At 42.0% G+C, this 230686-nt stretch carries 182 protein-coding genes, 2 tRNA genes, 3 rRNA genes, 1 other RNA gene and 2 pseudogenes (1 of these 190 running past the window's edge); 93 read left to right on the forward strand and 97 right to left on the reverse strand.

Annotation, left to right across the window (positions count from 1 at the left end):
• From lysS to FD724_RS16945, 4 genes are all read left to right on the forward strand, one after another.
• Positions 1-1108, forward strand: partial view of a lysine--tRNA ligase gene (gene lysS, locus FD724_RS16930; RefSeq protein WP_179073427.1) — the 3' portion only. 578 nt of this gene lie to the left of the window's left edge; the window shows 1108 of its 1686 coding nt (coding positions 579-1686); its start codon lies off the left edge, out of view; its stop codon occupies positions 1106-1108.
• Between the two features lie 269 nt (positions 1109-1377).
• The gene (locus FD724_RS16935) at positions 1378-1785 is read left to right on the forward strand and encodes a type II toxin-antitoxin system RelE/ParE family toxin (protein ID WP_179073428.1); all 408 of its coding nucleotides are present in this window, start codon (positions 1378-1380) and stop codon (positions 1783-1785) included.
• Positions 1782-2504: a helix-turn-helix domain-containing protein gene (locus tag FD724_RS16940; protein WP_179073429.1), complete on the forward strand. Its 723-nt coding sequence runs from the start codon at positions 1782-1784 to the stop codon at positions 2502-2504. The genes FD724_RS16935 and FD724_RS16940 overlap by 4 nt, the downstream gene beginning before the upstream one ends.
• Before the next feature lie 126 nt (positions 2505-2630).
• Entirely contained in the window at positions 2631-5729 is a 3099-nt protein-coding gene (locus FD724_RS16945) for a CHAT domain-containing protein (RefSeq protein ID WP_256874294.1), read from the forward strand.
• Between the two features lie 19 nt (positions 5730-5748).
• Here the strand turns inward: FD724_RS16945 and FD724_RS16950 are convergent, their stop codons facing one another.
• Both FD724_RS16950 and FD724_RS16955 read right to left on the reverse strand, forming a co-directional pair.
• Positions 5749-6213, reverse strand: a complete 465-nt coding sequence (locus FD724_RS16950; protein WP_179075539.1) for a DUF29 domain-containing protein — start codon at positions 6211-6213, stop codon at positions 5749-5751.
• 204 nt (positions 6214-6417) lie between these two features.
• Entirely contained in the window at positions 6418-7014 is a 597-nt protein-coding gene (locus FD724_RS16955) for a glyoxalase-like domain protein (RefSeq protein ID WP_114081453.1), read from the reverse strand.
• 197 nt (positions 7015-7211) lie between these two features.
• On the opposite strand from FD724_RS16955, the gene FD724_RS16960 reads away from it, so the two are divergent.
• Both FD724_RS16960 and FD724_RS16965 read left to right on the forward strand, forming a co-directional pair.
• A complete protein-coding gene (locus FD724_RS16960) occupies positions 7212-7841 on the forward strand; it encodes a sigma-70 family RNA polymerase sigma factor (protein ID WP_179073430.1) in 630 nt (209 codons plus the stop codon).
• Between the two features lie 97 nt (positions 7842-7938).
• A complete protein-coding gene (locus FD724_RS16965; protein ID WP_179073431.1) occupies positions 7939-9012 on the forward strand; it encodes a tetratricopeptide repeat protein in 1074 nt (357 codons plus the stop codon).
• 36 nt (positions 9013-9048) lie between these two features.
• Here FD724_RS16965 and FD724_RS16970 read toward each other — a convergent pair whose 3' ends face one another.
• Together FD724_RS16970 and FD724_RS16975 are read right to left on the reverse strand one after the other, a co-directional pair.
• Positions 9049-9783: a hypothetical protein gene (locus FD724_RS16970; protein WP_179073432.1), complete on the reverse strand. Its 735-nt coding sequence runs from the start codon at positions 9781-9783 to the stop codon at positions 9049-9051.
• Between the two features lie 274 nt (positions 9784-10057).
• The gene (locus FD724_RS16975; protein WP_179073433.1) at positions 10058-11530 is read right to left on the reverse strand and encodes a cell wall metabolism sensor histidine kinase WalK; all 1473 of its coding nucleotides are present in this window, start codon (positions 11528-11530) and stop codon (positions 10058-10060) included.
• Positions 11531-12243: 713 nt separating this feature from the next.
• On the opposite strand from FD724_RS16975, the gene FD724_RS16980 reads away from it, so the two are divergent.
• The 7 genes from FD724_RS16980 (at position 12244) to FD724_RS17010 (ending at position 23830) form a co-directional block, all read left to right on the forward strand.
• On the forward strand, positions 12244-14970 hold the full coding sequence (locus FD724_RS16980) for a pre-peptidase C-terminal domain-containing protein (protein WP_179073434.1): 2727 nt from the start codon (positions 12244-12246) through the stop codon (positions 14968-14970).
• A 154-nt stretch (positions 14971-15124) separates the two neighbouring features.
• Positions 15125-15727: a hypothetical protein gene (locus tag FD724_RS16985; RefSeq protein ID WP_179073435.1), complete on the forward strand. Its 603-nt coding sequence runs from the start codon at positions 15125-15127 to the stop codon at positions 15725-15727.
• A gap of 230 nt (positions 15728-15957) precedes the next feature.
• The gene (locus tag FD724_RS16990) at positions 15958-16521 is read left to right on the forward strand and encodes a hypothetical protein (protein ID WP_179073436.1); all 564 of its coding nucleotides are present in this window, start codon (positions 15958-15960) and stop codon (positions 16519-16521) included.
• Between the two features lie 66 nt (positions 16522-16587).
• Positions 16588-17526 (forward strand): molecular chaperone, encoded by a 939-nt coding sequence (locus FD724_RS16995; protein WP_179075540.1) that lies wholly within the window; start codon positions 16588-16590, stop codon positions 17524-17526.
• A gap of 210 nt (positions 17527-17736) precedes the next feature.
• Positions 17737-20781 (forward strand): carboxypeptidase regulatory-like domain-containing protein, encoded by a 3045-nt coding sequence (locus tag FD724_RS17000; RefSeq protein WP_179073437.1) that lies wholly within the window; start codon positions 17737-17739, stop codon positions 20779-20781.
• Positions 20782-20905: 124 nt separating this feature from the next.
• Positions 20906-23086 (forward strand): polyphosphate kinase 1, encoded by a 2181-nt coding sequence (gene ppk1, locus FD724_RS17005; protein ID WP_179073438.1) that lies wholly within the window; start codon positions 20906-20908, stop codon positions 23084-23086.
• A 327-nt stretch (positions 23087-23413) separates the two neighbouring features.
• A complete protein-coding gene (locus FD724_RS17010) occupies positions 23414-23830 on the forward strand; it encodes a response regulator transcription factor (RefSeq protein ID WP_114081461.1) in 417 nt (138 codons plus the stop codon).
• A 128-nt stretch (positions 23831-23958) separates the two neighbouring features.
• Here FD724_RS17010 and FD724_RS17015 read toward each other — a convergent pair whose 3' ends face one another.
• On the reverse strand, positions 23959-24132 hold the full coding sequence (locus FD724_RS17015) for a hypothetical protein (RefSeq protein WP_012412001.1): 174 nt from the start codon (positions 24130-24132) through the stop codon (positions 23959-23961).
• Between the two features lie 347 nt (positions 24133-24479).
• On the opposite strand from FD724_RS17015, the gene FD724_RS17020 reads away from it, so the two are divergent.
• The gene (locus tag FD724_RS17020) at positions 24480-25049 is read left to right on the forward strand and encodes a DUF2854 domain-containing protein (RefSeq protein ID WP_179073439.1); all 570 of its coding nucleotides are present in this window, start codon (positions 24480-24482) and stop codon (positions 25047-25049) included.
• Between the two features lie 253 nt (positions 25050-25302).
• Here the strand turns inward: FD724_RS17020 and FD724_RS17025 are convergent, their stop codons facing one another.
• Positions 25303-25563, reverse strand: coding sequence for a chlororespiratory reduction protein 7 (locus FD724_RS17025; protein ID WP_179073440.1), 261 nt, complete (start codon positions 25561-25563; stop codon positions 25303-25305).
• Positions 25564-26269: 706 nt separating this feature from the next.
• Between FD724_RS17025 and FD724_RS17030 the strand changes: the two genes are divergently transcribed.
• Complete coding sequence (locus FD724_RS17030; RefSeq protein ID WP_041565700.1) at positions 26270-26470, forward strand: hypothetical protein; 201 nt, start codon at positions 26270-26272, stop codon at positions 26468-26470.
• Positions 26458-27483, forward strand: a complete 1026-nt coding sequence (locus tag FD724_RS17035) for a PleD family two-component system response regulator (RefSeq protein ID WP_114081464.1) — start codon at positions 26458-26460, stop codon at positions 27481-27483. Before FD724_RS17030 ends, FD724_RS17035 begins: the two co-directional genes overlap by 13 nt.
• Positions 27484-27528: 45 nt before the next feature.
• Here the strand turns inward: FD724_RS17035 and FD724_RS17040 are convergent, their stop codons facing one another.
• Entirely contained in the window at positions 27529-28734 is a 1206-nt protein-coding gene (locus FD724_RS17040) for a histidine kinase (RefSeq protein ID WP_179073441.1), read from the reverse strand.
• A gap of 1632 nt (positions 28735-30366) precedes the next feature.
• Here FD724_RS17040 and FD724_RS17045 point away from each other — a divergent pair.
• From FD724_RS17045 to FD724_RS17055, 3 genes are all read left to right on the forward strand, one after another.
• Complete coding sequence (locus FD724_RS17045; protein WP_179073442.1) at positions 30367-31761, forward strand: S-layer homology domain-containing protein; 1395 nt, start codon at positions 30367-30369, stop codon at positions 31759-31761.
• Positions 31762-32075: 314 nt separating this feature from the next.
• On the forward strand, positions 32076-33146 hold the full coding sequence (locus FD724_RS17050) for an SGNH/GDSL hydrolase family protein (RefSeq protein WP_179073443.1): 1071 nt from the start codon (positions 32076-32078) through the stop codon (positions 33144-33146).
• Positions 33147-33159: 13 nt separating this feature from the next.
• A complete protein-coding gene (locus tag FD724_RS17055; RefSeq protein WP_179075541.1) occupies positions 33160-34203 on the forward strand; it encodes a M42 family metallopeptidase in 1044 nt (347 codons plus the stop codon).
• A gap of 128 nt (positions 34204-34331) precedes the next feature.
• On the opposite strand, the gene FD724_RS17060 is transcribed toward FD724_RS17055, so the two are convergent.
• A tRNA-Thr gene (locus FD724_RS17060) sits at positions 34332-34403 on the reverse strand.
• Between the two features lie 33 nt (positions 34404-34436).
• Between FD724_RS17060 and FD724_RS17065 the strand changes: the two genes are divergently transcribed.
• Positions 34437-34730, forward strand: coding sequence for a DUF3493 domain-containing protein (locus FD724_RS17065; RefSeq protein ID WP_114081469.1), 294 nt, complete (start codon positions 34437-34439; stop codon positions 34728-34730).
• A gap of 346 nt (positions 34731-35076) precedes the next feature.
• Here FD724_RS17065 and FD724_RS17070 read toward each other — a convergent pair whose 3' ends face one another.
• Positions 35077-36771, reverse strand: coding sequence for a DUF1565 domain-containing protein (locus FD724_RS17070; RefSeq protein ID WP_179073444.1), 1695 nt, complete (start codon positions 36769-36771; stop codon positions 35077-35079).
• 516 nt (positions 36772-37287) lie between these two features.
• Between FD724_RS17070 and FD724_RS17075 the strand changes: the two genes are divergently transcribed.
• Positions 37288-37824: an alpha/beta hydrolase gene (locus FD724_RS17075; RefSeq protein WP_179073445.1), complete on the forward strand. Its 537-nt coding sequence runs from the start codon at positions 37288-37290 to the stop codon at positions 37822-37824.
• On the opposite strand, the gene FD724_RS17080 is transcribed toward FD724_RS17075, so the two are convergent.
• From FD724_RS17080 to FD724_RS17110, 7 genes are all read right to left on the reverse strand, one after another.
• Entirely contained in the window at positions 37821-38018 is a 198-nt protein-coding gene (locus FD724_RS17080; RefSeq protein WP_012412012.1) for a hypothetical protein, read from the reverse strand. The genes FD724_RS17075 and FD724_RS17080 overlap by 4 nt on opposite strands.
• Positions 38019-38158: 140 nt before the next feature.
• Positions 38159-38788: a low-complexity tail membrane protein gene (locus tag FD724_RS17085; RefSeq protein ID WP_114081472.1), complete on the reverse strand. Its 630-nt coding sequence runs from the start codon at positions 38786-38788 to the stop codon at positions 38159-38161.
• A gap of 103 nt (positions 38789-38891) precedes the next feature.
• Entirely contained in the window at positions 38892-42065 is a 3174-nt protein-coding gene (infB, locus tag FD724_RS17090; RefSeq protein ID WP_179073446.1) for a translation initiation factor IF-2, read from the reverse strand.
• 480 nt (positions 42066-42545) lie between these two features.
• Complete coding sequence (locus tag FD724_RS17095) at positions 42546-42815, reverse strand: YlxR family protein (RefSeq protein ID WP_114081474.1); 270 nt, start codon at positions 42813-42815, stop codon at positions 42546-42548.
• Positions 42816-42963: 148 nt separating this feature from the next.
• Positions 42964-44241, reverse strand: coding sequence for a transcription termination factor NusA (nusA, locus tag FD724_RS17100; RefSeq protein WP_179073447.1), 1278 nt, complete (start codon positions 44239-44241; stop codon positions 42964-42966).
• A gap of 186 nt (positions 44242-44427) precedes the next feature.
• The gene (gene rimP / locus FD724_RS17105; RefSeq protein ID WP_114081475.1) at positions 44428-44889 is read right to left on the reverse strand and encodes a ribosome maturation factor RimP; all 462 of its coding nucleotides are present in this window, start codon (positions 44887-44889) and stop codon (positions 44428-44430) included.
• 356 nt (positions 44890-45245) lie between these two features.
• Positions 45246-46715 (reverse strand): hypothetical protein, encoded by a 1470-nt coding sequence (locus FD724_RS17110; RefSeq protein WP_179073448.1) that lies wholly within the window; start codon positions 46713-46715, stop codon positions 45246-45248.
• A 434-nt stretch (positions 46716-47149) separates the two neighbouring features.
• Here FD724_RS17110 and FD724_RS17115 point away from each other — a divergent pair, with 434 nt between their 5' ends.
• The gene (locus FD724_RS17115; RefSeq protein WP_179073449.1) at positions 47150-47815 is read left to right on the forward strand and encodes a peptidoglycan-binding protein; all 666 of its coding nucleotides are present in this window, start codon (positions 47150-47152) and stop codon (positions 47813-47815) included.
• 29 nt (positions 47816-47844) lie between these two features.
• Here FD724_RS17115 and FD724_RS17120 read toward each other — a convergent pair whose 3' ends face one another.
• Together FD724_RS17120 and FD724_RS17125 are read right to left on the reverse strand one after the other, a co-directional pair.
• Complete coding sequence (locus FD724_RS17120; protein ID WP_114081478.1) at positions 47845-48738, reverse strand: hypothetical protein; 894 nt, start codon at positions 48736-48738, stop codon at positions 47845-47847.
• A gap of 133 nt (positions 48739-48871) precedes the next feature.
• Positions 48872-50767: a serine/threonine-protein kinase gene (locus FD724_RS17125; RefSeq protein WP_179073450.1), complete on the reverse strand. Its 1896-nt coding sequence runs from the start codon at positions 50765-50767 to the stop codon at positions 48872-48874.
• A gap of 294 nt (positions 50768-51061) precedes the next feature.
• On the opposite strand from FD724_RS17125, the gene FD724_RS17130 reads away from it, so the two are divergent.
• Positions 51062-51970, forward strand: coding sequence for a DUF3365 domain-containing protein (locus FD724_RS17130; RefSeq protein WP_114081480.1), 909 nt, complete (start codon positions 51062-51064; stop codon positions 51968-51970).
• A 278-nt stretch (positions 51971-52248) separates the two neighbouring features.
• Here FD724_RS17130 and FD724_RS17135 read toward each other — a convergent pair whose 3' ends face one another.
• From FD724_RS17135 to radA, 5 genes and pseudogenes are all read right to left on the reverse strand, one after another.
• Complete coding sequence (locus tag FD724_RS17135; protein ID WP_114081481.1) at positions 52249-53499, reverse strand: serine/threonine-protein kinase; 1251 nt, start codon at positions 53497-53499, stop codon at positions 52249-52251.
• 584 nt (positions 53500-54083) lie between these two features.
• Positions 54084-54459: pseudogene (locus FD724_RS17140) on the reverse strand (Uma2 family endonuclease); the annotation flags it as partial.
• 76 nt (positions 54460-54535) lie between these two features.
• Positions 54536-56527: a protein kinase gene (locus tag FD724_RS17145; protein ID WP_179073451.1), complete on the reverse strand. Its 1992-nt coding sequence runs from the start codon at positions 56525-56527 to the stop codon at positions 54536-54538.
• A gap of 267 nt (positions 56528-56794) precedes the next feature.
• Positions 56795-57544: a Uma2 family endonuclease gene (locus tag FD724_RS17150; RefSeq protein WP_179073452.1), complete on the reverse strand. Its 750-nt coding sequence runs from the start codon at positions 57542-57544 to the stop codon at positions 56795-56797.
• Positions 57545-57659: 115 nt separating this feature from the next.
• Positions 57660-59186: a DNA repair protein RadA gene (gene radA, locus FD724_RS17155; RefSeq protein WP_179073453.1), complete on the reverse strand. Its 1527-nt coding sequence runs from the start codon at positions 59184-59186 to the stop codon at positions 57660-57662.
• A gap of 170 nt (positions 59187-59356) precedes the next feature.
• Between radA and rpaB the strand changes: the two genes are divergently transcribed.
• Together rpaB and FD724_RS17165 are read left to right on the forward strand one after the other, a co-directional pair.
• Positions 59357-60085: a response regulator transcription factor RpaB gene (rpaB, locus tag FD724_RS17160; RefSeq protein ID WP_012412029.1), complete on the forward strand. Its 729-nt coding sequence runs from the start codon at positions 59357-59359 to the stop codon at positions 60083-60085.
• 98 nt (positions 60086-60183) lie between these two features.
• Positions 60184-60822 (forward strand): cofactor assembly of complex C subunit B, encoded by a 639-nt coding sequence (locus FD724_RS17165; protein WP_179073454.1) that lies wholly within the window; start codon positions 60184-60186, stop codon positions 60820-60822.
• A 300-nt stretch (positions 60823-61122) separates the two neighbouring features.
• Here FD724_RS17165 and FD724_RS17170 read toward each other — a convergent pair whose 3' ends face one another.
• Positions 61123-62037 carry a M48 family metallopeptidase gene (locus tag FD724_RS17170; protein ID WP_179073455.1) on the reverse strand — a complete coding sequence of 305 codons (915 nt, stop codon included), beginning with the start codon at positions 62035-62037 and terminating at the stop codon, positions 61123-61125.
• Positions 62038-62063: 26 nt separating this feature from the next.
• Between FD724_RS17170 and FD724_RS40950 the strand changes: the two genes are divergently transcribed.
• The 3 genes from FD724_RS40950 (at position 62064) to FD724_RS17180 (ending at position 64196) form a co-directional block, all read left to right on the forward strand.
• A complete protein-coding gene (locus FD724_RS40950; protein WP_256874295.1) occupies positions 62064-62192 on the forward strand; it encodes a hypothetical protein in 129 nt (42 codons plus the stop codon).
• Between the two features lie 102 nt (positions 62193-62294).
• Positions 62295-62813 (forward strand): DUF456 domain-containing protein, encoded by a 519-nt coding sequence (locus FD724_RS17175; RefSeq protein WP_012412032.1) that lies wholly within the window; start codon positions 62295-62297, stop codon positions 62811-62813.
• Positions 62814-63452: 639 nt separating this feature from the next.
• Positions 63453-64196: a PEP-CTERM sorting domain-containing protein gene (locus FD724_RS17180; RefSeq protein WP_179073456.1), complete on the forward strand. Its 744-nt coding sequence runs from the start codon at positions 63453-63455 to the stop codon at positions 64194-64196.
• Positions 64197-64287: 91 nt separating this feature from the next.
• On the opposite strand, the gene nblB is transcribed toward FD724_RS17180, so the two are convergent.
• The 7 genes from nblB to FD724_RS17215 all read right to left on the reverse strand — a co-directional run bounded on the left by nblB (position 64288) and on the right by FD724_RS17215 (position 72927).
• The gene (gene nblB, locus FD724_RS17185) at positions 64288-64953 is read right to left on the reverse strand and encodes a phycobilisome degradation protein NblB (RefSeq protein WP_179073457.1); all 666 of its coding nucleotides are present in this window, start codon (positions 64951-64953) and stop codon (positions 64288-64290) included.
• 76 nt (positions 64954-65029) lie between these two features.
• A complete protein-coding gene (locus tag FD724_RS17190; RefSeq protein ID WP_012412035.1) occupies positions 65030-65494 on the reverse strand; it encodes a CBS domain-containing protein in 465 nt (154 codons plus the stop codon).
• A 239-nt stretch (positions 65495-65733) separates the two neighbouring features.
• Complete coding sequence (gene mutT, locus FD724_RS17195; RefSeq protein WP_012412036.1) at positions 65734-66144, reverse strand: 8-oxo-dGTP diphosphatase MutT; 411 nt, start codon at positions 66142-66144, stop codon at positions 65734-65736.
• Positions 66145-66394: 250 nt separating this feature from the next.
• On the reverse strand, positions 66395-66739 hold the full coding sequence (locus FD724_RS17200) for a DUF760 domain-containing protein (RefSeq protein ID WP_114081491.1): 345 nt from the start codon (positions 66737-66739) through the stop codon (positions 66395-66397).
• A 260-nt stretch (positions 66740-66999) separates the two neighbouring features.
• Entirely contained in the window at positions 67000-67956 is a 957-nt protein-coding gene (locus FD724_RS17205; protein WP_114081492.1) for an RNA polymerase sigma factor, RpoD/SigA family, read from the reverse strand.
• A 596-nt stretch (positions 67957-68552) separates the two neighbouring features.
• The gene (gene carB, locus FD724_RS17210) at positions 68553-71816 is read right to left on the reverse strand and encodes a carbamoyl-phosphate synthase large subunit (RefSeq protein WP_179073458.1); all 3264 of its coding nucleotides are present in this window, start codon (positions 71814-71816) and stop codon (positions 68553-68555) included.
• A 556-nt stretch (positions 71817-72372) separates the two neighbouring features.
• The gene (locus FD724_RS17215) at positions 72373-72927 is read right to left on the reverse strand and encodes a Dps family protein (RefSeq protein ID WP_179073459.1); all 555 of its coding nucleotides are present in this window, start codon (positions 72925-72927) and stop codon (positions 72373-72375) included.
• A gap of 474 nt (positions 72928-73401) precedes the next feature.
• Between FD724_RS17215 and FD724_RS17220 the strand changes: the two genes are divergently transcribed.
• The 4 genes from FD724_RS17220 to FD724_RS17235 all read left to right on the forward strand — a co-directional run bounded on the left by FD724_RS17220 (position 73402) and on the right by FD724_RS17235 (position 75612).
• Positions 73402-73665: an Asr1405/Asl0597 family protein gene (locus FD724_RS17220; protein WP_114081510.1), complete on the forward strand. Its 264-nt coding sequence runs from the start codon at positions 73402-73404 to the stop codon at positions 73663-73665.
• A 58-nt stretch (positions 73666-73723) separates the two neighbouring features.
• Positions 73724-74380, forward strand: a complete 657-nt coding sequence (locus tag FD724_RS17225; RefSeq protein ID WP_179073460.1) for a (2Fe-2S) ferredoxin domain-containing protein — start codon at positions 73724-73726, stop codon at positions 74378-74380.
• A 461-nt stretch (positions 74381-74841) separates the two neighbouring features.
• The gene (locus tag FD724_RS17230) at positions 74842-75264 is read left to right on the forward strand and encodes a hypothetical protein (protein WP_179073461.1); all 423 of its coding nucleotides are present in this window, start codon (positions 74842-74844) and stop codon (positions 75262-75264) included.
• A 102-nt stretch (positions 75265-75366) separates the two neighbouring features.
• Positions 75367-75612, forward strand: coding sequence for a toxin-antitoxin system HicB family antitoxin (locus tag FD724_RS17235; RefSeq protein WP_179073462.1), 246 nt, complete (start codon positions 75367-75369; stop codon positions 75610-75612).
• A gap of 106 nt (positions 75613-75718) precedes the next feature.
• On the opposite strand, the gene FD724_RS17240 is transcribed toward FD724_RS17235, so the two are convergent.
• The 7 genes from FD724_RS17240 to FD724_RS17270 all read right to left on the reverse strand — a co-directional run bounded on the left by FD724_RS17240 (position 75719) and on the right by FD724_RS17270 (position 84441).
• Positions 75719-78298, reverse strand: coding sequence for a tetratricopeptide repeat protein (locus FD724_RS17240; RefSeq protein WP_179073463.1), 2580 nt, complete (start codon positions 78296-78298; stop codon positions 75719-75721).
• A 433-nt stretch (positions 78299-78731) separates the two neighbouring features.
• Positions 78732-79205: a hypothetical protein gene (locus FD724_RS17245; protein ID WP_179073464.1), complete on the reverse strand. Its 474-nt coding sequence runs from the start codon at positions 79203-79205 to the stop codon at positions 78732-78734.
• Between the two features lie 84 nt (positions 79206-79289).
• The gene (gene phnE, locus FD724_RS17250) at positions 79290-80084 is read right to left on the reverse strand and encodes a phosphonate ABC transporter, permease protein PhnE (RefSeq protein ID WP_179073465.1); all 795 of its coding nucleotides are present in this window, start codon (positions 80082-80084) and stop codon (positions 79290-79292) included.
• Positions 80085-80234: 150 nt separating this feature from the next.
• Positions 80235-80969 carry a phosphonate ABC transporter ATP-binding protein gene (locus tag FD724_RS17255; RefSeq protein ID WP_179073466.1) on the reverse strand — a complete coding sequence of 245 codons (735 nt, stop codon included), beginning with the start codon at positions 80967-80969 and terminating at the stop codon, positions 80235-80237.
• A gap of 497 nt (positions 80970-81466) precedes the next feature.
• Positions 81467-82441 carry a phosphate/phosphite/phosphonate ABC transporter substrate-binding protein gene (locus FD724_RS17260; RefSeq protein ID WP_114084468.1) on the reverse strand — a complete coding sequence of 325 codons (975 nt, stop codon included), beginning with the start codon at positions 82439-82441 and terminating at the stop codon, positions 81467-81469.
• A gap of 152 nt (positions 82442-82593) precedes the next feature.
• On the reverse strand, positions 82594-83901 hold the full coding sequence (locus FD724_RS41705; protein ID WP_179073467.1) for a Rid family detoxifying hydrolase: 1308 nt from the start codon (positions 83899-83901) through the stop codon (positions 82594-82596).
• A 108-nt stretch (positions 83902-84009) separates the two neighbouring features.
• Complete coding sequence (locus tag FD724_RS17270) at positions 84010-84441, reverse strand: NUDIX hydrolase (protein ID WP_179073468.1); 432 nt, start codon at positions 84439-84441, stop codon at positions 84010-84012.
• A 200-nt stretch (positions 84442-84641) separates the two neighbouring features.
• Here FD724_RS17270 and malQ point away from each other — a divergent pair, with 200 nt between their 5' ends.
• Complete coding sequence (malQ, locus tag FD724_RS17275; protein ID WP_179073469.1) at positions 84642-86150, forward strand: 4-alpha-glucanotransferase; 1509 nt, start codon at positions 84642-84644, stop codon at positions 86148-86150.
• Positions 86151-86308: 158 nt separating this feature from the next.
• Here malQ and FD724_RS17280 read toward each other — a convergent pair whose 3' ends face one another.
• Positions 86309-87127, reverse strand: a complete 819-nt coding sequence (locus tag FD724_RS17280; protein WP_179073470.1) for a RodZ family helix-turn-helix domain-containing protein — start codon at positions 87125-87127, stop codon at positions 86309-86311.
• Complete coding sequence (locus tag FD724_RS17285) at positions 87102-87914, reverse strand: pseudouridine synthase (protein ID WP_179073471.1); 813 nt, start codon at positions 87912-87914, stop codon at positions 87102-87104. The genes FD724_RS17280 and FD724_RS17285 overlap by 26 nt, the downstream gene beginning before the upstream one ends.
• 133 nt (positions 87915-88047) lie before the next feature.
• Here FD724_RS17285 and FD724_RS17290 point away from each other — a divergent pair, with 133 nt between their 5' ends.
• On the forward strand, positions 88048-88764 hold the full coding sequence (locus FD724_RS17290; RefSeq protein ID WP_179073472.1) for a DUF2993 domain-containing protein: 717 nt from the start codon (positions 88048-88050) through the stop codon (positions 88762-88764).
• Positions 88765-88987: 223 nt separating this feature from the next.
• Here the strand turns inward: FD724_RS17290 and FD724_RS17295 are convergent, their stop codons facing one another.
• The gene (locus tag FD724_RS17295) at positions 88988-89869 is read right to left on the reverse strand and encodes a phosphatidate cytidylyltransferase (protein ID WP_114084476.1); all 882 of its coding nucleotides are present in this window, start codon (positions 89867-89869) and stop codon (positions 88988-88990) included.
• 193 nt (positions 89870-90062) lie between these two features.
• Positions 90063-90665, reverse strand: coding sequence for a precorrin-6Y C5,15-methyltransferase subunit CbiT (gene cbiT, locus FD724_RS17300; protein WP_114084477.1), 603 nt, complete (start codon positions 90663-90665; stop codon positions 90063-90065).
• A gap of 95 nt (positions 90666-90760) precedes the next feature.
• Between cbiT and FD724_RS17305 the strand changes: the two genes are divergently transcribed.
• The gene (locus FD724_RS17305; RefSeq protein WP_179073473.1) at positions 90761-92185 is read left to right on the forward strand and encodes a serine/threonine-protein kinase; all 1425 of its coding nucleotides are present in this window, start codon (positions 90761-90763) and stop codon (positions 92183-92185) included.
• A 177-nt stretch (positions 92186-92362) separates the two neighbouring features.
• On the forward strand, positions 92363-92536 hold the full coding sequence (gene tatA, locus FD724_RS17310) for a twin-arginine translocase TatA/TatE family subunit (RefSeq protein WP_012412063.1): 174 nt from the start codon (positions 92363-92365) through the stop codon (positions 92534-92536).
• Positions 92537-92600: 64 nt separating this feature from the next.
• Here the strand turns inward: tatA and cphA are convergent, their stop codons facing one another.
• Entirely contained in the window at positions 92601-95306 is a 2706-nt protein-coding gene (cphA, locus tag FD724_RS17315) for a cyanophycin synthetase (RefSeq protein ID WP_114084480.1), read from the reverse strand.
• 423 nt (positions 95307-95729) lie between these two features.
• Entirely contained in the window at positions 95730-96593 is an 864-nt protein-coding gene (locus tag FD724_RS17320) for a cyanophycinase (RefSeq protein WP_012412065.1), read from the reverse strand.
• Between the two features lie 538 nt (positions 96594-97131).
• Here FD724_RS17320 and trmD point away from each other — a divergent pair.
• The 7 genes from trmD to argH all read left to right on the forward strand — a co-directional run bounded on the left by trmD (position 97132) and on the right by argH (position 104715).
• The gene (gene trmD / locus FD724_RS17325; protein WP_179073474.1) at positions 97132-97866 is read left to right on the forward strand and encodes a tRNA (guanosine(37)-N1)-methyltransferase TrmD; all 735 of its coding nucleotides are present in this window, start codon (positions 97132-97134) and stop codon (positions 97864-97866) included.
• Positions 97867-97904: 38 nt separating this feature from the next.
• Positions 97905-98387 carry a 2-C-methyl-D-erythritol 2,4-cyclodiphosphate synthase gene (gene ispF / locus FD724_RS17330; RefSeq protein WP_179073475.1) on the forward strand — a complete coding sequence of 161 codons (483 nt, stop codon included), beginning with the start codon at positions 97905-97907 and terminating at the stop codon, positions 98385-98387.
• A 5-nt stretch (positions 98388-98392) separates the two neighbouring features.
• Entirely contained in the window at positions 98393-100192 is a 1800-nt protein-coding gene (locus FD724_RS17335) for an ABC transporter substrate-binding protein (RefSeq protein ID WP_179073476.1), read from the forward strand.
• 100 nt (positions 100193-100292) lie between these two features.
• The gene (locus FD724_RS17340; protein WP_179073477.1) at positions 100293-102077 is read left to right on the forward strand and encodes an ABC transporter substrate-binding protein; all 1785 of its coding nucleotides are present in this window, start codon (positions 100293-100295) and stop codon (positions 102075-102077) included.
• 44 nt (positions 102078-102121) lie between these two features.
• Positions 102122-102910 carry a nickel pincer cofactor biosynthesis protein LarB gene (gene larB / locus FD724_RS17345; protein WP_179073478.1) on the forward strand — a complete coding sequence of 263 codons (789 nt, stop codon included), beginning with the start codon at positions 102122-102124 and terminating at the stop codon, positions 102908-102910.
• A 106-nt stretch (positions 102911-103016) separates the two neighbouring features.
• Complete coding sequence (locus FD724_RS17350; protein WP_179073479.1) at positions 103017-103226, forward strand: hypothetical protein; 210 nt, start codon at positions 103017-103019, stop codon at positions 103224-103226.
• A 103-nt stretch (positions 103227-103329) separates the two neighbouring features.
• The gene (gene argH, locus FD724_RS17355) at positions 103330-104715 is read left to right on the forward strand and encodes an argininosuccinate lyase (protein WP_179073480.1); all 1386 of its coding nucleotides are present in this window, start codon (positions 103330-103332) and stop codon (positions 104713-104715) included.
• A 241-nt stretch (positions 104716-104956) separates the two neighbouring features.
• Here argH and FD724_RS17360 read toward each other — a convergent pair whose 3' ends face one another.
• Positions 104957-105124 carry a hypothetical protein gene (locus FD724_RS17360; protein WP_012412073.1) on the reverse strand — a complete coding sequence of 56 codons (168 nt, stop codon included), beginning with the start codon at positions 105122-105124 and terminating at the stop codon, positions 104957-104959.
• 537 nt (positions 105125-105661) lie between these two features.
• On the reverse strand, positions 105662-106267 hold the full coding sequence (locus FD724_RS17365) for a PEP-CTERM sorting domain-containing protein (protein WP_114084486.1): 606 nt from the start codon (positions 106265-106267) through the stop codon (positions 105662-105664).
• A gap of 446 nt (positions 106268-106713) precedes the next feature.
• Here FD724_RS17365 and FD724_RS17370 point away from each other — a divergent pair, with 446 nt between their 5' ends.
• On the forward strand, positions 106714-107208 hold the full coding sequence (locus FD724_RS17370; RefSeq protein ID WP_114084487.1) for an NUDIX hydrolase: 495 nt from the start codon (positions 106714-106716) through the stop codon (positions 107206-107208).
• 221 nt (positions 107209-107429) lie between these two features.
• Positions 107430-108242: an alpha/beta fold hydrolase gene (locus tag FD724_RS17375; RefSeq protein ID WP_179073481.1), complete on the forward strand. Its 813-nt coding sequence runs from the start codon at positions 107430-107432 to the stop codon at positions 108240-108242.
• A 138-nt stretch (positions 108243-108380) separates the two neighbouring features.
• Here the strand turns inward: FD724_RS17375 and FD724_RS17380 are convergent, their stop codons facing one another.
• Positions 108381-109190 carry a pantothenate kinase gene (locus tag FD724_RS17380; RefSeq protein WP_179073482.1) on the reverse strand — a complete coding sequence of 270 codons (810 nt, stop codon included), beginning with the start codon at positions 109188-109190 and terminating at the stop codon, positions 108381-108383.
• Positions 109191-109299: 109 nt separating this feature from the next.
• Between FD724_RS17380 and FD724_RS17385 the strand changes: the two genes are divergently transcribed.
• The 3 genes from FD724_RS17385 to FD724_RS17395 all read left to right on the forward strand — a co-directional run bounded on the left by FD724_RS17385 (position 109300) and on the right by FD724_RS17395 (position 113552).
• Positions 109300-111024, forward strand: a complete 1725-nt coding sequence (locus FD724_RS17385) for a diflavin flavoprotein (protein WP_179073483.1) — start codon at positions 109300-109302, stop codon at positions 111022-111024.
• A 221-nt stretch (positions 111025-111245) separates the two neighbouring features.
• Positions 111246-112958, forward strand: coding sequence for a diflavin flavoprotein (locus tag FD724_RS17390; protein ID WP_114084491.1), 1713 nt, complete (start codon positions 111246-111248; stop codon positions 112956-112958).
• 351 nt (positions 112959-113309) lie between these two features.
• Positions 113310-113552 (forward strand): hypothetical protein, encoded by a 243-nt coding sequence (locus FD724_RS17395; RefSeq protein ID WP_114084493.1) that lies wholly within the window; start codon positions 113310-113312, stop codon positions 113550-113552.
• A 301-nt stretch (positions 113553-113853) separates the two neighbouring features.
• On the opposite strand, the gene FD724_RS17400 is transcribed toward FD724_RS17395, so the two are convergent.
• Both FD724_RS17400 and FD724_RS17405 read right to left on the reverse strand, forming a co-directional pair.
• On the reverse strand, positions 113854-114183 hold the full coding sequence (locus tag FD724_RS17400; protein WP_012412081.1) for an RNA-binding protein: 330 nt from the start codon (positions 114181-114183) through the stop codon (positions 113854-113856).
• A gap of 260 nt (positions 114184-114443) precedes the next feature.
• Positions 114444-114986, reverse strand: a complete 543-nt coding sequence (locus FD724_RS17405; RefSeq protein ID WP_179073484.1) for a phycobiliprotein lyase — start codon at positions 114984-114986, stop codon at positions 114444-114446.
• A 713-nt stretch (positions 114987-115699) separates the two neighbouring features.
• On the opposite strand from FD724_RS17405, the gene FD724_RS17410 reads away from it, so the two are divergent.
• The 3 genes from FD724_RS17410 to FD724_RS17420 all read left to right on the forward strand — a co-directional run bounded on the left by FD724_RS17410 (position 115700) and on the right by FD724_RS17420 (position 121584).
• Positions 115700-117244: an efflux RND transporter periplasmic adaptor subunit gene (locus FD724_RS17410; protein WP_179073485.1), complete on the forward strand. Its 1545-nt coding sequence runs from the start codon at positions 115700-115702 to the stop codon at positions 117242-117244.
• Between the two features lie 62 nt (positions 117245-117306).
• A complete protein-coding gene (locus tag FD724_RS17415) occupies positions 117307-120564 on the forward strand; it encodes an efflux RND transporter permease subunit (protein ID WP_179073486.1) in 3258 nt (1085 codons plus the stop codon).
• A 360-nt stretch (positions 120565-120924) separates the two neighbouring features.
• A complete protein-coding gene (locus tag FD724_RS17420; RefSeq protein WP_114084496.1) occupies positions 120925-121584 on the forward strand; it encodes a hypothetical protein in 660 nt (219 codons plus the stop codon).
• Positions 121585-121685: 101 nt separating this feature from the next.
• On the opposite strand, the gene FD724_RS17425 is transcribed toward FD724_RS17420, so the two are convergent.
• Complete coding sequence (locus FD724_RS17425; protein ID WP_179073487.1) at positions 121686-122744, reverse strand: glycosyltransferase family 4 protein; 1059 nt, start codon at positions 122742-122744, stop codon at positions 121686-121688.
• Between the two features lie 767 nt (positions 122745-123511).
• Between FD724_RS17425 and FD724_RS17430 the strand changes: the two genes are divergently transcribed.
• Together FD724_RS17430 and FD724_RS17435 are read left to right on the forward strand one after the other, a co-directional pair.
• The gene (locus FD724_RS17430; protein ID WP_179073488.1) at positions 123512-128119 is read left to right on the forward strand and encodes a DUF4347 domain-containing protein; all 4608 of its coding nucleotides are present in this window, start codon (positions 123512-123514) and stop codon (positions 128117-128119) included.
• Positions 128120-128710: 591 nt separating this feature from the next.
• Entirely contained in the window at positions 128711-129991 is a 1281-nt protein-coding gene (locus FD724_RS17435; protein WP_179073489.1) for an aspartate aminotransferase family protein, read from the forward strand.
• A gap of 58 nt (positions 129992-130049) precedes the next feature.
• Here the strand turns inward: FD724_RS17435 and FD724_RS17440 are convergent, their stop codons facing one another.
• From FD724_RS17440 to FD724_RS17470, 7 genes are all read right to left on the reverse strand, one after another.
• Positions 130050-130658 carry a DUF4129 domain-containing protein gene (locus FD724_RS17440; RefSeq protein ID WP_179073490.1) on the reverse strand — a complete coding sequence of 203 codons (609 nt, stop codon included), beginning with the start codon at positions 130656-130658 and terminating at the stop codon, positions 130050-130052.
• Between the two features lie 124 nt (positions 130659-130782).
• The gene (locus tag FD724_RS17445; protein ID WP_114084505.1) at positions 130783-131271 is read right to left on the reverse strand and encodes a DUF2243 domain-containing protein; all 489 of its coding nucleotides are present in this window, start codon (positions 131269-131271) and stop codon (positions 130783-130785) included.
• A gap of 137 nt (positions 131272-131408) precedes the next feature.
• Positions 131409-131801: a pentapeptide repeat-containing protein gene (locus tag FD724_RS17450; RefSeq protein ID WP_114084502.1), complete on the reverse strand. Its 393-nt coding sequence runs from the start codon at positions 131799-131801 to the stop codon at positions 131409-131411.
• Between the two features lie 446 nt (positions 131802-132247).
• On the reverse strand, positions 132248-132685 hold the full coding sequence (locus FD724_RS17455) for an Rrf2 family transcriptional regulator (RefSeq protein WP_012411254.1): 438 nt from the start codon (positions 132683-132685) through the stop codon (positions 132248-132250).
• Positions 132686-133038: 353 nt separating this feature from the next.
• On the reverse strand, positions 133039-134388 hold the full coding sequence (locus FD724_RS17460; protein ID WP_114084660.1) for a PAS domain-containing sensor histidine kinase: 1350 nt from the start codon (positions 134386-134388) through the stop codon (positions 133039-133041).
• A 129-nt stretch (positions 134389-134517) separates the two neighbouring features.
• The gene (gene pgmB / locus FD724_RS17465) at positions 134518-137556 is read right to left on the reverse strand and encodes a beta-phosphoglucomutase (RefSeq protein ID WP_179073491.1); all 3039 of its coding nucleotides are present in this window, start codon (positions 137554-137556) and stop codon (positions 134518-134520) included.
• Positions 137557-137994: 438 nt separating this feature from the next.
• Positions 137995-140412, reverse strand: a complete 2418-nt coding sequence (locus FD724_RS17470) for a sucrose synthase (protein WP_179073492.1) — start codon at positions 140410-140412, stop codon at positions 137995-137997.
• Positions 140413-141115: 703 nt separating this feature from the next.
• Here FD724_RS17470 and FD724_RS17475 point away from each other — a divergent pair.
• Positions 141116-141436, forward strand: coding sequence for a HetP family heterocyst commitment protein (locus FD724_RS17475; protein WP_179073493.1), 321 nt, complete (start codon positions 141116-141118; stop codon positions 141434-141436).
• Between the two features lie 293 nt (positions 141437-141729).
• On the opposite strand, the gene FD724_RS17480 is transcribed toward FD724_RS17475, so the two are convergent.
• The 3 genes from FD724_RS17480 to FD724_RS17490 form a co-directional block, all read right to left on the reverse strand.
• On the reverse strand, positions 141730-142113 hold the full coding sequence (locus FD724_RS17480) for a beta-lactamase hydrolase domain-containing protein (protein ID WP_179073494.1): 384 nt from the start codon (positions 142111-142113) through the stop codon (positions 141730-141732).
• Positions 142114-142346: 233 nt separating this feature from the next.
• Positions 142347-146234 carry a PAS domain S-box protein gene (locus FD724_RS17485; RefSeq protein ID WP_179073495.1) on the reverse strand — a complete coding sequence of 1296 codons (3888 nt, stop codon included), beginning with the start codon at positions 146232-146234 and terminating at the stop codon, positions 142347-142349.
• Between the two features lie 1735 nt (positions 146235-147969).
• The gene (locus FD724_RS17490) at positions 147970-148203 is read right to left on the reverse strand and encodes a DUF4327 family protein (RefSeq protein WP_114084653.1); all 234 of its coding nucleotides are present in this window, start codon (positions 148201-148203) and stop codon (positions 147970-147972) included.
• A gap of 300 nt (positions 148204-148503) precedes the next feature.
• Here FD724_RS17490 and FD724_RS17495 point away from each other — a divergent pair, with 300 nt between their 5' ends.
• Positions 148504-149736 (forward strand): cysteine desulfurase-like protein, encoded by a 1233-nt coding sequence (locus FD724_RS17495; RefSeq protein ID WP_179073496.1) that lies wholly within the window; start codon positions 148504-148506, stop codon positions 149734-149736.
• A gap of 143 nt (positions 149737-149879) precedes the next feature.
• Here FD724_RS17495 and glp read toward each other — a convergent pair whose 3' ends face one another.
• Both glp and FD724_RS17505 read right to left on the reverse strand, forming a co-directional pair.
• On the reverse strand, positions 149880-151145 hold the full coding sequence (glp, locus tag FD724_RS17500; RefSeq protein WP_179073497.1) for a gephyrin-like molybdotransferase Glp: 1266 nt from the start codon (positions 151143-151145) through the stop codon (positions 149880-149882).
• A gap of 49 nt (positions 151146-151194) precedes the next feature.
• Entirely contained in the window at positions 151195-151821 is a 627-nt protein-coding gene (locus FD724_RS17505) for a PEP-CTERM sorting domain-containing protein (protein WP_179073498.1), read from the reverse strand.
• Between the two features lie 207 nt (positions 151822-152028).
• On the opposite strand from FD724_RS17505, the gene FD724_RS17510 reads away from it, so the two are divergent.
• The 11 genes from FD724_RS17510 (at position 152029) to bchB (ending at position 163046) form a co-directional block, all read left to right on the forward strand.
• On the forward strand, positions 152029-152586 hold the full coding sequence (locus tag FD724_RS17510; RefSeq protein WP_179073499.1) for an RDD family protein: 558 nt from the start codon (positions 152029-152031) through the stop codon (positions 152584-152586).
• Positions 152587-152629: 43 nt separating this feature from the next.
• Complete coding sequence (gene rpmG, locus FD724_RS17515; RefSeq protein WP_094333178.1) at positions 152630-152824, forward strand: 50S ribosomal protein L33; 195 nt, start codon at positions 152630-152632, stop codon at positions 152822-152824.
• Positions 152825-152826: 2 nt separating this feature from the next.
• Positions 152827-153042, forward strand: a complete 216-nt coding sequence (gene rpsR, locus FD724_RS17520; protein WP_012411240.1) for a 30S ribosomal protein S18 — start codon at positions 152827-152829, stop codon at positions 153040-153042.
• A gap of 304 nt (positions 153043-153346) precedes the next feature.
• Positions 153347-155407, forward strand: coding sequence for a ribonuclease catalytic domain-containing protein (locus tag FD724_RS17525; RefSeq protein ID WP_179073500.1), 2061 nt, complete (start codon positions 153347-153349; stop codon positions 155405-155407).
• A gap of 328 nt (positions 155408-155735) precedes the next feature.
• Positions 155736-155933 carry a 50S ribosomal protein L35 gene (gene rpmI / locus FD724_RS17530; protein ID WP_114084646.1) on the forward strand — a complete coding sequence of 66 codons (198 nt, stop codon included), beginning with the start codon at positions 155736-155738 and terminating at the stop codon, positions 155931-155933.
• Positions 155934-155952: 19 nt separating this feature from the next.
• Positions 155953-156309 (forward strand): 50S ribosomal protein L20, encoded by a 357-nt coding sequence (gene rplT / locus FD724_RS17535; RefSeq protein ID WP_114084645.1) that lies wholly within the window; start codon positions 155953-155955, stop codon positions 156307-156309.
• A gap of 12 nt (positions 156310-156321) precedes the next feature.
• The gene (locus FD724_RS17540) at positions 156322-157137 is read left to right on the forward strand and encodes a transporter substrate-binding domain-containing protein (RefSeq protein ID WP_179073501.1); all 816 of its coding nucleotides are present in this window, start codon (positions 156322-156324) and stop codon (positions 157135-157137) included.
• Positions 157138-157241: 104 nt separating this feature from the next.
• Positions 157242-157766 carry a tetratricopeptide repeat protein gene (locus tag FD724_RS17545; RefSeq protein ID WP_114084643.1) on the forward strand — a complete coding sequence of 175 codons (525 nt, stop codon included), beginning with the start codon at positions 157242-157244 and terminating at the stop codon, positions 157764-157766.
• 469 nt (positions 157767-158235) lie between these two features.
• On the forward strand, positions 158236-160224 hold the full coding sequence (locus FD724_RS17550; RefSeq protein ID WP_179073502.1) for a primary-amine oxidase: 1989 nt from the start codon (positions 158236-158238) through the stop codon (positions 160222-160224).
• Between the two features lie 118 nt (positions 160225-160342).
• Positions 160343-160912, forward strand: a complete 570-nt coding sequence (locus tag FD724_RS17555; protein WP_179073503.1) for a peptidylprolyl isomerase — start codon at positions 160343-160345, stop codon at positions 160910-160912.
• A 607-nt stretch (positions 160913-161519) separates the two neighbouring features.
• Positions 161520-163046 carry a ferredoxin:protochlorophyllide reductase (ATP-dependent) subunit B gene (gene bchB / locus FD724_RS17560; RefSeq protein WP_179073504.1) on the forward strand — a complete coding sequence of 509 codons (1527 nt, stop codon included), beginning with the start codon at positions 161520-161522 and terminating at the stop codon, positions 163044-163046.
• Between the two features lie 156 nt (positions 163047-163202).
• On the opposite strand, the gene FD724_RS17565 is transcribed toward bchB, so the two are convergent.
• Positions 163203-163460, reverse strand: a complete 258-nt coding sequence (locus FD724_RS17565) for a hypothetical protein (protein WP_179073505.1) — start codon at positions 163458-163460, stop codon at positions 163203-163205.
• Positions 163461-163785: 325 nt separating this feature from the next.
• On the opposite strand from FD724_RS17565, the gene FD724_RS17570 reads away from it, so the two are divergent.
• The 3 genes from FD724_RS17570 (at position 163786) to FD724_RS17580 (ending at position 167857) form a co-directional block, all read left to right on the forward strand.
• Positions 163786-164082 carry a type II toxin-antitoxin system Phd/YefM family antitoxin gene (locus FD724_RS17570; RefSeq protein ID WP_179073506.1) on the forward strand — a complete coding sequence of 99 codons (297 nt, stop codon included), beginning with the start codon at positions 163786-163788 and terminating at the stop codon, positions 164080-164082.
• Positions 164079-164360, forward strand: coding sequence for a Txe/YoeB family addiction module toxin (locus tag FD724_RS17575; protein WP_179073507.1), 282 nt, complete (start codon positions 164079-164081; stop codon positions 164358-164360). The genes FD724_RS17570 and FD724_RS17575 overlap by 4 nt, the downstream gene beginning before the upstream one ends.
• Positions 164361-164701: 341 nt before the next feature.
• Positions 164702-167857, forward strand: coding sequence for a plasmid replication protein, CyRepA1 family (locus FD724_RS17580; RefSeq protein ID WP_179073508.1), 3156 nt, complete (start codon positions 164702-164704; stop codon positions 167855-167857).
• A gap of 46 nt (positions 167858-167903) precedes the next feature.
• On the opposite strand, the gene FD724_RS17585 is transcribed toward FD724_RS17580, so the two are convergent.
• Complete coding sequence (locus tag FD724_RS17585) at positions 167904-168188, reverse strand: DUF2470 domain-containing protein (protein ID WP_179073509.1); 285 nt, start codon at positions 168186-168188, stop codon at positions 167904-167906.
• A gap of 254 nt (positions 168189-168442) precedes the next feature.
• On the opposite strand from FD724_RS17585, the gene FD724_RS17590 reads away from it, so the two are divergent.
• Entirely contained in the window at positions 168443-169198 is a 756-nt protein-coding gene (locus FD724_RS17590) for a metallophosphoesterase family protein (protein WP_179073510.1), read from the forward strand.
• A gap of 90 nt (positions 169199-169288) precedes the next feature.
• Here the strand turns inward: FD724_RS17590 and FD724_RS17595 are convergent, their stop codons facing one another.
• Positions 169289-170149: a M48 family metallopeptidase gene (locus FD724_RS17595; protein ID WP_179073511.1), complete on the reverse strand. Its 861-nt coding sequence runs from the start codon at positions 170147-170149 to the stop codon at positions 169289-169291.
• 394 nt (positions 170150-170543) lie between these two features.
• On the opposite strand from FD724_RS17595, the gene FD724_RS17600 reads away from it, so the two are divergent.
• Positions 170544-171077 (forward strand): DUF4330 domain-containing protein, encoded by a 534-nt coding sequence (locus FD724_RS17600; RefSeq protein ID WP_114084633.1) that lies wholly within the window; start codon positions 170544-170546, stop codon positions 171075-171077.
• Between the two features lie 95 nt (positions 171078-171172).
• Here the strand turns inward: FD724_RS17600 and FD724_RS17605 are convergent, their stop codons facing one another.
• Positions 171173-172168 (reverse strand): metal ABC transporter solute-binding protein, Zn/Mn family, encoded by a 996-nt coding sequence (locus FD724_RS17605; protein WP_179073512.1) that lies wholly within the window; start codon positions 172166-172168, stop codon positions 171173-171175.
• Between the two features lie 641 nt (positions 172169-172809).
• On the opposite strand from FD724_RS17605, the gene FD724_RS17610 reads away from it, so the two are divergent.
• From FD724_RS17610 to FD724_RS17630, 5 genes are all read left to right on the forward strand, one after another.
• Positions 172810-173145: a hypothetical protein gene (locus tag FD724_RS17610; protein ID WP_114084630.1), complete on the forward strand. Its 336-nt coding sequence runs from the start codon at positions 172810-172812 to the stop codon at positions 173143-173145.
• Positions 173146-173382: 237 nt separating this feature from the next.
• Entirely contained in the window at positions 173383-173733 is a 351-nt protein-coding gene (locus FD724_RS17615; protein WP_114084629.1) for a YtxH domain-containing protein, read from the forward strand.
• An 11-nt stretch (positions 173734-173744) separates the two neighbouring features.
• The gene (locus FD724_RS17620; protein ID WP_179073513.1) at positions 173745-174284 is read left to right on the forward strand and encodes a DUF948 domain-containing protein; all 540 of its coding nucleotides are present in this window, start codon (positions 173745-173747) and stop codon (positions 174282-174284) included.
• A gap of 260 nt (positions 174285-174544) precedes the next feature.
• Positions 174545-175354, forward strand: a complete 810-nt coding sequence (locus FD724_RS17625) for a TPM domain-containing protein (protein ID WP_179073514.1) — start codon at positions 174545-174547, stop codon at positions 175352-175354.
• A 104-nt stretch (positions 175355-175458) separates the two neighbouring features.
• Positions 175459-176088 carry a precorrin-8X methylmutase gene (locus tag FD724_RS17630; RefSeq protein ID WP_114084626.1) on the forward strand — a complete coding sequence of 210 codons (630 nt, stop codon included), beginning with the start codon at positions 175459-175461 and terminating at the stop codon, positions 176086-176088.
• A gap of 532 nt (positions 176089-176620) precedes the next feature.
• Here the strand turns inward: FD724_RS17630 and FD724_RS17635 are convergent.
• The 3 genes from FD724_RS17635 to FD724_RS17645 form a co-directional block, all read right to left on the reverse strand.
• Positions 176621-177307, reverse strand: a complete 687-nt coding sequence (locus FD724_RS17635) for a phosphate ABC transporter permease (protein ID WP_179073515.1) — start codon at positions 177305-177307, stop codon at positions 176621-176623.
• A 39-nt stretch (positions 177308-177346) separates the two neighbouring features.
• Positions 177347-178183: a 4-hydroxy-tetrahydrodipicolinate reductase gene (gene dapB, locus FD724_RS17640; RefSeq protein ID WP_012411217.1), complete on the reverse strand. Its 837-nt coding sequence runs from the start codon at positions 178181-178183 to the stop codon at positions 177347-177349.
• A gap of 626 nt (positions 178184-178809) precedes the next feature.
• The gene (locus tag FD724_RS17645; protein WP_179073516.1) at positions 178810-180144 is read right to left on the reverse strand and encodes a hypothetical protein; all 1335 of its coding nucleotides are present in this window, start codon (positions 180142-180144) and stop codon (positions 178810-178812) included.
• 546 nt (positions 180145-180690) lie between these two features.
• On the opposite strand from FD724_RS17645, the gene FD724_RS17650 reads away from it, so the two are divergent.
• Both FD724_RS17650 and FD724_RS17655 read left to right on the forward strand, forming a co-directional pair.
• The gene (locus FD724_RS17650) at positions 180691-181998 is read left to right on the forward strand and encodes an NF041680 family putative transposase (RefSeq protein WP_179073517.1); all 1308 of its coding nucleotides are present in this window, start codon (positions 180691-180693) and stop codon (positions 181996-181998) included.
• 410 nt (positions 181999-182408) lie between these two features.
• A complete protein-coding gene (locus FD724_RS17655; RefSeq protein WP_179073518.1) occupies positions 182409-183200 on the forward strand; it encodes a peptidylprolyl isomerase in 792 nt (263 codons plus the stop codon).
• 287 nt (positions 183201-183487) lie between these two features.
• Here the strand turns inward: FD724_RS17655 and FD724_RS17660 are convergent, their stop codons facing one another.
• Positions 183488-183985 carry an ISAs1 family transposase gene (locus FD724_RS17660; RefSeq protein WP_256874296.1) on the reverse strand — a complete coding sequence of 166 codons (498 nt, stop codon included), beginning with the start codon at positions 183983-183985 and terminating at the stop codon, positions 183488-183490.
• A gap of 227 nt (positions 183986-184212) precedes the next feature.
• On the opposite strand from FD724_RS17660, the gene FD724_RS17665 reads away from it, so the two are divergent.
• Positions 184213-184410 carry a transposase gene (locus FD724_RS17665; RefSeq protein ID WP_179073519.1) on the forward strand — a complete coding sequence of 66 codons (198 nt, stop codon included), beginning with the start codon at positions 184213-184215 and terminating at the stop codon, positions 184408-184410.
• 172 nt (positions 184411-184582) lie between these two features.
• Here the strand turns inward: FD724_RS17665 and rrf are convergent.
• From rrf to FD724_RS17685, 4 genes and pseudogenes are all read right to left on the reverse strand, one after another.
• A 5S ribosomal RNA gene (gene rrf, locus FD724_RS17670) occupies positions 184583-184700 on the reverse strand.
• Positions 184701-184761: 61 nt separating this feature from the next.
• Positions 184762-187659: ribosomal RNA gene (locus FD724_RS17675) — 23S ribosomal RNA — on the reverse strand.
• Between the two features lie 367 nt (positions 187660-188026).
• A 16S ribosomal RNA gene (locus FD724_RS17680) occupies positions 188027-189518 on the reverse strand.
• Together the 16S, 23S and 5S rRNA genes form the textbook arrangement of a ribosomal RNA operon.
• Positions 189519-189992: 474 nt before the next feature.
• Positions 189993-191332: pseudogene (locus FD724_RS17685) on the reverse strand (transposase).
• 278 nt (positions 191333-191610) lie between these two features.
• Here FD724_RS17685 and rsmA point away from each other — a divergent pair.
• From rsmA to FD724_RS17700, 3 genes are all read left to right on the forward strand, one after another.
• Entirely contained in the window at positions 191611-192468 is an 858-nt protein-coding gene (rsmA, locus tag FD724_RS17690; RefSeq protein ID WP_179073520.1) for a 16S rRNA (adenine(1518)-N(6)/adenine(1519)-N(6))-dimethyltransferase RsmA, read from the forward strand.
• A 74-nt stretch (positions 192469-192542) separates the two neighbouring features.
• A complete protein-coding gene (gene ispE / locus FD724_RS17695; protein ID WP_179073521.1) occupies positions 192543-193496 on the forward strand; it encodes a 4-(cytidine 5'-diphospho)-2-C-methyl-D-erythritol kinase in 954 nt (317 codons plus the stop codon).
• Positions 193497-193557: 61 nt separating this feature from the next.
• Entirely contained in the window at positions 193558-193887 is a 330-nt protein-coding gene (locus tag FD724_RS17700) for a DUF3082 domain-containing protein (RefSeq protein ID WP_114086266.1), read from the forward strand.
• A 14-nt stretch (positions 193888-193901) separates the two neighbouring features.
• Here FD724_RS17700 and FD724_RS17705 read toward each other — a convergent pair whose 3' ends face one another.
• Positions 193902-194771, reverse strand: coding sequence for a response regulator (locus FD724_RS17705; RefSeq protein ID WP_179073522.1), 870 nt, complete (start codon positions 194769-194771; stop codon positions 193902-193904).
• 1738 nt (positions 194772-196509) lie between these two features.
• Between FD724_RS17705 and FD724_RS17710 the strand changes: the two genes are divergently transcribed.
• From FD724_RS17710 to FD724_RS17735, 6 genes are all read left to right on the forward strand, one after another.
• Positions 196510-196788: a HetP family heterocyst commitment protein gene (locus tag FD724_RS17710; protein ID WP_179073523.1), complete on the forward strand. Its 279-nt coding sequence runs from the start codon at positions 196510-196512 to the stop codon at positions 196786-196788.
• 244 nt (positions 196789-197032) lie between these two features.
• Complete coding sequence (trpC, locus tag FD724_RS17715; protein WP_179073524.1) at positions 197033-197884, forward strand: indole-3-glycerol phosphate synthase TrpC; 852 nt, start codon at positions 197033-197035, stop codon at positions 197882-197884.
• 254 nt (positions 197885-198138) lie between these two features.
• Entirely contained in the window at positions 198139-198756 is a 618-nt protein-coding gene (locus FD724_RS17720; RefSeq protein WP_179073525.1) for a GerMN domain-containing protein, read from the forward strand.
• Positions 198757-198926: 170 nt separating this feature from the next.
• A tRNA-Gly gene (locus tag FD724_RS17725) sits at positions 198927-198998 on the forward strand.
• Positions 198999-199151: 153 nt separating this feature from the next.
• Positions 199152-200333: a low temperature requirement protein A gene (locus FD724_RS17730; protein ID WP_179073526.1), complete on the forward strand. Its 1182-nt coding sequence runs from the start codon at positions 199152-199154 to the stop codon at positions 200331-200333.
• 290 nt (positions 200334-200623) lie between these two features.
• Complete coding sequence (locus FD724_RS17735) at positions 200624-200842, forward strand: hypothetical protein (protein WP_012411184.1); 219 nt, start codon at positions 200624-200626, stop codon at positions 200840-200842.
• Between the two features lie 390 nt (positions 200843-201232).
• Here FD724_RS17735 and ftsH3 read toward each other — a convergent pair whose 3' ends face one another.
• The 3 genes from ftsH3 to FD724_RS17750 all read right to left on the reverse strand — a co-directional run bounded on the left by ftsH3 (position 201233) and on the right by FD724_RS17750 (position 204802).
• The gene (gene ftsH3 / locus FD724_RS17740; protein WP_012411183.1) at positions 201233-203074 is read right to left on the reverse strand and encodes an ATP-dependent zinc metalloprotease FtsH3; all 1842 of its coding nucleotides are present in this window, start codon (positions 203072-203074) and stop codon (positions 201233-201235) included.
• Between the two features lie 113 nt (positions 203075-203187).
• The gene (locus FD724_RS17745; protein WP_179073527.1) at positions 203188-203982 is read right to left on the reverse strand and encodes an aminotransferase class IV; all 795 of its coding nucleotides are present in this window, start codon (positions 203980-203982) and stop codon (positions 203188-203190) included.
• 34 nt (positions 203983-204016) lie between these two features.
• Positions 204017-204802 carry a hypothetical protein gene (locus FD724_RS17750; protein WP_179073528.1) on the reverse strand — a complete coding sequence of 262 codons (786 nt, stop codon included), beginning with the start codon at positions 204800-204802 and terminating at the stop codon, positions 204017-204019.
• 427 nt (positions 204803-205229) lie between these two features.
• On the opposite strand from FD724_RS17750, the gene FD724_RS17755 reads away from it, so the two are divergent.
• From FD724_RS17755 to FD724_RS17765, 3 genes are all read left to right on the forward strand, one after another.
• The gene (locus FD724_RS17755; RefSeq protein ID WP_179073529.1) at positions 205230-205688 is read left to right on the forward strand and encodes a hypothetical protein; all 459 of its coding nucleotides are present in this window, start codon (positions 205230-205232) and stop codon (positions 205686-205688) included.
• Positions 205689-205814: 126 nt separating this feature from the next.
• Positions 205815-206666: a hypothetical protein gene (locus FD724_RS17760; RefSeq protein WP_179073530.1), complete on the forward strand. Its 852-nt coding sequence runs from the start codon at positions 205815-205817 to the stop codon at positions 206664-206666.
• A complete protein-coding gene (locus tag FD724_RS17765; RefSeq protein WP_179073531.1) occupies positions 206666-207637 on the forward strand; it encodes a hypothetical protein in 972 nt (323 codons plus the stop codon). The genes FD724_RS17760 and FD724_RS17765 overlap by 1 nt, the downstream gene beginning before the upstream one ends.
• 9 nt (positions 207638-207646) lie before the next feature.
• Here FD724_RS17765 and FD724_RS17770 read toward each other — a convergent pair whose 3' ends face one another.
• From FD724_RS17770 to FD724_RS17785, 4 genes are all read right to left on the reverse strand, one after another.
• Positions 207647-208885, reverse strand: coding sequence for an acetate kinase (locus tag FD724_RS17770; RefSeq protein ID WP_179073532.1), 1239 nt, complete (start codon positions 208883-208885; stop codon positions 207647-207649).
• Between the two features lie 135 nt (positions 208886-209020).
• Entirely contained in the window at positions 209021-209248 is a 228-nt protein-coding gene (locus tag FD724_RS17775; RefSeq protein WP_179073533.1) for a type II toxin-antitoxin system HicA family toxin, read from the reverse strand.
• Positions 209241-209450: a type II toxin-antitoxin system HicB family antitoxin gene (locus tag FD724_RS17780; protein WP_179073534.1), complete on the reverse strand. Its 210-nt coding sequence runs from the start codon at positions 209448-209450 to the stop codon at positions 209241-209243. The genes FD724_RS17775 and FD724_RS17780 overlap by 8 nt, the downstream gene beginning before the upstream one ends.
• A 138-nt stretch (positions 209451-209588) precedes the next feature.
• Positions 209589-212219: a DNA polymerase III subunit alpha gene (locus FD724_RS17785; protein WP_179073535.1), complete on the reverse strand. Its 2631-nt coding sequence runs from the start codon at positions 212217-212219 to the stop codon at positions 209589-209591.
• A 193-nt stretch (positions 212220-212412) separates the two neighbouring features.
• On the opposite strand from FD724_RS17785, the gene FD724_RS17790 reads away from it, so the two are divergent.
• Entirely contained in the window at positions 212413-213705 is a 1293-nt protein-coding gene (locus FD724_RS17790) for a dicarboxylate/amino acid:cation symporter (protein ID WP_114086152.1), read from the forward strand.
• Between the two features lie 19 nt (positions 213706-213724).
• Here FD724_RS17790 and FD724_RS40970 read toward each other — a convergent pair whose 3' ends face one another.
• The 5 genes from FD724_RS40970 to FD724_RS17810 all read right to left on the reverse strand — a co-directional run bounded on the left by FD724_RS40970 (position 213725) and on the right by FD724_RS17810 (position 219913).
• A complete protein-coding gene (locus FD724_RS40970; RefSeq protein WP_114086151.1) occupies positions 213725-213904 on the reverse strand; it encodes a hypothetical protein in 180 nt (59 codons plus the stop codon).
• 349 nt (positions 213905-214253) lie between these two features.
• The gene (locus tag FD724_RS17795; protein WP_179073536.1) at positions 214254-214460 is read right to left on the reverse strand and encodes a hypothetical protein; all 207 of its coding nucleotides are present in this window, start codon (positions 214458-214460) and stop codon (positions 214254-214256) included.
• Between the two features lie 223 nt (positions 214461-214683).
• Positions 214684-215745 carry a hypothetical protein gene (locus tag FD724_RS17800; protein WP_179073537.1) on the reverse strand — a complete coding sequence of 354 codons (1062 nt, stop codon included), beginning with the start codon at positions 215743-215745 and terminating at the stop codon, positions 214684-214686.
• Positions 215746-216274: 529 nt separating this feature from the next.
• Positions 216275-217987 (reverse strand): diflavin flavoprotein, encoded by a 1713-nt coding sequence (locus FD724_RS17805; protein ID WP_179073538.1) that lies wholly within the window; start codon positions 217985-217987, stop codon positions 216275-216277.
• 186 nt (positions 217988-218173) lie between these two features.
• Positions 218174-219913 (reverse strand): diflavin flavoprotein, encoded by a 1740-nt coding sequence (locus FD724_RS17810; protein ID WP_114086148.1) that lies wholly within the window; start codon positions 219911-219913, stop codon positions 218174-218176.
• Positions 219914-220869: 956 nt separating this feature from the next.
• Between FD724_RS17810 and FD724_RS17815 the strand changes: the two genes are divergently transcribed.
• Complete coding sequence (locus FD724_RS17815; protein WP_179073539.1) at positions 220870-221325, forward strand: helix-turn-helix domain-containing protein; 456 nt, start codon at positions 220870-220872, stop codon at positions 221323-221325.
• A gap of 521 nt (positions 221326-221846) precedes the next feature.
• On the opposite strand, the gene ssrA is transcribed toward FD724_RS17815, so the two are convergent.
• From ssrA to FD724_RS17865, 10 genes are all read right to left on the reverse strand, one after another.
• Positions 221847-222236: a transfer-messenger RNA gene (gene ssrA, locus FD724_RS17820) on the reverse strand.
• A 172-nt stretch (positions 222237-222408) separates the two neighbouring features.
• Positions 222409-223356 (reverse strand): F0F1 ATP synthase subunit gamma, encoded by a 948-nt coding sequence (locus FD724_RS17825; protein ID WP_114086146.1) that lies wholly within the window; start codon positions 223354-223356, stop codon positions 222409-222411.
• 147 nt (positions 223357-223503) lie between these two features.
• Positions 223504-225024, reverse strand: a complete 1521-nt coding sequence (gene atpA, locus FD724_RS17830; RefSeq protein ID WP_179073540.1) for a F0F1 ATP synthase subunit alpha — start codon at positions 225022-225024, stop codon at positions 223504-223506.
• A gap of 190 nt (positions 225025-225214) precedes the next feature.
• Positions 225215-225769, reverse strand: coding sequence for an ATP synthase F1 subunit delta (atpH, locus tag FD724_RS17835; RefSeq protein WP_012411165.1), 555 nt, complete (start codon positions 225767-225769; stop codon positions 225215-225217).
• Entirely contained in the window at positions 225766-226338 is a 573-nt protein-coding gene (locus FD724_RS17840) for a F0F1 ATP synthase subunit B (RefSeq protein ID WP_114086143.1), read from the reverse strand. The genes atpH and FD724_RS17840 overlap by 4 nt, the downstream gene beginning before the upstream one ends.
• Positions 226339-226532: 194 nt before the next feature.
• A complete protein-coding gene (locus tag FD724_RS17845; RefSeq protein ID WP_179073541.1) occupies positions 226533-226964 on the reverse strand; it encodes a F0F1 ATP synthase subunit B' in 432 nt (143 codons plus the stop codon).
• 182 nt (positions 226965-227146) lie between these two features.
• Positions 227147-227392 (reverse strand): ATP synthase F0 subunit C, encoded by a 246-nt coding sequence (gene atpE / locus FD724_RS17850; protein WP_013192016.1) that lies wholly within the window; start codon positions 227390-227392, stop codon positions 227147-227149.
• Positions 227393-227540: 148 nt separating this feature from the next.
• The gene (gene atpB, locus FD724_RS17855; RefSeq protein ID WP_012411161.1) at positions 227541-228302 is read right to left on the reverse strand and encodes a F0F1 ATP synthase subunit A; all 762 of its coding nucleotides are present in this window, start codon (positions 228300-228302) and stop codon (positions 227541-227543) included.
• Positions 228303-228362: 60 nt separating this feature from the next.
• A complete protein-coding gene (locus tag FD724_RS17860; protein WP_179073542.1) occupies positions 228363-228845 on the reverse strand; it encodes an ATP synthase subunit I in 483 nt (160 codons plus the stop codon).
• A gap of 507 nt (positions 228846-229352) precedes the next feature.
• A complete protein-coding gene (locus FD724_RS17865; RefSeq protein ID WP_179073543.1) occupies positions 229353-230534 on the reverse strand; it encodes a class I SAM-dependent methyltransferase in 1182 nt (393 codons plus the stop codon).
• Between the last annotated feature and the right edge of the window lie 152 nt (positions 230535-230686).

Here is a 230686-nt window from a genome sequence, read left to right on the forward strand (position 1 = left end):
AGAACGGGATTTTCTGGAAATTGAAACGCCAGTTTTGCAAAGTGAGACTGGGGGTGCAGATGCGCGTCCATTTATCACTTACCACAACACATTAGAAATGGAGTTGTATCTGCGAATTGCCACAGAACTTCATCTCAAACGGTTGATTGTAGGTGGTTTTGAAAAGGTGTTTGAATTGGGGCGGGTTTTCCGCAATGAGGGAATTTCTACTCGACATAATCCCGAATTTACGACAATTGAACTTTACCAAGCCTACGCCGATTACAACGATATGATGGCGCTGACTGAGGGGATTATTACCACTGTCGCCCAAGATGTACTCGGCACATTGCAAATCACCTACCAAGGGGAACCTATAGATTTGACACCACCTTGGCGGCGAGTGACAATGCACGATTTAGTTAAAGAATTTGCAGGCTTAGATTTCAATTCTTTCCAAACATTGGAAGAAGCAAAAACAGCGAGTAAAAATGCTGGTATTCCTGGTATAGATGAAGCGAAATCAATTGGTAAGTTACTAAATTTAGCTTTTGAAGAAAAGGTAGAAGCTAATTTAATTCAACCTACTTTTGTCATTGATTACCCTGTAGAAATTTCGCCCTTAGCAAAACCTCACCGTTCTCAACCTGGTTTGGTGGAAAGATTTGAGTTATTTATCGTCGGGCGAGAAACTGGAAACAGCTTCTCAGAACTTACCGATCCCATCGATCAAAGAGAACGCCTAGAAGCCCAAGCTGAAAGAAAAGCTGCTGGCGACTTAGAAGCCCAAGGTGTGGATGAAGATTTTCTAACAGCCCTTGAATACGGTATGCCGCCTACAGGTGGTTTAGGGATTGGGATCGATCGGTTGGTAATGTTATTAACTGATTGTGCCAGTATTCGGGATGCGATCGCCTTCCCGCTACTCAAGCCTGAAGGCAGCGTTATTAAGCAATTTACCTATGAGCCAAAAACTCAAACACTGACTATTGAATTTGATAGTGGAAGTGTTTACGAGTATTTCAAAGTACCTCCCAGTGTCAAGGATGACTTAGATAATGCACCGTCTAAAGGTCAACACTTTAACAAGTTTATTAAAGGGAAATTCAAGTTTGAACAGTTGAGTTGACCTACTTAGGGACTTCCAAATAGAAAAATATCCAAAACTGACGCAATAATCTTCTCCATTTCTCCTCTCTCTGTGTTCTCTGCGTCTCTGCGGTTCGTTTATTTCTTGGAAATACTCTTACAGCATATAAACTAGTTGGGTGCGTTATGGTTTTGCCTAACGCACCATTTTTATTACCTAAGTTGCACTCGCTGATTCTATATGATATTCCTTTAAAGGAATAAAACCTTGACATTCCTTATAAGGAATACTATACTGTGAGGTAGAAAGTGACCTGGACTTGGGAACTTTATCTAGATGTCAATGGGGAAATCCCCAAAGATTTGCTGGCTTTTTTCATCAGGATGATTCCCGAAGAAGAGCAACCAGAAAATCCACCAAAGCCATTACTGAGTGCTTCCGAAACCAAGCGTCTACAAGTTAATCTTAGCTACCTGTGCGACAAAGGACTCGCATCACTTACCAGTGGCATCTTTGAGAAACTGGAAGATGATTTGTATGAGTTACGGATGACTAAGAGCGAACATAATCCACGGTTTATCTTAACGGCTGCTACTCCTCAGAGATTTGTGGTGCTGCACGCCTTTATGAAGAAATACGACGGCGCTATCAAAGATAGAGACAAAGAACCTGCAAGAGTAAGATTGCGTGAATTGCAGCAAAGGGAAAAGTCATGAAAAAGCCTAATTTTCAAGCTTGGTTGCAGCAAGAGGTAAGCGACGAACCAGAGGTGATTTTGGCGGGGAAGTTAGAGTATTTGCGCCTTTATCTTACCGATGCTATGCGGGAAATACGTAATAAATCAGGGTTGACTCAGGCACAACTAGCTCAAAAACTGGGAGTAAAGCAAGCTGCGGTGTCCAAGTTAGAGTCGGCTTTAAAGGAACATGAATTAGAATCAGTGTTGCACTATTTACACGCTTTGGGTGCAGATTTGCTGATAGCCGTCAAACAAGGAGATGACTTATATCAAGCTAGCGATAACGAAGGTGTATTGCTGGTAGATGTACCAGATGTAGTTGCACAAAAGGCATTGGCGGCAAATATGAGCGTGCGGGAATATGTGCATGTAGCCGTTGAGAAGTTTTCCCGCGAGAATGATGGACTGAGAACAGCTTTGGTAAAACTGCTGGAAAGTGAAGATTCAGTAGCGGTGAAAGTGAGAGAGCGTTTGGGTTCAAGGACAACCCAAGAAGTTGCTGTAGAGTTGGAAAAATGTTCGAGTCTATCGGAGGAAGAAGACAGGATTTTTGCTGTCAAAAATGTTTTGGCTGCTAATGTGGCAGTTGGAGAAAGTAATCGCGGAACTAGTGAAGAAATTGATGAAATTGAGTTGTTGGATTTAGCTGAAGAATTGCTAGATAAATTATCAGAAATATTTGACCAAAATATCTAAATAAATATGCACAAGGGATTTAGGAATTCTAAAATAAAAGAAGTTAGACAAAACCGCAGCACTGAATTTTATTTTTTCCTAAAAGAGGTATCTCAAGCAAGCTTTCATAATGCTCATAGACCTGATTTGGTATACCCACTTTTAGAAGCAAATTTAGATAAATTAAATTATGAATTTATTAAATGGCTTCAAGAATGGATGCCACATAATTTGTTTAAATTAAATTTAAAAAATGCAACAAATATAGCATTAACAGCTTGCTTTTTTAGCGGAATTGTTTATAAGTTTCCACTTGGTAATAAAGCAGTAAATTTAGAAATAGCTGTTATTATTTACGAAATTAGTGCTGACTTTATAATTAATCAGAAAGTGCCTTTAGCAAAAAATATATGGGCAGAAATACAATGCAATCTTGCTGTAGTCTATAGTAGCCGGATACACGGATATAAACACGAGAATATAGAAAAAGCGATATCATCTTGCCATGAAGCTTTAAAACTAATCAAGCGTGAAGATATGCCCGAAATGTGGGCAACAATCAAAAATAATTTAGCGCGGGCTTACTGTGAACGTATTTATGGAGATAAAGCTGATAATTTAGAAGAGGCAATTAGCATTTTCAAAGCTGCTTTATCAATTCATACGCGCGAACTATTTCCTAAAGAGTGGGCAAAGCTACAACACAATTTGGGAGAAGCCTATTTTCAAAGAGTTAAGGGTGATAAAGCAAAAAATTTAGACATGGCTTTAGAGTATCTTAGTTCAGCTTTGCAAGTTCACACAAAAAAAGCTTTTCCTCAATCATGGGCTAATAGTCTAAACACTCTAGGTTCTGTGTTTATTGAAAGAATTCATGGCGATCGCATAGAAAATTTACAAATGGCGATCGCTTGCTTTCAAGCGGCTTTGCAAGTCCGCACCCGTGAGGCTTTACCTGATGATTGGGCGCAGACAACAATGAATCTGGCAAATGCCTACCGTGAAAAAATCCAAATAAATCAAATTATAAATTTGGAAATAACTATTAAAACTTACACAGATGCTTTGCAAGTTTATACAAAAGAGGCATTTCCTAGAGAATGGGCTATGGCTAAAAACAATCTGGGGATAGCATATTTAAAGCCGCCATACATCTACTATGGGGAAAATCAAGAAAGAGCGATCGCAGCATTTGAAGCAGCTTTGCAAATCTATAGTCAAGAGACATTTCCTATGGATTGGGCAATGGCTCAAAAAAATTTGGGTCTTGTCTATAGTGAAAGGATAATAGGTAACAAAGCAGAAAATTTGGATAGAGCAATTCAATATTATGAAGCAGCCTTCCAAGTTTTTACCCGTAATAGTTTTCCCGAATATTGGGCTAAAAACCAAAATAATCTGGCTATTGCCTACACACATTTAGGGAAGATAGATAAAGCGATTGCTTGTTGTCGGTTTTCCCTAGAAGTCTTCACGGCTACAGCTTTTCCTTCACAGTGCTTAACAGCTTCTAACCAACTAGGTGAGATTGCTACAAACGCAAAGCGTTGGTTAGAAGCTATCGAAGGATATAGCCTAGCCATCGAAGCAGTCGAAATAAGTCGTTCTTGGGCGAAATCCGAATCACGTCGTCAAGAAATTTTAGAAGAAGCTATTGATGTTTATGAAAAAATAGTGCAAGCCTGCATCAATGCTGGACAAATAGAAAAAGCCTTTGAATACTCAGAGCGATCGCGTTCCAAACGCTTGGTAGACTTAATGGCAAGCTACAACCTCTCTCAAGGCGAAGAAATCCCCCCAAAAGTCCAAGAATTATTGAAGCAGTATGAAGAACTGCAACAGCAAATTGACCAAGAACGCCAAAGCCATAAATCTGAAAATAATCGCAGTGGTACACGCGCAGCTTGGGAAGCTTACAATGAAGCGATCGCATCTTTAGAAATCCAAAAACAACAAGTTTGGGAAAATCTCAGACGCGAAGATCCCGTATTAGCTGGCGAAATTCAAGTTAACCCCCTCAGCTTGTCAGAAATTCAAAAGCTAATTGATCAACCTAATACAGCTATCCTTAGTTTCTACACTACCAACAGCGACACCCATATTTTTATCGTCCAGCAAAACAAAATTACTCTCTACACCTGCACAGGACAAGGGTTAGATACATTGCAAGGCTGGATTAAGCAGAATTGGTTATTGCCTTATATGAATGATTACAAAAAATGGGAAACTCAAATTAATAGCATTCTCCGCGAATTAGCTGAACGCTTGCAAATATCTGAACTCATATCCCAACATCTTCAAGGAATAGAAGAATTAATTTTAGTACCTCACCTGTTACTCCATCAGATTCCATTCGCTGCTTTGCCTACAGGAGAATATCAGGAATATTTAGGAGATAAATTTCTTATTCGTTATACCCCAAGTTGCCAAATTTTAGAATTTTGTCAACAACGCGACAATGTAGGGAAATTTACTGAAATATCTCTACAATATGGAACTGTGGAAGATGCCGAAGACAACCTTCCCTGCGCCAGATTTGAAGGCGAAAAACTTGCCCAAATGTATAATATTCCACCAGAAAACAGATTAATTGGTAGCAGTCAAGCCACCTCTAATAACTATCGACAGCTAGCACAACAAGTTCAAGTACTTCATTCCTGCCACCATGCCCAATCTCGCCTCGATAATCCTTTAGAATCACAGTTAAAATTAGCGCACGGTAACAGCATCACCTTGGGGCAATTGATGACACCTGGTTGGCGTTTACCTCAACTTGTAGAAGTGTTTCTGTCTTGCTGCGAAACTAATTTGGGTATTTCTTCTCTAACTGATGATATTCTTACTCTCTCCACAGGCTTTCTGTGTGCTGGTGCTAGAAGTGTAGTTAGTACTCTCTGGTCAGTCAATGATTTAGCCACAGCATTATTTTCCATTTTTTACTACCAGCAGCGACAAGAAGGTAGAAACCGTCCTAAAGCTTTACAGCAAGCCCAAATTAAGCTACAAAAATTTACAAAAGCCGACCTAAATAAAATCTTCCAGGAAGTAGAAGCAAAGGAGAAAGAACTGATAGGAAATAGAAAAAAATATCCTTCAGGTTCTATCGAACATGAACAATGGAAGCGTGAATATAATATGTATGCTAAATTTAACAGACGAATTCAAGAAATAGAAAATTCTACTCAGCAACTTCCCTTTTCAGATTCTCGTTACTGGGCTGCTTTTATTTGCCACGGTTTACGGTGAGAAAAGATTATTTGGGTAATTACTCGCCCTGCTCTTCAACCTGATTTAGATTTGGTAAGAATTCAGGATTTAGAGTTTCGCTTAAAGTATAAGGACAGATTTCTGGAAAAACTTGCTCACCTAACTCAGTTTCTCGAATTGCTAAAGCCAACCCTAATTCATAAACGCTGAGGAAAACTTCATCTAGATAGGGTTTCAAACTAGGGCTATCTTGCAGAAGCAGCTTAATTTGGACACGTTGCTCTCGAATTGTACTCAACCAGCTATTACTACGTTTTTCAGCTTGAAATTGCCATTTCAGCAGGTGTCCTAACAATACTCCTAGCCGATTTCTCAATTCTTGTCGTTCTCTTCTACCCAAAGTTTCAATTTCTTCAATCAGGTTAACCGTATCTAATTGATCCCACTGTTGAGTTTTGAGCAAGCTAACCTGCTCTTGAGTCCAAGTATAGAAATCTGTTTCATAAAGGTGAGATGCGTACATCTTTTCAAGGGTCATAAGTTTCTACCTAGCAAAACCCTATAAGTGACCGATTCATCTTTCATAGCAAGGTTTATCTGGACTAAAGTCCTTACTACAAACTTTAATTTATTTACGCCTAGCCACTTAAAAAAAGATTGTGTGGTGCCGATGCCTACGATCGCAAGCTACGCACCACACAATCTAAAATAATCTAAAATCTAATGACTAATTCGCTACCTCAGCCACCTCAATCACTCGCCCTTCATAGTCTTTGACCAAAAAGTTCAGGGGCTTCTGGTTACGAATCTTGAATTTCAAACCGCGCGTTTCGACTCGCATTAAAATCATTTCCAAGCAGTCGTGGTCAAAGCAAACGTGGCGTTGCTGATTTTTGCTACCTAAACTCGCACCAGTAATAACGTGTAGCTGGGTGTTTTTCTTCAATTGATACCACAGCCCTTCTGTAGCATTATTCATCATTTTGCTTGACAAACTCGGCCCTGTAGACATGTATAGCGGATCAATCCCAGTTGCGCCTATAGTTTGTTCGTAGTTGTAGTAATAGTGCAAGGGCACCTCAGCTGCGGGCAAATCTAGCAGCCCTTCATACAACTGTCGGGCAATCTCCAAATCTGACACCATGACAGTGTGTACTTTTGGGGCGCTGGTGAGGAACATCCACATCGCGCCAGCGTAAGCTGCTAGAAGCATTACCATAATGCCTTGGGTAGAAAACAGGCTATCCAAGGGCAAGGAAGGGAGAAAGGAGCCTAAAGTAAGGGGACTGAGGAGAAACGACATCGCACTAACTGCTATAACCATGAACAAATAAGGATTCTATAGGGGAGTCGATTTTATAATTGTCGATTAAGACTAAAATTAAGTCCTTGTTTCTAGTTTATCAATAACTCAAGTTGTCTGAGTCTCGGCTACAAACTGGGCAACACCAAGATATTATGCGATTAACTACGGGAGTGCAATTCCCAAAATTATTTTAACAACTATCAACTCAAAGACTTGTGCAAATTCCTCATTTTCCTGAAGCTAATCATCCTCTGGTAAAGTCGCTATTTCATCACAGTGACCATGAACTACTGACTTTGTTTCAGCGCCATCCAGATGCTGGAAAGTATTTTACGGTGATTTTTTGCCGTTATAGCCCCATAGTCTATACCTTAATTCGGCATTCGGCGCGATCGCCTGTGCAAGCAGATTATCTGTTTGCTCTCACCTGGCGACATATCTATTACGAACTCGGTGGACTAAATTTAACCAGCCCTGAATCAGGTGAGCCAGCCTTAACCATGCAAAATTGGTTAATTAATATGACAGCTTTCTGTATTAACGAAATTAAGCTACCACCGACAGAAGCAATTCATTATTCTCTGCAAGCGACTTCACCACCGCTATGGTGCTATGTACAACAGGCATTAGACCAATTACCCCCTGTTTTACGATTAATCGTGTTAATGGCTCAAACTTTCCACTGGAGTGAAACGAGAATCGCCGCTTATCTGCAAGCCGAAGGAGAAGCGATCGCTCCCAACGAAGTAGCCAATTTTCTTCAGGAAGGCTATCGTATGCTAGAGGACAAATTACCCACAGATATCCGCACCATATACTTTGGGGAGGATTTAGCTCAATCCTAACTTAAGTGTAAACGCGTATATTCTTTGTCTTCAATTTATAAACTTAAAACTCTTCTTAGACCTTCTACTTAAACCCGCAACTTTACGGGTAATTTTTATGAAACAACGGCTTGTATTTCCAAGGCAATTAGTTTGTGTAGGTGTGATTTATCGTCCCCAGGTGCTTTTACACAGCTTTTTACTGTTTACTTTTTTGCTGAGTCCTATAGCTGCTGGTGCGGCTGATATTACGCAACAACTCCATCGTCCTTTAAATAGTTCTGTTGGGCGACAATCAAGAGATGAAGCAGATAGCTTACTACGTATCGGTCAACAACAATACGCTTCAGGATATGCCGATAAAACAATTGCATCTTGCTTGCAGGCACTAGAACTATATCACTCAATTGGCGACCTAAAAGCACAAGGTCTGACTTACAATTTGCTTGCAAAGGCTTATATCCAGATTGATAGTGCCAAAGAGGCGGAAGATGCTTTACGACGAGGATTAGCGATCGCTCGTGATACGAAAGACTTCCAAGCTCAGATTTTTGTGCTAAATAATATCGGTACATTTTTCCTGCAACAAGGAGAAGTTTCTGCTGCTGGTAAAACAGTTGAAGATGCACTCGCAATTGCTCACGGTGTCAAAAACATTGAAGGGGAAGGACTGTCTTTGAGCAATTTGGGTTTGGTAACTGCTAGGTTGGGAGATTACAACAAGGCGATTAAATTGTATGAAAATGCCTTAATTTTCCGCCGTCAGACTGGCGATGCCATTGGTGAAGCAAATACCCTGAATAATTTAGGTGATGCCTACCGAGCATCGGGAAATTATCAAGATACCATTGCTACCTATGGTGAAGCGATGCGGACAGCGAAAACTAACCGCGATCGCACCAATGAATTACGGGCAATTGACGGTTTAGTGAAAGCTCACACTGCTATTGGACGCTACGAGAGAGCCTTTGATTTACTAGAGCAACGTTTAGCACTCGCTAAAGAATTGCAAAATTTGCGAGAAGAATTAAAATCTTTTGAGTCTTACGCTCAGTTATACAAACAACAAGGTAATTATCTAACTGCTCGTAATTTTTACGAAAGGGCGATTATACTGGCGCGGACATTGGAAGACAGTAAGCAAGAAGTGCAATTGCTAGATCAGCTAACTAAAATGCTTCAGCGAAAGTAGGGGCATAAATTGCCCCTACTTTCGTACTTAATTTGATTAATTCAAGAATACTGAACCATTTCGTTCAATTCTCATAGCACTTCTGCCCTGTGCTGCATTGGTGGCTTCGTTAAATCTAACTTCTAAGTTTCCTGGCTCTGAAGAAGCTTGTGGAGTCACTCTCAACTGTCCACCATCTTCTCGTTCAAATGTCACCGTTACTGGTGCCCTTAAACCTTGCAATATTACATTTGATTTACCTTGTAGCGATCGCGGTGCCGTATCGCCAATCACTTGGAAAGTTACATTAGCCGCAGTGTCATTTACCAATCTGATATTAACTGTACCATTTGCCAGTGCGATCGTCGCGCTGGGAGTTTGTCGTGGTTGTAGTTGTTGCGGTCGATCGGTCGAAACCGCACCTGGTGAGGGCTGTTGAGTTTGATCTCCAGGGGCTGGGCGTGGTGGTGTGACACCTGTTTCTGGAGATTCACCGCCGACACCCAATCTTGTTTGCTCTTGCGATGGAGTAGCAGAGGTGGGAAGAAGCCCTTGAGCAGCTAGTCTTTGAGTTAGTGCATTCGGAGGACATCCTTGCGGTACCACAACCCGACTATTATGTGGTTCTTCGTAGAAAATTCTCGGACAGGGGTTAATCTTCGGAGTAGATTCTTGTCCTACTGATTGTTGTGCTATTGCTTGAGGAATTACTGGCAGACTAATCATTAATCCACCACAAATAGCACCAAATAACTCAGCAGACTTACGAAACTTTTGACGCTTCATATTCATGATTGGCTCCTGATCTAAATTTTTCTTTCTTTAAAAATTTTTCAACCAGCAAATTTAATTAGTTGGCTAATCTGTTATCTAAACACGTAGATTTTAACAATATAGTCAAGCTTTGTTCTCTAGCTAGAGGTTTAGAAATAATAGATTAGCAGACATAAATATCTCATTCTAAAGTTTCAAATTAATGGCTAAATATGCAATTGATGGTATATAAATTAGTAAATAAATTCACTTATCTACATCTGTCACAGGAAACAATTGTTGAATTTGCGATTTAAGACTCAAGAGTTATCGGTAAAGTCACAGTAAACGTTGTGCCAATGCCTTGAGTGCTTTCAACTTGAATATGACCCTGATGATGTTCGACAATAGCTTGAGCGATCGCTAATCCCAATCCTGAACCAGTAGCGCTAGCTGTAGCTGTATTCCCAGTTGTATGAGTCCGTGCCGGATCTACCCGATAAAAGCGGTCAAACAAGCGCGGTAGTGCCTCTGCTGGAATTCCAACTCCGGTATCACTCACCTTAACTTGCAACTGGGCACTGGTATAACGTAGTCCCGAAACTCGATTTATTCCTTCTATCCGCGCTAATTCAACTTTCACCCGTCCGCCAGATGGAGTGTAATGCAAGGCATTAGCAATTAAATTTGTGAATAGCCGTACCAATTGATCCCAATTACCCACAAGGGTAAACCAATTTTCCAGTAATTCAGGGTTAGTTTCAGAGGCAGGAGGATCAACTAAGTCTAGAGAAAGGGCGATTTTTTTTTCAGGGACTAACAATTGTTGTTCTTCAACCACTTCCATCAGCAAGGCATCTAGCGGACAAGGTGAAAAAATATCTTTGCTAATCCCACTATCCTGTCGTGCTAAGAACAGTAAGTCATTGACTAATTTACCCAAACGCTGGGTTAAGCGTTCTACCACCTTTAACTGTTGCCGATACTGCAAAGAATTAGTCGTTTCTGTCTCTGCTAAATCCAAGTCAGCAAGGGCAACTTGCACATTTGTTTGAATTAAAGTAATCGGACTTCTAAGTTCGTGGGAAGCATCAGCAGTGAATTGTTTGAGGCGTTGATAAGATTCACCTACAGGTTCCATCGCTTTACCCGAAAGAAACCAGCCACTTGCCCCTACAGAAACCACCATTAAACCAATACCTAGCGCCAAATCAAAAATTAACTCACGGCTGGGTTTCGTGACTTCAAACCAGGGATGGCTAACACGCAGATATCCTAATACTTGCCGCCCTACTTCAACTCGTTGTGTCACTTGTCGCAATAACAGTGGTGAGGATAGAGACGCAATTAATTGCGTCTTAAACTTTGAATTTTCACTCTCCCCCTTAACTACACGAACAGTTTCACCAGTGCGGTTAGCACGAAGGGGAATATTTAGGGGTTCGGATAGCGTTGACCAAAGTAATTCACCAGTTGGACTAAACCATTCAAGGTCGATGTGGTCATCTTCTACGGTGTCGGCATTCTCAGGAAAACTGGCTTCTAGATTATTAATGCGAAATTTATCTGCATCAGCATCAATTGGCTCAAATATGAGCTTAGATGCACAGGGGCTTGTTGTGAGACAACGCTCCACTATTTCCACTACATGGTTAAGGGTATCGTCAATGCGCTCAATCAGTGTACTGCGGACGTATAAATAAACGCTACTGGCAAACAGTAGTAGTAATACAGCAGTGACGGAAGTATACCAAAGGGCAAGACGGCGACGAGTAGCTTGAAACATATTGTAATGCTGTGAAAAATGCTTTGGATAAGAGAGTTAGCAAAGAAAAAACAGATATGTATTATCGATTATTCTCCTTTAAAATACTCTCTATCAGGATCTAACCGGAAAAATTTTATACTAAAAATCTCTCGAAAATAATTTAGTTTTTTAACAATTAGTATCAATAAATTAAGTATTTCTACGCAGGCAGTATCTTTTACCTAAGAGTTAAATTTTATTTGCAGTGAAGTTTGAAGGAGAAATACAAAAGAACATTAAAAATTTCATAGCAACAGCTAATACATAACTCTTTTGTGGATGAATTTATAAAGTTGTAACAAAATTACAATTGGCTACAAAAAGTTTGAGCAACTTCGTAATGGCAATAACTTTCCTCATCTAGTACTTATTTTTCGCTGAAATGAAGCAAATTGACTGCTAACGAAAGACTATGAAGATTCAGCAGTGTGTTTAAAACTTGAAACCTAGGTACAACAAATATCAGAATTTGAAATATTTAACATCAACTAATTCACATACAACCACTTAAATTCCGAAAGGAAAAACCATACTTCTGAATGGGTGCATAATCACGACACAGTTTAATAATTTGCCAGAAGTAACAAAAAATTTGTGGTTGATTAATAGCAATAAACTTGCATTAGTTGCAAAGCTATGGGTAATTTCAGCCAATACAAGTATTTGATTTTATACAAAATAATAAATAACTTATGCCAAGCCCCTATTCAGGATTTACCGATCCAGGAAACACAACAGCTACAGCTTTAGATACTACATCTGGATCTTATATTGGTGGCTCTCTCACTAGCACATCCAATATATTTCAAGATTCTCTCAGCAGTCTTGATACGAGAGATTATTACAGATTTACTCTTAGCAGTTCTAGTATAGTTACCTTAAGTCTTGATGGATTAGCGGCAAATAGTGATGCAAATTTATACTTGACAAACAGTAATGGTCAAACTATTGCTGTTTCTAGCTTGTCTGGTAACGCATCAGAAAAGATACGTTTTACCCTCAATAACCAACCTGCCAACACTTCTTACTATGCCCGGATTGATTTAGTCACTTCGGCAGTTAGCACATCTTATAATCTCGGTCTCTCAGCCGAAGCCATTCAAGATAGTGGCATCTCCGATAACACAACTGCACTGGCAAACACTAACAGAGATATTAGTGCAGCGGTCAATACTGCCGGCTACAGTGGAACTGATTTTGTCGCAAGTACAAGTAGCGGCTTGGTTACAGATGCTAGTGACTACTATAAATTTACCTTAAATAACAACGGTACTATTGGTATTAACCTCAATCCTTCAAGTGGTAATGCTGACATACAGTTGTTGAATAGCTCTGGACAGTCTCTTCAACCTGCTGCCAGTAGTGCTCAAACAGGTACAAGCCAAGATTCTATTAATCGTTCTCTCACCGCAGGTAGTTACTATATTCAAGTCTATACAAACGCAGGGTCAACTAATTATAATTTGCAGGTTAATTTTACCGCAGATGCCCCAGACCAAGGAGGAAACACTGTACTAAATGCCACTAGTATCAGTCTTCCTGCCACTGTCTCAGATTTAGTCAGCGCTAGCGATACTCAAGACTATTACAAGTTTACTCTCGCCTCAACTGCTTTAGTTGACATCAGATTCACATCACTCTCAGCAGACGCTAATTTAGCACTCCAAGACCAAAATGGTAGTGGTATTGTTTCAAGCAATCAATCAGGAACAATCCTAGATGCAATTCGCCGCAGCTTAAACCCTGGTACTTACAACATCTTGGTAAATCGTGGTGGTGCTACTACAGCAGCTAACTATACTCTGAGTGTAGTTGCCCAAACTATAAACCCAGACCAAGCTGGTAGTGATTCAGGTTCAGCCCAGAATTTAGGTACTTTAAACGGTTCTATTTCCCGCAGTGATTTTGTGGGCAACATAGATATTAATGATTACTATAAATTCAGTCTGAATACCACTAGTTCTTTTAATCTTACCCTTTCTGGCTTGAGCGACAACGCAGATGTTCGACTATTCAACAGCGTTAATACACAAATAGCGATATCTAATCAAACCGGAAATAGCAATGAAACTATCAGCAATCTCACCCTGAGTGCAGGTACGTACTCCATTCGTATTTACCCCTCTGGTTCAGCCGAAACTTTCTACAATTTGGACATAACGGCGCAGCCACAAGTCCGACAACTGGAAATAAATCCTGGGTCTGGTAGTGCTGACCCTGATAACTTGACCACTTGGAATAACACTTTGTACTTCACTGCTAATGATGCTACTACCGGTATTCAACTATGGAAGAGTGATGGAACTACAAACACCCGCATTACTAATGCTAATGGTTTCAATCCTGACGATCTGATTGTTTTCAATAACAAGTTATACTTCACTGCTACTAACAGCACGTTTGGTACAGAACTTTGGCAGTACGACGGCACTTCTGTAACTAGGATTAGTGATATTAATCTGAATTCTGGCAGTTCTAACCCCAGTAATCTCACCGTTGTTGGTAACAAACTTTTCTTTGTAGCAGTTGATAGCAGCAATATCAAAAAACTGTGGGTTTATAACAGTACAAGCGTCAGTTTAGTAGATATTAACCCTACTTTCAGTAGTTCTCAATCACCCACTTTCGTTGCTTTTAACAGCAAGCTCTTTTTCACAGCCAGAAATAACACTGAGCTTTGGTCAACGGATGGTACTATTGGCGGTACGCAGGTTATTAGTGTCGAAGGAATGACTCAATCATATCCTGCAAACTTTAGAGTGGTTGGTAGTACACTCTACTTCACTGCCAGCAATGGTACAAGCGGCTTTGAGGTATGCAAGTATCAAAGTGGTACAACCGCTAGCTTGCTGAAAGATATTACACCTGGTAACAACGGGTTCGCGCCAGCAAATCTAACAGCCGTTAGCAACACCTTGTACTTTGTCACAGATAGCAATAATGACTTTAATTTAGAACTGTGGAAAAGTGACGGCACAGTTAGCGGAACTGTAATCATCAGAACTAACGGACAAGCACCTAACGTTGGTTTAGGGTCTTTTAATCTAACTGCTGTTGGTAATATTCTTTACTTTGTTGGCAATGACCCAGTAACTGGTCTAGAATTGTGGCGAACTGATGGCACAGATGCCAACACAGTATTAGTAAAAGATATTTGGGCTGGCACAGACGGAAATAACCAGCCCAATAACAGTATTCCCACTAGTCTCGTTAATTTCAATGGTACCCTGACTTTTGCGGCTTCTAATGGCAGCAACAGGGAGGTGTGGTTCAGTGACGGCACAACTGCCAATACTCTCAAGGTTAGCAACATTAACGCTACAGGAAATGCTAACCCCGGCAGGCTGACTGTCGTTGGTACACAGCTGTTCTTCACCGCCAACAACGGGACTAACGGTACAGAATTGTACGTGCTTTAAACAGGAGGTGATTGTTCAAAACAAAGTCCATATAAGAATAAGCCAAATTTAATTGGTTGCAGTTTCACTAAAATTTCAGCCATTTGTAGACAAACTATCGAGTTCACGAGATTTGCTAACAGTCAACACAAAAAATAGGAAAATGTTTTCCAATATGAAGAACAAATTTTTAGCTCTTGCTGCTTTTGGTACTGCTATTGTAGGTGGTGCAATTCTTTCTGCCCCTGCTAACGCTCAAATTGCTCAAGGTTCAGGCCCGAGCAGCACAATTAACGTTAATGTCAATGTCCCTGAGATTCTTTTCTTAAGAACTGTCCAAAATGCTTCTGTGGATCTTCTTGCATCTGATTTAGTTACAGGAGCAGGAGGATTAACTCCAATTGCTAGTACTACTCCCCCTGCTTACATAGGTGGTGACCAAACTACTGGCCCTGCTGGTACTCCTCTTAATACTGCATCTCCCTTCGCATTGACCGGAACAAGTGTAACCAAATCCCTTGTCAATTCTTATATTGTTTGGTCTAACAGTCCTACTGGAAATTACACAGTCGCAATTACACCATCGACGACATTTACAGAAGTAACAAGTGGTAACACTCTTGCAGTCACCGTTAACCCTAGTTCAGTAGGCATAAAACCTGCTCTAGGCTTAACTCACGGTACTGCAAGTAACATTGATTTGGATGTCCCAATAAGTGCTACTGCAGCAGCAGGAAGCTACGCAGGTACTTTGCTAGTTGAAGCTTACAGACCATAGTCTGCTGAATCTTCTTTTGGGTAGTAAGAGAAAAATCTGTCTTAAACCTTGCCAGTAAAAAACAGATTGTTCTCCCACTGCTGGATGTTTCAGTAAACTAGTCAACTTCTTGAATATCTCCCCAATTCCTCAGAACCTGGGGGGATATTTCCCATATTAAATCCATTCGCAACGAAGCTTAGTAAAGATTTGACTTGTATACATGATTTGAATGTGAACAATTTAGCAATATGTCATGGCATCCAACTAAGAGTTGCAAACGTTACCTACTCAATTCCATAGCTGTCAGTATAGCTATGTTAGCGTGTCCACCAACACCGACTGTGGCCCAATTCATTCCTACAGTTGAACCCACAGAGATTTACCAGTTAGCGACTCCCCAAAAGCTAAGAATTCCTCCTATCTCACAGTCAGAAATTTCTCTGACTGCCAAAAGTGAGTCAGTAAATAATCCAGGAGATTTATTAGCACCTCCCCAATTTAATACTTTGATTGTTCGGGAATTTCCTAATATTTGGCAGATGCGTGTTCCTGTAGACCAAGTGAACTTACTTTATGCCACTTATGAGATGAAAGCTGAAAATGGCAGGAGTAATGCAATTAGCAGTGAACAGCGTTCTAATTCTGCGGTTCAAGTTGTTGTAGAGCCATTGCCGATCATTGAAATTTCTCGCGATTCCAATACTAATACAGCTTTGGTACAAGGCGGATTCAGATTAAAAATGGACGTTTCTGGTACCCAAGTTGCAGGTCAATATGCTGGGGAATTAGCGGTAGTAGTAGATCGCCGTTAATTTCTGTACTTGAATTTAGAAAATAATTGCTTTATGGTGTGCTTGAAAGTGAAGAATTTAATCCCGATCTTGCCAAAATCAATAAATATTGCTTTGGGTGTAATTGGAGCCTTAGCTCTAAGCATACCTCCTGCAATGGCAATTAATATTGGTGTGAGTCCACCCAGATTTCACATAGATATGAACAGCAATAAAACACGCTCTCAAGCTGTTCGGATTTTAAACCTTGATTCTCAACCAGTTGAACTTAAGGTTTATGTGCAATCGTGGATGCTGAATGAGGAAAATAAATTGCAAGTGATTCCTCCTAAGGAACAATCATTAGAGCAGTGGATTATTTTTACCCCTTCTAGATTTACAATTCCACCTGGTGGCTCACAAACTGTTCGTTTCGCCATCCATCCTAGAGTTAAGCCCCAATCAGGTGAACATCGAGCAGTACTTTTTGTTGAAGAAATACCCAGAACTACTACACGCACCAAAGGTGTAACTTTAATTGGCAAGGTAGGAGTTGCGATATATGCCTATGTAGGAGATATCAAGAAAATTGGTGTATTAAATTCTGTGAGTGTAAATACCAAACCAAATGCTCTCAATGCCGTATTTGATATTTCTAGCCAAGGTAACGCATCTGTGCAGATGGAAGGTCAATATGCTATTTGGCCGGCTGCTAAATATCCAGGTACTGAGGGGACAAAACCCATAGCTAATTTAGAAAAACCAGAGGACAAAAAGACTGGGCCTTTAGTGGATGTAGGATTTTTACCTACAACACCAATTTTACCTGATAGCCGTCGTCGAGTTTTGCTACCAATTACTAAAAACTTACCCCCTGGTAATTATGTCTTGGATATAAATGGGAAACTCAATGGTGTAGCGATTAAAAAAGGCATACCTTTTACAGTGCCCTTTAATGCTCCACTAGCTAACAATATCAATACTCAAACTCAGCCTGCTTCTCAAAAATTAAGGAATTCTCTCAAAAACCCTCAGCATCGCAGATAAACTATTCCACATTTAAATTGCGTTAATTGGTCTGTGTAAGATGCTCATTCCACGAGTTGGATGGAATTTAAATGTGCAAAATAAATGTGTTTTAGCTTTTGGGTTTACCAAAGCTTAAATTTCGCTAACCAAGTTTATTTATCTTCCCAGCAATGATTTGTAGCCGGGAAGTTTATTAGGCTACCCATACAAATTTGTGTACTTCAGCTTATGCTCTACCAACCTTCACCATCTCCCCCACCAATTACAATTATACAGTCAGAAAATGGTTCTTTTAAAGCGCAGTTAGATACTAGCGTTAGTCAAGAACATAAAGCATTTGCTGGAGCAATTGCAACTCCTTCACCACCAGAAACATTACCACCTGAGTTTTCCACGGATAAATCACAGGATTCTTACAAGGTAGATAATGAAAACATTAAAGCTAGTAACATAACTACTGAAGATGCTTTAGATTCTGACACCAAGCAACTTAGTCAACAGGTTGTAGCTCAAAGTATCACACCCTCAGCAGCGTCTCAGCATTCAGCTATTCGTGACATCAAAAGTACTCTAAGAGATATCAGAAATACTGCTCATAATCATGATGCAAAAAATCCGATGTCTCCTGATAAGGAACAAAAAATTAACAATAATATAGTTATTCCAAACTCTCCTAGCAGTGAGGTTTTAAAAAGCTCAACAGGTAAGAATAATCCTCCGGCAAATCCTCCTATTAATAATATCTTGGCGGAAGCTAAAAGTTTATTGTTGGGAGTATTCATTAATGGACAGGAAGTTGGAAGTTTAGAAGTTATTCCAGAGGAAGGAAAATTATTAATTCCACTGTCTGATTTTGCCCAAATTGCTGGATTTACGGTTGAAAATATTGATATCGGTAAAACCCAACTTAAAACACCTTTAGGTGTGGTAACTGTTACAGAGTCAGATTTAAAAAAAATTAATGGTATCACCTATATTCGTGATACCTTTTTAAAAGAAAAATTACTTACCGAGATAGAGCTAAAAACTTCAGATTTAGCTTTGAATGTTGATTTGCCTTGGCGCAGAGGCAGTGGAGAATCTGGAAATCAGGCAATTGACCTCAAGCCTGAAGTTAGACCTCCTAGTAGTGGTTTATCTAATTTCCGGCAAGAGTTAAATTATTACAGTAATTCTGGTAATACAAACTGGCGTAGTTCTTCTCTTTTGGGTGGGCGTTTAGGAGGTGGTGCGTGGCGGTTACGTTTAGAGAATGATTTTGTTAACTCGCCCCAACTAAGTGAATATTTTTACTTTAAACGTTCAGGGCGAATGCTTTATCAAATAGGTCGCCAACAAATTGGGTTAAATCCTTTAGCTACTAATCTCAATTTGACAGGAGCGCAGATTGGTTATACTAATCTACCTGCCGACAGGTTTAATCCAAGTTATAGCGCTAATGAGCTTCTACCAAGACGTTCACAACCGATACAAACATTTCGCGGTGTAGTTCCCCCAGCCAGTTTTGTTCAGTTAAGAGTTAGTGGCGTTGTGATTGCTCAACGGCAGGTAGGACTAAGTGGAGAATACGAATTTGCAGATGTCAATTTGCCTACTGGTCAAAGTAATGATATTGAACTGTTTGTATTTGACCGCAATAATTTCAGTGTACCTACAGAAATTCGTTCTTTAAGACTCAATGCTTCAGATTTATTGTTACCATCTGGCGGTAATGTGCAGCTAGCCGGAATAGGATTAACTGGGAACTATATCCAAAATAATTTATTGGATGATTTTCCTTCGACTCAATCAGGTCAGCTCGCTGGATTTTATCAGATACGCCAGGGTATATCTGATAATTTAACGTTGGAAAGCTCTGTACAATTATTACCTAATACTACACAAGCACAGGCAGGTTTTGCTTGGCGTTTGGCAAGTCCTGTAATTTTATCAGCGAATGTCGGTAGTTCTAGCGGTGAATTAGGTTATACGGCTAATTTGGATATTCAGTTGGAGCGTTTGCAAATTTTAGGAGTTTCTGAATTATATCCAACAGGCTATTTTAGCAGCAGTAACGATCGCTTACGCGATCGCAAGAACAACGCTCTAGATGTCAGATATAAATTCAGTAATAATTTGAGTTTAGGCTTTATTGCCCGTAGTTACCAAAACCAAAGTGATTCAAGTAATTACATTCTGCCAACTTTTTCATTCCGTCCATTGTCTAACTTGTCTTTGAGAGGTACACCAGATTATTTTGGCAACTATTCATTAAATGCCTTTTACCAACCAACAAGAAATAGCAGATTATCTTTTAACTCTTTTGGTGATATCTATTCAACAGATTTTGGCTATAACCTAAGCCGTGATTATTTAGTATCCTTCGGGACTGAATCGGGTGGTGATTTAGCGACTCGTTACACTTTGGGACTGAATTATAGCTCTCCTAGCCTTTATGGTCTGAGTTGGCGCTTAGGACTAGGATATAGAGATGGAGAAGTTGGGCCAGTTGTAGGTGCTAGTATGCGTATAGTGCCAGGATTATTCGCTTCAATTGATTATCAAGGCATCCCCTCTAGAAATAGAAACATTCTTGGTGGCATTGGGGACGATCGCCTGACCATATCCTTAGTATCAGATTTATCATTTGCTGGCGGTAGAGTGTCACCGGCTGAATATAGCACAGTTAGCAAAGACAGAGGAGCGATCGCTGGACGAATGGTTGTTCAAGGTGACAGAAATGGTGCAGACCTTGGTGGCGGTATTATAAATGTTTACGATAACCGTGGTCGCAGTGTCGGTACAGCTAAAATAGATGCTCAAGGTAATTTCTTTGTTGGTAACTTGCGAGAAGGTGTCTATGTAATTGCACTAGACCCAGACGAATTACCAATTGAAGTTGCTGTGCGGAAAACTTCTATAGTTGCAGAAGTAGCAGGTGCAGCTGTGACTCAATTAGATTTCCCCGTTAGATTAGAATATGGTATGGCAGGCAAAATTACTGATGTGGCAGGTCAGCCAATACCAAATGTGGAAGTAGAACTAGTTGATGCTCAAGGCAAACGAGTAGTATCATCTGTGACTGATCAATTTGGTCTTTACCGTTTAGATGCTGTTCCCGTTGGTAACTATACATTGCGTGTTCCTGTTCAAGATGGCATCGCCAGCAGCAACACTTTACCAAAATTAGAAATAGCAATTAATAAAGAGTTTATATACGACCAAAATCTGCAATTACCGATTGCCGCAGCCGCTAAGGAAACTCAGGAGAAAAAAGAAACTCAAGAAAAATAAGTTTTTAGGATTTTTCTAAAAGCGACAATTAGGGACAAACCGCTTCACTTGGATGCCCGATTTAATTTACTATGTGTATTGTTCTCCATCTGTATGGGCTACATCTGGCTACCCTAAGATCGTTATGGCAAAATCGAAAAAAAGCGCCAATCCCATCAATTTAAACGATCCACAATATTATCTTAACCGAGAGTTAAGCTGGCTACAATTTAATGCCAGGGTATTACATGAAGCTTGTGACGATCGCACGCCTCTTCTCGAACGCCTAAAGTTTTTAGCAATCTTCAACTCTAATTTGGATGAGTTTTTCATGGTGCGTGTTGCTGGTTTAAAGCAACAAGTAGAGGCAAAAGTCAGCCTGTTAACTCCCGATGGTCGGACACCACAACAACAGTTAGACGATATTAGGTCTACCCTGATTCCTCATGTAAAAAAAGAGCATCAACATTTTGAACAAGTACTTCGTCCTCTATTAGCAAATCATGGCATCCATATTCTGGATTACATAGATTTGAATCAAAAACAGCGAACTCATCTCAACCATTATTTTGAGGAACAAGTATTTCCAGTTTTGACTCCTCTGGCTGTTGATCCTAGTCATCCTTTTCCATTTATTTCTAATCTCAGTCTGAATCTGGCTGTTGTGGTCAAAAATCCAGACACCGAAGAAGAATTCTTTGCCAGAGTTAAAGTTCCCAGTGTTCTCCCACGATTTTTACCGATACCGCCGGAGTTGGGAGACCAAAATAACGACAAACCTGCCCACTGGACTGGAGTACCTTTAGAACAAGCGATCGCTCATAACTTGGAATCTCTATTTCCAGGGATGAATATTCAAGAATATCATCCGTTCCGCATTACCCGTGATGCGGATTTGGTCTTAGAAGAAGATGAAGCAGATGATTTATTGTTAGCGATTGAACAGGAATTGCGAAAACGGCGGCTAGGCGGAAGTCCAGTGCGGCTAGAAATTCAATCCCAGACTCCTGAAATAGTGCGATCGCGATTATTGCATGATTTGGAATTAACAGAAAGCGATCTCTACGAAGTAGACGGTCTTTTGGGACTGCGGGATTTGATGTATTTTATGTCCTTGCCATTGCCAGAACTCAAAGATCCACCACGCCAATCTGTTGTACCATTACGCTTGCAAAGGCTGAGGGAACCGAGTTTAGATCCAGATACGCTGGAGACGGACGAAGGAAAAGACTTTTTTGCTGTGATTCGGGAAAAGGATTTGCTAGTACACCATCCCTATCAATCCTTTTCGGCTACAGTGGTGCGCTTTATTACCCATGCTGCCTACGATCCGAATGTTTTAGCCATCAAGATGACCCTTTACCGGACTTCTGGTGACTCGCCCATAGTTAACGCCCTAATCGCCGCCGCCGAAAATGATAAGCAGGTATCTGTACTCGTGGAATTAAAGGCGCGATTTGATGAGGAAAATAATATTTACTGGGCAAAACGACTAGAAAGAGTTGGAGTTCATGTAGTCTATGGTTTAGTGGGGCTGAAAACCCACAGTAAAACCGTCATGGTGGTACGGCGGGAAAAAGATCGAATACGCCGCTACGTGCATATTGGCACTGGTAACTATAATCCCAAAACAGCACGCTTGTATACAGATTTGGGATTGTTTAGTTGCCGTGAAGAATTAGGTGCTGATATCACAGATTTATTTAATTTCTTGACAGGATACTCCCTGCAAAAGTCTTATCGAGAATTGCTGGTTGCACCTGTGAATATGCGCGATCGCTTTTTGGCACTAATTCACCGCGAAATTGAAAATGTTCAAAATGGATTTTCTGGACGCATTGTTGCCAAAATGAATTCCCTAGTCGATCCAGAAATTATCGCCACATTATATGAAGCTTCCCGCGCCGGAGTGCAAATCGACTTAATTATCAGGGGCGTTTGCTGTTTGCGTCCAGGACTCAAAGATATTAGTGAAAATATTCGCATTATCAGCATCGTCGGTCGCTTTTTAGAACACTCTCGCATTTATTATTTTCATAACAATACACAGGAGGAAATCTTTATTGGCAGTGCCGACTGGATGCGCCGCAACCTAGATCGTCGAGTCGAAGTAATTACCCCAATAAAAGACCCAGATATTGCAAAAGATTTGCAAGAAATTATGGGAATTATGCTCGCAGATAATCGCCAAGCTTGGGAATTACAAGCCGATGGCACTTACATTCAACGCCGTCCTTATGATGATTCTCCAGAAGCCAATTCACAAAAAATTCTTATGAATATGGCATTACGCTCAACTGGTGTAACCTCAAACTTGATTGATTAAAAAATAAGTACTTTAACTTTGACAACTAGCTAAACTTAGATAATTTTTAAAAGTTATCTAAGTTATTTGTCATAGGTTCACACAAAATTCATGAATCAGGATTCCAAATTCAGAATGAATTCCGATCAAAAAGCAGATAGCATAGGGATAGCGAGTCTGCTTACCCCTGCGGCGATCTTCCTAGCAAAAGCGTCTCGTAAAGAGCATCAAGATTACTGATTTCTAAATTCTGAATTCTTCTTCAATCACCCATTGGATAGAGTTAGTGCTTGCACATGTTCCCATAGACTAGAGAGGTTATTCTGAATAAATTTGTCTTTCCCCTCAATGTTAATGTTATCCTGTGAGCTTTCTACCTTGCGTGTTCTAGTAGTTGATGACCATGAACTGACTCGTCTAACCTTACAATTGGTTTTTTCTTGTCAGGAGAATATTCAAGTAGTAGGTTTAGCTAGTAATGGTGAAGAAGCTATAGAAATGGTTAAACGTTGTCATCCTGACGTAATTGTTCTAGATTTACAAATGCCAGTCATGGATGGCTGGAGCGCGTCTAGCCAAATTAAAGCTATATCTCCGAACACCCAAATCCTTGCTTACTCCTCAGTAGAAGACATAAGTTTTCAAGGAACTAAGGCAATGTCTAGCTTTGATGACGTTTGCAAGAAAGATGTAGCGACAAGCGAACTGATTGCTTTAGTTAGGCGGTTAGGTCAGCGTGCAAAAGATGATTCAGTTGCAGGATAAATGATACAACTATGCTGCTTCGCAAGCTCAGGCTTAGTTAAATTCTGGGGATTTGAGAATATCATAATACTACGGAGCGTCGGTATTAGCTGAAGTTTACAGTTAAACCGACGCATTTATGCTATTTTCTACTCTACCGGAATGGTGCGTTTAAATTCATCAATTAATTCATCTAGTTCTTCCAAAGCCTGATTTACGTCAACTCTCAATGTTCCCAGATTTGGTTGCTCTAGCAGTCCTAATAGGTACTCGCGTTTACTTTGAACTGCAACAATTCGTTCTTTTATAGTCTGTAAATCCATTATTTTTTTCCATTTTTAACTAGCTTTAAATTTTAAGTTAACTCAAAATCCAACATTTTGGGGCACTATACTCTTAGTAGTCCACTACACTAACTGTCTTCTCTAGAAACTCCTCATGTCTCCCATACCCCTACTCAAAAGCAGGCTACGTATAGCGTATCTAACATGAGAGAAGTTTTAAACTCAGTAAGCCAGAAGCTCTTGACTTCTCTTTGTGTGAGCCTTAACCTGGCAATTTTGAGTTGGTTGAATTACTAATCTCTGGGGATGATGTTCTTCCCTAATTTGTTACTCATAGCCGATGATAATAAAACTGAGGTATTAAGAATTTATACTAATTTAAGCTCATGCTACGCCAAATCTCTTTGGGAACACTCGGTTTAACTATCGGTGGCATATTAACCATTATGGGCTTCGTCGCCTATGCTGGTAATAATGCCACACTCAATCTTGTTGGATTTTTTTACGGTATTCCTCTATTGTTGGGAGGACTGGCACTAAAAGCTAATGAACTTAAGCCAGTACCCTTTACCCAAAATACATCACCGTCAGCATTGAAACTGCGGGAACAGCAAGCAACTGAGACTCAAAATAAAATTCGCAAAGATATCACCCGATATTGTTACGGTCAAGATGCTCATTTAGATACAACACTTTCTTTTCTGGGTTTGAGTCCCACAGACCAGGAACGGCCAACAGTCACAGGGTTACGAGAAGTAGAAGTTAATGGTAACTATGCTCTAATTTTAGAATTTGATTCACCGCTAATACCAATTGATGTATGGCAAAAAAAGCAGGAAAAAATGACTAATTATTTTGGGCCGGGATTGGAGGTTCAAATAACACAGCCATCTGAAAATACAATTGAGTTAGCGCTGATTAATACTCCAAAAGAGTCACTTGTCAGTAGTCAATAGTCAGGGACAAAAGTTATTGTTACCAAAACTTTATGGCTTGTCGTTACCCAAATTTTACTTAAGTTATCGACAAAGAAACCCTCTCTGTACTTAATTTAACTGAAGTTTTCACTTTCATCGGGGATAGCATCAACCTAAGTAGAGACGCAAAGTTTCGCGTCTCTACACGCCTAAAAATTGCCACGGATGATCATTAAGTCAATTGTATTGCTATATACAGCATTGACTCGTTTTTTTACTACTAACCAAAAAGTTATTTTTCTAAACGAACTGCATACCATTGTAAATATTGCCCAGGGCCAATATCTAATTCACAGCCGGTGTCGAGTAAATATTGTGCTTGAGCTTCCACAGTATCAAAGTTTTGCAAGTCAGGTGGTAAATCTTGAATTATAAGTTGCTGGAGAGTCGTTTTAAGCTTTTCTAATAACTCTGATTGTGTCAAAAATTGCTCTGGCTTATTTGTTTCTAAAAGAACAAAGTGATCTTGCTGATACATTAATGAATCTGGCATTTTAAAGATTTTGTAAATACAAATGGATTTGTTTTTTGTAATAACGTCGGGTTATTTTTGTAGTCAAAGAAGGGGTATTCTATCTATTTTAACTGCTTTCTGTGCAGTACTAATAGGATTTAGCTCTTTAAGATATCCAGCTTAGTTTAGTATATCTAATATATAAACTTAACTACTAAATTACTGTTTTTTAGAATAAAAAATCGATTTTTAACTTAACTAAATATAGTTAATCGAATGAAATAAGAATTTTTACTTAATTTATTAACTCAAAGTGATTAGACAATAAAATTTTGAACTAAGTTAAATCTTCATTTTATGTAATTATACTGAGTTTTTATCCCCACTTTCCAATAGACTAAAGACATTTAAGTCAAGTGATATTAGTATTTAATATTAGCTATAGCAATCAAAATTTAAACGTAAGAAAATACGTAGATTAAAAATGCGTATTTTAAAGCCTTTCAGGGATTTTATCTCTCACGAATGATTTAGGGCTGCTATATTTTCTGAACGTACTTTGACAACTGCTTTTCTCTATTTCGCTAAGTTTATAAACTAATTAATTAAGGTGCGTATTTGCAATTTTCAAAAGAATTGCAATTTAACTTTAACAATGGGGAAATATAAAAGCAACACTTCCTCCCATAACCATAGCCGAACAAAAAGGTAAAAATTGCCTTCGCGTTCCAATTATAGATTGTCTATGCAACTTAGTTATCTACCGCTTGCTTGGCTCAAGAACATTGAGCAGTCTATTGTCAAAAAACAGTTGATTGTGAAGCCAGACACACCTTTGCCGCAAATTCTGGCATTGATGAAAAGAGCGATCGCTCCCATGCGATTGAGTTGCACAGCCTTTTTCAGAATAATCCTGCAAGTGGAAGGCAACTCATGTCAGGCATAAGCTCATTTTCTGTTTCTAAACAACCACCACTGATTCTAGTGGCTGATGATGACAAGACTATCCGAGTATTGTTGCGTAAAGCTATGGAACAAGAAGGTTATCGAGTGGTTGAGGTCAATGATGGTAAGCAATGTTTAGATGCTTACGAGACTATCAAACCGGATATAGTTTTGCTAGATGCTGTAATGCCTGTGATGGATGGCTTTACCTGCTGTAAGCAATTGCTCCAAATTGCCAGGAATAATTTAATCTCAGCCCTTGCAACCTTTGATACTGATTCGGCTCTTAACAATACTGTTATCTCCAAAATATGGGAGCGCACTCCCATATTGATGATCACATGCTTGGACGATGAGGAATCTGTAAACCGTGCTTTTGATGCAGGAGCCACTGATTATGTTACTAAGCCAATTCACTGGCCTGTATTGCGTCAACGATTGCGCCGACTGCTACAGCAAGCACAAGTATACAAACAATTAGAGGCAGCAAACCAAGCTTTGCAGCACCTTGCCAATGTAGATGGCTTAACTGATTTGGCTAATCGTCGTCGCTTTGACGATTATCTCAATACTCAGTGGATTAATCTTGCCCAAGAGGAATCTCCTTTGTCAATGATTTTGTGTGATATCGACTATTTTAAATTTTATAACGATAAATATGGCCATCCTGCTGGAGATGTCTGTTTACAAAAGGTGGGTGCGGTCTTAAATCTGAAGGCGCAAAAACATCAAGATTTAGTAGCGCGTTATGGTGGCGAAGAATTTGCTGTGATTATGCCATACACCCATGCATCTGGTGCAATTCACGTGGCCGCAACCATACAAGCGGGAATCAAAGATTTGCAAATTGCTCACGCCGGATCTGCGGTGAGTCAGTATGTCACGCTAAGTATGGGCGTAGCAACTCTTGTCCCTACTTGGGAATCCTCACCTTCAGATTTGATTGTGCGAGCAGATAAAGCACTCTACGAAGCAAAGGCAGGGGGGCGCGATCGCTTTATCTCAAGTTTTTAATTGTCATTTGTCATTTGTCATTTGTCATTTGTGAATATCCATTGCCTAAGAAGGATAAACTGGCAGCGTGAAGTGGAACCATGCTCCGTTATTGGGGGCAGAGTCTACCCAAATTTGGCCATAGTGTGCCAGGATAATACGTTGGCATAAACAAAGACCAATGCCGTAACCTTCTTTACCTTCATCCCGTTGTAGGCGGAAGTGGTTTTCAAAGATGCGATCGCGATTCTCTACAGGAATACCAGGCCCAGTATCGCCAATACTAAACTGAACTTTTTGGGTAGTGCGGTGCAATCCCGAAACGCTAATCTTGCCACCTTCTGGGGTATATTTAATGGCATTATCTAACAGATTCACTAGCACTTGGCGGATGCGTTCTGGGTCAGCATATACATAAGGTAAGTCACTAGGAATATCTGTTTCAACCTCTTGGGATTTGGCGGTGTAGCGATCGCACAATTCTTCGAGTACATCTAAAAAGACTTTACCTAGTTGTACCTTTTGTGGTAGTAGAGGAAACTCTGTATCTTTTCCACGACCTACTTGCAAAAGGTCAGTAATCATTCGGTCAATGACCTTAGTTTGATTGCGGGCTTGTTTTAATAAATGTGCTGTCATTGATGGCTTGAGGCGCTGGAATTCCCCTGTCTCTAGATTGTAGTTAGATTGGAGAGTTTCCATTGCGATCGCGGCAGCAGTTAGAGGATTACGGAGATCGTGCGCCAGCATCGCAATCACCCGATCTTTAAACTGTAGCTGCTCTTGGAGGTTATCTTTTTCCTGTTTCAAGCGAAAAATTTCGTCTGAGAGTCGGATTAGTTCAGCAGAAACAGCAACTGAATGGATAGTGGATTTGGGTAATGTGCCCCGACCATTGTCGTCCATGTGTTCTTGCAAGTCTTCCTGTAATTTTAAGTAAGCGTCTACAGCGACTTGCCAGCGAGGCCACCAGTTTTTCAATTGCGCTATGATATTACTCCCAGCCAAAACCTGTCGTGGTTCAGGATGGATTTTGATTAAAGCTGGCGTTGCTACCAACTTAAAGTGTTCTGCTAAGTAAGGTTGTTGTCCAACATCGATAGTTTGAACTTCAAAAGTATACTCAGCCTGCAATTCTTTTAAGTAAGCACGTATTCGCTGCACTTGTTGGCGGGACTTAGGTCGTCCATCGACAAAAAGTAACAGTTGGAGTGGAGCTTCAGAATAAATAGGCTGATCCTGGGAAACTTGCATGTAATCGTGTTTCAGCACTGGTAACAACCCGGTGACGCTTTACAGAAAGTAAAATGGACTAACGGTTGTCGATGGTCGTTGTTTTGGTCTTCAATTTAATATCTATTTTAGATTTTCATACTGCTCTTAGTTCTGCATTTTTGACACTAAATATATCTTTTTCAGCCTTTTGCCCATTTTTGACTAACTTCATCTCCAAGAAACACCCAAGCCCCTTGAATATAAGCCTTAGTTTGCCCTGAATGAAAAATTGTCGCTAGAGTTAGCAGGTGAAAGGTTTAATACTATGTCAAATCGGCTAGTAAAGCAGTATGTCAAATTGACTACTCGCTTTCAACAAGCGATGCCTACGGCGGGCAAAGCTTACGCCCAACTAAACGCAGATGCTAATTGTATCTAATCTATCAGTAAGCTGTTAACTGTTTAGACCAAGTTTGTGGAGAGAGGGTTTTTTCAACGCCAGTGCATCCAATGAAGTGTCTTGTTTGCCTCAACCCAATCATTATTAGGATTAGGAAAACAGCTATAGCTAACAACTATGTACTGCCTTATAACTTACGAAGCGTACTCTGTGTCCAGCCTTCCTAAAAGAAGACCTGCCTATCTCAGGAGAATAGGGGATGGGTTGCCCTAAGACAACCTTTTGGATAACATCAGGGCGATAAACTACGCACTTTTAGAGTCAGTACTTACTGCTTTCGAGGCTGCCAAGAAACTCTTGGCTACAGCACAAGTAACATTTTCCCCAGAAAATCTATTTATAGAAATTAGGGAAACTGCTGCGACACTTGACTGTTTTGTTTATGACCCCAGTTGCCAAGAATAACGAACTTACGCTAAGTCCCTGGAATTGCTGAACACTGGCATTTTCCGGCTATTGCCTTATTCAGCTTACCATCGTCAGATGAATAATTTCCAGAATCGATTGTAAGCCAGTGTTAGCGAACTTTAATTGATTTCCCTCTTTGGGTGAGGCTAAGGGGGCTTTATTCCTAGTTTATCATCTTTAGGTGTTTAGCGTAGGCTTTGCCCGCCGTAGGCATCGCATTAAGTTCGTGCATCTGGAAACAGATTAAAGCTTTTGGTAGCTAAAATGTTCTTTAGCGAGTTCCCAATCAGTTATCTGCTCTGGTAATTGAATATTTCGATAAATATCTAAAAAATGGATTCTCAATCTAGTAGTCTTGCCATATTAATTTTGAGCAGCACTAAACTGCTGGCTACAAGCTCCCTTAACCTGTTCTAATCCCTGTGAGCTTAGAGTCTCAAAATTATAAAACTCTTGTATAGCAAGTATTTCAGATTTATTTCTGTTTTTTTCCAAAAAATGTTAGTTTGTCAGAATTTTTGGGAACTCTATAAATAAGCATGGGAATTATAAAAACCTAATGGCTGTAAAACGAAGACAATACGGTAGCTTTTGCTACCGTTTACTCATTTTTAGAGATATTAATAAAGACATTTACTAAGACAACGTGCTGAGTCGGTAGTGTCATTTGGTGATACTGAGAGGCAGGGAGCAGAAGAAGCCGGGGAGCAGGGGGCAAGGGATAGGAGCAGGATAACTTTCCCCTCTGCCTCTTTTGCCCAATGCCCAATTAATGAACAGTCTGCGCTAGGGTAGGAATTGAAACTCATTTGTGATTTCCTGTGCTTCCCTGTAAACGTCCAGCTGTATTTCTAATTTGGGCTGTTCTACTGACTTCCTTAACAGCCTGTGCTAACAGTCCAGTCGCCAAAAACCTTGAAGAATCTTTGGCGGCAGATCCGAAGCTGCAAAGCAATCCAGTTGTCTTTGGAGAATCTCAGAGTAAGCAACCACAAGCACAGCCAAACGATTCAACAGTTCAGTTACCAGCTGATTTTCCCAAAGATATCCCCCTATATGCCAATGCCAAACTAGAGGAAGTTATACCTGCTAGTGGTTCAGAAAATAAAACCTCAACTCGTTGGTTGAGTTCTGACCCTAGCAACTTTATCGCTAGTTTTTATGGCAACCAGTTTAAAACAAATAACTGGCAGATTTTGCAACAACCAACAGATGATGCGGGAGGTACTTTTGAGGTACGTCGTAACGATTTACTGTTGAAGATTTCCATTCAGCCTAAATCAGTTACTAACGCTACACCCAATCAACCCCAAACCGCCACTGAATTACTGATTGATTACGTACCGAATAGTATTGCTACGGCACAAGCTACCCCAAATAAAAATTCTAACGAAACTACTAACGTCGCTCCTCAACCAGGAAATCCACAGTTCATTGGCCCAGTACCACCTGCAAACTTGGCAGCACAGCCACAAAGTACGGCTAATAACCAAACAACTCCTACAGCCACAACTGAATCTCAAGAATTCAGCGATCTGAATAAAGTACCACAAGAATGGCGGCAACACATCCAAGACTTAGCCGCATTAGGTGTTTTATCCCTAGAACCAAAGGCAACTAAGAGTAATTCTACTACCACAAATAACCAGTTTGAACCCGGTAAAATTGTTACACATCGGGAATATGCTCGTTGGCTAATTGCTGCTAACAATGCTATGTATGCCAGCAATCCAGCTAAACAAATTCGCTTGGCATCAGAAAGCACTCAACCAGTTTTTAGTGATGTTACCGCAAAAGACCCTGATTTTCCAGCAATTCAGGGATTAGCCGAAGCTGGGCTAATTCCTAGTCCTTTGTCTGGAGATTCCACAGCCGTTTTGTTTCGTCCTGATGCACCTCTAACGCGGGAACAATTACTCTTGTGGAAATTACCCCTAGATACTCGTCAAGCTTTACCCTCTGCTAACTTAGATGCGGTAAAACAAACCTGGGGTTTCCAAGACGGAGCGCGAATTGACCCCAAGGCTTTAAGAGCAGTGCTGGCTGATTACCAAAATGGCGAGCAATCGAATATTCGGCGGGTGTTTGGCTATACGACTCTGTTTCAGCCCAAAAAACCAGTAACTCGTGCTGAAGCTGCTATGACTTTGTGGTATTTCGGCAGTCAGAGTGAAGGTGTGTCGGCAACTGAAGCTTTGAAGTTAAAACGAAGTTAAAGCGATGTCTATGAAGGGTTACGCCATTCTGTTGCGGTTATATCCGTAGCAGAAAAGTGGACAATGCCCAAGCTTTAGCATGGAAAATTTGCGATTTCTTTGTAATACACTGATTTTTTATCAAGAAAATGTAAATCTAAGTGTTTTCAGCGTTTTTACCTGTATTTGATGAATTTTTGAGGCATAGTTAGGTAAAACAACCTAAATTAACTCAATATACGTACTTAGTTTGAATTAACTCAAAAAACAAATTGCCAGCGATCGCCTTTTCATTACTTTAAAACAAACTAAAAAATACCACAGGTAAAACAAATATGAAAAAACAAGCTGTAGCCGCAGGATTTGTTCTCCTATCTTTCATGTTACCGCTCAAGGCGAGTGCAGCGAGTTTTAGCAAATTTTACGTATTTGGCGACAGCCTTTCTGATACTGGCAATGTCTTCGGTGCTACTGGTGGTTTAGTCGCTCCGACAACAGCTATTCCCCAAGATCCACCATACTTTCAAGGACGTTTTTCTAATGATCAGGTGTGGGTAGACTACCTTGGAGATCAGCTAGGATTAACACCCTCTCCATACATTACTTTAAATCCTAGTATTCCTAACCAAGGGATTAACTTTGCTGTGGGCGGTGCTAGTTCTGGTCAAGGTAATGCTGTTGTTCCTAATGCACCGTTACCAGGAGTACTGGAGCAAGTCGGCTTGTTGACGCAACAAGCCAATCAGAAGCTTGATCCAAATGCCCTCTATGCTGTGTGGGGAGGCGCAAATGATTATGTGTTTGGTCAAGCGACTAATACGACTCAAACAGTTCAGAATTTATCAAATGCAGTAGGGTTACTTACCTCATCTGGCGCAAAAAATATTTTAGTCTTTAACTTGCCTGATTTGGGTAAGATTCCATTGGCGTTTGCGACAGGTTCATCTAGCAACTTGACTGCTTTGACAAATGAGCATAACCAGGAATTAGCAGAGGAACTAGGCAAATTTAGCAATAACTCTGATCTGAATCTAATCTCTGTCGATGTGTTTTCCCTATTTAATCAAATACAAGCAAATCCAGTGAAATTTGGGTTTCAAGATGTGACTACCCCTTGCGTAGTTGGGAATTTCCAGACGATCATCAGTGTATGCTCCCAACCAAACGATTATTTATTCTTTGACTCCGTGCATCCAACAACAGGGGTTCATAAGTTAGTTGCAGATACAGCACTGGCGGCGATTGAGGCTAAGTCTGTTCCTGAACCTGCGATAAATTTGGGAATTTTAGCCCTTGGTGCTTTTGGTGCAGTAGGAGTGCTGAAGCGTCAACAAAAAAGATTAGCGCTTGGATCAACAGGTCGGGTTGTTGATGCACAATTGTCTCATACAACAGTTGAAAACTAAACTAACTGTATTGATGTGGGATTACGATCGCTTATTTGAAATTATTGAAGAATTAGTTATGCACCACTCTCCTAGTGGTGCAGAAGCTGAGATTAACCAATTGTTGATGCAACGATTTTCAGCGCTGGGTGTAGAAGTGTGGTGCGATCGCGCCGATAATATTATTGCCAAGATTTCGGGGAAAAATCCAGACCGAGCGATCGCAATCACCGCACATAAAGACGAAATTGGCGCAATTGTCAAGAGTCTCGGTGATGAAGGTCGTGTGGAAGTCCGTAAACTCGGTGGTTCTTTCCCGTGGGTTTACGGCGAAGGGGTTGTTGATTTATTGGGAGATCAGGAAACCATTAGCGGTATTCTCAGCTTTGGTTCCCGCCACGTTTCCCATGAATCTCCCCAAAAAGTCCAGCAGGAAGATACTACTGTTAAGTGGGAAAATGCCTGGATTGAAACGAAATGCACTGCGGTTGAATTAGAAGCAGCTGGCATTCGACCTGGAACTAAAATGGTAATCGGCAAGCATCGCAAGCATCCAATTAGGTTAAAGGATCATATTGCCAGTTACACCTTGGATAACAAAGCCTCTGTTGCGATTTTGCTAGCTTTAGCTGAAAACCTGAAACAGCCAGTTGTTGATGTTTATTTGGTAGCTTCAGCCAAAGAAGAAGTAGGAGCAATTGGAGCGCTATTTTTCACCCAAAATCAGCGTTTGGATGCGTTAATTGCTTTAGAAATTTGTCCATTATCTGAGGAATATCCTGTTAAAGATGGGGAAAGTCCTGTACTTTTATCTCAAGATGCTTATGGGATATATGACGAAGGGCTAAATGGACAACTACGCCAATGTGCCAAACAGTTGGATATGCCTGTGCAATTTACAATTCTGAGCGGGTTTGGTAGTGATGCTTCCATTGCCATGAAATTTGGTCATGTTGGGCGTGCTGCGTGTTTAGCATTTCCTACCCAAAACACACATGGCTATGAAATTGCTCATTTAGGAGCGATCGCTAACTGTATCGATTTGTTAAAATCTTTTTGTGAAACCGAGTTCGAGTAAAGGTTTAAAACTAATTTACTCGGTAAAATTAGAGTGCGTAGTTTGCCGCCGTAAGCATAGTTTTTACACCCCTTTGGCTAGAAGCTTAATTTATGTCAAACTTTAATATTGAGGAACATTTTACCCAAAGCCGATGATGGGATTTGAACCCACGGCCTGCTGATTACGAATCAGCTGCTCTACCACTGAGCCACATCGGCGTACACAATCTAAGAGTATAACACGATTTAATCATGGTAGATCAAAATCTCAAAAATCGCCTGAACCCTGAACAGTATGCCAGCCTCAAAGCAGAAATAGCCGCTCCTTATCGCGGCTTACGACAATTTATCTACATCGCTTTTGGTGCTTCTGGCTCCATTGGCGCATTCGTGTTTTTTTTCCAAGTGCTTGCCGGACGGGATGTTGAGAGTGCTTTGCCTAGTTTAGCTCTCCAAGTAGGAATAGTTGCCCTAATGATCTTCCTTTGGCGTTGGGAACAGCGTCGGCAACAACGTCCCCAATCAGGCAAAAGTCCTAATTCTTGAAGAGAAAAATTTTAGCTGATGACTTTTTTACTGCTTTATTTATATATATCTTTATATTGATTAATGCTTTTATAAAGATTAAAATATAAACAGAGAAAAAATAAAAAAATTATTAGGAAATCCCAAAAAGTAAAAATTTCTGAGAAACTAGAAATCGTTGAAACGGGGTCAGCCATATATAAAGACCCTGACCATAAAACAAATCACATTCAAATGGGGTCAGTTATATTTAAAGACCCCAAGTTTTATGTTTAAAAAACCCCAAAATTAATAAAAACTCGCAATATTGGAAGCGCCAGACTAATAATTTGTTAGTCTTGGCGCTTTCAATTTGCTAACTAGGCATTTACTGGGCTGTTACCAAATAGGATGAAGGAATTGGTTGGGCACGTCCAGCACTGACAAGTGCCTGGTAAACAAAGGCAGCAACCTCGGCTCTAGTCGCTTGACGATTAGGATTGAGTTGCTTCGCTGTGGGATAGTTGATTACTAGCTGCTGTGCAGTTGCAGCCGCAACAGGAGCGATCGCATAATTAGGAATCTGGGCAGCATCAGTATAAAAAGAAAGGACGTTCTGATTATTCGTAGTTAAGCCCAAACCATTAGCTAAAGAGACTAGCGCCTGCACTCTGGGAATTTGCTGCTGTGGTTTAAAAGTGCCATCAGGATAACCAGAAACAAATTGACTCTGGTAAGCAGATTGAATTGCAGCGTATGCCCAGAAATTTGTTGCTACATCTTTAAACTTAATACCTGCGCGTTTGGCTGGTGGTGTTAAAGCTTTAGTGACAATAGTGGCAAATTGAGCGCGGGTTACAGGTTCATTGGGTTTAAAGCTGCCATCAGGAAAGCCAGCAATAATATTTTGAGAAGCTAAAGCTTCGATGTAGGTTTTTGCCCAGTAATTTGCTGGCACATCCTTAAAGGCAACAGGCCCACCAGGCGGTACATCAACAGCTGCGGCAACAAAATCTACTGAGCCAAAAATCTTTTTCTGATCGATATCGTTGCCAACAGCGACAATTTTACTGGTTTTAGTGGCGTTGTTCACATCATAACGAGTGTTATTGCGGATAAGATTACCACCAGGATTTTCGTTCGTGCCAAGGTCAGGTAAAGCACTAACAGTTGCGACTACACCATCCCGCTTATTGTTCTGAATGACATTCTTACGCAATACGGGCTTGGCTGACTCGGAGATAAAAAGACCATCTTGGTTTTCGACGATTTGGTTTTCCACAATTAGGGGTGTGGAAGTACCACCGATCGCTAGACCAAAACCAGTATCCTGAAATAAGTTACCCCGAATTTCTCCTTGAGCAGCTTTAGCAATTGAAATCCCATTGCCTTTGTTTTGGACAAAGATGTTACTTTCAATTTTAGGATTGCCTGTACCCGTGACAAAAACACCCTCTCTAACACTGTTAGTAAAAGTACTGTTTTTGATAGTGGGATTAGTTGATTCCACCCACACAGCCGTACCCCGGCTATTTGGGTTGGTAACGCTGACACCAGTAATAGTGGTATCTTGTTCGGCAAGGATGGTAATGTCTTGTCTAGCAAAGGTACGACTAGTGTAGAAACCTCCACCTGTAATTAATATTGCCTGACCTTTACTAGCTTCATCACCCCGCAGTGTCACTCCTGGTTTAAGCAACAATGGGAAGGTTTCGCCACTTTCCTGGTTATAGTTCCCAGGTGCTAATTGAATAACTGCACCTGCTTGGGCTTGACTGAGAGCGAAACTGATGCTTTTGTAAGGTGCAGCTGAGGTTGTACCAGCACTAGCACTGTCTACACCAGTTGCGGGATTAACATAAATTGCTGCGGCGGTTGTCGGAACTTGTGCAGTGAGAGTTGGGGCGATCGCTTTTGGGTGAGTCGCACCAGCATTAACCGCACCGGGTAGTAATATTGAACCGCAGTAAACAGCAAGCATTGCCGTTAGTCCGGCTCCCCCGCGTAAAGTATATCTGAGATGACTGCTAGAAAGAAGGCGAAAATTTTTCGCTATGGAAATGTGAAAACCCCGATATTTCATTTTTTCCGTCTGTGATGTGCTGAATTACGGTATGTCGAACAAGGTTGAAACTAGCAGTCTTATAGCTGCTGTCAAACCCATGCAAAACTATACTGGATGATTAGCACTGATTCAGCTAATTTCCTTAGATACATCACAGAACTTATACATTAGTTATATTATTTTATCGAAACAGAATTCAGAAGTCAGGAGCCAGAATTCAGAATGAATTTTGAACGAAAGAGTGGATGAATCCAGGGGTTTAAGACCCCCACTAAATTTGCATATTTAGTGGTCTTTAATCAGTGGCGAGTCTGAATCCCCCACTGATAGCGCAGCGTTCGCGTACTCCTACGGAGAAGCGAGCTACGCGCAGCGTCTCGTAGAGAGGAACGAGCGTCGCGTCTTCATTCTGAATTCTGGCTCCTGACTTCTGAATTCTTCTTCAATTTTTGGTATTTCCTAAAGCCAGATGCCGCAACTAATTCTGCTGGAATATCATCACAGGAAAAGCAAATCTATTGGAAATTGGGAGAAATGCGTTTTAAATTTTTGGGGTTGCGTCGCACCTTGGTTTTACTAGGTAGTACCTGTCTTGTACTTTTGTCTACTCCTGCCTTTGCTGCGGAACGAGTAGTGTTGAACTATGGTATTTTCCGTGAATCACTTTCAGTAGGCGAACTATCCACCTTTGCCCAAACAGGTGAACTTTCACGTTCATTACGAGTTGATTTTGCTTTAGCACGACAAGATCCTAAAGCCATTCGTCAATATTTAACGGAGCCTGTGAAAGTAAACCTGGTATTTTTAGATAGAGTTCTGAACAGCCAGATTGGTAATATTATTTTGGATCAAATTAGTCAAGTTATTTATACACCGTCTCGCAGAGCAGATCGGCAGGCTTTGCGATCTGCTTTGGTACTTTCTGCAAGTCAAGATGGGCAGGTGTCGCTAATCGAAATTATTCAAAATTATCCCACTAATGAAGTGGAAGTTGATGGCAAACGCTTGGAGGGTGCATACCGTCAACTTCGTCGCTTGCAAACAAGCCTACAAGATTTACTCAATTTTTAGTAAGCTAAAGTTTCTAAAGTTTCCCTTAAATACCTTTGTACCTGCTGTTCCAAGCGAATTCCGTGTAATTGAGCATCACGTTCTAGTTGCCAGCGTTGAAAACCGGAACTAGTGGAGATCGCACATTTGAGGCTATACCAAATTTCAGTATCAGCAGAAAATTGGCGATCGCTAGAAGCTGGAATTTGAGCCATAGTTCCTCATTCCTTTATTTTTACTTGCAAGGTAATTGGGCATTGGGTATGGGGCATTGGGCATCGGTATCCCGATTCTTCTCTGCCCCTCTGCTTCCCTACTGCTTATTTTTAGCCTTTTAAAGTAAATAATATTACTTTCAGGGCTGTGATGAATCTGTATTAATCCTAAACAAGGATTGCAATAATCGGGGCACGATTTGATTAACCCGAACCCCTAAAATTGTGAAATCTTGCTTAATCTTTTCTAAAGATAATGGTTCTATGCCAGCGAATTCTGTCTCATTAATCACCAAAACTCGCATTACACTCACAGGTATTTGTAAAAATAGATTGCTGCCTAAAAAGGCTAATCCCGCAAGCACGAGTGCAAGGCTGCGCCATTGTGGAAGGAATTTGGCTGAATCTGCTACTAATGGGGCAAATTGGTAAAGATGCCACAGCACCCAAATCGACAATACTGCTGCCACTAATGCCAGGATACGATTTAACTTTGTATTAATTAAACAGAGAATTTTTCGCTGCCGCTCAGTCAGATTTTCTGGCTTTAGGGCTATTCCTAAAAGAGCGAATATATAAAAAGGGCGACGTAACTGCATCCATAGCAGGGGGAGAATACCAATGGCGGCAACTAAAAATAGCTCCATCCAGACTGGCAAAAACGGCTCGCCTACAGACAAAAATATTAAGCAGAGTACTAAAAAAACAGGCAACGTCGCCAATCCAGCGACGTGAATCCACAAAATAGGTTCAGAGCGAAATGAATGCATAGTAAAAAGTTATGAGTTAAGAGTTAGGAGCTTGGAATTAGCAGTCTTTAACTTCTAACTCCTAATTTATTACTCCTAACTTCTAACCATTTTACCCTTAACACTATCTCGTTAAGGTGAGAGTGCGGCGCTTCGTAACCATCTGATAGGATTCGATGATGTCACCTTCAACCCAATCATTGAATTTATCCATACCGACACCGCATTCATAACCGGCGTTGACTTCACGGGCATCTTCTTTCATCCGTTTTAGGGAATCAAGGACACCTTCGTAAATCACCTTACCGCCGCGTCGTACCCTGACTTTGCAGTTACGAACTAGCTTGCCAGATTGAACGTAGCAACCGGCAACAGCACCGCGACCGACTGGGAAGACGGCACGAACTTCGGTTTGACCCAAGGGTTCTTCCACCAACTCTGGTTCCAAAAGACCTTCCAAGGCATCTTGGATATCTTCTAGGAGTTTGTAGATGACGTTGTATTCCCGGACATCTACACCCGCTTCATCGGCGGCTTGTCTAGCGCCACTAGCGAAGGTAGTATTGAAACCAATGATTACAGCGTTACTGGCAGCTGCTAAGTCGATGTCTGTCTCGGTGATTTCCCCAGCAGTAGCCAAGAGCATCCGAATTTGGACTTCGTTTTGCGGGATTTGCTTGAGCGCTCCCACAATGGCTTCTACGGAACCTTGTACGTCTCCTTTCAAGATCAAGTTGAGTTCTTTCAACTCGCCTTCTTGTGCTTGAGCCGATAAGGTTGTGAGGGTAACACGTCCCTGTAACAGGCGGGATAGGCGTTGTCTGTCGGCGCGATCGCTAGCGAGGGCTCTGGCTTCTTTCTCGTTCTGGAAGACCTCGAACTCGTCGCCTGCTGCTGGCACATCACTTAAACCCAACACCTCGACAGCAAAGGAAGGAGAAGCAATATCCACTCTCTTGCCTCTGTCATCCACCATCGCCCGGACTTTACCGAAGGCCGAGCCAGCTACTAAGATATCTCCCACATGCAGGGTACCATTCTGAATTAGCAGGGTAGCAACTGCTCCCTTGGCTTTATCCAGATGTGCTTCAATGACAGTTCCTTTGGCAGTACGATCTGGGTTGGCAGATAGTTCTCCAACTTCTGCTACCAAGAGAATCATTTCTAAGAGCGTATCCAGATTTTCACCTCTGATGGCGCTCACGGGAACCATGATTGTCTCACCACCCCAATCTTCTGCCGTCAGACCATACTGGGTTAGTTCTTGTTTCACCCGCTCTGGCTGTGCCCCTTCTTTATCAATTTTGTTGATTGCAACAACAATTGGCACTCCCGCAGCTTGAGCGTGACTAATGGCTTCAATGGTTTGGGGACGGACACCATCATCAGCAGCCACTACTAATACGGCAATGTCTGTTACCCTAGCTCCTCTAGCCCGCATAGCTGTAAAGGCTTCGTGACCAGGGGTATCCAGGAAGACTATCTGCTGTGGTTTGCCCTCATGTACCACATCCACATGGTACGCACCAATGTGCTGAGTGATACCGCCAGCTTCGCCAGCAGCTACTTTGGTTTTGCGGATTGAGTCGAGCAGGGTTGTTTTACCGTGGTCTACGTGACCCATAATTGTCACGACAGGCGGACGGCGATGAAGATATTCTTGGTCTTCTGCGCCGACCATTTCCGTAATTTTCCGAGCTTCTGCTTCTCGCTCGACGGTTTCGACTTCTATTTCTAGTTCTTTTCCTACCAGGGTAATTGTGGGAATATCCAGATTTTGGGTGATACTCACCGCCATGCCTTTGAGGAAGAGGATTTTAACAATCTCTGTATCGGGAACGGCTAAAACGTCGGACAGTTCTTGTACAGTTAACGGCCCTGTGATCGTTACCTTTTCGGGACGATCGCGCTTGGTATCAGCTTCTTGTTGGTGGCGACGGTTATTGTGATGGTCACGGCTAGAACCAGACTTAGAACCAGGTTTTCTACTTCCTCTAGCAGTTGGAGCGCTAGCAAGGCTTGCACCCGGCATCTGTACAGGTCGAGTCGCTTTTGGTTTGGGAGGACGAGCGATGGAAAGGCTGACTTGGACGATTGCTGGTGAGTCGATATCGTCATCATCCAACAAATCTTCTTCAAATTCATCATCCAATATCGGCTTGATCCGCTTGCCTTTAACGCCAGCTTTAGCCTTCTCTTTAACTTCGTCGATTATTTCCTCTTCTACCCACTTTTTGCCGCCTTTGGTCGGGCGAGGCGGACTTGGGCGTTTCAAATCGAGGAGATCGGGTGTAACTGGCTCATCACCCAGTCCTTGAGATTTACCCGCTATTCCTGACATTTGTCTGGGTGGAGTAGCGATCGGCATTGCGGCTGCTACTGATTCACCAGGACGCGCTGGTCTGGGTCTTTGCCCCTCTCCTAGTTGTGATGGTGCAGATGGTCGATTGCCTCTCTGCTCTGGTCTGGTGGGTGCAGGGGTAGGCCTGGCCTGTCTTTGTGGCGCAGATTGTGGAAACTGGTCAGTTGGCAGTTTAGCAACTCTGGGTTTAATTTGCTCGCGATCGCCTTCAACGGGACGTAGCCGTTGGTCACGTTTGAGAATCGGTTTATCTGCTTGAGATACCGGCTCATCTGACACTTGGGCTACTTCTGCTTGGGCTACTTCTGCCGCCGGTCTTGCTGGAGGGGCAACTAATTGCGGTTTGATCGGTTTTTCCGATTTCGGTCTTGGTGGAACTACTTTTTCCGGTTTTTGGGATGCTACTTTTTCCGGTGCCTGACTTGGATTAGGTGTTTGTTCCAAGTCGGTGACAGGAGGTTGCTCTTGAGTCTCAGATTGAGTCCGGGGCACAGGTCGAGTTGGTGCTGCCGGCTTCATGGGTGAGGCTGGTGTAGCAAAAGGCCGTGGAGGTGAGGGAGGATTAGCTTCAGACAAGGCAGCTTGGGTATTGTTGGCAACTGACGCCTCTGGGGCGTTGGAGGTAGTATTTCTCAATATTTTGGGTTTGCGTATTTCCAAAATTTGCTGTTTGTGGGGTGCAGCAGGTCGGTTACGTCCGCCGTTTGGTGGTGAATTTGGCTTATGGCTGGTTGTACCTAGTTCCTTTTTGGCTGAAACATTGGTAGCTGCGAGCTTTTCCGCAGCCGTGCGGATGTTTTCTGCCTCGGATTCTGAAATCGTGCTGCTATGACTTTTGACCGCGATACTGAGCTGGTCGCAAATTGCTAGTAGCTCTTTGTTATCCAAATTCAATTCCTTTGATAATTCATAGATTCTAACTTTGCCGTTGGTCATCCACTCTTCCCCTTTAATTTACAGTTTTAGCGGATGGTTGCCTGGTTTTCGACATCTCCATCCTTGGATTACTGTTTTTAGACCGCCGTTTAGTTTTTGCCGGTGCCTCCAATCAGGAAAGAGAGATGTTTCGGTTTAATAATGGCATCCCCACCAGGAATGATGGTTGAGGGATACCCATAAAAATTTTTTAAAAAGATTTTTATAGGAATCCTTGACGCCGAACTGCGCCTGAGCGCTACCAGGTTGCCATTTTGTAGTTTCTTGTTTTGTTGATTCTGAATCTTCCACAACACAATCGATTACATCTTGTTCTGGGAATGTTTCCTCGCCTCTCTTAAATTATTTGGAGAGTCGAATGCTTTTTACACCCATTTACTATTTTGGCACTAACCTTAACGATCAACAGAGGGTGTGATGAAAGCACGACTTCGGCTTTGGCACAATTTCTCTGGTGATGATGTCACAAAGTTGTTCCAATTAAATTTGGTTTTGGGTATTGCTGCTGGCTAGACGTTGCGACAAGCTTTGATACAGTGTTTCTGGCACTGATGCATGTAGCGATCGCCCTAGTCGATTTTTTTTTTGAGCCGCTTGTAAGCAACTCGTTTGCGGACAAATATAGGCAGAACGCCCCATGCCCTGATCTAATTGTACCTTTCCCGATGGAAAGACGCGGACAATCCGCCAAAACTCATCTTTTGAGCCTACTTTCCGGCAACTAATACAGCGCCGATAATTTGGTTTCATCAGTTTTCTGCGATCTCAGTCCAGCATTCTGGGTGTAAAAATGAGTTTTTTATTACTATTTTTTACTTATACCAAGGTGTCTTTCAGGAAATAATCCTTACGACTCGGACTACAATCAACATTATCAAAACTTTACAAGATTAATCAATTATTCGTCATCGTTATTGTCAAAACTATCCTCCTCTTCTAATTCGTCCTGATTTTCATCTTCTAATTCTTCGTCGAATTCAAGGTCATCTTCCTCTGTCTGATATTTTGCTCTGACAGCGGTAAATTTCTCATCTTCTCCGGCATAGTCGTATTTAGCTTTGTCTTTGATGTCTATTTTCCAACCAGTCAGGCGGGCTGCCAAACGGACGTTTTGTCCTTCTTTCCCAATAGCTAAACTTAGTTGGTCTTCAGCCACAAGTACGTGAGTTTGCCGGGATTCTGGGTCCATGAGGCGTACTTCATCCACCCGTGCTGGACTTAAAGCATTAGCGATGTATGTTGCTGGGTCTGGCGACCAGCGAATTACATCTATTTTTTCACCGCGTAATTCGTTGACTACCACTTGAATTCGCGATCCCCTGGCTCCGATACAAGCACCAACTGGGTCTACATCGCGATCTAGGGTATCTACTGCTATTTTAGTCCGGGGACCGACATAACGGGAGGGGGGGTTTGCCTCCCTTGCTACGGCAACAATCCGTACCACTTCATCTTCGATTTCTGGGACTTCGTTGGCAAACAGATAAACCACTAAACCGGCATCAGCACGAGACACCAGCAACTGTGGCCCTCGTTGCTGACCTTGAGAGACTTTTTTCAGATATACCTTGAAGGTGGCATTTGCCCGATAATTATCGTTAGGCAACTGTTCCCGCTTCGGTAACTCGGCTTCTACTTCTGGCTGACCAAATCCACTGCTGACTGCCAAAACCACAGATTGCCGCTCAAACCGTAGGACTCTTGCTTGCAAAACAGTTCCTTCTAAATCTTGGAACTCTTCTTGCACCATCTGGCGCTGTTGATCCCGTAATTTTTGCGCCAATACTTGCTTGGTTTGCATTGCCGCCATCCGACCAAATTCTCCTTGGTCGGGAGTCACATCTAGTACAACAGAGTCCCCTAACTGTGCTTCGGGAGCTACTTGTTGAACTTCGTCTAAAGAAATCTGATGGTCTGTGTTATTTACTTCTTCAACGATGGTTTTGGTGGAAAGAACGCGAAATCCTTCTCCGTCAATATCGAGTTCTACTTCAAAATTTTCAAAATAATCTTCGTCAAACTGTTTTCGCTCTAAATTTTGGGCGCGACGATAACGTTCGTAGCCTTTGAGTAGTGCTTCTCTAATAGCTGATTGAACTGCAAGACGGGGTAAATTCCGCTCACGACTTATACTTTCAATTAATTCTTTTAATCCAGGTAAAGTAACCATTGACATAAGCAATCTCCTTTAAAAAGCAGGGAGTGGGGGCTGAAAACTACGCATTAAATAGAACCAGGGATTAGAGAATAGCTTTACACTAGCCCCTAATCTCTAGCCCTTAGTCCCGAAACTCTAGGCCCGAAACTCTAGCCTTGAGCGAATGGCACTCTAGCCTGTAATTCCTAAGCCCTAGCCCTTTGTTTATCGGCGCTCGTCTAGCTGCACCTTAGTAATTAGGGAGCGGGGAATTTCGACTACACGACCCTTTTGGTTTAAGTAAAGTGTTGTCTCATCCCGGCGAATCAACTGACCAATCCACTCTTGTTGTCCGTCGTAGGGAAGCGTTGTGGAAATAATGACAGGAAATCCTTTAAAGGAAATAAACTCCCTGTCTGTTACCAGTTGCCGCGAAATACCAGGACTAGACACTTCCAAGACGTATGTATCTGGAACGATTTCCGCAGCATCTAAGGAGGCTTCTAAAGCACGGCTCATCCTCTCACAATCATTCAATCCGGTGTCTTGCTGAGGATTGCGAATGTCTACCCGCAACACTGGTGGACTTTGGTGAGTGTGAAAGACCACGCCAACCACTTCCAATCCCAGTTCTTCTGCTACTGGTGTCGCCAAATCAATAATTTGTGGAACTAAAGGATGAGCCATGAGAGAATTCAATAAAAAAAGTGGGCACTGACCCACTTCCTGCGATAGGTATATCTTCCAAGAAGTCTTGTGACGAATCAATGATGATTCGCCCTCATTCGAGTTTAGCGCATTTAATGGATAGTCGAGTATTGGGGATGGGGCATTGGGAATAGGGAATTAGGAATTGGTTTTTTCTCCTTGCCCCCCTGCCCCCTAGCCCGGATTTCTCACGCATAGTGTAGGCAGAGGGAGAAGAGGAGTGTGGGGAGTGTGGGGAGTGTGGGGGGGTAAGACTTCTTCCCCATCCTCCCACACCTCCCACACCTCCCACACCCCTTGGATTTCTCACAAGTGAGAAATCCAGGCTAGCTTCTCTACCCTTCGCGTATTTTTGGGAGAGTGGTGCTTTTCTCGACGACTGTAGGAACTGATGCTTGTGTGCGTAGCTGCCTGGTTTGCTCGATAATTTGGTCTATGTCTTCTTGGGATAAACGCTGGACGTAGTTGATTTTGATTTCCTCTAAGAAGTCAAAAAGTAAACTCTGAATTTCGGAAAGTACGTGTTTTTCCTTCATTTCAGATCCCAAAGCTTCGCTAAACCTTTCTACGAGTTGACTGGTGAGTTTTGCGCCAACAGGGTCTTCAACAGCGCTAACCAAAGTTTTGTAAAGATTAGTTGTGATTTGCGTTGCCAATTGTTCGCTTAACTGGGTTTGAGCTTTTCCCACGCCAGGGAGATTCTGGAGGTTGCGGTAGACGGGGACTTGATGGAAGACGGTTTCGATATTGTGGCGCAAAATGGCAACGATCGCAGGTTGAATATCAGGTAACACTTGGTAAACAATTGTTTTTACCAAAAGACCTGCGATCGCTTCCACTTCATTCACATTATTAATATCTATGTAGGGACGTAAATTTTCTTGTTGTGAGAGCCAATGCGTTAACTCACCCCGTTGAATTGAACCCTGAACCTGGTTAATTACCCTTACTACTACTACTTCTGTGAGTTCTTCAGCAAAATTGGCGACAACCCCCTGATGAATTTGCTTTCGCACTGGCTGGAGATCCAATAAATGCGCTTGATCGAGGCGGACTAATACAGGTAAGATTCGCAGCCAACGCCAAAATGGTAGGAGTAAAAATACGTCGTACCAACGCCACAATAGTGCTTCAAACCAGCTTAAACCAAGATGTCGGCGTTTGATTGAGAAGGTACGCCCCAGCAATTCTACGCCAAATAAAATCACGAAGGGTAAGTCAATAATCCAAAAATTATCCACAAATTCACCACTTTCACCGATTTGGCGGTAGTAGTTAGTGGCAATTAAAGGGCGGATGCTCTCGTTAAAAAAATTAATTTCTTTAATCCAGCCATTTTGCGAGAGGTAAGGCTGACTCCAAAAAGTGGCAAAGGACTGTTTTGCAGATTCGTTACCGATGTGCGATCGCATCCGCTTTTTGATTTTTTCCAAAGTCCCACTTTTATTAACTCCAGCAAAGGGGTTACTGTCAATCATCTCGTTGCTAAGACGCTTTATTTGCTCTAGTCTGCTTTTTACCTCAGAAGACTCTAATCCTGTTTGGCTGACTTGTTCTTCTAATGCGTCTACTGTTTCTAGATAAATTTTTGTGTCTCGGTGGGATTCAATACCTTTTATTGGGTCATAAATCTGAATAACTTGGGGAAGTTTCCGTAAGTAAAAATCTCGCCAAGGTACGTAACTTAAATTAAACAAAACTAAACCTAAATTTACAGTGGCAGTAATTGCCATAAATCTTTCAAACCAAAGATTCGTCTGTTTAGAAGATTTTATATCTTTCTTTTTGTGTTGCATATTATACATTTTTGGGATATTTGAAATATCATCTCTTTCATTTATTAATTTTCGTTTCTTTCCAACCAAATACAGCAATTTGCAGTTGAGTAGACCTCAGTATAAATGTATATATATGTATTTATGCCAACTTAAGGTTAAAAAATGCTTAGAGACAAAGGGCTTAAGTTGACACCAATCCACATAAATGAATCAATATCGCAATTGAGTGTTCAAAGCGTGTATTCGCTTCAAATGATAACCTCTGCATCTCTGCCAATACAAGATACGTCTTTTGATGGATGACATGAATTACTTTTTATACACCTCGTTAACTTTGGCAAAAATTATTCATAAATTATTCAAAAATCATTAAAAAATCGCGAAAAAAGTTATTAAACAAACTTAAAATGCAGCTGTTAACATTTATAATCCTGCTGATTTAATCCAAAGGAGTTTTAAATATGTGGTGTGGTTTTGGAAAATCAAGCGCGACTTTTGCTGTTACTTGCCTGATAAGCGCTAGTGTGGTAATTGCAGACACAGGTTTCGCAGCACCTCAACGTAGCTATACGCCCCAGCAATTCCGTTCTGTGTTGCGAGGTCTAGGCTATAACGTCAAGGTAACAAATGGTCCTTTGACAGATGAGGAAACCAAAAAGGCAATTCGTGAATTTCAGACAGGTTATAAGCTAAAACCAGTTGATGGGATAGCAGGGCCAAAAACCCAAGATTTTGCTGCTAACATTGTTCAAATTCTGCACACAAATTTGAATGCAGTAGTCAAGCCTAATCCTCCCCTACCGCGCGATCATTTTTACGGTTCCCGCACGGAAGAAGTGGTGAAGGAGTATCAAAAGAAACATCAGTTGCAAGAAACTGGAATTGCTAATTTAGCACTCCGCCAAAAGCTGAATGAAGAAGCAAAGACAGTCTTGAGTCAGCCAACAGCTAAACCAACAACGAAACCAACGGCTAAACCAACAGCTACGCCAACGGCTAAACCAACAGCTACGCCAACGGCTACACCCACAGCTACGCCAACAGCTACACCAACGGCTACACCAACAGCTACGCCAACGGCTACACCAACAGCTACACCAACAGCTACGCCAACATCTACACCCTAGTCTCCACAAAAACCCCTACCCAAAGACCCTCAAGTCATCTGATTTGGTTCTTCTAAGGGTCTACCCTTGGGTATAGGTAGAATTGGACGGCCGTCATTGTAAGGCATAGGAATGTACTGCACGCTGGGTCGCCCTCCTTGCGCCTGTGGGTACAAGTCCATAAGATCATAAATAGAATGGGGCAGTCCGACAGTTACGGGCAGCCCCATTTCTGTTGCTTCTTCAATAGTTATGGGATAATCGTGGGTGACGCGCCCGGTTGTCAAGGCTTCGATAATCGATTCGATATTTTCTGGTAGAACTTTTTGTTTGGGTATACTGTCTTTAAGCAAAGTTCTTACAAACCTCTGTACCTGCCCAATTGCTTTGCGTGAGAGGTCGGCCATAATTAAAGTTTGATCGTCAATCTCACTGATGGGTTTATCTTCAATTACTTTTAGGATACTTGCTGCGGGGTAATTACCCAATTGGGGATCAACTGGTCCCAAGACAGCGTTAGCATCCATAATAATTTCATCAGAGGCCAGGGCAAGCATTGTACCGCCACTCATCGCGTAGTGCGGGACAAAGACTGTGACTTTTGCCTGGTGGCGAATTAATGCTCTGGCGATTTGTTCTGTTGCCAAAACCAAACCGCCAGGAGTGTGCAAAATTAAGTCAATTGGCACATCTGGGGGTGTGAGGCGAATAGCTCGTAAGATTTGTTCTGAGTCTTCGATAGTAATGTAGCGAGATATAGGAATTCCCAGAAAGCTAATAGACTCTTGGCGGTGAATCAACAAAATCACCCGACTTTTGCGTTCTTGTTGAAATTCTTGTAAAGCACGCAAGCGGCGATATTCTATTTGACGTTTTTGCCAAAGGGGTTGTAAGGAAGTTAGAAGCAGGAAAATCCAAAATAAATCACCAATACCAAAGCCCATAAATATTAATTCTTGTTCAAAAATAACGGTTGTCGTCATTATTGTGACAATTTTTGGGCGATCGCAGTTCTATCGTAAGACTAGAAGATGTAGAGGGAAATAAGGTAGATTTTGCTCTCCGTTCCCTACTTCTTCATCTCCCCCGTCGCCAAATCTTGATAGTATCGTCATCACTACCGCTCACTAGGGTTTGTCCATCAGGACTGAAAGCGACACATCGAACATAGCTGGAATGTCCTGTAAGTGTGCTAATTTCTCTACCACTGTGTAAATGCCACAGTTTGATAGTATTGTCCCAACTGCCACTAGCGAGAAATTGCCTATCCTGGCTAAAGGCAACTGACCAAACTGAATCAGAATGACCACTGAGAGTGCGAATTTCTCTGCCTGTGTTGACATGCCACAATTTAATTGTGTTGTCACCACTGCCACTAGCAATCATTTCTGCATCGTGGCTGAAGGCGATACAGTTGATGAAGAAGGAATGACCTGTAAGTGTGTAGATGTTTCTGCCTGTGTATAGTTGCCACAGTTTGACCGTGTAGTCATTGCTGCCACTAGCCACAAGCTGTCTATCCTGGCTATTCGTCGTTGTCGCTGTTCTCGGAGAATAAGCAATTGACGAAACTGAGTCGGAATGACCTGTGAGAGTTTGAATTTCTATACCAGTGTTTACTTGCCATAGTTTAATTGTGCAGTCAGCACTGCCACTAACAAGAAACTTGCCATCTGGACTAAAGGCAACAGAATTCACCCAGTTAGTATGACCAGTGAGAGTGCGAATTTCTTTTCCGGTGTTTACATCCCACAATTTGATTGTATTATCCCAACTACCGCTAGCCAAGATTCCCCGGTTCAGGTCTGTAACTCCCCCAGATTTGCCAGAATCTCCTTGATAAGAAAAGTTTGAAGAGATTGGGCTAAAGGCGACGGAATTAACCATACTAGAATGACCAGAAGACCAACGACCCATTTGACGCACTAGCTTGCCAGTACTCAGTTGCCAAAGTTTAATAGTATGGTCATTACTGCCACTAGCAATCAATTGCCCATCTGGACTAATAGCGATCGCATGAACCATACTAGAATGACCTCTGAGGGTCTGTACGCATTGCCAGTTTTGCTGGTCTAATACAACAGGTGGAGGTAATTTTACTCTGGGCGTTATCACTAAGGTGGATGTTTCTGGTGCTATCTTTTTCTCGTTTTCAGGGCTCAATAAATCCAACCACTCCTGCACAGATTGGGGACGATAGGTTGACTCCAAATCCATGCCGCACATAATAGCTTGATTTACCCTATCGCTGATGTTGGGATTAAAATATTGTGGTGGTTCTAAATTAATATTGTGCCGTCTATCATCTGCACTTGTCGGTATCACTCCGGTAAGCAAATTATACAGAGTAGCAGCTAAAGCATAGATATCAATGTATTCTCCTCGTGGCGCTTCTGATTCATACTGCTCAGGTGGGGCAAAACCAGGAGTGCGATACACTGTATGTCTTTGAATTACATTAGGAATAAATTCTCTAGCGATGCCAAAGTCTATCAGCACTGCTTCAGATTTATCAATGCGGATCATAATGTTGCGTGGTTTGAGATCCCGATGCAGCAATCCTTTAGAATGGATTAGTGTCAAAGCGTCGCCAATTTGTCTGATGTAGAGCAGCGCTTCTGCTTCTGATAGCACTCCAACCCGTTTTAAATACTGTCCTAAGTCTTCGCCTTCGATGTATTCCATCACCATGCAGGGCAAATTCCCATCATCGAAGATGGTTTCTATTTCTACTATATGGGGATGGTGACACACAGCCAGCCTAACTGCTTCATCACGGAAGTCTTGCCGTAACTTGTTCCGGTGGAGTATCCAGGCGGGGTGGTTCAGGATTTCTTCTTTAAGGGTTTTAATCACTCGCAGTTGATTCCGCTGATTTCTGGCAAGATAAGTAATGCCAATTCCGCCTTCACCTAGTTGGCTTTCGATAATGTAGCGTCCCCCGAATAAAGACTTTCCTGCATTCCACACCATTAGTAATATTTGACAATTGCTGGTATTTATTTTGGCACAGTATCAAAACAGCCAACCCGAATTTTTGGGAATTCCATTTGAATCGCTGTTGTAGATTTTTGGAAGTTAGTTACTTAGAGAACATTTTCATTAACCTCGATAATTACTAATAGTATAAAGTTGTGTATACCCTAATAGCTTTAGCGAAACTTTGCCTTTAGATCAAAGTATGAGAGTTGATTGCTCATGTTAGAGTAAACGATGACTTTCGCTATATTTGTTCATAATAATTTGACTTGTAGGTAATCTGTAATTATGCTAAAGAATCTGAATCTGAAACAAAAATTTACAATTCTGCTACTGGTAATTCTGACATTTGGTTTGAGCTTGAGTGGATTTGCTCTTTCTTCTTTGCTTAGGGAGAATGCTAAACAAGATATTAGCTCTACTGGTCTCATCCTCATTCAAACAATGAGTTCTGTTCGTAAATACACCAGTACTCAAGTGAATCCAGAGCTAGTTGATAAATTGGCTACTGAGTTTTTGCCGCAAACCGTACCTGGATACTCAGCACGGGAGGTATTTGAGATTTTACGGAAAACAACAGAATATCGTGATTTCTTTTATAAAGAAGCAACTCTCAATCCCACAAATCTGCGGGATAAGGCTGACGGTTTTGAGACGGAAATTGTAGAAAGGTTCAGAAATAAATCAGACCTTAAAGAAGTGAGTGGATTTCGCTCAATTCCTAGTGGGGATATCTTTTATATTGCTCGTCCCTTAAAAGTTTCTGAAGAAAGTTGTCTGAAGTGTCATAGCGTACCAGAGGCTGCCCCTCAAAGTATGATTACTCTTTATGGCACAGCTAATGGATTTGGGTGGAAGCTGAATGAGATTGTCGGCGCTCAAATTATATCAGTACCGGCAAAGAATGTAATCAGCAAAGCAAATCAGTCTTCTTTACTAATTATCTTAATTGTATCAACTATATTTATAGCGACTATCCTGTTAGTTAACTTGTTCTTGAATCGACAGGTTGTTGTTCCTCTCAAACGCATGACTCGCATAGCGGAAGAAGTTAGTACAGGACACATGGAAGTTGAATTTGAGCAGATGTCTAATGATGAAATCGGTAATTTAGCTAGAGCCTTTAAACGGATGCAGTTAAGTTTAGAAATGGCAATGAAAAGAATCAAACGCACTCAGGGGGGAACAGGGGATTAAAATAATTAGTAATGAAATGGACGTTTTCTACAAGATGCTGCGCGTACCTTGCTTCTCTGTAAGAGTACGCGCTACGCTAATGCAATTAATTTTTATATAAATAATTGAACTATTTTAACTTATTTCTAAAGTGATATAGGACTCTTATTTGATTTTTTAAAAAATCTAGTATAGCTCAGAGAGGCTTTTTGACTATTGCCTTGCTACCCAAATAATTATGGCTATGCCATGCTGCACGAACAGAAATCAAATTGGATTGCCAGATTAGTCTAAAATATCTATGAAAATAAGCTTTTTTTGAATTCAAAAGCTGCTTGAAAGTTAGGAATTTGGTTGGCTATAAGTTCAACAAATTGATCAGGTGAAATGTAAGGATTCTCATCTAATATTTCTTCTATAATCAGATTTGCCATTGGCCCGATGTGGTAGGCTAATTCTTGTTGACAATGTTTAATAAATCCTGGTTGGAGTGAAGGTTGTTGTTGTTCAATTTGCCCACTTTGTACATTAGCAGGTAAACTAGGTGGACTAAAAATTGTTTCTCCAGGTGGGTTGTATGACTGCGATATTGCCGACATAGCCTGAAATTCAGGATTAAATACCGTAGCAGGCAAATCATCAAGCATGACTGGAGGAGACATTGCTAGTTCTCGTTCTCCAATCCGCTCTAAATCTTTGATAACTTCCCTGGCTGTTTGGTATCGCTTGTTGGGTCTATCTGCCAACATACAATCAAGTACTTGAGCGAACTCATCACTAACGTAAGTATAATAACGCCAGTTCCATTCAAGTGAATACTGATCCATTAGTAAAGATGGATCTCTACCTGTGAGTAGTACAATAGCTGTTACACCCAAGGCATATAGATCACTAGAAGCCGAGCATAAACCTAAACTAATCTGTTCGCGGGGTGCATACCCCACTTTGCCTACAAGGGACATTTTGCCAACAAATGTTACTTGGTGGTTAGAACTTCTCCCCTCGTTCACGTCAGCAATTTGCTTCCCAACACCGAAATCAATCAGCACTGGCAGATCCTTGCCATCAGGTAACATGATGTTATCAGGAGAAATATCTCGATGGATGATATTGTGCTGATGGACATATTCCAAAACAGGCAATAGATTTTTTAGCCACTGGATAACTTCATCTTCAGAAAAATTTCTTCCTTGACGTTGAAGTTCTCCCAACAGCCTAGAATATGTTTTGCCGTCAACATATTCTTGTACTAGGAATAACCGACCATCTCCTTCAAAACAAGCTAAAAACTTGGGGATTTGAGGATGTTGCAATTGATGAAGGATTTTTGCTTCTCTTTTAAATAGGTTGCGATATTGTTCCAGCCCACTTTCCCCTGTGCCAATGGGTGCAAACTCCTTGAGGACACAAGCTTCATTAAACCGCCGAGTGTCAAATGCCAAGTAAGTTCGCCCCAATCCTCCCTGTCCCAGAAGTTTTTGGATAATATAGCGGTTATCAATTAGAGTTCCAGCAGCTATTTCTGGTCTTGTCATAGGCGACTGTGACATCTCATCGCACTCCTCGCGATTTTATTGTTGATAAATTATCTAGTTTGCTGAAAGTCAGAAACTCTAGCAGATAAGGGCTGATAACATCCTTAAAATTGAGGTTAGCACCACTATCAACACAAGGAAATACACTTTTCTACAATCTTTGAACGGTCTTGTGTAACCAAATAGACAATTTTTACAGGGTTAGCTAGATGATACTACTTATACTTACGTATTTTAGCAGATGGGATATAACCAGTGTCTGCGGTAATATCTGCGAATATTCAGGTTATCATCTTTTGGAGTTGTAGCTGAACCACATCTCATTCCTAGCAACTCAATTAGGATTGAGTTTTGGAACAGTAAGGATATAGCGTGACATCATGGTTTTTGAGAAAAAACTAAAGTTGCTATAGACTTCTCCAAATAAAATATTATATGTATTTCAAGTGCTGAATATGCGATCGCTCTCAAAAATTAATCTTTATGGGAGCCAGTATTGTTATTTGATAGCTACTTCGGCATCGACTATCAAAGTTTCCAGTATAGGTGATTCCTCAAAAGCAGAAAATTATCCTCCGTATCAAAAAAGACTCTTGAAGCTACAATAATTTATCTAGTTCATCAGCATTCAGGCCTAGTTGACGCAAACGTTCTGCTAATTGTTCCACTTTTCGTTTACTTTGAGCAGCTTCTTGTTTAACTTCTATAGCTTGTGTTCTGCAATGATAGCTCGTTGAGTTGCAGCAGCTTCCTCTGCGGGCAGGAGAATTAAGTCTCCTGCCAAGGTGAACCACCTTAACCACAACCTTTCAATATCTCGAAATGAACCGAACCTTGCCATAAGCCTAAGCTTAAATTTATCTCTGGCATTAGTAAGCGCCATTTGGTCAAATTCATCGGTTCATAATGACCGCCTACTAACTGAAATGTCTGAAGTTGATTTGTGTAGCGACTAAAAACAATATAGTAGGGAATTTCTGGAAATTCGTATGCTTTCATGTTTTTAATATTTGTCAGTCTTATTTACTATTTTGACGCTGTGATTGCCAAACTAGATGCGTCGCCAAATTTTGATATTTCCGCTAAAGTCTCCCGCAGTTAGCCAATTTCCATCGGGGGTAAAGGCGACGGATTTAACTCCGTCAAAATGAGTCAGGCTGTCAATTTCTTTACCTGTTGCGACTTCCCATAGTTTGATAGTCTTGTCATAACTACCACTAGCTAACATTTGCCCATCACTACTGATGGCGATGGAATCAACCAATTGGGAATGACCAGTTAGGGTGCGAATTTCTCTGCCTGTTGCGACTTCCCATAGTTTGATAGTCTTGTCACTGCTACCACTAGCTAACATTTGCCCATCAGTAGTGATGACGATGGAACAAACCGATTCGGAATGACCAGTTAGGGTGCGAATTTCTCTGCCTGTTGCGACTTCCCATAGTTTGATAGTCTTGTCACTGCTACCACTAGCTAACATTTGCCCATCAGTAGTGATGACGATGGAACAAACCGATTCGGAATGACCCGTTAGGGTGCGAATTTCTCTGCCTGTTGCCAGATTCCACAGTTTGATAGTGTTGTCATAACTACTACTAGCCAACATTTGCCCATCACTACTGATGGCGACGGAATTAACAAAGTTGGAATGACCAGTTAGGGTGCGAATTTCTCTGCCTGTTGCGACTTCCCACATTTTGATAGTGTTGTCCCAACTACCACTAGCCATCATTTGCCCATCACTACTGATGGCGACGGAGTTAACCCAACTGGAATGACCTCTGAGGGTGCGAATTTCTCTGCCTGTTGCGACTTCCCACAGTTTGATAGTGTTGTCCCAACTACCACTAGCCATCATTTGCCCATCACTACTGATGGCGACGGAATTAACCCAACTGGAATGACCTCTGAGGGTGCGAATTTCTCTGCCTGTTGCGACTTCCCACAGTTTGATAGTGTTGTCCCAACTACCACTAGCCAACATTTGCCCATCACTACTGATGGCGACGGAATTAACCGATTGGGAATGACCACTTAGGGTGCGGAGAAGTTGACCTGTAGTTGATGAAAATAAGTGAATAACTTTAACAGCTACACTTGCTAAGATATCTCCCTTGAGGCTAAGAGCTATGTATGGAGAAATACCGGGGATGATGTGGACGCATTCCCAAGATGGGGGCGTGTAGGGAGGAGATGTTACAGGTTGTGTTGGTGCTACTATCCCCGCACCCAACAAATCCAACCAATCCTGCACTGACTGGGGGCGAAATTTGTGATTTAGCGCCATCCCCTTCATAATTGCCTCATTCACCCGATCGCTAACACTGAAATTCAAATCTTTTGGCGATCGCATGGTAAAATTTTGCAGTCTCACGGTTACTGGCATTGGCAACTGTCCAGTCAGCAAAGAATACAGCGTGGCGGCTAAGGCGTAAACATCAATATATTCCCCTCGTTCAGCATCGGGGACATACTGCTCTGGTGGCGCATAACCGGGAGTAAGATTCTCTGTATGCTGTTGAACTGCACCGGGGATAAATTGTCTGGCAATACCAAAGTCAATTAGCACTGCTTCTTGTTTACCTGCACGCATCATAATATTACTCGGCTTTAAATCCCGATGCAGTAAGCCGCGTTCATGAACTACAGTTAATGCGTCACCAATTTGTCTAATGTATAGCAGTGCTTCGGCTTCTAGCAAAACTCCTTTTTCGGTGATTTGCTTACCCAAATCTTCACCTTCAATGTACTCCATCGCCATGCATCGCAAGTTATCTTCATCAAAGACATTTTCTACCTGCACAATATGAGAATGGCGACACAAAGCCAGTCGCAAAGCTTCATCCCGGAAGTCTTGGCGTAATTTATCTTGCTTGCTTATCCAGGCGGGGTGATTCAGGATTTGTTCTCTGAGGGTTTTGATGACTCGCAACTCGCTGCGTCGATTTTTAGCGAGATAGGTAATACCAACTCCACCTTCGCCTAATTTTCTCTCGATGATGTAGCGATCGCCAAATAACTCCTGCCCTGGATTCCACGCCATTGGTCAAAACCGTAGTTTTACTGATATTTTATTTTTGCACATCATAAATCTCAGTTTTTGGCAAAGGATATTTGAGGCAATTTTGATACAGCCTACAATAAGCAGGGTATTCAATCGTAATCAACCTATGGCGATCGCAGTTATTAAACCCTCATCTTTTCTAACAACTGATATTCAGCCTTACTTAATGAGTTGTGAGAAATAAGATCCCCGACTTGTTTGACAAGCCGGGGATCAGTGGCTTTCAATTTTTCCTAAAACTTTTCATCACACTTCTGGCTCAATGCCCGCCGCTCGCAATTGTGCTGCTAGTCGTTCAGCGCGTTGCCGTTCCTGTTCGGCGCGTTGGCGTTCTTGTTCAGCGCGTTGGCGTTCCTGTTGGGCTAATTCGGAACCCCAAGGTAAAAGGTTTCCTTGTTCATCCCACCAGCGTAACCACTTTCCTGTGCGGTTTTCACGAGTACCTTGCCATACCCCAAGGAAAAGATTCATTTCTGCTATCCAGTAGCGTTGATTTCCATCAGGCTCTTGCAAAATGTACTGTTCTGTGTTTTGTAAGCGATACATTTCGATACTGCCGCTATCTGGCTCAAAGATGATGTAGTTTGGCACTTTTAAGATGCGCTCGTAGAAAAACCATTTTCCTGGGGGATATGTCGCTTTGATAGAATATTCTGTTTCCTGTGTATCGGAAATAAATTCCATCACAATTACGGGAATGTCACCCTGTAATTCAGGTGTGTAACTGCGTGTTACTTCTTCTCTACTAACATTAATTTTGGCAATGAAAGCCCAATCAGGCGCTTTAATGACTATTTTGTTGTTTAGAGTGGCACAAATGCCGTAATTAGTTGTTGTTAGGGTGTTAGCTGAAATTTTTCCGTCTAATTGTAGGCTTTCCGTGAGTGCAGCAGCTAATGCTGGTTGATTGATGTTGTCCACTGGATCATCCGGGAGTTTGTAATCATCGGGTAGTTTTTCCCAAGTGATTTGGTAGTCTTGGGTGAGGGTTGTCATGATGGGTTTTCCTTTGGTGTGTAAAAGGGATTGGGTACTGGATTTTCACTTGTAAAAATATGGAATTTACTTTGACCCTTCCCAAATTTTGGAACAATTTCCCAGTACCCAGTAGTTACTCATCTTCATCGGGTTCTAAATCGTCGGCTGTCAATTCTTGATGCGGAATGGCGGCGATAATCGCATCTATGACTTTGGATACTGGTAATATCTCAATATTTAAATCGGGGAATTTTGTCCCTTTTGGCACGATCGCTCTTTTAAATCCCAACTTAGCAGCTTCTTTTAACCGCAGTTCCATTTGGGAAACCGATCGCACTTGTCCACCTAGGCCAACTTCACCGATTAATACTGTACCGGGATCGACGATGCGATCGCGGAAACTAGCTACAATTGCGATCGCTATTCCTAAATCTACTGCCGGTTCTTCCACATTCAACCCACCCGCAGAAGCAACGTAAGAATCTAACTTGGACATGGGAATTCCCACTCGTTTTTCTAAGACGGCGAGAATTTGTACTAGGCGGTTGTAGTCTACGCCAGTTCCAGCCCGCCGAGGTGAAGGGTAGCTGGTGGGACTCACCAAAGCTTGCAATTCTACAACTATCGGGCGAGTGCCTTCGCAAGCAACCACAATGGCAGTACCTGGCGCTGGATCGTCACGGTTGCCTAAAAATAGCTCTGAGGGATTGGAGACTTCCCGTAGTCCCTCCGCCACCATTTCAAATATGCCGATTTCGTGAGTTGCACCGAAGCGGTTTTTCACCGTGCGTAATAACCGATGGGAAGCAAAGCGATCGCCTTCAAAATACAACACTGTATCAACTAAATGTTCTAAAACTTTTGGCCCTGCGATCGCTCCTTCTTTGGTAACGTGTCCCACAATCAGCATGGTGACATCTTCGTGCTTCGCTACCTTCATCAGTGCGGCTGTACATTCCCGTACCTGAGCCACCGAACCTGGTGCAGAAGTCAACGCTGGAAAAAACACAGTTTGGATACTATCAATCACCGCCACGTTTGGCTTGAGAGAATCTATTTCCCGTAAAATTTCTTCTAAATCTGTTTCTGGCAGTACATATAAATCTGCACCTATACTGTCAGGGTCTATGGGTAGTGTCGGATCTACCACTACTTCAACCTTCTCCTCATTAACCACACTTAGAGGTTTTGATACTCCCAAACGAGAAGCTCGTAATTTTACTTGCTGTCCCGATTCTTCACCGGTTACGTAAAGGATGCGGTATTTCTGTGCTAATTGATTAGATACTTGCAACAATAAAGTCGATTTACCAATACCTGGATCGCCACCAATCAGCACCATAGAGCCAGGTACAACCCCACCTCCAAGCACTCGATCTAATTCTCCATAACCAGACTCCCAGCGAGCGATTTGGCGATCAGTAATTTGATCAAATGTTAAGGAAGCTCGCGCTTTAGCTGGTTTATTGTGAGATTTGCCATTGCCTTGAGCGGATTGCCAACTACTTACCCCCCCTCGACTGGGTACATCTACTGAGGATTGAATAGAAATTTGTTCTTCTAGAGAGTTGTAAGTACCGCAAGCTGGACACTTACCAAACCACTGGGGGGATTCTGCTCCACATTCGTTACAAGTGAAAAATGTTTTTGGCTTTGCCATTCTTAAATCTTATTAAATAATCTTAATATTTACTTAATTCTTGAAAAAAACTAAAAACTAATAATAGTGGTATTTAGAGCTTTTTCCAAATCAATTCATGGAATGATATCTTAATATTATGGTATTAAAAATTAATCATGTAAATTTTTAGTCAAGGAGCCTAGAGAAACTTGGAAAGTCATAAAGAAAAAATCTTGGTGGTAGACGACGAAGCCAGCATTCGCCGGATTTTGGAAACGCGCCTTTCCATGATTGGCTACGATGTAGTGACGGCTGGTGACGGGGAAGAAGCTTTGGAAACTTTTCGCAAAACTGAGCCTGACTTGGTAGTTTTAGATGTAATGATGCCAAAGCTAGACGGCTATGGTGTATGTCAAGAATTACGAAAAGAATCAGATGTCCCCATTATTATGCTAACAGCCTTGGGTGATGTAGCCGATCGCATCACCGGGTTAGAATTGGGTGCTGATGACTATGTAGTTAAACCATTTTCCCCCAAGGAGCTAGAAGCCCGGATTCGCTCGGTGCTGCGGCGAGTAGATAAAAACGGTGCTTCTGGAATTCCCAGTTCTGGGGTAATCCATGTCGCTAATATTAAAATCGATACGAATAAGCGACAAGTCTACAAAGGCGATGAGCGCATTCGATTGACGGGTATGGAGTTCAGCTTGTTAGAGTTGTTAGTCAGTCGCTCTGGAGAAGCTTTTTCTCGTTCGGAAATTTTGCAGGAAGTTTGGGGTTATACACCAGAACGTCATGTGGATACCCGCGTAGTAGATGTGCATATATCACGTTTGCGGGCAAAGTTAGAAGATGATCCTAGTAACCCAGAATTGATACTCACAGCCAGAGGTACTGGTTATCTTTTCCAACGGATTATTGAACCAGGGGAGGAGTGAGGAGATGATGCAGGGGAGCAGGGGGAAGGGGAGCAGGGGGAGAAGAACTATTAATTATTGTCCAATGCCCAATGCCCAATTCCCAATTCTCAATTCCAATGAATAAACCTGATCCTAATCGAGTTTTGCGGCGTCTACCCATTGTCGTGGGTGGGCTAGGCGCTGTACTTTTGCTGATTAACCGTTTGTTGACAGAGGAATTAACCCAGTCTCAATCGCGTGGTGATGTGGTGGGCGTGATTTTGAGTGCGGTGTTAATTTTGACGGGTTTAATTTGGCAGCAAGTTCAGCCGCGATCGCCTGATATTGTAGAACTAATTGGAGAAGAAGGCTTTGTACTGGCAGCAGATTTACCCGAAGCCGTGAAAACAGAGCTAGCCTGGGCATCTCATTTATTGTTGACCAATACAGTAACGCGATCGCTAGTGGTTTATTATCAAGGCAAAGTTTTGTTGCGTCGTGGTATTTTGGGTACTAAATCTGAAGTTGTACCAGGAGTAATCTTAAAACAGGTACTCGAAAAACAAAAGCCGATTTATCTAGTTGCTCTAAAAATATATCCAGGTAAGCTTGAATTTGATTATTTACCAGAGAATACTCAAGGTGTAATTTGTCAACCTATTGGCAACCAAGGTGCGTTAATTTTGGGAGCGAATGCTCCTCGCAGTTATACCAAACAAGATGAAAATTGGATTGCCGGAATTGCTGATAAATTAGCCGTTACTCTTAGTACTTAGATTATTCCCTAGTTTAGAAGTCAGTTAATTTTGGATTTTAGATTTTAGATTCATATCAAATCTGTTAATCACTTATCATTAAAATCTCCCCGTGTCTCCACGTCCTCGCGTCAGCCTAAATGATAAATGCTTTAAGCATGTATGATATGAACCCACACTATTGAGCGCCACAAGTACATTTTCGATAGAAAAATTTCATTTAAAAGAGGCTCTCTACGAGACGCTGCGCGTAGCTTACTTTCCCGTAAGGGTACATTGGCTAACGCTACGCTATCAGGCAATCTAAAATCTAAAATTCGTTCACCAAGAAGTCAAAAAATTCCACCCTTCCTTTTCTTCTGGTGTCTTTTCTTCTTTTGCTTCTGATTCTTCCGGTGTATTTAAATTTGTCTGTTGAATTAAATTATCATAAGCTCCAGAATCAACCCATCTTAATAATTCGCCAGCCCGCATAACTACCCAAGAAAGACTAGACTCTGTATAGCTTAATAGTTTAGTGACTTTATCCACACTATCAAAGTTATTGGATGCAAACTCACGGGCTTGGACAAGAAAATCTTCCATTACAGCAGTAGTCAAGTACTCATCTGGCAAACCTGCGAGTTTCATCAGTGTAGTAGTTGCTACATCAATATCCTGACAAGCAAGCAAAGCTGCCCGATCAGCAGTGAACCTAGCCATCATCCGCCAATTATACAAACCCAATTCCATACCACCAGCTATCAAACCACCCACACCCAGCGTTGTACTGCTTAACAAATTTTTCAAAGTTGGCATCACAATTGCCATTTGGTGATAAACCATGTGCTGACTCTTGATGCGAGCAATTTCGTGTCCGAAAACGTAAAGTAACTCATCTGGGCCAAGCCACTCCATTGCATCTAAATTGATACCAACAAGGGGTTTTTCCACCCCAACAATATAGGTTTCAATGTGTCCTGTGCCTTGAAACAGATATAGTTCAGGAAGGGGAGCAACATCAAGAATTTCACAGGTTTCTACAAATGCTTGATGTAATTGGGGAAAATTACGGGGCGAAATTCTGATTTCACTACCTAGGCTTTGCAGTCTGAGTAAGCGATCGATGCCGTATTCGTTAACTTTCTTGAGTAGCAAGGAAACACCAGGCATATTTTGCAAAGAAGCCAAGGCTTTGCGATCAAAAGGATGTTCGTAGGCTTCTGAACTCAGTCCAGTTAATATTTTTCTCGTCATAAATTTTGAGCTTTATTTTGGAGTGTTTGGGAAGTTCAGTTAGTCAGTACGAATGGCTTGTGCTTTCAGTGCGCCTGTGGCTAGGGGTATATTCCTACAACCCACAATTATTAAGACAAGCCAAGAGCGATCGCAGAGAGATTTTAGCAGATTGAACTAGAAAATCATATTTGCTGTCGGTGAAATCTCAGCATTTATCAGCATTTTGCCCAGATACAATATAAAGTAGGGGCGCTCGGAAATTTAGAAATTTATCTATGCAAATTATTTATTGGCTATTAATTGCCGTAATGGTTGTGGGTATCATCGGTGCTGTAGTTCCAGCCATACCCGGTAGCAGCTTAATTTTAATTGCAATTATCGTCTGGGGAATCGTTAGTAGTTCCTTCGCGGCTATCAAGATTCCTTTGATTGTGACAATTATAGTTTTACTGCTCAGTGTCGGAGTAGATTTTTTAGCTAGCTATGTGGGAGCAAGACAAGCTGGAGCTAGCAAATGGGGGCAAATCGGCGCAATTGTCGGTTTAGTTGTCGGATTTTTGGGATTATTGCCAACATTGCCTTTTGGGGGGCCACTGTTAGGAATTTTACTAGGCCCGCTTTTGGGAGCAATTATTGGTGAGTACATTTACCGACGTGAATTTGGGTTGGCGGTTAAAGCAGGTATAGGAATTGTAGTCGGCTCTTTGGTGGGAAATTTGATTCAAGGGTTGTTAGCGATCGCAGCAGTTGTAGTTTTCGTTGTGACAACTTGGCCACAGGTATTTGGTTCTTAGCATTTCAAGATTTGAGAGTAGCAGTAATAGCTAGTAGTCAGGCTATTTATTACAGACATTCAACTAGCTGACTAAAATTTTCTACCTTACACCAAGAGAGCGGTTTCTCCCATTTCATCTATGGACAGGAGAAACCGCTACTTAGTGTATTGCGCCTTGGATAAATCTTCTTTGTTTCAACACTTCTCGGATAAATATTCTCAATCCCTCTTGTAGTCTGGGTAAAAGGTAAATTGACACCCTTAAAAAAATTTGGGAAATATCCAATGGCTGAATAAAAATATATTGCTTACTCTATTTATCTAAAAAATAGTTGAGTAAATTGCAAGAATAAAAAGCACTAACTATATTCAGTATACGGAAGTTAAATAGATCGGCTTCAACCCTATTAAATGACAAATATACGAAGGATAGATATACCAGAAATAAAAATTTTATGAAGACTACTCAGCAATTGAAGATGTAATGAAGACCACTAAGTAAATCTTGCATACCCAGAATCTATGTGATTTTATGGAAATAAGAAATACGTCACACAAGTGCCGCTTTCACTGACAGTATTTTAAATAAATTACTGATAGTACAAGTAAAACAATCAATTTTTCTCGTCAAAGTTATTATTAGGATTCTCAAACGATCATGATTAGTTTAAAATCTAAATTACTAAACGCTACTCTGGCTGCTACTGCTGCACTTCCTTTAGCTATTGCTGGGTTATTTACCTCTGCTGGTTCTGCTCAAGCTGCTGCACTTACAGGTGAGTTCAGTTTTAACGGTGGTCTAACTCAGAATCCATTTGCTAGCAGTTTAGTAACATTGAAAAAAGATTCACTAACCTTTACTCCAGATAGCATTATCGCAGATTCCAATGGCGTAAAGAGTACCCCAGTTGCTATTGCCGCTCAGACAGGAAGTTTCTTAGGTTTCAATTCAGCAAGTATACGTGATATCATCTCATTCGCAAGCGATACTGTGCAAAACCCATTTCTAGACCTTGGTAATCTTACCCTTCCTGGTATAGTTCTGAATGGGGAAAATACAACTTCTCTAGCGGATGGCAGTAATATCTTTACGTTGACATCTTCTGATTACAAAATAACTCAGACTGGTGCAAATATTACTATAGCAGTTGATTTGTTTGGATACTTTACCAGCGCTACTGGTGAGATAACTAAAGGAGCAGGAAGCTTATCTTTCCAAAGAAATGATACTACTGTTGCTCAGGCAAATGCAATTCTCGATACTACTGGCGGTTCATTGGCTAATTTGACTTTTTCTGGTTCTACATTCACCACTTCCGTTCCCGAACCTGCTGTATTACTTGGTTTGGGTGCAGTAGGTACTGTAATGGTGATGTCTCGCCGCCGCAAAAGTGTTGTTTAGTATGAACAAGTGATTTTTAGTCTTATTTATTATCTATTCGATCTGGCTGGAATGAAAAATTTTACCAACCAGATCGAATTTTTTTCTGCTATCAGACTAATTGCAAAGAATTTTTGGCTTCAGTTGCGATCGCTTCGACTTCATCATTAGCCAGTGTTTCTAATATAGATTTGGCTTCTGCACCACCCAAAAGAGCCAGCGCTTGTACAACTCTGTAACGCATTTGCCAGTCTGGATTGGTAGCATAAGGAGCTAACAGGGGAACTGCTTCTAGATTTCCCAATTCACCGAAAGAACTAATAGCAGCAGTTTGCACTAATTCGGTTTCTGATGAGAGTGCCTCTTTTAGTAATTCAAAGGCTCGTGGATCGCCCAATGCTCCTAATGTAGCAATAATACTAAATTGTATTAGCCATTCCTCAGTCTTGTAGTAAACCTCCTTTAAGTCTTCAAAAGCGTCATGTAGTTGGAGTGCGCCTATACAGTCTGCTGCTGCTGCTTGGACATCTACTTCAGAGTCATGAAGCAAGCGATCGCGCAAGATATCCAAAGATAATTGTAAATCTTGTGTTCCGAGTGTATCCATTTGACTCACTGCTGAGTAACGAACACGGGAATTGCGATCGCTAATGGCTGTTTGAATCAATTCAAAGCCAACCGTAGGTTCCAGTTGGCGGATTTGATTTACTGCACGTAAGCGATCGCCTAAATCCTCAGAACTTAGCAATTGCTTAACAGACTCCGAAGTAATACTCATTTAGTTATCCTTGATTTTCAAAAGTGTAAAAAATACTTAACAGTTATCAGTTATCAGGCTGTTAACTGTTAATTGATTATTCTTGACTTGCTGCCATTGCCCGAATAATATCACCACGAGTGAGGATACCAATTACTTGATCTGTACCATCAAGTACTGGCAAGCGGTGAACGCTGCGATCGTGCATGATTGTAGCGGCTTCTTTTAAAGTTTTATCAGGGGAAATTGCGATCGGGTTTTTACTCATCACCTCCCCAACGGTTTGCCCTAGTGCTTTATGTAAGTCACGTTCATAAGTAGCAGGATTTTTTAAATAGATAACGCTATCAAGAAACATAATGTACGCAGGTGGAGTAACACCAGTTTCTTGCCACATCAAATCGGTTTCTGAGATAATGCCCACCAATTTCCCGACATCATCCACAACAGGTAGTCCACTGATGTGGCGTTCTGCGAGAATTTGGATAGCTTCCTTCAGTGGAGTTTCCGCACGAACGACAATAGGATCGCGGCTCATCACATCGGCAACAGTTTTAGGCATTTATTTGTTGATACCTTTTATCAAAGTCTCTGCGCCTATTGTAGAAAATTGCGGGACTCAACCTGATGCAATTAATAGATTGTTACGGTATTGGGAATTGGGAATTGGGAATTGTACTGAGCGTTCACCTAGCGTCTCGGAGAGAAATCTTTGGCGCAGCCTCTTTTAGAGAAGCATTGGGCATTAAGTATTAAAAAACTCTTCCCCATTCTCAATTCCCCATTCTCCATTCCCAATTCTCAATTCCCTTTTAAAGCAGCAATAATTTGAGTATTTGCTTTCGGAAAAGTAAACTGATCCAATTCTTCCAAAGTTACCCAGCGAATTTCATCGGATTCCAAAGGTTGGGGAACACCTGTAACATGGCAGCAGTGATGCACTGTGAGGCTAACGCGCAAATTTGTATAGGTGTGGTCAATAGTAATCAGATGCTCTCCCACTTCAATTACTATTCCTAGTTCTTCGGAAATTTCCCGTTGAATACACTCTTGAATAGTTTCACCAGGCTCGATTTTACCACCAGGAAATTCCCACAAACCGCCCATTGCTCCTTCTGGACGACGGCGATCGATTAAAATTTGCTTTTGATCATTCCAAATTACTGCAACACCAATGATTTTATGGGGCGGGAAAGAACTGGTTTCACTCATAATTGATGGACAAAAGGGGGAGATGATTAACAACAAAACTCGGCAGACTAATTTTAACTCTGCCGAGTTTTGATTTTTTAAATTTCAACCTTAATGCGTCACTGTTTTGGATATTTTAAAAAAATCTAGCTGATAATTATTGGGAATTAGGGCCAAAGATTTCGCAGAGCCTTATTTTTAATTCCTATAGCCGTGACTGTGGCTAGCAATCAGCCCAACAACAATATAGAATTTGCTAACTTTTCTATTTCTATTCAACTTCGGTGTTGTTGGTTTCAGTCCCTTGTAGGGCAAGTTCAAAATTCATTCTCTGTTCAGCATTACGCAAGAAATAACCACTAATCATAGCAGAAGCCAAAAGCCGACCTAGACTTTCCCGACTGGTGCTTACGGTGATGCCAAAATGTTCTGAAGGTAGATTACCCAATAGTCCTGTAATATTCCGTTCCATCACCTGAAAAACTTCGGCAGATGTAGGTTTAGATAGCTGGGTAACTGTCTCTGGACTCAAGGATTTAACATACTGCCATAGTAAATCGTTGGTTTCTGATTCGCTATTGAAAAATTCTGAGACACGATTGGATGGGTTACTCATTTTTTAGCTCCTTAACTACCACTACTGGCTACGGTGCTTGTGATTTTAATACTAAGTGTTTGTTTTGGATTTGACTTAGCTAGCTGTTTTGTCTTCCTGTCAACTAATGTAACAGCCTCGCTTTCTGGTGGAAGTAGGTGTAACCGTACTAAAGTCAGCGTATTTTCGTCACCCTAACAAATAAAGCAAAGAGTGAGAAGTTCATTAAAAACTCCTCACTCCCAATTCCTGTACAGACGCGATTAATCGCGCCTCTGCTTTTAACTTGCCAAATATTCACCCATGTTGGCTTTAGACTTGCGAAGTTTGGTTAAAGCTTCCCGCTCAATTTGCCGGACTCGTTCGCGGCTAATATTAAGTATTTCACCGATTTTAGCCAGAGTCAGCGCTTGCCCATCAGTTAAACCAAAGCGCAGTGTGATTACTTCCCTCTGTTGTGGCGTAAGATCGCCCATGAGACGATCTAAGTCATAAGATAGGGAAGATTGCATGACAAACTCTTCTGGAGATGCTCCTGGATCTTCCAGCATTTCTCCTAGTTCGGTGTCGTAGTTATCGCCCAACCGCAAATCTAAGGAAAGGGGCAAACGCGCCTTTTCTAGATACTCTCGTACTTGTTTGGGGGTTAATTCTAATTCTTGAGCTAGTTCACCAGCTGTAGGAGCGCGTCCCAACTTTTGAGACAATTGGCGCTGTGCCTTTTTAATCTTATTTAATTTTTCAGTAATATGGATAGGCAGCCGAATGGTACGAGCTTTTTCGGCTATAGCACGAGTGATAGCTTGCCGAATCCACCAATAGGCATAAGTAGAAAATCTATACCCTTTGGTAGGGTCAAATTTTTCTACCCCACGTTGCATACCAATACTACCTTCTTGGATCAAGTCCAGTAAATCGACGTTGCGCTTGATGTACTTTTTAGCAACGGAGACTACCAGGCGCAAATTGGCTTCTACCATTTTACGCTTGGCAATTTCACCATCAGCGATCGCTTCGTTCAATTCTGCTGGTTCTAACTTTGTCGCTTTGGCCCACTCTTCTAAGGTCGGTTGGCGACCTAACTGGGTGGCAAGAGATTCTCTTGATTCGTGCAACGTACAAGAACGTTGCACCTGTTTACCATAAAAAATCTCTTCCTCGTGTGTTAAGAGTGGCACACGGCCAATCTCACGCAGGTAAGTCCGCACGAGGTCTGTGGCTGTCTGAGCGGTCTTCATGGCGCTACTCTTTGGTAATGATGGGTTTGGCGGTAGGGTCATTAAGGGATAGATGCTTTGTTAGGGTGCTACCCAGTCAGACTGGGAACCCATGTATGGTTTGCAACTTACGCGCCCGATAAATTCGGCTGCTCATAATAAACAAATTTAGGCTTCTTAACTGCTAAAAGTTACAGTTATTTCCTACTTTTCACAAGTATCTACAGTTAGATAAAAGGTAGCTTCTTAAACATTTTTTTATTGGAGCCTTATTAATAATTGTAACATTTATGAGAAGTTTTGGCTATATAGCGACATTAAATTTCCTGGTTTTTCCAGTTCATGCAATATCGCCCTCTCTCTAAAGGCTGACTATAAGTCAATTTCAGAAATTATTTGGTGAATATAAGCTTCCTCATATTTGCTAAGATATCTCTAATGAGAACTATAGTCATTCTCTTATAACAATTACTTAATTTTCTTGGGAATTGGGAATTGGGAATTGGGCATTGGGCATTGGGCATTGGGCATTAGACACTAATTAATAGTTCTTCTTCCCCTGCTCCCCCTGCCTCCCCTGCCCTCTTTCCCTCTGCCCCCTACTCCCCTACTCCGTACTACTTCGCAATCGGGCAGTACTCTTGAATGGTTTTTACGTCCAAAGTTGTATTTTGTAAAGAACGGATGGCGGCGACGGTAGCTTTTGCGCCAGCGATGGTAGTAATGATGGGAATTTTGTAAGCTAAGGCTGTGCGACGGATTAACCTAGCATCAGTGTGGGCTTCTTCCCCGGAAGGTGTGTTGATAATAAGTTGGATTTTTTGATTTTTGATTGCATCCAAAACGTGGGGACGGCCTTCATGGAGTTTTAACACTAATTCAATATTTAACCCCTGTTCAAGAAGAACTCGCCGTGTACCAAGGGTAGCCATCACTGTAAAGCCCAAATCGATAAACTCCTTCACCACAGCACCAGCGGCAGCTTTATCGCGATCGCTCATTGATACAAATACAGTTCCAGTCAGTGGTAAACGCTCCCCAGCACCCAATTCGGCTTTGGCAAAGGCCCGGCCAAAGTCGCTGTCAATCCCCATCACCTCACCAGTAGATCTCATTTCTGGGCCCAATATTGTATCAGTTCCTGGGAATTTATTAAAGGGTAATACTGCTTCTTTTACAGCAATATGTGTGGGAATGACTTCCTCGGTGAAGCCTAGCTCCTCTAAGGTTTTACCCGACATAATTAAGGATGCTAATTTCGCTAACTGTACGCCTGTTGCTTTAGATACAAATGGTACTGTACGCGAGGCGCGGGGGTTGGCTTCCAAAATGTAAACTTGGGGAGAATAGCTGCTTGCACCGACAACAGCAAATTGGATATTCATCAACCCCACGACTGATAGCGATTGTGCTAGCTGCACCGTCCAAGTGCGAATTTGATTGAGAACTGCTGGTGATAGGGAAATAGAAGGTAAAGAACAAGCGGAATCTCCTGAGTGAATCCCAGCCTGCTCAATGTGTTCCATGATACCACCAATCACCACCCGTCCAGTGTGATCGGCGATCGCATCGACATCGACTTCAATTGCGTTTTCCAGAAATTTATCAATCAAAATTGGATGTTCTGGTTCTATGAGTACTGCAAAGCTCATGTAGCGTTCCAACTCAGCATCGGAATAAACGATTTCCATTGCTCGTCCGCCTAACACATAGCTAGGACGCACCACTACCGGATAGCCAATGCGTTTGGCAACAATCAGCGCATCTTCGTAACTCCGCGCAATCCCATTCGGCGGTTGGGAAATATTTAACTCTTGGAGAATCTTTTCAAACCGCTCCCGGTTTTCTGCCATGTCGATGGAATCTGGGGATGTACCCCAAATTTTAGTCAGCAGTCCTGATGTGTCATTGTTAAGAAACTCTTGTAAAGGAATAGCCAACTTTAGCGGGGTTTGTCCGCCAAACTGGATTATTACCCCAACCGGATTTTCAGTTTCGATGATGTTAAGAACATCTTCTTTCGTTAAAGGCTCAAAGTAAAGGCGATCGCTGGTATCGTAGTCTGTCGAAACTGTCTCTGGGTTGGAGTTGACCATAATTGTTTCATACCCCGCATCCTTCAAGGCGTAGGCGGCGTGACAACAACAATAGTCAAACTCAATTCCCTGCCCAATACGGTTAGGGCCACCACCCAAAATTAAGACTTTGGGCTTGGTTGCGGGCATTACCTCTGTTTCTTCTTCGTAGGTAGAATAGTAGTAAGGGGTAAGGGCTTCAAACTCAGCCGCGCAGGTATCTACGGTTTTGTAAACTGGGATGATTCCTAGTGACTTGCGGTAAGCGCGAACTTCATCTTCGGTGGTTTTGGTGGCATAAGCAATTTGGCGATCGCTATATCCATCCCTCTTCACTTCATAAAGTTGCTCTTTTGTCAATTGCTGCAAAGGTGTCCGCTTCAGGAATTTTTCGACATCTAGGAGTTGCTGCAATTTATCTAAGAACCATCGGTCAATACCAGTCAGTTCATAGATTTCTTCAATAGTCATCCCTTGCTGCAAGGCATGACGCACAGCGAAAATGCGATCGGGGTTAGGTGTCCGCAGTTGGGCACGGATTTGTTCACCACTGGGTAATTTTTCGGCTTTGTCGCAACCCCAACCAGCGCGTCCGGTTTCGAGCGATCGCAGCGCTTTTTGGAAGGATTCGTTGAAAGTCCGTCCAATTGCCATTGCTTCCCCGACTGATTTCATTTGGGTTGTCAGCACTGGGTCAGAACCAGGGAATTTTTCAAAGGCGAAGCGGGGGATTTTTGTCACCACATAGTCAATTGTCGGCTCAAAGGATGCGGGAGTTTTCTTGGTGATGTCATTTTGAATTTCATCCAAGGTATAGCCGACAGCCAATTTTGCGGCAATTTTGGCGATGGGAAAACCCGTAGCTTTGGAAGACAAAGCCGAACTGCGGGAAACGCGGGGGTTCATCTCAATTACAACCACATCCCCATTAAGCGGATTAACGGCAAATTGAATATTAGAACCGCCAGTTTCCACACCTATCTCGCGGATGATTTTAATTGCCATATCCCGCAGCCTTTGATATTCTTTATCAGTCAGGGTTTGCGCGGGAGCGACGGTAATTGAGTCCCCGGTGTGAATGCCCATAGGGTCAAGGTTTTCGATGGAACAGATAATCACCACGTTATCTGCCAAATCACGCATCACTTCGAGTTCATATTCTTTCCAGCCCAGTAAAGACTGGTCAATGAGAATTTGCGAAACGGGACTGGCATCTATACCTACCTGTGCCATTTCTTCAAATTCTTCTTGGTTGTAGGCAATGCCGCCACCACTTCCGCCCATTGTGAAAGCTGGACGAATAATTAGAGGATAACTACCAATTTGACGGGCAACAGCTTTGGCTTCTTCCAAAGTTTCGGCTGTGTCGCTAGGACACACAGCTACCCCAATTCTTGCCATTGCTTCACCGAACAGTTTTCGATCTTCGGCTTTTTCAATGGCTGGGAGTTTAGCGCCGATTAACTCAACACCATACTTTTCCAACACGCCATTTTTGGCTAAAGCAACGGCGAGGTTGAGGGCGGTTTGTCCTCCCATCGTTGGTAATAAAGCATCGGGGCGTTCTTTCTCAATGACTTTTTCGACCAATTCTGGAGTTAACGGCTCAATGTAAGTGCGATCGGCCGTTTCCGGGTCGGTCATAATCGTTGCAGGGTTTGAGTTGACCAAAACTACTTCATAGCCTTCTTCTCGCAGCGCTTTGCAGGCTTGAGTGCCAGAGTAGTCAAACTCACAGGCTTGTCCAATCACAATTGGGCCAGAGCCTAACAGTAGAATCTTCCGGAGGTCGTCACGGCGGGGCATAGTCGTTGCCTTGGAGTATGAGAATACAAATCCTGATTATTTTAAGGGTCTTTACACCCTGTCGTGCTTTTTATTATTAAGTTTTCTAGGTTTGATGACATGAAAGGAGTGGGAGTTAGGGAATAGGGTACAGGTTAGAGGGTACAGGTTATTCTCTGTTACCTGTTACCTGTCTACCTCTCTCCTAACCCAAATACCCAATGCCCAATGATTATTTTGTATTTCTAATACTATTTAATTGTGACGAGTAAATTTTTAAAGCTTTTGCAAATTTCTGTTATTTAGTTTGATAAAACTTTGCGACGAATTGGTAATTTATTATGGCATATATTTGTCCGCTTATTCAGCCCAAATAAATTTATTAGATAAAAATATTTATTACCTATCTAATTGCCACATATTTTCAACATTAAATCTTATGATGATATGTTTACTTAAATTAAAAATGGCAGAGGAATAAAAGTATCATTCTCTGCCATTCTTTATAATATTTTAAGAGTTCGTGCTGCCAACTTTTTCTTTCAGTCTAGGTAAATAAATCTAGATTATGAGAGTTTTAGCTTTGAGCCGCTTGGACAAACCCTAAAGTTAAGCTATCTTTAGCGAGGAAGTGAGACAAATGATAAGCACGTTCCTCGGTTTTCAACAAAATCTTTTCGTACAGATAGCGTGTACCTCTATCGCCTAAACTCTCTGCCTGAGCAGCTTGGCGGCGAATCACGCCAAGAATAGCTTGTTCTGCGGCTAAGTCATTTTCTACCATTTGGCGAGAGGAATATACGCCTTCAGGCTCTTGCTCAAAACAGGTTAATTCTGCTAATTTGGTAAAGGTCGCTACTGGAACACCACCTAGTCCATCCAAGCGTTCTCCAATTTCATGGATGTGGTCTTGTACTTGGTTGTAGCTTTCGTTAAAAAACTCATGCAGAGAGTAAAATTCTGAGCCTTCAACTACAAAATGATGCTTTTGGTACTGCAAATACAGTGCCTGGAAACTAGCTAATACGACGTTGAATCCTTCTGTAACTGGAGCAGTGACGCTGTGATCCAGCAACACGGGATTGTCATATACATTACCAAAATTTCGTAACAAAGTTTGCGTTTCAGACATTGTGTTCCTCTCTTTTTAACAGTTATAGATTTTAACTGCTTATTCTCAACATATTAACATTTTAATAATAAGTGCAAGCCAATTTGCCAGCACAAGATTTTGTATTTTTGCTTACTAATAATCTCAATTTTATTGTTTGCTGGATGATGGCACACCTATCAATGTGCATAAATCTCTCATTAATATTGACATCACGACTTAAATGTGCATATTTCCCAATAGAGGCAGGGGGCAGGGCACAAGCGAGAGAATAAAAATTAAAATTATCTCTCTCCTCTGTCCCCTGCTCCCTACCTCTTCCCCCTCTCAATATGGAATGGCTGTAAAAGTTTGACTTTTTTTTCAAAATTAATGAGAATTGTTTGCACTTAAGGTATGCTGGTTTTAAGAGGTTACACTCCTAAAACTTTCACTAAGCAGAGAGTTAAATCGCGGTAATTACTGCAAGTTTGTTGCACTTTGAGGGCAATTCTCTTGAAATCGTTTAGTTCAGAAATAGAAAGCAACCACCTTGTAGAGGTGAATTGGGCAGATCGCTGGCAAGTCTATCAACGCCTAAAGGAGTTAGATATTCCCTGTACTTGTATAGCTAACCAGCCATTGAAAGTTGAAATTAGCTCTCCTGTGATAGCTGTTCAACTTTGGAGTGTGATACAGCGATTAACAGCCTCTCGTCAAGAGCAAATTTTGGCTCTTGAGTACTGTTGGAAAATTGCTAACAACAGTTCTAATTTTTAGCTACTGCTGAGAATATCTTGCTTGATTGCTTGTACTTAGTTAAAAGGAGATCAAAAAAATGGGTGCATCTCACACTATGGAAGTATCAGAATTTTGTCTTGAGGGCAGATTTATAAATTTTGTTATTAAAGATGGCTATAAGCTTAAAGGCTTAATGCTGGGGACTCATGAAGGTGAGTCTTACATTAAACTAGCTAAACATTTACGGGCTGCTTTTGACTTGCGCTTACCATCAGGGACTTGGCTGCAAGTTGTTGGTTATAAAAAGCATGATTTGAAGGATGGTACTATCACTCTGAAAGCTGAACGGGTAATGGCGGCGCGTTCTGATATGGGGAGAGTTGAAACGATCACACCAGTACAAGAACCCCCATCTATTGATAATGTCAAAGTAAAGCCAGCTAAGGCTAAAGCCACAATTTTGGTGTGTCAAAAGTCTGATTGTATGAAACGCGGTGGTAAAGCAGTTTGTCAGGCATTGGAGGCAGCTTTAAGCGATCGCGGTTTAGAAGACCAAGTTACAATCAAGGGCACTGGTTGTATGAAAAATTGTAAAGCTGGGCCAAACTTGGTTATGCCAGATAAAACACGCCATAGCCGAATTCAGGCTGCACAAGTCCCCAGGTTGATGGATAAGCATTTTGGTGACAAGAGTTTAGAAGCACAGCCTGAGAATTTAAGGGAAGTGGCGATATCTAATGGCAAGTTTTGCTGACGTAAGCAGGTAAGCATGAATAAACCTAACTATGCAACAAAATGTAATATAGCTGAAATCTTTGTGATTGCTTCTCATAAGAGATGCTGCAAGTAGCTTGCTTCTTTGTAGGAGTACGTTTCACTCGCAATTACGTAGTTGTGGATTTTCCCACCCACCTATTTAGTGAAATCTTGACATTTGAATGAGAAAGTTTAATAATATCTTCTCAAGTGTGTTCCGTTAATACTCGGCCGTAAAGTCCGATCGAAGTTTGCAATAAAATCAAAAAACTGGCCTTAATTTAAAGCCAGTTTTTTGAATGAATGGGATTTTTATTAAGCAATTTTTTACCGGGATGCTCCCATAGTTTGGAAAAATTCAAGGGTATGTAGTTGATTGATAAATGCGTAGGCGCAAAGAGACTTGTTGTTAGACATCGCTTACAGTTGAAGCGTCAATCATCAATGATTTAAAAACAAATGCCACATACCCCTCAGTGGATATACACCGTTTGTTTAACATTTTCCATGATAGTCATGATTTTTCTATTCCGTCATGACTGGAATCGCCTCGCTAAACTCTACTGCACGAAAGAAGCGCCGCCACAAAACTTCTCCCGAATGCAAAGCGGTTCTGTGGGTTTGGTTCACTACAAAGGAACTTTAAATGTTGGGATAACTCCTCAAGGGATTTATCTGAGTATTTTCCCCTTATTTACCTTGGGGCTTCCGCCGTTGTTGATTCCCTGGAGTGCCATTAGGAAAATTGAACCTGCTAACCAACTATTTATTGAGCGTTTTCGTTTGTATCTTAGTTCTCCAAAAGTCAAACTGATTTTAAGCAAAGATATTTTGGAACCAGGTAAAGAATTTTTAGCCACACAGGGATTTGAGTGGATTTAGACAAATGCCGTTTTTACCTGGCTGATCATCTAAAATATAAAATTTCTCGTAATCATTTTTATTGACACCTGCGGATTTTTTGCAATCTATTGGAGCATTGTCATGAGCAACCTCAGCGTCCAGCTTCCTGACTCTTTGTACAAAAGTTTGCAGGAACTTGCCAAACAAGACGGCATTTCTATCGATCAGTTTGTGGTGACAGCAGTTGCGGAAAAAATCGCTGCACTCACAACTGAAATTTATCTAGGGGAGCTAGCAAAGCGAGGCAGTCGAGAAAAATACGAGGCAGTTTTAGCGAAAGTACCAGATATTGAACCGGAATTTTATGATCAATTACCTACAGCTTAACAACAAGGCGATCGTGTACGCTTTGTCATGATAAAGGCAAAGTAGTAGTTGTGACCGCTTTATAAGTTTTTGGGGCTTGCAGGATTACTGTCGGCTAGTTTTACAATTACACAACCTCAGTTAGAGAAGACTGTAATAACTGTCGCATAGATGTAGCCTGCACATGGTTAGGAAACACATTTAAAAAGTCATTTAAGTCGTGAATTGCTATACAGATACGCTCTGTAGAAGCACCTTGAGATAAGGTATACCGATATAACTGCTCTGCTGGTTGATAATATTGAGCAGCCAAATAGTAAAGAGCTAAGTTAAAGGCATTACGATAGTTTTGAGCATCTTTTTTGTAATGCTCTTTAGCAAGCTTGATGGCAACTGCTAGGTCAGTTCGTGCTTTGTCTGATTGGTTAAAGATTAAGTAAGTTAAAGCGCGATTATAGAAATACCAATCTCGGTTAGATTTTAAGTTGATAGCATGGCTAAAATCTGCAAGAGCTTCATTGTAACGCTTCAGCCTAAGATAAATCTCACCGCGATTTGCGATCGCCCAAGCAAATTTGGGGTTAAGTTCAATCGCGCGCTCAAAATCTTGTAGAGCTTCCTCATAACGGTTCATTAATTGGTAAGTTTCACCACGATTTGCGATCACCCAGTGGAGTTGAGGATTAAGTTCAGTAGCGCGGTCAAAATCTTGTAAGGCTTCTGCGTAACGTCCCATTAAGGAATAAATTAGACCCCGACATGCCATCGCCCAGTCGAGTTTGGGGTTAAGTTCAATGGTGCGGTCAAAATCTTGTAGGGCTTCCGCGTAACGCTTCATTAAACGGTAAGTTTCACCACGATGTGCGATCGCCCAGTCGAGTTTGGGATTAAGTTCAATGGCGCAGTCAAAATCTTCTAGCGCTTCTGGGTAACGCTCCATTGATTGATAAGTTTTACCGCGACTTGCGATCGCCCAGTCATATTTGGGGTCAAGTTCAATAGCACGGTCAAAATCTTGTAGGGCTTCTGGGTAACGCTCCATTAAGCGGTAAGTTTCACCGCGCCAAACTAAAGCAATTGGTTGCCATTTAACCTCAATTTTAGAATTCTGTAAAACTGCGGTAAACATTTCCAATGTAACTTGATAAAGGCTTTCTTCAAAAGCTTTTAAGCCATTCGCTAATTGTTCACTCCAACCCTGAACTTCAATAGAATCCACATCTTTACCAGCCTGAAGCATGGTTTCTGCATATTGTTGGGCAAAAATACTTTGATTTTTGAGTGCAGCAAGAAATCCATTGAGAGCTACAGATAAATTTCTTTGCGGTGACTGACATAAATTGTGGTACAACACATTTAATGTGTAACTTTGCCAGCTAGGATCTGGCTGTTTGTTCTCTTCCTCCAATTGCAGATCGTTCCGCAGGCTGTCATAATATTCTGCCAACTTCCCATGTATCTCAGCCCAGCCTTGCGGCGATGAAAGGCGCTTGTAGCGTAACATTTGAGTTTTCACAACATCATGATAAGCCCACCCGTCAGTACGTTCGTTGACAAAGGATGTTTCTTTGAGCCAAGTAAACAGTTCATCTGCTTCTTGTTCTCCTCTTAACTTAGCTATAACATCCCGATTCAAACACCGAGGAATGGCAGCATCGAGAGCAACTTGTCGCCGCTTGGGATCGTCAATCCATTTTAAAAAACGTTCTACAGCACTGCTGCTAGGCTCAATTACCTGGTTGGGGTCATTGGGATGAGCGTCTGCTAGCATTCCTACTAGTAGAGGTAAGTTTCCAGATAGGTGCAAAATCACTTCAATAATGCGATTGTCCGTAATGCCTTTGCGAGTTAGATATTGTTGGGCTTCTTCTTCTGTAAACGGTTCCAGAGGGAAACGAACTATTAGCCCCTCGTAAGGAGCCCAATGATTTTTATCTAATTCCTGCCGACCGGCGATGGTTATCAATATATTGAGAGATACTTCACCGTAGCGACCCTCCAAAATTTCCCGTAGCCAGTTATCTAGAAATTCTCCCGTGCGTTCATAAGTATCAATAAACAGAACAACAGCAGTTTTCTCAGCAATTTTAAAAATATCTTGCAAAAATAGCGGGGTCAGAACTTCTTCAGGTTCTTGAACTAAACGCACCTCGTCTTTATTTGTTATTTTCTTGGCAACATAAGATGCCCATTCTCCAGCTTGGGTAGCCAAAGCATTCTCATCTACAAAGTCAAATACAGCACCGCCAACGGGAACTCGACGCGCTAGACGCACACCAGTTTTTACCATAGTTTTTCCTACAAAAGCGGAAAAACCTTGAGGAGCTTCTGGATCAGTTTCTAATTCTTGGCGCTTTTGACGGTAAACTTTGTAGCGTTCTGTAAAGTGCGTTAGTTTATGACCTTGCCGTTCTAACTCCTCAGCTAAACGACCCATGACTTCTGGTATGGTTTTTTCAGCTTCATCGATGTAAGCCGAAATGATTTTTGCTTCGTCAGCAATTTTACGAAACTGTCGCAGTAGGGTACTTTTACCAACTCCGCCTTGACCCCAAACGTTATACAGAAAACGACGGCGATCGTCTTCTGGGGGTAATGCTAGATTTTGACGAAATTGGTTTACTTGGTCTTCACGACCCACAAAACCTGATTGCTGGCGCTGCTTAAGAATATCTTGTAGACTCTTGGGCTTGTTTTGTGGGTTCATTACAAGATTCAATTTTGAGGTGCTAGTGTTTACAGAAGAACTACTAAATATAGATGCTGTATTTCGGAATTTACTAAACTTTTTTTGGGTAATTTTTATGCGTTGACCTTCTGAGGCTCAATGTTGACCTTCTGAGGCTCGACGTTGACCTTCTGAGGCTCAATGTTGACCTTCTGAGGCTCGACGTTGACCTTCTGAGGCTCGACGTTGACCTTCTGAGGCTCGACGTTGACCTTCTGAGGCTCGACGTTGACCTTCTGAGGCTCGACGTTGACCTTTTGAGGCTTGATGTTGACCTTTTGAGGCTCGATGTTGACCTTCTGAGGCTCAAAAATTCCCTGGCGACTAGAAGTCGCGGCTACTAAAGTTATGCCCCTACAAATGATGTATATTTTAGCAAATTTGCAACTAGTATAATTGCTTATTGCAAACTTTAGCTAACTGGGACTTCGGATTGCTTTTTCTTAGAACGGCGGTTAAACCTGCGTCCCATCTCATCAATTACTGCATCTAAACCTGCGACATCACCGCTAGCTTTGGCATAGCTATAAACTGCTAATGCTGCTGCATACGCTTCACTAGCAGCAGTTATACAGGTATCATCCACCAATTCTTGCAGTTGCGTTAGAGACAACAGCACCGGATACAAGTCCTCATATATTTCCAAGTCCCGCCGCATTTCTTCTAAATCAAAGTAACGAGGCAAAAAGTTAGGATTTTGTGTTGCCACTTCTAAGGCTTTGCTGACAAAAGCCCGACTTTTATCTCCCATCTTCAGCATCGTTCGCCGATCTTCAGGGGTCAAATCTACCAAAAATGGTAACTTTTCTTTAATAGTAGCGATCGCCTGCATGACTGCTTCTTTATCTGCTGGGGCTAGGCTGGCACTGATGCGATTTTCTGCCATTTTTAATACTCCTTTAGGGTACTTGATTTCAGTATTCCCAAAGTTATATAGCTTTGCCTCAAATTTAAAATTAACAATTAAATACTACATAGAATCGAGCCGATGACGTAATTGGCTACTAAAAGCATCAATTACAGTGACGACTACCAAAAGCACTAGCATCATGGTTGTTGCTTTGGTGTACTCGAACCCGTCGATGTAACTTTTTAACTGAAAGCCAATACCACCTGCACCAACTACACCCAAGACAGAAGCAGCACGGATGTTGTACTCAAACATCCAAAAGGTGTAACCCAATCCCAGAGGTAGCACTTGCGGGAGAATGCCGTATTGAGCAATCTGTAACTTGGAGGCTCCGATAACTTCCAACGATTCAAGAGAACGCGGATCAACTGCTTCAATTGCCTGTTGATAAAATTTGGCAAGGTAGCCGATGGTGTAGATTCCCAAAGCTAAAGTTCCTGCTGGTGCGCCTAAGCCAGTGGCGGCAACAAAAATTAGCCCCAGAATAATTGAGGGGACAGAACGCACAGTATTTTGCAGTAAATTAGCTAGCGATCGCAACCACCCAGGCGCAACGTTGCTGGCGCTAGCTATAGCAATCGGTACAGAAAGAATTGCCCCAATGGTAGTTCCCCATAAAGACATCTGTACAGTTTCAATTAGTGCCTTAACTGCAATATCTAAAACTTTCCAATCGGGAGGAAATAACCGGGTAATAAAATCGGTGATGTATGGCCAGCTAGAACTTAGCAGTTCAAAATCGAGTTTGAGTCCTCGCAAAGCCCAACCATAAACTACGACAACAATTAATAAGATGAGTAGAGAACTCAGCCAAGGGTAGAAGCGTAAGCGTTTTGACTTAAAAAAGTAACTCATATTGTATTGAAGAAGAATTCAGTAGTCAGAATCCAGGAGTCAGAATGCAATACTGTTCGGTTAAGACGCGATAAATAGCCGTCTCTACAAAAGATTGATTATTGTAGAGACGGCGATTCATCGCGTCTTTTTTGGGAAATCAAATCCTACTCAAGCGGAAACTCTAGCAAATTGAGCTTGTAAGTTGTCACAAAGTCCTTGGTAAACGACGCGTCCAGCATCTAAGACGATCGCTTGCCCTGCATATTTTTCTGCGATTCCCAAATCGTGCAAAACTGCAACAATAGTCATACCTTGCTGAGTGTGCAATTCAGATAGAGTTTCCATGACTTGTTGCGATGCGACAACATCTAAGCCAGTGATGGGTTCATCAACTAAGAGAATTTGCGGTGATTGAATTAAAGTCCGAGCGATCGCTACTCGTTGTTGCTGTCCCCCACTTAATTGACTGGTTTTTTGAAAAGCTAACTCTCCCAGTCCTAACTGTTCTAATAAATTTAGTGCCAATAAGCGATCGCGTTTGGAAAATCCCAACAGTGTTTGCCAAGTTGTTCTTTTACCAAGGCATCCGCACAAGACATTTTCTAGTGCTGATAACTGCCGAATCAATCCGCCACCTTGAAATAACATCCCAACATCGCGCCGAATCTTTGGCAGTGTTCGGGAATTCATCTCAACATTATTGACGATGATTTCTCCTCTCACAGATGGCACTAGTCCAACTAGCGATCGCAGTAATGTAGATTTACCAGCACCGTTTAGGCCTAGCAAAACGACAAATTCACCGCGTTTAATCTGGCAATTAATCCCGTTGAGAATAGGACGATTTAGAGATGGAGCATAAGCTGTTTCTAGGTTATGACACTCAATAACATAATCATTCATAGAAATTTATTGAACAGAATTCAGGAGTCAGGAGTCAGGAATCAGAATCTGACTTTTCACGGCATCTGAAAAACCTCTCTCTAAATCTTTTTCCTAAAAGGAGAGAGACTTTGAATTTCCCCCTTCCCGCATTGGGAACAGGGTAGTTTCATACAACCAGAGAAAAACTAAAACTGGGTTTCAAAGCCTCTTGACCTTTCGGGGAGAGGTTTGGAGAGGGGTAAAAAGCCATGCCACAAAACAAGAAATAAAAACTTATGTATTTTTCTTTTTTCGTATGAAACCACCCTGCCCTTCCCGCATCGGGAAGGGTTAGGGGGTTAGATTTTTCGTGGACTTTTCCACATAACTTGAAAAGTCAGAGTCAGAATGGGCTAAACCTTAGCTATACGCTAACAGAATGAATTTTGACAGAAATTGCGGATAGCGCCGCGTCTCGTAGAGAATGTCAAGATTGTTAAGTTCTGAATTCTGAATTCTGAATTCTGAATTCTAAATTATGGTTCAATGCCAGCAATTTGCAGAGCGTCACGTATAGTTGCTAGGTGACGATCGTGGTTAATTCGCACTAATTCTGTGGAATTATACAAGTCGCTTAACAACTTATTATTTTGCGACTGATTTAATTTCAGTAAAGCGTTGATGATTTTTTCCCGTGTTGGGGCTGGAACATCATCATCAATGGCAATACCGTGGGCAGGTACACCAGTAATTTTGTGCAGAACCCGTAACTGACTCTTTTCTTCGGCGGTGATATAAGGTGGATTCAGAGCATATTCTGACACAACAGCCACATCAGCTTGACCGCGCACAACTGCTTGTAAGGCTTTGCTGTAATTGCCGCCATAAGAAACTTGACCAAAGAAATCATCTAAGCGATCGCGGTTGGGTACAAATTTTTGTTTGACCAACTCAGCGACAGGGATAATAAACCCAGAGCCAGAAGTAGGGGAAGTAAAAGCCATTTTTTTGCCCCGTAGTTGTTCTAAAGTAGCTTTAGCTGAATTTTGAGTTTTTAGGGGACTATTCTTAGGGACAACAAATGTTGAGCTATAGGTGTATCTTCCAGAATAAGTTGAACGAACTTCGGCTAGATACAAGCTGGCATTTGCTAATTGTTTTGCTTTCAAAGCTGGACGGCTACTTAAAAAAGCGACATCAGCCCGATTTGCTCTCAAAGCTTCTACAGCAGCTGTATCATCACCAACTTGGGCGACGACTGGAATTCCTAACTCTTTGGATAAAAAAGCTCCTACCGCATTTGCCTTATTTTGCAAGTCTGTAGAATCAGCACGACTGGGAAAAACTATTGTTAAAGTCTTCTGCCCTTGAGCAAGTAAGCGTGGTGTCTGTTGATTAGTGGTGGGGTTGGCGATCGTTGCCTGCATAGCCCCGACTGTGCTGACTACTAAACCTGTAAGTACTGCAAATGCTGCACCAGCACCCAATAAGCTCTTTTTCCTCACACTCATTTGCAACTCTCCATTAGGAAGTTTTCTCAGTTTTTTTGCTAATTAATTTTAATTAATCCCTAAAAAAGATTTATAGCTTTTAAGAAAAAAAGTCAATAAGAAAGCCTAGTTTATTTGGAGAGTTGTAGGCTTCTTGTGTGAGTGGATTGGCACTAACCGCTAATTACAGCGATCGCATCAATTTCTACCAACACATCTTTAGGTAAGCGCGATACCTGCACACAAGCCCGCGCTGGGGCTGTATTTTCCGGGAAATATTTAGCATAAATGGCATTCACCGCCGCGAAATCATTCATATCAGCTAGAAATACGGTGGTTTTCACCACATCTTCAAAAGTTGCTCCGGCTGCCGTGAGGATGGCTTCAAGGTTAGCTAATACCTGCTCAGTTTGCTTTTTGACATCATCAGTGTAGACGACATCACCAAGGCGGGGATCGATGGCAATTTGTCCAGCGATGAATACAAATTGACCAGAAGCTGCGATCGCTTGATTATAAGGGCCGACTGGAGCGGGTGCGTTATCAGTATTAATTACTTTACGGGTCATAGATATTACTTTCTCTAACGATGTTTCCTGTTTACCGATTTCCGCTTCAGCTGCGATCGGTTTGTAAATCTCTCCATCTGGCATTATCGCACCAGTTAGGTCTGCATCTTTAAAGGTTGCCCCATAGATATCTGCCCCAGTTAAATCAGCCCTTCTCAAATTTGCTCCATCCAAATTTGCCTTGGTTAAATTTGCCCATCGCAAATTGGCTTTTTCTAAATTTGCTCCTTGAAGAAATGCTTTTGTAAGGTTTGTACTTTGAAGAGATGCTGCTGTAAAATCTATATCAGCCAAATTTATGCCTGAGAGATCAACTTGGTGCAGGTTCGCTCTATGAAATATACTTCTTTGGAGTTTGGCACCTTGCAATATTGCCTCAGTTAAGTTAGCGAGAGTTAAATTTGATCCAATTAAGTACGCCTGACCCAAATCTGCCTTAGTTAGATTAGCTTTACTGAGATTAGCTTCAGCTAAAGAAGCCGCAGTCAGGTCTGCACTACTAAGATTTGCTCCACTTAAATCTGATGTATCTAGGTTTGCATAAATTAATTTTGCACTACTTAGGTCTACACCTGTCAGGTTTGCCTGTTCTAAGTTTGCATGATTCAAATTTGCACTGTTCAAAGTTGATCGACTTAAGTCAGCACCATTGAGGTCTGCCCAATAAAATATTGCTGAAGAAGCACTTACTGAATTTAATTTTGTATCTATTAGAGACGCTTTAGTGAGATTTGTACTATTAAGTTTTGCTTGGGTTAAGTTTGCTCCACTTAAATCAACTCCAGTCAAATTTGCACTAGTTAGGTCTATTTCACTGAGGTCTGCACCTTTGAGATTTTCTTGACTCAAATTTACTGAATGAAATTTCCGTTCCCCTGCGGCGTATTTCTCCAACAGTTCCTCAGCGTCCATAATGCACCTTTGAATACCACTGACACAGTATAATCACAAAAACTTTGTGTCACAGGTATTCCTCTCCTCTTCTCTCTGCGCTCTCTGCGCCTCTGTGGTTCGTCCCTCTTACCCCAACCTCGGACGTATCCCAGAATGCCGATACCGCCAATAATCGCGCAGAATGCGATCGTGGTCAAAACATAAATTCCCCGGCACACACCAATACTCAAAAATTCCTACACCCTTGGCATCATCCCCAGCCTTTGGTTCCCCCGTAGCTGTCGCCAAAAACACGATGCTAATCGTATGCTGACGCGGATCGCGATTGGGGTCAGAATACACCAGTAATTGTTCAACTAATTCCACCTGCAAACCCGTTTCTTCCTCAGCTTCTCGCCGGGCCGCCACTTCCACGGCTTCCCCATAATCTACAAACCCACCAGGAATAGCCCAACCTAAAGGTAGATTATGTCTTTCAATTAACACTATTGGCCGATGAGGTCGATCTACTAGTTCAATGATGATATCAACTGTCGGTGCAGGATTTCGGTAAGTCATATTTATGAGTCATTGGTCATTAGTCATTGGTCATTAGTCATTGGTCATTGGTTATTCACAAAGGACAAATGACAAAAGACAAATGACAATCAAAATGAGTTTACTTGATTTACCGTGCAAATACTGTTCCGTGATAAATTCGATGCAATCGCGTAGCGTGTGCATCAAACAATTGCTCTCTCTCATAATTCAGGTTACTTATGCCTTTTCCTAGATCCAGTGGTATTTTGCTGCATCCTACATCCTTTCCTAGTCGATTTGGCGTTGGAGATTTAGGCTTAGAAGCCTATCGCTTTATTGATTTTCTCAAAGATACCCATCAACAATATTGGCAAGTTTTACCCCTAGGCCCCACTGGATATGGTAATTCCCCGTATATGTGCTACTCGGCAATGGCAGGAAATCCCCTGCTGATTAGCCCAGAAAAACTACGAGATGAGGGTCTGCTATCTGAAGAAGACTTTGCTCATTTACCAGGATTTCCGGTAGAAAAGGTAGACTTCGACCAGGTTGTGCCAATTAAGATTGGGCTACTTAAAAAAGCCTGTGAAAACTTTAGAGCCAATGCTACGCCTATCCAGCAGAAAGAGTTTGAAGGTTTTTGCGACAGTAAAGCCTACTGGCTAGAGAATTACGCCTTATTTATGGCACTGAAAGATGCCCATAATGGTGCAAGCTGGCATACATGGGAAGCAGAATTTGTCAAACGGAAACCCGAAGCATTAACTCAAGCAGAGGATCGGCTCAAGGGAGATATTTTTTATTACAAGTTCGTCCAATTTGAGTTTTTCCGGCAGTGGTCAGACCTGAAAAGCTACGCCAATATGCGCGGTATTGACATTATCGGCGATATCCCTATTTACGTATCTCACGATAGTGCTGACGTGTGGGCACATCCCGACATCTTTTGCTTAGACGAAGAGACTGGAGAAGCTGCTCAAATGGCGGGAGTCCCACCAGATTACTTTAGCGCCACCGGTCAATTGTGGGGCAACCCAGTTTATAACTGGGAGGAATTGCAAAAACAAGACTTTAAATGGTGGGTGCAACGCTTTGAAGCAATGCTAGATTATGTCGATATAATTCGCATTGACCACTTCCGGGGCTTCGAGGCATATTGGTCAGTACCCAAAGGCGAAGAAACTGCCATGAATGGCGAATGGGTGGAAGCGCCTGGAGACGCTTTTTTTGCAGCGATTAGGGAGAAGTTGGGCAAGCTACCCGTCTTGGCAGAAGATTTGGGAGTAATTACACCAGAGGTAGAAGCGCTCCGAGACAAGTATGAATTTCCTGGAATGAAGGTTTTGCAGTTTGCCTTTGGTTCTGATCCCGGTAATCCATTCTTACCATTCAATTACCCGCGAAATGCTGTAGTTTATACCGGCACTCACGATAATGACACAACTGTAGGCTGGTTCAATTCAGCTAATGATAACGAAAAGCATAACTTATGGCTTTATTTAGGTTCTATTAGTCCTGAGGGCATCCAGTGGGATTTAATTCGCCTAGCTTTGAGTTCTATAGCTAATCAAGCGATTATTCCCTTGCAAGATGTTTTGGGATTAGGAAACGAAGCGCGGATGAATTTTCCTAGTACTGCTGAGGGTAACTGGGGGTGGCGCTATCAAGCAGAAGCGTTGAGAGATGAATTACGCGATCGCTTAAAAGTTCTTACCAGACTTAATGGACGCGCGCCCCAAGAAAATTAAGGAGTAGAGAGATAAGGGAGACAAGGGAGACAAGGAAGAGGGAGGTGTAAATGCCTCCTTGTCTTCCTTGTCCTCCTCATGCCTCTCATCTCCCCTAGTCTTTTTATTGTCTGCGAGACGCTTCCCTATAAGGGTAAAATTTTAAATTTATTTCTCCCTTATCTCAAAACATTAGGCTTGGCAGCAATCCTAACTTCTTCCTCTTTCCCTGGCTCTCCCATTTCTTTAGCTTTCTCCTGATTGACGCTCATCAACACACCACCAGCATTATCAGTTTTCACTGTCAGTTGCTCTTGAGCTTTCCAAATCCGGTGAGTTCCCTCTGGAAGAATACCCTCAAACTCGGTTTTACCATCGGCTATGACGCGAATCCAAGATGACGCTTTCAAAGTGACACCAATTTGTACAACCTGTCCCTCTTGTCCGCCGTCAAGGGGATTACTGACAGGTTGAACTTTTAGGGAATCTTTTGGTTGGATTGGCTCTGGGTTAACAAGGGATTTTTGTTTTGGGTATATTTGGTTTTGGCTATTACTTGCTTGTAGTACCGCGTTATTTAGTAGCTGAGATAAGCCATTTACAGAGCATACGATTAGCAATATGTAAAGAAAGTAAAGATGAATCGGACGTAGTTGATTAATGGGTGAAGGATTCCCCATACCTTGAGGATTTAATTGTGCAGAACTGATTGGAAAAGTGCCAGAAAATTCTACTCCATTCAAGCCTAGAGCATCGGCGAATTGCCTGATCAAACCCTGAATATAGACTGGTTCTGGGAGATCGTTTATATTACCTTCTTCGATCGCCTGCAATAATCGTTGAGGAATTCTGGTTAATACAACCACTTGCTCTAGAGATAAGCCCTTTTCTTGACGCAAAGCCCAAAGTTGAGCGCCCAATTCTGCCAACTTTTCGGTTCGTTGTTGCTCTATTGAAAGCGATGGCTGGTGATTATTCTTCTTTCTTAGCCATTTCATGCCTACTGACACTCCTTAACTCCACTGAATCTTTAATAGGTTGCGTTATCTGATCTTGCAAAAAGCGAATTTCATGATCGTTGAGGGAACGATATTTACCCTCTGACAATAAGGGTTCTTTGGGAGTTTGTAATTGAATTGGGCCGATAGCAGTTCGATGCAGCTTGATTACTGGGTATCCTAACTGTTGAGCTATCCGGCGGATTTGGCGATTTCTTCCCTCCTGCAACACTATTTCTAAAAAGCTTTGTTCGGCACGATGTTCTATTAGGTGTACCTTAGCAGCTCTGGTTTTTCTACCCTCTAACACCACACCCTCACGCCACATTTGCAGTACTGCTTCTGGGGGATGTCCTTTGACCAAAACATGATATGTCTTGGAAATACTGTGGCGGGGATGGGTTAGTCCAAATGTCAGATTTCCGTCATTTGTGAGGATTAATGCTCCCGTTGAGTCTGCATCTAAACGCCCAACTGGGTGAATACCTGAACCCTCCCGTAATTTTTTCGGTAGTAAATCCAGGACTGTTGTTCTTCTGTGAGGGTCGTAGCAAGTCGAAACTACTCCCGCAGGTTTATGTAGCAATAGATATATTAAAGCCGGACGCTGCTTTTCGGATACAGTTTTACCATCAATTGCGATCGCATCTTTTTGGGGATCAACCTTTTGACCCAAATGTGCCAATACCCCATTGATTTGCACCCGTGAGTGCCTAATCATTTCTTCAGCTTCACGACGTGAGGCGATGCCCCATTGAGCAAGAATTTTTTGTACCCGTTCCTCCATCTGGAATTACTTATTTACTGTTAACAATTAAATGATATTTGCATTTTGTAGCGAGTAGGCATAAATGTTACATTTAAGACTTGTTTAATTTCTGTCCAGCTGTTGAGCAAATACTCATAAACAGATTGCTTAGATGCCAGAGCAAAATTCTCAAACGACAAATGCAAATAAAATCCGCATAATTACGCAGGTACTCACAAAAGCCCTAAAGCTCTGGTTAAGAGCGCAAGTAAGCCAAATATCAGAATTAGAAGTGGAGATCAAAGCAAGCGATCGCCAACTTCTCTCTGGGCGTATCCCCTTGGTATCTATTTTTGCTACTCATGCAGTTTATCAAGGTCTCCTAATTACACAAATTCAATTAACGGCAGAAAATATTCAGATAAACATTGGTTCCGTACTTAAGGGAAAGCCATTACGACTGTTAGAAACAGTATCAGTGTTTGGCGATTTGATCGTAGACGAGAATGATTTGAATACTTCTCTCTCATCTGACTTATTATCAACTGCTTTGAGCGATTTGCTGGTTAAAGTTTTACCAACAAATTTCCCCAAGTCACAACCAATAAACTGGCAAGAAATTATCCTTGGTAACAATCAAATTATACTGCGAGGCACCAGAGTAACCAATACAGAAACAATGCCTCTAGAGATTTGTCTGGGCGGCTTACAGTTACTTAGTGGGCATGAGTTGCAACTGACACAAATAAAAATTAAACCCCACGAGGGAGATATATTAGACGACAATCATGAGTACAATCTGGATCTTGGCTCAGATGTCGATATCCAAGAACTAACGTTGATCCCAGGTAAACTGGTGTGTCGAGGGCAGATTAACGTTAATCCTTAGATCGTGAAAAATTAAAAAATAGTAATACCCTATTTTAAATGACGTAGCGCCTCTCAGGGGATGAGGAGAACAAGAGCAAAAGGGTCAGGGGACTCAAACCTAGGTGAAATCCCATACATAAATCTAGTGGCTTGAAACCCTTGTGGAAGTTCTAATTGCACCATCTCTCCCCCTGCTCCCCCTGCTCCCTTCCCCCTGCCTCTTTTGAACTCAACTCAAAAGCTTATAGTAGCGGCAACAGTAGTGTCACAAAATAATAAACCAAAGGTGCTGTGAAAATATAACTATCAGTACGGTCTAAAATACCACCGTGACCGGGAATTAATTGTCCAGAATCTTTGACTCCAGCATCACGCTTGAGCATAGACTCGGTAAGATCCCCTAAAAGACTAGCAATGCCAATCAACAAACCCAATGCTAAACCAGTCAACAAGGATCTGGGCAAGTGGAGATAATAGGCTCCTGCTATGGCTACAGCAACACTTGAAGTAATGCCAAATACAGCACCTTCTACAGTTTTCTTCGGGCTAATCTCAGACAGACGGGTTTTCCCAAAGAATTTGCCAATGGTGTAAGCACCAATATCGGCTGCCCAAATACACAAAAAAGTCAGCATTGTTGCTGTAAAACCTTGTGGTAAAGAAGCAGAACTTGCTTTTTCCCAGAAGTCTGCCCAGGTTGTAGGCCAGTAACCCCCTAAAGGTAGATTGCTAAAAACAGCACTATCAATTGCTCGTAATCGCACCCAGTAACTCGGCAAATAACCTACGTAAAATAGCCCCATTATAGAAGCAGAAACATCAGCGATCGTGGCAAATTTGGGCTGAAATAACAGGTAAAAACAGATAAGTGTGCCAGCTAAGGGCATCACAGCGTCAGCTAAACTGCCATCAATGGTACAAATTACTAGCAAAACTAGGCTGACAAGCATAGTGGTTTTAGCGGCGGGAGCGATGCCTCTGGCTCGCACCAAATTAAAATATTCCTGTTGACCCAAAAAGATGACAACCGCAAACATGATGGTAAAGTACCAGCCACCCAAAAGGGTAACAGAAAGAGCAAGAGCGATCGCAACAATTCCACTAATAATCCGAGACCAAGGCATAGAAGTATTAAATATTGGGCATTGGGAATTGGGAATTGGGCATTGGGCATTGGGCATTGGGTATGGGGCATTGGGTATGGGGCATTGGGTATGGGGCATTGGGCATGGGGTATTGTCAATAATCAATAGTTCTTCTTCCCCTGCTCCCCCTGCCTCCCCTGCTCTCTACTCCCCCTTCCCCATTCCCCATTCTCTAATCCAGTTTCTCACCACTGAGGATAAAAATGGGATCAACGGCAGTAAAGGTTTGAGAAAAGCCGCGCGTTTCTAAGCGGTTAACCGCAGACTGAACAACTTCGATATTTCTAGCCCTTAACAGAGAAAAGGTTTGAGAAATAGCATACAGACTTTCTAGATTAGCAGCTGTAGCTACAACCCGACCGGATGGTGGCAAATAATGCCATGCTGCTTGCAGAATATCCTGGATAGGTCTTCCTCCCTCAATACAAACGCGGTGAGGAGCAACTTTGAGGTCATGTAAACACTCTGGGGCGCTACCTTCAATGACTTCGACGTTTTTCACTTCAAAGCGATCGCAGTTCCGCTTGATCAGATTAGCTACTTCTTCATCCCTTTCTATAGCAATAATTTGACCCTTTGGACACAATAGCCCAACTTCTACGGGAATTGTACCTGTCCCTGCGCCAATATCCCACAATACAGAATCTGATGTTAGCCGCAGTTGGGCAATTAACAGTAGCCGGACTTCTCGCTGACTCAGTGGAATTCCTGGCAAATGCTCGAACAGTTCATCAGGAATACCAGGGGTAATATAAGGCCAAAGTTGGGAGGGCATAGAATTACGCAATTATACTAAAGATATGGATTTGCCGAAATTGAAAAGTCATAAGCTATAAAAACTTTTCAAACGTAGCATTATAAGAAACCATAATGATTGGTGAAATATTAGGCGAACGCTATCAAGTTCAGCAGCTATTAGGCAAGAAAGCAGGGCGACGGACGCTTGTAGCTCGTGATTGGAACACTCAGGAATTAGTTGTTATTAAGTTACTCTCTTTTGATGGTGACTTTGAATGGGATTCACTCAAGCTGTTTGAGCGAGAAGCTGAAACTCTAAAATCTTTGTCACATCCCTTAATACCTCGCTATTTAGACTATTTTGAGGTAAATTCACCCACCATCAAAGGATTTGCCCTAGTACAAAGTTATATCCCAGCACAAACTTTAGAGCAATACGTCCAATCTGGCCGGACTTTTACCGAAGTAGAAGTCAAAGAGATAGCCAAAGCACTTTTAGAAATTCTCATTTATCTACATGGGTTATATCCGCCTGTTATCCATCGTGATATTAAGCCTAGCAATATTTTATTGGGAGAGCGTTCTGGTAACAGTGTTGGTCAAGTTTACCTAGTAGATTTTGGCTCGGTGCAAACTGTCCTTGCTACAGAAGGTGGAACTAGGACTGTGGTGGGAAGCTATGGGTATATGCCACAGGAGCAATTTGGCGGACGCACGGTTCCGGCTTCTGATCTTTATAGCTTAGGTGCAACTTTAATTTATTTAGTGACGGGTACTCATCCAGCCGATTTACCCCAAAAGGATTTTCGTATTCAGTTTGAACAGGTGGCTAATGTAAGTCCTGAATTGACTCGCTGGTTGCAGCAAATGACTGAACCCAGTTTAGAAAGGCGTTTTAATTCTGCTGCTGGTGCAATGTCTACGACGGGCTCCGCCTACGCAGCTTTAGACAAACCACAAACGACAAACTTGCCTACTTTGGTTGTAGGTAAACCAGATGGGAGTAAGATTCAACTAACCAAAAATGGGGATTCTCTAGAAATTATCGTTCCACCATCTGGTTTTGATCCATCAATAGTATTTACAGGTTTATTTGCGATCGTCTGGAATTCATTTATCCTCTTTTGGACAATTGGCGCACTCTCTATTCCTTTTCCTGTCAACATCCCCTTTGCTTTGTTCTCACTTCCTTTTTGGGGTGCTGGCTTTCTCATGGTGTATAAACTTCTCTTTCATTTATGTGGACGCATCTGCTTACGCCTGAATGCAGAACAAATTACCCTAAGTTGGGAGTTGTTTAGTTGGAAATTTTATCGCCCCCGTGCATCGTCAAGGCAAAGTATTAGTAAGTTAGTTTACATTCCCAAACATTTTACTAAAAATTCTGATGGCACTAGAATTGCCGTTCCAGCAGAATTATATATTTGCTCAGGAGTACAAAAATATCAGCTTGGTGGAAACGATATCGGTATTAAATCCGAAGTAGAACTTGAATGGTTAGCTCATGAATTAAGTGATTGCTTGGGTTTGCCAATTACCAAGCCAATGGGAAGTTAGTTGAGTTAGCGATCGCTTTGTTCAAAAATAATAGGAACCTTTACGCGGTTTCTCTGTCCTGAAACGCAATCCCTAGCATAATCTTCCCTACTTCTTTACCTCTTGTTTGCCCCTAAATAATCAGATTTGAGCCATCAATGTCTATATTTAATTAGAGATGCCTTAGAGGAAATTTATATGTTTGGACTAGGATGGCCAGAAATCGCTGTAATTACCATAGTCGCTATTCTAATTTTTGGCCCTAAAAAAATTCCCGAGTTAGGCACTGCACTAGGCAAAACCCTACGAGGTTTTAAGGAGGAGATGAAAACCCCCAGTGATGAAACTAATTCAGAAGAAGAAAAACAATAGTCAATAGTCAAGAGTCAAGGCTGAAAAACTTTGAAATGCTGAACTTGAGACTCTTGACTGTTGACTACAGTAGTGTATTGACTACAGAAGAAGGTGCGATTCCATTTTGGGAATCCGCGATCGCTGTGCCAGTATTTTGTTGATGTGTCTCTTCCTTGGCTAAACCACGCAGCTTAATTAACTTGATAGCCCTAGTCACGCTTTCTGGTAGAATCACCACCAGGCTGTTATCAGGAGCCATGTCTAAGCCTTTATTAATCGCTTGGGTTTCATCCAAAATTGATTCATAGCGGCTATCAGGCTTCACTTGGGTAATGCCTTGAATAATCAATTGGGCGGCTGAACCCCGTAAACGTCCCCGTGTGTCATCGTCTTCTTTGACAATGATGTAGTCAAAAATTTGTGCTGCTAATTTGCCCAAAGTAACAAAATCTTCGTCGCGGCGATCGCCCGGGCCACCAATTACGCCAATCCGTTGTCCTGTAGTCCAGTTCCGTACAAAGGAACCTACAGCTTCATAACTAGCTGCGTTGTGAGCATAGTCTACTAAAGCGTGGTAGTTGCCTAAATTAAATAAATTCATTCGTCCCGGCGTTTGACTAACTGAAGCCCGGAAAGTCTTCAAACCAGAGCGAATCTGCTCAATTGTGACGTTTTGCACGAATGCTGCCAAACTTGCAGCTAAAGCGTTGGCAATCATAAACGGCGCACGTCCGCCCATTGTTAAAGGTATATTTTCTGCTCTTTCTATCCGATGTGTCCAATCACCTTTAACAATTGACAAATAGCCACTTTCATAGACTGCGGCTACTCCACCCTTTTGGATGTGCTTTCGCACCAATTCCGAGTCGGGATTCATGGTGAAGTAAGCAATATTAGCCTTAGTCTTTTCTGACATAGCGGCGACGCGATGATCGTCGGCATTAAGTACCGCATAGCCATCAGGGAATACGGCTTCCGCTACTACACTCTTGAGGTTAGCTAATTGCTCAATAGTCTCTATATCGCCTATTCCTAAGTGGTCGGCGGCTACATTTAATACTACTCCCACATTCGCGGCTTCAAAGCCCAATCCAGAGCGGAGAATGCCACCGCGAGCGGTTTCCAGTACCGCTACTTCTACTGTGGGATCTTGGAGGATGACGTGGGCACTTTGGGGACCTGTGTTGTCGCCAGCTTCCACTAAGTAATCACCGATATATGTTCCATCGGTTGTAGTATATCCGACTACTTTTCCAGTCTGTTTATAAATATGTGCTAGTAGTCGGGTAGTAGTGGTTTTGCCATTAGTACCAGTAATACTGAGGATAGGAATTTGGCTAGATTGCTCGTTGGGAAACAGCATATCCATCACTGCGCCAGCGACGTTGCGGGGAATACCCACGCTTGGGGCAACGTGCATCCTAAAGCCGGGAGCGGCGTTAACTTCAACAATTACGCCATCGACTTCCCGCAGGGGACGGCTAATATCCGTGGTGACGATATCGAGTCCGGCGATATCCAAACCGATAATCTTGACTACCCGTTGTGCCAACCACAGATTTTCTGGGTGAATTTCATCGGTACGATCTACGGCGCTACCACCTGTACTTAAGTTGGCTGTTGCCCTGAGATAACAAATAGTACCCTTGGGTGGAACGCTATTTAGGGTATAGCCTTGCCTTTCTAAGAGTTGGTAGCTGGTGCGATCTAGTTCAATCTTGGTCAGGACGTTATCATGTCCTTCACCGCGATTTGGATCGAGGTTTGTTTCCTCAATCAGTTCGGAGATGGTGGATCTGCCATTGCCAATAACGTGAGCCGGTACGCGTTCGGCTACTGCGACTACTTTGCCATTTACCACCAATACTCTATGGTCACGCCCAACGTAATATCTTTCGACAATAATTGATCGAGAAACCTGTCTAGCTGCTTCGTAGCCGGCTTCGGCTTCTTCCCAAGTTCTGATGTCAATGGTGATCCCACGTCCATGATTGCCATCCAAGGGCTTGAGAACGATGGGATAGCCGCCAACGTATTCAATGGCTTGTTCTAAATCGTCTAAGAAGTTGATCACTGTACCTCTGGGTACTGGCGCACCTGCTGCCGCGAGGATGCGTTTAGTGGCTTCTTTGTCGCAAGCTAGTTCTACACCCAGAATGCTGGTGTTGTCTGTCATTGTGGCTTGCATCCGCTTCTGGTTCACGCCATAGCCTAGCTGAATCAAAAAGCGGGCTTCTAGAGACATCCAGGGAATACCTCTTTTTTCTGCTTCTTTGATGATTGCTTCAGTGGAAGGGCCCAAGGAAGCATCACGGGTGAAGTCTTTCAGGTCTTGGATATCTTGCTCTAGTTCTGCCTTGGGATAACGGCCTCGATCGATGATACTCTGGCACAGGCGCACTGCGGCTCGTCCAGCGTAGCGTCCTGCTTCTTCATTCTGGTATTCAATTACTACTTGATAAATTCCGGGTGTGGCAGTTTCGCGGGTGCGACCAAAGCCGACGTGCATACCAGCTAATTCCTGGAGTTCTAAAGCTACATGTTCTACGATATGGCCGATCATCGTGCCTTCTTTGACTCGCATCAAAAAACCACCACGACAGCCAGGCGAACAATAATGACCCTCCAGACTCGGCAGCGCCTCAACTAGTCCTTCATAAAAGCCTGGGATTTCATTCGAGGGCGTCTCGGCAAGGGTTTCTAAATCGAGGCGCATGACGATCAGCTTGTGGCGTCGAATGCTCCAATAGTTTGGGCCGCGTAAGGTCTGGATCTTGAGGATTCTCATGGGAATAGGTAGATGGAGATTCGGAACCAAAATTCTAGTTTCTTACTGTAATTGACCGCTAAACTGTTCGTTGCAAACAGTTTTTTCTTTTTACATAGTATTCTCATCATTTTTCTACAACAAGAAATAAATGTGCGGTCAACCGATTTTGGATTTTAGATTTATGATTTTGGATTAAAAGAGACAATTAGGGTACTTAGCTCTGGTAATTTTAGATTTACGATAGCGTAGCGTCAACGAGTCATCGAGGGGTTTTTAGATTTGTTTTACCCACTTTCTGGCGGCATCTGCCGAAAAGCTCTCTTAATCTAAAATCCGTCTTGAAAAGTTTACTAGGTCGGGAAACCTTCCTTACAACTTTTCGCAAAATCCAAAATCTAAAATTTGTGGTCAACTCAGTGTAACCTCAGATACTCTATCCCGTCAGCTGGAGATCCGGTGTACAGCAGGCAATACAGTGCGCTGGTACAGGTGGAAGCGATCGCCGTAGCTGAGGATATGGAGACGTAAATTATGTACGGTTAATGGTTCATTAGCACCAACATGGGGTTCGTTGGTGTGGGTGGCTTCAGTGGGATCGACAATAGTAACACTGCCTTTACCCATAACTTGTAACCAACCATCACGTTCAAACACTGCACAAGTATCTTCGTCAATGCCAATACCTAAGCGATCGGGGTGAGCAGCGATCGCACTAATCAACCGCCCCATCCGATTCCGGTTGTGAAAATGTTGATCAACAATGACTTCAGGAATAAATCCCAAACCCGTTGCCATATCTACTAGGGAACGATTTGGCGACTCTCCACTCCCGCCGCCAGCAATCATGTGATGCCCCATCACTGCCGCTCCTGCACTGGTGCCTGCTAACGTCAGTTGCCCTGCCCTAACCCTCTGCCGAATAATTTCCATTGCTGGCGTATCTGCCAATACGCCACAGAGACGCAGCTGATCTCCTCCTGTCAAAAATACCCCACTACAGGCTTCTAAGGATGCTTTGATTTGAGAGGCTTCACACTGTTCGCGTTCGCGGATGTCTAAAATCTCTACCTTTTGGGCACCCATTTCTTCAAAAATGCGAATGTACCGACCACCAATGATGGCGGGTTCGCGAGAGGCAGATGGAATAATTGTAATATAAGCCTTACTAGCACCGGCACGTCCAAAAAAAGTTCGTAGGATTTCGCGCCCATGAACTTTGTCTTCTGCGCCTCCGATAACCAGAACGGCGGTTTTAGTTGCTTGGGGTGTCCTCATTTCTAGCGATTTAGCTTGTAATTGCGGCATTTTGTTTCTCCTGTCAACAACTTCAGGTGAATTTAACAAGGTTCAGAAGGCTGATGATTTTTGCGCTTTGCAACTTTCGAGAGGACACTTTGTGGAAGTTTTGAAACTGGGCAGCCACTCTCTGAATTCTCGCTTAACGCTCGCGTTGCCTCAGTCTAAACGTGTTTGTTCCCATTCCTCAAAGCCAGGGCCTTGTTTTTCACCTGTCCACTTGCAGCAGGGCAAAATAGTCTTTAGGGGGCTAGATTCCCCCTCTGGGGCTAGGGACGAGCAGGTAAGACTACGCTTTTTTCTGAGGCTGGCTCGATGCATCCTGGAAGTTGTTAACTTGATATGATTATTAATTTAAATGTACTTGTGACAACATTTAAACATAAATTAAGTAATTAGAAAAACTTTTGATCCCATCTAAAATCCAAGAGGTCTGGTAGTTTTAGATACTATTGATAAAGTTTAACTGGAGTTTGACTCGACCTTGGCTTGGCGGTGTTTGCTAGACATCCAAATTTAAGATTAGTGTCCTTGAATACGAATAACTGTGCGCTTTGATATAGTTACACTTTTTCCTGACTGTTTTAACTCTGTTCTCAATTCTGGATTACTGGGCAAAGCCTTAGCCAAACAGATTGCCGAAGTGCATCTGGTTAATCCACGGGACTTTACCACTGATAAGCACCGAAAGGTGGATGATGAACCCTACGGCGGCGGCGTTGGGATGCTAATGAAGCCAGAACCGATTTTTAACGCCGTGGAGTCGCTGCCGATTCTGCCCCGAAGAGAAATAATTTTGATGAGTCCACAGGGTCAAACAATTAATCAACCTCTTTTGAAAGAATTGGTGACAAATTATGACCAGCTAGTAGTTATTTGTGGGCATTACGAAGGAGTCGATGAGCGAGTGCTGCATTTGGTAACTCGGGAAGTATCTCTAGGCGATTTTATTCTGACTGGCGGAGAAATTCCAGCAATGGCTTTGATTAATGGTGTAGTGCGACTAATACCAGGAACCGTGGCCAAAACCGAGTCCCTCACAGCAGAAAGTTTTGAGGAAGGGTTATTGGACTATCCCCAATATACTCGTCCTGCTAATTTTCGCGGTTTGAAAGTGCCTGATGTCTTACTCAGTGGGAATCATGCAGCGATCGCCAAGTGGCGTTACGAACAACAAATTCAGAAAACCCGCGATCGCCGCCCTGATCTTCTAGAGGAATGGAAGCAGGGAAGCAGGGGGGCAGGGGAGCAGGGGAGGCAGGGGGAGAATAATAATTCCTAACTCCTAACGAATGACAAATGACAAATGACAAATGACAAATGACAAAAATTCGTATTGGTAACGGCTACGATATCCATCGATTAGTGAGCGATCGCGCTTTGATTTTGGGTGGAATTAAAATTCCCCATGAACTGGGTTTATTAGGACACAGTGACGCTGATGTATTAACGCACGCGATTATGGATGCCATGCTTGGGGCATTATCTTTGGGGGATATTGGTCATTATTTTCCACCTAGCGATCCCAAATGGGCGGGAGCAGATAGTTTAGTACTATTAACTCAAGTACATCAACTGATTCGGGATCAAGGCTGGCAAATAGGAAATATTGACTCGGTGATAGTAGCAGAACGTCCCAAATTAAAGCCGCATATTCACACTATGCGCGACAAGCTAGCGGCGATTTTAGAATTAGAACCAAATCAAATTGGCATCAAAGCTACCACTAACGAAAAATTAGGCCCTGTTGGACGTGAGGAAGGTATATCTGCTTATGCTGTTGTCTTGCTTTTGAAAGAATAAAAATTATGAAATATTCGACAATCTTTCACATAATTAAGCGTTTTTGCTTACCAATAATTCTGGCTTCGGCAACAGCAATTACAGTTACCGCGTGCAATCCATCTAACTTTAAAACCGCAGCTGCACAAGTTCCACAGTTAGTTGTTTCTACTACGAGTGACCCTAAAACCTTTAACTACGCTCTCATCCAAGAATCTCCCAATATTTCTGGTTTCACTTATGAAGCATTAGCGACTCAAAACGGAATAACTAAAGAAATTGAGCCAGCTTTGGCTGAATCTTGGGAAATTTCCCCAGACAAACTGCGGTTTGTCTTTACCTTGCGAGAAGGATTGAAGTGGTCGGATGGTAAGTCATTAACAGCCGATGATGTCGTTTTCTCTTTTAATGACATCTACATGAACAAGCGCATTCCCACTTATATCCAAGATGCTCTCAAAATTGGGAGCAGTAAGACTTTTCTCAAAGTCCGCAAAGTCGATGAACGCCGAGTAGAATTTATTCTGCCAGAACCGTTTGCTCCTTTTTTGCGATCGATTGCAGCAGGGGTAGGAATACTACCAGAACACGCCCTGCGTGCAGCAGTGGAAGCGAAAAACTCTGACGGTAAGCCAGTGTTTATGTCCACTTGGGGAACCGACACAGATCCGAAAAAAATTATTGTTAATGGCCCTTACGCAATCGAGAGTTATTCAACCAATCAACGCTTAACATTTCGGCGCAATCCTTACTACTGGCGCAAAAAAGATGCACAAGGAAAACAACTGCCATATATTGAGCGTGTAATTTGGCAAATTGTGGAATCGCCTGATACAGCTTTGCTGCAATTTCGTTCTGGAGGGTTAGATTTACTAGAAATTGGGCCTGGAAATTTTCAATTGCTCAAGCGTCAAGAAAAGCAGGGTAACTTTACTATTAAAAATGCTGGGCCTGACTCTGGGACAAGTTTTATAACTTTCAATCTCAACAAAGGTAGTCGCAATGGCAAACCTGTTGTAGATCCTATTAAGTCCCGAATTTTTAACAACGTTGCTTTTAGACAGGCTGTCGCCTACGCTATTGATCGCCAAACGATGATCAACAATACTTTGCGGGGATTAGGTGAACCACAAGACTCTCCAATTTCTGTTCCCAGTCCCTATTATTTCTCTCCCAAAGAAGGTTTAAAAACTTATGATTACAATCCAGAAAAAGCTAAACAAATTTTATTGGGAGCAGGATTTAAATATGATGATAAAGGTCAACTTTTAGACGCGGATGGTAATCGAGTCCGCTTCACAATGATGGGTGTTGCTGGTAATAGACCAACAATTACACCGAAAATCCAACAGGATCTCGGCAAGATAGGCATTAAAGTTGATTTACAATTTCTTGACTTTAGTATTATTGGAGAAAAAATTTCTAACACCCTAGATTGGGAATGTTGGTATGGAGCTATCACTGGTGGTATTGAGCCACAAGATGGTTTCAATGTCTGGTCTGTAGAAGGTAACTTTCATGTATTTAATCAGAAAGCTCAAGCCGGACAATCCCCAACAGTAGGTTGGAAAGCTACCGATTGGGAGCAGAAAATTGAAGACCTCTACATCCAAGGGGCAAGAGAATTCGATGAAACAAAACGCAAAGCTATCTATGCAGAAACCCAACAACTCTCACAAGAGTATCTGCCTTTTATTCATCTATTTAATTCCTTAGCTTTAGTAGCCGTGCGTAATACCATTGAGAACGTAAAATACTCAGCGATAGGAAGTTACAATTGGAATATTTATGAACTCAAAGTAGTAGAAGCTAAAAAAACTAGTTAATTTTCATGTGTTATCAAAACTAAACTTCATCATATCAAATTCGCTTAAAGACTTATAAGACCTGTAGGTTGGGTTGATGAACTATTTGTGCATTAAAAGTATGAAATTTTTTAGCAAAATATTTCTGGTAATTAAACGTTTTTGGTTGCCAATAATTCTGACTTCAGCAACAGCACTTACACTTATCGCCTGCAACCCCGCTAACTTCAAAAGTGTAGCTGCTCAAGTGCCGCAATTGGTAAGTGCCATTCTCAGTGATCCTAAAACTTTTAATTATCCTCTCAGTCAGGAGTCTCCGAATGTTTTTCCTTTGATTTATGAAGGATTAACTACAGAAAACCCTATAACTGGCAAAATCGAGCCTTCTTTAGCGGAATCATGGGAAATTTCTGAGGACAAATTACGGTTTGTTTTTACCCTACGCCAGGGATTGAAATGGTCTGATGGGCAGCCTTTAACAGCAGATGATGTAGTATTTACCTTCAACCAAATTTATTTTAACGAAGCGATTCCCGCAGATGCTAGAGATGTGCTACGGATTGGTGAAAGTCGGGCATTGCCAAAGGTACGAAAAATTGATGCTCAACGAATTGAATTTACAGCTCCAGAACCATTTGCACCGTTTTTAGGAGCTTTAGGAGTGCCAATTTTACCTGCCCATACTCTAGAACCATTTGTCAAGACAAAAGACCAAGAGGGTAAGCCAATATTTTTGTCAAAATGGGGCGTTGATACTCCTCCAGATCAAATTATTGTTAATGGCCCTTACAAGCTAGAGCGCTACGATACAAGTCAGCGTGTAGTATTTAGGCGCAACCCCTACTATTGGCGCAAAGGGCCTAAAGGAGAGTCCCAACCTTATATTGAAAGGATTGTGTGGGAAATTGTGGAATCAACCGATACCTCCTTGCTGCAATTTCGTTCTGGCGGGTTAGATACTGTGGGAGTCTCACCAGATTATTTTTCTTTGCTAAAGGTGCAAGAAGAACAGGGGAATTTCAAAATTTTCAATGGTGGTCCAGCAACAGGTACAACGTTTGTTTTCTTTAATTTAAATAAAGGTAAAAGGGATGGAAAACCCCTGGTTGATCCAATAAAATCGCGTTGGTTTAATACTGTAGAGTTTCGACAGGCAGTAGCTTATGCGATTGACCGACAAACAATGATTAACAATACTTTTCGTGGTTTGGGTAAACCCCAAAATTCACCCATTTCCGTGCAAAGCCCTTATTATCTGTCGCCTGAACAAGGACTAAAAGTTTATAACTACAATACAGAAAAGGCGAAAGAACTGTTACTAAAAGCAGGATTCAAATATAACGAAAACAACCAATTAATAGATGCTCAAGGAAACCGTGTCCGCTTCTCATTGCTCACCAATGCTGGTAACAAAATCCGTGAAGCAATTGGGTCGCAGATTAAACAAGACCTGAATAAAATTGGTATTCAAGTTGATTTCACACCTCTGGCATGGAATACTTACACAGATAAGCTGTCAAACTCATTAGATTGGGAAGTTTCTATGCTGGGTTTGACTGGTGGTTTAGAACCAAATGATGGGGCTAATGTCTGGTCGCCCGAAGGTGGATTGCACATGTTTAATCAGAAACCGCAAGCAGGACAAAAACCGATTCAAGGTTGGGAAGTGGCTCCTTGGGAAGCAAAAATTGCTAAGTTATACATTCAAGGGGCAAGGGAATTAGACACAACCAAGCGAAAAGAAATTTATGCAGAAACCCAGCGAATTACTCAAGAGAATTTACCCTTTATTTACTTAGTTAACGCTTTGTCAATGTCAGCAGTGCGTAATCGCTTTGAAGGTATTCAATACTCTGCACTGGGTGGTGCATTCTGGAACATTCATGAAATAAAAGTAACGGATTAGTTATTAGTCAGTGGTTAGTGGCAAGAATAAAGGAAAAAGGACTAATGACAGATGAAAAAACCTTGCGATCGCTCCTCCAAGCGGTTGCCAATGGTAAAGTTACGCCAGATACGGCATTAGACTCACTCAAAAACTTAACTTATGAATCTGTGGGTGAGTTTGCCAAAATTGACCATCACCGCCAGCTAAGAACTGGTTTCCCAGAGGTGATTTGGGGGCCTGGTAAGACTCCCGACCAAATTGCTCAAATTATGGAGGTGATGCGCCTCCGCAACCCGGTGGTGATGGCGACTCGCATTGAACCAGCAGTTTATACCGTACTGCAATCAAAAGTTAGCGGTTTGCGATATTACGATTCGGCGCGAATTTGTGCGATCGCTCCTCCTAAGATCGAACCACTATTTGCAGGTGAAATTGCCATTCTTTCTGCTGGTACTGCCGATTTAGCTGTTGCTGAAGAAGCATCTGTCACTGCTGAACTTTCTGGTTTCCGGGTACAGCGCCTCTGGGATGTTGGCGTTGCCGGAATTCACCGTTTATTAAGTAACCGCCACCTGATTGAGTCAGCATCGGTGTTGATTGTCGTGGCAGGGATGGAAGGCGCTTTACCCAGCGTTGTCGCTGGTTTAGCGAGTTGTCCTGTGATTGCCGTACCCACCAGCATCGGTTATGGTGCAAGTTTTGGCGGGTTAGCACCTTTATTGACAATGCTTAACTCTTGTGCGGCGGGAGTAGGTGTAGTAAATATCGATAATGGTTTTGGTGCAGCAGTTTTAGCGGGGCAAATTTTGCGAACTGCCGAGAAATTGCGGTTGGCATCGGCTGAATCTTGAGTTAAGACTTTAAAGTTACACCCAATATTTCAGTACGTTATCAGTAATTTATCTGAAAAATAAACTGATCTGAAATTTGCCACCCTCAACCTCTTAATCACCAAATATGAGCCATCTCAGCGATTTGACATCTCGGTTATATTGGCATTTGCCTGTAAATTTGACAGCACTACTAGCACAAACAATTACCGATCCAGACTTGATGGGTCAGGTTGAAAAATCTTGGCGTCACTTTATACAAACAGGTCAAGTGTGGGCATTGTTGATTGGTTTAGTCATTGGCTATATGATCCGGAATTTAACTAGCTACGGTTAAATTTAAAAGTTAGGAGTTGAAAGTGAGGAGTGAGAAGTTAAGAGTCAGAAACTTATAACTCCTCACTCTTAACTCTTAACTCTCCCCAACTCTCTTGATATTTATGACCAAAGAACAAACTTGGAGCCAGAGGTTTGAATCAGCGTTGCATCCAGCGATCGCTCGTTTTAATGCCAGTATAAGTTTTGATATTGAATTAATAGAATATGATCTGACTGGTTCTCAAGCCCATGCCAAAATGCTAGCTCACACGGGCATTATCTCCTCAGAAGAAGGTGAGCAACTGGTTGCAGGTTTAGAAGAAATTCGCCAAGAGTACCGCCAAGGTAGATTTCAGCCTGGTGTTGATGCAGAAGATGTACATTTTGCAGTTGAAAAGCGACTGACAGAAATTGTCGGCGATGTGGGTAAAAAACTGCATACAGCGCGATCGCGTAATGACCAAGTTGGTACTGATACTAGACTCTACCTCCGCGACCAAATCCAGCAAATCAGAAGCGAATTGCGAGAATTCCAAGGTGTTCTACTAGATATAGCTGAAAAGCATGTTGAAACTTTGATCCCAGGCTATACCCATCTGCAACGCGCTCAACCAGTGAGTTTAGCTCATCACCTCTTGGCATACTTTCAAATGGCGCAACGCGACTGGGAACGTTTGGGAGATGTTTCTCGCCGCGTCAATATCTCACCTTTGGGGTGTGGTGCTTTAGCGGGAACTACTTTCCCCATCGATCGCCACTACACAGCCAAGCTATTAGATTTTGATGATATTTATGCTAACAGCCTTGATGGAGTGAGCGATCGCGATTTTGCGATCGAATTCTTGTGTGCTGCTAGCTTGATTATGGTTCACCTCAGCCGCCTTGCAGAAGAAGTCATTCTTTGGTCATCTGAAGAATTTCGTTTTGTCACCCTCAAAGATAGCTGTGCTACAGGTTCCAGTATCATGCCTCAAAAGAAAAACCCCGATGTCCCAGAACTCGTGCGGGGGAAAACAGGGCGTGTATTTGGTCATCTCCAGGCAATGCTGGTGATTATGAAAGGGCTACCTCTGGCATATAACAAAGACCTGCAAGAAGATAAAGAAGGTCTATTTGACAGCGTTAACACAGTCAAAGCATCTCTAGAAGCAATGACGATTTTGCTCAGAGAAGGCTTAGAATTTCGTACCCAGCGTCTAGCAGAAGCCGTAACCGAAGATTTTTCCAACGCTACCGATGTAGCAGATTACCTGGCAGCACGGGGCGTTCCTTTCCGGGAAGCTTACAACCTCGTAGGTAAGGTGGTCAAAACTAGTATTGCCGCAGGTAAACTCCTGAAAGATTTGGAATTGGAAGAGTGGCAACAACTACATCCGGCATTTGCAGCAGATATTTATGAGGCAATATCCCCCCGTCAAGTTGTGGCAGCCCGCAACAGTCACGGTGGTACTGGCTTTGTACAGGTTAGTAAAGCACTCATAGCGGCTCGCGCCCAAATCGATCAATAAGGGAATGGGGAGTAGAGAGCAGGGGGAGCAGGGGAAACAAGGGGACAAGGGGACAAGGGGACAAGAGGTGAGAACTTGAAACAAGTCTTTCCCCTTGCCCCCAATTCTCCTTGTCCCCAAGTCCTCTTGCCCATGCCCCATGCCCAATCCCCAATGCCCCATACGCAATAATAAATAAGGGCGTACAAATGTGCGCCCTAAACAATAAATAATCTATATAAAAAGGATTTAAGCAGACAGCTTAGTCAGTGTCAGCTGCTGTTGCTGCGCCTTCTTCTTCTTCACTCTTGGGTGGTCTTTGTTGGAACCTTCTCTGCATTCTTCCTGTCGTAGTTCGTTTACGAAACTTTCTGGCATACGCCTGGTTCCGTAGCGCCTTTTCTTTTTTCGGGTTACGGCGCTTGGCCATGTTCACCTCATTAAATAAACAACAAAAGAGTAGCAACTAGGCATCACGTAGGCAATATTAGCTACCAATGTTATTGATATACTTGTAGCCTAGTGCAGCAATCAATACGCTTTAAACAGTGTACTAGTCTACCGCGTTTTACCTTGTTTTGTCAATAACAATTTAGAATTATCCCCACCAGCTAGACAAAAAATATATTTTATTAGATGCAAATACATCAAAAATACGTAAATTAGCTAACTAGTTGTTCTTGCAACAAACCAATGAAGAAGCTATCTCAATACTGCTCGGAGTCAGACATTTTACACAAAGAATTTGGCTGAGGTAAAAGATAACTGGGCTTGGGTTAAAGATTTTTTCTTTCCCTTTTTTCCATTAACAAAGCAGTATTGGAAGCTATCCTACTAATAAAATTCAGTATTCGCTAAACTTCAACTGAATACATTGTTTTCAACTTCATTCAAAGCAAATGCAATAGGTACAAGCAAAATTGACCGTTTTTCCCTATTCGTGCAACAAAGCCTTTTATTGATGGTTTTAGGAAACTTTTTCAAGCTTCTTATCAGTTAATTTAGATGGCTTATTACGTTTGAGTGCTGAAGGGACACAAACAGTAGCGAGGGCAAATAAGCTAAGGATAGAGGTGGGTTCAGGTACGGTGATTATGCTTGCAGAAAAACTGATGGGTAACTCACTATCTTCCGTCCCCAAATTTTCAAAACCTGGTATCAGTGGTGGAACAGAAAAAACTTCTAAATAACTTGGCGTTGGTAAAAAACTAGCGAAAAATGGACTAGAATAGTTTCCCCCCGATGTAGAATAACCAAAACCATCACCTGTTAACTGCTGAGTATTAAGACTAATTAAATTGTCAACATTAAAAGGTTCGTTTCCTGGTATTGGAGTGCCTACAGGTTGCAGACCAGTAATCGTTTCACCATTTCGTGTACCCGTAATTCCTAAAATCTGATAAAAACCCAAATCGTCAGAGGTGTTATCAGTGGTAAAAGTACCAATCGCCTCTATACCAGTACCAGAATAATTCCAATTCCAAGTTAAAGCAGAGGCGGTTTGCATTGTACCGAAAACCAATCCAGATGTGGTGGTGAGGGCTATGGCAGATAGTAGAGCTAGATTTTTCATTGGGTTGTTTGTGCGATCGCTTTTAGCACACCAAAGGCGATCGCGGTTTTTGTAAAGGATTTTCGTATATTAAGCTGAATTAGCAAGAATTTGGTGGCAATCTCCAATACCGCTTAATTGCCTGTTTAAAATTCAGAATTTAGACATACTTATTCAGATTAATTTTTTGAAAGTGCATTGAAAAAATATTAATGATAGCTGGTTTGAGCAAAGCTAATGTTATTTATAAACTGAAAAGTTTTCTAACTTAACAAATGGTATGTATATGTAAATACAGTGCTTCTATTGAAAGTTAATGTTAAGATTAATGATATTCTACGTAAATCGTGAGAATAAAATCTCAAACCACAAACAGTTTTGTATAAAACAAAACTCGACGAAATTTTATGAGTTGAGTTTATGTAAGTGGTAGAGAGATATAGAATACAACATATCAATTTTGAAGATTGAACGTTATTGCTTTTTTTCCGGCAGCTGTCCAGTCCACACGTAGCTTATGGCGTATTGGACAAACAGTATTGGGTATTATATTTCGTCATCCCATTACTGGTACTAGTATCATCCCAATTTTACCTGATGGTCGGATAGTACTGATCCGACGGCGTGATGATGGTCTTTGGGCATTACCTGGAGGCATGGTGGATTGGGGAGAAGATATTCCCAACACAGTCCGCCGGGAATTGATCGAAGAAACCGGGCTAGAATTGGTGAAAATCAACCGTTTGGTAGGAGTTTACTCTGCACCAGACCGCGATCCCAGAATCCATTCAATTTGTATTGCGGTTGAAGCCGAGGTGCATGGGACAATGGAGATTCAAGATACTTTGGAAGTCATGGAAATCCAAGCTTTTTCTCCGAATTTGCTACCTTCAGGACAGATGTCTCACGACCATACTAGGCAGTTGCAAGACTACTTAAATGGCTTGACAACACTGGCATAACAATATTTTGTTATTAGTCATTGGTCATTGGTCATTGGTCATTGGTCATTGGTCCTTTGTCATTTGCCGCCAAAGTTCTGATTTAAGGAAGCTTCTTTACGAGACGCTACGCTAACGGCTCAGACTTAATTTGCCCAAAAGTAATGACAAATGACTAGTGACAAATGACTAATGACTAATGACTATTTATTATGGTGCTAAAAGTTAACTACTAAATTAAAATGAATACACTATTCCGTAACTCCCGGATAAAGCTCTCTCAAGGGCTTGTATTCTGGCGTGAAGTCGGTGAAAAAACTCCTATAATTTTTTTACATGGTGCTTGGAATGAAAGCAGTCAATGGTTATCTGTGATGGAGTCCCTTGCACAAGATTTCCATTGCTTTGCACCTGATTTATTAGGGTTTGGTGAGTCAGAGAATCCTAATATCCACCATTCAATAGATTTGCAAGTAGAGTGTTTAGCTGAATTTCTGCAAGCTGTCAAGCTAGAAAAAGTATATTTAGTAGGACATTCTCTTGGGGGTTGGATTGCTGCTAGTTATGCTTTAAAGTATCCTGAGAAAATCGATGGTTTGGTACTGCTTGCACCAGAGGGCGTAGAGATAGCAGGACAGGAAGAGTATTGCCGGAAGATGCGGCGATTATTGAATTATCCACCACTAGTAGTTAAATTGTTGCGATCGCTAACTCCCTTAACTAAAATCCTGGGTTGGCATGAGAAAATTGCCCAAGACTTGCAGTTGCGTCAGTCGCTATTGCCTTATCCCAGAGGTTGCCAATTACTTTTCAAACGGCGACAGATAGAAATTGAAGCGGAATTAGTGCAAAAGCGGCTTTATATGATAGATGTGCCGGTTTTTATTTTACAAGGTGGCCAAGATACACCAGATGCTTTAGCCAAGAGTCGGGTTTATGCTCAACTGATGCCGAAAGTAGAGTTGAAAATGATTTCCCATGCCGGAAATGATTTACCGGAATCTTGTGCTGGGGTTGTAGCACTTGAGATTCAAGAATTTATTAAAGGAAATTAGTAATTACAGATATCCATAAAAGAAGGTTTATTTATATTAATTAAATAAACGCCAGGGTCAATATAATAGAATAGCTAGCCCTTAAAATCGAAATTTTCATTTTTTGGTGCTGCGAAATATTTAATTGGCTCAGTTGCCTTAATCACCCATTACTATTTCCTGCATTCCCCAAAAAATCAAATTGGGTTCTACAAGCAAATGTGCTGTAATTTCAGGATATAAAGCTTGTAGATAGTTTAGTAGTAAACTGCGATCGCCCCCTTTAATTGCAATTTTGCCATCAGGAAATAATTGCAACCATGCCCCAATAAATTCTTTAATTCCAGCTAATATTGTATAAACTACTCCACTCTGAATAGCCTCTATAGTATTGATGGCAAAACGTGGTGGTAGAGATGGAAAATTTTGCATTTCCACTAATGGTAATTGTCCTGCTTTTTGACCGAGAGTTGCAAATTGTAAGCCCAACCCCGGCAAAATTGCACCTCCAACTAGACACTCATTAGCATCCGCAGCCGTAAAAGTTAGCGCTGTCCCAGCATCAATCACCAACATTGGAAAACCCCAAATTTTTCCCGCTCCCCACAAAGCTAAAGCGCGGTCAATTCCTAGTGTGGAATAAACACCTTTTAGCGGTACTTGGTCTAATGTAATAACATGAGTATTTGGGTAAGTTTGCCAAATAGCAGTTTGACTGGGAACTACGGAGGCGATTAAGAGAGGGCAGACCAGGTGAGTGTTTGTTAGAGATTTAAATTCGGGAAAAATTTTCTCTAGTAAATCATTCAGGGTTTGACATTCAGCCAACTGTTGTATAACAGACTCAGGAAGATAGTCAGTATCCCACGCTGAATAAAGCGTCTCGCTAATAAACAACGCCCAATGTAGCCGAGAGTTCCCAATTTCCAACGCTAGCCAAATTTCCTCTCTGTACTTCTGCGGTTTCACACTTTTAACTTTTTTAAGTCAGCCATAGATTTTTTAATAAAAATTAACATTCATCACGTGTAACAATAAAAGAAGAGGAACAAATACTCATTGTGTCAAGGAGGGAGTTATGGTAGCGCTCACCGAAAAAACTGAAAAACGGCTCACCATACAGACTGTGGAAATCGCTCAAGAGACGACGGCAATTCGCTCTTTAGACTGGGATCGCGATCGCTTCGATATTGAGTTTGGTTTGCAAAACGGCACTACTTATAACTCGTTTCTCATCCGTGGGGAGCAGACTGCTTTAGTTGATACCTCCCACGAAAAGTTTCGTCAACTATATTTTGATACGCTCACCGGACTAATCAACCCAACAGATATTGATTATTTGATTATCAGCCATACTGAGCCAGACCATAGCGGTTTGGTTAAAGACTTGTTGCTTATGGCTCCAGAAATTACCGTTGTCGGTTCTAAGGTGGCGATTCAGTTTCTTGAGGATTTCGTACATCAGCCATTTAAGCGGCGGATTGTGAAAAATGGCGATCGCTTGGATTTGGGCAATGGTCATGAATTTGAATTCGTGATTGCCCCAAATTTACATTGGCCAGATACCATTTTCAGCTTCGACCACAAAACCAAAACTCTCTACACCTGCGACGCTTTTGGGCTGCACTATTGCTCAGATAGCACCTTTGATGAAGACTTGGCAGCGATCGAAGAAGACTTTCATTACTACTACGATTGCTTGATGGGGCCAAATGCGCGGTCGGTTTTGTCTGCCCTGAAGCGGATGGGGGAACTTAAAACCATCGATATGATTGCCACAGGACACGGCCCATTATTATCTCATAATGTTGAGGAACTAGTTGGACGTTACCGCACTTGGAGTCAAACCCAAGCCAAGCCAGAAACGGTAATTGGAATATTTTACGTTTCCGAATACGGTTATAGCGATCGCCTCGCGCAAGCAATTGCCAATGGGATCGGTAAAACCGGTGTCGCCGTGGAAATTGTCGATTTGGGTTCTGAAGTTGATTTACAAGAACTGCGGGAACTAGTTAGCCGTTGTGCAGGGCTAATTGTTGGTCTACCTCCGGCTTCTGGTGCTGCTAGCATCCAATCTGCACTCAGCACAGTTTTAGGATCTGCCAAAGAAAAGCAAGCTATCGGCGTATTTGAAACTGGCGGTGGCGATGATGAGCCGATAGATCCTTTAGTGAGTAAATTCCGTAATTTGGGTTTGACAACAGTTTTTCCAGCGATTCGGATTAAACAAGCGCCCACAGAAAACACTTACAAGCTGTGTGAAGAAGCGGGTACAGACTTAGCTCAATGGGTAACACGCGATCGTAGCATCAAAGCGATGAAATCCCTTGGTGCTGACTTAGATAAAGCACTGGGTAGACTCAGTGGCGGACTGTATATTATTACTGCCAAAAAAGGTGATGTATCCAGTGCGATGTTAGCCTCCTGGGTTGCTCAAGCCAGCTTCAAACCCTTGGGATTTTCCATTGCAGTCGCCAAAGATCGGGCGATTGAATCACTCATGCAAGTAGGCGATCGCTTTGTTCTCAACATTTTAGAAGAAGGCAATTTCCAACCACTCATGAAGCACTTTTTGAAACGGTTCGCCCCTGGAGCCGATCGCTTTGAAGGAGTAAGAACCCAGCCAGCCGAAAATGGTGCCCCCATCCTCAACGATGCCCTCGCCTACATGGAGTGCGAAGTCGTCAGTAGAATGGATTGCGGCGACCATTGGGCAGTATACAGCACCGTCTACGCCGGACGAGTTTCTAAACCCGATGCTTTAACTGCTGTGCATCACCGCAAAGTCGGAAATCACTATTAACAAGGGGAGCAGAGGGGCAGGGAGAATAATTAACGCGATTCTTAGAACCCCACTTCCATTCCTCTCTCCGAAAGGTCAAGAGGCTTTGATTCTTGCTCCCCTTCCCTTGCAGGGAAGGGGCTGGGGGTTAGGTTTGAAGGAAAGTTGCACACGGTGCTAATTAATAACCAATGCCCCATGCCCCATACCCAATACCCGATGCCCTATTCCCGAATAAAGCCATGTCAAAAAATAAACCTCGTGATGTTCAAGTTTATCCAATAGCTACAGATACAAGAATACTGCGATCGCGCAGTTGGTCAAGGCTGAGATTTGAAATTGAATATGCCCTTGCCAAGGGTACAACTGCTAATTCTTATTTAATTGAAAGCGATAAAAATGCCATCATTGACCCTCCGGGGGAAACGTTTACAGAAATTTATTTAGAAGCCTTACAGCAGCGTTTCCATCTCGAAGATTTAGATTATGTAATTTTGGGACACGTCAACCCTAACCGGGCTGCAACTTTAAAAGCTTTGTTAGCAATTGCTCCACAAATCACCTTTGTTTGTTCTAATCCCGGAGCGATAAATTTACGTGCAGCGCTGGAAAATCCAGATTTGCAAATTCTGGTTATGCGCGGTGAAGAAACTCTAGATTTGGGTAACGGGCATAATTTACAATTTATTCCCACCCCGAATCCCCGCTATGCAGATCAACTCTGCACCTACGATCCGCAAACAGAAATTCTCTACACAGATAAGTTATTCGGGGCGCACGTTTGTGGAGATCAGGTATTTGATGAAGGCTGGGAAGTATATAACGAAGATCGGCGCTATTATTTTGATTGCCTCATGGCTCCCCACGCCCGTCAAGTAGAAACTGCGCTGGAAAAACTAGCCGATTTCCCCGTGAGAATGTATGCCAATGGACATGGGCCTTTGGTACGTTATGGCTTAATCGAACTGACCAAATCTTATCGAGAATGGAGTCAACAGCAAACTTCTGCTGACTTGACAGTGGCGTTAATCTATGCGTCAGCTTATGGAAATACGGCAACATTAGCCCAAGCGATCGCTCGTGGCATCACCAAAGCCGGTGTCGCTGTAGAATCAATTAACTGCGAATTTACTGAACCAGAAGAAATTCGGGCGGCTGTAGAAAAAGCTGGTGGTTTCATCATGGGTTCTCCAACTCTCGGCGGTCATGCACCCACACCCGTACAAACAGCTTTAGGAATTGTGCTATCCACCGCGACTAATAATAAACTCGCTGGTGTTTTTGGTTCCTTTGGCTGGAGTGGGGAAGCAGTTGATTTAATCGAAGGTAAGTTAAAAGATGCTGGTTATCGGTTTGGTTTTGACACCATCCGCGTGAAATTTAAACCCGACGATGCCACCTTACAATTGTGTGAAGAAGCCGGAACCGACTTTGCCCAAGCACTGAAGAAAGCTAGAAAAGTGCGATCGCCAAGTCAACCTGCTACTACTGTAGAACAAGCAGTTGGTCGTATTGTTGGTTCTCTGTGCGTTCTAACTGCCAAAGAAGGCGATCGCTCTAGTGCCATGTTAGCCTCTTGGGTAGCTCAAGCTAGCTTTAATCCGCCTGGTTTAACCATAGCCGTCGCTAAAGAACGGGCAGTAGAAACACTGACCCATACAGGAAACAAATTTGTCCTCAATATTCTTAAAGAAGGGAATCATTTGGGGTTGATGAAGCACTTCCTGAAACCTTTTGGCCCAGGACAAGACCGATTTGCCGATGTCGCCGCCCAAGAAGCTGAAAACGGTTCTCCCATACTTGCAGATGCCTTGGCATATCTGGAATGTTCTGTACAAAATCGGATGGAATCTGGCGATCATTGGCTAGTTTATGCCACGGTCGAGAATGGCAAATTGTTAGATAATGATGGGATCACAGCCGTGCATCATCGCAAGTCGGCAACTCATTATTAATTGGGAATGGGGCATGGGGCATTGGTTATTAATTCTTCTCCCTCACCTCTACTTCATCAAAAATATGGGTCTGAAACCCCGTGCTTCACGCAATGCTTTAAAGTAATGAGTAAGGAGTAATGAGTAGATGAAAAATGGGTATTTACTCATTACTTATTACTTATTACTCATTACTCCTTCTTCCCCGTGCGTACCCTTCTCCTGACGGAGACGCTGCGCGAACGGGAACGCCAAGGGCGAACACGCCGGGGAGTATGTCAACGGTTCTGGTGGTAAACCAAGCTTGGCGCGAAATTCTTTGCTGTACTTACATTCACGTCTGCATAGCTACTCGAAAGGAACGTGAAGATTATGAACGAAACACCTTTTGAACAATCGCAAAATTCTGACGACGAGCTTCAGGCTGAGTATCGCTTCGATTATCAAAAAGCAAAGCCTAATCGCTTCGCTGCCCGTAGTGGAACGCAACAATTAACAGTTGTGGTCTTAGATGAAGATGTGGCTCAGGTTTTCACTACACCAGAATCTGTCAATAAAGTGTTAAGGGCGTTGATTGAGTCGATGCCACAAGCTGCAAACGGCGAGACAGCCTGATAACCTGGTTGTATTGGGTGATCGCAAGCCGTCTTATCAAAGTTAGAATCAACTCCAGCAATAGGTTGGGTTACAATACTGCTCGGTTAAGCATTTTTAACTCGGAATCGGGTTTGGGGAAAAGGTTAAAGGGTAAGGGTTAAAGGTTTTTTCTTTCCCTTTTCCCTTTCCCCTTTTCCCCTTAACCGAGAAGTATTGGGTTGGGTTAAGGTTTTTATGACTAACTGAACCGGAATAAAAAAGGCTCAAGCATTTCTGCCTGAGCCTTTTCTAGATTAAACTAAATGGTTTTCGCTTGAATTTAGTAGCGACCACCGCCACCGCCACGGTTGTAGCCACCGCCACCACCGCCACGATTACCACCGAAAGAACCACCGCCACCTCTGTCTTCTCTGGGCTTGGCCTTATTCACTTTAAGGTCACGACCCATCCATTCAGCACCATCAAGGGATTCAATGGCTTTGGTTTCTTCGTCTTCTGAACTCATTTCCACGAAAGCAAAACCGCGTAAACGGCCTGTTTCACGGTCAGTAGGTAGCTGAACGCGCTTTACAGAACCATATTCTGCAAAAACAGTACTCAGCGCATCTTGTGTAACTTCATAGGAGAGGTTACCAACGTAAATTGACATTAAATGTCTCCAAAATCGTAAGTTTGTAGAGATTTAGATTTCGGAGAGAAGTCTGTAATACCAAAAGGGAAAAGCCTGTCAATACTAAAATCAAACACTGTCGCCGAATTAATTCTCATTTCACTTCCAATTTTTACATAGCGACTAACTTTCTGGGGGAAAGTTTGAAAAATTGTTATAAAAAGTTATATTGGAAGTTGATAGCTAGGTGCTAGGTAGTTTCAAAACGGGTGAGACTACAGCCAGCCGCACCCGATAAACTAACTCTCTATTCTATTTTCTAAATATTGACCAATCATCAACTGTTCACCAGCACGAGAGATAATAGTCTGTCTGGTGCGGTATTTACTGCCAATTAGCTTTAACTCTTCTTCAAACACTGAACCGTTGTATTCAGTTCGCAAACACATTGTTTTCGGGTTGGAGAAATAATACTGGGCGGTGACTGGTTTAGATATGGCAAAACCGCGATCGCGATACAAGGTATTTCCCATCACTCCAAATATTGTTGAACCTTGCGATTCTTTCTTTGTCGTCAGCAAATCCGTACTTTCCCAGACAACTGCTGCACCACAGATTAAACTCTTTGTATCAGACAAATCGTGCATCTGAGCTAGGTTTTGTAATTCATCACAGTCCTGCTCTAAAAAATTGATCGTAACTATACTCTCGATCTCCTTAGTTTCTCCCTTCGGTAGGGTGTAGTAGCGTCGTTGCGATCGCCATTTACCTGTTGATTCCTGGAAAAATTCGGAAATCTGGGATTCATCAGTGGTTTGTGCAGTTTTAAACAGAGATGTCACGCCTTACATTCCTCACCTAATACAAATATATTTCTGGTAAAAAAGTTCATTCTTACCTGTTGTTGCTATAGCAATACGGTTCGGATAAGCATTTTTCACTTTCCTTGTGGTCTGGGGAAAGGGTAAAGGATAAAGGATGTATTCAAAACCTTTCCCCTTTTCCCTTTCCCCTTTAACCGAACCGTATTGGTTGCTATGGTACTTGTCGCCCTATTTCTTGCCATATTACGCAAGGGGGGTAAGAAGAAATTGTGTTTTCTATTACATTATAGACACAATTAAGCAATAAATCTTTAACATTCTTAATAAAATAGTAAATACCCGTAATACCTGCTAGTTATAGTAGAATAAATTGAGTAGGTAAAAACAAGGGTAATTATTGTAATACTGCCCAAATTATGATATTCAGCAAAAAAGCTTCATATCTTTGGAAAAAACCAGCTTTCTCCTCTGGGTAGATTCCAGAAAAATGACAAATATTTATACTAAAGTTTATAATTTGTTAACTGCAAGAAGATTATCTACCTCTGCGTAAGAAGTAGAACGGTGAGAAGTTTTGGAATTTTGTGGGAAAACAGTAATTTTTGAATCAAAAATTACTGTCATACAGCTTATGCTTCATTCTCGCCGTTTTTTGTTAATGATATCTCTCAAAATTACTTGGTAAAACACGGCTGTTTAACCCCAAAAGCTCCCCAATAAGAGAAAAACAGATGATTTTGGAAAAAGATAAGCCGCACAAACAGGTGAAAATGAAAGATCCCGTAGTCGCTAACCAACTAATAATTATCCAGTTAGATTCAGTTGTGAAAACTGAGGTGGCGACCGCAGATTTCAAAAGTAGACTTCTTGCAAACAGTACTTGTGCAACAGGTGGCAAAGCGAAAGGGGAAAATTCCTTTTTTTCCTCCACTTCTGTAAGAAGTTTATTAATTTCCTGTTTGGTAGCTATAGGATTGCTGACGGCAAGTTGCGGTTCGTCGCCCAAAGAATCAGCAGATGCACAATCTCAGAGTCCTGGTAATAGGGAACGTAGTCGGGTAACGCCTGTAGATGTGGCGATCGCTAGAACTGACTTGCTCGAAAAACAACCAGAATATACAGGTAATACAACACCCTTCCGCATCGTATCACTGCGATCGCAGGTAGAAGGTCGCTTGTTAGCCTTGAACCTTGATGTGGGCGATAGAGTTAAGCTTGGGCAAAACGTCGGGCAGTTAGATGATGCCATACTTTCGACTGAATTAAAGCAAGCAGAAGCAGAATTAGCAGCCCTCAAATCAGAAGTAGCTAGAGCAAACAATCAGGTAAGCAATGCCCGTGCTGACGTTGAACGGGCGCGGCTAGAAGTGGTACAAGCTCAGGCAGATTCAGAACGGCAACAGAGGTTGTTTAAAGCCGGAGCGATCGCTGAACAAACTGCCCAACAAGCACGTACCCAGGCCAAAACAGCAGCCCAGGCACTGCGGGCAGCCCAAGAGCAAGTCCGTACAGAACAGCAAGCCGTCGCTGCCGCCGAAGGTAGAGTTTTGGCCCAACAGGCATTGGTTGCCCAAACCAAAGAACGCAGGTCTTACGCTCGGCTGACATCTCCCATCACTGGCATAGTTACAGAAAAGGTGACAGAACCAGGCAATCTTCTGCAACCAGGTAATGAAGTCGTAAAGATTGGCGATTTTAACCGTGTCAAAGTCGTTGTGCAAGTTTCTGAATTAGAACTGGCACAAATTCAGGTTGGACAGTCTGTACAAGTGCGCTTAGATGCCTTTCCCAAGGAAACATTAATTGGGAGAGTTACGCGGATTTCTCCAGCTGCCGATGCTACGGCTCGCTTAATACCTGTAGAGGTAGTGATTCCCAACGCTCAAGGCAAGATTGGCAGTGGATTACTGGCACGAGTCAACTTTGAAAACCAGACTCAACAGCGTGTAGTCGTACCACAAACAGCTATTCAGAAACAAGCAGGGAGCAACAACTCCAAGACTACAGGTAAGTCTCCCCAGTCCAACGCAGCTAATACCGCCGGGGCAGAAAACCCTGCTGGAACGCTATTTGTGGTCAAAGAAACAGACGGCACGAAAGTGGCAGCACGTGCTGTGACATTAGGAAAAAGAGCCGATGGCAAAGTGGAAATTTTATCTGGCTTGCGATCGGGAGAACGCTATGTTGTTCGCAGTGGTCAACCCTTAAAAGATGGAGACGCTGTACGTTTATCGATTATTTCTGAAACAGCAGAGGTAGCCCCTAAAGGAAATTAAAAATTCTAAATCTCTTTGAGAATTTTTCATTTTGCCTTTTTAATTGGAGCAAAGCAACAGTAATGCAGCAAGTAAAAAACGGTGGCGGATTTAGTATCAGTGCCATATCAATCCGCCAACACATCGGGACACTGATGCTGACGCTGGCAGTAATAGTGATGGGTGTCTTTTTTGTCGTCAAGTTACCAGTAGATTTACTACCATCAATTACCTATCCTCGGATTGGTGTGCGAATACAAGCGCCTGGAATATCCCCAGAGGTAGCAGTTGATGAAGTCACAAGACCACTAGAAGAAGCCTTTAGTGCTACTGAGGGCGTGATTCAAATTTTTTCCCAAACTCGTGAGGGACAGATAAATTTGGATCTGTATTTTCAGCCAGGTGGCAATATTGACCAAGCTTTAAACGATGCTACGGCTGCTTTTAACAGAGCTAGAAGCACATTACCAGAAAGCATCGAAGAACCACGCTTATTTAAAGTCGATCCTTCCCAGTTACCCGTTTACGAATTGGCATTAACTTCACCCTCCCTCGAAGGCGTGGATTTACGCGTTTTTGCTGAAGAAGAATTAGCCCGCGAACTGAGTGTTGTACCCGGAGTTGCAGGGGTAGACATATCGGGCGGAGTTCTAGAAGAAGTTAGAGTCAATATAGATTTAGATCGGTTGCAAGCTTTGGGTGTAGGTTTGACCGATATCCTAGATGAACTCAGAGATCGCAACCTAGATATCTCTGGCGGTCGGCTTTTAGGGCAGAATGCTGAACCATTAACCCGTACCGTCGGACGGTTCCAAAATGCCAATGAAATCAGCAATCTTTCTTTTGAAGTCTCTTCCCCCACTTCCTCAACCTCCTCCACTACCTCATCTCTCCCAGCTTCCACTACTCCCAAGCGCCGCGTCTATTTGCGCGACTTTGCCGAAGTCATTGATGGCTCAGAACAGCAAAGGGTGTACGTCTTACTCAACGGGCAACAAGCTGTAAAAGTCAGCATCCAAAAGCAGCCAGATGCTAATACCATCAACGTTGTCGAGGGTGTGAAAAAACGCTTAGAAGAACTTCGGAAGTCCGGTCTAATTCCTGAAGGGACGGTTCTGACACCAACCTTGGATGAGTCGCGGTTTATTCGCAACTCCATCTCCAATGTTACTAGTTCTGGATTGATTGGTACTGCACTAGCAGCGATCGCAGTTCTTCTATTTCTTGGTTCTCTGCGGCAAACTTTCATCATCGTCCTCGCCATCCCCCTAGCAAGTCTAGCTGCCATCATCTTAATGGGGCTATTTGGTTTATCTCTCAACGTTTTTAGTTTGGGTGGTCTAGCGCTAGGTGTAGGTATTGTGGTCGATAACTCCATCGTCATGTTGGAGAATATTGCCGAGGGTGCTGGGATGACTCCCGGTAAGGATAATAAAAGCCGCTTGAATTCCCAGCAACTAATTTCTCAAGCAGAAAAAAGTAGCCAAGAAGTAGAATCAGCTTTGGTTGCTTCCACTAGTACGAACTTGGTGGCAGTTTTGCCATTTTTGCTCATTGGTGGTTTTATTGCACTACTATTCAATGAGTTAATTCTTACCATCACCTTTTCCGTAGCGGCTTCAATTTTAATTGCCGTAACTGTTGTACCGATGTTCGCCTCTCGGATGTTGGCATGGAAGTTTTCTAGCGGGTTGAGCAATTTTTGGCTGTTGCGGGAGTTTAATAACCGTTTCGATGCTTCTACGAGGGTATATAGCAGTTTTTTAACTGGAATATTACGCTGGCGGTTGGTTACAGTAGCGATCTTTATTATCCTTTTCGGCGGCGGTAGTTTGTGGATGGCTCCCCAAATTCCCCAAGAAATTCTCCCTCGCATCAACACCGGACAAGCTAACTTAAATGCTCAGTTTCCTCCCGGTACACCTTTAGAAACCAACCAAAAAGTAATGGTTGCGGTAGATGAGATTATCCGCAAACAGCCAGAAACGGAATATGTTTTCTCTACAATTGGTGGCTCTCTCTTTGGCAACACTACCAATGCTAATGCCCTACGAGCTTCCAGCAATATTACCCTGAAAACGGGTACTAACGTGCAAGCTTATGTAGAACGAGTTACCCAAGAGTTGAACAAGTTAAATTTAGCAGGAATTCGTCTGCGCCTTACCCCCGGTCAAGTGCGGGGTTTGATTCTCAGCAATTCTCCTGTCCGTGGTGCTGATGTTGACGTAATAATTCAGGGAAATGACGTAAATAATTTAGAAGAAGCTGGCCGTCAGGTACTAACAGCTTTAGAAGAACAAGCCACCTTAGCGAGATTTCGTCCCGATGCAGACGATCGCCAACCAGAAATACAGATTCTTCCTGACTGGGAAAGGGTTTCAGCTTTAGGGCTAACTGCTACACAAATAGGGCAGACAATTCAAACTGCGATCGAAGGCAGTGTTCCAACTCAGTTGCAACGCGGCAACCGTTTAGTTGATGTCCGAGTAAAGTTGAATGAAGCATCAGTCCAAGTACCTTCTCAATTAGAAAGGTTGCCTTTATTTGTGGATAACAATCGCCAAGTCCGCTTGAGCGATGTTGCCAAAATTGCCGAAGCTCAAGCGCCTGGAGAAGTTCAGCGAATTAACCAGCGTCAGGTTTTATTAATTGCTGGCAACTTAACCGAGGGAGCTAGCCTCAGTAGTGCCCTAGAACAGGTGAGTACGGTACTAAATAGTATCGATTTACCTGAAGGAATTACCATATTACCCAGTGCAGCCTCTGAATCTAATCAGCAGCTGCAAAGTTCATTGCAACTTTTAGGTGGATTAGCTGCCTTTCTAGTCTTTGTAGTGATGGCGGTGCAATACAATTCCCTGATTGACCCGCTAGTAATTATGTTTACAATTCCCTTGGCATTAGCTGGGGGAATTTTTGGGCTTTACATTACCAAAACTGCAATTGGGGCAACAGTGATTGTCGGTGCAGTTTTGCTGGTGGGTATTGTGGTCAATAACGCCATCATTATGGTGGAATTGGCCAATCAAATTCTAGAACGGGAAAAAGTTGACCGGAAAACTGCCATTTTGAAAGCTGCACCTCAACGCCTAAGACCGATATTAATGACAACTATTACCACTGTTTTAGGTATGTTTCCCCTAGCGTTAGGAATCGGGGAAGGTTCAGAATTTCTGCAACCATTAGGTGTAGTAGTGTTTTCGGGTTTATCTTTGGCAACAGTGCTGACACTGTTTATCATTCCCTGCTTTTATACTCTGTTACACGATTTGATGGGTGGAAATTGGGCGAAGCCAGTGTTAAGCAGGTTGCATGGATTTACCAAAAAACTTATAAGCTAATGAGCATATAAGTTACATAAAACTAAGTATTTCGGTAGTGGCGTACATCTGTACGCCATTACTATTTATTGTGTTGCAAAGATTTTTGTATTTAAAATCCACACATTGTCTAATTTGTCAATTAATAAGTTCTAATTTAGATTTTTGATAAAGATTGCGTGAAATTACTAGTTATTGTGATAAAGCATTACAAAAATTGCTTTATAAATCAACATACGAGTATGTGTAAACTCACTGAGCAGACACACATTAACCGCTATTTATCTAGCAAATAGATAGCAGTTAAAAAGTGAGGTTTTGCTGTTTGATTTAACTCACGCAATATAGCATTCTCTCAATCAATATGAAGAGGACAGAAATATGACTACAAGCGTAACCAAAATAGCCTTGTCTCTTCTAGGAGCAGCAGGAATTAGTTTTTTATCTTTGACACCAGCGAGAGCCGTTATCTTGGTAGAACCCATTGTAACGAGTGTGAATGAAGATATATTCAACACGAAAAAGCCAAGAATCCTTACAGATTTTCAACCAGGACAAGTAATAGAATATGGTGTGCCAGATGTAGCTAATAACTTTCTAAATAACACCGGATACGATATCGAAAGCTTGGTTTTTGAATTAAAAACGCCGTTCTATACTAATCCCGATTCGACTCCAGCATTTGATAATGAGCCTGTAGAGTGGGGAGATGTAAATGGAGATGGAAAGATTGGTTTATCTAATAACCCCGATCTAAAGGATATTTTTACAGACATTACCATCAGTGGTAGCACTATTACTTTTAGTGGTGGTGTAATCCGAAACGGAAGCATTTTTTACAATCCCTTCGCTACACTACCAAATCTAGCACCCGGTGCTGGAATCATTCCAGCAATAGCAGCAGATCAAACAGATAAAGATGGGCCTATTAGAGTCGCATCTTATTACACAGCCATTCCTGAATCAACTAACGTTTTGGGTGTAGTGGCCCTTGGTGCTTTAGGTGTAGCTTTAAAATTAAAGCGATCGCTACACTATTAACACTTTCTATAATTCTCTATGACTGGGAGTTGGGCATGAGGCGACAAGAGGAATAATCAATTCTTAATTCTCAATTCCCAATGCCCAATGCCCCATTCCCCTTACTTTGTAATTAACTCACGATAAACTGCTAGTGTTTCCTGATGAACGCGGGCAACACTCAACCACTGTAGGTTTTGATTTGCCCGATTCTTCCACTCATGCAGCATATCGGCATTACTTAGTAATTGCACTAAAACCCCGGCTAAAGCATTACTATCTTTTGCTGGTACTAAAAGACCTGCTTGCCCATTATCTAAAGCTTCAGGAATCCCATCTACTTGAGTGCCAACGATCGCAGTTCCAGCTTCTCTAGCTTCCGAAAGTACTAGAGGGCAAGGATCTCGATGAGAAGCCAACACAAATATGTCACAAGATATCAGGTAGCGTTGAGGTTCCGACTGGAAGCCTTCAAAATGAATCCGTTCTTTTACAGAAGTTGCTTGTGCTTGTGCCTCAAATAGCTGTTTATCAGGGCCATTTCCTACCAAATAAAGATGCGCTTGGGGAAAATCTGGGGCGATTTGTTCAAAGGCAGCGATTAACTCAGCGATACCTTTGCGTTGATACATTCCCGCTACAGTTGCGATCGCTGGACGTTGTAACCCTAAAGGTTGATAATCTTGGATTTGCCGGGTGCGGGGGCTGCCCAAAGTTCCATTGCATACTACCCGCAACTTGTTTTCTGGGATACCGCGTTTTGCCATAGAATCTCGCACCGCCTTGCTGACAGCAATTACTCTATCAGCTAAACCCATCAGCAGACTGGAACGCTGAAATTCGTTGTGGACTGTGGAAACTAAAGTATATTTATTTCCTTGAAAAATACGTGCTAAAATTACCCCCGTCATCATGTGAGCATGAACGATATCCGGCTGGAATTCTGCTGCGATCGCCCGGTAACGCACAGCTGCTTTGATAATACTGTTCGGTTTTCTAGTTTGGTCTAGTTGGTAGTGTTTGACACCACAGTTATTTAATAATTTCTCATATTCACCACCAGCAGAAATAACCGCTACCTCATAACCAGATTTTGCCTGTAAACAAGCCAGATCCACAGCCACATTCACAATACCGTTACCTATTTCTTGAACGTGGTTCAAAATATGTATAATTCGCATAATCTTTGAGATATGTATAAAATTAAGATAAGTAACTGGGAGTAAATCAATATAATCATTGATGTCTTCAGCGATGACTCAAGAGTAATTAGTAGTGCATAAAATTGACCACTTGCTACTGAATAAGAACGCTTCTAACGAGTTACTTAGCTTAAAGACTTATTCAGTAACGGCCCGATAAATCTGGGTAAAACTCCAAAATTCTCAAGACTGAATCTGCTATTTCAGTCCCTATAGTCTTATTTTCGATTTCTCCGATAGCGACGACAGCTATACATACTATGTTTTGAAGGGACTCAGCACAAATAGTAAGCTGTCCCACATTGAACTTGAACTTCCATCATGAGGGCGCTGATGTTGCCCACCCGACAAGAGTTATGTTTAGTTTGGTTTAGATGTTTTCTAGCTTAGGGAATTCCAAGAAATAAATTATCCAAATAAACGTAGACGCTTCTCTACGAGACGCTACGCGAACGGCTTGCCGCAGGCTACCACAGAGACACAGAGATAGGAGAAATAGAGAGGGTTTTTTCGTCAGTTTTGAGACATTTTTTTATTTGGAAGTCCCTTAGTGACTTTAGCAATTTAGTAAAACTATATACTTGCATCGCTTTACAAAAGCAGCAACTTGCGTGACGATAAGAAAGAAATTAATAGTAAAAATAATTCCCTATTACTGTTCTTAATTGTGTGAAAACTCGTAATGACAAGGCTTCAGTCAGTTTGAGTTGACCTCATAACCTTAAACCTTAGCTTGAAGTAAAAAAATGGCAACGCTACATACCCCATACTTCCAAGTAAATTCCTTAATTCCCACACATTACACACGCAGCCTAGTCTTTATCGACATGGCGGTGGAAGACTATCACAGTTTAGTCAAAGGTGTTATTTCCAACGCTGATGTGTTCGTAATCGATCCAACACAGAACGGTGTTGAGCAAATTACAGAGGTTTTGGCAACTCGTGCCAACCAGAATCTTAGCAGCATTCATATTGTTTGCCACGGTCTTCCTGGTAGCTTGCAACTGGGTAACACCCGTTTGGGACTTGATACCCTTGATGAATATACTCAGCAACTACAACAGTGGCAGAAAATATTTACCGCCTCATCAAAAACCGTTGGGTTATCGGTTGAATCTGCTACAGAATCTCCAGCTAAATTACTCATCTATGGTTGTAACGTAGCTGATGGTGATGCGGGGGCAGAATTTATTGCCAAACTGCACCAACTTACAGGAGCGAATATTGCCGCTTCCCGTCAGCTTACAGGCAATGCAGCATTAGGCGGTAATTGGGATTTGGAAGTTCGCACCAGTGATATGGAAGTAACTTTAGCGTTTACAGAAACGGCGCAGAAAGCTTATACAGGAGTCTTGGCAACCTTTACAGTAAATAGTACCGGGGATGCAGATGATGGGAATCCGAATAATCATGTCACTACCTTACGGGAAGCTATTAACTTAGCTAATGCTACTGCTGGGGATGATACGATCGCCTTTGGGAAAATCTTTACTGATGCTACCCCAGATGTAATAACCCTCACCTCTGGAAAACTGACCATTACCGATGATGTTACTATCCTGGGAACTGGCGCATCCAAACTTACTGTGAGTAGGAATAATGCCTCCAGAGTATTCGAGATATCGGGAACAGCGACAGGTGTTAATATTGACGGTTTGGCGATCGCTAGCGGCGGTATTCAAGTAAATTCAAATTCCATTCTCAGCCTGACAAGAAGCAGTGTTTCTGGCAATACACAGGAAAGCGGCATCTCTAATAACGGCATCCTCAGCCTTACAGGAAGCAGTATCTTTGGTAATACCAAAGGCGGAATTTATAACGGTGGCATCCTCAGCCTTAGAGGAAGTCGTGTCTTTGGCAATACGGGTGACTTCGGTGGTGGCATCTATAATGACGGTTCCACTGCAAACACTGGTAATCTTAGCCTAACGGCAAGTACTGTCTCTGGCAATACAGCAAACTATGGTGGCGGCATCTACAACAAAGGCGGTACTCTCAACCTTACGGCAAGTACTGTCTCTGGCAATAAGGCAAACTATAACGGCGGTGGTGTCGTTAACGCAGATGATGGTACTTATTTTGGTGGTTCAGCTACTCTAACTAACAGCACCATCTCAGGCAATACAGCCAATGACGAAGGCGGTGGTATATATAATAGCGGCAGCTACACAAATAACGACAATCTCACTCTGATCAATACCACAATTACTAACAACACAGCCGACTCAGATAGCAATGATGTTGGTAATGGTGGGGGTGTTGCTAGCTATGGTAGCCCCATGAAAGTTAGTAACACCATCATTGCAGACAACTTTGACAAGTCCCTTGCCGATAATATACAACCTGACGTGTCCGGTAGCGTCACTGACTTTGGTAATAACTTGATTGGCGATGCCACTGGTAGTATTGGCTTTACCACCAGCACTCTCATTGGCACAACCACCAACCCCATTGACCCAAAACTCAGTTCGCTGCAAAATAACGGTGGTGCAACCTTTACTCACGCCTTACTTGCAGATAGCCCCGCTCTTAATGCTGGCAATAATTCTCTAGTTCCTCCTGGTGTAACTACCGATCAAAGAAGCGCTGGATTCGACAGGATATCTGGTCTTGCAGTTGATATTGGTGCTTATGAAGTCCAGCCTAGTATAATTACGCCACCTAATAATCCCAATCCCCTTGTCCCCACCATCAGCATCATCGCCACTGATAACACTGCTGATGAAAACAGTGGGAATAGTGGTAGTTACCGCGTTAGCCGCAGCAACAGCAATGGGGCATTAACAGTCAACTTCTCTGCCAATGGCAATGCGAGTATTGCAGACTACAACCTAAGCGTGGGTGGCAAACCTGTCATCGGCAACAGTATCGTGATTGCTAATGGGCAAAGCTATGTAGATATCACTTTGACACCTGTCAACGATATTCAGGCAGAAGCGGCGGAAAATCTGACTCTCAACTTGGCAGCAGATTCGGCTTACCAAATCGATAATGTGAATTATACCGCCACAGCTGCGATCGCAGCCAATGATTTAGTCGTGACTAATACCAACGATTCTGGAGATGGGTCGTTGCGGCAAGCTATCCTCAATGCTAATGCTACTGCTGGGGCAGATATTATTACCTTTGCAGGAGTTTTTGGTGATAAAACTCCAGATATTATCACTCTCACCACCGATAAACTCACAATCACCGATGATATTACCCTTTTGGGGACTGGGGCAGCAAACCTTACCGTGAGTGGAAATAATGCCTCTGGCGTGTTTGAGATATCAGGAACAGGCACAGATGCTAACATTAATGGCTTGAAGATTGCTAATGCTAACGATGCGTTTGGCAGTATTTTGGTTAATAACAATACTAGCCTTAACTTGACGGCAAGCATCGTCTCTGGCAATAAGGGAGCAGTAGGCGGCATATTTAACAAAGGTACTCTCAGCCTCACTAACAGCACTGTCTCTAATAACAGTGGCTCATCCTTCGGTGGAGGCATATTTAACAAAGGCAACCTCAGCATTACTAACAGCATTGTCTCTGATAATAGTGCATCTATCAGTTACTCCTCAGCCTTCGGTGGTGGCATATTCAACATAGGCACTCTCAGCATAATAGGAAGCACTATCTCTGGTAATGGGGCTTTTGCCAGTGGTCTGAATCGTTATGGGCCTGACCCTTACCCGTCCTACGGTGGCGGCATCTTTAACTCTGGCAGTGTCAGCTTGAGTAATACTACTATCTCTGGTAATTCAGCACTCTCTGGAGGTGGCATATCTAACTCAGGTATTTTGAACATCACCAGCAGTACTGTCTCTGGCAATAAGGCAAGTGGAGGGAACGGCGGCGGCATCTCTAGCTCAGGCATCCTCAATCTGAACAGCACCACGATTACTAATAACACCGCAGAAGACCTTTACAACTGGGGGGGCGGCACTGGTGGAGGTGTTTCTGGTGGCGGGACTATCAACGTTGGGAACACCATCATTGCAGGCAACTTCAACAACAGGAATCTTTATGGCGGTGATATCAACCCCGACGTTTCCGGCGACTTTATCGATAATGGTAATAACCTGATTGGAGATAATACTGGTAGCACTGGTTTTACTAGCAGTAGCAGTATCCTTGGCAATAGCACCAACCCAATCGATCCGAAACTTAGCCCATTGCAAGATAATGGTGGTACAACCCTTACCCATGCCTTATTTGAAGATAGTCCCGCCATTAACACTGGTAACAACGCTCTGATTCCAGCAGGTATTATAACTGACCAACGCGGCATCGGATTTGACAGGATATCTGAGAGTAAAGTTGATATTGGTGCATTAGAGTTCAACGGTTTGATTGGAACTAGTGGCGCTGATAATCTAGTGGGCAACAACTACGCTGACATAATTTATGCTAAAGCTGGGAACGACATTATTGCAGGTAATCAAGGCAACGATATTTTAACTGGTGGCGGTGGCAAGGATAAATTTGTTTACAACTTAGGTGACGGTGTTGATACCATTACCGATTTCGGTGGGTTAGGTAAAGGCTCAAATCCTTCAGCAGCAATCATTAGCCAATTGGATACCCTGAAATTTCAAGGGGCTGGATTGACTGCTCGAAATATGCTACTTACCCAGAATAGTAACAATCTGGAAATCACCTTTGAAGGAGTGGATGATGACAAAGTTATTCTGCAAAACTTTCCCCTAGAAAACCTAGACAATCTCTCCAGTATTGGCAATATCCTGTTTGATGGGCAAACCAAAATTCGTGACAGTTTTGATGTCTTTAATGCCAATTCCACTCAAAGCACCATCTTCAACAAAAATACAGTCACCTTTTTTAATGACCTAAACAACAATGTCAATGGCTTTGACAACTCAGCTGATGTTATTAATGGTCAAGGGGGAAATGACCGCATTGATGGCAAGAGTGGCAACGACCTACTACGGGGTGGTGAAGGTAACGACACCCTGCTTGGTAGTCTAGGTAATGATAGCCTGCTTGGTAGTCTAGGTAATGATAGCCTTATCGGTGGTGCTGGCAATGATATTCTTATTGGTGGTTCAGGTAGCGATACCTTGACTGGCGGGAGCGGTTATGACCAGTTCATCTACCAAACCTTGAGTGATTCTGATGATACAATCACTGACTTTGATCGGAGCCAGGATAAGTTAATCTTCACTGACCTGTTTAAGAGTCGCGGTTACAGTACCAGCAACCCCATCTTAGATGGCAATCTACAATTTGTACAATCGGGTACTTCTACACTAGTTCAAGTCCTTGGTTATTATTCTTTTTACACCTTCGCAACTTTAGATAATTTCACAGCGACAAATCTAGTCGTTGGTGGTAATGTTTTTGTCTAGCACTCAGATTTAGCATAGTATGGCGGGAATACACTTTTACCGGACACCATAACTAGAGACTCCGGTAAAAACATATACCATCGTAGTAGCGTGGCAAGACTAAAATAGTGCATTAGACGTAGTAGCGCGGCAAGCTTAATTTGTTGGGTTGAGTCATCAGAGAATATTTTTTTGTTGTTGGATTTTCTAGATTGTTTGAACCCAATATTTTAGGCTTGCCGTGCTAGTAGCTTGGGTGGAGTGAAACGCAACCCAACATTACCACCAAATTTTATGTTGGGTTACGCGATCGCTGCACCCAACCTTGTATCTTAGAAATATTTGACTAGTCAGGCTTGAACATCAGTGAGAAAAATCTCTAGACTTTACCCAAGACTTGTGATGCCTAGTTTGGGCTGCATCTACGCAAATTGGCTATCGCTCAGACTCTTGCACAAGTGTTAAAGTCCAAAGTTTTTTCACCACCGCCAAGGTTATATAAGCGTTACTCTAAGAAGAAGTCCGAATTGTGATAAATAAAAAGTATTTTTTAGGGATTTCTAGGAAACTAGTAAATAACTATATAATGAAAAACTTTCAGGAGGAGCGGTAGTGAGCCTACAAACTCTCGTTGAACAAGCCACCATCCCCCCAGATTCAGGGTCAGCATCTAGTCCCTTTGATGTAGATAGCTTCAATGAAGCTGTCATGTCTACCTACGGTCGGTTTCCTTTAGCTCTAGAACGGGGTGCTGGATGCCGGGTTTGGGATACACAGGGGCGAGAATATCTGGACTTTGTAGCGGGAATTGCCACTTGCACTTTGGGACACGCCCACCCAGTTATGGTAGAAGCGGTAACACGCCAAATTCAGAAGCTGCACCATGTCTCTAATTTGTACTATATTCCTGAACAAGGTGAATTGGCAAAATGGCTTGTTGAACATTCTTGTGCCGATCGCGTATTTTTCTGCAACTCTGGAGCTGAAGCTAACGAAGCTGCAATTAAACTGGCGCGGAAATATGCCCACACAGTATTAGACATTGAAAAACCAATTATTTTAACCGCCAATGCCAGTTTCCACGGGCGGACTTTGGCCACCGTTACCGCTACAGGACAACCGAAATATCAAAAGTATTTTGATCCTTTGGTTCCTGGGTTCTACTACGTAAATTACAACGATATTAACGCTGTAGAAGTGGCGATTAGCGAGTTGGATGAAGGTGATTACCGGGTAGCGGCAATTCTGATTGAGCCATTGCAGGGAGAAGGCGGTGTGCGTCCGGGAGATGTTGCTTATTTCAAAAAGCTCCGGCAGATTTGCGATGAAACTGGCATTTTATTGATTTTTGACGAAGTGCAAGTTGGTATGGGGCGCAGTGGCAAATTATGGGCTTACGAACATCTTGGCGTTGAGCCGGATATTTTCACCAGTGCCAAAGGCTTAGGTGGCGGTATCCCCATCGGTGCAATGATGAGCAAGAAATTCTGCGATGTTTTTCAGCCAGGGGAACACGCCAGCACTTTTGGCGGCAATCCTTTTGTGTGTGGTGTAGCACTCAGTGTTTGCCAGACATTGGAACGGGAAAATATTTTGCAGAATGTGCAAGACAGGGGTGAACAGTTGCGATCTGGGTTGAGAGCGATCGCAGCGAAATATCCTCAGCAAATTGGCGAAGTTCGGGGTTGGGGTTTAATCAACGGTTTGGAGTTGCGAGCCGATATCCAATTAACCGCAGCAGATATTGTCAATGCTGCCATCAAAGAGGGTGTATTACTAGTACCAGCCGGGCCAAAAGTAGTCCGGTTTGTGCCACCACTAATTGTCACAGAGGCGGAAGTAAACACTGCCTTAGAAGCTGTAGAAAAGGCGATCGCTACTCTCACAAAGTAGACAATCTGAAAAAAAATTATAGATAGTAGGGGCGCACAGCAGGCTGTAAGCCCCTTTTTCATTCCGGGGAAATTTCCCGATAAGCTTGCCGACACTGTTCATAATTGTCTGGCAAAATCTCGGCATCCCCAAAACATAATTGCTCGTGAGTGGTAATTAAAGTTTCGTAAGGCTGTATGGGAGTCACAGACGATCGCAGCAATTGCAGATATTCTCCATCTGTACGGCTGAGTTTGTGAGGTGCGATCGCTTTTTGATGCAACTGCTGCAACATTGCTAAATAGACACAACGGCAAGCCTCACGGTAGTTACCTTGACGATAAAATTCTTGCGATCGCTCCAACAAAAGTGCTATGGATGCCTCACTAGAGCGAGTTTTTGCACGAAAATCAGTCAGATGTCCACTTCTATTCAGCCAAGAATATACATAAGGGCTGAATTCCCGCCATAATTGCCAACCCACCCAAACTATAAATAAGCCAATTACCAGCCAAAACAGAAATTTCAGCAACTCACCTAACCAAGGGCTAATCGACCATCCATTAGGCAATTCTGGTAGAGTTTTCTCAAAGCGGTAAAACTGGTATTCCCACCATTCTCCCGCTTGTTGTTGAAATTGGGAAAGCTGCCAACTCCAGCTAGTTTTTTCAAAAGTATCTGTAGGCATAGGGGGGGAGTGGGGAGCAGGGGAGGTGTGGGAGGTGTGGGAGGTGTGGGAGGTGTGGGAGGCAGGGGGAGAAGAACTATGATTATTAACCTATGCCCAATGCCCAATGACTAATGACTAATGACTAATGACTCTTGACTAATGACTCCTTTTTTATCATTATCCAGCCGATAACAACAAGTAGCACACCGAATGCCAAAAATCCTAGATCCCAAGCTAACTCATTTGGGCCTGGTTTCACATGATGAACACCGAGAATTTGGTGGTCAATTAAACCTTCAACCAAGTCGAACAACCCACTACCAATCAGTATTGATCCAATAAAGGTCTGTGATGACCAAGGAACATCATCACGCCGGCCAGCACGCCATAGTAACACAAGTCCAGTGGCGGTGAATACCCAATCTAAGGTATGAAAGAACCCATCCCACACCATGTTCAAATCGATATTCGCTCTGTTTGTCAGAGGTCGAATGCTACTAAGCATGTGATGCCACTGGAGGATCTGATGCAGTAAAATTCCATCAATAAACCCCCCAAGACCCACACCAAGAAAAATCCCAGCAGTAATTAATGGTGCGCGTCGGTTGATGGTTCCACTTTTTGCCTCCATTGTCAACCTCATAGATAGGCTTTTTCACCAAAATACAACTCTTTTAGCAAAAATATCTTCTATCTTGAGGCAAGTAGGGTCATTGAAGGAGGTAGGAGGGCAATATTCTTCTCTTTTGAACTGGTTATATTGTTAAATTAATCTTCAACTTTTATTTGCATACCAGCTTTCACTGGGTCGAAATCTTGGGGAAAATGGGTGCTGCGATCGTAGTCTGCTTTTTCTAGCTTTACTCCTTTGAGATCGGCTTGGCGGAGATTCGCTGACATCAACAATGCTCCCCTAAGATCGGCATCCCTCAGATTAGCTTGTTCGAGATCGGCGAAACTCAGGTCGGTTCCCCTGAGATTAGCGCCACTTAGGTTAGCTTCACTCAAGTCAGCATAACTCAGGTCACATCCTTTCAAGTTAATGCCTTGCAAATCGGCATCACCCAGTTCTGCTTTACTAAAGTCCCGTTTTCCTGCTGCATAACTCTCCACAAGAGTAGCGGCAGTATTTATGGGCTGTTGAGAATTAACTTCAGGCATATAACAGCCTCACAGGTTGTCTGGTTATTAATATTAATAAGGATTACATCACAAAAAACGTCTAACTAGACAATTGAGATAGCAAATTTTTCAAAACTATCTTGCTTGAGGTGTAGTTGAACTGAACTAGTTACTCAAAATTTTCTTCTTTCGACTATATTTTTTGTAAAAAATATTTTATATTATGCCCGTCTGATTACTTACTAAACCCACGAAAGGCAACTTTGCCAAAGCTATACTTTGTCTGTATAGAAATAACAGATTAGAGGCTCTGACCTAGTGATACATTTAGCCAGAGCCTCAATGAATACATTCCCATACGGTGTATGGGAACGAGCAAAGCCTCATCAAGCTACACCGTAGGCTAAAAAAAGGCTAAATATGGTCAAAGCGGAAATGACTATGAATTCAAGATAAAGGATGAAAATTTTCCCACTTCACCCTTTCTAAATGTAATACATGAGTTCCTTCTGCTTTCTGAGCGATCTTCGTTCACAAAGGTCTTGGAGTGTATATTTTTCCAAAACGGAGTTAGCAGCTTGACGTGCTTCCTGCCAGACTTCCTGAATTAGCTCACCTTCTACCGTGTTGGGAGTCGGCTCAGAATCAGATACAACAATATCTGACCCTTCCATGCAGCTAAAAGCATCTAACACTGTAATCTTTCCAGGGTCTCGTGCCAAAACATAGCCACCTTTGGCTCCACGTATACTTTTAATTAAACCTCCACGTCTTAATGTTGCCAGAAGTTGTTCCAAATAGCGGTTTGGTATATCTTGTAAGACCGCTATTTCTCGAATTTGCAGCGCTTCACCCTTAGGGTAGCAGGTTGCTAACTCTAACAGGGCTAGAAGTGCGTATTCTGATTTGTTAGAGATTACCACAGGCGTAATATTTGAAACTCACACTTAAATATACAAAGTCCTTGAGTTTGTTTCCCTAAGCTATTGTTAAGAAAAACTTTACAATCAACTAATTGTTGACCGGCTAACTTTACTTTAAATACCTTTTAGTATAGAAGCAATTACTTTTTGTTTTGAATTCAATAAATAAAAGTGATTAATTATTGTACGGTCTTCCTCGGTTGAAAGTGGTTCAAAAGCTTCGTATATCTAGCTTGAAACCCAATGTTGTCAGAGTTTGTTAGCCTGAAATTGGGGGTCTATGCATCCATTGGAAGGCAAGAACATTCAATCGCCAACTAATAAGAAATAAAAAGAAGCATTAGTACAAGCGACTATACATACAAATTTCTCGAAAATGGCAGGATGACTGTAAAGGTAGTTCCTGCATCGATCGCACTTTCGACAATAATCTCGCCGCCATGTAAATCTACAGCCTGCTTGACGATGGACATCCCTAATCCCATTCCTGGGATATTGCCTGTATTACTGGCGCGATGGAAGGGTTCAAATATGTGTTCAATGTCAGCAGGAGGAATGCCAATACCAGAGTCTTGAGTCTGGAATATAGCTCGCTCGTTGGCAGTGGTTACAGAAAACTTAACTGTGCTACCAATGGGAGAGTATTTTAGACAATTCGAGAATAAATTACTCAAGATTTGTCGCAGTAGTTTAGCGTCTAGGTTAGCTGAGGTACATTGGCACTCACTGCTAAAAACGATCGCGTGTTGGGAGCGATCGCTCTGTTCTAATTCTTCTAATAGATCGCGGCAAAATTCGACCAAATTTAGGGGTGTTGGATTAAACTCTAACTTGCCTGTTTCATCCTGATTCAGCACCAGTACATCATCCAGCAACTGGGTTATATGCATAACAGATGTTTGAATGCGACGTAGGTGAATCTGTTGGCGCTCGTCGCTCCATAGATGGCGATAATGTTCTAGTAGTTCTGCCGAAGAGTGGATGGTAGCCAAAGGGTTGCGAAACTCATGAGAGGCGGTGGTGAGCAATCGGGATGTAAGTTCACTAAACTCTCTTTCTTTGGCAAGCGCTAGTCGCATCGCCTCTTCTGCCCATTGCAGCTTGGCTTGAATGCGCTTGCTTTCGCTAATATCGCGCAATAGCCAACGCAGACCAACTAAGTTACCTTGTTGATTACGGATAGCAGCCACCTTCATCGCAGCAACAATGGGTGTTTTGTTACGTGGCCGCATATTTGCTTCCCACTCTTGCATTTTCCAGTCTGGAGTTTCGGCGCGATCGCTCAGATGAGTCAGTTTCAAATGAAAAGCAATCAGTTCTTTCTCAAGCACAAAAATTCCTAAAGGTTTGCCCAACAGGAAATTCTTTGAGATGTTCAACATATTCTGGGCGGCAGAATTAGCTTCCTGAATTACTCCTCTTGGATCAGTTACCAAATAGGCATCTGGTACTTCCTCAAACAATTCTTGGTAGCGTTGACCTTGTGCTATCAAAGACTGTTGAGCGTTAAATAATTCTTCATTCTGTTGCTGTAAGTCTTCATTAGCTATTTGCATTTCTTCCAAAGCTAGGTAGAGTTCCTTGAATACATCTGTGATGAATTCAATATCTTCCTGTGCTTTTTGCTGTTCACTCTGGCGTTGCAAAAGGGCGACGCGCTTACGCATAAGCTCTATCTGTAAGGCTAAATCGTCCAAATTCACGCTCTTACTCCTAATTTGGATATCTAAAGTTGAGTTTTATTTTAGATTCCCTTCTTGGACGATCTTAGCTTTATATCTCCTGGTCTAAACGCAAGGGGTTTTACGCATACGCATCACACTTCATAAATTTTATTTGGAAGTCCCTGAATGTTTTTGTCTGGCAATGTCACTCAATTTGGCTCTTAAATCTGCCCATTGGATACCTTCTAGGCTGGGTAAGACAACATGAGCGGCTCCAACTCGTTCAACGGGGCCAAGTCCTACTGCCCACATTCCAGCAGCTAGAGCCGCTTCAATGCCTGCTGCGGCATCTTCTACAACTACAGATTGTGCTGGTTCAAGTCCTAGCTGTTTGGCTGAGTACAAAAATAGATCGGGTGCTGGTTTGGGTTGCTGTACACTATAACCGTCTGCGATCGCATCTACTTTATCAGCAATGCCCAATCGCTCGATTACTGTGCGGGCATTTTTGCTGGCTGAACCAATGCCGATTTTAATCCCCACTTGTCGCAGTTCATCCAAAAAGGCGATAGCACCTGGTAACAAATCCTTGGATGTCATATTTTGAATCAATTCCACATAGTAGCGATTCTTCCGCTCCATCATCTCTTGGATTTGTGCTTCCGAATATGGTCTATCCCCAAGAATCAGCATCAGGGAAGCACGACGAGATACACCCCGCAGCGCTTCGTTATCCTGCCGATTAAACGGTATCCCCTCTTCATCTGCTAACTTCTTCCAAGCTAGATAATGAAGTTCTGCTGTATCTGTCAGCACACCATCTAAATCGAAAATGAATCCTTGGATGTTGGGAGACTGGGAATTCGGGATTGGGGAAGATGAGACAGATAAAGAAGAATCACTCTTGCCTTCTGCCTTCTGCCCCCTGCCCCCTGCCTCATTTGCGGGATTTGGGGATAGGGAAAGTTGGAGATATTCTAGTTGACGAGTTATATCTTGGGGGATTTGTCCCTTGCGGAGATCGAAATCGTGCCATTTATTGCCCCAGTGCAGTTTAAACTTTAGGCGCGTCCAGCCATCAGGCAGATGGGGGTTAGCTACTGGGCCATTTTCAGTGATTTGGATGCCACCGAATCCAAAAATTACAGCTTGCCAAATGCCACCAGCACTAGCACCATGAATTCCATCGCTGGTGTTACCTCGGTTATCTTCAAGATCCACCATTAATGCGTGCATAAACACTTCGTAAGCTTCGGTTGATTTGCCCAAATCGGAAGCTAAGATGGCGTGAACTGCTGGGCCAAGGGAGGAACCATAAGTAATATCGGTACGGGGTGCGTAGTAATCCCAGTTTGCCTGCAATGCTTTTTCGCTGTAGGGAAAATCTGCTGATTCTCGCATTAAATAAAGAAGCATCAATATATCTGGTTGTTTGATTACTTGATATTTGTTGATTTTCTCAACACCCAAGATTGGTTGCATAGAGCGATCGCGTGGTTCGTAGTCTGCTAAATTTATATCTTCTAATTGGAAAAACCCCTCGCACTGCTCAATGAGTTCTGTTGATGGGTCATAGAGAAACAATATTTTGTTGATAATATCTTGCCAGTGCGATCGCTCTTGGACGGTGAGTTGTAGTTTTTCTTCTAATTCCCTAGCTCGTTCGGGGAATTTTTGAACCAGCCAATCATAGACTGCGATCGCTTTCTCTAAATGCCATTGCGTCATCCGGTTTGTAAAAGCGTTGTTGTGAACGAGTTCATGGTATTCATCCACTCCGATCACGCCGCGAATTTCATACTGTTGACGCTCAGGATTGAATTCTACCCGACTGGCCCAGAAGATAGCGGTATCTAAGATGATCTCTGCGCCGCACTTTTGCATCCACTCATCATCACCAGTGGTTTGCCAGTAATTCCAAGCGGCGTAGGGGATATCTGCATTGATATGAATTTCGCGATCGCGACACCAAATCCGCACGTCTTCACCATAAAAATCATTTCCGAGTGCCCAACGTGGTGTTACTTCATCTCCAGTATCAGCACTTTCCCAGGCAAACATTGCCCCTTTATAGCCGTAATGTGCTGCTTTGCGTCTAGCTCCTGGTAAGGTATGCCAACGGTAAGTAAGTAAGTTTCTGGCGATCGCTGGCTGGGTAAATATAAATAGGGGCAGCATAAAAATTTCTGTATCCCAAAATATATGACCGCGATAGCCAAACCCCGAAAGGGTTTTAGCAGGAATGCTCACCCGATCATCATTGCGTGCGCCAGCAATCAGCAGCTGAAACAGATTGTAGCGAACAGCAAAAGTAGCTGTGCTATCCCCCTCAATCAGGATGTCACTTTGCTGCCAAACCTCATCCCATGCCTGCTGATTGGCTTTTTGTAGTGTTGCGTAGTCTGGGAGGTGCGCGAGTTTTTCTTGAGCAGCTGAGACTGGGGTATCAATCTCCTGTGAGGTAAAAATAGTCACTAATTTTTCTACTGTTACGACCTGTTGCGCCTTGGCCAAGAAGTTACTGCTTAAGGTTGGATAACCAGGTGCAGTATTGACTTGCAAAGATGCTTCAGCACCTAATATTGTCACCTTAGCAGCCATTCCGAGTTCAATTCGGGAGTGGCGGGTGCGGCGTTGCAACCAGATTCCTTGGTCAGTTTTGCCCTGATCTAGTCCTTCCCAGTGATTGAAACCCTGATTTTCAGGATAGCCGTTGATACTAGCTTGAATTTCGATTAACCCATCAAAATCTATTGGCGTTAAATGGCAGCGTAGCGCCAAAACGTGCGGATCTGCAAGACTGGCAAAGCGTTCAAAGCTGATGTCTATGGTGTTTCCACTAGGAGAACGCCAACGCAAAGCCCGGATGACTAATCCCTGACGGAGATCGAGTTGGCGATCGTAGCTCAATATCTCACCTTGATCGAGACGGAAGCGATCGCCATTCACAATTACTATCAAGGGTAGCCAGTCAGGGCAATTTACCAGTTCCGTGTACACCACCGGTACATCATCGTAGACACCGTTGATAAAAGTAGCTGGTAATGAATGAGGATACCCTTCCTCAAAACTACCTCTTGTTCCCAAGTATCCATTGCCGATTGTAAAGACGGTTTCTTTAGATTGCAATTGGTCAGGATCAAACTGGGTTTCGATTAATATCCAGTCTGTGTAAATAAAATGGCGAGAATGGTCTTTTGTTTGCATAAAGTGGGGAGTGGGGAGTAGCAGGGCGAACGCACGGGATTTCTGAAACCCTTGCTGGGCAAGGATCTTGATGAAAAAATAGGCTAAATTAAAAAACGCCAAAACCCTTGCTATTAAAGGATTCTTATACTTTAGATGCGTTTGCCCTGTGGGGAGTAGGGAGTAGGGAATTGGAAATTGGAAATTGGGAAATTTGATTCAAAGGTTGATGAATAAGTCTTTGAGCTTAATGCTTCAAGTTCTAATACCAATTTAATGTGAAGTTGCACATATCTTGATCCCCCTAAATCCCCCTTAATAAGGGGGACTTTGATAGATGTTTTCCGGTTCCCCCCTTATTAAGGGGGGCTAGGGGGGATCGAATTCTATGCAGCTTCATAAAAAATTGGTATAACACTCCTTATAGACTCAAAATCCCCATCCAGTCACAATTACGAATTACGAATTAGCTCCCATGTGTTTTTCTAAAATCTTTTCGGCTCTAGGTTTATAAATGAGATGGAATAATGTTTCCATATAGCGATCTCTGGCTTCGTTATTTTCTGGCGCAACAAAGTTCCAAAAAGTAAACATTTTTGCAAGTAGTAGTAATTGATTACTATGCAAATGCCAATTGTATCGGTTATGAACTCGCTGACTCATCCATTCTGAGACTTCGTACCAATGTTCAGGATGAGTATTGCATTGTTCAATAAAATCTAAAATTTTCTTTGCTGTTTCTTCTAAGTCTGTAGGATTAACATTAAATTCCTCCTCTTGGTTTTCGATAATTTCTAAAGAACCGCCAAATTGAGTAGCAAAAGTTGGCAAGCCAGAAATCATCGCTTCCAAAATGCTCCGTCCAAAGGATTCAAAGCGGGCAAAGTGGACAGAAATTCCCTGACAATCTGCAACTACTCGGTAGGCTTCGCCAAGGTTGCTGCTAGAAATACGCATCCCCAGCCAGCGAATCTTACTATCGAGATGATATTCATCAATAATATTGTGGAGTTTTTGGATTTCTTCTGCTTCTTCTGGGTTTGTAGCTTCATCAGGATGCAGTTTACTACTCAAGAGGATCAAGTTACAATGCTCTTGCAACCTCTGACTTTGACCAAAGCACTCAGCTAATCCCGCAAGGTTTTTGATTGAACTGATGGAACTAACGGAAAAGATTGGTCGCTTATTAGGGCTATCTAAATGACCTAATATTTGAGGATCTTCGCGGGTAAAGAGTAAGTCGTGAATTTCTGTACAAAGGTTAGAATCTCGGTTTTCTTTCTGGCTATAGGGAAAGAAAATACTTTCATTTACTCCCGGTGGTACTAAGTTGAATTTGGGACTAAACAAATCAATCCCATCAACTACGTGATACAACTGCGGCATAGTAAAGCATTTATACGATTCGTATTGACCTATAGTGTCTGGTGTGCCGACAATTTCTTGATAGGAGGATGTGATGATGAAGTCGGCTGCATTCATGCTAATTAAATCAGCAGTGAATTGTGCTGAGAAGTGGTATTGATTTTCTAAATCTTGCCAATATAAATTACTAAATAGATATTTAGGCTTTTCTAAAGAATGGGCAATATTGCACTGGGTAACTTTCATCCGGCGAGATAAAAGAGAAGCCACTAAGTTACCGTCGCTGTAATTGCCAACAAGAAGATTAGGTTTACCTTTGAATTGAGTTAGTAATTCTTTTTCTGCATCTAAAGCAAATTGTTCTAAATAAGGCCAAATGTCAAATTTAGAAATCCAATTGTTAGTAATTTCTGGATTGAATTCACTAAAAGGAACGCGCAATATCCAAGCATTTTCAGTATCTTCGACTTTTTCTAGGGGCAGGTAGCAAAATGTCCCTTCACAGTTAGGAATTAGTCGGGTGAGAATAATTACATGGGGTTTGATACCTAGCTGGTCTAGTCCGGCGAGTTTGATTTGTTCGCACAGTTCGTTTTCTAAGCTGCGAGCTTGTTCGAGGACGTAAATAACTTGACTGAGTGTTTCATCTCTTCCGACAACATCTTCCTGTCCAACCCAACCGTGGATGGAAATGAGGACGACACGAAAAACGGCGGGGACGCGGGCGACAAATGCTTCTAATATGCCCGGTTCTGGAGAGTAAATGAGTCGGTCGAGGAGTTCTAGGGTTTCGGAGACTCGCGCCGCAGTGTTACCCCAACCTGGCTCAAAGCCGAGTTCTTGGAGGTCTAAGCGGAATTTTTCATAAGGTTCATCAGGCGATCGCTCATTCAGCAATTTGAGCGCTAGCTTAATTTGTTTGGCTAAATGAATACCGGAGGGAATGCGATCGCTTAACAGCAGCCGAATCCCATCATGTTGTAGCCCCTGTAATGCTTTAAACAACATTTCTACCCAATATTCGGGGTCAGCCAACAATTGATTGCACAGGTAACGGTTAAGGTAGGCTAAACCTTGACCAATATTTCTGGGGTCGTCAATTCTTGGAGAATCTTCGTAAAAGGGGTGGAGGTCAATTTCGAGGATACCGGGTTGGTAGCGGTTGACTAGGCGATCTCTTACATCTAACAGCGCTTGTTGCGTCATCTGCTCGAAGCTATCCAAATTGGCTGTCAATCGCCAAACTTCCTGGTTAGCAATCGTGGGTCGAATCACGAACCAGATACTTTCCTCTTCGATAATTATTTCGTGAGTGTACTGTATCAGTTTGCCAATAGAAGAAGAGTGGTAAAAATACGCTGGCTTTTGGGATTCATGACAGTAATCGGCAAAAGCTTGCAAAATCTCATTTCTTAGTAAGTAACGCTTACCTGAAGCACTCAACGTATAAATTAACTGATGTAGAGCAGTTTTTTCATCACCGTTGAAGACAGCTTGAACTAGTTCATACATGATGACGAATTCCAAAACTTTAGCTAGTCCACGACCTCATTCTTTTTTCCAGTCTCCGGTTCCGTGAGGTACATTTCCCACCTAATAGTAGGTAACTATGAAGACCACGCGCGTCTAGCTATGGGATGAAACCTTGCGAGGACTTCAAATCTATGGGATGAGGGAGTTACCTGGATTTCTCACAAGTGAGAAATCCAGGAGCGTGGGAGGTGTGGGAGGTGTGGGAGGATGGGGAAGAAATCTGACCCCGCACACTCCCCACACTCCTCTGCCTACACTATGCGTGAGAAATCCGGAGTTAGTCATTTGTCATTTGTGAGCAGAGAAGAGCTTTTGTTTGATCCCATACCCAATGCCCAATTCAAAAAACTGCCAATTTGGCCAGAGTAACAGCAAAGACAGATTATTCTATGTATAGTAGTTAGTTCTCAATCAGGCATAAAACACTATTCTCGGTCAAGCAATACAGCCAAATTTGAGCGATCGCTAGTAGAAATTACTCCATAAATAAGTTAAATCCAGCAAGTTTTAGCATAATCAAACCAAATGTGTAAGCAGATTAAAGGCTGGTAAAACAGTCACTGCTAAAATTATCATCCGTCGTCGTTGTATTGCAGACATACTACTCAGCCCAATTCAAGCAGCAGCTTATGGTGGCATAAACTGATACACCTCGATTTAGATAACTTACATCAGGTTAGCTATGAACTACCACATTTCTTCTTCTGGGAAAAATTTTCACAAAGCCATTAGTCCAGAACAATTAGAGCAAGTTATGGAAGCTATTAGTGATGGTCGATATTCCTGGGCTTGTGTACTAATTTTGCGTTTCGTTGGTTACAATCCACTCCACTTCATTCCCCAACGAACTTACAGCCGTTTAATTAAAGATAATAGCCAGGTTTCAAATTCGTCTACATCTACAAAAAATCAGAGCCAAGCAAATATCAAATCTTCTGTGACTAGCTCTAGTGGTCAAGCTTCTTCTCAGGTTTTAAATATGCTGAAAAATTTAAATTATTGAAGAAGAATTCCGAATTCAGGAATTATAGCGGTTATCAGTTGAGTGCAATACAGACCTAACCCCCAGCCCCTTCCCTATAAGGGAAGGGGAGTAAAATTCAAAGCCTCTCTCCTTTTAGGAGAGAGGTCAAACTGTATTGCTTCCATTCGAGAACCGCTATAGGAATCAAGAGAATAGAGAATTCCGATCCATAACTGATAGTGTAGCGCTAGCGATGTGGGGGTTTTTGCACCGAATTAATTATTAATTATTAATCCTGAATTCTTTATATTAAAAATAAATTTAATTTATAATTATATCAAGCCTAAAGTAATAACTTTTTGCAGGGCTTTTTCAAAAGTTATGCCCTGTTTAATAGCGATATACAACAATACTATTGCGGCGGAACGAATTGAATTATCACAATGTATCAGAGTCGGTTTGGGTAATTCCGCGATCGTTTGATATACCTGGAGCATACTTTGATGATTAATGTCTTCAGTTTTGGTTGGGAAGTTAACGTAGTATAATCCCAAAAACTGAGTCTTCTCCTGTTCGTCAGCTAACAAGCCTATTTCATCGGGTAAACGTAAGTTCAGTACAGACTTATAACCCTCATCAGCTATTTGTTTGAGCTGGTCTAGTGTAATTTGTCCAGCGATCGCTAACTGATCGTTAATCTTCCTAACAATATTCATTAGCTACATTTATCCCATTTTATCAATGTTGGCCACCCTCTAAATTTAAGAAAACAATTTGAGGAACTTGTGAGGGATAGGGCATTGGGAATCAATACTTGTCGGTTAAGGGGAAAAGGGGAAAGAAAAAACCTTTAACCTTTTCCCCAAACCCAATTCCGAGTTAAAAATTCTTAACCGAGCAGTATTGCATTGGGATTAATTCTTACCAATACACAATACCTACTCCTAGCTCATAACTCAGCACTGCCTCTAAATAAGTTGTGTAAACTTTTCAATAATTCTCTGGCCGTATAGGGTTTTGATAAAACTGCTTTCACATTAGCATCAGAAGCTTGAGCAAATATTTCCATCGAGTTCAGTCCGCTACAGGCAATAATTTTAACCTGGTTGTTCATTTTTTGCAGGGTGCGAATAGCGGTGATTCCGTCCATCTCCGGCATCATTATATCCATCAACACGGCATTGATTTGATGCTTGTATTGGGCATAGAGTGCGATCGCTTCTATGCCATTGCTGGCAGCTAGTATCCTATAGTTATAGTTTTCTAAAATGATTGCAGCAATTTCTCTAATTTGTGCTTCATCATCTACAACTAAAATCAATTCTCCCTCTCCTGGAAGGACATCTAGGTCTTCTATCTTGAACGCTTCAGTTGCTTCCACTGCTGGTAAAAACAGGTCAAATTTGCTGCCTTTACCAACATTGGTAGACACTTTGATAAAACCGGCATGGCTTTTAATGATGCCTAACACTGTTGAAAGTCCGAGTCCTGTACCTGTGTTGACTTCTTTTGTAGTGAAAAATGGCTCAAAAATTCTATCTAATATTTCTGGTGGTATCCCAACTCCATTATCGGCAACGGTAATCATAATGTAATGCCCAACTTGGGCATCGAGATTCATTCTGGTATAAGCTTCATCAATAAACTTATTTTCTACAGAAATTGTGATCTTGCCACCATCTGGTAAAGCATCGCGGGCATTTACTACCAGATTCATCAACACTTGATGCAGCTGTGTGATGTCCCCAGTGATAGCCCAAGTGTCTTCTGGGATAATCGTGGACAATTCAATAGATTTGGGAAATGTTTCTTTAACGATTTGGATAATTTCTGAAATCAGATACTTAACTTGGATAATTATCCGCTCTCCTTTAAATCCTCGCGCAAATGACAAGACTTGCTTCACTAAAGCTGCTCCACGTTGGGCGTTGCTTTCTACAAGTGCTAGCAGTTGTTCAGACCGCTCTTCGTCTTGGAAAAATTTTCCTTGGATCAATTGGGCTGCTGCCAAAATTGGTGTCAATATATTGTTTAAATCGTGGGCAATACCACCTGCAAGGATACCAATACTCTCCAATCGTTGAGCGCGAAAGAACTGTTCTTCAAGTTGTTTCTTTTCGGTGATGTCAGTGTCAACACTCAGGATAGATTTAGGTTTTCCTTCAGGATCGCGCATCAATGTCCATCGGCTTTGCACAACAATTTCTTTACCGGATTTTGTCACTTTAGATAACTCACCTTGCCACGAGCCACTCTCAATTACACTTTTTAGCGGTACTTCCAGTTGATGCTGGGTTCCTGCTGGGTACAAAATTTTCCGGAGGTCTTTTCCTATAACCTCTGTAGAGAGCCAACCATACATCCGCTCTGCACCTTTATTCCAAACTAATATTTGAGATTGGAAATCTCTAACTAATATGGCATCGGTGGCGATATCAAGTAGAGCGGCTTGTTCGGAAATTTTTTGTTCCGCCAGCTTGCGCTCAGTGACATCCCTATTTGTGCCGATCATCCGAATCGGTTGACCAATTTCGTTATAGTAAGTCTGACCTTTGCAGTTTAACCAGTGTAGGCTGCCGTCGGGCCAGATAATCCGATACTCTATAGATCCCTGTCCTTCCGCAATCATCCGAGCTATATTCACAGCCACAGATTCCCGGTCTTCTGGATGGATTAAATTGAAATAATCTTCAAGGCTTGGACACAAGGTGTTGCTCGGTAGACCATAAAGTGGCCCCATATTGGCAGACCAAATACAAGTATTGGTGATCAGGTTCCGATCCCAGATGCCCATGTGGGCTGCTTCGGTAGCTAAACTCAATCGCGCTTCACTTTCTCGCAATGACTCTTCTGCCAATTTACGCTCGGTGATATCTTCGGCGATACCACCATAGTATGGAACTTTTCCTTGGTCATCATAGATAGCAAAGCCCCGATCCCAGATCCAGCGCATCGATCCATCAGGTCGCAAAATTCGATATTCTATTGAAACCAACTCACTAATAAGCTGTTGCTTTGCTGCAATAGTTAAGCAATCGCGATCGTCTGGATGAACGTTATCTATCCAGGACTCAGGTTGCTCCAATAGACTTTGGCAAGAGCGACCCCAAATTTTTTCATAGGCAGGACTAACGTACAAAGTTCGGAATGAATCTGGGCTGGCAATCCAGATGACTGCGTGGGTATTTTCGGCAAAAGTGCGAAATTTTTCCTCACTTTGGTGTAGTGCAGCTTCGGCAAGTTGGCGTTGCTGTAACGCGGCTTGCTGTTCGGTAATATCTCTGCCTACCCCTTGAATTTCAACAACTTCCCCTTTGTCATTATGAATTGCGATCGCATTCCATTGAAACCAACGAATACCTTTAACTGTAAATATAAGTCGCTCAGAATTAGTCAAGGGTTGGGATGAAGATCCTAAAGCTGTGATATTATCCATCACTTGAGGCAAGTCATCTGGGTGAAAAAATTGCCAAAATGACTGACCATGATACTCATCTTGTTTCCAGCCAAAGGTTTGACAGGCAGCCATGTTAGCGAAGGTAATCTGCCCCTGCAAATCAATGCGGATAATTACGTCAAGTTGACTTTCCACTAGTTGGCGATAGAGGTTTTCGCTTTGCCGTAATGCAAGTTCTGCGCGTTGGCGATCGCTAATTTCTTGTTGCAACAAAACGTTGGACATGGCAAGTTCTGCTGTCCGTTCCGCTACTCGTTGTTCTAATTCATCGTAAGCTTGGCGCAGTGCTTCCTTTGTCTGTTGACGTTCGCTAATATCGCAAAGTAACCAGCGCCAGCCAACAAGATGCCCTTGTGAATCGTACATGGCAGCAACTCTAATGCTAGCCGGAAAAGCTTTGCCTCCGCGCGGTTTTAGGGAAATTTCCCACTCCTGTAACTGCTGCGAATTATTTAGTCGGGCGTTAAAAGCCTGATGGTCTTGATGAGCAATAAATAAAATTAATGGTTTGTTTCGCAAATATTTTTGCCGGACAGCCAGCATGGTTGCTGCCGCTCGATTAGCCTCTTGGATAATCCCTGCGACATCAGTTACCAAATAACCATCTGGAGCAAATTCAAACAAATCCTGGTAACGTTGGCGCTCCAATTCTACTAGCTCACGGGCAAGAGACAACTCTTCGTTTTGTTCGCGTAGTTCCTCTTCCACTACTTGGAGTTCTTCGAGAGCTAGCTGAAGTTCCTGATTCACTTGCATGATTTCAGCCGATTGGGACTCAACCCATGCTTTTAAGTGATTTTGAGTTTGGCTGCGGACTTGCTCTATCTCAATTGGCTGATTAACCCGCCTGAATTCATCTGTGGGTTTTTGTAAATATTCTTGCAAGCCTTCAACGACCCCAACCATTTTTACCAAGTCAAATGCTTGTAGTAAGCTAGTCTGGGTAATGATTCCTAGTAATTGCCCGCGATCGTCCAAAACGGGCAAATAGTCAGTCTGATGCTGACGCAATAATGACAAGGCAATGAAAATATCATTAGAATCTGATTGTCTAAGGGTAACTACTGGCTGCGTCATCACTTCAGCCATTGTTAGCGTGGATAAGTCTACTCCAGAAGCTATAAGTTTGATTACATCCTTTCCTGTAAAAATACCTAATAATCTTCCTGCCTCTAAAACGAAGATGCAACTAGTTAGTGGTTGAGTTCTAAAGCCTAAATCTAATGAATTTAAACTAATAGGTGCATAATTGCTAGCTATTTCTTGACTCATTAAGGCAATAGCTTCGACTACAAAACTATCAATGCTAATCGTTAAAGGAGAACGATTAATAACATTATTTAAGCTAGGTATGTTAATCAGAGGATCGTTGAATCGCATAGTTAATTCGTCAATTCTAATGATCTTTTTGATATCAGTACGAAATAATAAAAGCTAAAGTAAGTAAATTGTTGAAAATCAATAATTATTCTGCTGCAATTGCTAATAAATCAACTATTTGCCCTGTAAACCTTACAAGACCTAACACAGGCGATACGATACAAGTTAGTAACTAAACCAGGAAGTAGATAGAATTTTAGAATTGCTAAACTCATTCTATTGTCAAATTAGAGATAGCAGATCATCTATCTCAAGAGATTACCCTAATTGATGGTCTTGGTAGTCTTATGAGTATGAAATCTTTGAAATTAATTGAAGAGTGTAAAGATTAAAACCTTGCTCCCGAAGGTTTGTACTTTTGGCTTTTATTGATAAGGCTCCAGCCACACTTTCAAGAGACAGAAGCCTTAAAGGAAAAGGGTTTGACATTTTTATCAGAAAAATGGGTTTAAAACCCCGTGTTTACTTCGGCTAGGCTCAGTAACCATCCAGCACGGCTTTAAAGTAATGAGTAAGGAGTAATGAGTAATGAGTGGATAAAAAATGGGTATTTACTCATTACTTATTACTTATTACTTATTACTTGTTACTCATTACTCCAGAATCACCGTGCGTACCCTTCTCCTGACGGAGACGCTGCGCGAACGGGAACGCCAAGGGCGAACACGGCGGTGAGGATGTCAATCAATCATGGCGAATTGTACGCCACCAGTAAGGCTGCTCTTAAGTCCCATATTTATAGATAATTAGAGAATTTCTTAATAGCCTAAAGTTATTACTTAAAAAGTATGTATAAATATTGCAAAAATATTAAGTATCTTAAATTCCCTCACAAGTTACTCATTTTTTTAAACTATAGTCAAAATATAAACAAGTTGTTTTAAATATCTACGTGCTTGTCAACTGACTACTCTGATTTGCAATAACACTTTTATTAACAGGTTTGAGAAAAATATGAATTACTGTCCTTGCTGTTCAAGCTTACTTTTAGAACATATACGCGGTGCAGATAGTTACTGGTTTTGTCGCCACTGCTGGCAAGAAATGCCAGTTTATAACCTGAACGAATCCAGTTTATTCACCGAAGCTGTTATAGGGAAAATACCTAGGAAGCCTCAAAAAGAAAAATGTAGAAATAATACTGTTTACGCAAGCCAATGGCAACCTATCAAAGAATGGATAGGGCTACAAGATTTATCTGCCTAATCTCAACTTAATGTGATTTTTTTAGTATCATTTAGCTCTCAATAATTTGGCAAGTAATTGTCATAAAGTGTAAGGCTATAGTTCAACCTTGAGGTATTAACTGACACGGCTAGAAATATCAAGTCTAAAAAAGCTTGATTTTCGATTGTTATCTCATTTATCGCCTCTACATAGGAATGGCTAATAGATGCCTTGCCTCTAGTCAGCCATTAACAATTCGTAATTCGTAATAACGCTAGCACTGGTTCTCTGCTATTCTCCAGCACCTAACCCGCTCATTAAGATTTATTGTTGACTTCAATAATCTCTTCTAGGACTTACGCAAACAATAGTCAAAACCCTGATTCTCTGGTAGGGGCAATTCATGTAGACGCAAAGCGGCTTCCCGCAGGGTATTGCTCCTACAATATGTAGTTTTGTGTAAGTCCTATCTTGTTTAAAACCCCCGACTTAATTCGAGGGTTTTAAATGCATGAAAAATGAATTTTTAATTTTGATTTTATCGGGATACTGCTATGGGGCACTGCTTCTAGATGCAGCCTGTATCATCTTCCCAAGATTCATGATTGAGTAGGTCGATAATTCTATCTCTGAGTAGAAATTCGTTTTTTTCTAACTCAAGTTCAAAATTAACCCAGTCACGATGAGGAATATATTTACACAGGGTATAAATCGGCTGCTGACGGTTAACAAGTCTCTTTCTAACAAGTTGAAGTGCTTCTTCCTTGATAACTTCGATGTCGTATTTAACCGTAGTGTTCATAGGTCGTTCCTTTATTTTCAATCAAGGAATTAAGAATCAAAACAATGGTTTCTTTGACTCTACCTTAAACTTATCAAATAAATTAGCGAGAATTGTGAAGAATCAAGACATTAACTCTTGCTGGAAGTTAGATATCTCAGTAAGATACTCTTTGAGTTTCCCAGTATACCCCCCCAAGAGAGATTTTTGCAGAGCAATAACGCTAATATAAGAAGCTGTAAATAGCAGATGTAGATACTCTTTGGGCGACTTACCAAAAGGTAGGTTAGGGTAAATAACATTCTCTACAAAACTTATACTATGCTTTTGAATCTTGATAAAGTTCGTCAATATTTTCCTGCACTAGCTAGTGAATGGACTTTTTTTGATAATGCTGGCGGTTCACAAACTCTAAAAAAAGTAGTAGATAGAATTAGCGAATTTCTCCTAAGTTCCGATGTCCAGTTGGGAGCTTCTTATGCGGTTTCTCAACTTGCGGGAGAAAGATTAGCTTTAGCAACTAGGGGAATGGCTACTTTGATTAATGCCAATTCTTCTAAAGAAGTAGTGATGGGCCCTTCTACGACAATGATGTTGAAAGTTCTCTCAATTTGTCTAGGTCAAACCTTTACATCTGGTGATGAGATTATTGTTACTAATTGTGACCATGAAGCCAATATTGGTGCTTGGGTGGCTTTGGAAAAACAAGGAATTAAGGTTAAAGTGTGGCAAATTCGCCCAGATACCTTAGAACTTCATCTAGCAGATTTAGAACAATTGATGAATCAGCGCACCAAATTAGTAACTTTGACTCATGCTTCTAATGTTCTGGGAACTATTAACCCAATCAAAGAAATTGCTACATTTGTACACGATCGCAACGCGATGATTTGTGTGGATGGTGTAGCTTATGCACCCCACAGATTAGTTGATGTGCAAGATTTGGATGTTGATTTTTATGCTTTGAGTTGTTATAAAGTCTACGGGCCACATCATGCCTTACTTTATGGCAAAGAAGAACATTTATTAAGATTGCCCGGACTTAATCATTATTTTATTCAACAGACAGATATACCTTATAAATTTCAGTTAGGGAATGTCAATTTTGAATTAAGTTATGGAATGTTAGGCTTATGTGATTATTTAAGTGAATTAGCACAACTGCACTACGGCGATAAAACTGCACCTGATTTGAGAAGTCAGATGGTGCAAACATTTGATTTAATTAGCATACATGAAGAAGAACTTAGCGATCGCCTCCTAAGCTACCTCAACAGCAAGCCTAATGTCCGAGTAATTGGTCAACCAAAGGCTGACCGTCAATGCCGTGTACCAACTATATCTTTTGTAGTAGATGGAATAAATAGCTCAACCATTCCGGCAAAAGTTGACCAACATTATATTGGGATTCGCTATGGGGACTTTTATGCTAAACGGCTCATTGAATACTTAGGGTTAGCATCCCAAGGTGGAATAGTCCGGGTGAGTATGGTGCATTACAACACCCTTGAGGAAGTTAACAGCTTGATTGAAGCTTTTGAGCAGTTATTTTAAGAATGGGAATTGGGAATTGGGCATGGGCAAGAGGACTTGGGGACAAGGAGAATTGGGGACAAGGGGAAAGACTTGTTTCAAGTTCTCACCTCTTGTCCCCCTGCCCCCTTGCTTGTTCCCCATTCACCATTCCCCATTCCCAATTACCCATTACTAAGCTGCAAAACTTGCACCTCTTCTTGTGGAGAAATTAATGTTTTACCCACCGGGAGAACAGCTAAAGCATTAGTTTGAGCCAAATTAATTAAATTTCCAGAACTGTGACTACCACCAGCTTTGTGAAATTCATAAACACCATTAATTAAATGCAATTTACCCCAAAGGTAAGTTTCCCGCTTGCCATCAGATCGCAACTCATCATGCGATCGCACTTTCAAAAATACTGGTTCGCAACCTTCAGTAATTCCCGAAAGTTTCTTGATTGCTGGTAGCACAAACCGCCAAAAAGTCACTAACACAGCCGCAGGGTTTCCTGGTAAACCAAAGTATAGGGCTGAGTGGGGAGAGACGCGATTAATCGCGTCTCTACTGGGGAAAGTGGCGACAGTAAGGGGTTTCCCTGGTCTCATTTCCACAGATCGAATGTGGATTTCTGCTTTTAGAGACTCTATAATTTTGTCAACATAGTCATAATCTCCCACTGAGACACCACCAGAAGAGAGAACTATATCAGCGATCGCAACGGCATGGGCAATAACTCTCTCCAGAGCAACTGGATCATCCTTAACAATGCCTAACAGTATTGGTTCTGCGCCACTCTCCTTTACCAAAGCCGCCATCGCATACTGATTAGAATCCACAATTTGCCCTGGTTGTAGCGGTTGATCAACTGTCACCAACTCATCACCAGTGGAAAAAATTGCCACACGTGGACGGCGGTAAACATTTAATTGCGGACATTGTGCTGCCGCCAATACAGCTATTTCTGAGGCATTTAACTTAATTCCGGCTGGTAACAGTTGTGTTCCAGCTTGGTAAAAAGATGCTTTGTGTCTGACAAATTCTTGCGGTTGTGGTGCAGCCAGGATAAATACGCGGTTTTCCTCACGGCGTGTCTTCTCTTGGATAACTATAGTATCTGCACCTGCTGGAATCACCGCACCTGTGAAAATCCGCGCGGCTTCCCCTGATTGAATCCTAGACTTAGGCTGATACCCAGCCGGAATATCTTCAACAATTTCTAAAACGGCCGGTTGTTCGGCGCTAGAGTGCTGCACATCTTCGTACCGAACTGCGTAACCATCCATTGCCGAATTATCCCAATGGGGAAAATCTAACGGACTGGTGACAGGCATTGCCAAAATCCGGCTGTCGGCTGCCAATAAATCTACAACTTCTGTATCCCGTTGACAATCCAACGGTTGTACTAAATTTAAAATAATTGCTTGTGCATCGCTGACTGATACCATAGCGATCGCCTCCGACTTTTTACTTCATCTCTGTAAAGTAGCACTGAGTCTACTCTTGGTTAGCTTTGTAGAGATTTTTATGAGCAGTCAATCCCAAACTAAACACTGCTAGTAAACCTATAATTATGCTTCCTTCGGGAACTTGGGATACCTGAACGGAATTGTTACTTAAATCTAATATTTGCTTTGTGCCTGCTGCATCTCTATTGTTAAAACCAAATTCTTTAGCTAGAACCTCATCGCTAAAACCTTCATCTATGAGTGCGAGATTATTATTAAGCCATGTGTCGCCAGGAAGTTCATCATCCTTACCAACATCAAAGGGGCCAAAGATTTCCTGGGTAGTGTTATCAAAGTTAAATCTCAAAAAGCTATAGTTAGACACACTATTAACCACTGGAGTGAAACTATTGATCAGAGTACTAAATGGATCGAAGAAGGAAATTGAGAGAGACTGCAAGTTCTTCGTGGCTCCCAAACCTGCTTCAGAAATAACGCTTGGAGCAGTTGTTGTGTCGTAGTTAAATGAACCTTTAGCTGAATAACCGATGTCTCCCTTCCAATTAAAGTTAAACTCAGCAGCATCAGCTAGATCGTGAGTGGTTATAGCGATCGCTAATGCTAAAGCAGTAGTCGTCACCATCCCAATAGCTGTTTTAGCAAACAGATTTGTCATAGATACAACTTCCAAATAGGTTTTACAACAAAACAATACAATATTTACCAAAAGCAGACTCTTGTGCAGTGGGCAGCATGAATGCCCTAACTATGAGACTTTTCTCTGTATGTAAAGGTTTAAATACCAAACCCAAGTCATCACTTTAATATAAAAAACAAGAGCAATTATTATTCTCCAACCCCTAAATAAAAATACCTATTTTGTATGACTATTGAACGAATTCCCCAAAAACACTATCCCAAGGCTGAAATAGGGCGGCGAGCTATGGCATTAGGGCTTGATTTCCTCGGTGTCTGGTTAGTCAGTTCCCTACTGGGAGGCGGCGATATCGGGATTCAATTTTTGCAAATCCTCGTTTTTGTGATATTCTGGCTGATTTTGCGGGTACTAGTGCCATACAACAATCAAGGGCAAAGTTTAGGGCGTTGGGCGTTCGATTTAAAGGTGTTGGAAGTCGAAGATGGGGAAATAGTGGGCAGAATTCCAGATTTGCTCTCACTGGTGAAGCGAGAGGCGATTATCGGCTTGGGTGCGCTTCTAGTGTCAATTGCCCTGAGCAATATTAGAGCCAATCCCACTGCTATACTGCTAGTACTTCCCCTAGCAATTGATTGTGCGACTGCCTTCTCTGATACCCAGATGCGGCAGGCTTTACACGATCGCTATTGTGGAACTTTCATTGTTTCGTCGCGTCGTGGCTACTCACTTGATATAAAAGTTAAAAGATTAGTTGAAAATATGCGGCGGAATGTGAGAAGATAGTCATTTGTGTTAATTCTCTTCAGGCTTCACTGTTTGTAAGATTATGGCTAAGAGTAAAGGTGCCCGCATTATTGTGACACTAGAGTGTACTGAGTGTCGGACAAATTCAGATAAGCGTTCTGCTGGTGTTTCACGTTATACCAGTACCAAGAATCGCCGCAACACCACTAACAGGCTAGAACTGAAAAAGTTCTGCACCCACTGCAACAAACATACCGTTCACAAGGAAATTAAGTAGAGATGAGTTATTTCCGTCGTCGTCTTTCTCCAATTAAGCCAGGAGAACCAATCGATTATAAAGATGTTGATTTATTGCGTAAATTTGTCACCGAGCGGGGTAAAATACTGCCACGGCGGATTACTGGGCTTACGTCTCAGCAACAGCGAGAGTTGACATTAGCAATTAAACGTTCGCGGATTGTGGCCTTGTTGCCATTTATCAATGCGGAAGGTTAGATCAATTTTGGATTTGGAATTTTAGATTTTGGATTATTAAAGGGAAGCTGCATTTAAATAAACATCTGGCTTTGTCTTTCTGAGTCCAAAATCTCAAATCTGAATCAGAGAGTGTAAAATGAATTGCTGCATGAAAAATTGTTGGATTTAGGATTTAATAAACACCAGTTATAAAATCCCTTCGGGTTCAGCAGTCGCTCATGGGGGAAACCCCCAAGACCGCGCTGCTTCACCAAAATCCAAGTTGCGCTGTAAGCGCACCAAAGGTGGAATCAAAATCTAAAATTATTAGAGCGCGAGAGTTGTGGAGAAGGGCACGCTAGTTGAATTTAGGGTTCAAGGCGATCGCCGTCTGGGGATCGTAGAACGTCCAGACGGTAAAACCCGCTGGTTTGTGGTAGACGAACGTGGTCAATCCCACAGCCTCGCGCCTAGACAAATAACTTATACAGTTACCGGACAAACTTACAAGCCCTCTGAGATCGCGAGCTTTTTAGAGCAAGTCAACCCTTATTTAGACCCATCTAGCTTAGAGGTAGCTTGGGAAATACTGGTTGAAGATGGGGAAACAATCACCCCAGAGCTGATGGCGAATCTGTTATTTTCCGAATCAGCCGCGCCTCATTGTTACGCCGCCTATTGCTTGTTATCAGACGACAAACTTTATTTCAAGCAAAAAGGAGACGCTTACGAGCCGCGAACTGCTGCTCAGGTGGCAGAACGTAAGCACCAGATGGAAGTAGAGGCATTAAAAGCTAAAGGACAGCAGGAATTTTTAACTCGTGTTGAGCAGGCGCTCAAAGGTGAAGCAGTAGAATGGCAGCGCCACGATCGCCAGCGTCTAGAAGGACTAGAAAAATACGCAGCGTTGCTTGCTGACACAGTGCGGACGGGTGTTAATTATGACTCATTAGCTCGCGCTTACCCGCCAAGCGCTCCAGTATTAGAAACTATGACCATGCTGGGACGGCCCACAACGCCCCAAGGGGCTTTTCAACTATTAGTAGATTTGGGTTGCTGGAGTCCTTATGAAAACTTGTTCCTGCGTCGTTCTTCAATTCCGATTCAATTTCCTAATAAGGTGTTAGAAGTGGCGCAACAGCGTTTGGATTTCCCGCCGATTGACTCAGATACAAACCGCCTTGATCTGACTCACCTGAAGGTTTACACCATTGATGATGAAACTACCACAGAGATCGACGATGGTCTAAGTTGGGAAATTCTGCCCGATGGACGAGAGCGCCTGTGGGTGCATATCGCCGATCCCACTAGATGGTTAGTGCCGGAAGATGAGTTAGATTTGGAAGCCAGAAAGCGCGGTAGCACAGTTTATTTACCTACGGGAATGATTCCTATGTTCCCAGAGGTATTGGCAACTGGGCCAATGAGTCTAATCCAGGGACGGGTTTGTTGCGCCCTCAGCTTCGGAATTATTTTAGGTACAACTGGGGGAGTAGAAGATTACAGCATTCATACCAGTTCCATTAAGCCGACTTATCGCCTTACCTACGAAGATGTAGATGAAATGCTGCAATTACGTGTACAGGCAGAACCAGAAATTGCTGCGATCGCAACTTGGGCACAAAAGCGCAAAACTTGGCGTTACGCTCAAGGGGCAATTAGCATCACAATGCCCGAAGCGATGATCAAAGTCAAAGGTGACGAGATCAATATTGATATTTTGGACGATTCCCCATCACGGCAAGTAGTCGCAGAAATGATGATTGTTGCCGGTGAAGTTGCGGCTCGTTATGGTAAAGCTCATAACATACCTTTACCCTTTCGCGGTCAGCCCCAACCGGAATTACCCCCAGAAGAAGAATTACTGCTACTTCCAGCCGGATTCGTTCGCGCTTGCGCCATGCGTCGTTGTATGCCCAAAAGTGAAATGAGCATTACGCCTCTGCGCCATGCTGGTTTAGGTTTGGATACTTACACTCAAGCAACATCTCCCATCCGGCGTTACAGTGATTTGCTTACCCACTTTCAGCTGAAAGCCCATTTGCGCGGTGAAGTTCTGCCATTTTCCGCAGATCAACTTAAAGAAGTGATGATGAATGTCACCAGCATCACCCAAGAGGTGACGATGGTAGAACGGCAAACGAATAGATATTATGCTCTAGAGTATTTACGCCGTCATCCAGAGGAAACTTGGGATGTAACTGTATTGATGTGGCTGCGAGAAGACAGCAACTTGGCCTTAATTTTGATCGAAGATTTAGGTTTGCAGTTACCAATGGTTTTCAAACGTTCTGTTAACTTGGGCGAACAGATAGTGGTGAAAGTTAGCCATGCCGATCCACAAAAAGATATGATTCAGTTTCAAGAAATAGTTTATCAAGAAGCCCAAACAGCGGCGAATTAAGTAATTCGTAATTCGTAATTATTTGGTGAAACACTCGCGCGTAATTGTCTTTCTTGCTGATTTTGAATTAGTTGGGGATGACGTTTGCGATCGCTGCAAAAAGCTCCGAAAAAGCCAAGGCGTATGGAATTGTCGGTGGCACACTGCTTGAATGGGGCTAAACAGGCAAAGTCCGTTTCCGAGGACTAAGGGAAAATTCAAAGTTTTAAACCCGTCCTCGTGGGTTTTGATTGTGTTTGACGTGGTTTATAACGGACTATCTAACTTAATTTCCATTCCAGCAATTTTATTAGTATAATAATGGATCGTGTCGAATTAAAGCTATACCATGCCTAAACTCAAGACTCGTAAAGCCGCAGCCAAGCGATTCCGTGCCACCGGCACCGGTAAAATCGTGCGTCGGAAAGTTGGCAAAAGCCACCTTTTAGAACACAAATCTTCCGACAAAAAACGTAGCATGTCCAAGACCACACTTGTACATGAACGTGATGAACTCAACGTGCGCTTAATGCTCCCATATTTGTAAGTCCTTCAGGAAATAAGTTATGACACGGGTAAAACGCGGTAATGTAGCTCGGAAGCGCCGCAATAAAATTCTCAAACTAGCTAAAGGTTTTCGCGGTTCTCACTCAACTCTGTTTAGAACTGCCAACCAACAAGTAATGAAGGCACTACGTAGTGCCTACCGCGATCGCAAAAAGAAAAAGCGCGATTTTCGTCGCCTCTGGATCACCCGCATCAACGCTGCTTCAAGACAACACGGCTTGAGCTACAGCCAATTGATCGGTAACTTGAAAAAAGCTGATATCCAACTAAATCGCAAGATGTTGGCACAATTAGCAGTCCTCGATCCAGCTAGCTTTGGCAAAGTTGCAGAACTAGCAGTTCAAGCTAAAGGATAAAGGTGGCAAGGGATGTATAACAGATGTAACAGATGGCAAATAATTACTCGGTTACATCTGGTATTATCCGCCACGATATTTTGGATATCTTGCTTTTCCATAGTGGGGACAGGATTCACTGCATCTGCCGCCGAAATGCCAGAAATTCAGCAGCGCGGCTATCTAACTGTTGCTGTTAAAGACAACTTGCGCCCCTTGGGATTTAGAGATGCCAATGGTAATTTGCAAGGCTTAGAAATTGACTTGGCACAGCGATTAGCACTTGACTTGATTGGGAAAAGAGATGCTGTCAAATTGCAACCTGTAGCGAATCGCGATCGCCTGTCTGTAGTCTTAGACAAGAAAGTTGATTTTGCGATCGCTAGGGTGACAGCAACCGAGTCACGCAGCCGTATAGTTAGTTTCAGTGTTCCCTACTATTTGGATGGCACTGTATTAGTTACAAAAGATGTCTCTGTGAATAAGTTGAGTGATTTGGCAAAACAAAAAATTGCCGTACTTAACAACTCCAGCACTATTGCTCAAGTGCGCTTCTATCTGCCAAACGCCGAGTTGGTAGGAGTAAATTCATATCACGAAGCGCGAGAGAAAATAGAAAGTAATACTGCCGTAGCCTTTGCCGCCGATGCTAGCGTTCTGAGCGGTTGGGTGCAACAATATCCTCAATATCGGCTACTGCCAACTAAGTTATCAACTGAACCCTTGTCTGTAGTTATGCCCAAGGGATTGCAGTACGATGAATTAAGACGAAATGTGAATCAAGCGATCGCTCGTTACTTAGAACAAGGTTGGCTCCAGCAACGCTCTCAATATTGGGGTTTACCATAAATTGGTCATTGGTCATTGGTCATTGGTCATTAGTGAATAACAAATGACAAAGGACAAAGGACAAATCACAAATAACAAACTTTATAATATTTGTATTTGCAGCAATGGATAACAGTCTAGCCGTTGTTTATCTCTCAATTTTGGTGGTTATACTCACAATTGCAGCCGTGAGTGTTTTTCGCCAGATTTTCAAAACTCGCAAGATTGAAGGCTCCTTTGCAAAATTGCGAAAGAAGTTAGAGAAAGAAAAGGGTACGACTCAAGAATATTATGAGTTAGCCAGTATCTATTCAGAAAAAAAACTATATTCCCAAGCGATCGCGCTGTTTCAAAAAGCTCTGAAAGCTGCTGAAGAAGAGGAAGAAGAAAATATTGCCCCTATTTACAACGGGCTGGGCTATATTTATTTTATCCAAGAGCAATATGACCTCGCAATTCGTCAGTATAAAGAAGCTCTGAAATCGAAACCAGACTACGTAACAGGGTTGAATAATATTGGACACGCTTATGAGAAGAAAAAATTAACTACTCAGGCGTTACAAAGCTACGAAGAAGCACTAAAGCTCGATCCAAATAACTCGATTGCGAAACGCCGTGCTGAATCTTTACGCCGTTTGGTTTCTGCGTAATTAAAATTATGGGGAATGGGGTATGGGGAAAAACTCTTCACTAGTCCCCAGTTCCCTAAGAGGATGTTTGAAAAGTCGTAAAGTATACTAGAAACCCCTCTCCAAACCTCTCCCCGAAGCGGAGAGAGGCTTTGAAACCCTAATTCCCTCGTAGGGAAGGGGGGCTAGGGGGGTTAGGTTTCCAAGGCTTAGGTGTTACGAAAAATACTTTTCAAACAACCTCTAACTGTTAAAAAATTAATTTGGCTTGAACTTCTAAATTAGGACTCATACAAAACTGCACGCAGTAGGGACAATACCCTGCGGGTACTCCGTTGGAGAACTCGTAGGGTAGACGTTTTGCATCTATATGAATTGCCTCAGAAAATCAAGATTTTGGCTATTTGTTGCCTAAGCCCTGCTAATTTATCGGGTTTCAAGCTTCGGCTTAGAAATAGATAACTATACGTCTTTTGTAAGAATGTGAAAGATGATTAAGCGGCTAAGGCATTTTTTGTGGCTAGCTATTGCCATAATTGTTTTTATTTCTCTCTCACTTGGATTAATGGGAATATTGATGGCTCAACAGCCTGCGATTTCCCATCCTCTCACTTCGCTAACAGAGGCAGAAATTAGTACAGCTGTTTCGGTCATTCAAAAAGAAAAAACTTTGAGCGAAATGGCAGCTTTTCCACTGATTGCTTTACAAGAACCAGATAAAGAAGAAGTTCTGAAATTTACACCGGGTAAAGCTTTTGGGCGAAAAGCTTTTTTGGTAATCTATGAGCGATCGCAAAACAAAACTTATGAGGGTATCGTTGACCTAAAAAGTAAAACCTTAACATCTTGGAAAGAAATACCATCAGTTCAACCTGCGATCGTCGCTTCAGAATATGAACTGGCAACTCAAGCTTTTAAATCAGACCTCCGATGGCAAACAGCGATGCGAAAGCGGGGAATTACAGACTTCAACCAAGTCAAAATCAGTTGTTGGGCCCCAGGAATTTTGAGTAACCAGGAAGAAGCAGCAGGAAACCGTCTTTGTCGGGGTTTATTCTACTACAAGGGCGAAAGCGATCGCTGGAATTATTACGGCAGTCCAATTGAAGGAATATTGGGAACCGTCAATTTGAACACAGGTAAAATTTCTAGTTTCGTGGATAGGGGGATAGTTCCTTTTTCTAAGGAAAACTGGAACTACGATGTCAAGTCCTTGGGTAAATTACTTTCACCACTTAAAGCATTAAAGATTCTGCAACCAAATGGTGCAAGTTTCCGGCTCAATGACAATGAAATTAGCTGGCAAGGTTGGAAGTTCCGCTATGTAATGCATCCCCGTAGTGGATTGGTACTGTACCAAGTGACACACAACGACGGCGAAAATATCCGACCAGTTTTATACCGCGCTAGCCTATCAGAGACGGTAGTGCCTTACGGCGATCCAAATCCCACTTGGTCATTTAGAAATGCCTTTGATGTTGGGGAATACAATTTTGGTTCTCTAGCAACCACGATGGAATTAGGTAAGGAAATTCCTGAAAACGGTCTTTTGGTCGATGCTGTATTTGCTAATGGCGATGGAGAACCTTATGTTATGCCAGGAGTTATCGGTATATACGAGCGAAATAACGGTATGCTCTGGAAGCATTATGAGTATGGCACTCAGCGTAATGATGTTCGTCGTAGTCGAGAATTAGTCATGACGATGACTGCGGCCATTGACAACTATGATTACAGCATTAATTGGATCTTTCACCAGGATGGGACTTTGGAAGTCCAAAATGAGTTAACGGGTATCGTCCTGGCGCAGGGAACGGCTGCCCAAAAGCAATCTGAGGATGATTCCTATGGTCGCCTAATCGCTAAGAATATCTTTGGAGTGAATCACCAGCATTTTTTCAATTACCGCCTAGATTTCGATGTCGATGGCCAGGCTAATTCTGTGATGGAAATGAACGTGAAAGCTTTGCCAATGGATGAGAAAAATCCATTAGGAAATGCGATCGCACTTTCAGAAACCCCACTCACAAAAGAAACGGCTGCTGTGCGCGATTTGGATCTAAAAAGCAGTCGGGAATGGATGATTGTGAGTGCCGATAAGAAAAATCCGCTAGGGGCTGCACCTGGATATATGCTGATGCCTGGTGGAAATTCCATGTTTTTTCCAGTGGAAGGCTCAAAGATCCGACAACGGGCAGAATTTGCAACTCATCACGTGTGGGTAACAAAATATAAACCGGCTGAACTCTATGCTGGCGGCGATTATCCTAACCAGACTCAACCAGGACAAGGTTTACCAAAATATATTGCAGACGATGAACCCTTGATGGGTGAAGATATCGTGCTGTGGTACACAATGGGCGTAACTCATATTCCGCGATCGGAAGATTGGCCTGTGATGCCTGTTCACCGAGTTGGCTTTAAGCTAGTCCCTAGAGGATTCTTTAGCCGGAATCCAGCGATAAATTTACCTGAGTAAAATATTTGTTGGCTCAAGTTTCCTTCCTTCAGGTTTTTTGTCATGTCTAAAGGCGGTAACTTGAATGCTGATAAACTTATATAGGTCAAATACTGGCACTTGTTAAATAGGATATCTAATGAACTTTCCAGAAATTAATATTCCCGGTAATGGCAAGCTGCACGCTCGTTTAATTACTTCCTTGGGTGAAATTGTAGTTCGTTTGGAAGAAGAGCGAACCCCCAACACCGTCAAAAATTTTGTTGGTCTAGCAACCGGAACAATCGACTGGAAAGACCCTAAAACTGGTGAATCTGGCAAAGGAACTCCAGCTTACGATGGGGTTCGCTTTCACCGGGTCATCCCTGATTTTATGATTCAGTGTGGCGATCCTCTGAGCCGTTATATTGATACAGCCAGCCGATGGGGTACTGGTGGCCCAGGATATCAATTTGAGGATGAGTTTCATCCTGAATTGAGACACACTGGTGCAGGTATCCTGTCAATGGCTAATGCTGGACGAGGTACAAATGGTTCGCAATGGTTCATTACAGAAGCACCAACGCCTCACCTTGACAACAAACACAGCGTTTTTGGTGAAGTTGTCCAAGGTCTAGATGTAGTCAGCAAGATTGCTAATGTGCCCACGACTAGAGATCGTCCGAATCAAGAAGTGGTGTTACAAAAAGTAGAAATTTTTCGGCAGTAGTTAACGCCTCTCTAGTACCGCAAGGCGGAAGTCAAAAGTCACCTATGCTTTAATTTTGTTCTATCTTTCTAGGGCTAGCCCTTTCAAAGTGACTCGTTAAATCTCTTTTCTTCTCTCTGCGCTCTCTGTGCCTCTGCGGTTTAAAAGTAATTTATCTAACCACTCCAGACGCAGAGAAAACAGAGAGAATAGGAATATTGTCCAAAAATTTTACCACCTTGAAAGGGCTAATCCTACTTACTTTCTTCCTTTGTTCGTGTCCTTTGCGGTTCGTTCTTCTTTCTTCTACTTAAATCTGATTTAGCGCATCTTCATACAGAATTGGTATAAGACACCGCCCCACATTGAAAACAAATTTGCCGAAAAATTAAGATTTATTTTAAAAAAGCAACAGTAATATTGTTAAATTCAGAAGCTAGATTCCAATGAGGAACAAGGTTTGAGCGATGCCTACGCCTACACACCGCAGCTAAAACCCTTACAACTCTTCACTTCATCAGGGATACAACTTTTGAGACAATCAGAAACGATTTAATAATAATCAAGCACTTATAGTCCACTCTTATCGGACTCCGTGTTATTTCTATTGAAAAGGGAGAACACAAACATGAAATTGGCTTACTGGATGTATGCAGGCCCAGCCCACATCGGCACTCTGCGAATCGCTAGCTCTTTTAAAAATGTCCATGCGATCATGCACGCCCCCATTGGCGACGACTACTTTAACGTCATGCGCTCCATGCTATCGCGGGAAAGGGATTTTACTCCGGTAACAACCAGTGTCGTCGATCGCAACGTTTTGGCACGCGGTTCCCAAGAGAAGGTAGTAGATAATATCGTCCGCAAGGATGCCGAGGAACACCCAGATTTGATTGTGTTAACTCCCACCTGCACCTCCAGCATTTTGCAAGAGGATTTGCACAACTTTGTCGAACGGGCGCAGTTGGAAGCGAAAGGAGACGTAATGCTGGCGGATGTGAACCACTACCGCTACAACGAACTGCAAGCCGCCGATCGCACTCTCGATCAAATTGTCCAATACTACATTGAAAAAGCGCGGAAGCGGGGCGAATTGGCTGAGGGCAAAACTGCAAAACCCTCGGTGAACATTATCGGTACTACTACCCTCGGTTTCCACAACAATCACGACTGCACCGAACTCAAACGGCTGATGGCTGATTTGGGAATTGAGGTAAATACCTTGATTCCTGAAGGCGCTTCGGTGAATGACTTGAAAAAGATGTCCCAAGCTTGGTTTAACCTAGTGCCTTACCGCGAACTCGGTTTAACCACCGCTCGTTACCTGGAAGAACAATTTGGCACACCTTATATAGACATTACTCCAATGGGTGTAGTGGAAACTGCCCGTTGTATCCGCAAAATTCAGCAGGTAATTAACGCTCAAGGTGCAGAAGTTGACTACGAAAACTTCATCAATGAGCAAACCTTGCACGTATCTCAGGCTGCTTGGTTCTCCCGTTCCATTGACTGTCAAAACTTGACTGGCAAAAAAGCTGTGGTCTTTGGTGACAACACCCACGCCGCCGCTATTACCAAGATTCTGGCGCGAGAAATGGGGATTCATGTTGTTTGGGCTGGAACCTATTGCAAATATGATGCAGACTGGTTCCGCGAACAAGTTAGCGAGTATTGCGATGAAGTGCTGATTTCCGAAGATCATGGTGAAATTGGGGATGCGATCGCTCGTGTCGAACCTTCTGCCATTTTCGGCACCCAAATGGAACGCCACGTTGGTAAGCGTTTGGATATCCCTTGTGGCGTAATTGCTGCACCAATTCACGTCCAAAACTTCCCCATTGGTTACAAACCATTTATGGGTTACGAAGGCACGAATCAGATTACAGATTTGATCTACAATTCCTTCACTTTAGGAATGGAAGATCACCTATTGGAAATCTTCGGTGGTCACGATACCAAAGAAGTTATTACTAGGGGAATTTCTGCTGATTCTGATTTGAATTGGACAAAAGATGGTCAAGCAGAATTGAATAAGATTCCGGGATTTGTGCGCGGCAAAGTGAAGCGTAATACCGAGAAATTTGCCCGCGATCGCGGTTTCAAAGAAATCAACGCTGAGGTGTTGTATGCTGCGAAGGAAGCTGTCGGGGCGTAGGTTAACGGGTTAGCAATTTTTAATAATAAAGGGCATATCTTAATGAATGCCTTTTATTATTACTTATTCTGATTTCAGCAGACGAATAAAGCCAACTTGTTCATGGTAGGACTCAGTTGCAATCAATTAGCCCATCCCGATGTATCTATAAAGACTTTATTCGCCAATTTTTAACTCCTGCTGCAAAGTTTGCTGGAGATATTGATCGTGTTTTTCTCCTACATCAAAATTCTCAAATTTCAACGTACCTAGTAAAGGTAAAATTGGATCGAATTCGGAGATATTTTCCTCTTTAGCTGATTGAGATAATGATTGCAGAATTAAATCTTTCAAAGATAGATTAAGCTTTTGCGCCTGAGCAGTTAATTTACTTTCTAATTCATCTGACAACTGTATTGTTAATGTTTTAGCCATTTTATTCACCAGTTACGAATGATAAAAAGAACATTAGAAATGAGTATTTAACCTATATCAATAATTGTAAAGATAATCCTCTGGATTGCTGAGGTCATCCACATAACCGTAATCCATAGATTTATCATAAAGCCACAATTTTTACTCAACAGTGTAACTTATAGCTCCTATTTTTCAGAATAGACTTTTTTATCAGCTTTGAATTAGGTATGACTTTACAGATAATTGTAGTCACTTTTATTACATTGTTAAAAGAACGCTCACGCCTCCAAGCAGTCAAGCTATTATGTACTGTAAAGCCTACAGCATTAGGAAATTTCCCACCATGTCCAAGCAGACAAACTTGACTGATGCTCGTAACAACCTAGCCGAACTCTGCAATCAAGTAGTTGCAGATAGAGAAGTGGTAATTATCACTCGACAAGAAGGCGAAAACGTCGCCTTAATTGCTGTTGATGAACTAGATAGTTTGCTAGAAACATCTCATTTACTTCGTTCACCTAAAAATGCAGTCCGTCTGTTAACTGCTTTGGAAAGAGCAAAAGCTAGAACTTTAAAACCTCAAAATATTAACGAACTACGTCAGGAGTTGGGAATTGACGAAGAAGAAGAAGAAGGATGAAACCACTCCAAGAAAATAAAGTTCGAGATGCTGTATTTCATCCAGAATTTCGGGAAGACCTCGCCTATTGGGTAGAGACAAACCGCAAAACAGCGCTTCGCGCTTTTAACTTGGTTGAAGCGATTATGCGAGATCCTTTTACAGGTATTGGCAAACCTGAACCATTGAAATATTTAGATTCAAATGCTTGGTCGCGGCGACTTACTCAAGAACACCGGATTGTTTATCTAGTAAGTGATGACCGAATTGATTTTCTTCAAGCTCGATATCACTATTGAAATAGCACATAGCTAAAAGCCAGTATGCGTCTACGATTCTTGACAAAGCTTGTCTTGCAAGATGTTACCCTATGACGATCGCTACTGCAACCCCTCTAGCGATCGCATTCTTTAAGCAGAGATTTACTGATAAATAAAAATTAAAATAGAACAAATATCACAATACAAAATTATTACTTTGGAGATCTAATAGGCAGAATAACCTACTAGAGGCTTAACCGATGTGTCTCCCGTGACGAAGTAAAAAAAGCATCATAAAAGCCTAGCAATCTCGCTTATAGAAAAAAAACAGATGCGTGCTAATGTTTTAATCTCATCGTCTTCTCTTCGGGTCTTTCCCTATGCATCTGCACTATTTACACCCCCAACACCTTGAGGAATTAGTCAAGAGTAGTGGTATAGACTTACACTTAGTGCAACTCAATTTTAGGTCGCTCCAAGGCGTAACTGCTTATGAGTATCTATTGATTTCTGAGCTACTCCCCCGCACCAATACCGGAATGGTGAAAGCTGGCTGGTTGCAGCGTTATGCTCATATTACTGAAGGGGGTTGGTGGTGTTCTGGGCTAGACCCTTTGAATAATTGGCAAATGATGGAATGGGGATGCTTTAAACCAAACCAACCCCGACAGAATCACAATGCTAAGTCCATCAAATACGAGCATCCCCCTAGCACACCAACGCGGGTATTTTGTTTGCGGGTAACGCTGCAAGTGTGGCAGCAAGTCGCTGGACGTTACAATCTGGTCATGCCTGAAAATATCACCATTACTGCTGATGGTGAAGCTAGAGGCTTTTGGCAATGGGTGATGCAACATAACATTCCCCTGATTCTCTGCGAGGGTGTGAAAAAAGCAGCAACACTGTTGACACAAGGCTATGCAGCTATTGCTATTCCCGGAATTACCAGTGGTTATCGGGTTGTTAAAGATGAATTTGGCAAAGTTACCCGTCGTCAGCTAATTCCTGACTTAGCAGCGTTTGCAATTACAAAGCGTAGCTTTTATATTTGTTTTGATTTTGAAACTCAACCTAAAACAATTGCTGCTGTAAATAATGCTATTTCTCAACTTGGTTGTTTATTCCAGCAAAAAAATTGCCCTGTTAAAGTTATCGAACTTCCAGGAATAGAAAAAGGGGTTGATGAGTTTATCGTTGCGAAAGGTGCAACTAGTTTCGAGAAAATTTATCGCCAAAGTGTAGATTTAGAAATTTATCTTGCTCAAACAAAACCCCATACTGAGTTAACTATTCCTGCTGCTCTCACCTTGAATCGACCTTTTATAGGTGAAATCCCTTTTCCAACTTCTGGATTAGTAGGAGTCAAGTCTGCAAAAGGAACAGGTAAAACTACAGCACTGCAAGCCGTTGTTCAGCAAGCAAAAATTAGAAAGCAACCTGTTTTATTAATTACTCACAGAATTTTACTAGGACGATTTTTGTGCGAAAAAATTGGTATTCAATGGGGAACGCATAAAGAAGATGGGGATAAAAGGCTTAATAAAACACTTACCCCCGCTCCTCCCATCCTCCGTTCACTCTCTCCACAGCAATCTCTTGGACTGTGTGTTGATTCCATTTGGAAGCTTAATCCTGAAAATTGGCACGGGGCAATAATAATTTTAGATGAAGTAGAGCAATCTTTGTGGCATCTACTAAACAGTAATACTTGTAAACATAAACGTGTAAAAATATTAAGATTATTCCAGCAACTAATTTCCACAGTTTTAACAACTGGGGGGTTAGTAATTGCCCAAGATGCTGATTTATCAGATGTATCACTTGAATATCTACAGGGATTAGCAGGAATTAAATTAACGCCTTGGGTAGTTCTCAACCAATGGAAGCCTCAACAAGGTTGGGATGTAACTTTTTACGATTCGCCGAACCCAACCCCGCTAATTCACCAATTAGAATTAGATTTACTTGCTGGACGTAAATGTTATGTTACTACTGATAGTCGTGCTGGGCGTTACAGTTGTGAAACAATCGAACGTTATCTCAAAGAACGGTTACAAAAATTACGAAGGCAATTTCCTAAAACTTTGGTAGTTAGTAGCCACACTACAAATACACCTGGTCATGAAGCGGTTGATTTTATCGCAGCTATCAATCAAAAAATCTCTGAATATGACGGCGTTTTTGTTACGCCTAGCCTGGGTACAGGAATTAGTATTGATGTCCAACATTTCGACCGAGTTTATGGCATTTTTCAAGGGGTAATTCCTGACTCGGAAGCAAGACAAGCATTAGCGAGAGTGCGAGATGATGTGCCGCGTGTTGTCTGGTGTGCGAAACGAGGTATTGGCTTAATTGGTAGTGGTAGTACAAATTATCGCTTGCTATCTGACTGGTATCAAGAAAATCAAAAAGAAAACTTAGCGTTGCTTAGTCCACTACACAAAATAGATGTAGATTTACCTTTAGTTCATGACCCGATTCATTTGCGAACTTGGGCTAAGTTATCTGCACGGGTAAATGCTTCTATCCGCCTCTACCGTCAATCAATGCAAGATGGTTTAATTGCTGATGGACATCAAATTCAAATGCGTAGTAATGCTGTTCATAATAATATTATTCGAGACTTACGGCTGGCATTTTTGGCAACTGATGCCGATGATTTAGCTACCCGCAGAAGATTAGTTTTAGAAATTGTCAAAGTTCAAAAAGATTGGGCGCAAAGCCGCCAAAAAGCTAAAGAAATTAAACGTAAAATTAAAGATATTAAGCAGCAAAATCAACTATCAGTAGCCACGGCTGTAGCTAATGCCAATGATATCGATTATGTAGAATATGAGCAACTATTAGTGAAGCATTCTCTAACTGATGGAGAACGCAACCAAATTAATAAATATGTTCTCAGACAAAGGTATGGTGTAGAAGTTACTCCTTGGCTGAAATTGCAAGATGAACAAGGATATTATCGTCAATTGTTAATTCATTATTATCTAACTCACGAAAGTGAGTATTTTCACATCAGAGATCAACAAGAATGGCATCAGCAATTGTCTTGGGGTGAAGGGAAAGTTTTTCTACCAGATTTAAAAACTTACACGCTCAAAGTTGAAGCAATGAGAGCGTTAGGAATGCTTCAATTTCTCGAACCAGAACGAGAGTTTACCGAGAGTAATCCAGATTTAATAATGCTTAAAAATATTGTTTTTCAGCATAGTAAGCATATTAAAAGGGCGCTTGGTATTAATTTAGTCGGAGAAAAAGAGCAGGTTTCGGCAATAAAAATACTCAGCCGACTCTTAAATTTGTTGGGCTTGAAACTAAAACGGGTAAATGAGGTTTATAAAATCGACCTAGAAACGCTTGATGATGGCAGGGAAAGCATATTTGCTGTTTGGCACCAACGCGATGAGTTGATGCTGGCTCATGTTAAGAGTGTTGGCTATGATTTACCTGATTATTCTTCGGACTGGAAGTTTGAAATTATTCAAACCCAGCCTCATACCGCAGTAGTCAAGGAAGAGGTAGCTATCTCTGGGTGACAGCTAACATGAAGCGCAATGGCGGTCTTTAGGGAGTTCCAAATTTCTACTTTGCATTTACCCGCGCCTGCTTCACCATTGCAATCAGAGTTTGATGAGCATCTTCTGCATCCACTAAAACATGATCAAACTGAATGCGAACTAGTACAGCTTCACCATTGACTTGTGCTGTCAAATCCATGCCTTGTGCATCAATTGACAACATTTTTGCTGCGATCGCATCTGTTACACCACCAAAAGTTTTAGCATAAAGAACTATGGCATCAGCATGATCGTCATTCATGTGCTGGCAGATGCGCGAACTAATCTCAGCAGAAAAATCTTTAGACATTGTTGAGGTAAAAAGTTAGAAATACAGCAATAGCTTAGATTTTAAGCTAACGCGAGTGGAATTTGCTAATTTTCTTTACTAGCAGTAAAGACTTTCCATACTACTCTATGTTTATCATCATTAATAATATTTATTTCTGGAATAATAATTAAATTAAAATAAAACTTAGTTCAGTGTTTTTACCTTTCATTACGGAAACCAGACAGCTTAAACTGTAGCAGAAGTATTAGCAAAACTATTGAAGCTAAGAGACAATGAGCGAAACTAGCCCCAGACGAATAGTAATTGGGGATGTACATGGACACTATGAAGGTTTAATGACTTTGTTGGAGGCGATCGCCCCCACGTCAGATGATCAAATCTATTTTTTGGGAGACTTAATTGATCGCGGGCCTCATAGCTCACAAGTAGTTAATTTTGTCAAACGACATAACTACCCATGTTTGCTGGGAAATCATGAGCAGATGTTATTAAACATTCTGACTAATGAAAGAACTTCCTCCCCGACGATGCAAGCATGGTTGTACAGTGGAGGGCAAGCTACCGTAGCCAGTTACCACGAGGCTTCAATCCCCGATGACCATCTGGATTGGTTCAAGAGTTTGCCTACATATCTCGACTTGGGGGATATTTGGTTAACTCATGCTGGTGTTGACCCTTCTAAGTCGGTGACAGAACAAACTGCCGATCAACTGTGCTGGATACGAGAGGAATTTCACAGCATCGAAAAACCTTACTTTCCAGATAAGCTTATTATCATCGGTCACACAATTACTTTTACTCTGCCTGGTGTTTCTCCTGGGAAACTGGCACAAGGACAGGGATGGCTAGACATAGATACTGGCGCTTATCATCCCCGGAGTGGCTGGTTGACCGCACTAGATGTCACGAATAACCTAGTTTATCAAGTTAACATTTTTAAAAAATATATCCGTGCCCTGCCTTTAGAAGAGGCTGTAATTACTGTTAATCCAGGCAAAATCAAAGTCGATCGCCGCAATAAAAATTAAACAATATTCGAGATGAGGTGGAGGGAAAGATGTGGAAGATTAGGGAGACAGGGGGAGTAAGCAATTCCCCATTCCCCATTCCCCATTTCCTCAAGACTTTACTAATGGTCGAATATTAGCTTTATAACTAGCATTATCCAACCCATAATTTCCATTACTAGGTTGGGAGTTAATTGCACGTCTGAGAGCATCAATGCGATCGCTAGTTCCGGGGTGTGTACTCAAAAATGTTGGTGCAGAACCCTTTCCAAGCAGCTTTTTCATAAACGAAACCATTGCAGACTGGGCGTAACCAGTGCGTGTCAAAGTTCGTAGTCCTCTTTGATCCGCTTCAAATTCATTGTTACGACTGCGAGGCAAGTCTCGCGCTAACTGGACACCAATTTGCACCGCCGTACTCCGATCTAAGCCTGCTGCTGTTAATAGACCACTTTCGAGCGCTTTTTGTTGCATCTGTTTGACCACGTGTTTCCCACCAATGTGACCAATCTCATGGGCAAGTACACCTGCTAGTTCCGCTTCATTGTCTGCGATTTTCAGCAAACCCGTATGAACATAGACATAGCCACCCAAGGTAGCAAAAGCATTAATACTGTCATCCTCAACAACCTGAAAGGTATAAGGAAGATTCGGGCGATCGCTATTGGCTGCTAAACGCCGACCAACTTGTTCTACATAGCGATTAACTTCGGGATTACGGTAAAGTCGCACTTGACTGCCAACTAATTCCTGATTAATCTGCTTACCAAGATCAACTTCTTGGTTAGGGGATATATTAGAAAGCTGAAATGCCTGAACTCCTTGGAGTAGAAGAGGCAAGAAATCTAAAGCTCTTCCAGGCACGGGTGTACTCAGGCACAGACTCAGGGCAACTACCACCGAAATTAAAGGATAAAACCAGCTACGCCGCCAGACTCGGTAATTTGCAACAAAAACTTTCCAATTGAACATAATAAGCTCTGAATATTATTTTGGGAGGACATAAAATAATCGGACAAATTATGAGACGCATTTAGAGGATTCTAAGTTGCATTCTTAACTCAATAGCAAATGAGTTGTGATACAGCTAATGCTTACGCAAATCTACCGAATTGTGGTGGACTAGAGATTCCCTCTAGAGATAGGCTTAAACACTAGATATTACTTTCTGGGTGCGTCAGTCTGAACGGGCAAAAGTTTCAGGGTTAGCTGCCACCCCTGCTAACTTACGAAACTCGTGATAAACTGTCGCATAACCGCAATGCCTAGCCACTTTGAGTTATTACCAAATAGGAAAAATTGCTGTTTCCATCAAAAACCTTCTTGCTACAATCAATTACTTCGCTATTACCTAGGAAAAATTTTTATGGCTATTTTAGATTCAAAAGGTCGCTTGTTCGGCAAAATCAACCTCTTAGATTTAGGTGCTGCACTGGTAATTCTGCTAGTGATATTTGGCATCTTTGTCTTTCCTGGAACTTCTGGTTCTGTTGCCCAAGTTGGTGCGAAAACAATACCTATAGAAGTAGACTTAGTAGTTCGTGGCTTGAATGTCCGTGACCCTGAGCAATTATTTAACCAAGGTTTAAAAAAAGGTGGAAAGACTAATGTGATTATCCGCAATCAACCTTATGGGCAGATTGAAATTAAATCCATTCAACAACTGCCTAGAACAGTCAATGTTTTCCAACCTGATGGCAGTGTAAAAGAATTACCAGATCCAAAAACCAACAATTTTAGTACAGATTTACTTTTGACTCTAGACGGTAAAGCCCAGGTTACTGACAATGGCCCCGTTCTAGGTAACAGTAAAGTTAAAATTGGAATGCCATTTGAGTTAGAAGGCTTTAATTACAACTTCAATGCAACTGTGATTGATATTAGATTAAAAGACAAATAGCATTAGTATTTTCGTCTTCAAAAAAGGACTGATAAACCGAATTTTCGCTAATCTAAAAGATTTCGGTTTATCAGATTTATTAATTAAATTTATAACTAATTAGCAGTTTTAGGTTGAAACATTAAATACGTTCCTCCTAACCCTTCTATAATTGTGCGTGTATTGGCAATCATCATTTTCTGATAAGTGTCCGCCTCGCTTCCCGGTTCACCAAGTCCCTCAACATATAACTTTCTATCAGAAATTTTCACTTCAGCAACTTTTGCTATAGATTGAAGTGAATTCTCGTTAATTGCCGTTTCAGGGAAAATTGTTGAGACTTTAGCCCGTTTAATATTTGTAACTAAATTTCTCACTTGTGTAGGTGTCAAGTTTTGATCACTATTAATACCTTGTAATCCGCCTCCTGCTAATGGAATACCGTATGCTTTAGCGTAATAACTCAGTGCATTAGATGTTGTAACTAACTTACGTTCTTTGGCAGGAATACTCGTAATTCTTGACTTAATCCAACTATCTAGCTGAGTAAGTTCATTTGTAATTTTTTTGGTATTGCTGTTATAAGTTTCTGCATCACTAGATTCTAATTTTCTCAGATTACTATTAATTACCTCCACCATTCTGATCGCATTCTTGGTATTGTGCCAAAGATGAGGATTAATTAAATTCTTGCCGTCTTTATGAAATTTTTGTGGCTTAGATACCGCAAGTTGCCCAACGGCTATTCTCGGTACAGTGTTTTTAGTCGCTTTAATTAATTTGATCAGATTTGGTTCTAAATTATAGCCACTATAGAGAATAAGATTAGCTTGCTCAATGGCTCTACGATCTTCCGGCTTTGGTTTATAAGTATGAGGATCGGCACTAGGCTCAATTAAGCAGGTGAGGTTAACTGTATTCCCGGCAACTTGCTTGGTTAAATCACATAGTACACTTGTTGTTGCTACAACTTGAGGAAGGTTCTCATTTACCGGGGTGGTAGTTTGAGTGAATGCAGTTCTTGCAGCTTGATTTCCACACCCAACAAATCCAATTGTCAAAGCAACTAAAATGGCTCGGAAGGAATTAGTTGATGGTAATTTTTTTGACATCCTTACCTTCTACTGGATATAGAGAAAAAGTAATCATTATTAGTAACTAATTAGTGAAATACCACGGATAAGCCTTCAAAAAGAAGGTTAAGGGAAGAGGGACAAGCCATCGGCTAGGAAAATTGTATAAGAGAAGAGGAATTAATAGACTCTTTCCTTTCCCACTCTCCTTGTCTCCACCGCACATCCAGCAATTTGAAGCACTGGCGAGGTTTTGCAAGCAAAATGTTAGTGAACTTCACGCGACAAACTGGAAAACTGGTAGAGGTAATAGCACAATAATAAAGGCGATGCTGAGGAGCCTCCAATAAGGAGTGTAGTGTAGTTCTCTCACAGGATGTTGAAGGGGCTATGCCATTGTGCTTAGATGTTGCAAAGGTCGCAAATTGACTAGAATTATCAGGTTAAGGAGTGAAACGTAGTAAAACTGGGGCTTTTTAAGCATACGGGTTGATTTCGCAAACCGAGTCATGAATCTAAGGCAATTGTAGCTGTGGTTTTGCGAGGTGTGGGCATATAGTTGTTACAAAATTGGTGAATTGGCGATTTTTTGGTTCATCCCCAAAAAAAATCTAAAATCTAAAATTCGTAGTCAAGTATATAGAACAATTCCTCAAAGCTGATATTGGTGAAGATAAACAATGGTAATTTTAGTTATCCTCGTTAATACCCTCATTTCGTTGATACTACTCTATGTGGCTTGGCGAGTGTGGCAACTCAAGCAGCAGCTAGCATATATAGCAGATACGTTAACTGTTTATGAAAGTTGTACTCATACAGTATTAAATAAAGCACCCGAAAATATTTATCTCAGCCAGGAAAATATTTATAACTTACGGCAGAAAAATCAAGCACTAAAAATGCAAATCCAACAAGTGCGACAAATTGTCAGTCTACTTTTGCAAGGACAGCAAATCTGGCAACGTTATTTTCGCAGGCTAGAGTTAATATCCGGGAAAAGAACTGTTGCCAAATGAGTTATGTCAAGTTCACATGAACATTTATAATTAGGGCTGACACAAGGGTACAAAGATACAGAGGGAAAGTAACCCAGGGAGTTTTGAATCATAAGTAATTAATGGTTTTAATGTTTAATGAATAAAAGCAACATTTTTGGCTGATATTTTGTCAGGATAGATTAACTGAATAAAATCGGTGAGCCTTACAAGGAGAGAAAACACACCTAAAATAGGTGTAAGGAGAGAAACAACAATATGTCTAATAACCGTTCTGGAGTATTTATTGGCGGTTTGATGCTGGGAGCTACCATCGGTGCTTTAACCGGTTTGCTCGTGGCTCCACGTACAGGGCGCGAAACGCGTAAAATCTTGAAGAAATCTGCCAATGCTATCCCAGAATTGGCAGAAGATTTATCAACAAGTGTGCAAATCCAAGCAGATCGTCTCTCTGCCAGCGCACTACGAAACTGGGATGAGACTTTAGATCGATTACGGGAAGCGATCGCAGCAGGTGTAGATGCCACTCAAAAGGAAAGTCAAATCTTACAGCGGCAAACATCACCTGAAGACTCAGATTATCTTCCCCAGCCATTAGAACGCTCATAAATGACATTACCGTGATTGATCCCCTGTTTTGGTTGGGACTCTCCTTACTTCTAGTCGCCACAAGCTTGACTGCGGTTTTAGTGGCGGCAATACCCGCTTTGCAAGAGTTAGCACGCGCTGCTCGCAGTGCAGAAAAGCTATTTGATACACTCTCACGAGAGTTACCGCCCACTCTAGAAGCTATTCGCGTGACTGGTTTGGAAATAACTGACTTAACTGATGATGTTAGTGAAGGTGTTAAAAGTGCCAGTCAAGTAGCCAAACAAGTCGATCAAACCCTCGATAGTGCAAGAATTCAGGCTCAAAATCTGCAAGTAGGTACACGCAGCATCTTTGTTGGCGCGAAAGCTGCTTGGAGAAACTTCACACGCCCAAAACCGACGAGACGAAATAGCGATCGCTTGCCAAGCAATGAACAACCACCACTAACGTTGCGAGAACGAGAAGTGCTAAGGCAAGAAAATCGCCGCATAAAAACAGAAGTATACCGCGCTAACGAAGGTTACGACGACGCTGCTAACTGGGAAAGCAATTTTGATGACGAAGATTGAATGGGTAATAAGGAATGGGAACTAGGGACTAGGGGCTAAGAAAAGAAACCGGGGAGCAGAGGACAAGGGGGAGAATAATAAATTATCTCTTTCCGCTCTGCTCCCTGCCCCTCTGCCTCTAGTGCCCTATTCCCAAAAACGCTTTGCTTTGATCCCTTAGATTAGAGTAAAGTAAACAAGTGTAAAGAACTATCATTTTTCCCGTACTCTTTTAAAACAACTTGTTCACCTCTACCGTTGATATTTGTATAAAAACGTCCATGCAATCTTGTTTTTGGCGACGAATTCTGCTATCTATCGCAGTCTTTTTTCTGGCTGGGTCAATTTGGGTCATGCATTCTCCCCCAGCATTGGCTTATGACAATCCTGAGTTACTCCCTGACACCTTTACCCCAGTTGTAGACTTAGCTAAATCTCTGCCTGTGCTGCAAGAAGAAAAGCTTGTCAAAGATTTAGAACAGTTTGAAGCCGATACAGGCTGGAAACTGCGAGTATTGACCCAGTATGACCGCACCCCAGGCCGGGCAGTTATAAAATATTGGGGTTTGGATGACAAAAGTATTTTACTAGTTGCCGATTCTCGTGGCGGTAACATCCTCAGTTTTAGCGTCGGCGATGCTGTTTATGAACTTTTACCCAGGACATTCTGGATAGAACTGCAAACCCGCTTCGGTAATTTGTACTTTGTCCGCGAACAAGGCGAAGACCAAGCCATTCTGCAAGCTTTAGAATCTGTTAAAGGCTGTTTGCTCAAAGGTGGTTGCAATGTTGTTCCCGGACTACCACGAGAGCAATGGATTCTCACCTTGATTACCTCAGTTATTGGTGGGATAATTTGTGGATTTGCAGCTCAACCCCGCGAAAAAGGACAAGTTTTTGCTTGGCAATGGGCTTTAATTTTCTCACCTTTATGGGGGATATTGTTTATTGCCTTTGGTATTGGGCCAGTGGTGACACGTACAAGCGACTGGCTACCTCTAGTTCGCAATATCTCTGGCTTTATTATCGGTGTCTTGGTTGCCTACTTATCTCCTGTTTTCAGCCGGCCTTCTTCTAGTAATGAGTTATAAGTGCTGAGTTAGGAGTTATGAGTTTTTAATTAACTCCTAACTCCTAACTCCTAAATCCCTGAAGCTGATAAGCTGAAAGCTAATATTTAAGAAGCTCAAGAAAAATGGAATGGCACGTAACTGATGCTCAAAGTTTAGCAATCATTGATAATGAAATTGAAAATCATGTCTTTTCACCCGCAGAATACGAGATTGTGCGTCGGGTAATATACTCTACAGCTGACTTTGAGTATAAGTCTTTGATTCGTTTCTCTGAACGTGCCTTACAAGCAGGAGCAGCAGCACTAGCCGCGCGTACCACCATTGTAGTAGATGTCCCGATGGTACAAGTAGGTATTGCATCTGAGATTCAAAACACCTTTGCTAATCCGGTGTATTGCAGCATGGAAGCTCTGACACGCCCTCAAAAAGAAAAAACTCGGGCAGCATGGGGAATCGAAACCTTAGCAAAGCGTTATCCAGAGGGCATTTTTGTGATTGGTCAAGCACAAACAGCACTAACAGCACTAGTTGATTTAATTGAGGCTGAGGAAATTAGACCTGCTTTGATAATTGCGACTCCAGTAGGATTTGTCAATGTTGATGAAGCGAAAGCGCGTTTACAAGACTCCTTAGTGCCCCATATTACAATTGAGAGTCGCAAAGGTAATGCAGTTGTAGCAGCTGCGATCGTTGATGGATTGGTAGACTTGGCTTGGCAAGCTTATGGACAAGATGGAAATCGGGGAAGCTAGGAAAGTCGACTCTATTGTATTTTTTATTCAAAAGAGCATTCAAAATCACTGAATATCCTGATATTTTTGTTAAGTAGTCCTGAACAAGGAGCCATTTTTTGTGGTAATTAGAGGTTTCAACTTAAGTGCATACTTTGAAGTGCATACTTTGCAATTCCCTTAGTATTGAGTCTTTTGGCTAAGGGAAAAAATATAAAAGTATCTTTAGTTGAAAACGTGCATCAAGTATCTACTAACAAGGAAATCATCTTATCTAGTCGGCAGTTAATTAGCATTAAGACGACACCGAAAACATACTACGTTAGTGGTACTGGAAATTTTCAATTTGGTGGTCTTCTCTACGAGACGCAAACGTGAACAATCAGTCGCAGGGCTAATCCCCGACTGATAGGGAGTCAGACGCTCCTGCATCGCTACTAACGCTGCGCTATCGAGCGTCTTGATTCTGACTTCTAAATTCTTCTTCAATCAAGCCTTAGCATCAACGGTATGGGGTCAATTTAAAATCCAAGATTGTGTTTGACTTTCTTTTTCAATCCTCGTCTCTACGACGGCGACGACGCGGTTTTTGTTGTTGGTCTTCACGCAAGCGACGACCGACTTCGTTAAAGAAATCCCGCCGCAGATAAGGATAATCACTAATCCACAGGTCACGACTGGGAATGTATATATCGCTGAATTGTTCAATACTGCTTAAATCTGCACGATTTGACAGCACTACCATTTCGGCAATTTGACCGCGAGTAATAACTTTATGAGCAGGACGTAATGGTGCTACAAACTCAATGGTAAATCCTGTTTCATCACCCACCTCTAAGTTAATTTGTTTTTCTCGGTTTTCCACAATTACCAGTTGGCCTTTGCTGTTGACTGTTTCTTGTTTCCCCATCAACTGGTCTGTGATCCACCAATCTAGGACTCGACCACGGAAAAAGCCGCCATACTTATAACGGCGGCATTGCAAATTCCGCATACTTGCTTGAAACACTGGATACCACAGCCAAAAAAAAGCGCTAACTACCCCCAGCACAAATACTATTGAAGCAAACTCAAGTTTAAAAATGACTGTCACAAGCAATAGAACAACTATGGCAACTACAGAAATTAACAGCCGTTGCAAAAAATTTGAAAACTTCCCCCAATAGTACTTGTACTGCAAACCAGTGGCAATTAGGGGGATAACTTGTTCAAATTTCTGGCGAGTCAGTGGTACTAACATGAGTGCTGAGTGATGAAGGCTGAATAGTGTATTTAAAGTCTAAAGTATCTTTTCTAATCCATATACTAACGACTTTAGCGCTAAGACTTTGCGAATTGCTAGTAGCACTCCTGGCATATAGCAAGCGCGATCGCTCGTGTCATGTCGTAAAGTATAAATCTGTCCTGCTGCGCCAAAAATAACTTCTTGATGAGCAATCAGTCCTGGCAAGCGCACGCTATGAATTCTAATCCCTTCATCTGCTATACTGCCCCTTGCCCCTGGTAATTTCTCCGTCTCTTCTACAAGAGCAGGGTTAAAAGTTTTACCCAATTCTCCTAGTAACTGCGCCGTTTGAATGGCAGTACCACTGGGAGCATCAGCTTTTTGATTGTGATGCAGTTCGATAATTTCCACATGGTCAAAATATTTGGAGGCTGCGATCGCGGCTTGTTGTAACAGCACCATACCAATGGAAAAATTAGGAATAATTAGACAACCAGTGCTAGCTTTGTCGGCAAAGTCTGCCAAGTCTTGAATTTGTTCTGGACTTAACCCAGTGGTTCCAACTACAGGACGAATACCGTAGGCGATCGCACTACGAATATTGTCATAAACTGAATCGGGATGAGTAAAGTCTACAATTACCCCTGGAGGAGACTGTCTGTCGCCAGCTACATACCCTAACATCGGTTCCAATTGATTGGTAATTGGCACTTCCAGGGGTTCGCTTAAACCCGCTAATTCTCCCGCGTCTTTATCTTGATGTTCCAAACTGTGGTCAATTGCACCCACTAGGTTTAAGTCAGGCGCTTGCGCCACTGCCTTAATCACCTCACGGCCCATTTTACCAGCAGCACCGTTGACAATAACCGGGATAGGAGCTTGATTTGTCATAGGTCGAGAAATACTTTTTGAGCTAACAAAGGAATTGTAAAGACTTTGGTGATCTAGTAGCTAGCTTCTCAAATCTCTGGCTTAATTCCGACTACCTTGATTGATGCAGCTAATCCCTCAGTTTTCTAACTCTAAAGCAGATCGGTTCTCATTTTCATCCCACTTTCTTAGCCAGTAACCCATTTTATTTTGCCTATTGCGTTTACCCCATATCTAAAAAAATCCTATACTCTGACTGATAAGTAGTTCTTGTAGTAGCTATCAGAATTTTTTGTCAAGCCTAGTTGACTATTTGTAATATTTCTGTTAAATTCGTTTACATAACTTAGCAATAACTAAACTTAACTACCTAACTGGTATTAACTAATAAAAACAGATTTCGGTATCGCTATATCTCATCGACATTTAGACTTCTCCCATCTACCTCGGCTATCAAGTCGGGGTTTTTTGTGTACCGTTCGCCTAATAGAGAATTAATTTGATGAAATGAGGGATATGTAAAGAAACACACTTTCCCAAATGTCATCAAAAAATTTTTACAAGAAGCTACAGAAATCCTGTGCTAACACCGAATCGAAGGGTTATTTGGTTTCGAGCATGAATGCCATTACGCGAACGGTGAGTTACTAACCTCGTTGAAAACCCTTTGCTGGCTTTGCTTGCCCTTTCCCCTTTGGTTTAGATTTGTTAACTTCTCCTAAAGCTTCCTGAAATAAGTTATGCAAATGTATCGGTACACTGGCAATATCTGGTAGCTCTGGCTCAATCGGTTTGTGGAATTCTTGCAAAAGCACATCCAAGTCGCTTTCAAGGTGAAACTCTGGACGTTTCAGAACTATTTGCAACACATTTTGTAATTGAATTGGATATTGTTGCGCTAATCGATTCCAAATGAAGGCATTAATACTTTTATCTTCGAGATAGTAGCGAACTAGTTTTTCCGCCCCTTGAACACTTTGCCAGTCTTCTGCTGATAAGATTGCTTGTACCTTACTATATGTTGGTAAAAACATTTGTCCCCAACGGGGATGAGAAAGAGCCGTTACCTGTTCTGCTTTCTTTAGTTCGGCAGGTAAATCAACCTTTGGCATAACCATTTTGCTATTGCCGCCTTTGCTGTTTAACAACTGAGAGACTACGTTAGAATCAGCGCCAAACTCTTGTGCTGCTGCTTTAATTTCCTCGTCTCCAATACCAGCGGCTTCTGCCACTTCCGCCAAGGATTTGGAAGTATCAATTCCTGCGGCTGCGAAGTTTTTTTCAGTAATTACTTCTTGAAATTCCCCTATCTTTTTATTAAGTTGGTATCCAGGTAGGGTGATTTCATCAGTGCCAAAAAAGTCCACAAACTGCTGATGATATTGTTCTACTGACTGCCAAGCTTCTTCTAGCAAGTCTGGAGCATCGCTGTAAAGATTACTTTTATAGTTTTCTTTGAAGTTGCCAATTGCTACAGCCAGTTTTGGTTTACCTAATTTACCCATTATTGTGTAAGGGCCAGAAAACATCCAGTAGCTATCGGTAACAGGAGAAATGCGAGTTAGTAAAATTTCTCCTATTTTCAACCGAGATATTGCCTGTAATGTTTGGGTATTGTTAGGCTTGACGACGTAGCATTTATCTGTTAAGCAGTTCGTCAATTCAAAGCCATCAGGTAAGATGTTAGTAATGGCAAATAAACCAATAAAACTATGATGCCAGCTTTTGATCAGATTGCGATCGCTCTCTTCTAAATCTGGATGGCTTTCGATAAACAACTCTAGTGGAGACTTATCACCGACTTTCCCTGCTGTTAGAAAGCTATCAATGATTAAGTCTTGCTGTGTACTATCGCCACTTCCACGGCGCAACTGTTCTGCTGCATAAGTTTCCAGTGCTTGTGCCAGTTCGCCTTCAGCATCAAGGACAAAATCAACTAAGGCTTGTTTTAATTCGTGCGATCGTTCTAATATGACATCCACAAGTTAATCTCTCTGTGCAACAGATGTAGATTATAGCGTTTGAGAGAATTACAGCATCTAGCAATAGCTAGATTTATGGTTTCCTGCACTTAGCAGATTTTACCCATCTTCTGGCTGGGAGCGAAAGAGGAATAACCCTATTTTGTCAATCTCAGATAAATTAACGAGTTTTCGACGTTACAGTCAATGAAGTATAGCGTTATCTAAGCTACTGACTGGAGTTTAGACTAAAAGCGATATGAGAGAACGCAAACCAAATGGAATTAGAGGTTAAAAATATTATCTTGTCAGCCTCAAAACATCCGCGACCTTGAACAATTATTGTGTAGTATGTTTGCAGAGAGAATAATACAATAATGATAATCATGAAAATGGTGGGAGAGAAACGAGCGACGCTCGTTTCTCTCCCACCCCCTCCCTATTCGATTATCATTATCAGATAGAGATTAGATGGGGAATGATTAAGAAAAAAAGGGGTGTCTGATTGAATACAGTCCCCCTTTTGGCAGAAAGTGAGAAAAGAACTACCATTACTCACCTGCCAACATGAAAAATGCCAGACTTGAAGAGTTTCGTCAAGTAGCCTACAAATATTTAGGTAGAGCCAAAGACGCGACCTTTGAATTAACAGATGCCATATTACTGACTCGCAATGTTTATTCATTAGCAGACTTATCTTTATCACCCGTATTCAGACGCAAGTGGTCAAGTATTTATGAAGCGCTACAAGATAGCAGACCGCAGCGACAGAAATTGATGCAGTTATACATCAAACAGATACCAGTAGAGGGACGACCCTTGTTAGCAGGCGACCACACAAACTGGCCTCGCCCTGATGCAGTAACGCTGCAAGAGAGGACTTATGAGCATAGTGGCACATCCATAGCAGAAAATAAACCGATTAGCATTGGTCAAGGATATAGCACAATTGCCTGGATACCAGAAAAATCAGGTAGTTGGGCCCTACCCTTGAGACATGAACGGATCACAAGTGGCGAAAGCCCAATTCAGAAAGCGGTTTGGCAACTTAAACAGGTGTGTAAACATTTAGCCGTTAGACCAATTTCAGTTTGGGACAGTGAATATGGGTGTGCGCCTTTTGTGTTGAAAACTGCCAGTATTCCCGCAGATATTCTGGTAAGATTGCGCTCAAATCTTTGTTTATGGGGTGAACCTGAAGCTTATTCGGGTAAAGGACGACCCAAAAAACACGGGTCTAAATTCAAACTTAGTGAACCCGCGACATGGAGTGATGCAGAATCTGTTTTAGAATTGGATGATCCGAAACTACAACGGGTAAGAGTTAGCCTCTGGAAAAATTTACATTTCCGTAAAGCGGCAGCGTGTCCGATGCTACTCCTGCGGGTTGAACGTCTCAATGCACAAGGTAACTTGAGAGTGTTAAGACCTTTGTGGTTGGCTTGGGTAGGAGAAGAAATGCCACCTGTGGAGGAAGTTTGGCGACTTTATTTGCGTCGTTTTACAATTGACCATTGGTATCGCTTTTTAAAACAACGTCTACATTGGACTGTTCCCAAGCTAGGCACTCCTAAACAATCCGAGCGGTGGAGCGACTTAATGCCTTTTATGACTTGGGAGTTGTGGTTAGCCCGTGATATCGTTGCTGACAATCCTCTACCTTGGCAGAAATCTCAGGGTAATTTGACCCCTGGAAGAGTTGCTCAAGCTATGGGTGGAGTTTTCGCCGCCATTGGTACTCCAGCCCTTCCACCCAAACCTCGCGGAAAGTCCCCTGGTTGGGAAGCCGGAAAAAAGCGTCACCGTAAAAACCGATGCCCGATTGTTAAAAAAATCGTAACACGACCACGTAAAGAGCCATCAGTTGCGGTTTAATACTAAAGATTATTTATAATTTCGCTAAGTCTCTAATTAACTCAGCCCTGCTGGGTCGTTTTGCATAGCTTAGTCTAAACTCCAGTACTGAGGTACACCCAAATATTTTTTCCCAAGCTTTAGTAGCTTAGATAACGTATCTCACCATTGTCGAGAACCGCTATCAGGTTTTAACCCACTCTCATGAAAGAGGGATTATCCCTTTTAATCTTGTCTTCACGTATGATCGTTTTTACGTAAAATTTTTATACAAGCATATATGATCTGTATATTTTCAAGTGTGTAATTATTGAGAAAGTAAGATAAGTGTACCTAACTCGGTAAAATTAAGACAAAAGCTCCCAGTGAATGGGCTACGGTTTAGCTTCTTTAACAAACTAGATATTTATTATTGAGATGCCCGAAAGCTAATGACTGAAGCGATCCAAATCGGTAATCGTACAATCACAGCGCGTGAGTTGATTTCCTTGCTAGGAAATTACCAAATGCTGCCACAGTTGCAGAGAGAATTGATCATCGATGAGGCCATAGAGCAGAATTCACGCTCCGAGAAGATAGCAATAGAGTGTACACCTGAGGAAATAGCGCAAGCCAAACAGCAGTTTTATGCTGAAAAACAGTTAAAAAATGAAGAAGACATCCAGGCTTGGATGGCACATCAAGGGCTGACTACCGAACAGCTAGAAGTTATTACAACTCGTAAGCTTAAAATTGAAAAATTCAAGCAAGCCACTTGGGGTAATAAACTGGAATCCTACTTTTTTCAGTCCAAAGCAAAACTAGACAAAGTAATTTATTCCCTACTGCGAACCCAGGATGTGGGAATTGCCCAAGAACTTTACTTCCGGATTCAGGCAAAAGAAAATTCTTTTGCTGACTTGGCGCGTGAATATTCGCTCGGGCCAGAAGCCCAAACTGGCGGCTTAGTAGGTCCAATTGAACTGAATGCACTACATCCGGTAATGGTGCAAATGCTATCTAGCAGTCAACCAGGCCAGATATTGCCCCCTACCCGCATTGCCGAGTGGTTCGTGATTTTGCGGCTGGAAAAATTTATCCCCGCACAACTAGATGAATTTATGAAAGTCCGACTACTGAATGAACTCTTTGAAACCTGGCTACAAGAACAGCAAAAGCAAATCATGTCTGCACCACAAGGGGAGAAGGGCACAGGAGGACAGGGAGAGGGCGATAAATCTTAAGGAATCTGAGTATGGGATTGATTCTCAACATACCATACTTGGCTTGCATAATTCTGACGACAAAACAGTGCCTCGTAGTGGCTCTGTCTGTTGAGTACTTGCGTTAAAAGTGCGAGGAGATAACAGGGTTAGCGCGTCTCAAACCTTATTGACAGAAAGATTATGTTAGAGGGACTGAGTTTGGAAGCGCAGATACCAATACAGAAATCATATACATATCGTTCATCGCGGCTCGCCGTGATTTTTGGCGAATACTACGATGAAAAGATGTTTCTCTTTCTAAGGCATTAAGGGCAATGCGACGTAGCTTTAGCATTATTCTGTGGGCTGTGCAGAGAACGAATCCGACATTCATCCTCACCGAAGGTGACATCTAATGTCCAATGAACAGAATTTTCAATCCCCCAATGCTGTCGAATTGCGCTACCAATCTTGTTCGCATCACTGGCAAGACTAGTGATGTAAAATTGCACCTCATGAGTAGTCTTATTCCAATGCTGAATTGAACGCACCACCATAACTATTGTTGTCAATCCTGCCCACAAATCTTGTTCATGGAGTGCAGGGAGGTATGACAGTTGCACAGTGTAAACTTTACGAGTTTCGATGCGGTGATGTCCCTTCTCTACTCGTTGACTGAGTGAATGCCATCTCGTTCTTTCCACTCTGGGGTCTTTTACTTGTGTGAAGTATTCTTGAAACTTACTGGTAATGTCAAAGCTATTTACATTGGATGTAAAAGATGTTTCAGTTTTACTCTTCTTCTTCTCAAATCCTGTTGACATTACTTTCAGCTTGCAGCTAGATGAATTAAATCTTACCCTAGCTCTGATAGCGCCACTTTGTTTCAAACCTTATTGCTGATCAGGCAAGTTCGCTTGTCAATAGGCTTTGAGATGCGCTAACCCTGGAGGAGATAAGGGCTAGTTAATATGATTGCCGCTTGTTGTAATGTGAAGTTATTCGCTCTGTTTACTTCCGTTTACTATTGATGGAGATTGGTAAGTGAAACGTGTTTAAAACTTGGCTACTAGAAACTTATTTTATCGCGATGCTTAAACCTGGACAAATAGTAGTTACAGATGATGCTATATTTCATCAAGGTGGACGTATTCAAGAATTAATTGAAGCGGCGGACTGTCACTTAAAATACTTGCTATCCTATTCACCTGACCAAAACACAAAATTGAGCGATGTTGGTCATGGTTGAAGATTCGAATTCGTAGACAACTAATTTAATTTGAATGTCTTGGAGATGTAATAGAAGATGTTCTTCGCATAACATTCTACTTGCCTTGGCGATTGCTATAACTTGTTGAAAAAAAAGCCTTCTCAAGATGAATTGAGAAGGCTTTTCTTTAGTTGTTGTGGTTAAATATAATCCCTGGCAGCGAGCTATTTTTGCGTAGGGCGACCCCTAAACTATCGTTGCCGCAACAGCGTTTCACCTCTGAGTTCGGGAAGGGATCAGTGTGGTTCCACCGCGCAATAGACACCAGGAAAGATTGTAGAGTCAGAAGACCCTGAAGACTGCACAGAAACGCGAAACCAAATGATTTTTGAGGTCAAGCCCTCGGTCTGTTAGCACGGCTCGGCTACATACATTACTGCACTTCCACCTACCGCCTAAGAACGGGTGTTCTTCCCGTGACCTTACCCACTTACGTGGTGAGAGCACTCATCTTGAGGTGGGCTTCCCACTTAGATGCTTTCAGCGGTTATCCGCTCCGCACTTGGCTACCCAGCGTTTACCGTTGGCACGATAACTGGTACACCAGCGGTGCGTTCCTCCCGGTCCTCTCGTACTAAGGAGGACTCCTCTCAATGCTCTTACGCCTGCACCGGATATGGACCGAACTGTCTCACGACGTTCTGAACCCAGCTCACGTACCGCTTTAATGGGCGAACAGCCCAACCCTTGGGACGTACTTCCGCCCCAGGTTGCGATGAGCCGACATCGAGGTGCCAAACCTCCCCGTCGATGTGGACTCTTGGGGGAGATCAGCCTGTTATCCCTAGAGTAACTTTTATCCGTTGAGCGACGGCCATTCCACTCTGCGCCGTCGGATCACTAAGGCCTACTTTCGTACCTGCTCGACTTGTCAGTCTTGCAGTCAAGCTCCCTTTATGCCTTTACACTCGCCGCACGGTTTCCAAGCGTGCTGAGGGAACCTTTGCGCGCCTCCGTTACCTTTTAGGAGGCGACCGCCCCAGTCAAACTGCCCACCTGAAACTGTTCCCTGACCGGATAACGGTCATGGGTTAGAATTCTAGCTTCGCCAGAGTGGTATCTCACCGTTGGCTCCATACTCCCCACAAGGAATACTTCATCGCCTCCCACCTATCCTGCGCAAGCCAAGCCCGAACACAATTCCAGGCTACAGTAAAGCTTCATAGGGTCTTTCTGTCCAGGTGCAGGCAGTCCGTATCTTCACAGACATTCCTATTTCGCCGAGTCTCTCTCTGAGACACCATCCAGATCGTTACGCCTTTCGTGCGGGTCGGAACTTACCCGACAAGGAATTTCGCTACCTTAGGACCGTTATAGTTACGCCGCCGTTCACCGGGGCTTCGGTCGCTAGCTTCAAGGTTTCCCCTGACCAACTTCCTTAACCTTCCGGCACTGGGCAGGCGTCAGCCCCCATACTGCGTCTTAATGACTTTGCGGAGACCTGTGTTTTTGGTAAACAGTCGCCTGGATCTCTTCACTGCGACCCACGTCTTAGGTGGGCACCCCTTCTTCCGAAGTTACGGGGCCATTTTGCCGAGTTCCTTAGAGAGAGTTATCTCGCGCCCCTTGGTATTCTCAACCTCCCTACCTGTGTCGGTTTCGGGTACAGGTAACTGTAAGTTAACGTGTTTAGAGCTTTTCTTGGAAGCTAGACTATGCCACTTCCCCACCGTAGTGGGTCGTACTCACGCCTCAACTCGAAACGTTTTCGCCGTCTCTCAACATCTTGACGCTTGAACTAGAGTGGCTCAACATCCGGCTGACAATTATCTTCTCCGTCCCTCTGCACAACCTACAATCAGTACGGGAATTTTAACCCGTTGTCCATCGACTACGCCGTTCGGCCTCGCCTTAGGCCCTGACTAACCCTCCGGGGACGAACCTGGCGGAGGAAACCTTAGGGTTTCGGGGCATTGGATTCTCACCAATGTTTGCGCTACTCAAGCCGACATTCTCACTTCCGTTTCGTCCACAGCTGCTTGCCGCTACTGCTTCTACCTACGACGGAACGCTCCCCTACCGATTAATCGTTTATTATTAATCCCACAGCTTCGGTACATCGCTTAGCCCCGTTCATTTTCGGCGCGAGAGCGCTTGACTAGTGAGCTATTACGCACTCTTTCAAGGGTGGCTGCTTCTAGGCAAACCTCCTAGTTGTCTGTGCACTCTCACCTCCTTTATCACTTAGCGATGATTTGGGGACCTTAGCTGGTGGTCTGGGCTGTTTCCCTCTTGACAATGAAGCTTATCCCCCACTGTCTCACTGGCAATGTGTGCTCTGGGTATTCAGAGTTTGTCTCGATTTGGTACCGGTCTCCCAGCCCGCACCGAAACAGTGCTTTACCCCCCAGATATAATCATTACCGCTGCGCCTAAACACATTTCGGGGAGAACCAGCTAGCTCCTGGTTCGATTGGCATTTCACCCCTAACCACAACTCATCCGCTGATTTTTCAACATCAGTCGGTGCGGACCTCCACTTGGTGTTACCCAAGCTTCATCCTGGCCATGGTTAGATCACCAGGGTTCGGGTCTATAAACACTGATTATCGCCCTTTTCAGACTCGGTTTCCCTTTGGCTCCAGCATTCTCGCTTTAACCTACCAGTGCCTATAAGTCGCCGGCGGCTCATTCTTCAACAGGCACGCGGTCAGACTTTTAAATAGTCCTCCCACTGCTTGTAAGCTAACGGTTTCATGTTCTATTTCACTCCCCTTCCGGGGTTCTTTTCACCTTTCCCTCGCGGTACTGGTTCACTATCGGTCACACAGTAGTATTTAGCCTTACGAGGTGGTCCTCGCTGATTCACATGGGATTCCTCGTGCCCCATGCTACTCGGGATTCAGCTACTATCCTTGAGTTTTCAACTACAGGACTTTCACCTTCTTTGGTGCAGTATTTAGCTGCTTCGTTTAACCGCTAGATTCGATATTGCTGTCCCACTACCCCAATCGGTAAACCAATTGGTTTAGGCTCTTCCCCTTTCGCTCACCACTACTTAGGGAATCTCTGTTTTGATTTCTCTTCCTCCAGCTACTAAGATGTTTCAATTCGCTGGGTTGGCTCTCTCCTGCCTATATATTCAGCAGGTAGTATATAGGGTTGCCCCATTCGGAAATCTCCGGCTCAATGTTTGCTTCCAACTCCCCGGAGCATATCGTCGGTAACCACGTCCTTCATCGCCTCTGTGTGCCTAGGTATCCACCGTTAGCCCTTATTAGCTTGACCACTCAATTCATTTGGTGTTTCACAATTTGCATTCACAAAAACAAATAGTTAGTTCTGCTTACCTCGTCACTTCGCACTGATTTTACTCAGCACTCACAACTCAGCAATCAGTACTAAGAATGTCTGTGTCTGCCTGCTATTTTCGCGTTTCTATGCAGTTTTCAAGGTTCTGGCTGAGATACAACTCAGCAGTCTGACACGTGTGTCATGTTGCTGAACTCTCACAAAGTTTTTTGTTTATATTCTGAACCATTAATACTTTGAAAGCTTTATACTAATACCAATTCTCGACCGACCTAGGTTAGACCAACTTACTATCTATTTAACTGTGTGTTTTTCGATATGTAAGGGGTGTAGGTCTCCCTAAAAAGGAGGTGATCCAGCCACACCTTCCGGTACGGCTACCTTGTTACGACTTCACCCCAGTCACCAGTCCTGCCTTAGGCATCCTCCTCCACGAATGGTTGGAGTAATGACTTCGGGCACTACCAGCTTCCATGGTGTGACGGGCGGTGTGTACAAGGCCCGGGAACGAATTCACTGCAGTATGCTGACCTGCAATTACTAGCGATTCCTCCTTCACGCAGGCGAGTTGCAGCCTGCGATCTGAACTGAGCTCCGGTTTACGGGATTTGCTTGCATTCGCATGCTTGCTGCCCTCTGTCCGGAGCATTGTAGTACGTGTGTAGCCCAAGGCGTAAGGGGCATGCTGACTTGACGTCATCCCCACCTTCCTCCGGTTTGTCACCGGCAGTCTCTCTAGAGTGCCCAACTTAATGCTGGCAACTAAAAACGAGGGTTGCGCTCGTTGCGGGACTTAACCCAACATCTCACGACACGAGCTGACGACAGCCATGCACCACCTGTGTTCGCGCTCCCGAAGGCACTCTTCCCTTTCAAGAAGATTCGCGACATGTCAAGCCTTGGTAAGGTTCTTCGCGTTGCATCGAATTAAACCACATACTCCACCGCTTGTGCGGGGCCCCCGTCAATTCCTTTGAGTTTCACCGTTGCTTAAGCGTACTCCCCAGGCGGGATACTTAACGCGTTAGCTACGGCACGGCTCGGGTCGATACAAGCCACGCCTAGTATCCATCGTTTACGGCTAGGACTACTGGGGTATCTAATCCCATTCGCTCCCCTAGCTTTCGTCCCTCAGTGTCAGTTACGGCCTAGCAGAGCGCCTTCGCCACCGGTGTTCTTCCTGATCTCTACGCATTTCACCGCTACACCAGGAATTCCCTCTGCCCCGAACGTACTCTAGCTATGTAGTTTCCACTGCTTTTATCTAGTTGAGCTAGACTCTTTAACAGCAGACTTACATTGCCACCTGCGGACGCTTTACGCCCAATCATTCCGGATAACGCTTGCATCCTCCGTATTACCGCGGCTGCTGGCACGGAGTTAGCCGATGCTTATTCCTCAGGTACCGTCATTGTGTTCTTCCCTGAGAAAAGAGGTTTACGACCCAAGAGCCTTCCTCCCTCACGCGGTATTGCTCCGTCAGGCTTTCGCCCATTGCGGAAAATTCCCCACTGCTGCCTCCCGTAGGAGTCTGGGCCGTGTCTCAGTCCCAGTGTGGCTGATCGTCCTCTCAGACCAGCTACTGATCGTCGCCTTGGGAGTCCATTACACTTCCAACTAGCTAATCAGACGCGAGCTCATCTCTAGGCAGTTAACCTTTCACCTCTCGGCACATCCGGTATTAGCCACCGTTTCCAGTGGTTGTCCCAGACCTAGAGCCAGATTCTCACGCGTTACTCACCCGTCCGCCACTGTGTCCGAAGACACCGTTCGACTTGCATGTGTTAAGCATACCGCCAGCGTTCATCCTGAGCCAGGATCAAACTCTCCGTTTTGTTGTGTTTCGAGTTTGTGTATCCGAAAAAATATTTTTCGGAATCCTAGTTACTAATTTTGGTTATTATCTTTTTGGGGTTTCCAAAAAGTAAAATCCTTTGACGAGGATTGGTTTTTCTTTAAGCTTTCAAAGTATTATGTTTTTCAGGTTCAGTGGTGGTTGGCTTCTCTCGCCTTTCCACTTAACTAGAGTAACTAGTCATCCCCTGGTTTGTCAAGGGGTAAATTTATTTTTTTTTTATAAAAGGGCAAATCTCTTGGCTGGCATTACTTTCAAGTGAATGACTTAAGCAATATAGGCAAGGCATAGACGCAGTAGCTGAACTTTATATAGCTAGTTAGTTTTCTAAATTGGCTCTGATGCAAGCTAAGTGATTATAGTAATCATTATCGAAAAAGGTAGGAGGCAGTCTTGCTGGAGGGATTTATCCTAAATCCAAATGCCTGAACTAACTATCAATACCTTTGCCAATTTACGAGGGTTCAACGCCTGTAGAAACGTTATGAATCCGTCCCAAAGAAGTAATCTTGGCAAAAATCTGGGTTAATAAAATAGGCTCAGGCATTTCCGGAAGCATTTTTAAGATTTCACGGACATATCGAAAACCACGATAATGAGTCTTCAGGTCAATAATGCCAGAGTCGGGATTAAGGAGACGAAAATCCAAGAGAAGATGATGGGACAAGTTGACCATGAAAAATGCTAAATTAACAGCATTAGTCACAGCAGTTTGGCTTAAGTTCATGAAATCTTCCAGTCCCCAAAACTGCTTGGCATCACGGAAATTAAACTCGATTTGGAAGCGCAATTTGTAGTAATCTATTATTTTTTCGTAGGACAACTTTAGGTCACTAGAAAATAGAATTACATGACTACGAGCATGAGTTTTAAGATTAATTTTAACTAAAATAACTACATTTAGTGCTTGGGCAAATTCCTTGTGAAGGAGAGTGCATTGATAAACATCAGTTTGAATTTCATCCTCTATGCTACTTTTACGCAAATACTTATCAGGTATGTTATGGTAGTCAATCTTATCACCGTATTTACGACGAGAGCGTTTATGGGAGTCAGGATGTTGATATGGGATATACAATGCAGAATCGTGGCGCAACTTAGAAATTATGTGTAAGTTAACAAGACGTGCCATCTGCAAAGCATTATTGTTACCAAAATGCCCATCTAGCACTAAGTAAGTAAGCGGCACAAATCCAGCTAATAATTTGAACAGCGAATTAATCATCTTTTGAATTCGCACTAATTCAGATGTTAAAATCACCTCGGCTTTATTCTTATTCTTACTTCCTTTTGGTCGTCCACGCTTACGTTTTTCTTTAGGCTTTATTTCTGAGGCTAATGTTGAACTACTTTTTCTACATCGCTCTTAATCACCTGTTCTATTTGAATGGGAAATGAGTGCCTTTGTTCAACACTTACTAATGATAATGTAAAGAAAGACAGTCCTAATATCGGTTTACTTACTAGGCTGGAAAAGAATCTATCCAAACCATAAGTTTTTTTACCTGATTTACTCACTACAACTTCATCTCCTGCAAGCAAATACACCTCATTTGCACGGAATAAATGCTTACGGAAAAATAGCCAAAACAACGTCGCCCAAGGTATTACTGTCTGAAAGAATCTTAATATCGTCCGATAACTACCACCAGTGCCTGCCCAACGCGAGATTCCCAACATCGTGACTCGCCCGCTCATCGTTAACATAGCCAGGATTATTTGGTTAAATTGCCGCATTGTTGTCGCGTTGATCTGCGGTAGCAGGCATTGTAGCAGTGATAAGATATCAGGCATGGGCTGCTTGTAGTGTTTGATTTATCGTTGTGAGAGACAATAAATCTACTACGAAATGCCCTACCTCTTCATACTCTTATTTTGGCAATGGTATTGAACTATATATAAGAATATAAAAGCATAGTTGTTCCAGAGCCTCCGGTTAAAGGCTCCCATCTTATGACTAGATGCCTACCCCACAAGATTCGTTACAGTGAGTCTAGCGCTGTAGACGGATTTCACAATTTATAATAAGTTTTTGAGAAAAAGCTAAAAACTAGACTAGGCAATAAATACAGATGATCCGACCGCGTAAGGTCTTTGCTCAACATTGGCTCAAAAGTGAAAAGGCGCTCGACGCAATTATAAAAGCAGCGGAGTGTACAGAAAGCGATCGCTCCGTCAAAGGCGATCGCATCCTGGAAATTGGGCCTGGAACTGGTATTCTAACTCGTCGTTTATTACCCTTAGTGCAGTCTCTGATTGCAGTTGAGATAGATCGAGACTTATGCCATCTGTTATCAAAGCAACTGGGTAAGACTGAAAATTTTTTATTGCTGCAAGGCGATTTTCTCACCCTGGATTTACCATCTTATTTGGTAGCCTTTCCCAATTTCCAAAAGCCAAACAAAGTAGTAGCCAATATTCCCTACAACATTACAGGGCCAATCATTGAGAAACTACTGGGTACGATCGCAAATCCCAACCCCGAACCATTTGACTCTATAGTATTGCTGGTACAAAAAGAGGTGGCAGAAAGGTTGTATGCTAAACCAGGATCAAAAACCTTTGGGGCGTTGACCGTGCGGGTACAGTATTTGGCTGAGTGTGAGTTAATCTGCACAGTCCCATCCTCTGCATTCCATCCAGCGCCAAAAGTTGATTCAGCAGTGGTAAGATTACGTCCCCGAAAAATAGAAATACCAGCGCTTAATCCCCGACAGTTAGAGACTTTCTTGAAGTTGGGGTTTGGTGCCAAGCGCAAAATGTTACGAAATAATTTGCAATCTGTTATGGAACGCGATCGCCTGAGCCACTTACTGGAACAATTAAAAATAAATCCCCAAGCCAGAGCCGAAGATATCAGCGTTCAGCAATGGGTAATCCTAGCAAATGAACTGGCAGTAGAGAGTGGGGAGCAGGGAGTAGGAATATAGATGACAAGATAAAATAGATTTTTTCCCATTCCCCAATTCCGCATTGCCCATTGCCCATTCCCCATTCTTATAAAATGCGTTCCTACAGCTTAATTGCCCCTGCTAAAATCAACTTATATCTGGAAATCATTGGCGATCGCCCCGATGGTTATCATGAGTTAGCCATGATACTTCAAAGTATCGGACTTTCAGATCAAATTGATGTGCGTTCCATCAGCACTGACAGCATTCGTGTTCACTGCAACCACCCACAAGTACCGACAGATAAAACTAATCTGGCATACCGGGCAGCAGAATTAATGGTCAGGCAATTTCCCGAAGCCTTTGCTAAATATGGCGGTGTAGAGATTACCGTCAATAAGCAGATTCCTGTAGCGGCTGGGTTGGCTGGGGGCTCGACGAATGCAGCAGCTGTGTTAGTGGGTATAGATTTACTGTGGAAGTTGGGATTAACTCAGTCTGAATTAGAAGAGTTAGGAGGTACACTCGGTTCTGATGTCCCATTTTGTGTAGCGGGTGGAACTGCGATCGCAACAGGTAGGGGTGAGCAACTTTCTCCCCTGCCGAGTTTAGATAACATATATATACTATTGGGGAAATACCGCAGTCTGGAAGTTTCCACACCTTGGGCATACAAAACCTATCGCCAGCAGTTTGGTCATTCTTATATTAGAGATACCGATAATTTGGCAGCGCGTGCTAGTGCAGTTCATTCAGGAGCAATAGTAAAAGCTATCTTGCATAAAGATACGAGGGAAATTGCCCAAAAATTGCACAATGATTTAGAGCGTGTGGTATTGCCAGCCTATCCCCAAGTTTTGCAGTTGCGAGAAGTGTTTGCAAATCAGGAAGGCGTTTTAGGAACAATGATGTCTGGTTCTGGCCCAACAGTATTTGCTCTTTTTGAGTCTCAACAGCAGGCAGAACTAGTTTTGCAGCAAGTAAGGGAAGCAATTATTGATGAGGACTTAGAATTGTTTGTAACTCGGACAATTACGCATGGTATTAAAGTGACATCATCTGTTTAAATAATTCTTTTTCCTTAATTAAGGATAATGTCCCAACTAAAAATCTGAAATCCAAAATCCTATGAGTGACCAAAATTTAACGCCACCAACTGATACTAAAATGTCGGCAGCAGCAAGTCCGTTACGCTGTTTAACTGGGGCAGTAATTTCTGGGGGAATGGGATATGCAATGTATTCGCTGATGATTGCGATCGCTACAAATTTTGCTGCTAAACCCCTCCATTCAATTAATCCATTAGTAATTAAAATTTCCTCTGCTGTTCGGACTCTGGTTGTTGGTGTAGTTGCTTTAGGAAGCGGAATATTTGGTATAGTAGCAATTGGTTTGTTGGCTTTGGGAGTGCAATTATTAATGCAGCAGTTGAGCAAGCAAAAAAGTAGTGAAAACTAGTAATTTGCTTTTAATCAGCAACCTAAAGGTACAAGTTTTTCTAATGCACCATGATTTTTGATCAATTGTAGCTTCGCGTTTTTAGAAGACTGAAAAAGTTGTTGCTGTTTTCTCCAAGTTTTGGGAGAAAGCCCGTGGTGTTGACGAAACTGACGAGAGAAATGACATGTATTTTGATAGCCAAGTGCAATAGCAATCTGGTCGATTGTCTGATTAGTATCTCTGAGTAAAGGACGTGCTGCTGCCATTCGACGCTTAACAATCCAAGCGTTTACAGTTTCTCCTGTTTGTTTGGCTACTCGGTTAGTCAAGTAAGCAGGCGAATAACCAACTGCAAGAGCCACATCAGACAAAGTAATTCCTTGGCGATAATTAGCTTCAATAAAGTCGAAAACTGCTTTAAGTTGGGGAACAGATGGAAAAATGGACTCAGAGTTGAACGATGAAGGTGGTGATTGAGCGGCTTGATGAGAGTTAGTAGCGTACCAATACCTCAAAAAAGCTTGCTTTTCTAATCGGACAGCGATCGCTCTGAGCAAATCTTCTATACTAGAGGGTTTAGTCAGATAATCATCCGCTCCCAACTCCATACCTTTGCGAACATCTGTTTGAGTATTACTCCCAGTCAAAAAAATGAAAGGAATAATTGCTGTGTAAGGATCTTGGCGCAACCTAGCCAAAACAGTGTAGCCATCCATATCTGGCATTTGAATATCGCAAATCACTAAGTCAGGTAAATGCTCTTGTGCTTTCTGGATACCAGCTACTCCATCTTCAGCACCTATGGTGTCAAAACCTTGAGCCTCAAGAACTTCTAAGAAGAGATTGCGAGTAACAGCATCATCTTCAATTACAAGAATTTTTTTCGACGATTCGTATCTCATTTTTCCATCACTAGGATTTTTGTGGCAGGGAATGATGACCAAATTCTATGCCGAGTCATTTGTCAAAAAAGTTATGTGTGTTGAGTTGAAAATGATTATTAATTAACAACTCAGAACACTATCATTAGGAAACCAGCAAATCTCTAATTCTGGCTGTAGCACCAATGAAGAGTTAGATTAAACTAACGTAATAAAGGCCAGAATCAATATCCCTAGTCACTCGGTTAAATAAGTCAGTGCTATAGCCATTGATGAGTTGCTAATCATAAATTTCTAAAATCATCATGGTGCTATTGGCTATTTATAAATAAATGGAATTCAAAAGAATCAGAAGTTATTTAGTGCTTTTAAAGATAATTTTAACAATAAAAAGAAAGATTTTTATATTGGTAATATAAAGATATTATTGCTAGATACATAAGTAAGCACTATCTTAGTATTCATTCAATATTAGAAGAGTAAAATAGTGTTTATTCTTACTGACCGATAATTATTTTTTATAAATTAAAACCAGATATATAAGACTTGATATAGTCAAAATTACAATATCAAAAAACTACCTTTTTTATCCTTTTGACTATATTAATAAAATTAAGGGCAATATCTGATGTTTATGCTTTAACCTGATTCACATAGATATACATAACTGACTTAAACCCATTAAATATAACAATAATGCAGTTTTTAGCCATCTTTAGCAATTTATCTCTGAGAAAGATTTTGATCATCTCTTTCAAAGTCATATCCAAAAATGCGATAAGTAATATGCTGCAAAACTCTATGATAATTTTGATTTTAGCTAATCATTTATAACTGTTATGCAATCAAGATAAGAACCATAAGTCAAAAACTTTAGTGCATAATAAAATAATTTTGTCAATTCTAATTTAGATATATTTGTTCTAAGATTTATAGTTTTAATAAGTAAATTATTGCTCATTAATTTAACTGACCCTAAATTTGCTCACTTAGGTATCTAATAACATGATTGGACAGCTTGTCATCTGTCACAAGGAGTAAATTATTTTTATCGCTCATGCACTTATAGCTTACAAATATTCCAAAAGAAATAGGAAATATTAAGCAAGGATGTATTGATAAATACAATTTATGATTTTTTTTGGTACTTATATCTTCTGAAAGGTCTAATTAGAGGACATTGCAAGAGAAGTTCAATAAAATCACATATCTTTACTACATATATAAAACTTAATAAATTCTATATCCCCTTTCCAAAGTCTAAGTTGGTTTGACGCTAATGAAAATAAATAAGATTTCAAAAGCGAAAAAATAGACATATCTATCAAAAAATCGTTCATATACTCCTTTGCTAAAGATTGAGTAAGCTTAACGAAGAAGCAGCTTCTGCAATACGGTTTATCTGTAAGAGCGGGTTTAACAAGATATTTTATGATCCTGGTTAATCCCGCCCCTACTTTCAATATAAAGTTGTAATAGTTATTAACTTTATTTAAGTTAACTTAAGCATTATTTTGTAATCTTGTTATTTCAGATATGGACAATGCTCTTGAAGAAATTGTAGCAAATGATGTGATTCGTGGAGTCAAATATTAAACATTTATAATAGTTAATTATTTTTAGAATAAGTCCGGCTGGTATTTATTGTAATAGATGTGCAGGCATCAAAGCTAGATGATTACTGGATTGGAGAAAGGAAAAAGAAGATAAATGTTGCCAAATACAAAACAGTTTTTATTTATATACACGAGCGTATTTTATGACTCAAAATCTCACTGATTATCAAACAGAAACGGTTAAAAAAATCAACAATGAACAAATTGAGCAAATTCTCAAAGCGATTATTGCTGGGAAATATTCCTGGGCATGTGTTTTAATTCTGCGGTTTGCTGGGTACAATCCCATAGACTATATACCTTACCGCACCTACATTCGACTACTCAAAAATAACTACTTAGTTGAAAGTTCAAAACAAAATATAACTGATACTAAGGCTGTAGAAGCGTTAAGTCTAAAATCGACCTGGCTTCATCTTTGAAAAAGAAAATAATCAAGATAGAACGATTACTATAAATGAATGTCAGAAATTGAGGCTATTTCAAGGAAATTGACCACAAAGTTCCACGAGGCAAGGATGAAGACTGAAAACTTTAAATGTCCGGTTATTTACAGATATCTATTTGTTAAAGGCATTTCCACAAAGGCCAATTAAGAAGAATATCTGTTAGATAGCCTGAAATTTTATAATTCATACTTTTTTGGTCACGCCATCCTTAGCAATTATGACTTACCCAGTTACTACCCCTAATAGTTATTTGCAACCTACTCTGAAAGAGATTATATGGCAGAAAAAGCATGAAGTTGCACAAATCCAGCAAGAGATGTCTTTGGCTTCTTTGCAACGCCAGTTAGCTGCTGCGCCGACTGTGCGAGATTTTATCTCTGCTTTGCAACAGAGTCATTACCGACCTTGTATCATTGCAGAGGTGAAAAAAGCATCCCTAATTCATGGAATTATTAAACCAGACTTGGACTCAGTAGCGATCGCTAAAGCTTATGAACGTGGTGGCGCAACTTGTATCTCTGTCTTCACCGATCAGAAGTTCTTTTATGGCAGCTTTGAAAATTTACGCACCATTCGCTACCGGGTAAAATTGCCTCTACTGTGCAAAGAATTCATTTTAGATCCCTGCCAAATTTATTTAGCACGGGCAGCAGGCGCAGATGCGGTGCTATTGATTGCGGCAATTCTCTCAGATAAAGAACTTCAAAACTTTTTGCGAGTGATTCACTATTTGGGAATGAATGCTTTGATAGAAGTCCATACTTTAGCAGAACTAGATCGGGTGCTAAAGCTTGATGATGTACGCCTAATAGGAATTAACAACCAAAGTCTAGAAGATTTTAGCGTCAATATTGACACAACTGAGCAACTACTGGCAGCTAGGCGATCGCAACTACAAAGCTTGGGTATTATTGTTGTTAGTGAGTCTGGCTTGTATACATCTGCTGATTTATCCCTTGTAGCTGAAGCTGGTACACATGCCGTTATACTTGGCGAATCTCTAGTTAAACAAGAAGATATACAACAGAGTGTGCGTAATCTGCTCAAACCTACAGCTATTTTCAGATAAATAGACCAAATTCTATATATCTTTCTTTGCCGCATTCTTGCTTCTCTAGTCAAGCTTTTTTTGATTGGTGTAGACGCAAAAGGGCTTGTCGTCAAACATCGGTCATTGAAAAGCAGATGTTGTAATTTTGGTGTATAGTGTAACCCTCGACTTTAACAGATTTGGGGTTGACACTTTATAGACTGGCTAAAAATTCATAAATTTATACGGAATTAATACCAGCAACACTGAAATTGATAGCAACAACATCACTTATGAGCAAAATTATGAACACAACTAAAAGATATTTTTTACCCCTGATTTTTGTGACAATGGTTGTCAGCCTCAGCAGTTGTAGTTCTAACCCCACCGCTCGTAATATTGACAGCCCAAAGCCAGACCCTATAACAACACCAACGAATAGCGTATCTTCTCAGACTTCTAGCCAAATTCCTAGCGTAGCTCAGTTGAGAGAAAAATCTCCTAATCAAGAATCTCCTAAAGAAAATACGCCTTCCTCATCAATTCCTAAAGCTGTCACTAGCAAAACTACTAATGTCACGCTATACACAAGTGATACCCAGTGTCAAGAATTCATTCCTGAAAAAGTTTCAGTACCAGCCGAAGAACCAGTTACAAACGTAGTAAGTAAGATTTTAGAAAAACGAGATACAAGCGACTTTAGCTTGTCTGGATATCGCGTCAACATCAAAAATGGCATTGCTACAGTTGATCTGCGAATATCTCCTGAGTCAAAGCGGCAAATAGCTTCTCTTTCTAGCTGTGAACAGTTTGCTCTATTTGGCAGTCTCCGCAAAACCTTAACGAGCAATAGTCAATGGAATATTAAAGAGGTTCGCTTCACTGAACGAGGTGAGGATATTGTTCTTTAGCTAAAGATAGTAGTAAGTGCCGTCATTAGCTAGCTAAAAAAATTTTCAATCTGAACAGCCACAGGACTTATAGATCAGCAGTTGCCAAAACAGTATATGTTTTAGCCAATTGAAAACATCTGTAAATAGTGGTATAATTTACCTCAGTCTTGAGTTTATGGCAGCAATTCGCGGGCGTAATTCAGTGGTAGAATGTCATCTTCCCATGGTGAACGTCGTGGGTTCGAGTCCCATCGCCCGCTTTAAAATTTAAAATCTAAGCTACCAATATGATTGTTTCTGTTGGTATAGTCGCTTTTGAGTTTGTGTCAGATACAGGGAGCAAAAACGTCTAGACGCTCGCTAATAGATGACGGCTAATGGTAAAAAACAATTAGCGATTAGCAATTAGCACTATGGCAAATTTTCTCCAACCGCCAAGATTACGCATTGGTGAAGACACTGAAGAAGAACGACGCGCCACTTGGCTAGAACTTTTTTATGATTTGGTTTTTGTAGTTGCAGTTTCTCAACTCGCCCACAATCTCAACGAGGATATCTCTCTATCAGGATTATTTGGGTTTGTAGTTCTATTTATACCGGTTTGGTGGTCATGGATTGGTACCACATTCTACGCTAACCGTTTTGATAGCGATGATGTAGGACATCGACTGCTGATTGGTATACAAATGCTCACAGCAGCAGCAATGGCTATTAATATCCACCACGGTTTGGGTGAGAGTTCCCCTGGTTTTGCCATTTCTTATGCTCTCGGCCGGGCTGTGCTTGTAATAGAGTATGTCCGTGCTGGAAGACATATCCCCTCCGCACGTCCTTTGACTACTCGCTACGCTATTGGTTTTGCGATCGCAGCCTTGCTTTGGTTGATATCAGCATTTGTACCCATTCCTTGGCGGTTCGGATTTTGGGCGTTAGGAATTATTATTGACTTTGCTACACCTTTAACAGGATACAAGTTTCAAATGGGGTTACTTCCCCACGCCTCCCACTTACCGGAACGTTTCGGGCTATTTACCATTATTGTCTTGGGTGAAGCAATCATTGCAGTGGTCAATGGTGTTTCTGAGCAGAAATGGGATATTTTAACTGTGATTTCTAGCGTGTTTGGTCTGATTATTGCCTTTAGCTGGTGGTGGGTTTATTTTGATAATTTAGGTGGTAAACCGATTGAGACGGCGCGGACAGAAGGAAAGGTAGGTGTTGTCAATCTCTGGTTATACACCCATTTACCGCTAGTGATTGGGATTACTGCTGCTGGTGTTGGTGTAGAACAAATTTTGTTGAGTAAGGCAACTTTAGCATTACCCGATTCTCAGCGATGGCTAATCTGTGGTTCAGTAGCATTATGCTCTCTGGCTGTTAGTATTCTTCACCGATTTGGAGTCATCCGTTATTGTAAAATTCGTTCCCAGTACCGACTTGGGGGTGCAGTTATGCTGCTAGCGATCGCTATCTTTGGCAAAGGTTTGTTACCTGTTGCAGTCATTGCCCTTGTAGCTGTAGTTTCTGCTGTCCAAGTCGTTCAAGATTTGTATCAGAGTCGTCCCACGACCCGCTTGGTTGACCCGGAAATTTAGTTTAGGGGCTTCCAAAAAATAAATTATCCAAAATTATTTGTCCATTTGTAGGGGCGCACAGCAAGCTGTGCGCCCTTACTCAATTCATAGCCGTCTATCAGAGGTAGCAGAACCAAAGGAGGAATGTCATCATTAGATGATGTACCTTTGGGTATTGAAGTCAAGTAGGTGAAATATTTATTAATATTATAAATAGGCAGTGTAAATTCAACGGCAGGAGTCAGAAAAAATTCTTAGTGGCAGATATTTCGCATTAATCATCAAATTTCTCAACAACGGGATAGAAGCTCATGAAAGATCAGAAACCATCAGACTCTAAGCAATTCGTCGGAAATCTCAAGAACGGGATTTGGCTGTTTGGACTGTCATCCTGGGTATTTGGCATTACCGATCGCAGTATTGCTTCATTTGCAGATGGCTATCTATCAGCTTTAGACTTGACGCAACTATTCACTGCGGCTACATTCTTTGTGGCGTGGCTATTTTTGAAACCGGCATCCAGAGTTTAAGATCGGCGGCTGGTTGCGCTAGCACTGTCAAGATTCGGAAAGTTAGGGTATCGTCAGAGTTGGGCAAGCAAACTCGTGGATTGTACTTATGATGGGTTCGGGAATTTTTCACCATCCAGACTTCTCAAATTGTTGCTATATTGGATCTTTTTCCTTTTGAGGTAAGAGTTATAGCTTTTTTGATTTGGGTGTATCTAAAAAAATTTTCTAATTTTCCGGAATTGATTATGCTCAGGTGGTAGTCTCTATCAGACAAGCGATTTATACTGAAACTCTATAACGAAACCTTCGGGGTATATAACCCCATATTAAAAGCCCGGTCTTCATGACCGGGCTTTTATTAACACTTAGGAGTTAGGAATTGTTCTTAACTCCCAAATACTAATTAAATTAGGCAAAAGCAGCAGTTGTTACATCGTTATTCGATAGAATTTCTTGCAACTCTTCAGCATCTACCGTTTCTTTCTCAACCAACATTTGGGCGATTTGATCTAAAATGTGACGGTTGCCTACTAACACTTCTTTAGCGCGTGTATAAGCTACATCCACAAGCTTGCGGACTTCTTCATCAATGGCGGCGGCAGTTTCTTCAGAGAAATCACGCTCTGACATGATATCTCGTCCCAGGAACATGTTACCTTGTTGACGACCAAGGGCGACTGGGCCTAAGCGATCGCTCATCCCAAATCGGGTAATCATCTGACGCGCAACCCGTGCTACTTGCTGCAAGTCATTAGAAGCACCAGTGGTAACTTCTTCTTCACCAAAGATTAATTCTTCAGCAATTCGACCACCCAAAGCCACAGCCATCTGATTTTCTAGATAAGCGCGGCTGTATAAACCTGTGTCCATCCGGTCTTCGCTGGGGGTAAACCAAGTTAAACCACCTGCGCGACCGCGAGGGATGATGCTAATCTTCTGTACTGGGTCATAGTCGGGCATTAAAGCACCAACTAAAGCGTGACCAGCTTCGTGATAAGCAACCAAGGTTTTGCGCTTTTCGCTCATTACTCGGTCTTTCTTCTCTGGTCCAGCTAATACGCGGTCAATAGCATCGTTGATTTCATCCATCGAAATCTCAGTCAAATTCCGGCGTGCTGCCAAAATTGCGGCTTCATTCAACAGGTTAGATAAATCTGCGCCAGTAAATCCAGGGGTACGACGGGCGATTTTATCCAAGTCCACATCTTTCGCCAAGGTCTTGCCACGGGCGTGTACCTTGAGGATTTCGCTGCGTCCGGCGTAGTCGGGACGGTCTACCACAACTTGACGGTCAAAGCGACCAGGACGCAACAGGGCTGCATCTAGAACATCAGGACGGTTGGTAGCGGCAATGATGATGATGCCAGTATTACCTTCAAACCCATCCATTTCGGTGAGCAACTGGTTGAGGGTTTGTTCCCGCTCATCGTTACCACCACCTAAACCGGCACCCCGTTGACGACCTACTGCGTCAATTTCATCGATGAAGACGATACAAGGAGCATTGGTCTTAGCTTGTTCAAATAAATCGCGGACGCGGGATGCACCCACACCGACGAACATTTCTACAAATTCTGAACCGGAGATTGAGAAGAAAGGTACACCTGCTTCACCAGCTACGGCACGAGCTAGGAGGGTTTTACCTGTACCAGGAGGGCCAACTAATAGTACACCTTTAGGAATTTTTGCACCAACGGCGGTAAAGCGATCGGCGTTTTTCAGAAAGTCTACAACTTCGTTTAATTCCAACTTAGCTTGGTCAATACCAGCAACATCGCCAAATGTCACCTGAGTTTGTGGTTCCATTTGCACTCTGGCTTTGGATTTGCCAAAGTTCATCGCTTGGCTGCCTGGGCCACTTTGAGCGCGACGTAGTAAGAAGAATAAGCCAACCAAAAGCAATACAGGGAAAAATAAGCTGCTCAGTGCCTTAAACCAAAATCCTTCGTCGGTTTGGGGCAATACAGAAATATCAACGCCTTTAGAAGTCAGAGTATTGATTAGGTCTGGATCGTTGACTAAAGTAACAATCCGTTTAGCCGGGTCATATTTGGGTGTAACCAGTGCTGTAGAGCGATCTGCACTCAAACTGACTTTTTCTACTCTGCCTTGTTGAACTTCTTGAATAAAGCGACTATATCGCCATGTCTCTCTACTTTGGGGTTGTTTGTCAAAAAATGCTGTTCCCAGCGCAATTACGACAATAAACAGCAGCGCGTACAGCCCTGCATTTCTCCATCTTTTATTCACTAAGGTCTATCCTCCGGTATTTTTCGCGCAATCGCCTAGCTTCTCTGCTCGGAAAGGTGATTATTAAGAATTATGTTAACTTATCTTAAGATATAACAAATTTGGCGTGGTTGTCATGCTAAAAAAAGCTCCCTTATTAGCTGAAAACTATGATGGTGGGGATTACATTGTAGCGACCCTGAAGGCTGATTAACGGTATGAATGGGAATAATCTCTACCACACTATTAGTGTAGGCGATCGCTTCAAATCTCTGGACTAACTCGGCACTCCAAGTTTCTTCTCGCACTGGCTGTTGGTGCTTTTGTAGCCAGTTTACAAGTTGCGATCGCCCAATTCCCGGCAAAATTCCGGCTTTTATTGGTGGCGTGTACCAATTGCGATCGCACCATCCCCAAAGGTTGCCTGTACTGGTTTCTAGCCAATTTCCTTGAGCATCGACTAATATTGCTTCTTGAGCATCTGAGCTAGTTTTTGCCAACCAAGCACTCAAATAATTTCCAGTTTTATGAGAGGGGAGAGAACGATAAAATTCCGAGCTGGCAACGGCGCACACTACACCATTATTTTGTTTTTCTGTCAAATTTTGTGGTAAGAATCTACCTGTTATCCATTCTCGTCCATCGGGAAAGAGGGTAATTCTGAGAACGGGGAAGTGTGCAAGGAGAATTTGAGCGCCTCGAAGTAGACGGTTCCAGTCTGGTTGCTGCCAACCAAAAGTTTGGATTGAGAAAAGTAAGCGATCGCAGTGTGCTTGCCAATTAGTTAAATTACTATCTAGGGAGTTCTCATAAACCCGCAATGTGGTAAAAATAGTTGCTCCATAAAGTAAACCCGGATCGTTAATGTTTAGTTCTAGGGTTTGAGAGTGAATTAATTTACCGTCATACCAAAAAATATTATTTGTCATTTATTCAATGCTCAATGCCCAATGCCCAATTTGCTTAATCTTTGGGGGGAAACATAATTTTTTTAGTACCTTCAGGAGTTGTAATTACCTTTCCTCCCAAAGCTTCAATCTCTCTAATTGCGCGTTTTTGAGTTCTCTCATCAATTTGATTATTTAAAACTATTGCCCAGGTAGCAATTTGAGCATATTTGCTGTTAGGATTTCGATTCAGAAATTCAGCAGTTTTTTGAGAAGTATGAGCAATCATCTGACTTTCTGGATCTGAAAAGTTACTAGCCCAGTTTGCCGCCGTTGCAAAAGACTGTTCGGCTGCTTTAGCGTTGCCTAAAAATAATAATTCATCAACTCCTTTATAACGCCATACGTAATAAGACTTTTCGGGAACAAAGGGGGATAGTGATTTTAACCCTTTCTCTGATAGTGCGATCGTGCGTTCTGGCATAGCAGCATACAATGAAGTACTAATAGAAAGACTCCGATATGCTGCTAAAAATCGTGGGTCACGTTCTAAAATTACTTCAAAATATTCTGGACTTAAACTGTAACCTGTTTTATCCCGAACTTCATCATCTCCGAAGTACTGTAAGAAATTGAGATATACCAAATCTGCAATTAAATTGTCATAACTAAAAGTAGGCATTTTTTTGAGAAAATTCAAACGGAGATGTTCTGATTTTATTTCTTTTTCCAGAGTTTCTAAAGAGGCAGATTGTTTACTATCTATAAGTGTTTGCAATTGAGGGAATTGAATCAAGCCAATTCCTAAAATAGACACACAAATTATAAAAGGTGTAGCTATGGCTTTACGCTGCAACAACATATTTTTCTTGTCTTATCAGGCAGAAGCAACTCATTATATATAATATACTTCTTATAAAATTACTCAGCTATATAGTCACACAAGAGTATCCATTAAGCAGCTACTATCACAGTCTATCTTTACCTCAAGAGATAGTGAAAACAGGCAGAACCGCAAGCCAAATTTAAAGTATTATATTATACATAAGGCAAGGATGTGTAGGGCATGATTTATGCTTTCTTATTTGCAAAATCTGAATAAATTATTTTCTTTTGTGAGATGAAATTAGCTGCTACAAATTCTAGCTTTACTTCTCTTAAGCAACAAATTCTTAAATTATTAAGTTCCTTTGGTATTACTGAGTTTTGTTAAGTAACAGTAGTTAGATTTAGAACATCATTTAGAATAAAATTTTGTTCGCAATTAGACCTGTTGTGTGCTTAATCTTATGCTAGATACTGTAGTTACGAACAACTTGGAAAATAATGGTCTATCCATTCAGGCAAAAAATAGTGATTTTAAAACAATAGTTACTAATCTTAATGCCGATAAAAAAGGACTGGATGTTAATGAAATTATTGATGCCATCAAAACAGTAATAGTTGAAACCATTGATTTAAAAATTACTACTTGGGTAGCAGAGTCATCCGATCAGCCACAAAATGAGATAGAAGCAGCCAAACCAGGTAATCGAATATATACCCGAATTAATCTTGTTAGTGGTGATATCCAAAATGAGATTGGTAGTCAATTTACTGATAGTGGGCCCTATAAAGAAATTCGCGAATTTCATTTGACTCAAATTAGAGATGGTCGGGAGATCATTCACAAGAATATAGAAAGTGTCGAAAAATTGTATGGATTTTTTATGGAAATCGTGAAAAATCATAAAAAATCAGAACTTTAAGTATTCTTTGTTAATTACCCATTTAAGCTAAAATAGCTACCGAAACCTAGCCAAATCGTTAGGTTTATTTACTTGTATCTAGCTATTAATAAAATGCTACACCCAGAACTGTGAGAGAGTGAAACTATGTCTAATCATATTCAAACTAAAGACCGAAATGTTGCTCAACCTCAAGATATCCAAAACCAAGCTAGGGTCTTGTTAAACAATTTAGTATCTTCTGTACAGACATTAGTTTCTGACATCACAGCCTTAGAAGTAAATACGATGGTTGTAGATAGAATTAATGCTTCAAAGTTTAATGCTTGGGAGGCATATCAAGAAATTTATTCTATACACGATCCAGACTACTTTGAGGCAAAAGGTATTCCAGAAGAAGGTTCTCAAGCTCAAGAGCTACATAAGCGTTATAGAAGTCTATTTAACCAAATTGAAAGAGAATATTTTTACCTTCTTCTTGAAGAAGGTTCAGATTTTTATAATCCACAGGATGAGCGGGTAAAACGATATCGCCAGAGGCTTGAATATGCGAAGAAGCATCAACCAAACCTAGTCGAAGCCGATCAGGAAAATGTGAAGCTAGCTCAACCAATACTACCTGCTCCAACTCCCGTTCTTGATGACAAAGATGGAAACAGTCAAGAAGATTGGATTGAAACTTTTAAAGAGATTCAAAGACTTTTAAATAATGATAAATTTGTTCGTACCTTACGTAAAATGTATGAACTTAAAGCTGCACTTGATGGTGGTAATGTGAAAAGTACCAAAACTGATATTATTTTTGCTCAAACTGTCATGCAGTTAGATGGAGATATTATTACTCGTTACCATAAAGAACTGTTTACTCTATCTGAAGACGCTAAAAATCTCATCATTAATACACATAATCAAGGAGTTATTTCTGGAGAAAAGCAGTGGCGTGGAACATTTAGTTTTTTGATTAGTTTGGTACAGGGTATCGCAAATTTATCTCGATAATGAACGCCAACATAACAAAAACAGACAACCAAGCTGATGTTGTACTCTCTCTATTTCTACAAGTTTCTCAAGGTGATCGCTTTGAACTTAAGGTTGAGCGATCGCAGTGTAGTTTTTACCTAAATGAGACAGTTGTAGAACAGATTCAGCAAGCACAAAAAACTGGTGTTTCTCTATACATTCCGCCAAAACTGATAATTCCTCTTTGGTATTACGCCTGTTTCGGCAATAATGTTGTGTTTGGAAATAAAAAAGAAGTTACAGAAAAAGAAGTTAGTAATTTTTTTTACGTTACTGTTATAGTCAATATTATAAAATCTTTTCTGAGTAAAACCGCACCGGGGAAAGCAAGTTTACAGTCTGGACTCACCTTTAATTCTTACTATGAGCAGCCTGAATCAGTTTCAGATGCTTATAAAGAGAAAGATATCATTTTGCAAAGCACTGTCCTTCTTCATGGTGATATATTCCACAAAATCAAGTTGGATTTTATGCAAAATTCCAACTGTTCCACAATTATCTCTGCTCATTATTGGCTAACTGAACAAATACTAAGTTGCTTTCGCACTAAACTAAATCTACTAGTTTGGGAAATAGCTTCCCTGTTTCCTGCTGGTTTTGTAGTCTACAATTTACATCCAGTAAATGGGATACTATCAATATTTGCTTTGATAGGCTTCACTATAGTATTTGCTACTACTCGCTACATACTTGTCAATCAACTGCAAAGACGTACTTCCATCAACTCTAATTTAATAAATTGGTTTGTATGGATGCTGATTTGTCTCATCCCTATCGTTGTTGCTGCTATTAGTAGTTTGAGTGATATTAAGTCTTTATTCTTGCCATTTTTGTCATTTATTGCCCCAAAAATTGCAGAGTATATTTTAAATTTTATTAAACCACGAGTTTGGAAAATTATTTTCACATTAGTTTCTGTCGTTACTCGTATTTATAAATTTTTTAGGTAAATCCTATTTTTATTTTTGCAAAAGTTGCCAACATTGCCCGGCGATCGCCCAATCTTCTTGAGTATGAATAACTAATACCCGTACTGTTGAGTCAGTTGTAGCAATATCCTCATCCACAGGCTGCTGTTGGTTTTTCTGAAGATCAAGTTTCAATCCCAAAAAACCAAAGGCTTCACAGGCGGCTTGGCGAATTTCCGCAGAGTGTTCACCCACGCCTGCTGTAAACACCAAAGCATCTAATCCGCCCAAACTGGTAAGCATTGCACCGATACCAGAACGCAGACGATGCACGTAGATATCCCACGCCAATTGAGCGCGGGAATTCCCTTGAGCGTTGGCGTAGCCCGTCGTAGACATCGCTTCTCTCACTTCGCGCATATCGCTAGATACACCCGAAATTCCCTTTAACCCAGAAGCTTTATTTAATATGTCATCCAACTTTTCGACGGAATAATCGCAGTACCGCAACAGATAAATCAGAATTCCCGGATCAACTGAACCAGAACGACTACCCATCATCAATCCTTCTAAGGGCGTGAATCCCATTGTGGTATCAATACTGCGGCCGTTTTTAATTGCTGCTAAAGAGCAACCATTGCCCAGATGACAGGTAATTAACCGCTCAGGTGGAACATCGCGATCGAGGATTTGGGCAGCACGTTGAGAACAGTATTGGTGACTGATACCATGAAACCCATAACGACGAATACCTTGCTCTACCCACTCATAAGGGCCGGGATAGATTGCTGCTGCATCAGGGAGAGTGGCATGAAATCCAGTATCAAAGACTGCTACTTGGGTGACATTTTTTAAGATTTCTTCAATTGCTTCTATACCTTCCAAGGCAACTGGATTATGTGCTGGAGCGAGGTTAGATAAGCTAGCGATCGCCTTTTTGACATCCTCAGTAATTACTACACTATCTCGATAATCCTGTCCACCATGTACTATCCGATGCCCCACCACATCGATTTCTGACAACCGATCTATTACTTTGGTAGCACCATCACTCAGAGTATTGAGCATATAGGTAAGGTGTGCCTGTGGGGAATCATCAGAGATGGTTTCTTGCAGTGTTGCACCTGTAGCAGTTTTCACCTCAATTTCGGCTACACCGCGATCTTGAGTCCAGTTGATTTTCCCTTCCCAAAGGGGTTGAGATGCTTGGGTGGAGAAAGCCTCATCTGTAATCTCATACAGACAACTTTTTTGGGTACTCGATCCGGCATTCAGCACCAATATCTTCATAGGACAACATAAAAACATGACCTCCTTTGATCATGTCACTAAGTGTAGCCTAATGCTTCTAGTCTATAGGGATAATATGCAGCAAAGGGTTTTTCCAGCGCTAAAATTTGTTGAATTATTTTTCAAAGCGATCGCTCACAGATTTTCTATGAACTCTTCCGGTGTAACTTGCGCTTGCTTAAGAATGCCACTCAATGTCCCTAGCTTCAATTCTTGATGCACGGGTACAACACAGCCAGTTGTGCCTTCCGGCGTTTGCTTCTTCATCACAACATGACTACCGGTTTGTCGAATTTGTTCAAAACCCAAATGCTCCAGTGCCCGAATTGCCTCTCTACTTGAGATTCGTGGCAACTTAGGCATAGGTGATCTCAATGCTGGTCATATACCTTGGAGATGTTTCAGGTAGAGGAAATTCCTCTAAGTAAAGCTGGGTTGCCTCTTTCAAGCCAGAAATTGCCTGTTCGATTGTCTCTCCCTGATCAACCGTACCAACTTCGGGACACTCAGCTATATACATATCGTCCTCTTTATAAATAAGGACTGCAAAGCTCCGAGTTTTCATCGTACTGTATCCTCGACCCTTTTTATAGCAAGCATAACATCACCCTTTTTTTATAAAGATTGCCGTCATGAACACCCATCAGTGGAGCGATCGCGCCCAAAAAGCAGTTTAGAACCCTGCCATAAAATCTTATCCTGGCTAATTCGGCAAACCATCTACCCGCATCAAATCCAATTCGCGTTCAAATATTTCATCAATTGGCAACATTTGACCATCAACAGTCATAAATTTATGGTCTTTTGTTGCCCGAATCACGGAACCATCTTCCAAACAATACTCAAACACCTCTTGTTGTCCGCGATCGTGCCACTGTGCTACAGGTTGCGTGTAAATATTCCCATTATTATCAACGCTATACACAGTACATTCAATACGTTTTTCTACAATTTTCCCAATCGGCAACAATCCATATTCTACTGTCAATATTTCCGTTTCATAGCTTAAACAATATTCAGCAAACTTCAACATTTGCTCAAATAATTCATCCGCAACTTTTTTCGGAACACCATTTTTTGCTGCGCCATCTACGAATTTTTCTCGCTGCTTTTGCATCTCAGAAACTTTCTTTTTACCCATCGCCCGACGCAGCAAGTCAGCTTGTCCTAAAGAATATCCAGCCATATCCTGAGCAATTTTCATGATTTGCTCTTGATAGACCATAATTCCATAGGTTTCATCTAATATTGGTTCTAAAACAGTGTGTTGATAATCAATATTTTCTCGACCATGTTTGCGGTTAATAAACTTAGGAATCAGCCCCGCATCTAATGGCCCCGGTCGATAAAGTGCCAAAATTGAAGAAATATCTTCTATATTAGAAGGCTTCAAATCTCGCACGATCTGACGCATTCCTGAAGATTCTAATTGAAATATTCCTTCTAACTCTCCTGCTTCTAATAATTCATAAGTTTTTTGTACATCTTTAGGTAAGCTGCTATGTTCACCTTTAGCTAATATCTTCTGGGCTTTTCTTTCCTGGCGAGGAATTTCATCAGGATCGACCCGATATCCTCTCGTTTCTTGAATCAAATCAACGGTCTTTTGAATCAGGGTCAGGTTCCGTAAACCCAGGAAATCCATTTTCAACAAACCCATTGATTCCAGGTCTTCCATGAAATACTGGGTAATCACGGAACCATCATTATTCTTCTGTAGCGGGACAATTTCATCAAGTGGTTCGTCTGAAATTACCACCCCGGCTGCATGAACACCAAAGGTTTTGTTAGTTCCTTCAATTCGCATCGCCATATCAAGCCAATGGCGAACATGTGGTTCTTTATCATATTTCTCTTTAAACTCTGGTTCTGGAGTTTTATCGGAAACCATCACCTTGAGTTTTGTTGGTTTCCCTCGCACTACAGGAATTAATTTCGCCATTTTGTCAGCTTCCCCATAGGGAATATTCAATACTCTGGCGACATCTTTCAAAACTGCTTTAGAGGTTAGACGGTTAAAAGTGATGATTTGAGCAACTCTATCTGCACCGTATTTTTCAGTGACATATTCAATAACTTTATCCCGTTGTTCAATACAGAAATCCGTATCAATATCAGGCATGGATTTCCGTTCGGGGTTCAAAAAACGCTCAAATAGTAGCCCATGATGCACAGGGTCAATATTAGTAATTCGCATTGCATAAGCAACTAACGAACCAGCCGCAGAACCCCGACCAGGCCCCACAGGAATATTATTATCTCTAGCAAATTTGATGTAATCCCATACAACTAAAAAGTATTTGGAAAAACCCATCTGCTGAATCATTTTCAGTTCGTATTCCAATCTTTCTTTATAGACGGAATCGACTTCCTGGCGAGATTTGCGATTTAATCGTTCTAAAAGTCCGTTCCATGCAACATCTTCGGCGTAAGTGTCAGCAGTATGACCTGAAGGAATGGGGGGTGTAGGAATCTGAGGCTCACCCATAATATGGTAAGGCTCGACTTTATCAGCGACTTCTTCAGTAGTAGCTACAGCTTCTGCAATCACATCATCCGTTAAATGGTCACGAAATAGCTGCCGCATCTCCTCACCAGATTTGAGATACTCTGTGCCGCTATAACGCATCCGCTTATCTTCAATAATTAGCTTGCCAGTTTGAATACATAGCAAAGCATCGTGGGCTTCAACGTCGAAACAAGAAATAAAATGTGAATCATTAGTAGCAATAATTTTAATGCCTAGTTCTCTAGCAATTTTAACTATTTCAACATTCACAATTCGGTCTTCTTGGGAGCCGTGGTCTTGAATTTCTAGATAATAATCATCACCAAATACATCTTTATACCACTGAGCAACTTTCCGGGCTGCATCTGGTCGATTACTGAGAATCGCTTGGGGAACTTCTCCACCTAAGCAAGCACTGGTGACAATCAAGCCCTCATGGTATTGTTTTAGTAAATCTTTATTAATACAAGGACGTGAAAAAATCCCTTTGCCTTGAACACCTTGAAGATGCGAAATTGTGGTTAATTTGACTAAATTTTTGTAACCTTTGGTATTTTTAGCTAAAACGACTTGATGATATTTTGGGCGACGTTCTTGTTTTTCGATATCGCCATTAATTACATACATTTCATTGCCGATAATCGGCTTAATATTTTGACTACGGCAGATTTTGATCAGTTCAACGGCTCCATACATGACACCATGATCGGTAAGAGCGATCGCTTTCATCCCCAGTGCGATCGCTTGATCTACCAACTCTGGTAGCTGACTTGCCCCATCTAATAGACTGTAGTCACTGTGAATATGTAAAGGCACAAAGGACATAAGCATCTCCAACCACAAGCCAAGATATCTTTAGGGGTCTACCTTGTGGTATACCCTTTCAAGCCGGATTTTGCAAAGCAACGGAATATTACATTAGCAGTTTTTACCTAAAATTAAAGCTGTTCTTTTTCCGAAATTGTCATTATCATCAGTGTTGTCTTAATAGTTACAGCAGTTCATCAGCATCTAACTAATGAGTGAAACAGAGAGTACTACTTCGCCTGAAACCAAAGCTAGCCCTTGGTGGCAGCGTATCCCTCTCACATTGCAAATTCTCATCGCCCTAGTAGCCGCAGTCAGCGTTGGAATTGCACTTGGTGCGGGGAATCCCAATCCCAGCAATGCCACTTTAATCAACAATTTAGCAATTCCGGCTGAGTTGGTGCTAAAGGCTCTCCGCGCTCTAGCTACGCCCCTGATTCTGGTAGCGGTGCTGCATACCTTAATGACTACCGATATCCCCGGTACAGCCGGACGGCGGCTGGCAGTGCTACTTTTGACTAACACTACCGTAGCTATTTTAGTGGGACTTTTGGTAGCGAATGTGCTGCGTCCGGGAACGTGGGGCAATGTAGCTACCTCAACAACTACAGAAATACCTACTCAGAGTCTAGACCCTTGGGGAATACTCAAAGATGCTGTACCGGAAGCTGTCCTGAAGCCATTAGTTGATAATAATGTCATTCAACTAATTGTTATTGCCTTAAGTTTTGGCATCGTCCTGCGGGGCTTAAAATCTGAACAAATTGCCCAAGGAAAAAAAGGATACCAGCCGATAGAGGATGTCATCGGGATTTTGTTTGAGGCGGTAGTCGGTGTCCTCAACTGGGTAATTGCCTTAGTGCCTTTCGCCGTCTTTGGGATTGTTGCTAAAACAGTCGCTATGCAAGGATTTACACCGTTTAAATCTTTGGGTGCATTTATTCTGGCGGTGCTGTTAGCGCTGGCATTGCAGGCGTGCTATTACCTCACTAGAGTAAAATTTGGTTCTTGGGTACCCCCGCTAAAATTCCTAGCTGGCGGTTCTGATGCCTTTTTAACAGCTTTTTCAACTTCTTCCTCTGCGGCGGCAATGCCCGTAACTTTTGAGGTTTTGCAAACAAAAGTTGGTTTAAGAGAATCTTCTGCTGCTTTGGGGGCATTAGTAGGGGCAAATTTCAATAATGATGGCACTGCCCTTTATGAAGCAATGTCTGCGTTGTATATTTCCCAACTAATTGGGCAACATCTGACTCTAGGACAGCAGTTAATTGTCATCCTGACCTCGATTTTTGCATCTGTAGGTGCGGCGAATATTCCCAATGCTGGACTGGTAACGATGACACTAGTGTTCACTTCTGTAGGCTTACCTACCCAGTACATTGCTTTGCTAGTTACCATAGATTGGTTTTTAGATCGCTGCCGCACCGCGATTAATGTTATGGGAGATATGACTGTCAGTGCTTTACTTGACGGCAAAAAGCCTCGTTCTGTAGACGAGGCTTAGTTTGAAGCTTTTCAGGTAGCTAATGCTGTTGGGGCCCTTTGGCATCACATTCTTTAGCCCAACAGCGTTCTAGAAGTCGAAGCCGCCAGATCAATGCAAAGCGTTGGGGATTCAATACTAATTTAGTATCGTGACTAAATAAAGGCTGGTTCAGATACTGCCAAAGGGGAAATTGAATTTTGGTGTGTTTTGGAGTCATAAGAACAACAAATATTATAAAAGTTTAGCGACCATAGTCGGCATTTTGTCTAGCAATTGCCTGATAGTGTTTTTCTAGTTAAAGGCTACACTGCGTTTTTGCAATTGTCTTGGTGGCAATTGCGGAATTTCAGCAAGTGAATTTATATTATTTCCGCTTTAATACTGAAATTGCACTCACCCCTGACCATTGATGACATCAGTTGAGTTGTCAAAACCATTGATATTAGAGTTGTCGGGAAATTAGGACGATAAATTTCTGAAAGCCTTATATAGTAAGCGTTTATAGTATTTCGTACAGGAATAGCTGTAACCTTTACCTGGTAATTTTTACAGCCATTTTTTTGTTATTACCCGACAAGTCTATTATTTTTCAGGTCATTCAGAAAGGTGACTGTGTTTTTGTTGAAGATGTTGCTTTGGGTGGAGTTGTCCTTGAGGATATCAAAGCTGTCACTAATTGTAGTTGTCTTATTAAACAGGATATTACCCACTGCTGATAGGTTATCTAGTTTTTCTATAGCAAAGTTTTGCAGGATAACTTTTTCATCAGCCATCCCTTCAAAAGTGATTTCCAGATTGTTACTATTCTGAGAGAGTAGTAGATTTCGAGCAGTTAGAGGATATTTTAAAAGTTACAAAATATACTATAAATTCCGCGTCCAAACTTATTCTCAAAAGTTAAAGAGGTTTTAAAACCCCCATTTCCTTGTAGGGAATAGGACTAGGGGCTTAAGTTTCCGAAGCTTAGATGTTAGCAATCATACTTTTCAAACAACTCTAAGTCAGCTCGTCTTGCTTTCTAGAATCAATAATGTGGATTCCTATATCTATACCTTTAATATTGCAACTTATATAAGACAACAGCGCATAAATAAAGATAACTATGCCCAGCATCTCTAGCACTTCTTCTATAGTTGTTATGAAGACATAAATCATGTTATGGGGGGTATAGTAATATTCATAGTATCCACCTACCAATTCACTCACAATTGCACCTGCTACGTAGATTGTTCCAGCAATGAAAAATAAGCGTCGTGTCTTGCCAGGAAGAGTAGCCACAAATCGCCCAAATACTAGCAAAAAGAGGAGTACGAAGATAGCACCCGCAATCACCCAAGCGTAGTAAAGAAAACCACTAGTATTAAATGTATCTCGCAGTGGTGCAGTTAGTCTTTCATGAAGACCGATCAATTCATCTAAGAATAAACCAGCAAAAACTATTGACAATCCTCTCCATGCCCAGGCATCTTTATTCTTAGCTAACCTCTGAGCTTGGAAGATGATCTCCAGCAGAATAGAACAAAATAGTAAAGCTCCTCCAGAGTAAATTGCAGGAATATTATCCTCGCTGTTGAGATCGAATAGAATGCTAAAGATATCTCTCCCAGGAAAGTCAGGTAGATAGTAGACATTGTAATTAGCCAAAAGACTGACAAGAGCCAAGCACAATACTACGCCTAGCAGGAATTTGAGCGTTTTGTTGGCAGAAAGATATACCTTCAATTTATGCGATGATTGCAACGCTGCGATCGCATCTTCTGGTTTTATAGAACTTCTTGACTCAACTACAGATATCCTGTCACTCTTAGCATTGTCTGAATAAGACTGGTTTTTGAGGATCTTGCGTCGCTCTGGCAATACAATTTTTGACATGAAGTACTCAATGGTTTGCTGCTTAACAAAACCATGCATTGCCAGAATTTTTCCCAACTGCTCACCACTCAACTCTTGTGTCTTGAGTGCTATGTCTAATTCATCTGGATTAATTATTTCAGCTTCAACTAAGTACGTCCCAAGCGGCTTAAGCTGAAAACCTTGTGTGTCTATTTTCCTAATCAATTAGGATCTCCTTCTTTTTGCTGCCTGAATGTAATAAATTTTTAGGCTTTTAGTCATGAAACATTACAATTACCAGATAATATCAGATTTTAAGAGTTTCATAACCTTTACTTAATCACATTTTGCATAGGCTAAATTATTGACTATACAAGTGTAAATTTATGCTGAAGCAAAGATGCATTTATTAAGTAGATACGTCAGTTCTGCCGCAATACTGCTCGGTTTTTGCATTTTTAACTCGGAATCGGGTTTGGGGAAAAGGTTAAAGGGTAAGGGTTAAGGGTTTTTTCTTTCCCTTTACTTTTCCCCAAAACCCGAGAAGTATTGAGTTCTGCCGTTGCTGTTATTTCTAAACGCATTGTTCCTAGCAAAAAAATAAATCCACCTATCACTCTCATGTGTAGGTGGATTTATTCAGATGTGCAGACATCTAGCGCGGTTGATTGTATCCGTAGCAGACAGAGTAAGTAGCAAAATCCTGCTAGAGTTGCATTGCAGGGTAATCTTCAACTTAGGAGATTACCTATAATTAGTAATGAGTGCCAGTTTTGCGATGGTTGATGGCAGTAACAGCATCAGGTTTGAGTAATTTACCCTCGTCCACAGTTGCATATACAACCCAGTGATCGCCACATTCCAGACGTTGATTGACTGAGCATTCCAAATATGCTAAAGCGTCGGTGAGGACAGTACAACCATTATCTGCAACTGCTGTACTAAAGTTAGCAAATCGATCTTCTCCAGGCGCGAAAGATTTACGGAAATGCTTCATGTAGTCTTGATGATTGCCTTCAGGTAAAATATTTAAGGCAAACTTACCGCCTGGATACATCAAAGATTCGATCGCTCGGTCTTTAGCGATCGCAACACTTATTCCAGGTGGGTTGAAGGTGGCTTGAGAAACCCAAGCGCCTAACATTGCGGTAGACACTTCTCCAAGTTTAGCTGTGATCACGCATACGGAACCAACAATGCGACCTACAGCTTGTTCCAATGGGGTAGCGGCTTGTTGTGGTACACGTACTTTTTTAGCCTTTTTCAGTGTTTGGGCAAAGTCTGTACCTAGTTCTTCACAGAATTTGAGTGTGACATCATCAGGTTTAAACTTGACCTTCAATGTGTCAAAGCCAAAACGGTATCCAGAATCCCGGAGTTTACCTTCTATTAAGTCAAAGGCTTCGCCACTCCAGCCGTAAGAACCAAAGACACCAGCGAGTTTGCTGTTGTCACCGCTTGAGATCACAATCCCTAAAGCAGTATGAATGGGAGTTGGCGCATGACCACCGATGGTAGGAGAACCAATGATAAAACCTTCTGACTGTGCTAAGTTGATGCGAATTTCATCAGGGGTGGCAAATTCGCAGTTAATCGATTTGACTGCGACTCCACCTTTAGTTAATCCCAGAGCGATCGCTTGTGCTAAAGTCGCCGTATTCCCGTAAGCTGAAGCGTAAAGTAGGGCAACGGAAATCTCGCGATCGTTGTGAGAACGGCTCCACTCTCCATAAGCTTTGGTGAGTTCGATTAAGCTGCTGCGTACCAAAGGCCCGTGACCCACAGCATACATTCTCACCTGCAAATCTGATATTTTCTCCAAAGCTGCTTGCACATGAGGAGTTTGGGGAGCCATCAGGCAGTTAAAGTAGTAACGCTGGTCTTCTTTGAGCGCTTCCCAGTTATCATCAAACACTTCATCACCACAGAGATGAGTTGCAAATAACTTATCTGTGTAGAGAATTTGAGTTTGCTGATCGTAGGTACAAAGTCCTTCCGGCCAACGTGGGCTAGGAGTGGGCAAGAATTTCAAAACATGACCTTTGCCTAAATCCAGAGTTTCTTTCCCGCGCATCACCAAGACTTTCAAATCTTGCTCTAGGAAAGCAGCACGCAAATTGTTCGCACCGGGAAGAGAACAGACAAAAGTTACCTGTGGTGCCAGTTCTAAAATTGCTTTGAGGGTTGCAACTCGATTGGGACTAAAATGACCCAGGATTATATAATCCAAACTTTGTAAATCTAAAGTCTGCCGCAATGCCTCTAAATAAATTTCGGTAAAGCTTTCTGGCGGTGGATCGATAAGTGCGGTTTTATCAGCTTCAATTAAATAGCAATTGGAGGTAGTACCTCTTTCAAGTGCGTATTCAATTTCAAACCGCAGACGTGACCAACTACGTGCTTTGATCGCCTTAGTATTTGTAGCAATTGGTAGAACTTGTACGTCGCGTGGCTTGGAATTGGTCATAGCTATTTAAAGTTGGGGAATTGGAAATAGGTTATGGGGAACAGGGAATAGGGGATAGGGAATAGGGGATAGGGAACAGGGAATAGGTTATAGAGTATGGATCATAGGAAACAGGGGATAGTTTTCTTTTCTGTCCCCTGTCCCCTGTCCCCTGTCACCTGTCACCTGTTACCTCTTCCCTATTTCTTAGTAGTAATTACCTACTTTGCGATGGCGAACGGCTGTGAGTCCATCGTTTTTAGAGACACGACCTTCTTGGACTGTGCAGTATAAAATCCAGTGGTCGCTGCATTCCATGCTGCTCTGTATTTCACATTCGATGTATGCCAGAGCATCAGTTAGAATGGGAGAACCGTTTTTCGCGGTTTGAGTTTTCACTCCTGCAAAGCGGTCAGCACCGGGATGTAAGCGCTTGAGAAAGTGCTTTTTCAATTCTTGATAATTGCCTTCTTCCAAAACGTTGAGGACGAAGCGATCGCCTACTTGCATTAAGGAATCAATGGCGCGGTCTTTCGCAACGGCAATTGTTAATCCTAATGGTTGCAAACTCGCTTGCGTTACCCAAGATGCCAGCATTGCGCTTGAGACATTATCTTTTTTAGTCGTGACTATATATAGTCCACTACTAATGCGACCCAACGCCTTTTCCATGTTGACATCAAGAGACTTGATTTGCTTGATGTTGCGATCGCGCACTAGCAATTGTCCGATGTCTTTACCAGCTTCTTCACACAACTGGAATGTTGATGCACTGGGAGTCTCTTTAATCCGAATGGGTGGGAAAGCTTCTTTGATGCCAGAGTCAAGAAATTGTCTGCGGAGTGTATCAATGGGTTCATCATCCCCACCGTAACATTCAAAAAGCCCAAGAAATTGCTTGTTCTTGGCGACAGCTAGCACTGAACTGATACTAGCTTGGGCGGCGGCGGCGGTACTTGGAGGCATACCAATAATGATGCCAGCAGCTCTTCCAGCTAGTTCTTGAATTTCTTGGCTCTCAGCAGTACTTAAATCTAGTACTTCTACTCCAACCCCAGTTTTCAAGATACCTTCGGCAATTGCGTGACCAAGGCGCTCGCCATAACCGTAATCTGAGACGAAAAACAAGCCAACTGTTGTTTCTGCTTTAGCTTGTTTTTGGCTCCAATTTTCGTAACACCCGGTCAGAACATCTAAATGGTGGTATAATAACGGGCCGTGACCATTTGCGATAATATTAATCTTTCCTAGATCGCCCATCCGCTTCATCGCATTCAGCAGCGAACGAGCGTTAGGGCCCATCAAGCAGTCGTAGTAAAATCTAAAGTCAGCTTCGATCGCTTCTAAATCTTCGTCAAAGGTGCGATCGTCACAAAAGTGCATCCCAAAAGCATCACAGGTGTAGAGAATTTGGGTTTTGCGGTCAAAGCTAAAGATTGTATCCGGCCAGTGCAGATTAGGCGCACTCACGAATTCCATTTCGTGTCCTTTGCCGATATCGATGCGATCGCCAGTTTTCACAACCCGCTTGGAAAAAGGATCGTGTACTAAGCCTTCCAAGAACTGAAGCGCAACTTTTGAGGCTAAGACGGTGGCTCTAGGAGCTAACTGGAGAACATCTTCTACTAAGCCGCTATGGTCTGGCTCTGTGTGGCTAACAATTATGTAATCAATTGTCTTGGGGTTAACAAGACCTTTGAGAGTCTCTAAATACAGATCGCGAAACTTCTGGTGAGAAGTATCAATCAAAACTGTTTGTTCGCCCCTAATTAGATATGAATTGTAGGTTGTACCGTTTTGTAGTCCAAATTCGATATCGAAGCGATCACGATCCCAGTCAAGAGAGCGAATCGCCGTTGTGTTAGGGGCAATTTCTACAGTTTGTATAGTTAGCCGATGTTGAGCGTTCTCTGCGTTGGCCTTGCCGGTCGTAGACATCGCTACCATTATTCGTCTCCGAGCGCAAATTGTCAGGTTTTTCTTCTGCCCCCATTCTCTCTATTATTTTTTGTTTAAGTTGTAATGAATATCAGTTTTTGAATAATTTAACTTGTATCAATTGTTGCTGTTTTCTAGCAAGAAATATGACTCAAAAAATCTACTCAATATTAATTGAATTCGAAAAATATACTTAGTATTTTATTTTGCTATTTATCTAATTTTATTCTAATTTAAAAATATCATTTTCTTTATATTGTTTGACAATAAAAACTGAAAATATCAAAACTAATATCATACATCTAGTACTATTATATAAAACTAAATACAACTCAAAAGCCTACTCTTTAATTGTTTTTGCCTCTTAAATGGCTGCATAAGGAAGTTGATAAATAAAAGTTAATTCTTTTGAGAATGACGTATAAATGATAAAAATATACTAGGTTTTACAAATAAACTCTGTAGTTATGGCGTAAAATAATTGTCTTAATAGGATAGATTAAAAGTTAGTTTTTTAAGACGCTATTTTACAAAAAAGTAGGAAAAGTAGGAAAGGTAGGAAAAGTAGGAAAAGTGTTAAAGACAGGAAAAGCAACACAAATTTTTCTATCTCCAATAGGTATTGAATATATTTTTGTTTCAAGCAATAATATTGTTATGTGAAATATAAAATTTATGTGAAGTCGAGAAAATAGATATTTTTTGGAGATAGGTAAGAAAAATTTCCAGAGATGAGTTGAATAAAAAGGAAGAAGGCTTCTATGTATATGTTTTTCTGCTCATTCCAATGGAAAATAGCGTAAAAATTATTTTTAAAGTTTCGATAAATCGCCGTAATCATAAGAATAATTGAAGAATTTTAATGATACAGTCCTTTATTATCGACTTTAGACATTAATTAGAATAACGCTAACAAATTCTTAAGAAAAGATGGCAACAATTAACTGTGTAAAAGGTTATTAATTATGGGATGCAGATTAAAAGTCTTTCTAACTGAGCAAGAAAAGCTGACTTTAGAAGAGTTAAGAAAAGCCAAACAAGTTCCTCAACGCACCAAGGATCGGGCTCAAGTCTTACTGCTAAATAATCGTGGTTTAAAAAATGAGCAAATTGCTAAAGGTTTGAACTGGGCAATTTCAACAGTACGTCAAACCCTTCATCGTTGGGAAAAGATGGGTTTAGCAGGTCTGTGGGATGCTCCTGGCCGAGGTGGAAAACCTCGATATTCAGAATCAGATTTGGTTTATCTAGAAAATTGTTTAGCTCAAGAGTCACAGACTTATAACTCTAAACAATTAGCAAAAAAGCTGGCATCTGAACGCCAAGTAAGCTTGAGTGCAGATCGGTTACGACGGGTACTTAAACAAAGGGGAAGAAGGTTTGGAACAGCACGCAAACAACCTCAGGAACAGAATAATTAAAGCTTCTCATAGCTCTTAGTAACTTCTTCAATGCAAAAGTTGGGACAGGATTGCTAGGCGATCGCATATCTTTGCTAGAAAGATAGTAATAGTAAAACTGAAGAGGCGATCGCTTTGGCGTTTCTCCCAAAGTCAAAGGCTGCTGGGGGTCTGTTACGGATTATACGGATTAAATCACCGACCAGGGTTTTGCAGCAATTAGCAAAGCAAGGATTTAGAATGTCGAACTTTTGCTTTGAACCTTGATGATGCAGACCAAGAAGATTTTAACAGCCTGAATAAACTTTGGTAAAAATTAGCACGTTGATGGTGATGTAACTCAGGTACACCGAAGTGCTAAATAATTTAAGTAGGACAAAATGAACATCCTTTCATCAGGAAATGCTGAAAGTCCACTAATTTTGGATTTTGAATTGATTCCTTTCTTGGCTCAATTCGGTCTACTGATTTAATATATTCAGACAGCACAAAACAAAATCCACCTTGATATTAAATTATCAGGTGGACTTGTTATTTATTCTTAGTGGATCCGAGCAGAGTCGAACTGCTGTCCAAATTGGGTATTGACCCCCCGCTCATTCACAGGTTTAGCCTTTCTGACCCTCAAGGCGGGAATCGTTCATTATCCCGAACGTAGGATTCTCTGATTTAATCTTAGCTAGCAAGCCAACCAGAGAACGCTTACTAGAGCATCCGTTGGGGTTTGGTCTTCAGTCCTTAACGGAGTCAAACCGAAGACGCTCGAACCTATAAGAGGTGTTTAGGCAGCTACTAGAGCATCCTTACGAGCAAAGTTAACGATGTTATTCGCATTTACTTTTTGTTTGAGCCTTTGATTTCCGAGAGGAGACTCACTCTCGACCTGAATCACAGAGCAGCGTTCGCCAACCTGTCGAAACCGTGACGGACCCATGCGCTTCATACTTCGATTATAATACGCGATTCTTGAATTTGTAATTCGTAATTCGTAATTCGTAATTATCAAAGTCAGAATATATGGCTCCACTTAGTCAAAATAGCCAATCGCTAATTTTAAAACGATTAGCAATTGGCTATTTGCCATAATCCACAACAAATATTTTCCTAAGTTAGTGCTTCAGCACCACCTACAACCTCTAGGAGTTCTTGGGTAATGGCAGCTTGTCGAGCTTTGTTGTAAGACAGTGTGAGGGTATTAATCAATTCACCCGCATTTTCACTAGCATTACTCATAGCTGTCATCCGCGCTGCTAGTTCACTAGCCGCAGATTCTTGCAGCGCCCGCAATAGCTGGTTACTCAGATACAGGGGCAACAAAGAATCGAGGATCTGTACTGGATCTTGCTCGAAAATCATGTCAGGAGCCAACGCGCGAACTTGGCTAGCCACTTTCTCCCGTTCTACTTCAAATTTACCGCCACGGGTTGTCAAGCGGAAGATTTCGTCATCACCCGCTTCTAGTCCTTGTGGATCGAGGGGCAGTAAGGTTTGGATTACAGGACGGGAGCTAACCAAGGAAAGAAATCTGGTATAGATTAATTCGATGCGGTCTACTTCTTCCGAAAGGAATAAGGAAAGTAGTTGATCGGCAATCTGATTAGCTTCGGCTGCGGTGGGAATTTGCTCTAAGCCGCTGTAAGTGGCATCAATGGGCTGATCGCGGCGTTGAAAGTACTGTGTAGCTTTGCGCCCGACGATCACAAATTGATAGTTTAAACCTTCTGCCTTGATTTCCTTGGCGCGGTTTTCTGCACGACGGATAACGTTATTATTGTAGCCGCCGCATAAACCGCGATCGCCTGAAATTACCAATAGCCCGACTGACTTAACTTCTCTTTTTTTCAGTAGTGGCAGGTTTGCTTCTTCAAAGCGCAAACGGCTTTGCAAACCATATAATACTTGTGCCAAGCGATCGGCAAAGGGGCGAGTCGCTAGTACTTGTTCTTGCGCCCGACGCACTCTAGCCGCAGCTACGAGACGCATGGCTTCTGTGATTTTTTTGGTGTTTTTGACCGACTGAATGCGATCGCGTATTGCTTTTAGATTGGCCATAACTTTAAGTTCTGAGTCCTGAGTTCTGAGTTCTGAGTTCTGAGTCCTGAGTTCTGAGTTTGAAATTTTGAGTTTTGAATGAAAAACTTTCTTCAACTCAACACTTGTAGCTACTCAGCACTCGGCACTCAGCACTCAGCACTGTAATTACGCTGCTGCTTTGAAGGTCTTCTTGTATTCGGTAAGTGCTTCTTTCAAGGCAGTTTCTTCTGCATCACCTAGTGCTTTGGAGGCTCTTACTCCTTCGGCATACTGGGTTTTACCAGTCTTTAAGTACTCCCGCAGACCTTGGGTAAAGGTGGTGACTTTATCTACAGGAACGTCATCCAAATAACCATTGATACCAGCGTAAAGAATTGCTACTTGCTCGTATACTGAGAGTGGCGAATTTTGTGGTTGCTTGAGAAGTTCGCGCAACCGTTGACCCCGTGCCAACTGGTCTTGAGTGGCTTTATCTAAGTCAGAAGCAAATTGAGCGAAGGCTTGCAGGTCGTCAAATTGGGCTAGTTCCAATTTAATCTTACCGGCAACTTTTTTCATTGCCTTGGTTTGCGCCGCAGAACCCACGCGGGATACTGAAATACCTGGGTTCACAGCTGGACGGATACCAGCGTTAAATAAGTCAGAAGACAGGAATATCTGACCATCGGTAATGGAAATTACGTTTGTGGGGATGTATGCCGAAACGTCACCAGCTTGGGTTTCGATGATTGGTAGGGCGGTCATGCTGCCTTTACCTAATTCGTCACTTAGCTTTGCGGCTCTTTCTAACAAGCGAGAGTGAATGTAGAATACATCTCCGGGGTAAGCTTCGCGTCCGGGTGGGCGACGTAACAGCAGGGACATTTGGCGATAAGCTTGGGCTTGCTTGGAAAGATCGTCGTAAATTACTAGGGTAGCTTTGCCTTTGTACATAAAGTACTCGGCAATAGTTGCGCCTGTGTAAGGAGCTAGGTATTGCAGTGTTGCTGGTTCACTGGCGCTAGCGGCGACGACGATGGTGTAATCCATCGCGCCTTTTTCTTGCAATGTCTGCACCACGTTAGCGACGGTGGAAGCTTTTTGACCGATCGCAACGTACACACAAACGACATCTTCTTCTTTTTGGTTGATGATGGTGTCGATCGCGATCGCAGTTTTACCGGTTTGGCGATCGCCAATAATCAATTCCCGTTGACCGCGACCGATGGGAATCATTGAGTCAATAGCTGTAATCCCCGTTTGCATGGGTTCGTGTACAGATCGACGAGCAATGATACCAGGCGCTGGAGATTCAATCAAACGGCTTTCTGAGGATTTGATGTCTCCCTTACCATCAATGGGACGACCTAAAGCGTCTACAACTCTTCCAATTAAGGCTTCTCCTACTGGAATTTGAGCAATTCTACCAGTAGCGGTTACAGAACTACCTTCTTGAATTTCCAGCCCTTCACCCATCAACACCGCGCCCACGTTGTCTTCTTCTAAGTTTTGGGCGATGCCAATTGTGCCATCTTCAAATTCTAAGAGTTCCCCAGCCATAGCCTTTTCCAGACCATAGATCCGGGCAATACCGTCACCTACTTGTAGGACGGTACCAACGTTAGCAACTTTGACCTCTTGATCGTATTGCTCGATTTGTTGTTGGATAATGCTGCTAATTTCGTCAGGTCTAATTGATATGCTCATGTGTCTATCTTGTTTGCTTTCGAGACGGAATTCAGTGCTGAGTGCTGAGTTAAGAGTGCTGAGTTAAGAGTGAGTAGTGATGAGTTAAAAAAGCAAAAGTTAAAAGTTAAAAGTCAAAATAAATTACTGTTTACTTAACTCCCAACTCCTAACTCCTAACTCCTAACTCCCAACTTCTAATCCTAACCTTCTAGCTATTAGTTAAGCGCAATGAAAGGCGGCGCAGTTGACCCCGGATACTGGCATCAATTACCTGCGAACCTACTTTAATAATCACACCACCAATTAACTCACTGTCTACCTTGGTTTCTAGTTCTACCTGGCGAGCATTGCTGATGGCAATGACCTTTTGGATAATTGCCTGCTGTTGAGCTTCTGTGAGGGGAACGGCTGAAATTACTTCCGCTAATACGGTTTGATTCAGCTGCCGCAACAGCGCCAGATATTGTTGAAAAATCGATTCCAAGAATGCAATACGACGTTTGTCTACTAGTATCAACAAAAAGTTGCGTAAGTAGGGGTTAGAGCCTTCACCGAGTATTTGTTTGATGAGAGCTTTTTTGTTCTCAGCCTGAATAAACGGGTTGCTGAAGAAGTTGTGTAGCTGTTTGTCTGCTCTGAGCAGTCCCAGGAAAGTCCGCGCATCTTCCCCGAACTCTTCTGTCAAATTTTTCGATTGCGCTATTGACAAAAGTGCCTGTGCGTAAGGTTGGGCTACTTCGGCTGCCGCTACCTGACTTGTCATACATTGCCTCCCAATTGTGCGATGCTACGATCAATTAAACTTTGTTGAGCATCGTCGGCAATCCCGCCTTTGAGTTGCGATTCGACTTTTTGCAATGCTAGTGTAGCAACTCGTTGCCGTAGTTGAGCGATCGCTCGCTCGGTTTCGCTGTTTAAATCTGCTGCTGCTGTTTGTTTCAAGCGTTCTACGTCTTGCGCTGCTTTCGCTAACAAGGCTTCTTTCGCTTTTTGAGCATTTTCTACGGACGATTGGCGGATACGTTCTGCTTCTGCTTGAGATTGCTTCAACTGCTCTTGCGCTTGGGAAAGGGCAGTCTTTGCCTCTTTTAAGCGCCCTTCTGCTTCCTGAATTGCGGTGGCAATATTGGATTGTCGCTCGTTCAGGATATTGCTTAAAACTTTACGTCCGAAGTAGAATAGTATGCCAACCAGAATCGCTAGATTGATCAGATTGGTTTCAAAAATGTCTAGGTTTAGACCGAAACCACCTTCTGCTGCGCCTTCTGCCAATTCAGAGTGAACAGCGTTCGCTTCTGCGGCAAGTAATAAGAATGTCCCCATGATACCCATTTACAAGTGCGCTGCTCGCTTGCTAATACGTTGTATTTTCCCCTAGGGAAGGAAATTTAAGTATCTTTTCCCTGTCAGGAAATTAAGTATCTTTCCCAAGAAGGGAAAAAGTGCCTTTTTTTGACACTTAAATTTTGCGCTCTGGACTAGGGCCCAGTTGCGCGTATGCTTTACACAGAACCAATCTCGTTAGCTTATCTAACTGGAGTTGGCCCCAATAGTTTTTCTAGAATCTGCCTGCTTAAAGCATCAACTTGTTGCTCTAAGGTACGAAAAGCTTCTTGCTTTTGTTGTTCTATTTCAACAGAAGCTTGTTCTCGTTGAGACTGAGCTTCCTTTTGGGCCTCAGCGATTTTCTCGGCAGTAATTTTCTTAGCTTCAAGTTGAGCTGCTTCTACAGTAGCTTGCGATTGTCTGCGAGCGTCTGCGAGTTGCTGCTCATATTCGGTAGCCAAGCGCTCGGCTTTAGCCAAGCTCTCCCGCGCCTCAAGGGTATTCGTTCGGATATAATTATCGCGATCGTCTAGTACCTTGGTCAGTGGCTTATAGAAAATTGCATTCAACACAGCTGCTAATAGCAGGAATTGCAATGCCATGAAGGGCAAGGTAGCATCGAAATCAAACATTTGTCTCCTCTTTGGCTGGAGTAGCAGTTTTCATGGCTAGCAACGTCATCCAACCTTTCATATTTTAGAGACCCATAGCCAACAAGGGTCAACTGAACATTATAACTATTGAGATACCTAAAACGTTTCGATTGTAGAGGCGTGATAATTCACGTCTCCACACTCGCAAAAATTTTCAGGTATTAAGCGAAGGGGTTAGCAAACAGCAATACCAGGGCAATTACTAGACCATAGATAGTCAAGGATTCCATGAATGCCAAGGTTAATAGCAGAGTACCGCGAATTTTTCCTTCTGCTTCAGGTTGACGAGCAATACCTTCTACTGCTTGTCCAGCAGCGTTACCTTGACCAATACCAGGGCCAATTGCAGCTAAACCAATCGCTAAAGCAGCAGCGAGAACTGAAGCAGCCTGAACTAATGGATCCATGTTGATTTTCCTTGCTTTGATTACAAAACTAACAAAAGTACGTTAACGATTAGAAACGTGGTTTTCACGCTGCACATGAGTTCTTTGATCGCGCTTTGCGATATTTTGAGCGAATATGCTCTGGGAACTGTGCTATCAGCTGAGAAGTTTAATGCTCCTCATGTTCTTCTCCACCATGTCCCTCCATTGCCTCATGAATGTATGCTCCGGCTAGGGTGGCGAAAACCAGGGCTTGAATGGCACTGGTAAATAAACCCAAGGCCATTACAGGCAGAGGTACAAATAGAGGAACTAGCAGCACCAATACCGCGACTACCAATTCATCCGCCAAAATATTACCAAATAGACGGAAGCTTAGGGAGAGAGGCTTGGTGAAATCTTCTAGAATTGCGATCGGCAACAAAACGGGTGTTGGCTCTATATATTTCTTAAAGTAGCCTAAACCCCGCTTGCTAAAACCTGCGTAAAAATACGCCAAGGAAGTTAGCAGTGCTAATGCAACAGTCGTATTGATGTCATTGGTGGGAGCGGCCAATTCGCCCGAAGGTAGCTTGATGAGCTTCCAGGGAATTAGCGCACCTGACCAGTTCGATACGAAAATAAACAAGAACAATGTGCCAATAAATGGCACCCAAGGGCGGTACTCTTTCTCACCAAGTTGGTTTTTGGCCAAATCACGAATAAATTCTAGGGCGTATTCCATCAAATTCTGGATGCCCTTGGGAATTCTTTGTGCGTTGCGAGTAGCAGCTATTGAAGCCACTACTAAAATGCTAATCACAAACCATGAGGTGAGAAAAACTTGCCCATGAATTTTAAGATTGCCCAACTGCCAGTAGAAATGATGACCTACTTCTAATTCGGCGAGGGGAAAAGAATTAAAGGCGTTTAAGACACTAAGCATTTGCATTCTTCAAGAATTTTCCCCAACGATCGAGGATGGGATTACTATCTTTGTGAGCCTGACTTTTTAAGAATCAGGAATGAACGCAATTTGCACCATATAGACGAGGAGCGTGGCTTTGTAAGTTAGAAATCCCAAAAATATGGGCAAAATCTGTAGCTCACGCCATTGAGTTGCCACGATCATGACTCCCATAAATAGAGCAAAACGAGTTTTGCTCAAATTGGTTTTTTCACTACCAAGTTGCTCAACGTCTCTAGCCAACATTTTTAAGTAAACCACACCTGTACACGCCCCAATTAAATAATTTAGGGCAATGTTTAAGGAATAAAAAATCCACACAGAGATAAAAATAACCCCCGTCAAGACAAGCGTGATTACCAACAATCGCTGGAAGAGTTGATAAAACTCTTGCATAGAGTTACCTGATTCTGTGTCTCCAGAATCAGTTTTAGCATCTTGTTGCGTTGTCGGAGTGGGCGCAATTGATTCGTCTGACAAGCTCACGAGACTTGAAACCAGTACAGTTAAATTATGATGACTGCACATTCAGTCAGCTGAATCATATCACGATCCGGTAACAATACTTTAGGAAAAAACAATTAACTTCTTGGCAACGTTACACAGTCAGTAAAATCGCGCTTCCAGAAGCGAGAGAGCGGCTGATGATGTACAAGACTGTGTGGGTGAATAATCAAATTATCGCTGCCGAAAAATTCAAAATTTCTTCCAATTCCAGCTTTTTTGAGTAAAGTATTGTCCTCCAAAGTCGTTACATAGCATCTTGGTGTTTGAAGTAATTGGGTGTCAATAAAATCAACTGGTGCTTGAGGAGTGTATGGGCGTACCGCAAATCAGAAATCGGAGAGTAGCGGCTTGTCATTAAGCAGCGCACCACTGCTGAATTTCAGAAAACTCCAACTTTTGGGATTTAGAATACCCGTTTGTTGGGCACTTTCCTAATCTACATTAATTTACCAAAAGTGGTGATGGGCGATCGCTCCTCACGATAAGTATAAATTGCTTTTATTAAGCCAGTGTCGAATTGGAGTGCGATTAAGCAGGTGTTAATAATATCAGTTGCTGCTGAAGAAGTTTTCTGACTTCATCTAATCCCAGTTGCACATCTGTCAAAATATCTGAAACTGTAGAATTAGCACCACACTTTTGCATAAATTCAAACTCTGGTTCAGATAAATTAACAATTTGGTAATTGTAATTAAAGAAGCATTGACTGGGAAATCCTTCAATACAAGGATTAAGTTCGGGAATCGCTGCTAATAAAGCTTTGTCGTCTGACCAGTCAGTTTTAACTAAGGGAGGACGAACAAGGAAAAACTCGTAATGAGTTACTTCTGGATCTAGTAATTCTATCAGGCGATAAAGCTGGCGATCGCTCAATCCTTTTGCTCGTTCAACTAACTCTGGTGTTTTGCCCAAAAGTCTCTCTAAATCCCAGAAACTCGGATTCGAGAAACCAATAAACTCTAATCCCGAAGCATCTATTAATTCAAACAGCGTCTCAATGTTGTAGTCAATTTCTTGGGGATGAACGTACATATCCGCAAAGTTTTCATCCTTGTGGTTTTCTAATGACCAACGCTGTTTATCATATTTGACAATTCGGTTGTTTTCTGGTAATGAACCAAATATTTGTCGCCCGACTTGGACACCATCGCGGTAGTCGCCTTTTTTGTCACCTTGAAGAAGTGCGATCGCTTTTTGCATGAGTTGAATTTCCCAGCGTCCCAACTCTCCGTACACAAAAATGTGCATTAAGCCGCCTGGGGCTAACTTCTGCGCCAAAGCTTGAATACCGCGAATCGGATCGGAGGTATGGTGCAAAACACCAACACAGTTAATTAAATCAAATTTACCCGGTAACTGTTCCACATCAAACAAGCTGAGGTGATGAAACTCAACACGGGTAGCACCAGAACGCTGACAACGTTCTTTTGCTACATCCAAAGCCCCGGTACTGAGATCAATTCCTACAACAGAAGCCTGGGGATTGAGATGAACCAGGTACTCTGTACTTACCCCTGTACCGCAACCTGCATCTAAAATCCGAATATCTTGCCTTTGGGGTTTTTGACCTGTGCAAAAATTATGAGCAGCTAGCCAGTTCCAGCGCCAGTTATAGCCTGGAGGTGGTTCATCCAACAGGGCTTCCGGCGGAAAGGGATAGGTATTGTAGAGTTTGGCAACAGCAGCACTAACAGTTTGGGAATCGGACATGATGAGGAATAACGCAGCATTTCTGAGTTTAGCGAATGCTGGACACTTCAGGTAGACAAATAATTGCGATCATCATCAGCCCATATATTTTAAGTATATAAGTTGTTTTATTAATAACACTATTGTTCAAGTATCTCTTCGCTAATAAAATT

This window comes from Nostoc sp. C057 (assembly GCF_013393925.1).
Taxonomy (GTDB): Bacteria; Cyanobacteriota; Cyanobacteriia; order Cyanobacteriales; family Nostocaceae; genus Nostoc; species Nostoc muscorum_A.

Coding starts and splice junctions, on each gene's coding strand:
- FD724_RS17240 (WP_179073463.1), bottom strand. CDS start 78,298: ATGAACCCACAAAACAAGCCCAAGAGTCTACAAGATATTCTTAAGCAG.
- rplT (WP_114084645.1), top strand. CDS start 155,953: ATGACACGGGTAAAACGCGGTAATGTAGCTCGGAAGCGCCGCAATAAA.
- FD724_RS17765 (WP_179073531.1), top strand. CDS start 206,666: ATGAACGCCAACATAACAAAAACAGACAACCAAGCTGATGTTGTACTC.
- FD724_RS17810 (WP_114086148.1), bottom strand. CDS start 219,913: ATGGTAGCGATGTCTACGACCGGCAAGGCCAACGCAGAGAACGCTCAA.
- FD724_RS17065 (WP_114081469.1), top strand. CDS start 34,437: ATGGTAGATCAAAATCTCAAAAATCGCCTGAACCCTGAACAGTATGCC.
- pgmB (WP_179073491.1), bottom strand. CDS start 137,556: ATGCAAACAAAAGACCATTCTCGCCATTTTATTTACACAGACTGGATA.
- FD724_RS17860 (WP_179073542.1), bottom strand. CDS start 228,845: ATGTGCAGTCATCATAATTTAACTGTACTGGTTTCAAGTCTCGTGAGC.
- FD724_RS17610 (WP_114084630.1), top strand. CDS start 172,810: ATGGTAATTTTAGTTATCCTCGTTAATACCCTCATTTCGTTGATACTA.
- FD724_RS17145 (WP_179073451.1), bottom strand. CDS start 56,527: ATGGCGTGGAATCCAGGGCAGGAGTTATTTGGCGATCGCTACATCATC.
- mutT (WP_012412036.1), bottom strand. CDS start 66,144: ATGAGTGAAACCAGTTCTTTCCCGCCCCATAAAATCATTGGTGTTGCA.
- FD724_RS17580 (WP_179073508.1), top strand. CDS start 164,702: ATGCATCTGCACTATTTACACCCCCAACACCTTGAGGAATTAGTCAAG.
- FD724_RS17495 (WP_179073496.1), top strand. CDS start 148,504: ATGCTTTTGAATCTTGATAAAGTTCGTCAATATTTTCCTGCACTAGCT.
- FD724_RS17485 (WP_179073495.1), bottom strand. CDS start 146,234: ATGCGATTCAACGATCCTCTGATTAACATACCTAGCTTAAATAATGTT.
- glp (WP_179073497.1), bottom strand. CDS start 151,145: ATGGTATCAGTCAGCGATGCACAAGCAATTATTTTAAATTTAGTACAA.
- FD724_RS17475 (WP_179073493.1), top strand. CDS start 141,116: ATGAACTACCACATTTCTTCTTCTGGGAAAAATTTTCACAAAGCCATT.
- FD724_RS17655 (WP_179073518.1), top strand. CDS start 182,409: ATGACTGAAGCGATCCAAATCGGTAATCGTACAATCACAGCGCGTGAG.
- FD724_RS17865 (WP_179073543.1), bottom strand. CDS start 230,534: ATGTCCGATTCCCAAACTGTTAGTGCTGCTGTTGCCAAACTCTACAAT.
- FD724_RS17130 (WP_114081480.1), top strand. CDS start 51,062: ATGCTAAAGAATCTGAATCTGAAACAAAAATTTACAATTCTGCTACTG.
- FD724_RS17225 (WP_179073460.1), top strand. CDS start 73,724: ATGGGTGCATCTCACACTATGGAAGTATCAGAATTTTGTCTTGAGGGC.
- rpmI (WP_114084646.1), top strand. CDS start 155,736: ATGCCTAAACTCAAGACTCGTAAAGCCGCAGCCAAGCGATTCCGTGCC.
- FD724_RS17200 (WP_114081491.1), bottom strand. CDS start 66,739: ATGAGTAACCCATCCAATCGTGTCTCAGAATTTTTCAATAGCGAATCA.
- FD724_RS17150 (WP_179073452.1), bottom strand. CDS start 57,544: ATGACAACCCTCACCCAAGACTACCAAATCACTTGGGAAAAACTACCC.
- FD724_RS17730 (WP_179073526.1), top strand. CDS start 199,152: ATGGCAAATTTTCTCCAACCGCCAAGATTACGCATTGGTGAAGACACT.
- FD724_RS17545 (WP_114084643.1), top strand. CDS start 157,242: ATGGATAACAGTCTAGCCGTTGTTTATCTCTCAATTTTGGTGGTTATA.
- FD724_RS17595 (WP_179073511.1), bottom strand. CDS start 170,149: ATGTTCAATTGGAAAGTTTTTGTTGCAAATTACCGAGTCTGGCGGCGT.
- FD724_RS17365 (WP_114084486.1), bottom strand. CDS start 106,267: ATGAAAAATCTAGCTCTACTATCTGCCATAGCCCTCACCACCACATCT.
- infB (WP_179073446.1), bottom strand. CDS start 42,065: ATGACCAACGGCAAAGTTAGAATCTATGAATTATCAAAGGAATTGAAT.
- phnE (WP_179073465.1), bottom strand. CDS start 80,084: ATGAGTTACTTTTTTAAGTCAAAACGCTTACGCTTCTACCCTTGGCTG.
- FD724_RS17710 (WP_179073523.1), top strand. CDS start 196,510: ATGACTCAAAATCTCACTGATTATCAAACAGAAACGGTTAAAAAAATC.
- FD724_RS16980 (WP_179073434.1), top strand. CDS start 12,244: ATGCCAAGCCCCTATTCAGGATTTACCGATCCAGGAAACACAACAGCT.
- FD724_RS17570 (WP_179073506.1), top strand. CDS start 163,786: ATGTCCAAGCAGACAAACTTGACTGATGCTCGTAACAACCTAGCCGAA.
- FD724_RS16940 (WP_179073429.1), top strand. CDS start 1,782: ATGAAAAAGCCTAATTTTCAAGCTTGGTTGCAGCAAGAGGTAAGCGAC.
- FD724_RS17440 (WP_179073490.1), bottom strand. CDS start 130,658: ATGCCTACAGATACTTTTGAAAAAACTAGCTGGAGTTGGCAGCTTTCC.
- FD724_RS17375 (WP_179073481.1), top strand. CDS start 107,430: ATGAATACACTATTCCGTAACTCCCGGATAAAGCTCTCTCAAGGGCTT.
- dapB (WP_012411217.1), bottom strand. CDS start 178,183: ATGACAAATCAAGCTCCTATCCCGGTTATTGTCAACGGTGCTGCTGGT.
- carB (WP_179073458.1), bottom strand. CDS start 71,816: ATGCCCCGCCGTGACGACCTCCGGAAGATTCTACTGTTAGGCTCTGGC.
- FD724_RS17135 (WP_114081481.1), bottom strand. CDS start 53,499: ATGTCACAGTCGCCTATGACAAGACCAGAAATAGCTGCTGGAACTCTA.
- FD724_RS17635 (WP_179073515.1), bottom strand. CDS start 177,307: ATGTTAGTACCACTGACTCGCCAGAAATTTGAACAAGTTATCCCCCTA.
- bchB (WP_179073504.1), top strand. CDS start 161,520: ATGAAATTGGCTTACTGGATGTATGCAGGCCCAGCCCACATCGGCACT.
- FD724_RS17795 (WP_179073536.1), bottom strand. CDS start 214,460: ATGGCTGATGAAAAAGTTATCCTGCAAAACTTTGCTATAGAAAAACTA.
- FD724_RS17230 (WP_179073461.1), top strand. CDS start 74,842: ATGCCACATACCCCTCAGTGGATATACACCGTTTGTTTAACATTTTCC.
- FD724_RS17705 (WP_179073522.1), bottom strand. CDS start 194,771: ATGAGATACGAATCGTCGAAAAAAATTCTTGTAATTGAAGATGATGCT.
- FD724_RS17015 (WP_012412001.1), bottom strand. CDS start 24,132: ATGGATTTACAGACTATAAAAGAACGAATTGTTGCAGTTCAAAGTAAA.
- malQ (WP_179073469.1), top strand. CDS start 84,642: ATGCCTTTTCCTAGATCCAGTGGTATTTTGCTGCATCCTACATCCTTT.
- ispE (WP_179073521.1), top strand. CDS start 192,543: ATGCGTTCCTACAGCTTAATTGCCCCTGCTAAAATCAACTTATATCTG.
- FD724_RS17770 (WP_179073532.1), bottom strand. CDS start 208,885: ATGAAGATATTGGTGCTGAATGCCGGATCGAGTACCCAAAAAAGTTGT.
- FD724_RS17450 (WP_114084502.1), bottom strand. CDS start 131,801: ATGCCTGAAGTTAATTCTCAACAGCCCATAAATACTGCCGCTACTCTT.
- FD724_RS17035 (WP_114081464.1), top strand. CDS start 26,458: ATGTCAGGCATAAGCTCATTTTCTGTTTCTAAACAACCACCACTGATT.
- cphA (WP_114084480.1), bottom strand. CDS start 95,306: ATGAGAATCCTCAAGATCCAGACCTTACGCGGCCCAAACTATTGGAGC.
- FD724_RS17270 (WP_179073468.1), bottom strand. CDS start 84,441: ATGACTTACCGAAATCCTGCACCGACAGTTGATATCATCATTGAACTA.
- larB (WP_179073478.1), top strand. CDS start 102,122: ATGACAGATGAAAAAACCTTGCGATCGCTCCTCCAAGCGGTTGCCAAT.
- FD724_RS17395 (WP_114084493.1), top strand. CDS start 113,310: ATGAACGAAACACCTTTTGAACAATCGCAAAATTCTGACGACGAGCTT.
- FD724_RS17425 (WP_179073487.1), bottom strand. CDS start 122,744: ATGCGAATTATACATATTTTGAACCACGTTCAAGAAATAGGTAACGGT.
- rpmG (WP_094333178.1), top strand. CDS start 152,630: ATGGCTAAGAGTAAAGGTGCCCGCATTATTGTGACACTAGAGTGTACT.
- FD724_RS17120 (WP_114081478.1), bottom strand. CDS start 48,738: ATGGGCTTTGGTATTGGTGATTTATTTTGGATTTTCCTGCTTCTAACT.
- FD724_RS17550 (WP_179073502.1), top strand. CDS start 158,236: ATGATTAAGCGGCTAAGGCATTTTTTGTGGCTAGCTATTGCCATAATT.
- FD724_RS17840 (WP_114086143.1), bottom strand. CDS start 226,338: ATGGGTATCATGGGGACATTCTTATTACTTGCCGCAGAAGCGAACGCT.
- FD724_RS17010 (WP_114081461.1), top strand. CDS start 23,414: ATGTTAATGTTATCCTGTGAGCTTTCTACCTTGCGTGTTCTAGTAGTT.
- rimP (WP_114081475.1), bottom strand. CDS start 44,889: ATGGCTCATCCTTTAGTTCCACAAATTATTGATTTGGCGACACCAGTA.
- FD724_RS17650 (WP_179073517.1), top strand. CDS start 180,691: ATGAAAAATGCCAGACTTGAAGAGTTTCGTCAAGTAGCCTACAAATAT.
- FD724_RS17020 (WP_179073439.1), top strand. CDS start 24,480: ATGCTACGCCAAATCTCTTTGGGAACACTCGGTTTAACTATCGGTGGC.
- FD724_RS17720 (WP_179073525.1), top strand. CDS start 198,139: ATGAGCAAAATTATGAACACAACTAAAAGATATTTTTTACCCCTGATT.
- FD724_RS17750 (WP_179073528.1), bottom strand. CDS start 204,802: ATGTTGTTGCAGCGTAAAGCCATAGCTACACCTTTTATAATTTGTGTG.
- argH (WP_179073480.1), top strand. CDS start 103,330: ATGACCAAAGAACAAACTTGGAGCCAGAGGTTTGAATCAGCGTTGCAT.
- FD724_RS17785 (WP_179073535.1), bottom strand. CDS start 212,219: ATGTCCTTTGTGCCTTTACATATTCACAGTGACTACAGTCTATTAGAT.
- FD724_RS17305 (WP_179073473.1), top strand. CDS start 90,761: ATGATTGGTGAAATATTAGGCGAACGCTATCAAGTTCAGCAGCTATTA.
- FD724_RS17215 (WP_179073459.1), bottom strand. CDS start 72,927: ATGTCTGAAACGCAAACTTTGTTACGAAATTTTGGTAATGTATATGAC.
- FD724_RS17080 (WP_012412012.1), bottom strand. CDS start 38,018: ATGGCTCAAATTCCAGCTTCTAGCGATCGCCAATTTTCTGCTGATACT.
- FD724_RS17175 (WP_012412032.1), top strand. CDS start 62,295: ATGCAAATTATTTATTGGCTATTAATTGCCGTAATGGTTGTGGGTATC.
- FD724_RS17180 (WP_179073456.1), top strand. CDS start 63,453: ATGATTAGTTTAAAATCTAAATTACTAAACGCTACTCTGGCTGCTACT.
- FD724_RS16975 (WP_179073433.1), bottom strand. CDS start 11,530: ATGTTTCAAGCTACTCGTCGCCGTCTTGCCCTTTGGTATACTTCCGTC.
- FD724_RS41705 (WP_179073467.1), bottom strand. CDS start 83,901: ATGGACGCTGAGGAACTGTTGGAGAAATACGCCGCAGGGGAACGGAAA.
- FD724_RS17030 (WP_041565700.1), top strand. CDS start 26,270: ATGCAACTTAGTTATCTACCGCTTGCTTGGCTCAAGAACATTGAGCAG.
- FD724_RS17505 (WP_179073498.1), bottom strand. CDS start 151,821: ATGACAAATCTGTTTGCTAAAACAGCTATTGGGATGGTGACGACTACT.
- FD724_RS17490 (WP_114084653.1), bottom strand. CDS start 148,203: ATGAACACTACGGTTAAATACGACATCGAAGTTATCAAGGAAGAAGCA.
- FD724_RS17540 (WP_179073501.1), top strand. CDS start 156,322: ATGTATAACAGATGTAACAGATGGCAAATAATTACTCGGTTACATCTG.
- FD724_RS16990 (WP_179073436.1), top strand. CDS start 15,958: ATGTCATGGCATCCAACTAAGAGTTGCAAACGTTACCTACTCAATTCC.
- FD724_RS17605 (WP_179073512.1), bottom strand. CDS start 172,168: ATGTCAAAAAAATTACCATCAACTAATTCCTTCCGAGCCATTTTAGTT.
- atpE (WP_013192016.1), bottom strand. CDS start 227,392: ATGGATCCATTAGTTCAGGCTGCTTCAGTTCTCGCTGCTGCTTTAGCG.
- FD724_RS17260 (WP_114084468.1), bottom strand. CDS start 82,441: ATGAGTGTGAGGAAAAAGAGCTTATTGGGTGCTGGTGCAGCATTTGCA.
- FD724_RS17575 (WP_179073507.1), top strand. CDS start 164,079: ATGAAACCACTCCAAGAAAATAAAGTTCGAGATGCTGTATTTCATCCA.
- FD724_RS17815 (WP_179073539.1), top strand. CDS start 220,870: ATGGGATGCAGATTAAAAGTCTTTCTAACTGAGCAAGAAAAGCTGACT.
- FD724_RS17390 (WP_114084491.1), top strand. CDS start 111,246: ATGTCAAAAAATAAACCTCGTGATGTTCAAGTTTATCCAATAGCTACA.
- rsmA (WP_179073520.1), top strand. CDS start 191,611: ATGATCCGACCGCGTAAGGTCTTTGCTCAACATTGGCTCAAAAGTGAA.
- nusA (WP_179073447.1), bottom strand. CDS start 44,241: ATGTCAATGGTTACTTTACCTGGATTAAAAGAATTAATTGAAAGTATA.
- FD724_RS17735 (WP_012411184.1), top strand. CDS start 200,624: ATGAAAGATCAGAAACCATCAGACTCTAAGCAATTCGTCGGAAATCTC.
- FD724_RS17745 (WP_179073527.1), bottom strand. CDS start 203,982: ATGACAAATAATATTTTTTGGTATGACGGTAAATTAATTCACTCTCAA.
- FD724_RS17430 (WP_179073488.1), top strand. CDS start 123,512: ATGGCAACGCTACATACCCCATACTTCCAAGTAAATTCCTTAATTCCC.
- FD724_RS17805 (WP_179073538.1), bottom strand. CDS start 217,987: ATGACCAATTCCAAGCCACGCGACGTACAAGTTCTACCAATTGCTACA.
- nblB (WP_179073457.1), bottom strand. CDS start 64,953: ATGAGTATTACTTCGGAGTCTGTTAAGCAATTGCTAAGTTCTGAGGAT.
- FD724_RS17095 (WP_114081474.1), bottom strand. CDS start 42,815: ATGAAACCAAATTATCGGCGCTGTATTAGTTGCCGGAAAGTAGGCTCA.
- FD724_RS17290 (WP_179073472.1), top strand. CDS start 88,048: ATGCCAGAGCAAAATTCTCAAACGACAAATGCAAATAAAATCCGCATA.
- FD724_RS17170 (WP_179073455.1), bottom strand. CDS start 62,037: ATGACGAGAAAAATATTAACTGGACTGAGTTCAGAAGCCTACGAACAT.
- FD724_RS17825 (WP_114086146.1), bottom strand. CDS start 223,356: ATGGCCAATCTAAAAGCAATACGCGATCGCATTCAGTCGGTCAAAAAC.
- FD724_RS17600 (WP_114084633.1), top strand. CDS start 170,544: ATGGCTATTTTAGATTCAAAAGGTCGCTTGTTCGGCAAAATCAACCTC.
- FD724_RS17255 (WP_179073466.1), bottom strand. CDS start 80,969: ATGAATGATTATGTTATTGAGTGTCATAACCTAGAAACAGCTTATGCT.
- FD724_RS17285 (WP_179073471.1), bottom strand. CDS start 87,914: ATGGAGGAACGGGTACAAAAAATTCTTGCTCAATGGGGCATCGCCTCA.
- FD724_RS17400 (WP_012412081.1), bottom strand. CDS start 114,183: ATGTCAATTTACGTTGGTAACCTCTCCTATGAAGTTACACAAGATGCG.
- FD724_RS17845 (WP_179073541.1), bottom strand. CDS start 226,964: ATGTTTGATTTCGATGCTACCTTGCCCTTCATGGCATTGCAATTCCTG.
- FD724_RS17410 (WP_179073485.1), top strand. CDS start 115,700: ATGATTTTGGAAAAAGATAAGCCGCACAAACAGGTGAAAATGAAAGAT.
- FD724_RS17470 (WP_179073492.1), bottom strand. CDS start 140,412: ATGTATGAACTAGTTCAAGCTGTCTTCAACGGTGATGAAAAAACTGCT.
- FD724_RS17625 (WP_179073514.1), top strand. CDS start 174,545: ATGCAATCTTGTTTTTGGCGACGAATTCTGCTATCTATCGCAGTCTTT.
- FD724_RS16985 (WP_179073435.1), top strand. CDS start 15,125: ATGAAGAACAAATTTTTAGCTCTTGCTGCTTTTGGTACTGCTATTGTA.
- FD724_RS17115 (WP_179073449.1), top strand. CDS start 47,150: ATGTGGTGTGGTTTTGGAAAATCAAGCGCGACTTTTGCTGTTACTTGC.
- FD724_RS17360 (WP_012412073.1), bottom strand. CDS start 105,124: ATGGCCAAGCGCCGTAACCCGAAAAAAGAAAAGGCGCTACGGAACCAG.
- FD724_RS17280 (WP_179073470.1), bottom strand. CDS start 87,127: ATGAAATGGCTAAGAAAGAAGAATAATCACCAGCCATCGCTTTCAATA.
- FD724_RS17445 (WP_114084505.1), bottom strand. CDS start 131,271: ATGGAGGCAAAAAGTGGAACCATCAACCGACGCGCACCATTAATTACT.
- FD724_RS17420 (WP_114084496.1), top strand. CDS start 120,925: ATGACTACAAGCGTAACCAAAATAGCCTTGTCTCTTCTAGGAGCAGCA.
- FD724_RS17025 (WP_179073440.1), bottom strand. CDS start 25,563: ATGCCAGATTCATTAATGTATCAGCAAGATCACTTTGTTCTTTTAGAA.
- FD724_RS17510 (WP_179073499.1), top strand. CDS start 152,029: ATGACTATTGAACGAATTCCCCAAAAACACTATCCCAAGGCTGAAATA.
- FD724_RS17775 (WP_179073533.1), bottom strand. CDS start 209,248: ATGCCTAAGTTGCCACGAATCTCAAGTAGAGAGGCAATTCGGGCACTG.
- FD724_RS17615 (WP_114084629.1), top strand. CDS start 173,383: ATGTCTAATAACCGTTCTGGAGTATTTATTGGCGGTTTGATGCTGGGA.
- FD724_RS17070 (WP_179073444.1), bottom strand. CDS start 36,771: ATGAAATATCGGGGTTTTCACATTTCCATAGCGAAAAATTTTCGCCTT.
- rpsR (WP_012411240.1), top strand. CDS start 152,827: ATGAGTTATTTCCGTCGTCGTCTTTCTCCAATTAAGCCAGGAGAACCA.
- FD724_RS17235 (WP_179073462.1), top strand. CDS start 75,367: ATGAGCAACCTCAGCGTCCAGCTTCCTGACTCTTTGTACAAAAGTTTG.
- FD724_RS17245 (WP_179073464.1), bottom strand. CDS start 79,205: ATGGCAGAAAATCGCATCAGTGCCAGCCTAGCCCCAGCAGATAAAGAA.
- FD724_RS17165 (WP_179073454.1), top strand. CDS start 60,184: ATGAATAAACCTGATCCTAATCGAGTTTTGCGGCGTCTACCCATTGTC.
- FD724_RS17790 (WP_114086152.1), top strand. CDS start 212,413: ATGAGTGAAACAGAGAGTACTACTTCGCCTGAAACCAAAGCTAGCCCT.
- FD724_RS17755 (WP_179073529.1), top strand. CDS start 205,230: ATGCTAGATACTGTAGTTACGAACAACTTGGAAAATAATGGTCTATCC.
- FD724_RS16965 (WP_179073431.1), top strand. CDS start 7,939: ATGAAACAACGGCTTGTATTTCCAAGGCAATTAGTTTGTGTAGGTGTG.
- FD724_RS17335 (WP_179073476.1), top strand. CDS start 98,393: ATGAAATATTCGACAATCTTTCACATAATTAAGCGTTTTTGCTTACCA.
- FD724_RS17590 (WP_179073510.1), top strand. CDS start 168,443: ATGAGCGAAACTAGCCCCAGACGAATAGTAATTGGGGATGTACATGGA.
- tatA (WP_012412063.1), top strand. CDS start 92,363: ATGTTTGGACTAGGATGGCCAGAAATCGCTGTAATTACCATAGTCGCT.
- FD724_RS17480 (WP_179073494.1), bottom strand. CDS start 142,113: ATGAATATTGTTAGGAAGATTAACGATCAGTTAGCGATCGCTGGACAA.
- FD724_RS17125 (WP_179073450.1), bottom strand. CDS start 50,767: ATGGTGTGGAATGCAGGAAAGTCTTTATTCGGGGGACGCTACATTATC.
- FD724_RS17385 (WP_179073483.1), top strand. CDS start 109,300: ATGGTAGCGCTCACCGAAAAAACTGAAAAACGGCTCACCATACAGACT.
- FD724_RS17585 (WP_179073509.1), bottom strand. CDS start 168,188: ATGTCTAAAGATTTTTCTGCTGAGATTAGTTCGCGCATCTGCCAGCAC.
- FD724_RS17205 (WP_114081492.1), bottom strand. CDS start 67,956: ATGAAGACCGCTCAGACAGCCACAGACCTCGTGCGGACTTACCTGCGT.
- FD724_RS17700 (WP_114086266.1), top strand. CDS start 193,558: ATGAGTGACCAAAATTTAACGCCACCAACTGATACTAAAATGTCGGCA.
- trpC (WP_179073524.1), top strand. CDS start 197,033: ATGACTTACCCAGTTACTACCCCTAATAGTTATTTGCAACCTACTCTG.
- atpA (WP_179073540.1), bottom strand. CDS start 225,024: ATGAGCATATCAATTAGACCTGACGAAATTAGCAGCATTATCCAACAA.
- FD724_RS17630 (WP_114084626.1), top strand. CDS start 175,459: ATGGAATGGCACGTAACTGATGCTCAAAGTTTAGCAATCATTGATAAT.
- FD724_RS17555 (WP_179073503.1), top strand. CDS start 160,343: ATGAACTTTCCAGAAATTAATATTCCCGGTAATGGCAAGCTGCACGCT.
- FD724_RS17340 (WP_179073477.1), top strand. CDS start 100,293: ATGAAATTTTTTAGCAAAATATTTCTGGTAATTAAACGTTTTTGGTTG.
- atpB (WP_012411161.1), bottom strand. CDS start 228,302: ATGCAAATGCTTAGTGTCTTAAACGCCTTTAATTCTTTTCCCCTCGCC.
- FD724_RS17660 (WP_256874296.1), bottom strand. CDS start 183,985: ATGTCAACAGGATTTGAGAAGAAGAAGAGTAAAACTGAAACATCTTTT.
- cbiT (WP_114084477.1), bottom strand. CDS start 90,665: ATGCCCTCCCAACTTTGGCCTTATATTACCCCTGGTATTCCTGATGAA.
- ppk1 (WP_179073438.1), top strand. CDS start 20,906: ATGGCAAAATCGAAAAAAAGCGCCAATCCCATCAATTTAAACGATCCA.
- FD724_RS17760 (WP_179073530.1), top strand. CDS start 205,815: ATGTCTAATCATATTCAAACTAAAGACCGAAATGTTGCTCAACCTCAA.
- FD724_RS17780 (WP_179073534.1), bottom strand. CDS start 209,450: ATGAAAACTCGGAGCTTTGCAGTCCTTATTTATAAAGAGGACGATATG.
- ispF (WP_179073475.1), top strand. CDS start 97,905: ATGACAAAAATTCGTATTGGTAACGGCTACGATATCCATCGATTAGTG.
- FD724_RS17110 (WP_179073448.1), bottom strand. CDS start 46,715: ATGTATAATATGCAACACAAAAAGAAAGATATAAAATCTTCTAAACAG.
- FD724_RS16955 (WP_114081453.1), bottom strand. CDS start 7,014: ATGGTTATAGCAGTTAGTGCGATGTCGTTTCTCCTCAGTCCCCTTACT.
- FD724_RS17050 (WP_179073443.1), top strand. CDS start 32,076: ATGAAAAAACAAGCTGTAGCCGCAGGATTTGTTCTCCTATCTTTCATG.
- FD724_RS17000 (WP_179073437.1), top strand. CDS start 17,737: ATGCTCTACCAACCTTCACCATCTCCCCCACCAATTACAATTATACAG.
- atpH (WP_012411165.1), bottom strand. CDS start 225,769: ATGACAAGTCAGGTAGCGGCAGCCGAAGTAGCCCAACCTTACGCACAG.
- FD724_RS17075 (WP_179073445.1), top strand. CDS start 37,288: ATGCGTTTTAAATTTTTGGGGTTGCGTCGCACCTTGGTTTTACTAGGT.
- FD724_RS16970 (WP_179073432.1), bottom strand. CDS start 9,783: ATGAATATGAAGCGTCAAAAGTTTCGTAAGTCTGCTGAGTTATTTGGT.
- FD724_RS17055 (WP_179075541.1), top strand. CDS start 33,160: ATGTGGGATTACGATCGCTTATTTGAAATTATTGAAGAATTAGTTATG.
- FD724_RS17415 (WP_179073486.1), top strand. CDS start 117,307: ATGCAGCAAGTAAAAAACGGTGGCGGATTTAGTATCAGTGCCATATCA.
- FD724_RS17565 (WP_179073505.1), bottom strand. CDS start 163,460: ATGGCTAAAACATTAACAATACAGTTGTCAGATGAATTAGAAAGTAAA.
- FD724_RS17350 (WP_179073479.1), top strand. CDS start 103,017: ATGAGCCATCTCAGCGATTTGACATCTCGGTTATATTGGCATTTGCCT.
- FD724_RS17320 (WP_012412065.1), bottom strand. CDS start 96,593: ATGCCGCAATTACAAGCTAAATCGCTAGAAATGAGGACACCCCAAGCA.
- FD724_RS17190 (WP_012412035.1), bottom strand. CDS start 65,494: ATGCCTAAAACTGTTGCCGATGTGATGAGCCGCGATCCTATTGTCGTT.
- FD724_RS17295 (WP_114084476.1), bottom strand. CDS start 89,869: ATGCCTTGGTCTCGGATTATTAGTGGAATTGTTGCGATCGCTCTTGCT.
- FD724_RS16950 (WP_179075539.1), bottom strand. CDS start 6,213: ATGTACGCATCTCACCTTTATGAAACAGATTTCTATACTTGGACTCAA.
- radA (WP_179073453.1), bottom strand. CDS start 59,186: ATGGCAAAGCCAAAAACATTTTTCACTTGTAACGAATGTGGAGCAGAA.
- FD724_RS40970 (WP_114086151.1), bottom strand. CDS start 213,904: ATGACTCCAAAACACACCAAAATTCAATTTCCCCTTTGGCAGTATCTG.
- FD724_RS17085 (WP_114081472.1), bottom strand. CDS start 38,788: ATGCATTCATTTCGCTCTGAACCTATTTTGTGGATTCACGTCGCTGGA.